Below are 230686 nucleotides of genomic sequence, written 5' to 3'. Positions count from 1 at the left end.
GTGCGCCCGGTATTGGGGTTGTGGTGACGGTGATCGCGTTGGTCTGTACTGTGATACTCGTCACTTTTCAGCGTTGGGTTGTGCGAAAAACTCAAAGCCAGGCGGTGCGGGCAGATATGCTTCATTATCAGTCTGATGTTATGATGAACGGTGCAATTCTCATCGCCCTGGGGCTGTCATGGTACGGCTGGCATCGGGCGGATGCCCTCTTCGCACTGGGGATTGGCGGATATATTTTGTATAGCGCGCTGCATATGGGTTATGACGCGGTCCAGTCTTTACTGGATCGGGCATTACCCGATGCCGAACGGCAGGAAATTTTCGATATTGTCACTTCCTGGCCAGGCGTAAGCGGCGCGCACGATCTTCGCACGCGGCAGTCAGGGCCGACCCGCTTTATTCAAATACATTTGGAAATGGACGATAACCTTCCGCTGGTTCAGGCGCATATTGTGGCTGAACATGTGGAGCAGGCCATTCTCCAGCGTTTTCCGGGATCGGATGTGATTATTCACCAGGATCCCTGCTCAGTAGTACCTCAAGGACGATAAGCGGATTAAGGCTGTCGTATTTCGTTGTAAAAGAAGTGAGTCAGACCCGATTTTTGTGTATAAATTACCGCCATATGGTCTGACCTGAATCAATTCAGCAAGCGGCAGTTGATATAATATTGCAGCATAGATGTTTACTCCCTCGCGGAGTTTTTTGGCCAACAGAACATTATTTTTGCATTCCTAAGTTCAGAGGTAGTCATGATTAAGAAAATCGGTGTGTTGACAAGTGGCGGTGATGCGCCGGGCATGAACGCAGCAATTCGTGGCGTGGTCCGTGCAGCATTGACTGAAGGTCTGGAAGTAGCGGGTATTTACGATGGTTATCTCGGCCTGTACGAAGACCGCATGATTCAACTCGACCGCTATAGCGTGTCTGACATGATTAACCGTGGCGGTACATTCCTTGGTTCTGCCCGTTTCCCGGAATTCCGTGAAGAACATGTCCGCGCCGTGGCTATTGAGAACATGAAAAAGCGCGGCATTGATGCGCTGGTCGTTATCGGCGGTGACGGTTCCTATATGGGTGCGAAACGTCTGACAGAAATGGGCTTTCCATGCATCGGCCTGCCAGGCACTATCGACAACGATGTTGCTGGTACTGACTACACCATCGGTTACTTCACCGCGCTGCATACCGTGGTAGAAGCTATCGACCGTCTGCGTGACACCTCTTCTTCTCACCAGCGTATTTCCATCGTTGAAGTGATGGGCCGCTACTGTGGCGACCTGACGCTGGCGGCGGCTATTGCTGGTGGTTGCGAATTTATCGTTCTGCCGGAAGTTGAATTCAGCCGTGAAGATCTGGTCGCTGAAATCAAAGCGGGCATCGCGAAAGGTAAAAAACACGCGATCGTGGCTATCACCGAGCACATCTGTGATATCGATGAACTGGCAAAATATATCGAAGCCGAAACGCAGCGCGAAACCCGTGCGACCGTTCTGGGTCATATTCAACGCGGCGGTTCCCCGGTTCCTTACGACCGTATTCTCGCTTCCCGCATGGGCGCTTACGCAATTGAACTGCTGCTGCAGGGCCACGGTGGCCGTTGTGTCGGTATCCAGAACGAGAAGATGGTTCATCATGACATCATCGACGCTATCGAGAATATGAAGCGTCCGTTCAAAGGCGACTGGCTGGACTGCGCTAAGAAACTGTACTGATTACCTTAAACGCCCTCCCCTGAGAGGGCGTTTCTTTGCCTTCTGTTATTTCCTAAAGTTATAGCCAATCTTTTTTTATTCTTTAATCATTGGTCTGCTTTCTGGCAGGCTGAGCACATCAAAATAGATAACCTGAGAGAGTGGGCGATGAATAAATGGGGCGTGGGGTTAACTTTGCTGCTGGCATCCGGCAGCGTTCTGGCAAAGGATATTCAGTTATTAAACGTTTCGTACGATCCAACACGTGAATTGTACGAGCAATACAACAAAGCGTTCAGCGCCCACTGGAAACAGGAAACGGGCGATAACGTCACGATTCGTCAGTCACACGGCGGCTCAGGCAAACAGGCAACCTCGGTTATCAACGGTCTTGATGCCGATGTCGTGACCCTGGCGCTGGCGTATGATGTTGATGCGATTGCCGAGCGTGGCAGCATCGACAAAAACTGGATCAAACGCCTGCCGGATAACTCCGCACCTTACACCTCCACCATCGTTTTCCTGGTGCGTAAAGGCAACCCAAAACAGATTCATGACTGGAATGATTTAATCAAACCGGGCGTGTCGGTCATTACCCCGAACCCGAAAAGCTCTGGCGGCGCACGCTGGAACTACCTGGCTGCGTGGGGTTATGCCCTGCATCAGAACGGTGGCGATCAGGCTAAAGCGCAGGAGTTCGTGAAAGCGCTGTATAAAAACGTCGAAGTGCTGGACTCCGGTGCGCGCGGCGCGACCAATACCTTCGTAGAACGTGGTATCGGCGATGTGCTGATTGCCTGGGAAAACGAAGCGCTGCTGGCAACGAACGAGCTGGGCAAAGATAAGTTTGAAATCGTGACGCCAAGTGAATCCATTCTTGCGGAGCCAACCGTGTCTGTTGTCGATAAAGTTGTCGAGAAGAAAGGCACGCAGAAAGTGGCAGAAGCTTACCTGAAATATCTCTACTCCCCGGAAGGGCAGGAGATAGCGGCGAAGAACTTCTACCGTCCGCGTGACAAAGACGTGGCGGCAAAATACGCAAACGAATTCCCGAAACTGAAATTGTTCACCATTGACGATGTCTTTGGCGGCTGGACGAAAGCGCAGAAAGAGCACTTCTCCAACGGCGGCAAGTTCGACGAAATCAGCAAACGCTAACCTTACTCTTCCAGCGGCCCTTAACAGGGCCGTTTTCGTTTTATCCCAACCGATCTCTGCGCTATGCTTCCTGTTCCTCCCTGTAAGGAGAGATCGATGAAAACAGTGCGCCTGTTTGGCATAGCGTTGTTGATTGCGGTGGCTGCGGCCGTGGTGGGTGGCGAATACTGGTGGAACAGCAGTAAACGTGACGTATTGCGTCATATCGTGCTTGAGCAGTGTGTGCCGAATCAGCGGAACAACCATCTACCCGCGCCCTGTGCGCAGGTTAATCTCGACAGTGGTTACGTGTTGCTTAAAGACCGCAACGGACCATTACAGTATCTGCTGATGCCAACGTACCGTATCAATGGTATTGAAAGCCCGCTGTTATTAAAATCCCACACACCCAATTTTCTCTGGCAGGCCTGGCAATCGCGCGGCGTGCTGGGTAAAACGCGGGGAACCCCACTCCCGGATAATGCCCTGTCGCTGACAATTAACTCTCGCGTCGGCCGTACCCAGAACCATTTCCATATCCATATTTCTTGCCTGCGCGAAGACGTGCGTGTGAAGCTTGATCAGCAAGCCTCGCGTATCAGCAGTCAGTGGCTGGCCTTTCCGGGCGGCATTCTTGGGCATCCTTATCTGGCGCGCCGCGTAACGGAATCTGAACTGGTACAGCGAAGCCCGTTTTTAATGCTGGCGGAAGAGGTGCCGACAGCGCGTGAACATATGGGGCGCTACGGCATGGCGATGATACAGCAGGCTGATGGCTCCTTTGTGCTGCTGGCGACGGAGCGTAATCTGCTCGCCTTTAACCGTGGTTCCGCCGAGGAAATTCAGGATCATCAATGTAATATCCTGAAATAGCCCCACCAGTTTTGGCGTTTACCAGGCAAGCCTGTCGCCGTAGACTTGCCGATAAATTCTACAGGAGACAGGTATGTCGCTCTGGTTTACTCACCCTCTGTTTCTGCCTTCCATTATTATTGGTCTCACTATCGTGCTGTGGGCTACCTCGCTGCTACCGGAATTCATCACGGCGCTGCTGTTTTTTGCCGCCGCGATGGTGGCGAAGATTGCGCCGCCGGACGTCATTTTCGGCGGTTTTGCCTCCTCCGCTTTCTGGCTGGTATTTAGCGGTTTTGTCCTGGGGGTCGCCATTCGGAAAACGGGCCTGGCCGACCGGGCCGCGCGGGCGCTGTCGGCCCGGCTAACCGATTCGTGGTTGCAAATGGTCGCAAGCGTTGTATTGCTGAGCTATGCGCTGGCGTTTGTTATGCCGTCGAACATGGGACGTATTGCTCTGCTGATGCCGATTGTGGCGGCGATGGCGGCGCGTGCGGGCATCAACGAAGGAACGCGCTCCTGGTATGGCCTTGCGCTGGCGGTGGGGTTTGGCACCTTCCAGTTGTCGGCGACGATTTTACCCGCCAATGTGCCCAATCTGGTGATGAGCGGGGCGGCGGAAGGATCCTACGGTATTCATCTCAACTATCTGCCGTATCTGCTGCTGCATACGCCGGTGCTGGGTATTCTGAAAGGCCTCATCCTGATTGGTCTTATCTGCTGGCTTTTCCCCGGGCAGCCGCATGCGCCAAAAGACCTTACGCCGCCGGAACCCATGAGCCGGGAGGAGAAGCGCCTTGCCTGGCTGCTGGCGGTGGTCTTAACGATGTGGGTCACGGAGAGCTGGCACGGCATTGGCCCGGCCTGGACGGGGCTGGCTGCCGCCTGTATTACTCTGCTGCCGCGCGTTGGGTTTATTAATGGTGATGAGTTTTCCAGTGGGGTAAATATCCGCACCTGTATTTATGTCGCCGGGATCCTTGGGCTGGCCATTACGGTCACGCAAACGGGGATTGGGGCGGCGGTAGGGAATGCGCTGCTGCACATCATGCCGCTGGATCCGGCGCATCCTTTTACCAGCTTCCTGGCGCTCACCGGCACCACGACCGCGCTCAACTTCATTATGACGGCGAATGGTGTACCTGCGCTTTTTACCACGCTGGCGCAGAGTTTTTCCGATGCAACGGGCTTCCCGCTACTGTCGGTGATTATGATTCAGGTGTTGGGATATTCCACTCCACTGCTGCCGTATCAGGCGTCACCGATCGTAGTGGCCATGGCATTAGGCAAAGTACCGGCACGGGCGGGGATGTTGTTGTGTATTGCGCTGGCGGTGGCAACGTATCTGGTGCTGCTGCCGCTGGATTATGCGTGGTTTAGTGTGCTGGGGAAATTGTAGTTCTGGCGCGATCTGCCCCTCACACTGGCCTTTGTGGGGGGCTACCAAGTCTGTACAAAGACGAGGTGATTACGGCAGTGCGTTTATGATTTTGTGTAATACCGTTCTTAGCCAGTTCAGCGGCATATCGTTATCACAACATTTATGCCACAGCAGCGAGAGGGCAATTTCCGGCGTCTCAACCGGAACGGGGCTACAGCGTAAACCGTAATGGGAAATCCAGTCGGCAGCCAGCCCGGAGGGGACAGTCGCTAAAGCGGGTATGCGTTTCAGCAGCGGCGGCAGAGAAGAAAAATGCGGCGTAACGTAACGCACCCTTCGTGATTTCCCCTGCAATGCTAACTGTTCGTCGACGGCGCTCCATGCCGCACCGCGATAGGAAACCAGTACGTGGTCATGCTCCACGTAATCACTTACCGTCAGCGGTGCTTCCAGCGAAAGCTGATCGGGGTGCCAGAACGTACAAAAGTTGAGTGAACGGAGATGTTCACGCCTCAACGTGGCGGCGGTGCTCTGACCAACCGAAATCGCCAGGTCTATCTCCCTTTGGATCACTTGCTCACCATCCCGGAACGGATCGCTGGCCGTCACCTGCAAGGTGATTCCCGGCGCTTCGCGTGTCATGTATGCCTGTAATTCCGGCATCAGCCAGCGCTCCACCCAGTCGCTCATCCCCAGACGAAACACATGGCTTGCCTTCGCCGGGGTAAATGACGGTGGTTGAAAAAGAACATACTGCATCTGTTCCATCAGGGGGCCGATTGAGGCAATAAGCGCTTCGGCACGCGGCGTCGGTACCATGCCTCCTGCGGTACGCACAAAGAGGGGATCGTCGAACATGTCACGCAACCTGGCCAGCGCATTACTGACCGCCGGTTGCCCCAGATGCAGTTTTTCAGCGGTACGTGACACGCTGCCTTCCCGCTGCAGGACTAACAGTACCGTCAACAAATTCAGATCGATACGATGAAAATCATTTTCTCTGATAGTGAACATTATATTAATCAATTTGAGTGATACTGGGTTGCTGAGGATACTGCTGAGCACGGTTAAATGACACTGTGATGAGGCAATTTTATGAAAATGATACTGGCGCTGGTGGCGACACTTCTCTTTTCCAGCCAGCTTCTGGCTGCCGGGCAGACGAGTGCGCTGGATGAACAGGCTCCCGGTTACTATCGCATGAAACTGGGCAAGCTGCGGGTTACCGCCGTATCTGACGGCACGGTGACGGTCCCCCTGAATAAACTGCTGACGAACATCTCACCGGAAAAATTACGCCAGGCGATGGCTGGCGAAGCAATGACGCCGCAGGCAGAAACCTCGATTAACGCCTATGTCATCGACGATGGCAAAAAACGTATTTTAGTGGATACCGGCGCCGGTGAGCTATTCGGTAGTCAGGGCGGGCATCTGCTGGAAAACCTTGCCGCAGCAGGGTATCCGGCTGAATCCATTGATGATGTATTGCTGACCCATATTCATGCCGATCACTCTGGCGGTGTGTCACGTGCTGGCAAACCCGCCTTTGCGAATGCTGACGTGTATGTGGACAAACGCGATGTCGACTTCTGGCTTAACCCGTCAAACGTCAATAAGGTGGAGCCAGGTGAAGCACACACTTTTGCTGAAAGTGAAAAGACACTTCGTCCGGTCATCAATGCCGGGCGGCTAAAAACATTCCAGGCGCCTGCAGCTCTTATGGAGGGGATCCGTGCGGAATCTACCGCGGGTCATACGCCGGGCAGCGTACTGTATCGTGTGGAAAGTGGAGGTCAGACACTGGTTTTATGGGGCGATATTATCCACGCCAAAGCGGTACAAATGCCCGATCCGCACGTGGCAATACACTTTGACGTCAACCGCCAGCAGGCCATTAAAACGCGGGAGCGTGTGCTCAAACAGGCTGCGGAGCAGGGGTATTGGGTCGCCGCCGCACATATTTCTTTTCCGGGGTTTGGCCATGTAAAGCGTGAGGGAGACGGGTATCGCTGGGTGGAAAGTAACTATACGACCCAGTTAGGACAATAACCTGCATAGATTCTGGATGCCCGCATCGATAAAGCCGGGGCGGTAACCAGGTTAAGAGCGTATCTCTCCCCTGGAGGGGAGAGATAACGTGAACACTCCCCGCCTTAACAGGAAGTGAGTGCTCACAGGGGCAAGCGAATTACGCTTTAGCTGCTTCTGCTGCTTTAACGATCACCGCGAAAGCGTCAGCTTTCAGGGATGCACCGCCAACCAGCGCGCCGTCGATATCCGGCTGGGTGAACAGCTCAGCAGCGTTAGCTGCGTTAACGGAACCGCCGTACTGAATGATAACCTGCTCAGCCACTTTCGCGTCTGCTTTAGCAATGTGGTCACGGATGAATTTGTGAACCGCCTGAGCCTGAGCCGGCGTCGCGGACTTGCCGGTACCGATTGCCCATACGGGTTCGTAAGCGATGACCGCGCCTTCAAATGCCGCTGCGCCCTGAGTTTTCAGAACTGCGTCGATCTGACGTGCACACACTTCTTCGGTTTTGCCCGCTTCGTTTTCTGCTTCGGTTTCACCGATGCACAGAACCGGAATCAGACCTTGTTCTTTCAGAACGGCGAATTTTTTAGCAATGAGTTCGTCAGATTCTGCGTGGTAAGTACGACGCTCGGAGTGGCCGATAATGATGTACTGCGCGCCGATATCTTTGAGCATTTCAGCGGAGGTTTCGCCGGTGAATGCGCCAGTCAGGTTAACGTCGACGTTCTGAGCGCCCAGAATGATGTGGCTGCCTGCAGCGGCTTGCTTAGCCAGATCCAGGTACATAGCCGGCGGAGCGATAGCAACGCCACAACCTGTCACGCCAGCCAGCTCTTTACGCAGGTTAGCTACCAGTTCGTTTACCATGTGGCGGCTGCCGTTCAGTTTCCAGTTACCCATCACTAAAGGATGTCGCATTTGAATTCTCCACGCTATAAGAGCGAATTTAAGTAAGATGTCTGCCCGTCAGGGCAGTTTGGTCTGTGAAACAGTATAGAGATTCGTCATGGGAAAGGCTTTGCTTTTTGTCATTTATTGTCGCCTTCCAGGCTTTCAGATAGCGCCAGCTTAATCGGTTCAACAGCGAAGGTCAGCCCCTTTTCGCCGTCATCTGCAACAACATAACGGATAGCCCCTTCCGTTTCGGCATACCAGAGCTTGTTTTTGCCGTTGTTCAGTAATTTTTGCAGCTTTTGCAGACTTTGCGCTTTGGTCAGCGTCGGTGAGAACGCGCGAATCAGCGCCGCCATATACTCCTGGGCTTTCGCTTTGGCCGCCTTTTGCTCTGGCCCCCGGACCGGTAGCCAGGTCATCTGCATGGATTTAATTTTCAACGTGCCGCGTTCCAGCGCCGTGGAGGCATACAAGTTGTCGTTAATTTTGGTCGCGGCGCGGGTCAGGCGTTCAGTATCACCTCGCGAATCGACAGCGCGAAATTCATTGAGCTGCAGGTCGGGATTATCTTCGTTGAATTTTTCCCTGAACTGGCTGATGGATTGTTCGAAGGTGGGAGCACCCGGCAGCAGATACGGGGCCGCCGCCGCAGGTGGCGTATCCTCTGCGATGGCATAGTGATTGATGAAGAGCGCCGTAAACAGGAGCCACCAGGTTTTCATTAACATCGTCCTCACTTCTCTTTGCTCACGATTAAAACGATAACAGTCTGGCTTGTCAAAAACTCACGCGACCAGGGTAAACTACGCAGCACTACAATTAAAGGAACCTTACATGGGTATTCAGCAGTGGTTGTTCTCATTTAAAGGCCGCATTGGTCGTCGTGATTTCTGGATCTGGACCGTTATCTGGGTGCTGGCGATGGCGGCGTTGTTTTACGCGGTCAGTTTTGAACTTCTGGCCAGCCAAAATGCCGCGTTTATGCTGGTTTGCCTGCTCTGGCCAACCGCGTGTGTGATTGTGAAACGACTGCATGACCGCAATAAGTCTGGCAGTTGGTCGTTGTTATTTATTCTTGCCTGGATGCTGCTGGCAGGGCACTGGGAGATACTTGGCGGTACATGGCAATGGGTTGTTGGCCGCTTCGTGCCAGTGCTGATTATGGTGACAATGCTCATCGACCTGGGCGCGTTTATTGGCACCCAGGGCGAGAACAAGTTCGGCAAAGATACGCTTGAAGTACAGTTCCGCTGATCACCAGTAGTGTTCGGCGGTAATGTGGCCCGGGCGGCGGCGCAGGTGTTTCGCCATCTGCCGGGTCTCTTTCAGTAACTGCTGGGTGTCGCGCACCATCTGCGGGTTGCCGCAGAGCATGACGTGGCTGGTGTCGCTGTTCATCGGCAATCCCACCGCCGCTTCCAGTGCGCCGTTCTCAATCAGCGCAGGGACACGCCCTGTGAGCGATCCGGGCACGGTTTCCCGGCTGACCACCGTTTGAATCCGCAATTTGCCTTCATAGCGTTTCTGCAGTTCGAGCATCAGCGGCAGATAGCTTAAATCCGCGGCATAACGCACCGCATGCACCAGCACCAGATTTTTGAAGCGATCCAGGTCCTTACCTTCCTGCAGGATAGACAAATAAGGCCCAATCGCGGTCCCGGTCGCCAGCATCCACAGCGTGTCGCAGTCCGGCACCTCTTCAAGAACAAAGAAGCCTGCCGCCTCGCTGACAATCAATACCTCATCGTCGGGCTGTAAGGCAGCCAGTCGCGGGCTGAGTTTGCCCTCAGGGACGGTGACCAGATAAAATTCCAGGTCGGGGTTGCCTGGGGCGTTGACGTAGGAGTAGGCACGCTGTACCCGTTCGCCATCGATTTCGAGGCCCAGTTTGGCAAATTGTCCGGCAGTGAAGGGATGAACGGGGGCATGAACAGTCAGGCTGAACAACGCGTCGGTCCAGAACTCGACTTTTACGACTTTTCCTGTAACCCAGTCGGCCATGATTTTCTCCTGTTCAGAATCATTGCCTTATCTTCGTCGTGAATGGGGAGGATTTCCAGCCCGGATGCGCCGGAAAGCTCTCCCTGATAAATAATCTTACAGAATGTGCGTCTGCACGTCCGGGTCTTTGCGATCCAGATAGTGAATGGACTGGATACGGCGAATAGTGCGCGATTTCCCGCGAATCAGCAGGGTTTCGGTGGTGGCGATATTGCCTTTACGGCTAATGCCGTCCAGCAGGTCGCCTTTGGTAATTCCGGTTGCGGAGAAAATCACGTTATCGCTGCGTGCCATTTCATCAAGGCGCAGTACTTTATCGGCCTCAATGCCCATCGCCTGGCAGCGTGCCAGCTCAATTTCCCCGATACGACGATTCTCTTCGTTGTCGCCTTTCACGTGATGACGTGCCAGCAAGCGGCCATTCATATCACCATCGAGCGCGCGGATGACGGCGGCTGAGACGACACCTTCCGGCGCACCGCCAATACCGTAGAGGACATCGACTTCACTGTCCGGCATACAGGTCAGAATGGAGGCCGCAACGTCGCCGTCCGGAATAGCGAAAACGCGGACACCAAGCTTCTGCATTTCAGCGATGGTGGCGTCGTGGCGAGGTTTGGCCAGAATCGTCACCGTCAGCTCACTGAGCGGTTTACCGAGCGCATGAGCAACATTACGCAGGTTATCGGCAAGTGGCAGGTTCAGGTCGATAGTACCTTTCGCGCCAGGGCCGACAATCAGTTTTTCCATGTACATATCCGGCGCATTGAGGAAGCAGCCTTGATCACCCACAGCCAGTACTGCCAGAGCGTTGGCCTGGCCCATGGCGGTCATACGGGTGCCTTCAATCGGGTCAACGGCGATATCCACCGCGTCGCCTTTACCGGTACCGACTTTTTCACCGATATAGAGCATTGGGGCTTCGTCGATTTCCCCTTCGCCAATCACAATGGTCCCGGCGATATTGACCTGATTAAGCATGATGCGCATGGCGTGAACGGCAGCACCGTCGGCGGTATTTTTGTCGCCGCGACCCAGCCACTTATAGCCAGCCAGCGCCGCTGCTTCGGTCACGCGGGAAAATTCAATGGCAAGTTCTCGTCTCATAGCAAACTCGTGAAGTGAAAGAAATTGCGCGAAGTTTAACACACAGAGCAGGTCCGGGCGCGGTCTGGTCCCCTCGCCCTGGCACTCTCTCCAAAGGAAAGAGGGGCGAACCAGCGTGATTTTTGGGGCAGAAGGTGAGCGAGCGTGCGGGGCAGGTTTTCACCCTCTCCCCCTAAAGGGAGAGGGTTGGGGGAGATTACTCGTCGCGCTCTTCCCATGCCAGCGCGCGTTTCACCGCTTTTTTCCAGCCCTCGTAACGGTAGTTACGTTCGGTGGTTTCGATGCCCGGACGGAATTCGCGCTCAATGACCGCTTTTTCCTGCAGTTCATCCAGGTTTTGCCAGAAGCCAACTGCCAGACCCGCCAGGTAAGCTGCGCCCAGCGCCGTAACTTCACGCACTTCCGGACGCTCCACGCGGGTGCCCAGAATGTCCGACTGGAACTGCATCAGGAAGTTGTTGGCTACCGCACCGCCATCCACACGCAGGGCGTGCAGACGAATGCCGGAGTCAGCCTGCATGGCTTCCAGTACATCACGCGTCTGGTAGGCAATAGATTCCAGCGTTGCGCGAATGATGTGGTTTGAGTTTACGCCACGGGTCAGACCGAAAATCGCGCCACGTGCATACGGGTCCCAGTACGGTGCGCCCAGGCCGGTAAAGGCAGGCACTACATAGACGCCGTTGGTGTCTTTCACTTTGGTAGCGAAATATTCCGAGTCAAACGCATCGCTGATCAGTTTCATCTCGTCGCGAAGCCACTGGATTGACGCACCTGCCATGAATACCGCACCTTCCAGCGCGTAATTCACTTCGCCACTCGGTCCGCATGCGATGGTCGTCAGCAGACCATTTTCTGATTTCACCGCTTTTTCGCCAGTATTCATCAGCATAAAGCAGCCAGTACCGTAGGTGTTCTTCGCCATCCCTTCTTTGACGCACAACTGACCGAACAGCGCTGCCTGCTGGTCACCGGCGATCCCGGCGATAGGAATACGTGTACCGCCTTTACCACCGATGTTGGTCTGGCCATAGACTTCGGACGATTTACGCACTTCCGGCAGCATGGCGCGCGGAATATCCAGCGCATCCAGCATCTTGTCGTCCCACTCCAGGGTATTGATGTTGAACAGCATGGTACGGGAGGCGTTGGTGTAGTCAGTAACGTGTACGCGGCCCTGGGTCATTTTCCAGATAAGCCAGGTATCGACGGTACCGAACAGCAGCTCGCCACGCTTCGCACGTTCGCGAGAGCCTTCAACATGATCGAGAATCCACTTCACTTTGGTGCCGGAGAAATACGGGTCAACCACCAGACCTGTTGCGTTACGCACGTACTCTTCCATGCCATCACGTTTGAGCTGCTCACAGATTTCTGATGTACGGCGGCACTGCCAGACAATGGCGTTATAAATAGGTTTACCGGTTTCGCGCTCCCAGACGATGGTCGTTTCACGTTGGTTGGTGATACCAATCGCGGCGATTTCATCTGAGTTGATATCCGCTTTAGCCAGCACTTCTACCAGCGTGGAGCTTTGCGTTGCCCAGATTTCCATTGGGTCATGCTCAACCCAGCCTGGCTTAGGATAAATTTGTTCGAATTCGCGCTGCGAAACGCTGATGATGTTGGCGTCATGATCCATTACGACGGCGCGGGAGCTGGTGGTACCCTGGTCCAGCGCAACGATATATTTCTTTTCAGTCATGATTTATGTCCCGTAGTCACATTACAGCGGAGCTTTTTGTTGTGAAGTTGTGGTGGCGTCTTTGTCATCTTCCACAGCACAAACGTCACACGGTAAATTACGGCCAATCAGTTTACGATAACCGAAGGCACCCAGTGATGCGCCGACAATAGGCCCAAACAGCGGTACGAGGAAGTAAGGAATATCTTTCCCACCGGTAAAGGCGACATTGCCCCAGCCTGCCAGCCAGGCGAACGCTTTCGGTCCGATATCACGAGCAGGGTTCATCGCAAACCCGGTCAGCGGACCCATAGAGGCACCAATAACAGCAATCAGCAGGCCAATCAGCAGCGGAGCCAGCGGGCCACGCGGGATCCCGTTACCATCGTCGCCCAGCGCCATAATGACGCCCATCAGAACCGCGGTAATCACCATCTCAACAGCAAAGGCCTGGAAGAAATTGATGTGCGGGTTAGGGTAGGTTGAAAAGATGCCTGCCAGATCGAGGCTTTCGACGCTGCCACGCACCATATGGTGAGTTTGTTCGAAATCGAAGAAAAGATTGTAATAAAGCCCGTAAACAAGTGCGGCCGCGCAGAATGCGCCGGCAAATTGAGAAGCAATAAAGGGTACAACTTTGCGCCCGTCGAAGCAGGCAAACAGCCACAATGCAATGGTCACAGCCGGGTTAAGGTGTGCGCCGGAAACCCCTGCGGTCAGGTAGATGGCCATCGCCACGCCCAGACCCCAAATGATACTGATTTCCCACTGTCCGAAGCTGGCACCTGCTACTTTAAGTGCCGCAACGCAGCCCACACCGAAGAAAATCAACAACCCGGTACCGAGAAACTCGGCGATGCACTGACCTTTTAAGGTTGAGGTTTGACTCATAATCGGATCCTGCAAAGAGTTTAATGGTTATAGTTTGCATGGAGGGAGAAGACTCCAAGATGCCGTGTAGACATACTGTTAATTTATCGTTAACGAGCAAAAACGAGAAATATCGAAATCAAAATGTGTGTACTGCGTCAATAAAATGAGCGTTTTCGCGCGATGAGGCGCGTTTGCGAAGGAGGGAGAAGTGTGAGCTGAATCATTTTTGTAACCCTCAATTTAACAATTTATTGAAGCGGACCGCAAATGCACCAGGTTTAGGCTGAAAAGTGTTGCAAAGCGCGATCTGCGCGGGTTGTCGCTGGACAGGGGCTAAAGGGCTTCATACAATCGGGTACTAAGACCGTGCGCTAAATACATTAAGGCGTCGCCGTTCACGGAACGCGGATTTACCCGAGTGGTATATACCCATCAACGCCTTGCAATTCAGGAGAGGTATGACGATGTCATTAGAAGTATTCGAGAAGCTGGAAGCGAAAGTACAGCAGGCGATTGATACCATCACGCTGCTGCAGATGGAAATCGAAGAGCTGAAAGAGAAGAACAACAGTCTGTCCCAGGAAGTACAGTCCGCGCAGCATGATCGCGAAGAACTGGCCCGTGAAAACAACCAGTTGAAAGAACAGCAGCATGGCTGGCAGGAACGTCTGCAGGCGCTGCTGGGCCGTATGGAAGAAGTCTGATTACGCGTCATCTTTCGTGCCGTAGCGGCGTTGGCTGTGCTCACTTTCCCCTGGCACGTCGTTGTCTGTGTTCCCGGGGATTCGCTCAGTTGCCGGCTTGCTACAACATGAAATCTTTCGCGTAGCTGCTCTGGCTTTCTTTTCCAGAACGGTACAGCGCATAAAAAAGGCACCTTGCGGTGCCTTTTTTGATCACTCGATATCCAGTGGATCTTCGGAAAGGATTATCCCGGTATTATCGGCATAGAGATGGTCGCCGGAAAAGAAGGTCACGCCGCCGAAATTGACGCGAATGTCGCTTTCGCCGATGCCTTCTCCAGCGGCACCCACCGGAATCGCGGCAATGGCCTGAATGCCAATGTCCAGTTCTTCCAGATCATCCACCTGGCGCACCGCGCCGTAGACCACAATCCCTTCCCACTCGTTTTGCAGAGCGATGCGCGCCAGGTCCGCATCAATTAACGCACGACGCACAGAACCACCGCCATCAACCAGCAGTACACGACCACGGCCATTTTCTTCGAGCAGATCGTACAGCAACCCGTTATCCTCGAAACATTTCACCGTGATGATTTGACCGCCGAACGACGACCGTCCACCAAAATTGGAGAACAGCGGTTCCACGACGTTGACATCTTCCTGGTAGATGTCACAGAGCTCAGACGTATCGTATTTCATAGGCTTAACGTTCAGTTGCTGCGAGAGTTGTCAGTATATCGCGCATCACGCATTGTTGGCAAAATCATCAATTGTTAATTGACTTTTGTCAGTTAAAAATGCGTCTGACTCAGCATAATCCCAATCACAAACAACAGGTTAGTCAGTAAAGCCCCTTTTACTGTACGTTCGAGCATCGGCGGCATAGCTTTCGGATCCCGCTCACGCATCACAAAACGCGCCTGTTTTAACAGCAACGGCGCGGCAAGGATGAACAGCCAACCCCATACGCTATGCAGTGACAGCAGGTTAAACAGTGCCAGACAGAGAAGGGCGCCGGCCAGCAGACCCGCATGGTAGCGGCGTGCGTTCACCGGCCCTAAGCGTACCACGAGCGTGATTTTGCCATTGGCGCGATCGCTGTCGATATCACGCAGATTGTTGATATTCAGCACCGCAGTCGCCAGCAGCCCGCACGCCGTAGCGGGTAAGATAATCGCAGGGATCAGCATATGCGTTTGCAGATACCAGCTTCCCATTACGCTCAGCCAGCCAAAGAAAATCAGTACCGAAACATCGCCAAGGCCGATATAGCCGTAAGGTCGTTTGCCGATGGTGTAGGTGATAGCGGCGATGATAGACAGCGCGCCAAGCACCACAAAGCCGATGAAATCCGTCAGGGTTTGTGAGGCGGCCAGCAGCAACAGCAGGCCGGAAATGCAGCTCAGGCCAATGACAATGATCAGCGCACGCTTCATCTGCTCAAGCGAAATCGCCCCTTTTTGCATACCGCGCAACGGACCAATACGGTCGGGTTTATCGCTGCCTTTGACCGCATCGCCATAGTCGTTGGCGAGATTGGAAAGGATTTGCAGCAATCCGGCGGTGCTTAATGCCAGTATGGCAACCAGCGGATCGAAGAAACCCTGCCACCAGGCCAGCGTCGTCCCTACCACGATAGCGGCAAACGCCAGCGGCAGTGTTTTTGGGCGCAGGCTTTCCAGCCAGGCCTGGGTGCGGCTCAAAGGTTGTGCGTCAGTCATAGTCACCAGCCAGTAATAAAAAATGGGGGCATAAGCCCCCATCGGAAATGATGAAAACGTTGTGGCTGCGATTATAAGATAAAACGGCTCAGATCTTCATCTGCCACTAAAGCATCAAGGTGCTTACTCACATAGTCGGCGTCGATGATGATAGTTTCGCCATTCAGGTCGCTGGCGTCATAGGAAATATCTTCCATGAGACGTTCCAGAACGGTGTGCAGACGACGCGCACCGATGTTTTCGGTGGTCTCGTTCACCTGCCAGGCCGCTTGCGCGATGCGTTTAATCCCGTCGTCAGTGAAATCGATATTGACGCCTTCTGTTGCCATCAATGCTTTGTACTGCACGGTAACCGATGCGTTTGGCTCGGTCAGAATGCGTTCAAAGTCTTGCGTGGTCAGCGCTTTCAGTTCAACGCGAATAGGCAGACGACCCTGCAGTTCCGGGATCAGGTCAGACGGGCTGGCCACCTGGAATGCGCCGGAGGCGATAAACAGGATGTGGTCAGTTTTCACCATGCCGTGCTTGGTAGAAACGGTACAACCCTCTACCAGCGGCAGCAGGTCGCGCTGAACACCTTCGCGGGAAACATCCGGGCCGGATGTGTTACCGCCGCGCTTACAGATTTTGTCGATTTCGTCGATGAAGACGATACCGTGCTGCTCAACCGCGTCGATTGCATCTTGTTTCAGCTCTTCCGGGTTCACCAGCTTCGCCGCTTCTTCTTCAATCAGCAGTTTCATTGCATCTTTGATTTTCAGCTTACGCGGCTTCTGTTTTTGCCCGCCCAGATTCTGAAACATGGACTGGAGCTGGCTGGTCATCTCTTCCATTCCCGGAGGCGCCATGATCTCTACGCCCATCGGTGACGCGGCCAGGTTGATTTCAATTTCTTTATCGTCGAGCTGGCCTTCACGCAGTTTTTTGCGGAAAGACTGACGTGCCGCAGACGGCTCAGCAACGGTTTCCGGCTGGCCCCAGTTGTTTTTTGCCGGGGGGATCAGTACGTCCAGAATACGCTCTTCCGCCATCTCTTCGGCACGATAGCGGTTTTTCTCGATGGACTGCATGCGGACCATTTTCACGGCGGCATCGGTAAGATCGCGGATAATGGAATCCACTTCTTTACCGACATAACCCACTTCGGTGAACTTGGTTGCTTCAACTTTGATAAATGGCGCGTTTGCCAGTTTCGCCAGACGGCGGGCAATTTCGGTTTTACCGACACCGGTCGGCCCGATCATCAGAATGTTTTTCGGGGTCACTTCATGGCGCAGCTCTTCATCAAGCTGCATACGACGCCAGCGGTTACGCAGGGCAATCGCCACGGAACGCTTCGCCGCATCCTGACCGATAATGTGTTTGTCCAGTTCGCTGACAATTTCGCGTGGGGTCATTTCAGACATGAGGAATCCTTACGCCTTGGTGGTCAATTCTTCGATGGTGTGGAAGTGGTTAGTGTAGATGCAGATATCACCGGCGATGTTCAGCGCTTTCTCGGCGATATCGCGCGCGCTGAGGTCGGTGTTTTCCAGCAATGCACGGGCAGCCGCCTGGGCATATGGGCCGCCAGAGCCAATGGCAATCAGGTCATTTTCTGGCTGCACAACGTCACCGTTACCGGTGATGATCAGTGAGGCCGTTTCATCGGCCACCGCCAGTAACGCTTCCAGCTTGCGCAGCATGCGATCGGTACGCCAGTCTTTGGCCAGTTCCACCGCCGCTTTCACCAGATGGCCCTGGTGCATCTCCAGCTTACGTTCAAAGAGTTCAAACAAGGTGAAGGCATCAGCCGTGCCTCCGGCAAAGCCTGCGATGACTTTGTCGTTGTACAGACGGCGAACTTTCTTCACGTTGCCTTTCATAACGGTGTTGCCCAGTGTCGCCTGGCCATCACCAGCGATAACGACATGGCCGTTACGGCGTACGCTTACTATTGTTGTCACGAGCAGACCCCCTGGTTACGAATGCAGAATACAAGCCCCGTAGTGATACGGGGCAGAATGCAAGTATAGATGGGGGAGATTTTGGGGGTTTCAACCCCCGGCGGCGAGACGGATGCAGTTTGTGTGGCCGGCCAGTTTCAGACGGCTAATGGTGCTATCTGCGTTATCTTTGCCTTTAACCGGACCGATAACCACGCGATTCCAGCCGTTATTGCTGGTGATGCGAGAATCAAACCCTTCAAAGGCGAGCTGGGCACGAACGGTCTCTGCCTGGTCCGCACCTTTGAACGAACCACACTGTACCATCCAACGGCGTTCGTCTTTTTTCTCGGCCGTTTGCTTCGGTGCTTCTTCATGCGTCACCGGAGCGGCCTGCTGCGTTTTCGGCGCAGCCGCCGTGGTATGTGCTGGCGTTTGCAGCAGATCCTGGTATGGCTGCTGGCTGGCGGCAGATGGCTTTTGCTGAGGCGTTTGCTTCGCTGCCTGCACCGGCGCGGTTTGCGCCGTGCGTGGTTGCTCCGTCACCCGTGGCGGCGTCCGTGTCGGTTGCTCAACCTGCACGTTGCTCCACTGCTGTTGTTGCATCTGCTGCTGTACCTGTTGCTGCGCCTGACGCTGGCGTTGCAGCGTTTGTTGGCGCTGCTCCTGCGTCTGCTCGTTCCACGGCACTTCGTTTAACTGCGTAGGCTGCTGGCGCATATCCGCCTGCATTTGCGCCAGTAACTGACGTTGCTCATTGGTCAGTTGCTCCGGTTTTTCCACTTCACCACCCGCAGATGGCTCGGTAGGCGCACGTACGCCTGGCTGGCGACTTTCCAGCTCTTTAATGTAACGCCAGCGCTCTTCCGGTTTTGGCGGCAGACCATTGCCTGCAACCTTCTGGTTTTGCAGCGTTTCAGATTCTTCTTTCTTGTGGTGGGTAATAAAGTACAGGCCACCGATAAAAGCTACCAGTACTGCGGCGGCAATCGCGACCATTGCGGGCGAGACAGCGGATACGCTACGTTGCTTCTTCCTTGAGCTACTCTTTTTTTGCCGCGAAGGAGCCGACTGGCTGCGGCGTACATAATCTCGTTGTGCCACTATCGTTTCGCTGTATTTATTTCGTTTGTCAGCCCGTCATGTTACTTAAGCGACGGGCTTTTGACCAGAAGAGGGATTCCGATAACGCATTTACGTTAAGTCAACGCCTTAGTTGACCCACGAATGACCAATTCGCAATCCAGTAATCGGGAGCCGCTGCTTACCGTATGCCCTTGTAACTGTTCAAGTAATAACAGCATTGCTTCGCGACCGATATCGAAACGCGGCTGGGCGACGGTGGTGAGCGGAGGATCGCAGAATTCCGCCAGCGAGATGTTATCGAAACCAATAATAGACAAATCATTCGGCACTTTCAGACCACGGCGCTTCGCATAAGACAATGCGCCGAGCGCCATGACGTCGCTATGACAGAATACCGCAGTGGGCGGCTTCGGCGGCGAGAGTAACCGTTCCAGCGCCTCGCTACCAGCGGCAAAGGTAAAGTCGCCACGGGCAATATAGTGCGGGTCAACGGTAATGCCGGAGCGACGCAGCGCCTGTACATAGCCCTGCAGGCGATAGTGGCACAGCGGCATCTCTTCCGGACCGGCGATGCAACCAATGTATTGATGCCCCTGTTCGCGCAGGTAATTCACGGCATTGAAGGCGGCGGTCAGGTTGTCGATATGTACTGTGGGCAGTTCCAGTTCCGGGGCAAATTCATTCGCCATCACCATTGGCGGCAGGTTACGTTGTTCTTCGATGCTGGCATCAAAAGGCAAGCGTGAACCGAGCAGCAACATGCCATCTATCTGCTTAGTGATGATTAAATCGATAAAGGTTTTTTCTTGCTGATTCTGATGAGCACAATCGCCGATCAATACCAGATAGCCATTTTCTGCGGCAGTGACTTCGATGCCACGGATAATTTCACTAAAAAACGGATCGCAAATATCCGGCACAATCACCAGAATCGTCCGGGATTCATTACGTTTAACGTTACGTCCCATCGACTGCGGCAAATAACCCACTTCCATTGCCGCCTGCTCAACCCGATTGCGGGTAGCCTGCGACACTTTATCCGGGTTCATTAACGCACGGGACACCGTTGCCGTGGATACCTTCGCTTTAACGGCAACATCTTTCATGGTCGCGGCTGCAACCTGATTCCTGGTCTTCACCTTCTTCTCCTCGCATGCGCGGCGCAGGCGCAGACACATTTTTATCAGATAGTTAATCTAATCGGTTACAGAATTTTCATTAAAAATGTGATGAAAGTTGAATTTTTCGAGGTGCCTCGCAACCTTAGCCCTCAATAGGGTCCACATCCAGCACCCACTTCACTTTGCGGGCTTCTGGTAAGGTGTTGATAAGCGTAAGCGTGCCGCTGACAATTTGTTGCAGGCGCACGCGGGAAGGATGTTGTAGCAGGAGCTGCCAGCGCCAGCGCCCGGCGCGTTTGGGAGCCAGTGCCGGAACCGGGCCAAGCACCCAGAGGTGCTGGTCTGCCAGCGGGCTGGATTGCAGCAGATTTTTTAGCTGTTGCAGGAACAGCGGCGCCTGTTGGTTGTTATGATCTTCCGCACGGATAAGCACATGGCTGGTCCAGGGGGGAAGCTGGAGCGTCTGACGTTCCGCCAGTGCCTGCTCCGCGAAGGTGTCGTAGCCTTTATGCAGAAGTGTTTGCAATAAAGGGTGTTCCGGATGGTGGGTTTGCAGTACCACTTCACCCTGTTTCCCCGCGCGCCCGGCACGCCCGGAGACCTGGGTATAAAGCTGCGCAAAGCGTTCAGCGGCGCGGAAGTCAGCGGAGAAGAGCGCACCGTCGACATCCAACAGGGCAACCAGCGTGACATCCGGGAAATGGTGCCCTTTCGCCAGCATCTGCGTGCCGATAAGAATACGCGCGCCGCCGCGATGTACTTCCGCCAGGTGTTGCTCGAGCGCGCCTTTACGGCTGGTGGTATCCCGGTCGATACGCGACAGCGGCACCCCCGGAAAAAGCGGGGCAAGCGCCTGCTCCAGTTGTTCTGTACCCAGTCCAACCGGCATCAGATGGGTTGAGCCGCAGGAAGGGCATTGCCGTGGCACCTGGCGCTGGCTGTCGCAATGGTGGCAGCGTAGATGCTGCTGGGCCTGGTGTAACGTGTAGTAATGATCGCAGCGCGGACACTCGGCAATCCAGCCACAATCATGGCACAGCAGTGCCGGCGCGAAGCCTCGACGGTTCAGGAACAAGATGACCTGATTGCCTGCCTGCAAGTGCTGGCGCATGCGATTAACAAGAGCAGGGGAGAGTCCTGCCTGTAGCGCCTGGCCTTTCAGGTCCAGAACATGCTGCATGGCGGGGCGGGCGTTGCCAGCGCGGCGCGTCAGGCGCAGCATCTTATATTTCCGCGCCCGCACATTGTGGAGCGTCTCCAGGGCGGGCGTCGCCGAGCCGAGTATTATTGGAATCTGCTCGCTGTGGGCACGATAGACGGCCAGGTCGCGCGCATGGTAGCGCCAGCCTTCCTGTTGTTTATAAGAGCTGTCGTGTTCTTCATCGATCACGATAACGCCCAAATTTTTAAACGGGGTGAACAGTGACGAACGTGTGCCAATGACAATCGCCGCTTCGCCGTTTTTGGCTTTTAACCAGGCTGACAGGCGTTCACTGTCATTTAGTCCGGAATGCAGTACCTCGACCGGGGCAGAAAAGCGTTCGCGAAAACGGGCGATGGTCTGCGGCGTCAGGCCGATTTCCGGCACCATCACCAGCGCCTGTTTCCCTTGTGCCAGCACATTTTCCAGCACGCTGAGATAGACTTCTGTTTTGCCAGAACCGGTTACACCCGCCAGCAGCCAGGCCGAGAACTGGTCCGCCGCGCTGTGAATGGCCCCCACCGCAGTTGCCTGTTCAGTGTTAAGGCGCAGACGCTCGCCGCAGACGGAAAAGCCATGCCGCCAGTCATGATGCGCGGGCTCCTCACTGTTGAGCTCTGCCAGCCCCTTGGTACGCAGTGCTTGTAGCGCGGCGTCATTGAACTCAAGCTCAGCAACCTGATGCCGCCAGATGCGCCCCTGGCGCAGGGCTGCCAGCGCCTGTTGCTGCTTTGGCGAACGTTTAAGGCTATTAAGGTCGACCGCCTGCCCTTGCTCGGTGGCGAACCAGAACCACTGTACTGCGGCACTGGCGGGTTTACCCTGGCGTAGCGGTACAGGAATTGCGTTGAAAAGCACATCGCCAATGGCGTGGTGATAATAATCCGCCGCCCAGAGCAGAAGCCGCCAAACCGGGACGGAAAAGACAGGAGCACTGTCCAGCACTTCAAGCACGCTTTTGAGCTCACTGAGGGGCAATTCACTGGTCTCACCGACGGAGACCACAATCCCCACCCGTTGCTGGGTGCCAAAGGGCACGCGTACCCGGCAGCCCGCGCTGGCGACCATGCTATCGGGAAGCAGGTAGTCAAAGGTGCGGGGCAACGGTACGGGTAGCGCTACATGGGCGACGGGCATCTCAGGATCCTGGCTTGAAAACTGGCGGGATAGTATACACATTGTTAAAGGTGGGGCGCGGATCAGTTTGCATACGTTGGTTAATTTCTGTATGATTCGCCGCCTTTGGTGCGTATTCACGTGCCAGAGATCCACTAATACATTAACTCGCGTGGTGTCTGGCGTTAGGGCTGGAAGAGCGACGCGGCCTTAAACTGAGGTTTCCCATGAAAAAAGGTATTCACCCGAATTATGTAGCTATTACTGCAACCTGTTCTTGCGGTAATGTGATCAAAACCCACTCTACCGTGGGTCACGACCTGAACCTGGACGTGTGCGGCAACTGCCACCCGTTCTTTACTGGTAAACAACGTGTTGTTGATACCGGTGGTCGTGTTGAGCGTTTCAACAAACGCTTCAGCATCCCGGGCAGCAAATAAGTTGCCAGATGAAAAAAGCGCCGCAAGGCGCTTTTTTTGTCCCTGAATTCCGCGCCCTTCTGTGTAACACCCCCTTGCTCTTCATCCCCTACCGCAGTTTTTCGCAACGCCAGTTCTTTTGATTTGGCACGCTGTTTCTTTTTAAAAAATCCAATGTTTCAGTTGGTGACATTAAGCCGACATATCTTTGCTTTTTTGCCACTTAAACGGAATGCTGGCAAAAACTCAAAGGTTTGTACATTTACACTAAAATACAATTCCTCACGTTATTAGGATATTTTTAATTTGTAGCTGTCTTTCACTCGTTACGCTGGCCTGCGAATCCATAGCTACACGCTTTTCTTTTATTGAAATTTACGTCAAAGAGGAATTTCCATGAAGTTGAAATATGCGTTGTTATTACTGCCGGTACTGGCAGGAACAGCCCATGCGGGTTACGTAGACTATCGTCATGAATATTACGATGACGGGCGTAACTATGATCGTGTATATATGTCACAGCGTTTTGCCAGCGGCTTTGGGGTGGCCTTAGAAGGTATTTCCCGTTCTGATGATGCGGATGCGAAAAAGCCGCTAAATAATATGGAAACGAACGGGATTGAGTATACAGCCAACTACCAGTTTACCTGGAGCAACCTGGTCTGGTTGCCTGGTATTGCCATCGAAACGGACGAGAACCAAACCATTTATAAGCCGTTCGTGCGTGTTCAGTACAATATCAACGACAACTGGTGGACCGCCTTCCGTTACCGTTTCGAGTACACTCGTCGTAACGCAGAAGGTCGTGATGACCGTCGCGTTAACCGCCCGGAAGTATGGATTGGTTATAATACCGGGAACTGGATGTTTGAGCTAAACGGTATTTATAAATTTGCTGAAGCTGAAAATCTTTATAACAATACCAAGCGTGATTATGAATATAACGGCCGTATTGCTTATAAATTTGGTTCTTGGGTGCCATTTGTTGAAGTAGGTAATGTGTCTTCTGGTTATAAAACGGCAACGACAGACGATCGCCAGACGCGTTATCGCGTCGGTATCGGTTATAACTTCTAATTACCTTTCTTTCTGTGTCTGAATAATGCGGCGGCAATATATATTGCCGCCGTATCCGCTCGCAATTTTTAAGTCGAAATTTTATATTTCGCTAAGGATTGGGTTAAACAATGTCTACACGCAAAATTGGTTTAGTGAATTATCTGGCGTACGGCTCCGGAGATTTTCTGGGCGCGGGTACAACAGCACTGACCGCCGCATGGTTACTTTATTTTTATACAACGTTTTGCGGCTTAACGCCGATTGAGGCGACCTTCATTTTCGCCATGGCCAGGGTGCTGGATGCCGTTGTCAGCCCGCTGATGGGTTATCTGACCGATAACTTTGGCAATACCTGGTTCGGTAAACGCTTCGGCCGCCGTAAGTTCTTTATTCTGCTCGGTATTCCCTGCGTATTTTCCTATACGCTGATGTGGGTTGGCCACATGAACTATTGGTACTATTTATTCACGTACCTGCTGTTTGATGTGGTGTACACCATGATTCTGGTGCCTTACGAAACGCTGGTACCGGAGATGACCGATGACTTTAAACAGAAAACCAAGTTTTCCGGGGCGCGTATCGCGCTGGCGCAGCTTTCCGCCATTCTGGCCGCATTCCTGCCGGGCATTCTGTTAAGCCATTTCGGCAAAGATAATGCCGTCTCCTTCTTCTATGCCAGTATCGTGTTCGCGGTGATTTGCGCGATCGTCCTGACGCTGGTGTGGACCTTCACCTGGGAGCGCCCGCGTGATGAAGAAGCGGAAGCGGCGAAACCGAAACTTACGCTTGGGCAAAGCCTGAGTCGTCTGATCATTGAGCTGAGTTCCACCTTCCGTATCCGTATTTTTCGTCAGCATCTGGGCATGTATCTTGGTGGGTATATTGCCCAGGACGTTTTCAACGCGGTCTTCACCTACTATGTGGTGTTTGTGTTGATGCAGAGCCCGACACTGGCCTCCAGCCTGATGGGAACCATGGCGATTCTGCAATTTATCGCGGTCATGGGGATGATCCCACTCTGTATTCGTTTCGGCGCTGCGCCGTCTTACCGTATTGTTGTGGTGCTGTTTGGTCTGGCTGCGGTTTCGTTTGCTCTGCTGTCGTTGGCCGGACAGAGCGATAACATGTCGCTGCTGTTGTTTATTTCTGGTATTGCCGGGTTAGGGCGTGGCGGCATCAACTATATTCCGTGGAATATCTATACCTATATCGCCGATGTGGACGAGGTGGTGACAGGTCAGCGTCGCGAGGGCATCTTTGCCGGGATCATGACGTTAACGCGTAAAGCCTCTCAGGCTGGCGCCGTGATGCTGGTGGGTATTGTGATGCAGATGTCCGGTTTTGTTTCCGGGCAGAGTACGCAGGTGCCCGGAGTGAGCCATACCATCCTGATGATTCTGAGTATCGGTACCGTGCTGGTGCTGTCGATCGGTTTCCTGGTGTCGTTGCGCTTCCGCCTGAACTTGTCTACGCACAGCGTTCTGCGCGAAGAGACGGCAAAAATGCGTAGTGCGGGCCGCCTGACACCGGAATCCATCACCCCACAAGCGCGTAAGACTGTGGAAATGCTGGCGGGTATGCCTTATGACCAGCTATGGGGCAACAACGATATCGGCTATATCAATCGCCAAAAGGCGCGTGAAGCGCAATCTCACGCCTCAGTCATATAGGCGATCATTTGAGCAATATTTTTGTGATGCATGTCACAAAAATATTGCCGATGAGGGTAAACAGGCATATGCTTTTCACTGCGAAAGAGGTTATCAACAACGCGTGAAAGGAAAATGAATATGCTGAATGCACTCAAAAATGTCGTTGTGTCTTACTTCACTTCTCTGGCAGAGGTTCACCCGGAAGTGACCCGCTTCTGATTCAGCCAGCGCAACGGACAGATAAACAAAAAGGCAGAAGACTTCTTCTGCCTTTTTGTTTGTCTCTGCTCCATTACCGGGGATAGCAGTGCACATTCAGGCATGCTCTGTGGTTCTCCACTGCGCGTATAACGCTTCCCGCCGTTAACGTAAGCGACGTATCCAACGTCATTCCTGCGCTTTCCAGCCTCTGGTTGTAGGTATTCAGTATGCTGTAGCAGTATGGCTAAAGCGCGAATGAGTGGCTTGCTGGATAGCTTTACTTTGCGACGAGCGAGACATCTGAAAGATGATATCGCCCGTCTGCGGTTCATAAGCCAGAACCGGGAAAACCATCACCGCGAGCAGCAAGAGGACAAACTTCTTTGTCATGATTTACATCCTTGTTCGAGACAAAAAAGGCGATTCAATCCATGAGCCGCCTTTTTAAATCAGTACTCCCACGTATCGGGGTCGATACCCAATTCGCGCATAATTACTTTTGCCTCCTCCGGGATTTCATCGCTGCGCTCTTTACGCAGGTCTTCATCGTTGGGCAAAGGTTGGCCGGTAAACGCATGCAGGAATGCCTCACACAGCAGTTCGCTGTTGGTGGCATGACGCAGGTTGTTAACCTGACGACGGGTGCGCTCATCGGTGAGGATTTTTAACACCTTCAGAGGAATGGAAACCGTAATTTTTTTTACCTGTTCACTCTTCTTACCGTGCTCAGCGTACGGGCTGATATATTCGCCGCTCCATTCAGCCATGAGATACCTTTAATCCTCTCAGTCATTAATAAAAGGTCAGAACCTGATCAACGCAGCGCCCGGACCATAATCTCGCGTAGTTTACCGTAGAGTCAGTACCGTGACACGGTGTATCGCTCTGCGTCACTTCACTAAAGCATATAATTTTAACGGCTATTGCGATTTTGCTCAATCTATACGCAAAGAAGTTTAGATGTCCAGATGTATTGACGTCTATTATTCTTATGTTTACTCTGGTGCCTGACTTTTCATCCATTAAGCCAGGAAGCCTCCACCATGACGCGTAAACAGGCCACCATCGCAGTGCGTAGCGGATTGAACGATGACGAGCAGTACGGTTGCGTTGTTCCGCCCATCCACCTCTCCAGCACCTATAATTTCACCGGATTTAATGAGCCTCGAGCCCATGACTATTCACGCCGCGGTAACCCGACGCGCGATGTCGTGCAGCGTGCCCTGGCAGAGCTGGAGGGCGGTGCGGGTGCCGTGATGACCAACACCGGTATGTCGGCGATTCATCTGGTGACTACGGTTTTCCTGAAACCGGGCGACCTGCTGGTTGCGCCGCATGACTGCTATGGTGGTAGCTACCGCCTCTTCGACAGTCTGGCAAAACGCGGCTGCTATAAGGTTTTGTTTGTCGATCAGAATGATGAGCAGGCATTAAAATCGGCGCTGGCGCAAAAACCAAAGCTGGTACTGGTGGAAAGTCCGAGCAACCCATTGTTGCGCGTCGTGGATATTGCGAAAATCTGTCAGCTCGCGCGTGAGGCTGGTGCGGTCAGCGTGGTGGATAACACTTTCCTGAGTCCGGCGTTGCAAAACCCGCTGGCGTTGGGCGCTGATTTGGTATTGCATTCATGTACTAAATACTTGAATGGCCACTCAGATGTTGTCGCGGGCGTGGTGATTGCCAAAGACCCGGAAACTGTCACAGAACTGGCATGGTGGGCGAATAATATCGGCGTCACCGGTAGCGCCTTCGACAGCTACCTGCTGTTGCGTGGCCTGCGAACACTGTCTCCACGTATGGAAGTGGCGCAGCGTAACGCCCAGGCGATCGTTGAGTTTCTGAAAAAGCAGCCGCTGGTGAAAAAACTTTATCACCCGTCGCTACCGGAAAATCAGGGGCACGAGATTGCTGCGCGCCAGCAGAAAGGCTTTGGCGCAATGTTGAGTTTCGAACTGGATGGCGATGAGCAAACACTGCGTCGCTTCTTAAGCGGTTTGTCATTATTTACGCTGGCGGAATCTTTAGGTGGGGTTGAAAGCTTAATTTCCCACGCTGCCACCATGACACACGCGGGCATGGCGCCGGAAGCACGTGCTGCCGCCGGGATTTCAGAGACGTTACTGCGTATCTCAACCGGCATTGAAGATGGTGAAGATTTGATTGCCGACCTGGAAAATGGCTTCCGGGTCGCAGCTGAGGGATAAACATGAGTGTGAATGCGCAGGCAGGGGCGAAGGTTCGTCAACTGCATAAGTTTGGTGGGAGCAGTCTGGCTGATGTGAAATGTTACCTGCGCGTTGCGGGGATCATGGCGGAATATTCGCAACCGGGCGATTTGATGGTCGTTTCGGCAGCAGGCAGTACCACTAACCAGTTGATTAGCTGGCTTAAATTGAGCCAGACCGATCGTCTCTCTGCGCATCAGGTTCAACAGTCGTTACGTCGTTACCAGAGCGAGCTGATTGCCGGGTTGTTGTCACCGGAGGTGGCTGATGGCCTGATTAGCGAGTTTATTCGTGACCTTGAGCGTCTGGCCGGGTTGCTGGACGGTGGCATTACCGATGCGGTCTACGCCGAAGTGGTGGGGCATGGGGAAGTGTGGTCTGCGCGTCTGATGTCTGCCGTACTGAATCAGCAAGGGCAAGCGTCGGCATGGCTTGATGCGCGCGAGTTTCTGCGCGCGGAACGCGCGGCACAGCCGCAGGTCAACGAAGGCGCCTCCTGGCCGCTGTTCCAGCAACTGCTGGCGCAGCATCCGGATAAACGTATCGTTGTGACGGGTTTTATCAGCCGTAACGAGGCGGGCGAAACCGTACTGTTGGGGCGTAATGGTTCTGACTATTCGGCAACGCAAATTGGCGCATTAGCCGGTGTTACCCGCGTGACGATCTGGAGCGACGTGGCCGGGGTGTACAGTGCCGACCCGCGTAAAGTGAAAGATGCCTGCCTGCTGCCTCTGCTGCGTCTGGATGAAGCCAGCGAGCTGGCCCGTCTGGCAGCACCTGTACTGCACGCCCGAACCTTACAGCCGGTATCCGGCAGTAATATCGATTTGCAGTTGCGTTGTAGCTATAACCCGGAGCAGGGTTCCACGCGTATTGAGCGCGTACTGGCATCTGGCACGGGTGCCCGCATCGTCACCAGTCATGATGATGTCTGTCTGATCGAGTTTCAGGTCCCTGCCGGGCAAGATTTCAAACTGGCGCAACGTGATATTGAGGTGATCCTCAAGCGCGCTCAGGTTCGTCCGCTGGCGACAGGCGCGCACGCTGACCGTAATTTGCTGCAACTCTGCTACACCTCGGAAGTGGTGGATAGCGTCTTTAAACTGCTCGACGAAGCCGGTCTGCCGGGCGAGTTGCGTTTACGTCAGGGGCTGGCGCTGGTGGCGCTGGTCGGGGCGGGCGTTTGCCGTAATCCGTTGCACAGCCACCGTTTCTGGCAACAATTGAAAGGTCAGGCCGTGGAATTCGTCTGGCAGTCAGATGAGGGGATCAGCCTTGTTGCCGTGCTGCGCGTGGGGCCAACGGAAAGTCTGATTCAGGGGCTGCACCAGTCACTGTTCCGCGCGGAAAAACGCATTGGCCTGATGTTGTTTGGTAAAGGCAATATTGGTTCTCGCTGGCTGGAACTGTTTGCCCGCGAACAGAGCGCGCTGTCTGCCCGTACCGGGTTCGAATTTGTTCTCGCAGGGGTGGTGGATAGCCGCCGCAGCTTGTTGAATTACGATGGTCTCGACGCCAGCCGGGCGCTGGCCTTCTTCAATGATGAGGCGGTCGAGCAGGAGGAAGAGGCGTTATTTCTGTGGATGCGTGCGCACCCGTACGATGATCTGGTGGTGCTGGATGTCACCGCGAGCCCGCAGCTTGCCGACCAGTATCTGGATTTCGCCAGCCACGGTTTTCATGTGATCAGTGCCAATAAGCTGGCGGGTGCCAGCAGCAGTAATAAATACCGCCAGATCCACGACGCATTTGAAAAAACCGGACGTCGCTGGTTGTATAACGCCACCGTCGGGGCCGGGTTGCCAGTAAACCATACGGTGCGCGATCTTATCGACAGCGGCGACAGTATTCTGGCCATCAGTGGTATCTTCTCCGGTACGCTCTCCTGGTTGTTCCTGCAATTTGATGGCACCGTGCCGTTTACCGACCTGGTCGATCAGGCCTGGCAGCAGGGATTGACCGAGCCCGACCCGCGCGTCGATCTCTCCGGTAAAGATGTGATGCGTAAGCTGGTCATTCTGGCGCGTGAGGCAGGCTATGACATCGAGCCAGACCACGTGCGCGTGGAGTCCCTGGTGCCGACGAGCTGTGAAGAAGAGTCTATCGACCACTTCTTTGAGAATGGCGATGAGCTGAATGAGCAAATGACACAGCGTCTGGAAGCCGCTCGCGAGATGGGACTGGTGCTGCGTTATGTGGCGCGTTTTGATGCCAACGGCAAAGCGCGTGTGGGTGTGGAAGCGGTGCGTCCAGAACATCCGCTGGCGGCACTGCTGCCTTGCGACAATGTGTTTGCCATCGAAAGCCGCTGGTATCGCGATAACCCGCTGGTGATCCGTGGGCCGGGAGCCGGTCGTGATGTCACTGCCGGCGCAATTCAGTCGGATATCAACCGCCTGGCGCAGTTGCTGTAGTCCGTAGGTTTTCTCCCTCTCGCTGTGTGAGAGGGTTGGGGTGAGGGCATCAGCGCGCACTCACCCTGACCGCTTACATTAAGTTGCTACTATAGGCTGGATAAAGGGCGAACATTACCATTCGATAGCGGGCAAAATAGGATGTCTGCTTACCCTTCGTCAGCCGGGTTTTCTGTATTAGCCATGATAAATCGGTTCATCTTTGCCTGGATGATCGCTGCACCAACAGGTGGGTATAGTAATGCCCAGACTAGCGTCCAGCCGGTTCGTATTCCTGAATTTTCTTTTTTATTCGCCAGTAATGTTCTGATTTCGTCACTCAGCATCAGACACATTATGGCTGAGCTAAACGGCATGATTGCTGACAACCATCCTGCGCCTCTTGCAGTCATTAACCGGGGCGAAGACGCCACAAACTGCATTTCCCGATGAATTTTTACGAACCAATAGACAATATAAAATGGAATGAAAGAGGCTAATAACGCGACGCTCATGGGATTTGCGTACTCAGGTCGTTGGGTTGATGAGCTTCTTTGAGGGGGCGAAACATAGAAAAGTTGTTTTTTTAACGGTAGCAGTAGCAAAACGGCGAAAATTGAAAAAGTTATCACTACTGTCGATATATCCTTTGGATTTAGTTGGAATATAAATATAGGAAAGCAGTGCGCCATGAAAAATTTAGCTATTAGACATAGGCTAAACATAATAACGAATGTCTCTGTACTCCCGATAGCGACGAAAAGTAATGCGGGTAATAACAATGTCATTATTCCCACGCTGAGGCTAATCAAAAAATGCCCAATAGTAAGCCTGACTTCTTGAGATGCATCATTGACGGAGAAAGCGCAGATTGTGCCAACTATTAATAGTAAGGCGACAAAGTAGAGGGGGTGACGATTTTTTATGCGGCAGAAAAACCAGCTCAGAACCATACCCAAAAATTATCCCGCCTGAATACAAGAGATAATAGCACTAATATGTTTAGTGGGAAGAGACAGTGAACTGTTCCAAAAATAAGGACCGTACGAAGAACCCAACGTGCCGAGAAGAGACTGTATTAAAAAGAAAAAAAAGATCCCCCAGAATCGATAGCTACTCAGAATATCGGCGCAGGTCCATTTTTGATGTGACATCGACGGTAAAGCAATTTCCATATTGATTCCTTGTTTTCCATAACATATTTTTTACAGAACGATTTTATTAGTCGTGGATTATGACTTACGATGGTCCATGGTGAAAAATATTTTACCAAATAATTATATTATTCTTTACGATGTAAAGCAAATCGCCGTCGGATACAAACACTTGTCAGAATCTGAGGTAATGAAATCTATGAATGACTTCTAATTATATCCTGTGATTATTTATGGATGATATCTCGTTATGAAATGCAGTCTGGCCATCAGTTTCACCGTGCGCTTTTCTTCGTGGCATACTTACTCTTCTGGCGACATCTATAACGACATTCCGGTCACCCCGGCTGTCACGGATGAGCAACGCCCTGGTATGCGTACCGTGGATAATAAAAGTAGTCCTTTCTGCCATAGGGCGTCGGGTACTGCGGTGTCAGTTGAAAAAATTCATCTTCGCTGAACATTCCTCACGCATTATGATGATTTTCCTGTTGACGCCCGTCCGCTTTTCCGTCATTTTTACATCTGGACGTCTAAACGGATAGATGTTCGTAGCGCAATAAATAACAACACGCGATTGATGAGGTAAGGTATGAGCTTTTTTCACGCCAACCAGCGGGAAGCCCTGAATCAGAGCCTGGCTGAAGTGCACGGTCAGATTAATGTTTCATTTGAATTTTTTCCGCCGCGCACCAGTGAAATGGAACAGACCTTGTGGAACTCCATTGATCGTCTGAGCAGCCTCAAGCCGAAATTTGTCTCTGTCACCTACGGTGCCAACTCCGGCGAGCGCGACCGCACCCACAGCATCATCAAAGGCATTAAAGATCGTACCGGCCTGGAAGCAGTACCGCACCTGACCTGTATTGATGCGACCCGTGATGAACTGCGTGCTATCGCAAAAGATTATTGGGACAACGGTATTCGCCATATCGTGGCGCTGCGTGGCGATCTGCCACCGGGTAGCGGCAAGCCGGATATGTATGCTGCCGACCTGGTGACCTTGCTAAAAGAGGTGGCGGATTTTGATATCTCCGTTGCTGCTTATCCGGAAGTGCATCCGGAAGCAAAAAGCGCACAGGCAGATTTACTTAATCTGAGACGCAAGGTTGAGGCGGGCGCTAACCGTGCCATCACCCAGTTCTTCTTTGACGTAGAAAGCTATCTGCGTTTCCGCGACCGCTGTGCGTCGACGGGCATTGACGTTGAAATTATTCCGGGGATCCTGCCGGTCACTAACTTTAAACAGGCGAAAAAATTTGCCGATATGACCAATGTGCGTATTCCGGCGTGGATGTCACAAATGTTTGAAGGACTGGATGACGATGCCGAAACGCGTAAGCTGGTTGGCGCCAGCATCGCTATGGATATGGTAAAAATTCTCAGCCGCGAAGGGGTTAAAGACTTCCACTTTTATACCCTGAACCGCGCGGAAATGAGCTACGCCATCTGCCACACACTGGGCGTTCGCCCGGCGGTATAAGCCAGCGCAAATGCCGGGTGAGCGCATCATCCGGCGACGCTATATGCCACCTCGCCACAACAGAATGTGGTGTGCACATCATAGTTATCCTCCAGCACCACAATATCGGCGTCATAGCCGCGCTGCAGTTTTCCTTTGTGTCCGTCAAGCCCCAGCAGCCGCGCTGGGTTGATCGTGCAGGATTTCAGCGCTGCGCCAAACGGCACCATCGCGCCTTCGACCATATTGTATAAACCGCGATTCAGATGCAGCGTGCTGCCGACCAGCACGCCATTCTCACGTCGCGTGGCGCCATCTTCACCTAAAATCATCGGTTCGCCGCCAAACATATAACGTCCTGGCGGGCATCCCTTCGATTTCATGGAGTCGCTGATCATAATGACGTCGTCGTCATTCTTCACCCGGTACAGATGGGAGGCAGACACAAGGCTCACGAAGATACCATCGGCGATCACTTCCCCGTACAGGCCGTCCAGGCGAAAAGCAGCACCGAGAAGCCCCGGTTCACGATTCACATATTTCGCCATGCCGTTATAGACGTGGGTAACGTTTTTCGCACCGTTGGCGACTGCTTCCAGCACCTGCTCAAACGAGGCATCGGAGTGACCCATGTTGACGGCGATCCCCCGTTGCGCGCAGTAACGGGTCAGGGCGAGGCCTTTATCGTTTTCTGGCGCCAGGGTAATGGCGACAATGCGATTACGCGCCGCCTTTTCGAAAGCCTGGAACTCTACCACGCTGGCCGGGCGAATCTGTTTTTCTGGCTGTGCGCCGCGGTATTTCTGGCACAGAAAGGGACCCTCGAAATGAATCCCGAGGATCTCCGCGCCCGCATAACCTTCATCCATCACGCGGGAAATATTCTCCAGCGCAGAGATCAGCGTGGCATCTTCGTCTGTCACCGTGGTGGGGCAAAAAGCCGTTACCCCTTCTGCCGGGAGGTTAGCCGCCCAGCGGCGCAAGCCTTCGGGATTATTCTCGTTGGTATCATAATCCCATCCGCCGTGAGCGTGGCTGTCGATAAGGCCGGGGATAATACGGCGCTTAGCAAAATCGAAGTTGGCGTTGTCAGACAGGCCCATGGCGACATTGCTGATACGGCCATTCTCTATGTGAATCGTTGCCGGATAAAAGCCGCCAGAAAGCCAGACACGCTCGCTTTGGATGATCATGGTGTCACCTCAGAGAAGGAATAAGTGAAGCGGCTTCCCGGTCACAGATAATGGTGACATCGGGATGCAATAACAAAAAAGATGCCGGGAAAAGCGGGTCAATTGCCGTGCATTCATAGAGCTGTTTCATGACGTGCGCTTTTGACTCGCCGTTGGCAATCAACACAATCTCTTTGCTTTTGAGGATAGTCCCCATGCCAAGGGTAATGGCCTGGCGTGGCACATCTTCACGGCGTTCGAAGAAACGGGCGTTGGCTTCGATGGTCTCGTCATTCAGATCGATAACGTGGCACACCGGGCTGTGTGTACTGTGGGGTTCGTTAAAACCTATATGTCCGTCATGGCCGATACCGAGGACCGCGAGATCGAAATTGCCGTGATCCTGAATCATGCGTTCATAGCGGGCGCATTCAACCGCCAGATCGGCGGCCAGCACATCGGGCACAAAGCGGTTTTCAACAGGCAGGTTGGCATGCTGGTAAAAGTAATTTTCCAGGAACCAGTAATAGCTCTGTGGATCGTCTTTGGTCAGCGGGATGTATTCATCAATATTGAACGAATACGCCCGCGAAAAATCCGCTTCGTTGTCGCGAGCCATGCGGCTCATCTCTTGTAATAAGCCGATTGGCGTGCCGCCGGTGGGCAGCGCCATCACTAAATCCGGTTTACGCTCCAGCGCCTGCGCGACACGTTTTGCCGCCAGCGTGCTCATTTCAGCGTAGTTATCCGTCAGGGTAAAGTTCAGCATCTGTTTTCCTTAACCGCCGATGGTAGCCTTGAGGCCAATATCTTCGGCGTACTGTTTTATCTGTGCGATCATGTCCCGCTGAACGGGCGGGAGATCATGAAGAAGGTAAGGCATACCGAGCTTTTCATATTTGCCGATGCCATAAATGTGATACTCCAGAATATCCACCTGCTGTACGGCGCTGCCGAGGCTGTGGATAAAATCAAGCCGCTTGCGGATATCTTCCGGCTGATCGTTACGCGTCGGGACGATCACCATGCGCGCCAGAATGGGCTTTCCTGTGGCGGCGATCGCTTTTGCGTTTTCCAGGATCAACCGGTTATCCACCCCCGTACAGGCAAGGTGGATTTCCGGGTCGAACGCTTTAAAGTCGTAAGAAACCATATCCACCCTGTCCACCAGGGGCAGCAGCTTGTCACGGCGTATGTTACCGGCAGTGTCGAGACAAAGATGAACACCTGCTGCTTTTAGATGCTGTGCGGTCTGCGTGATAAATTCCGCCTGCAGTGCGGGTTCACCACCGGAGAAGGTCACGCCGCCGTGGCTTTCGTCGTAAAACGCTTTATCGCGTAACAGCAGATCTGCCAGTTCGCGGGAGGTCATCTCTTTACCGACTTTTTCGTAGGCGTCGTAAGGGCAAATATCGACCATCTCAAGCAGGTTGCTACACTGCTTACGGTCAATATTCACCCCCTCGCCAGGTGCAGCAAAGGTAATGGCGTTATTCGCTGCCGCCTGCACACAGGAACCGCACTGACGGCAACGTTCTTTAAACCAGAACACGTTAAAGCCAGGCTTGATGGTTTCCGGATTCGCACACCACTGGCAGCGCAAATTACACTGCTGCATGAATACGGTACTGCGTATCCCCGGACCATCTTTGGTCGAGTAGCGTTGAATGCGGGATATCAAACCTGTTTTCATGGTGCTCTCCGCCTTACCAGGCCAGTTCTGTACGGGCGATAATCGCATCCTGCGCTTCCGGCATCAGCGTTGAGAACAGCGCACAATAACCGGCTACGCGGACCATCAGGTTCGGATAATCTTCCGGGTGTGCTTTCGCCGCCCGCAGAATATTTGAATCGATAATATTGAACTGGTTATGGAAGATATTTTTCTCGCGGCTGGCCTCCATGAAGGCGGTAAATTTCTCCAGGTTTTCGTCGCCTTCCAGCGCGCTCGGGGTGAATTTCATATTCAGCAACTGACCGCCAGCGATTTTCTGGTTTGGTAGTTTCGAAACGGAGTTAATCACTGCGGTCGGGCCTTCTTTATCCGCACCGAGGCACGGAGACGCGCCTTCGTTTAGCGGCAGAGTTGCCAGACGACCATCCGGCGTTGCCCCTACATCAAAACCGTTCGGTACGTAAGAGGTAATGTTGGACGTGGACATGGTATAGCCGCAGCCCTTCGGTCCTTTACCGTAGCGATCGGTTTTGTATTTCGGCAACAGTTTCAGGTAAGACTCGAATACATCGGCGACAATATGGTCGACATAGTCGATATCGTTACCGAACTTCGGTGCGTTGCGGCACAGCTTACGCACGCGGGCGCCTTCAATGCCATCGAAGTTGCTGTCCATCGCGTCGCGCAGTTGTTTGAGCGTCAGTACCTTGTCATCAAAGACCAGTTTTTTCACTGCGGCGAGGCTGTCGCCCACCACGGAAGGGCCGATGTTGGAAGAGCTGACAAAGTCATATTCCGCGCCGCCGTTTTTCAGGGTTTTACCGCGCTCCAGCGAGCAGTTAATGGTCGCAGAGGCAAAGGCATCGGCATCGTGATATTTCAGTGCGCGATCGCATACCAGATCGCAGTCCACCGCCAGATCGGAGTAGAACTCCAGCAACTGGTTCCATGCGGCCCAGACTTCGTCATAAGACTCATAATTGATCTCGCGCCCCTCTTTGCCGTTTATTTTGACCAATTGGACGCCGGTCGCCGGATCGCAGCCGTTGTTCATGACCAGCTCAAGGATTTTGCCGAAGTTCACATAGGTCATGCCGGTGGCGCGATGCCCCCAGCGGCCCGGAATTGCGGTTTCCACACAGCCCATTGAGGCATATTCGCGCGCCACTTCTTCCGTCAGACCAAGGGTCATCATCGCCGGGATCACCACTTCGTCGCAGAAGATAGACGGCATGCCAAAGCCTTTACGGATCAATTTTGCAGCGTCCTGCATCAGTGAATGCGGGGTGTCTTTGGAAAAACGCACACTCAGGTTTGGCTCTGGCAGACCGGTCAGCGCCATGGCTTCCAGCGACAGATAAGAGAGATCGTTGGTGCCGTCAGTACCGTCCGGCTTCATGCCCCCCACCATCAGGTTGGAGTAGAGCGGGTAGCCACCGCTGTACTGGGTGTGGCCCCACGGACGTACTTTGTTCAGGCTGTTGGTCATGATGAAGAAGTGGGTCAGGATCTCCAGCGCCTTCTCTTTGCTGATTTTGCCGGCGTTAATGTCTGCTTCGTAGTACGGCCAGACGTACTGGTCAAAACGGCCGAAGGAGAAGGAGTGACCGTTACTTTCGATCATCATCAGCAGGTGGGTCAGATAGACCGCTTCCACGGCTTCGTAGAAGCTCTGCGCTTTGCCTTCCATCAGATGGGCAAACATCTCGCTCATTGCCAGCAGCTCTTCGCGGCGTTTGGCGTCGGTGGTTTTCCCGGCTTCTTCTTTTGCCAGTACAGAGAAGCGCTTGCAGTAGTTCAGCGCCGCTTCCATGGTGATGATAACGGCCTGGTAGAAGTCGGTCTGTTCTTCGGTCAGGTCTTTATCTTCGGCCAGATGCTGTCTGGCGATATCGCGCATGCCGCCGTAGCCGACTTCCAGCACGAAATCATGATTGGGGATGATGTGACCGTCACCAGACATGCTGATGCCGCCACGGTGCAGAACGCCCTGTTTCTCCGCCAGGCGGTTAATTTGCGGCAGGTTTGCCAGCACCTCATCCTGGTGAGTTTTACCCTGCCAGTAATCTTGCAACACGCGCAGGCGCGCTTTGGTCTCTTCTGAAACCTGGAAGCTGTCACCGGAGCGTTTGTCGAATTCGTCCAGCTCGTCGATAACCCAGTTGAAGGAAAATTCCGGGAAGACGGGTGCGGCGAAGTTTGCACTGGCCTGGTTACCGACGATCAGCATGTCCGGCTCAATGTAGATCGTCATTTTTTCCAGAATGTCGGCCAGCGCGAGGGCGCGGCGAATAACGATCGATTTCCCTTCTGAGCGTTTGAAGGAATCGGTAATGATTTCGGCACGTTCCGGGCAGAGGGTCGCCACGCGATGGAACATCTGATCCTGTTTTTTGGCGATGCGCGCAAAGTCGCAATCATTGTTGGTGGGTTTGAAGCTGAGCAATCCGTTCATAAATTCCCTCACTGGTGAAATGGTTTTATTGCATTTCATGCCTGAGGTGTGCTTTTGTCAACCATAAAATGATCTATTGTGTTCCTTTTGTCACAAAAGAATCCAAATGGAACATTTAAAGGCACAAAAAAACACAAGCGCCCGTGAAGGGCGCGGAGGGTTATTCGACGCTATCGGCGAGGATGAGTTCAGCACAGTGGCCGTTAAGAAGGGTCAGGACGTCGGCAGAAATACCGCTTTGGCTGATGACGACATCAAAATCGCTCAGTTGGCCATGCCCGGCAAGGAAGGTCTGGCCGAATTTACTTTTATCGGCCAGCAGGAATTTTTGCCGTCCGGCACGCGCCAGCGCACGCTTCACATGGGCATCAGTGATTTTGGGGACCGTCAGTTCCCCTTGTTCGTTGATGCCCTGAGTGCTCAGAAACACTTTGTCGGCATGCAGCGTACTGAAGAACTCAGCCGTGTTAAAAGAGACCATTCCCTGGGTGTCATCTTCATACTCGCCGGGTGCGACAATCAATTTGATGTTGCTGCGGCCCTTGAGCAGGTTAACCACCGGCACGGAGTTGGTGATCACCATGATTTTTTTATCAAAGAGACATTGAGCAAACGCCAGCGCCGTGGTGCCGCAGTCGATAATGATCGTGTCACCATCTTCCACCCGTTCAGCCGCTTTTTGTCCAATCAGGTGCTTATCATCAACCATCTGTACGGATTTGAGCTGAAAACTGGGTTCCACGCTGGCACCGCTTGTCAGATACGCGCCGCCGTAGCTGGTTTTCACAATGCCCTGCTTTTCGAAGAAGGAGAGGTCGCGGCGAATAGTCATTTTGGTGACGCCAAACTTCTCCGCCAGGTCATTGACCACGACCTTTTTGTCCTGCTGCAGAATGGCATAGATGCGCATTCTTCTGTCTGATGATTGCATGGTGCGGGTTCGCTAAGAGGAAAAACGCACTATAAAGCACATAAACTGCAGTGACAATATCACTAGAAAGGAACATAAAGAAACACTCCCGGACACAGCCGGGAGTGCGAATGGGTTATTCCCACTCTTGAAGGAAGCGCTGACCGTACTGGTCGGCAACCAGGAGCGCGGCGTACACCTGATCTGCTGTTGCCCCACCCGGCATGTTGTGGATGGTTTCGCCTTCGGCACAGGCCGCTTCTGCCACGATGCGCATTTTTGCAGGAATGTCTTCGATAATATCCAGCTGTGCCAGCGTAATGGGCAACCCAACGGCGTGAGTAAGCGCGGCGACGGTTTCAATTTCTTCCGCTGGCGCGTTTTCCAGAACCAGTTGTGTCAGCGTACCAAAAGCGACTTTCTCGCCGTGGTAGTAATGGTGCGCATCGGGAATGGCCGTCAGGCCGTTATGCACCGCGTGCGCCGCTGCCAGACCGCCGCTTTCAAAACCCACGCCGCTCAGATAGGTATTGGCTTCAATAACGCGCTCCAGCGCCGGGGTGACCACGTGCTGTTCTGCGGCCAGCATCGCTTTTTCGCCCTCTTCAAGCAGCGTGTTGTAGCAAAGCTCCGCCAGCGCTAATGCAGCCTGAGTACACTGACCACCTGCCATGGTCGTGGCGCCGCTGCGTGAACAGGCGCGGGCTTCGAACCAGGTTGCCAGCGCATCACCGATACCCGCAGCCAGTAAACGAGCCGGTGCACCAGCTACGATTTTGGTGTCGACAATGACGCGGTCCGGGTTATTGGGCAGCAGGAGATAACGGTCAAATTCACCGGCGTCGGTATAGATGACGGAAAGCGCGCTGCACGGCGCGTCGGTGGAGGCGATAGTCGGCGCGATGGCGACAGGTACGCCCATAAAGTGCGCCAGCGCTTTCGCGGTATCCAGCGTTTTACCGCCGCCGATACCGAGCACGGCGCCGCAATGTGCGCTTTCCGCGATAGCACGCAGACGGTCTATCTCATTTTGTGAACATTCGCCGCCGAAAGGCACTACTTCGCAGGCCAGTCCGGCATCGGCCAGGCTTTTTTGCAACGCCTCCTGGGCAAAACCTAAAACAAATTTGTCTCCCACCACCAGCCAGCTTGCTGCCAGTGGTTTGAGATACTCACCGAGACGGGTGATAACGTCTGCACCCTGAATATACTTACCTGGGGATTGAATAATGCGGTCCATATATTTCCTCCATTGGCGATGCGGGCCACGTACCGTGACCCTGACGCCCGGTTACAGGTTGAGATTGCCAAATGCGTTATTCCAGTCCTGCTCAAACTTCTCTATTGCTGACTCTACCGCAGGGGTATCGAGCATTTGTTGCGCTACATCCAGGGGAAGCGTGATCGCTTCGCAACCTGCCAGCAGGCAATCGAGCGCCTGGCGAGGGGTTTTGAAGCTGGCTGCCAGCACTTTGCTTTCCGGGGCATGTTGTTCCAGCAGGCTTTGCAGTTCTTGCACGGTGCGAATACCGTCTCCGCCCTGAGCGTCGACACGGTTGACGTAAGGTGCCACATATTTCGCGCCAGCCAGGGCGGCAAGCAGCCCTTGTGCCGCGCTGTAAACAGCAGTGCCGAGTGTCGGAATGCCTTCTTTTTTCAGAAGCTTAATGGCGGCAAGACCTTCGGAGGTTACCGGGATTTTGACAACAATGCCGGGTACGGCATTGCTCAGGCGTCTGGCTTCTTCCACCATCCCCTGCGCGTCGCGGCTCATGGTCTGGGCGAACAGAATACCTTCCGGGCCGATAGCCTTTTGCAGGCGTGGTAACACATCCCAGATGGATTCTTTACCCGCAGCAACAATGCTTGGGTTAGTGGTCACGCCCGCGATGGGGAAGATGCGCGCCAGACGTTCGACTTCTTTCACATTGGCGGTGTCCAGATACAGTTCCATGATGCGTCCTCTTAAAGTTCAAGTTCGTGTTGCAGCAGGCTGGCGATAGCGTCGGCAGAAGCGGCGTTGACCAGCGCGTTGCGGAATTCTTCGTGCATAATGCGGCGGGCCAGGCGTGAGAAAATACGCATATGCTGGTCGCCTGCGGCGTGTTTGTTGAGCGTCAGCATGATGATGAATTGCGCATCGTCATCGCCCCAGCGTACCGGCGCCTTCAGGCGCGCCACGCTGATGGTGGACTGCTCAATATGTTCAGATTTGCTGTGCGGAATAGCGAAGCTAAAACCTAATCCGGTGGAGAAGACCGCCTCGCGCGCCCACAGATCGGCTTCCAGCTTGCGCGGGTAGCGGCAGCGGCTTGCCAGCAGCAGGTTGTCGGTCATCCCTTTGATCACCTCTTCTTTGCTGCGCCAGTCGCTGTTCAGGGTGATGCATTGGGCGGTAACCAGCGGCGCGTCTTGCTGGGTCATGCGGAACTGCGCCAGCAGATGCTCTACCTCCAGCGAGGTGCGGCAAGCCATTGCCTGGTTCAGTAACTGGCGGCAGGCGCGGCTGTCGAGTTGTGCCATTCGTGCTTTAGCGGCGGGAATTGACGGCGCGCTCATGCTTATCTCGTCCAGTCCCAAACCGACCAGCAGAGGGAGCACAGACCCTTTCGCGCCAAGTTCGCCGCACAGGCCAATCCATTTGCCCTGACGGTGTACCGCCTGCACCGCATAATCCAGTGCGCGCAGGAAAGCAGGGTTCAGGCTGTTGTAATGACGAGTGACTTTGGCGTTGTCGCGATCAACCGCCAGCAGATACTGCGTCAGGTCGTTACTGCCAATACTAAAGAAATCAATCTCTTCGCAGCACTGATCGATAATAAACATGACTGATGGCACTTCCAGCATGATGCCGAGTGGGATCTTTTCATCAAACGGAATGTGTTCATTACGTAGCTGCTGTTTGGCCTCCGCCAGCTTCTCTTTGACCCACAGGATCTCTTCCATTGAGGAGATCATCGGGATCATAATTTTCAGCTTGCCGTGCGCGGATGCGCGGAGAATCGAGCGCAGTTGTGTCGTAAACAGCGTGGCGTACTCTTCATAAATACGGACAGCACGATAACCAAGGAACGGGTTGGCTTCGGCAGGAATATTCAGATAATCAACGGGTTTATCGCCGCCGATATCCATGGTGCGCACGATAATGCTGCGTCCCTGAGCGGACTCCAGCGCCTGGCAAAAAATGTTGTACAGCTCGTTCTCATCCGGCGCGCAGGCACGGTCCATATACAGCATTTCGGTTCGGAACAGGCCAACGGCTTCCGCGCCGTTGCCAAAGGCCGCCTGCGCTTCCACAGAGTGGGCGATATTGGCGGCAACTTCCATGCGAATACCGTCGGCCGTGCGTGCTTCCTGAGTCAGCCAGATGCGCTGCTGCTCGCGCAGGGCTTCTTGTACGCGGGCCTCCTGCTGATAGTAACGAGCAACGGGTTCATCAGGTGCAACGACGATGGCACCTGCGTTGCCGTCGATATAAACCGTCTGCTGTAGCCATGGTGACAACGCCTCAATTTCCACGCCAACCAGCGTTGGAATGTTGAATGAACGGGCGAGAATAACCGTGTGCGAGGTGGTGCCGCCGCTTTTTAACAGCAGACCTTTGAGAAAGGTTTTGTCCAGTTCGAGGAACTGGCTTGGCGTGAGTTCATCGGCCATACAGACCGCGGGTTGGGTGAGTTTTCCCGGCGCCGGAAAGCGCTGTTCGCCATAGATTTGCTGTAAGAGCTGGAAGCAGACATCACGAACATCCAGCGCGCGCTCCTGTAAATAGCTGCTGCTGGAACGGGCGAATTCCTCGCAGAAGTGGCTGGCGCTTTCGATAATCGCCTGAGCGCAGCTTAACCCGCGGGAAACACCTGCCAGCAGATGCTGACGCAGTGAAGCGTCACCCGCCAGCGAGCGGTGAGCTTCCAGAATCGCGCTGGTGGCGCCGTCGCTGTCGAGCAGGCGGAACTCAATATTCTTGATTAATAGCGTCAGACCATTGTCCAGCGCGGATTGTTCTGTTTCTGCATCTTTAGCGGGTGGCAGGGAACCCAGCGCGTCGAGATCCAGTGAGGAGAGCCGCGTCAGAACGCCCCCGGCGCTGCCAGTGCATACGCTGCGGGCGCGGAAAATCTGCGGATTCAGGTTTGTTAGTGAGGCCGGAAGGGGATCCAGTTCACTGCTTTTAACCTCTGCCAGCGGCGCATCACAGTGCGGAAATTCATCACGTAGCCACTGGCTGAGGCGCTGGTGGGCCGCCTGTTCGTCGGCCCCAGAAATCAGTAACTGACAACTGTCGCCTGCCAGCGTGTCGGTGCCGATGAGTGCCAGCGCGCTCTTCGCATTACCCTTCCGGTCAGTGCGCAAATTATGCCACTCAATCTGTGAGGTAAAGGTGTTACAAAGCGTCTCAACGTGGCTTGCCGGACGTGCATGGACGCCATTGGGCAGCTCACAGGTAAATTCCACAACCAGGGCCATAGCCTCTCTCCCATAACAATTACTTGCTACAGGATAAAAGGCCAACCGCTGAAGGTGCCACGCGACAAATCTGCCAAAAACTGGACAAATGTAATGTAAGCCTCAAAGTGAGAGATAACTCACAAGTCAATGCCTGTCATATAAATTCCGAGATTAACTAAGTTATGAGGCGGATCGCATTTTTGTACTGATATTACAAAAATCCAGTAAATGGCCTTTTTATCCACTGTCTGCACCTTATCGGATTGCCTATTGTTTCCCGCATCAACGTTATGGATATGGGCCTTCACTGGCCCGGGAGCGACTTATGAAAGAGTTGGTGCAGATCCTGAAAAACACCCGTCAGCACCTGATGACCGGGGTTTCGCATATGATCCCCTTTGTAGTGGCAGGCGGTATTTTACTGGCGGTCTCCGTGATGCTGTATGGCAAAGGCGCTGTACCCGATGCCGCGACGGACCCTAATCTCAAGAAACTTTTTGATATTGGCGTCGCAGGGCTGACGCTAATGGTGCCTTTCCTTGCCGCGTATATCGGCTATTCCATTGCCGAGCGCTCTGCGCTGGCGCCTTGTGCGATTGGCGCATGGGTAGGTAACAGCTTCGGCGCCGGGTTCTTTGGTGCGCTGATCGCCGGGATTATCGGCGGCATTGTGGTGCACTATCTGAAAAAGATCCCCGTGCATAAGGTGCTGCGCTCGGTGATGCCCATCTTTGTTATTCCTATCATCGGCACCTTTATTACCGCAGGCATCATGATGTGGGGGCTGGGTGAGCCGGTCGGCGCGCTGACCACCAGCCTGACCGCATGGCTGCAAGGGATGCAGCAGGGCAGCATCGTGGTACTGGCCGTTATTTTAGGACTCATGCTGGCTTTTGATATGGGTGGTCCCGTTAACAAAGTCGCTTATGCATTCATGCTGATTTGCGTGTCGCAAGGGGTTTACACCGTGGTGGCAATCGCTGCTGTGGGTATCTGCGTTCCGCCGCTGGGCTTAGGGCTGGCGACGCTGATTGGCCGTAAAAATTTCTCTTCAGAAGAACGTGAAGCCGGTAAAGCCGCGCTGGTGATGGGTTGCGTTGGGGTAACCGAAGGGGCGATTCCTTTTGCTGCCTCCGATCCGCTGCGCGTGATCCCCTCCATTATGATTGGCTCCGCCTGTGGTGCGGTAACGGCTGCGCTGTCTGGCGCACAGTGTTATGCCGGTTGGGGTGGCTTAATTGTTCTGCCGGTTGTGGAAGGCAAGCTGGGTTATGTTGCGGCCGTTGCTGTTGGCGCGGTGGTGACAGCGGTCTGCGTGAACGTGCTGAAAAGTCTGGCGCGGAAGAAAGTGTCTCAGGTTGACGAGAAAGAAGACGACCTGGATTTGGATTTTGAAATGAATTAAGAACCTATCTCAGTAGGCGTAATTGGCGCAGGCAGTTTGAACACGGACAGCGCGCAGAAACCGGAGCGTACACGCAGTACGTGAGGATTTCGAGCACTGCCCAGGTTCAAAATGGCAAGCAAAATAGCCCTAATGGGATAGGTTCTAAGTGAGGAATAAACTATGACTAAGATTGTTGCAGTAACCGCATGTCCTTCTGGCGTTGCGCACACCTATATGGCAGCCGAAGCGCTGGAAAGCGCAGCCAAAGCCAAAGGCTGGGAAGTAAAGGTTGAGACTCAGGGTTCGATTGGTCTGGAGAACGAACTGACCGCAGCGGACGTGGCGGATGCCGATATGGTGATCCTGACCAAAGATATTGGCATCAAGTTTGAGGAGCGTTTTGCGGGTAAAACCATCGTCCGCGTCAACATCAGCGATGCGGTGAAACGCGCCGACGCCATCATGAACAAGATTGGCGCGCATCTGGCGCAAACCGCTTAACGTTATTTTGTCGGATGGCGATCGGCCTACCCGTAGGCCGGATAAGGCGTTCACGCCGCCATCCGGCAACAAGCTTGTCCACAGGAGTTCCTCATGACCAACCGTATTCAACGCCTCAAAATTGCTCTGTTTCAAAACAACCGTGAAATTTCGCTTGAGCGCGCGCTGCTCTACACCACCAGCCACCAGCAGACGGAGGGAGAGCCGGTTATTCTGCGTCGGGCGAAAGCGACCGCGTATATCCTTGAGCATGTTGAAATTTCGATTCGTGATGAGGAGCTGATTGCCGGAAACCGTACCGTTAAGCCGCGTGCGGGGATTATGTCGCCGGAAATGGACCCTTACTGGCTGCTTAAAGAACTGGATCAGTTCCCGACGCGTCCGCAGGATCGCTTTGATATCAGTGAAGAGGATAAACGCCTCTATCGCGACGTGCTGTTCCCGTACTGGGAAAAACGGTCGATGAAAGATTTCATCAACGGGCAGATGACCGATGAGGTGAAGGCCGCCGTCAGCACCCAGATTTTTAGCGTTAACCAGACGGATAAAGGGCAGGGGCATATCATTATTGATTACCCGCGCCTGCTGAACCACGGGCTGGGCGAACTGGCGGCGCAGATGCGCCAGCACTGCCGACAGCAGCCGGATAACCATTTTTATCAGGCCGCGCTGTTACTGCTTGAAGCATCGCAGCGGCACATTCTGCGTTACGCTCTGCTGGCGGAGAAAATGGCGGAAAGTTGCCCGGATGCGCAGCGCCGTCAGGAACTGCTGACCATTGCCGCTAACTCCCGCCATAACATGCAGCACAGGCCGCAGACCTTCTGGCAGGCGTGCCAGCTGTTCTGGTACATGAATATCATTTTGCAGTATGAATCCAACGCCAGCTCGCTCTCGCTGGGGCGTTTTGACCAGTATATGCTGCCGTTTTACCAGGCCTCGCTGACCCAGGGCGAAGACCCGGCATTCTTAAAAGAGATCCTTGAATCGCTGTGGGTGAAATGCAATGACATCGTGCTGCTGCGTTCCACCAGCAGCGCACGCTATTTCGCCGGATTCCCGACAGGGTATACCGCGCTGCTCGGCGGGCTGACGGAGAATGGACGCAGCGCGGTGAATGTACTTTCGTTTCTCTGCCTTGATGCTTATCAGAGCGTACAGTTGCCGCAGCCGAACCTTGGCGTGCGCACCAACGCGCTGATTGATACGCCCTTCCTGATGAAGACGGCGGAGACGATTCGCCTTGGCACCGGTATCCCGCAGATCTTTAATGATGAAGTGGTGGTGCCTGCGTTTCTGAACCGTGGCGTTTCGCTGGAAGATGCGCGTGATTACGCGGTGGTGGGCTGCGTGGAGCTGTCGATTCCCGGCAGAACCTACGGCCTGCACGACATCGCCATGTTCAACCTGTTGAAAGTGATGGAAATCAGCCTCTACGAAAACGAAGGCAACAGCGCGCTGACGTATGAAGAACTGCTGGCGCATATTCGCGCCAAAATCAGCCACTACATCACGCTGATGGTGGAGGGCAGCAATATTTGCGATATCGGCCATCGCGACTGGGCGCCGGTGCCGCTGCTCTCTTCGTTTATCAGCGACTGTCTGGACAAGGGCCGTGATATTACCGATGGCGGCGCGCGCTATAACTTCTCCGGCGTGCAGGGCATTGGCATCGCCAACCTGAGCGACTCCCTGCATGCGCTGAATGGGTTGGTATTTGAGCAGCAGCGCTTAAGTTTTGACGAGTTGCTGTCGGTATTAAAAGGCAACTTCGCCACCCCGGAAGGCGAAAAGGTTCGCGCCAGGCTGATCAACCGCTTCGAAAAATACGGTAACGATATTGATGATGTGGATAACATCAGCGCTGAACTGCTGCGTCATTACTGCAAAGAGGTGGAGAAATACCAGAACCCGCGTGGCGGGCGGTTTACGCCGGGTTCTTACACCGTCTCCGCGCATGTGCCGCTGGGTTCGGTAGTGGGGGCGACGCCGGACGGTCGTTTCGCCGGGGAACAACTGGCGGATGGCGGTCTGTCGCCGATGCTGGGCCAGGATATGCAGGGGCCGACGGCGGTACTGAAATCGGTGAGTAAACTGGATAACACGCTGCTGTCGAACGGTACTTTGCTGAACGTGAAGTTTACCCCTGCGACCCTTGAAGGGGAGGCGGGCTTACGCAAACTGGCGGATTTCCTGCGTGCGTTTACCCAACTCAAGCTGCAACACATCCAGTTTAACGTGGTGAATGCCGAAACGCTGCGGGAAGCGCAGCAACGTCCGCAGGATTTCGCCGGGCTGGTGGTGCGCGTGGCGGGCTACAGCGCCTTCTTTGTCGAGCTGTCGAAGGAGATTCAGGATGACATCATTCGCCGCACCGCGCATCAACTGTGAGGTTGTGAAGCCGCGCAGCGATGAGGTTGCGCGCATCTTCAACATCCAGCGCTATTCGCTGAATGACGGGCAGGGGATTCGCACGGTGGTCTTTTTTAAAGGCTGCCCGCATACCTGTCCGTGGTGCGCTAATCCTGAATCTCTTTCTCCACGCATTGAAACGGTGCGGCGGGAGAGTAAATGTCTGCACTGTGCGCCCTGTCTGCGCGATGCCGATGAATGTCCTTCCGGCGCGTTTGAGCGTATTGGCCGCGATATCACGCTGGATGAGCTGGAACGTGAGGTGCTGAAGGATGATATCTTCTTTCGCACCTCCGGCGGCGGGGTGACGCTCTCCGGCGGTGAAGTGCTGATGCAGGCGCCTTTCGCCACCCGTTTTTTACAGCGTCTGAGGCGGCTGGGGATTCAGTGCGCCATTGAAACCGCAGGTGATGCCCCGGCCAGCCGCCTGTTGCCGCTGGCAAAGGCGTGCGATGAGGTATTGTTCGATCTCAAAATAATGGATGCCGTTCAGGCGCGCGAGGTGGTTAATATGAATCTGCCGCGCGTGCTGGAGAATTTACGGCTATTAGTCAGTGAGGGGATCCATGTGATCCCCCGTCTGCCGCTGATTCCGGGCTTTACCCTCAGCACAGAGAACTTACAGCGCGCGCTGACGTTGTTGACATCATTAGGCATAAAGCAGGTACACCTGCTACCGTTTCATCAGTATGGCGAACCGAAATATCGCCTGCTGGGGCAGCAGTGGTCGATGAAAGATGTCCCTGCCCCGTCGGCGCAAGAGGTGGCGGCATTGCGTGAAATAGCGGAATGCGCCGGATTTCAGGTAACCATAGGGGGTTAACATGGCAGTCGCACCTGTACGACATCTGGTGGCAGTGACCGCTTGCGTGAGCGGCGTGGCGCATACCTATATGGCTGCTGAACGGCTGGAAAAACTCTGCCAGCAGGAGAAGTGGAATATTAAGATTGAAACCCAGGGGGCGCTGGGGACTGAAAATCGCCTGACGGAAGAGGATATCAGCCGCGCCGATGCAGTATTGCTGATAACCGATATTGAACTGGCGGGCGTGGAACGATTTACCCAAAGCCGCTACGTCCAGTCGGGCATTAGCGCTTTTTTGCGGGAACCTCAGCGGGTGATGAGCGCGGTGCGTAAACTTCTTTCAGCGCCGCAGCATACCCATCTTATTCTGGAGTAGTCTTCTTTTCCGTCAACTGGCTGTGATACTGCCGACGATACTCTGACGGCGAACGTTCCGTATTTTTCCGAAACAGACGGCAGAAGTAGTTGCTGTCGACAAACCCACAGGTGTGAGCCACCTCTTTGACCTTCAGATCGTAACCCTTCAGCAGCGTTTTGGCATGTTCCAGCCGCGTATGGTTCAGGTATTCGTTAAAGCCGATGGCTCCCGTTTTCTGAAACAGGTGTGAGAGGTAATTCGGCGAGATATAAAACGCCTGCGCCACCGACTCACGGGTTAACGGCATAGCGTAATTTTCGTCGATATAGTCGCGAATGGCTTCAAAGAGAGCCTGGCTGCGTGATGCGGTCTGGATTTGACTGCCCAGCAGATCGGCGCAGTGGCTCAGCAGGCTGGCGACGATAAGGCGAGCGGTTTGCTGTTCTTTCGGCTGCATTTGCATCTCGTGCAAGGTTTGCAGAAGGAATGAACCAATACGGGGACCCCGGCGCGCGACGTGTTGTTTGGCCAGGTTATGTAACTCAGCGCCATCCCAGTGAGTGACGCTGAAACCGAGTTGTTGCTTACCGAACAGTACGCTCAGCATAGTGACAGGCTTCTGCCATTGCGGGGCGTTCCAGCCGCCAGCGGGGATGTAAAGCACATCCTGTTCGCTCATCAATGACGTCTCTCCATTGATGCCCATATCTGTCAGCGTTCCTTCCAGCACAATTTCCAGACGCGGGAAATCCACCTGTAACGCTGAGGCGGGTGCAGGACCTGTGGCGGTAGCAAAACAGATGTGCCGTAGAGGTGTCTGGCCGCTAATCAGGCGGGTAAGCAGATGGCTGACATCGTAATTCATGGTTTCCTTTTCCGTGCGCGCGAACCGTTCAACCTTAACTGGCGGCATAAAAAAAGGCCACACAATGTGTGACCTTTTACGCCAGGCTGTGAGGGTTAACCGGTATTACGCATACCTGCCGCTACGCCTGCGATGGTGACCATCAGCGCCTGCTCTACACGGCGATCCGGCTCTTTACCTTCCTCTTCCGCTTTACGGGAACGATGCAGCAACTCAGCCTGCAGCACGTTCAGCGGGTCGGTGTAAATATTACGAAGCTGAATAGACTCGGCAATCCACGGCAGGTCGGCCATCAAATGGGAGTCGTTGGCGATCGCCAGAACCACGTTGATATCGGCTTCGAGCAGTTTACGCAGCTCGCTGCCCAGTGCCCACAGTTCTGGTTTCACCAGACGCTGGTCGTAGTATTCAGCCAGCCACAGATCCGCTTTGGAGAAAACCATTTCCAGCATACCAAGACGGGTTGAGAAGAACGGCCAGTCGCGACACATGGCTTCCAGCTCGCTCTGTTTGCCGTCTTCTACCACTTTTTGCAGTGCCGCGCCCGCACCCAGCCAGGCCGGGAGCATCAGGCGGTTTTGCGTCCAGGCGAAAATCCACGGAATGGCGCGCAGAGATTCTACGCCGCCGGTCGGACGGCGCTTGGCCGGGCGTGAACCGAGCGGCAGTTTGCCCAGTTCCTGCTCTGGCGTCGCAGAACGGAAGTACGGTACGAAGTCTTTGTTTTCACGCACGTAGCCACGATACAGATCGCAGGAGATATCTGACAGCTCGTCCATGATGTGACACCAGGATTCTTTCGGCTCCGGTGGAGGCAGCAGGTTGGCTTCCAGAATGGCGCTGGTGTACAGCGACAGGCTGCTGATGGTCACTTCCGGCAGACCGTATTTGAAGCGGATCATCTCGCCCTGTTCGGTCACACGCAGGCCGCCTTTCAGGCTTCCCGGCGGTTGTGAAAGCAGCGCCGCATGGGCCGGGGCACCGCCACGACCAATCGAGCCGCCACGGCCGTGGAACAGTGTCAGTTCAATGCCCGCTTTCTCGCAGGTTTTGATAAGCGCATCCTGTGCCTGATATTGCGCCCAGGATGCGGCCATCACGCCCGCGTCTTTTGCGGAGTCGGAATAGCCAATCATGACCATCTGTTTGCCCTGAATAAAGCCGCGATACCAGTCGATGTTCAGCAACTGGGTCATCACATCGTTGGCATTATTCAGGTCGTCAAGGGTTTCAAACAGCGGTGCAACCGGCAGGGCATAGTCGATACCGGCTTCTTTCAGCAGCAGGTGAACACCCAGCACGTCGGATGGGGTCTTCGCCATGGAGATCACGTAGGCGGCTACCGATCCTTTCGGGGCATCAACGATCGCTTTGCAGGTCCGGAGAACCTCAAGGGTTTCATTGCTCGGCTCCCAGTTACGCGGTAGCAGAGGACGCTTGGAGTTCAGTTCGCGGATCAGGAAAGCCTGTTTATCGGCTTCGGACCAGCTTTCATAATCGCCGATACCCAGGTAACGGGTCAGCTCGCCCAGCGCTTCGGTGTGGCGGGTGCTCTCCTGACGAACATCAATACGCACCAGCGGCACGCCAAAACATTTCACGCGGCGCAGGGTATCGAGCAGTTCACCATTAGCGATAATGCCCATGCCGCATGCCTGCAGCGATTTGTAACAGGCATATAGCGGTTCCCATAGCTGTTCGTTCTGGCTCAGCAGACCTTCTGGTTTCGGCAGTCGTTGGCCTTTCAGGCGCGCTTCCAGCCAGGCCTGCGTTGCCATCAATTGGCCGCGCAGTTTTTTCATCAGATAACGATACGGTTCCTGCGCGCCTTCAGCACCGGCCAGCTCGCGAAGCTCGTCGGTACATTCGACCATCGAGAGCTCAGAGATCAGCAACTGAATATCTTTCAGGAACAGGTCGGTCGCCTTCCAGCGGCTCAGCAACAGGACGTGACGGGTAATGTCTGCGGTGACGTTCGGGTTGCCGTCGCGGTCGCCGCCCATCCAGGAGGTAAAGCGTACCGGTACGAAATCGACCGGTAACTTGTAATTCAGGTTCTCTTCAAGCTGTTCGTTGAGCTCGCGAAGATAGTTAGGCACACCTTCCCACAGGCTGTTTTCCACCACCGCAAAGCCCCATTTGGCTTCGTCGACCGGGCTGGGACGGTGTTTACGGATTTCATCGGTATGCCAGGACTGCGCAATAAGCTGGCGCAGGCGGCGCATCAGTTGATGGCGCTCATAATCGGCGATATCGGTATTATCTAACTGCTTTAAGCAGTTGTTCACTTCCACCATTTTATGGATCAGCGTACGGCGGGTGATCTCTGTCGGGTGGGCGGTCAGCACCAGCTCCAGCGACAGCGATTCGACGGCTTGCTTGATGGTCGCTTCGTTGAGATCGGGTTGGTCTTTCAGTTTACGCAGAGTACGAGCAATCACTTCCGGGTTGCTTGCAGCTTCGCCTTTTGGCGAAATGCTGTGGTATTGCTCAGCGGTGTTGGCAAGGTTCAGAAACTGGCTGAATGCGCGGGCAACCGGCAACAGTTCATCATTGGACAGGTTTTGCAGCGTATTGAGCAGCTCCTGACGACTCGCTTCATTACCAGCACGTGAAGATTTGGACAGCTTACGGATTGTTTCGACCTTATCAAGAATGTTCTCTCCCAACGCATCCTTGATGGTATCCCCCAGCAGCTTGCCGAGCATACTGACATTACTACGCAAAGCGGAATATTGTTCGTTCATGTTAACCCAGACACCCCATCTCATTTTATTTTGTTATATCCACCGTCCTGCAACGTGAAACGGATAGATATCAGACACCGCCTTTTATAAAGCCACGTAAAACCCACGACGTCAATTGCGGCGAAATCGGTTCAGCAAACGAATAAATGGCGTGAATTTACGAAATTTAATTCGCTTCCCGGCTAATAAGCGTTGCTTATGGAATTGTGAACAACGTCACTCTATTTTATCCTCACTCCGAATGTGGTTAATCGGAGTGAGGTGGTGACAAATCAATGCCAGCAGAAGTGATGAACCACCTGTGTAATTAACTCACGGGTGGGTTTAATAAAGCGGGTCTCAAGATATTCATCGGGCTGATGAGCCTGATTGATTGATCCTGGCCCCAACACCAACGTCGGGCACAGCGTCTGGATAAACGGCGCTTCGGTGCAGTAGTTCACCACTTCTGTTTCTACACCCAACAGTTTTTCGACCACATCGACCAGTTGATGGTCCTGCGGGCATTCGTAACCCGGGATCGGCGGATGAAGTTCAGAAACCGTCAGGCGACCCGGCCAGCGGCTGCTTACTGGTTCGAGCGCGTCATTGAGCAGGCCGTTCAGATCGTCGAGAGTCATACCCGGAAGCGGGCGGATGTCCATATGTAACTCACAGCAGGCGCAAATACGGTTGGAGGCGTCACCGCCGTGGATGCTGCCGAGGTTCAGTGTCGGATAGGGCACGGTGAACGCATCGTAGTGGAAACGCTCTTTCAAATTGTCGCGCAGTTGCAGAATATGGCCGATGGCATCATGCATCAGTTCAATGGCGTTCACCCCGCGTGCGGGATCGCTTGAGTGGCCCGATTGCCCCAGTATGCGAATGGCGCTGGAGATATGGCCTTTATGCGCGCGGACCGGTTGCAGTGAGGTCGGCTCGCCGATGATGGCGCAATCCGGTCGCAACTGTGTATTTTCGGCAAAGTAACGCGCGCCTGCCATGCTGGTCTCTTCATCGGCAGTCGCCAGAATGTAGAGCGGCTTTTTCAGTTTCGTCACATCAACATCACGCAGCGCATCAAGAATGAAGGCGAAGAAGCCTTTCATGTCGGCAGTACCCAGGCCGTAGAGCTTATTATCATGCTCGGTCAGGGTGAACGGATCGCGCGTCCAGCGACCATCATCAAAGGGAACGGTATCGGTATGGCCGGTCAACAGAAGGCCGCCAGCACCCTCACCGATGCTGGCTAATAGATTAAACTTGTTGCGTGTGCCGGGGACGGGTTGCACTTCAACCTTGAACCCGAGGTCGCCAAACCATCCAGCAAGCAGATTGATTAAAGAAGCATTGCTTTGATCAAGGGCTTCTTCCGTTGCGCTGATAGACGGAGTGCCAATCAGGGCGCGGTAAATCTCGATAAATGGTGGCAAATTCATTTTCATTGTTGACATACCTGAGTTCGTGATAGTATCAATATTCATGCATTAATAGTGAATAAAAATACATTAATGCTGAGCGTAAAGGAACCCATTCGGCGCCTTTACAGCGCGACGTGGGATTGATGCCGAATCACTCCCTGGCAAACATGACGTACTAAGAAGGTAGACTGCCCCGATGTTGAACACATTAATTGTGGGTGCCAGCGGTTACGCCGGCGCAGAGCTAGTGACCTATGTAAATCGCCATCCTCATATGAACATAACCGCTTTGACGGTTTCAGCGCAAAGTAATGATGCAGGAAAATTGGTCTCTGATTTACATCCGCAGTTGAAAGGCATTGTCGACCTGCCGTTGCAGCCGATGTCGGATATCAGTGAGTTCACTCAAGGTGTGGATGTCGTGTTTCTGGCGACGGCGCATGAAGTGAGCCACGACCTGGCGCCGCAATTCCTCGTAGCGGGCTGCGTAGTTTTTGACCTGTCTGGTGCATTTCGTGTTAACGATCCCGCGTTCTATGAAAAATTCTATGGCTTCACTCATCAGCATCCGGACCTGCTCGCGCAGGCAGTGTATGGCCTGGCGGAGTGGAGTGCGGATGCGCTGAAAGAGGCGAATCTGATAGCCGTGCCGGGCTGCTACCCAACGGCAGCGCAACTCTCCCTTAAACCGCTGATTGATGCGGGTGTGCTGGATCTCAACCAGTGGCCGGTCATTAATGCGACCAGCGGCGTGAGTGGCGCAGGGCGTAAAGCTGCTATCTCGAACAGTTTCTGTGAAGTTAGCCTGCAGCCGTATGGCGTGTTCAATCATCGCCATCATCCGGAAATCACTACCCATCTGGGCGCTGAGGTCATTTTTACCCCGCATTTGGGCAATTTCCCGCGCGGCATTCTGGAAACCATTACCTGCCGCCTGAACCCTGGCGTAACACAGGCGCAGATCGCGGAGATTTTCCAACAGGCTTATGGCGATAAACCGCTGGTGCGCCTGTACGACAAAGGCGTTCCGGCGCTGAAAAATGTGGTTGGCCTGCCGTTCTGTGATATTGGTTTTGCCGTGAAGGACCAACACCTGATTGTCGTGGCCACCGAAGATAACTTATTAAAAGGTGCGGCTGCGCAAGCAGTGCAGTGTGCCAATATTCGTTTCGGCTACGCTGAAACCCAGTCTCTTATCTAATTGAGTGCAGGCCTGATGATGAATCCATTAATTATTAAACTCGGCGGCGTACTGCTGGATAGTGAAGAAGCGCTGGAGCGTCTGTTTACCGCGCTGGTGAATTACCGCGAGTCGCACCAGCGCCCGCTGGTGATTGTCCACGGCGGCGGCTGCGTGGTGGATGAGTTGATGAAACAGCTCAACCTGCCGGTGAAAAAGAAAAATGGTCTGCGCGTGACCCCGGCCGATCAAATCGACATTATCACCGGCGCACTGGCGGGGACGGCGAACAAAACCTTGCTGGCCTGGGCGAAGAAACATCAGATTGCCTCTGTCGGCCTGTATCTTGGCGACGGTGACAGCGTGAAAGTGACGAAACTGGATGAAGAACTGGGCCATGTCGGCCTGGCGCAACCGGGTTCACCGAAACTGATTAACACGCTGCTGGAGGGTGGTTTCCTGCCGGTGATCAGCTCTATCGGCGTGACGGATGAAGGCGAACTGATGAACGTCAACGCAGATCAGGCGGCGACGGCACTGGCGTCAACGCTGGGCGCAGACCTGATTCTGCTCTCTGATGTGAGCGGTATTCTGGATGGTAAAGGCCAGCGTATTGCCGAGATGACGGCGGCGAAAGCGGAGCAGTTAATCGCCCAGGGCATCATCACCGATGGCATGATTGTGAAAGTGAATGCGGCGCTGGATGCTGCGCGTACTTTGAATCGCCCGGTGGATATCGCCTCCTGGCGGCATGCAGATCAGCTACCGGCGCTGTTTAACGGTACACCGATCGGCACACGTATTCTGGCTTAAAATTTTCCCTGAACCCTCTCCTGAGAGGAGAGGGTGAGAGACAGGCAACACTAAACGAATTTAAGGAAGCATGTTATGGCACTTTGGGGTGGGCGTTTTACTCAGGCAGCAGATCAACGGTTCAAACAGTTCAACGACTCTTTGCGCTTTGACTATCGCCTGGCGGAGCAGGATATCGTTGGCTCTGTGGCCTGGTCCAAAGCGTTGGTCACCGTGGGTGTATTAACCAACGATGAGCAGCGACAGCTGGAAGAGGCGCTGAATATCCTGCTCGAAGAAGTGCGCGCGAATCCGCAGCAGATCCTCGAAAGTGATGCCGAAGATATCCATAGCTGGGTGGAAGGTAAACTGATCGATAAAGTCGGCCAGTTGGGTAAAAAGCTGCACACCGGGCGTAGCCGTAACGATCAGGTCGCGACCGACCTCAAACTGTGGTGTAAAGACACGGTGGCTGAGCTGCTGACCGCAAATCGTCAGTTGCAGAGCGCACTGGTGGAAACCGCGGAAAATAACCAGGATGCAGTCATGCCGGGTTACACCCACCTGCAACGTGCGCAGCCGGTCACTTTTGCCCACTGGTGCCTGGCTTATGTAGAAATGCTGGCGCGTGATGAAAGCCGCCTGCAGGATACGCTTAAGCGCCTCGATGTGAGTCCGCTGGGCTGCGGCGCGCTTGCAGGCACTGCTTATGAAATCGATCGTGAGCAGTTGGCAGGCTGGCTGGGCTTTGCGTCCGCGACCCGCAACAGCCTGGACACCGTTTCTGACCGTGACCACGTGCTGGAACTGCTCTCCGACGCCTCTATTGGTATGGTCCATCTCTCCCGTTTCGCCGAAGACCTGATTTTCTTCAACACCGGTGAAGCCGGGTTTGTTGAACTGTCCGATCGCGTTACTTCCGGCTCCTCCCTGATGCCGCAGAAGAAAAACCCGGATGCGCTGGAGCTGATCCGCGGTAAATGTGGTCGTGTGCAGGGTGCGTTGACCGGCATGATGATGACCCTGAAAGGTCTGCCGCTGGCCTACAACAAAGATATGCAGGAAGATAAAGAAGGGCTGTTCGATGCGCTCGATACCTGGCTGGACTGTCTGCACATGGCGGCGCTGGTGCTGGATGGCATTCAGGTGAAACGTCCGCGTTGCCAGGAGGCGGCACAGCAGGGTTATGCGAACGCGACTGAGCTGGCAGATTATCTGGTTGCCAAAGGCGTGCCATTCCGTGAGGCGCACCATATTGTTGGTGAAGCAGTAGTGGAAGCAATCGGTCAGGGCAAACCGCTGGAAGAGCTGGCGCTGGCGGATTTGCAGAAGTTTAGCGCGGTGATTGCCGATGATGTCTATCCGATTTTGTCGCTGCAATCTTGCCTGGACAAACGCGCCGCAAAAGGCGGTGTGTCACCGAAACAGGTTGCTCAGGCCATTGCGGATGCGAAAAATCGTTTAGTTTGATTTGTGCGGGCTGGAGCCCTCACCCCGGCCCTCTCCCACAGGGAAAGGGAGCAAACACTAAAAATGGCAACTTCGGTTGCCATTTTGCTTTTATCCCGGGCTTTTTTACGCAAAAAAAAGCGGACCACGGGGTCCGCAAATGTTCACGTTGGCTTTAGTTGTTCAGAGAGAACGTTGCAGTGGCATCAAGGGTAATGTCTCCCGCTGCGTTTCTTGAGCTAATTATTGAACAGAATGCTTGATAGGGATAATCGTTCGTTGCTATTCTATCTATCGCCATGAACTATCGTGGCGACGGAGGATGAATAATGAATATTCGTGATCTTGAATATCTGGTGGCGTTAGCCGAACACCGCCATTTTCGCCGCGCAGCGGATTCCTGCCACGTCAGCCAGCCAACACTGAGCGGGCAAATTCGTAAACTGGAAGACGAGCTTGGCGTTATGCTGCTGGAGCGTACCAGCCGCAAAGTCTTGTTCACTCAGGCCGGTTTGCTGCTGGTGGATCAGGCACGTACCGTGCTGCGTGAGGTCAAAGTGCTCAAGGAGATGGCAAGCCAGCAGGGGGAGACGATGTCCGGCCCGCTGCATATTGGCTTAATCCCTACCGTTGGACCCTATCTGCTTCCGCATATTATCCCTATGTTGCACCAGACATTCCCGAAACTGGAAATGTATCTGCATGAGGCGCAGACGCATCAGCTTCTGGCGCAACTGGACAGCGGCAAGCTCGATTGTGCAATCCTGGCGTTGGTGAAAGAGAGTGAAGCCTTTATTGAGGTGCCGCTTTTCGACGAACCCATGATGCTGGCGATTTATCAGGACCACCCCTGGGCGAATCGCGACCGTGTCCCGATGTCCGATCTGGCGGGTGAAAAGCTGCTGATGCTGGAAGATGGACACTGCCTGCGCGATCAGGCGATGGGCTTCTGCTTTGAAGCGGGTGCAGATGAAGACACTCACTTCCGCGCGACCAGTCTGGAGACACTGCGTAATATGGTGGCTGCGGGTAGCGGTATTACGTTGCTACCGGCGCTGGCGGTACCGCGTGAGCGTGTGCGGGATGGTGTGGTGTATCTGCCCTGTATTAAACCGGAGCCGCGTCGTACTATTGGTCTGGTCTATCGTCCGGGTTCACCGCTGCGTAGCCGCTATGAGCAGCTGGCAGAGGCCATCCGTGGTGCGATGGATGGCCATTTCGACAGTGCGTTAAAACAGGCGGTTTAAGCCATTTAGCGCAGCTACCCGATAGGCTTCCGCCATAGTCGGGTAGTTAAAGGTGGTATTAACAAAGTACTCGATCGTGTTACCGCCACCTTTCTGCTCCATAATCGCCTGGCCGATATGAATGATTTCGGCCGCGCGTTCCCCAAAGCAGTGAATCCCTAAAATCTCTTTGGTTTCGCGATGGAACAGGATTTTCAGCGTGCCAACGTTCATACCCACAATCTGCGCGCGCGCCAGATGCTTAAACTGTGCCCGGCCCACTTCATAAGGTACTTTCATTGCCGTTAGCTGCTGCTCGGTTTTGCCCACAGAGCTAATTTCCGGAATGGTGTAAATGCCGGTTGGAATGTCTTCTACCAGGTGCGCTGTCGCTTCGCCTTTCACCATCGCCTGTGCGGCAATACGCCCCTGATCATACGCTGCTGAGGCAAGGCTTGGATAACCGATCACATCACCCACCGCATAAATATGCGGCAACGCTGTCTGGTACATACTGTTGACTTTCAACTGACCACGACCATCAGCATCCAGACCAATATTTTCCAGTTGTAAACTGTCGGTGTTACCGGTGCGTCCGTTCGCATAGAGCAGGCAGTCTGCTTTCACTTTCTTGCCCGATTTCAGGTGCATAATCACACCGTCATCCATTCCCTCGATCTGCTCGTACTCTTCGTTATGGCGGATAACGACGCCACTGTTCCAGAAGTGGTAGGAAAGGGAGTCCGACATTTCCTGATCGAGGAAAGCCAGCAGGCGATCGCGAGTGTTGATCAGATCAACTTTGACATTCATTCCCCGGAAGATCGAAGCATATTCGCAGCCGATCACCCCCGCACCGTAGATAATTACGTGGCGAGGTTCATGGTGCATATTCAGAATCGAGTCGCTGTCGTAAATGCGCGGATGAGAGAAGTCCACATCGGCCGGGCGATAGGGGCGGGAGCCACAGGCTATCACGAACTTCTCGGCGGTGAGGGTTTCTACTGAGCCGTCCGGACACTCCAGCGAAACTGTGTGTGGGTCAATAAAATGGGCGTTACCCTGCAAGATCTCGCAGCGATTACGCTCATAAAAGCCTTGCCGCATCTGCGTTTGTTGGTTAATCACGCTATCCGCATGGTTGAGAATGTCGGCGAAAGAGGAACGAAGAAGGCGGGTGTGGTCGCTATATAAAGGGTTTTGGTTAAATTCGATAATACGGCTGACCGCGTGGCGAAGGGCTTTCGAGGGGATGGTTCCCCAATGGGTACATCCTCCGCCCACATTGTGATAGCGCTCAATCACCGCTATCCGGGCACCTTGTTTAACCAGCCCCATAGCAGCGCCTTCGCCGCCGGGACCGGAGCCTATAACTATTGCGTCGTAATCGTAGGAATGTGGCATGGGAGGGCTTACCTGTTCTTATACATAAAAACAACATAATAGTAACATCGTTAGCGGCATAACCCAATTATCGTTGTGCTTTTTTCATGCAGCAAAGCAGAAAGAGCTCGTAAACAATCATTCACAATCCAGTACAATCCGATTAGTTTTATTCTCTGGTATAGTGCCAGCAGGTCTGCGGAGGGATTCAAGCATCGTGATGGGCGTTAGAGCGCAACAAAAAGAAAAAACCCGGCGTTCGCTGGTGGAGGCGGCATTTAGCCAGCTTAGCGCTGAGCGTAGTTTTGCCAGCCTGAGTTTGCGCGAAGTTGCGCGTGAAGCGGGCATCGCCCCGACGTCCTTTTATCGCCATTTCCGCGATGTGGATGAGCTTGGCCTGACTATGGTCGATGAGAGCGGCTTAATGCTGCGCCAGTTGATGCGTCAGGCGCGACAGCGTATCGCAAAAGGCGGCAGCGTTATTCGAACGTCCGTTTCGACCTTTATGGAATTTATCGGCAACAATCCGAACGCATTTCGTCTGCTGCTACGTGAGCGTTCCGGCACCTCAGCGGCATTCCGCGCTGCGGTAGCACGTGAAATCCAGCACTTTATTGCGGAACTTGCCGATTATCTTGAACTCGAAAACCATATGCCGCGTGCGTTCACCGAAGCGCAGGCCGAGGCAATGGTCACTATTGTTTTCAGCGCGGGTGCCGAAGCACTGGATATCGGCGTTGAGCAACGCAGGCAATTAGAAGAGCGACTGGTATTGCAACTGAGGATGATCTCCAAAGGTGCGTATTACTGGTATCGCCGTGAACAAGAAAAAATGGCGCATCAAACCGACGAGTGAAGGATAAGTAATGAAACAATCTGTCCAGGATAAAGGTACGTTGTTGCTGGCACTGATCGCTGGCTTATCGATTAACGGCGCATTTGCAGCGATTTTTAGCTCGATCGTGCCTTTCTCCGTTTTCCCGATTATCTCACTGGTGCTCACGGTGTATTGCCTGCATCAGCGTTATCAAAACCGAACAATGCCGGTCGGGTTACCGGGGCTGGCAGCGGCTTGCTTTATTCTGGGCGTGTTACTTTACAGCACCGTGGTACGAGCGGAATATCCGGCTATCGGCTCTAATTTCCTGCCTGCGGTATTGTCCGTGATCCTGGTTTTCTGGATTGGTTATCGTATGCGTAACCGTAAGTCGGAACTGTAATCCAAATAAATAAAGCGCATCCGGCCCTTGAGCTGATGCGCTTTTTTTTACTTCGCCGTGAGCAATACGCCGCACTCCATATGGTGCGTGTAAGGGAACTGATCGAACAGCGCAAGGCGTTCAACGCGGTGTGTCTGGCTCAGGGTTTCCAGGTTCTTACACAGCGTCTGCGGGTTACAGGAGATATAAAGAATGCGCGGATAGGCCTGCACCATCTTTTCTGTCCCGGCATCCAGTCCGCTACGCGGCGGATCGACAAAAATCGTTTCGCACTGATAGCCTTTCAAATCGATACCCTGCAAGCGGTTGAAGTCACGTACACCGTTCATTGCCTGGGTAAACTCTTCTGCCGACATACGAATGATTTGCACGTTATCGATATGATTCGCTGCGATATTGTATTGCGCGGCCGCAACCGAAGGCTTGGCGATTTCTGTGGCCAGAACGCGGTCAAAATTACGTGCAAGTGCCAGGGAGAAATTGCCGTTGCCGCAGTAGAGCTCCAGCAGATCGCCCGTTGAATCTTTCGTCGCGCCCAGCGCCCACTCCAGCATCTGAATATTCATCGCCGCGTTAGGTTGTGTGAAGCTGTTTTCAACCTGGCGATAAATCATCTCTTTCCCGGCGACCGGCAGACGTTCGTCGATATAATCCTGATCCAGCTCGATTTTAGTTTTGGTGGCGCGCCCGATCAGATGCACATTCAGGTTTTTAGCACGTAAAGCATCACGCAGACGCGTAGCCTCTTCACGCCATTCATCATCCAGCTTTTTGTGATACAGCAGGGAGACAACGGCCTGGTTGCTCATGGTGGTCAGGTAATCAATCTGGAATAGCTTGTGGCGCAGCACCTTATTGCCGCGCAGGCCTTCCATCAGCTCTTTCATTAACTGATTAATCAGCTCGCTTGCCGCCGGGAAGCTATCGACACGGATTCGGCTTTTCGTCTGTTGATCAAAGATAATGTGATAGAGATCGTCACCGTCGTGCCAGATACGGAATTCGGCGCGCATGCGGTAATGGCTGACCGGTGAGCGGAACACCTCCGGAACGGGCGCGGAAAAAGGCGTCATCATGGCTTGCAGACGTACGACTTTCTCAGCCAACTGGGCTTCGTACTGTTCTGTTGGCAGGTGTTCGGGTGTCATTGTGTTTCCTGAATGATTAAGAATAACGCGGGGATTGTAGGGATTGCTCAGGGGATGTCCAGTCCTGGATGTTTTTTCACTTCCCGGCATAGCAGTCTGGACATCTATATGTTTCTGAATGTAGCATCCCTGCTCCGGTCCTGTGAGTTAAAAGGGAATCCAGTGTAAATCTGGAGCTGACGCGCAGCGGTAAGGATGTGTGGGATGATAGCGAAAGCAGACACTGCATATATATGTGGGAAGTCATCATCTTGTTGTACCTCCTAGCCCGAAGACCTGCCGGAATTACGTCGCATTTGGTGCCATCATCGCGAGCTATTGATGACACCTGCGGCATCCTTATTATTTTGTGGATGCTCTCACAATGATTAAAAAAGCTTCGCTGCTGACGGCGCTCTCCGTCACAGCTTTTTCCGGCTGGGCGCAGGATGGCAACCCGGACACTCTGGTGGTAACAGCAAACCGTTTTCAACAACCGGTGAATACCGTACTGGCACCCACCGATGTGGTGACGCGTGAAGATATTCAACGCTGGCAGTCAAAAGATCTTAACGATGTGATGCGTCGTCTGCCGGGGGTGGACATTGCCCAGTACGGTGGAATAGGGCAGAGCTCCTCTCTTTTTGTTCGCGGTACCGAAGCGCGTCATGTACTGGTGCTGATTGACGGTGTACCGATGGCGCGTGCCGGTATTGGCAATGCAATCGATATTGGTCAGATCCCGGTCTCGCTGGTACAACGTATTGAATACATCCGTGGGCCACGCTCTGCGGTTTATGGATCCGGTGCCATCGGTGGCGTGGTTAACATCATTACGATGAGTGACGATGAGCGCGCGCAGATTAACGCAGGGATGGGAACCAACGGTTACCAGAACTATGACGGCGCGATAAATCAACGCTTTGGCGATACGATGGTCACTGCGGCTGGTGCGTATCAGACGACCAAAGGTTTCAACGTTCAGCCGGACTCAACCTACGCGGATGACAGCGATCGCGACGGCTATCGCAATAAACTGTTCTGGGGCGGTGTTCAGCATAAGTTTAACGATAGCGTCTCAGGTTTCTTCCGTGGCTATGGCTACAGCTCCAATACTGACTATGACCAGGGCAGTGGTGGTTACGCAGGTGGTGGCGATGAAAGCCAGAACTATACCCAATCATGGGATACAGGCCTCAATTATCATTCCGGCATCTACTCATCTCAGCTGATTGCCAATTATCAGCACCTTAAAAATTATAATTACAATGCGCAGGATGGTCGCTATGCAGCGAGCGCAAGCCTGGACAATATGGAACAGCGTTACATCCAGTGGGGTAACAACGTCGAGGTGGGACATGGTTCCGTTAGCGGTGGCGTTGACTGGAAACAAGAGAAACTGCAATCCAGCGGCACATCCAGTACGGATATCTATAAGCGTGACACCACCGGGCTCTATTTGACCGGCCAGCAGCAAATAGACAAAGTAACCCTGGAAGCGTCCGGGCGTGAAGACCATGACGAACAGTTCGGCTGGCATGGTACCTGGCAGACAGCAGCGGGTTGGGAGTTCGTTGATGATTACCGTGTGACGCTTTCTTACGGGACCGGATTCCTGGCGCCATCGCTTGGGCAGCAGTTTGGCGCGGAGCGGTTTGGCATTGCTTCCAACCCGAATTTGAAACCGGAAGAGTCGAAGCAATGGGAAGCAGGGCTTGAAGGCCTGACGGGGCCGCTGGACTGGCGTCTGTCTACGTATCGCTATGAAATCAATAACCTGATTGATTACGATAACAGCGCTTATTACAACGTAAAATCGGCAACGATCAAAGGTCTGGAGTGGACCGGAAACGTGACGACAGGTCCTGTCGATCACCATTTGACGCTGCAATATATCGATCCGCGTGATGACGAAACCAATAAGGTGCTTGCTCGCCGTGCGAAGCAGCAGGTTAAGTACGAACTGACCGGGCAGATTTATGACCTTGGCTGGAATGTGGCGTATCAATACCTGGGGCAACGCTATGACAACGCCTATGACGCAACTACTTATACTTCCCATACCGTTAAGCTGGGCGGTGTAAGCGTCTGGGACATTGGATTGTCATATCCGATGACCTCACATCTGACAGTTCGTGGTAAAATAGCTAACCTGTTCGATAAAGATTACGAGACAGCTTATGGCTACCAAACTGCAGGACGAGAATATACCTTGTCTGGCAGCTACACCTTCTAAACTGCGGCCCACCGTGCTGGTGTTTGATTCTGGCGTAGGTGGGTTATCTGTTTATGATGAGGTCCGGCATCTCCTGCCGGACCTGCATTACATTTACGCGTTCGATAATGTCGCCTTTCCTTATGGTGAAAAGAGCGAAGAGTTCATTGTCGAACGTGTTGTCGAAATCGTCACTGCCGTTCAGGCTCAATATCCCCTGGCGCTTGCCGTCATTGCCTGTAATACCGCCAGCACCGTTTCTTTACCTGCGCTACGTGAGAAATTCGCTTTCCCGGTTGTTGGGGTGGTTCCCGCGATCAAACCCGCTGCACGCTTAACGGCGAATGGTGTGGTGGGGTTACTGGCCACACGTGCAACCGTAAAGCGTCCTTATACCCACGAACTCATTAAGCGCTTCGCTAACGAATGCAAAATTGAATTGCTGGGTTCAGCGGAGATGGTTGAGCTTGCGGAAGCGAAGCTGCACGGTAAGCCCGTTCCGTTGGACGAACTCAAACGCATTTTACGCCCGTGGCTGCGGATGCCTGAGCCGCCGGATACCGTGGTGCTTGGATGTACGCATTTCCCTCTATTGCAGCATGAGCTGTTGCAGGTGCTTCCGGAGGGAACGCGGCTGGTGGATTCGGGTGCGGCTATAGCGCGTCGTACGGCCTGGTTGCTTGAGCATGAGGCGCCTGATGCTAAATCAGCAGATGCAAATCTGGCGTATTGCATGGCCGTCACGCCAGAAACTGTTCTTTTATTGCCCGTTTTACAGCGCTATGGCTTCGGGACGCTCGAAAAACTCGCGCTTTAATGGCCTTTTGAGCAAAAAAGAGACGGTTGAAAAGTTTTTTAAAATTAGGGCTTGTCACTTCCTGAGAACTCCCTATAATGCGCCTCCACTGACACGGAACAACGGCAAGTAAGCCGCCGGGTCAGCAGGGTTCTCAGGCGAATGCCGGTGAGAATTCCGCAGAGAAAAGTGAAAATAAACACTTGACTCTGCAGCGGGAAAGCGTAATATGCACACCCCGCGCCGCAGCGAAAAACGAAGCGGCACTGCTCTTTAACAATTTATCAGACAATCTGTGTGGGCACTCAAAGTGACATGGATTCTTAACGTCCTCGGACGATAAATGAATACCAAGTCTCATAGAGTGAACACGTAATTCATTACGAAGTTTAATTCTACGAGCATCAAACTTTTAAATTGAAGAGTTTGATCATGGCTCAGATTGAACGCTGGCGGCAGGCCTAACACATGCAAGTCGAACGGTAGCACAGAGAGCTTGCTCTCGGGTGACGAGTGGCGGACGGGTGAGTAATGTCTGGGAAACTGCCCGATGGAGGGGGATAACTACTGGAAACGGTAGCTAATACCGCATAATGTCGCAAGACCAAAGAGGGGGACCTTCGGGCCTCTTGCCATCGGATGTGCCCAGATGGGATTAGCTAGTTGGTGAGGTAATGGCTCACCAAGGCGACGATCCCTAGCTGGTCTGAGAGGATGACCAGCCACACTGGAACTGAGACACGGTCCAGACTCCTACGGGAGGCAGCAGTGGGGAATATTGCACAATGGGCGCAAGCCTGATGCAGCCATGCCGCGTGTGTGAAGAAGGCCTTCGGGTTGTAAAGCACTTTCAGCGGGGAGGAAGGCAATACGGTTAATAACCGTGTTGATTGACGTTACCCGCAGAAGAAGCACCGGCTAACTCCGTGCCAGCAGCCGCGGTAATACGGAGGGTGCAAGCGTTAATCGGAATTACTGGGCGTAAAGCGCACGCAGGCGGTCTGTCAAGTCGGATGTGAAATCCCCGGGCTCAACCTGGGAACTGCATTCGAAACTGGCAGGCTTGAGTCTTGTAGAGGGGGGTAGAATTCCAGGTGTAGCGGTGAAATGCGTAGAGATCTGGAGGAATACCGGTGGCGAAGGCGGCCCCCTGGACAAAGACTGACGCTCAGGTGCGAAAGCGTGGGGAGCAAACAGGATTAGATACCCTGGTAGTCCACGCCGTAAACGATGTCGACTTGGAGGTTGTGCCCTTGAGGCGTGGCTTCCGGAGCTAACGCGTTAAGTCGACCGCCTGGGGAGTACGGCCGCAAGGTTAAAACTCAAATGAATTGACGGGGGCCCGCACAAGCGGTGGAGCATGTGGTTTAATTCGATGCAACGCGAAGAACCTTACCTGGTCTTGACATCCACGGAATTTGGCAGAGATGCCTTAGTGCCTTCGGGAACCGTGAGACAGGTGCTGCATGGCTGTCGTCAGCTCGTGTTGTGAAATGTTGGGTTAAGTCCCGCAACGAGCGCAACCCTTATCCTTTGTTGCCAGCGGTCCGGCCGGGAACTCAAAGGAGACTGCCAGTGATAAACTGGAGGAAGGTGGGGATGACGTCAAGTCATCATGGCCCTTACGACCAGGGCTACACACGTGCTACAATGGCATATACAAAGAGAAGCGACCTCGCGAGAGCAAGCGGACCTCATAAAGTATGTCGTAGTCCGGATTGGAGTCTGCAACTCGACTCCATGAAGTCGGAATCGCTAGTAATCGTGGATCAGAATGCCACGGTGAATACGTTCCCGGGCCTTGTACACACCGCCCGTCACACCATGGGAGTGGGTTGCAAAAGAAGTAGGTAGCTTAACCTTCGGGAGGGCGCTTACCACTTTGTGATTCATGACTGGGGTGAAGTCGTAACAAGGTAACCGTAGGGGAACCTGCGGTTGGATCACCTCCTTACCTTAAAGAACCTGCCTTTGTAGTGCTCACACAGATTGTCTGATGAAATAGAGCAGTAAGAAATCTCTGCAGGCTTGTAGCTCAGGTGGTTAGAGCGCACCCCTGATAAGGGTGAGGTCGGTGGTTCAAGTCCACTCAGGCCTACCAAATTCCTGCTGATGCTGCGTTGCGGCGACACTCACATACTTTAAGTATGCTTCGTGTCACCACGCCTTGCCTCAACAGTAATTAAGGTTGGTGAGATTTAACTACGATGGGGCTATAGCTCAGCTGGGAGAGCGCCTGCTTTGCACGCAGGAGGTCTGCGGTTCGATCCCGCATAGCTCCACCATCTTTTACTGCGAACACAAGAAAACTTCAGAGTGAACCTGAAAAGGTGCACTGCGAAGTTTTGCTCTTTAAAAATCTGGATCAAGCTGAAAATTGAAACGACACACGAAAGTGTGTTCGAGTCTCTCAAATTTTCGCAATCAGAAGATGACACTGTAAAAGGTGACGTGAGCGATGTGAAGACAAGGCGTACCGCACGCAGCGAGCGGAGTGGACTTAATGTCCATGAGCATCGCGAGTACGGAACAACGCAGTATTCACAGCGCGCAACAAACCGGACAGAACAAAACATCTTCGGGTTGTGAGGTTAAGCGACTAAGCGTACACGGTGGATGCCCTGGCAGTCAGAGGCGATGAAGGACGTGCTAATCTGCGAAAAGCGCCGGCGAGGTGATATGAACCTTTGACCCGGCGATGTCCGAATGGGGAAACCCAGTGCAATTCGTTGCACTATCGTTTGATGAATACATAGTCAAACGAGGCGAACCGGGGGAACTGAAACATCTAAGTACCCCGAGGAAAAGAAATCAACCGAGATTCCCCCAGTAGCGGCGAGCGAACGGGGAGCAGCCCAGAGCCTGAATCAGCTTGTGTGTTAGTGGAAGCGTCTGGAAAGTCGCGCGATACAGGGTGACAGCCCCGTACACGAAAGCACACAGGCTGTGAGCTCGATGAGTAGGGCGGGACACGTGGTATCCTGTCTGAATATGGGGGGACCATCCTCCAAGGCTAAATATTCCTGACTGACCGATAGTGAACCAGTACCGTGAGGGAAAGGCGAAAAGAACCCCGGCGAGGGGAGTGAAAAAGAACCTGAAACCGTGTACGTACAAGCAGTGGGAGCCTCTTAATGGGGTGACTGCGTACCTTTTGTATAATGGGTCAGCGACTTATATTCTGTAGCAAGGTTAACCGAATAGGGGAGCCGAAGGGAAACCGAGTCTTAACTGGGCGTTAAGTTGCAGGGTATAGACCCGAAACCCGGTGATCTAGCCATGGGCAGGTTGAAGGTTGGGTAACACTAACTGGAGGACCGAACCGACTAATGTTGAAAAATTAGCGGATGACTTGTGGCTGGGGGTGAAAGGCCAATCAAACCGGGAGATAGCTGGTTCTCCCCGAAAGCTATTTAGGTAGCGCCTCGTGAATTCATCTCCGGGGGTAGAGCACTGTTTCGGCTAGGGGGCCATCCCGGCTTACCAACCCGATGCAAACTACGAATACCGGAGAATGTTATCACGGGAGACACACGGCGGGTGCTAACGTCCGTCGTGAAGAGGGAAACAACCCAGACCGCCAGCTAAGGTCCCAAAGTCATGGTTAAGTGGGAAACGATGTGGGAAGGCACAGACAGCCAGGATGTTGGCTTAGAAGCAGCCATCATTTAAAGAAAGCGTAATAGCTCACTGGTCGAGTCGGCCTGCGCGGAAGATGTAACGGGGCTAAACCATGCACCGAAGCTGCGGCAGCGACACTAAGTGTTGTTGGGTAGGGGAGCGTTCTGTAAGCCTGCGAAGGTGTGCTGTGAGGCATGCTGGAGGTATCAGAAGTGCGAATGCTGACATAAGTAACGATAAAGCGGGTGAAAAGCCCGCTCGCCGGAAGACCAAGGGTTCCTGTCCAACGTTAATCGGGGCAGGGTGAGTCGACCCCTAAGGCGAGGCCGAAAGGCGTAGTCGATGGGAAACAGGTTAATATTCCTGTACTTGGTGTTACTGCGAAGGGGGGACGGAGAAGGCTATGTTAGCCGGGCGACGGTTGTCCCGGTTTAAGCATGTAGGCTGGTTATCCAGGCAAATCCGGATAATCAAGGCTGAGGTGTGATGACGAGTCACTACGGTGATGAAGTAACAAATGCCCTGCTTCCAGGAAAAGCCTCTAAGCATCAGGTAACACGAAATCGTACCCCAAACCGACACAGGTGGTCAGGTAGAGAATACCAAGGCGCTTGAGAGAACTCGGGTGAAGGAACTAGGCAAAATGGTGCCGTAACTTCGGGAGAAGGCACGCTGATATGTAGGTGAAGCCCCTGCGGGTGGAGCTGAAATCAGTCGAAGATACCAGCTGGCTGCAACTGTTTATTAAAAACACAGCACTGTGCAAACACGAAAGTGGACGTATACGGTGTGACGCCTGCCCGGTGCCGGAAGGTTAATTGATGGGGTTATCCGTAAGGAGAAGCTCTTGATCGAAGCCCCGGTAAACGGCGGCCGTAACTATAACGGTCCTAAGGTAGCGAAATTCCTTGTCGGGTAAGTTCCGACCTGCACGAATGGCGTAATGATGGCCAGGCTGTCTCCACCCGAGACTCAGTGAAATTGAACTCGCTGTGAAGATGCAGTGTACCCGCGGCAAGACGGAAAGACCCCGTGAACCTTTACTATAGCTTGACACTGAACATTGAGCCTTGATGTGTAGGATAGGTGGGAGGCTTTGAAGTGTGGACGCCAGTCTGCATGGAGCCAACCTTGAAATACCACCCTTTAATGTTTGATGTTCTAACGTGGACCCGTAATCCGGGTTGCGGACAGTGTCTGGTGGGTAGTTTGACTGGGGCGGTCTCCTCCCAAAGAGTAACGGAGGAGCACGAAGGTTGGCTAATCCTGGTCGGACATCAGGAGGTTAGTGCAATGGCATAAGCCAGCTTGACTGCGAGCGTGACGGCGCGAGCAGGTGCGAAAGCAGGTCATAGTGATCCGGTGGTTCTGAATGGAAGGGCCATCGCTCAACGGATAAAAGGTACTCCGGGGATAACAGGCTGATACCGCCCAAGAGTTCATATCGACGGCGGTGTTTGGCACCTCGATGTCGGCTCATCACATCCTGGGGCTGAAGTAGGTCCCAAGGGTATGGCTGTTCGCCATTTAAAGTGGTACGCGAGCTGGGTTTAGAACGTCGTGAGACAGTTCGGTCCCTATCTGCCGTGGGCGCTGGAGAATTGAGGGGGGCTGCTCCTAGTACGAGAGGACCGGAGTGGACGCATCACTGGTGTTCGGGTTGTCATGCCAATGGCACTGCCCGGTAGCTACATGCGGAAGAGATAAGTGCTGAAAGCATCTAAGCACGAAACTTGCCCCGAGATGAGTTCTCCCTTGTCCTTAAGGACACTAAAGGAACGTTGAAGACGACGACGTTGATAGGCCGGGTGTGTAAGCGCAGCGATGCGTTGAGCTAACCGGTACTAATGAACCGTGAGGCTTAACCTTACAACGCCGAAGATGTTTTGGCGGATTGAGAGAATTTTCAGCTTAGATACAGATTTTCGGGAACGAAAGATTTTACGCTGAGGCAAGGCGGCAAATGAAGGAAAGGAAGAAGCATACATGAGTATGTGACTGACTTTGCGAATGCAGCCAACGCAGCCACAGTGAAAAAGATTCGTTTCCGGCAACAGAATTTGCCTGGCGGCTTTAGCGCGGTGGTCCCACCTGACCCCATGCCGAACTCAGAAGTGAAACGCCGTAGCGCCGATGGTAGTGTGGGGTCTCCCCATGTGAGAGTAGGGAACTGCCAGGCATCAAATTAAGAAGTAAGCCGGTGCATTAATCCGGTGGTTACAGAAGTATTCGGTGGAGCGGTAGTTCAGTCGGTTAGAATACCTGCCTGTCACGCAGGGGGTCGCGGGTTCGAGTCCCGTCCGTTCCGCCACCCTATTTAGGGGCGTAGTTCAATTGGTAGAGCACCGGTCTCCAAAACCGGGTGTTGGGAGTTCGAGTCTCTCCGCCCCTGCCAGAAAAAGAAAAAATCCTTTGCTTAGGCAAAGGATTTTTTTTTGCTTTTTTTCTGACAAAGCAATTCAAACGCATCCATAGCGGATGCGTTGACTTTACTCAATTACCTGTATTTTCAATAGCTCGCGGATCTGGTTTTGCTTATCGCTATTCTGTAACCAGATAGCGTAAAGCGGTCGGGATAACGTCGTGCTATCAGCCACAACATGCAGGCCATCCCTTTGCTGCGCCCAGGATACGGGTAACCACGCGCATCCATTTAATAGTGTCAGTTGCTGATGAGCGACCTCAGCAGAACTGGTGGTTAGCGTTGGTACATCGTCGCTGCCAATCAATTCCGACTCATGTTGCTGAAAATCCGGCCCCCATTCCAGGCGTAAATAATTTAGTTGTGACTTCGTTTTTTCGGGCGTCGAGCAATAGAGGCCAAGCGTAAAGTGACCTAACAACTGGCTGCTAAATTCGTCCATTTTGGGTGTTTCTGTTGTGATCAAGAGATCAAGCTGACGCTCATGTAACTGTTTGACCAGCGATTGTCGCTGTGCAATTCGTGCTTCAAATTGCAGGCTTTCCTCGAGCTGATACAACCTCCCAAGCCAGTTGCTAAGCATGCATTCCCATAGCGATGCACTTGCGCCGATAGAAAATTGATTGTGTCGCGATGTATGAGCTACTTCTTTGCGTGCCGCCTGCCAGGTATTCATCAGCGTTTCGGCATAGGGGAGGAGTTTTTCTCCGGCCGCTGTCAGGCGGATATTGTTGCGATGGCGAGTGAAAAGGTTCACGCCAAGCTGGTTTTCTAACTGACGAATACGAAAGCTCACCGCTGACTGGGTTAAATAGAGTGCTTCAGCGGCGCGCCCAAAGTGGCGAGTTCGGCTGACTTCCAGGAAAGTTTTTAGCAATTCCGTATCCACAGGTTTCTCCGCAAAATTATTTGTCGTAATGATTTAAATGTTTTGTTTTACACTCTGTCAAGCGTAACTAATACTCCGCGCCATAAATAGCTCGGCCAAAGAATTAGGAGCGTGCAGGATGGCGGAAAGCTTTACGACGACTAATCGTTTTTTTGATAACAAACATTATCCGCGCGGGTTTTCCCGTCATGGTGATTTCACCATCAAAGAAGCTCAGCTGCTTGAGCGTCACGGTTATGCTTTCAACGAGCTGGATCTCGGGAAGCGTGAACCGACCACAGAAGAAGAAATCCGTTTCGTCGCTGTATGTCGCGGCGAGCGCGAGCCAGATACCGAAGCAGAACGCGTCTGGTCTAAGTATATGTCACGCATTAAGCGTCCAAAGCGTTTTCATACCCTGTCCGGTGGCAAACCGCAGATGGAAGGGAATGAGGACTACACGGAATCTGACGATTAAAAACAGGGGCTACGGCCCCTTTTTTTATCCCAACATTTTCTGCAAATGGATGAGTAGCCTGTCGATGGCACGATAGCTGAGCGCTTCCTGTAGATGCTCGCGCTGTATACTTTCTGCGCCTTCCAGATCGGCGATGGTTCTTCCTACTTTCAATAAACGTTGCCAGGCCCGTACTGAAAGGCCAAGCCGAACCAGTGTTTCTTCCAGCCACTGTCCATCCGTTTGCGTGAGCACGCAAAAATCCCTCATCTCGCTATTTTCCAGTAACGCATTGAGCTTCCCTTGCCGTTGGTACTGTCGCTCATGTGCTGCGATAACCCGTGCACGAACAACGCTACTTTTTTCGCTGTCATGTTGGCTATGACTCAGCATGCCGGGCGGCAGAAGCGGGATCTCAAGCGATAGGTCGAAGCGGTCAAGAAATGGCCCGGATAAGCGCCCAAGGTAGCGCAGTGTCTGCTCCGGTGTGCTGCGGTTGTGGTTCCCTTGGTAGTGCCCTGTCGGGCTGGGATTCATGGCGGCAATAAGTTGAAAACGGGCAGGATAAGTTACTTTTGCCCGCGTACGGGAAATATGAATCTGCCCTGACTCGATGGGTTCACGCAACGCGTCCAGCACCCGACGCTCAAATTCGGGAAGTTCATCAAGAAACAACACGCCGTTATGGGCCAGCGAGATCTCTCCTGGCCCCGGTATTGCGCCACCGCCAACCATGGCCGTAAGTGAGGCACTATGATGCGGTGCGCGAAAAGGTCTCTGCCGCCATTGACGTATCAATCCGGAGGTATTTACCAGACTCAGAATTGCCGCGCTTTCCAATGCCTCCTGGTTGCTCAGGGGCGGCAACAATGCACCAAGCCTGCTGGCGAGCATGGTTTTACCTGTCCCCGGTGGACCGATCAACAATAAGTTATGTCCGCCAGCAGCGGTAATCTCCAGCGCGCGTTTGCCTTGATCCTGGCCGATGATATCGCTTAGGTCGTGTTGCGCTGTATCCTGGTTATCGCTGATAAAATGGGCAGAGGGGGGAGATAGCTCATGTTTGCCTTCAAGAAAGGCGCATACAGCCTGCAGATGCTCGGCAATATAACAATCTTGCGTTCCCGTAAGGCTCACCTCGGCCTCGTTCTCTGCCGCGACAATAATGGATCTGCCTGCCTTGATTGCCTCCATGGCACTTGATATTGCCCCGGGAACGCCACGTAACGCCCCTGTAAGGGCCAATTCACCCACGAACTCAAACCGATGAAGTTGGATATTCTGCAATTGCTCAGAAGCCGCGAGAAGCGCAATCGCGATAGGTAAATCATATCGCCCTCCCTCTTTGGGAAGATCCGCCGGCGCCAGGTTGATAGTGATCTTTTTCGCGGGAAATTCGTAGCCACTATTGATGATTGCGCTACGTACACGGTCCCGCGCTTCCTTCACCGTTGTTTCCGGTAAACCGACCATTGTCAGGCCGGGAAGACCGTTGCTGATATGCACCTCAACGGTGATTAACGGTGCACAAACCCCCAGCGCTGCGCGTGTGTAAATAACCGACAACGTCATAACACCTCCTTGTGAAAGGTAAGTATGCGGCGTAAATGGACGTTGGCTTCCTGAAAAAAGGAAGGTTTGCGTGCAGGCTTCCACACTTTTTGGACGATTGCGGACGATCTATTTTTTTCTGGAACGCTCCTCGCATGTTACAAGCTGATGTCCCAAAGCCCTTTTGCCGTTGAAAAAATGAAATTATTTCATTTAAGTTTTTCTTTATAAAAAACAAAGATTTTCATTGAGATTGTTTTGCTAAAGAAAAAACGCGTCATAAAAATTTCTTGTGTCATGTCTTATATCTGTGATAACTCTTTAGGCATTCCTTCGAACATGAAGCCAGAAAGTACAGAAAATGACAGCCCTTCTACGAGTGATTAGCCTGATTGTGATTAGCGTGGTGGTGATTATTATCCCACCGTGCGGGGCTGCACTTGGACGAGGAAAGGCTTAAAAATCAAGCCTTAACGAACTAAGACCCCCGCACCGAAAGGTCCGGGGGTTTTTTTATGACCTAAAAACATAAACGAGGAGCAGAGAATGAGTAGTAGCACAAAATTCTGTTTCTCCCGATTTACGGCGGGGAACTAACTATGAATGGCGCACAATGGGTAGTACATGCGTTGCGGGCACAGCAGGTTGATACGGTCTTTGGGTATCCGGGTGGCGCAATTATGCCGGTTTACGATGCATTGTATGACGGCGGCGTGGAACATCTGTTGTGTCGGCACGAGCAGGGTGCGGCAATGGCGGCGATCGGTTATGCGCGCTCCACGGGGAAAACCGGTGTTTGTATCGCCACGTCTGGTCCGGGTGCAACCAACCTGATCACGGGGCTGGCAGATGCGCTGCTGGATTCCGTTCCTGTGGTTGCCATCACCGGCCAGGTTGCGGCACCGTTCATTGGTACCGATGCCTTCCAGGAAGTGGACGTTCTCGGTTTGTCGCTGGCCTGCACTAAACATAGTTTTCTGGTGCAGTCCCTGGAGGAGCTGCCGCGCGTTATTGCCGAAGCTTTCCAGGTGGCAAACTCAGGCCGCCCTGGCCCGGTTCTTGTTGATATCCCTAAAGATATCCAGTTAGCCTCCGGTGATCTGGAACCGCATTTCTCCACCGTCGAAGACGAGTTCTCCTTCCCGCATGAAGAAATGGCACAGGCGTACCAGATGCTGGCTCAGTCCAAAAAACCGATGCTGTATGTTGGCGGCGGTGTAGGCATGGCGCAGGCGGTTCCGGCGCTGCGTGCGTTCCTCTCCGCCACCCGGATGCCAGTAACCTGCACACTGAAAGGCCTTGGTGCGGTTGAAGATAGTTATCCATGGTATCTCGGCATGCTGGGGATGCACGGCACCAAAGCCGCAAATCTGGCGGTGCAGGAGTGCGATCTGCTCATCGCCGTGGGCGCACGCTTTGACGATCGTGTAACCGGCAAACTGAACACCTTTGCCCCGCATGCAAAAGTGATTCATATGGATATCGACCCGGCTGAAATGAACAAATTGCGTCAGGCCCATGTCAGCCTGCAAGGCGATTTGAATGCGCTGCTGCCCGCACTGCAACAGAATTTAGAGATTAACGAATGGCGTCAATTTAATGCCGATATGCGTACAGAGTTCGCCTGGCGTTACGATCATCCGGGTGACGCGATTTACGCACCGTTATTATTAAAACAACTGTCAGATCGCAAACCTGCCAATAGCGTGGTCACCACCGATGTGGGTCAGCACCAGATGTGGTCCGCTCAGCACATGACTTACACTCGTCCGGAGAACTTCATCACCTCCAGCGGCTTGGGCACAATGGGTTTTGGCCTGCCAGCCGCCGTTGGGGCGCAGGTGGCTCGCCCGAATGATACGGTAATCTGTATCTCCGGTGACGGCTCCTTCATGATGAATGTTCAGGAGCTCGGCACCGTAAAACGCAAGCAGTTACCGCTGAAAATCGTGTTACTGGACAATCAGCGTTTAGGGATGGTTCGCCAGTGGCAGCAGTTATTCTTCAACGAACGTTATAGCGAAACAACGCTTACCGATAACCCCGATTTCCTCGTTCTGGCCAGTGCCTTCGGCATTCCCGGCCAGCACATCACCCGTAAAGACCAGGTTGAAGCGGCACTCGACACCATGCTGTCCTGCGAGGGGCCTTACCTGCTTCATGTCTCAATCGACGAGCTTGAGAATGTCTGGCCGTTGGTACCACCAGGTGCCAGTAATGCAGAAATGCTGGAGAAATTATCATGATGCAACATCAGGTCGCCGTGCAGGCCCGCTTCAACCCGGAAACGTTAGAACGTGTATTACGTGTGGTGCGCCACCGTGGCTTTCAGGTTTGCTCAATGAACATGGAAGCGGCCACCGACGCGCAGAATATAAATATTGAATTGACCGTTGCCAGTCCGCGCCCCGTCGAATTACTGTTTAGCCAGCTAAGCAAACTGGTCGATGTCGCCCGGGTTGATATCCAGCAATGTACAACATCATCACAACAGATCCGCGCCTGAGCGCAAAGGAATTAAAATGACGACGAAAAAAGCTGATTACATTTGGTTCAATGGCGAGATGGTTCCGTGGGGAGAAGCGAAGGTTCATGTAATGTCCCACGCCCTGCATTACGGTACTTCCGTGTTTGAAGGTATCCGTTGCTATGACTCGCACAAAGGGCCGGTGGTGTTCCGTCATCGTGAGCACATGCAGCGTCTGCGTGATTCAGCCAAAATTTACCGCTTCCCGGTTTCTCAAAGTGTTGATGAACTGATGGAAGCCTGCCGTCAGGTGATTCGCAAAAACAACCTGACCAGCGCCTATATTCGTCCGTTGGTGTTTGTCGGTGACGTAGGTATGGGCGTTAACCCGCCGGAAGGTTATACCACTGATGTGATCATCGCAGCTTTCCCCTGGGGGGCATACCTCGGCGCAGAAGCGCTGGAGCAGGGGATCGACGCGATGGTTTCCTCCTGGAACCGCGTTGCACCGAACACCATCCCGACTGCGGCAAAAGCCGGTGGTAACTATCTTTCTTCTCTGCTGGTTGGCAGCGAAGCACGTCGTCACGGTTATCAGGAAGGTATTGCGCTCGACGTGAACGGCTATATTTCAGAAGGTGCGGGTGAAAACCTGTTCGAAGTGAAAGATGGTGTGCTGTTCACTCCGCCGTTTACCTCTTCCGCTCTGCCGGGCATCACCCGCGATGCGATCATCAAACTGGCGAAAGAGCTCGGCATTGAAGTTCGCGAGCAGACCCTGTCCCGCGAATCTCTGTACCTGGCCGATGAGGTGTTCATGTCTGGCACCGCGGCAGAAATCACGCCGGTTCGTAGCGTGGATGGCATCCAGGTGGGCGAAGGTCGCTGTGGCCCGGTCACCAAACGTATTCAGCAAGCATTCTTTGGCCTCTTCACCGGTGAAACCGAAGATAAATGGGGCTGGTTGGATCAAGTTAATCAATAAACAAAACGACAGGGCGGCACGCACCGCCCTGTTTTGTAGACAGACTGGGAGTAAATAAAGCATGCCTAAATACCGTTCCGCCACCACCACTCATGGCCGCAATATGGCGGGCGCCCGCGCGCTGTGGCGCGCAACCGGGATGACAGACGCCGATTTCGGTAAGCCGATCATTGCTGTCGTGAACTCGTTTACCCAGTTCGTGCCGGGGCACGTGCACTTGCGCGATCTCGGTAAGCTGGTTGCTGAGCAGATTGAAGCCTCCGGCGGTGTGGCAAAAGAGTTCAACACCATTGCCGTGGATGACGGTATCGCCATGGGTCACGGCGGCATGCTTTATTCACTGCCCTCACGCGAACTGATCGCGGATTCCGTTGAGTACATGGTGAATGCCCACTGTGCGGATGCCATGGTGTGCATCTCCAACTGTGACAAAATCACCCCGGGGATGCTGATGGCGTCACTGCGCCTCAATATTCCGGTGATCTTCGTCTCCGGTGGCCCAATGGAGGCTGGTAAAACCAAGCTTTCCGACAAAATCATCAAGCTCGATCTGGTTGATGCGATGATTCAGGGCGCGGATCCGAAAGTATCCGACTCGCAAAGCGAGCAGGTTGAACGCTCTGCCTGTCCGACCTGCGGCTCCTGTTCCGGTATGTTTACCGCTAACTCAATGAACTGCCTGACCGAAGCGCTGGGTCTTTCTCAGCCGGGCAATGGCTCGCTGCTGGCGACCCATGCCGATCGTAAAGAGCTGTTCCTTACCGCAGGCCAGCGCATCGTTGAACTGACCAAACGCTACTACGAGCAGGATGATGCTTCCGCGCTGCCACGCAATATCGCCAGCAAAGCGGCGTTTGAGAACGCCATGACACTGGATATCGCGATGGGTGGCTCTACCAATACCGTTCTGCACCTGCTGGCGGCAGCGCAAGAAGCCGAAATCGATTTCACCATGAGTGATATCGACAAGCTGTCCCGCAAAGTGCCGCAGTTGTGTAAGGTGGCGCCGAGCACGCAGAAATACCATATGGAAGATGTGCATCGCGCCGGCGGCGTGCTGGGGATCCTCGGTGAGCTGGATCGCGCAGGTTTGTTGAACCGCGACGTGAAAAACGTACTCGGTTTGACCCTGCCGCAGACGCTGGAGCAGTACGACATCACGGTAACGCAGGACGAGGCGGTGAAAAAAATGTTCCGTGCCGGCCCTGCTGGTATCCGTACGACTCAGGCTTTCTCGCAGGATTGCCGCTGGGATTCGCTGGATGATGATCGCGCTGAGGGTTGTATCCGTTCTCTGGAACATGCCTACAGCAAAGACGGTGGTCTGGCCGTACTGTACGGTAACTTCGCTGAAAACGGCTGCATCGTAAAAACCGCAGGCGTGGATGACAGCATCCTGAAATTCACCGGCCCGGCAAAAGTCTATGAAAGCCAGGATGATGCGGTAGAAGCGATCCTCGGTGGTAAGGTTGTGGCGGGTGATGTTGTTGTTATCCGTTACGAGGGGCCAAAAGGTGGGCCGGGCATGCAGGAGATGCTGTACCCGACGACGTTCCTTAAGTCGATGGGCCTGGGTAAAGCCTGTGCGCTGGTCACTGACGGCCGTTTCTCCGGCGGTACATCTGGCCTCTCCATTGGCCACGTCTCTCCGGAAGCGGCGAGCGGTGGCAATATTGCCATTATTGAAGATGGCGACATGATCGCCATCGACATCCCGAACCGGGGTATTCAACTGCAACTGAGCGATGCCGAAATTGCGGCACGTCGTGAAGCGCAGGAAGCCCGTGGCGCTCAGGCCTGGACGCCGAAATCTCGCGAACGTCAGGTTTCCTTCGCGTTGCGTGCATATGCCAGCCTCGCCACCAGCGCAGATAAAGGCGCGGTGCGCGATAAATCAAAACTGGGTGGCTAATTATGGCTGATTCACAACCCCTATCCGGCTCCCCTGAGGGGGCCGAGTATCTCAGGGCGGTGCTGCGTGCACCGGTCTATGAGGCGGTGCAGGTTACCCCTCTGCAGAAAATGGAAAAACTCTCTTCGCGCCTCGACAACATTGTGCTGGTGAAGCGTGAAGACCGTCAGCCGGTGCACAGCTTTAAGCTCCGTGGCGCTTACGCCATGATGGCGGGTTTAACCGCCGAGCAGAAAGCCCGTGGCGTGATTACCGCATCGGCAGGCAACCATGCGCAGGGCGTGGCCTACTCTTCTGCCCGACTTGGTGTCAAAGCGTTGATCGTGATGCCGACTGCAACTGCAGAAATCAAAGTGGATGCGGTGCGCGGTTTTGGCGGAGAAGTGCTGTTGCATGGTTCGAACTTCGATGAGGCAAAAGCCAAAGCACTTGAACTCTCTCAGCAACAGGGTTTTACCTGGGTGCCGCCATTTGATCATCCGATGGTGATTGCCGGCCAGGGCACGCTGGCGCTGGAACTGCTGCAACAGGATGCCCACATTGACCGCGTTTTCGTACCCGTCGGCGGCGGCGGTCTGGCGTCTGGGGTAGCCGTACTGATTAAGCAACTGATGCCGCAAATCAAAGTCATCGCTGTGGAAGCTGAAGATTCCGCCTGCCTGAAAGCGGCGCTGGATGCCGGGCATCCGGTCGACCTGCCACGAGTAGGTCTCTTTGCCGAAGGAGTTGCCGTTAAACGTATTGGCGATGAGACGTTCCGTTTGTGCCGTGAATATCTTGACGACATCATTACCGTCGACAGCGACGCCATCTGCGCGGCCATGAAAGACCTGTTCGAGGACGTGCGTGCGGTGGCTGAACCCTCTGGCGCCCTGGCGCTGGCAGGGATGAAGAAATATGTCGCTCAGCACAAGATCCGTGGCGAGCGTCTGGCGCATGTCCTGTCGGGTGCCAACGTGAACTTCCACGGTTTGCGTTACGTTTCTGAGCGCTGTGAGTTGGGTGAACAGCGCGAAGCGCTGCTGGCCGTCACTATTCCGGAAGAGAAAGGTAGCTTCCTGAAATTCTGTCAGCTATTGGGCGGCCGTTCCGTCACGGAATTTAACTACCGTTTTGCCGATGCGAAAGATGCCTGTATTTTCGTGGGCGTGCGCTTAAGCCGCGGGCTGGAAGAGCGCAAAGAGATCCTGCAACTGTTGAACGAAGGCGGTTACAGCGTGGTGGACCTTTCCGATGACGAAATGGCGAAGCTGCATGTGCGCTATATGGTCGGAGGTCGTCCCTCGAAACCGCTTACCGAGCGACTTTTCAGCTTCGAGTTCCCGGAATCACCCGGCGCGCTGCTGAAATTCCTGCACACGCTTGGTACTCACTGGAATATCTCGCTGTTCCACTACCGCAGCCACGGTACTGACTACGGTCGTGTGCTGGCGGCGTTCGAACTGGGCGACCATGAGCCGGATTTTGAAACCCGCCTCAATGAGCTTGGCTACGATTGCCATGATGAGACCAACAACCCGGCATTTCGCTTCTTCCTTGCGGGCTAGCGTCAGGTTCTTACAAAACAAGGCACGATATTTCGTGCCTTGTTTGTCTGGCGAGCACGGCGGCATAATGCAGCAGAACATTTCCGCTAAAACAGGTGAAGCACATGGCAGGACGCTTTCAGGGCTTTGCTCAGGAAGGGCTCGACTTCCTCCAGCAAGTCCGCATCGAAAACGACAAGACCTGGTTTGAAGAGCATCGTTTTATCTATGACCGCAGTATCCTTACCCCTTTTCGTGCGCTGGTGGATGACCTGGCTCCCACGATGCTGGAAATTGATCCGCTGCTGGAAACACGCTCCGCGATTGGTAAGACCTTGTCGCGCATTCATCGCGATACCCGTTTCTCTCACGACAAATCCCTTTATCGCAGCCGGATGTGGCTGACCTTCAAACGCCCGGCAAAGAACTGGACGGACGCGCCGGTTTACTTTTTTGAGATCAGCCCGGACACCCTGCGCTATGGCCTGGGGTATTACAGCGCCAGCAAATCAACGATGGACCTTTTTCGCCATACATTGAAGCAGCGTCCGGCACAATTTCTGGAGATAGCCGATGAATGCTGCCAGCCGCCGTTTGTGCTGGAGGCTGAGCGTTATAAGCGGCCGCTTGTGAAAGACCTCGATCCGGTGATTGCCAACTGGTATCAGTGCAAAACATTCGCGGTGATGGTGACCGATAACGACGTGGAAAAGCTGTTCCACGCCGGGTTGGTGAATCTGCTGGCCGAAGGGTTTCGTCAACTGGAACCGCTGTATCAGTGGCTGATGACTGTGGAAACGATGAAACAGATCGATCCCGATGATTTATAAATACAAGGATAAGTGAGAAGGGGCACCCCTTGTGTTACTTCATCACGGTCCCTCGTACATACTTATCCAGCTTGTCCGATTCATAAAATTTCATGCATTGCGCCAGCACGTTATTGGCGGTCTGAGCATGGTCGGGGTGTAACGACATCGTTAGCTGATCAAAATTTTTCGTTTCTTTAGCGACGAATTTCTGAAATTCGTCCCAGACACCAGCATTGCTTAATGCGTAGCTCTCGACAAGGAATGATGCGTCCTGCGAGGGGGCTGATTGCGTGCCTTCTGGCGTTCGGGCCTGGTAATTCGTCACCAGGCACTGTTTCAGCGCCAGATGTTTTACATCCTGTACGGTAACGCCCTTTGGTTTAGCCTGGGCAGTGCAGCATGCCGCAATGGCTACGGTTAACAACAGGACCTGGATACGCATCATTTTCTCCTTATTTAGCCTGAACAATTTCCCAGAATGCATTAATCAGAGGCTCATGTAGCCGCTTTTTCGGTGCGCAAACGCCCAGTTCGAAGGGGGTTTTTTCATCGCTGCGCTCCAGAATCATGACACGGTTGCGTACGGGTTCGGGGCTATTTTCCAGCACCACCTCAGGGATGAGCGCCACGCCACAGCCGAGTGCCACCATGGAGACCATCGCTTCATGGCCGCCTACTGTCGCATAAATCGACGGGTTACTGATTTTATGGCGACGAAACCAGAGTTCAATGCGGCGGCGAACAGGGCCTTGATCCGCCATGATAAACGGCACCGTAGCCCAGTCAGGGTTATCCACAGAGACCTGGTTGCGAACAGGGCAAGGCAGCGCCGGGGCAATCAACACCACCGCCAGATTCTCCAGCATCGAAAATGCCACTGCGCCAGGCAGTGTTTCCGGTTTACCGGCAATCGCCAGATCGGCTTCCCCTGTCACCACTTTTTCCATCGCATCGGCAGCGTCACCGGTGGTGAGCTTAATTTCTACCGAAGGATGCGCGGCGCGGAAGCGATCGAGAATCGGTGGCAGATGGCTGTAGGCTGCCGTGACCGAGCAGAAGATATGTAACTCGCCTGACAGCGACGGTCCTTTCTGATCGATGGCGTGGCGCAGTTGCTGATACTGCAATAAAGTTTGATGAGCAAATGCCCGCAACTCTTCACCCGCTTCGGTGAGCGTAACGGTGCGGTTATCGCGAACAAATAGCGCCTGGCCAAGATCTTCTTCCAGACGCTGGATCTGCCTTGAAAGCGTGGAGGGACTGACGTGCATGGCGCGCGCACTGCGGCCGAAATGGCGGCTCTCCGCCAGATGCAGGAAGGTTTTCAGGTCACGTAAATCCATGAGACAGACTCCACATTTTTACGTTGCATAAATTGCAATGTCACATTGTTAATATATCAATTTAAGCAACACATTTCCTGTTGTAATGTGGGTACATTCTCGCAATACAGCGAACCGAATAACAAAAGCACGACACACGACGAGGAATCACCATGGCTAACTACTTCAATACACTGAATCTGCGCCAGCAGCTGGCGCAACTGGGTAAATGTCGCTTTATGGCGCGCGACGAATTCGCCGATGGCGCAAGTTACCTGCAGGGTAAAAAAGTGGTCATCGTCGGGTGTGGCGCGCAGGGCCTCAACCAGGGGCTGAATATGCGTGACTCCGGTCTGGACATCTCCTATGCACTGCGTGCAGAAGCGATTGCCGAAAAACGCGCTTCCTGGCGTAAAGCGACCGAGAACGGTTTCAAAGTTGGGACTTACGAAGAGCTGATCCCGCAGGCTGACCTGGTGGTTAACCTGACGCCGGACAAACAGCACTCTGATGTTGTGCGTTCTGTTCAGCCACTGATGAAAGACGGCGCGGCGCTGGGCTACTCCCATGGTTTCAACATCGTGGAAGTGGGCGAGCAGATCCGTAAAGACATTACCGTTGTGATGGTAGCCCCGAAATGTCCGGGTACCGAAGTCCGTGAAGAGTACAAACGTGGTTTTGGTGTTCCGACCCTGATCGCGGTTCACCCGGAGAACGATCCGAAAGGCGAAGGTATGGCCATCGCCAAAGCCTGGGCTGCGGCGACCGGTGGTCACCGTGCCGGCGTGCTGGAGTCTTCCTTCGTTGCGGAAGTGAAATCTGACCTGATGGGCGAGCAGACGATTCTGTGCGGTATGCTGCAGGCAGGTTCTCTGCTGTGCTTCGACAAGCTGGTGGAAGAAGGTACTGACCCGGCATATGCCGAGAAACTGATTCAGTTCGGCTGGGAAACCATCACCGAAGCGCTGAAACAGGGCGGCATCACGCTGATGATGGATCGTCTGTCCAACCCGGCAAAATTGCGTGCTTACGCGCTGTCCGAACAACTGAAAGAGATTATGGCGCCGCTGTTCCAGAAACATATGGACGACATTATCTCTGGCGAATTCTCTTCCGGCATGATGGCGGACTGGGCGAACGACGATAAGAAACTGCTGACCTGGCGTGAAGAGACCGGTAAAACCGCGTTCGAAACCGCTGCCCAGTTCGACGGTAAAATTGGCGAGCAGGAGTACTTCGATAAAGGCGTTCTGATGATTGCGATGGTGAAAGCGGGCGTTGAGCTGGCCTTCGAAACCATGGTGGCATCGGGCATCATCGAAGAGTCAGCATACTACGAATCACTGCACGAACTGCCGCTGATCGCGAACACCATCGCCCGTAAGCGTCTGTACGAAATGAACGTGGTTATCTCTGATACCGCAGAATACGGTAACTACCTGTTCTCTTATGCTTGCGTACCGCTGCTGAAAGAGTTCATGACCACCCTGCAGACCGGTGACCTGGGCCAGGCTATTGCCGAAGGTTCCGTAGACAATGCGCAACTGCGCGATGTTAACGAAGCTATTCAGGCTCACCCGATTGAAGCAGTTGGTAAGAAACTGCGTGGCTATATGACCGATATGAAACGTATCGCTGTCGCGGGCTAACCAGGCGTCGGGTCGCTTTTTGCTGACCTGACCTGTCACTTCCTGTTTAAAAACCTGATGAGCGGAAACGCCGTCAGGTTTTTTTTACATCTAAAAAACATTCCATATCAATAAGATAAACGTCTCCTGCCATGAGTTTTCACTGGCATGATTGTTATTTAAATTATTATGTAATATCGTAAGTTACATGAAAATAAATAACTCATTCTCAGCAACGCTACACATCCTGCTTCACATGGAGCAGGCAGATAAACCGATGACATCGGAGCAGATGGCTGCTTTTATCGACGGCAACCCGGCGTTTATACGTAAGCTTCTTGCCGGGCTGCGGGAAAGCCAGATTGTGTGTGCGACAAAAGGGCATCACGGTGGCTGGCGGCTTTGTCGCCCCGCCAGCGAAGTTACTCTCCACGATATCTATATCGCTTTAGGTTCCCCGGCGCTGTTTGCTTTGGGAAATCGTAGCGAGAATCCCCAGTGCCTGGTTGAACAAGGAGTTAACCGGGTGATGTCATCCACGCTTGCGGATGCGCAGTCGCTGATCCTGGAGCGCTTTAAAAACCTGACGTTGCAGGATGTGGGGGAAGAATTTATCAGTTACTTCAATGAAAAGGGCCATAACCATGATTTCCACAATAATGACTGAGTTGACGACCTGCCTGATGATCGCCCTTGCTGCCAGCAGCATCTCTATGACGGTCACGCAAACAGAATTGTTTGCCGCATTTCGTGAGTGGACCACTAAAAAGAACGCAATGATGGGGCACCTTTTCCAGTGCTTTTATTGCCTGAGTCATTGGGTGGTATTTGGCGGGATGCTGGTTTATCGCCCGGCGTTACTGCAAAGTGGTTTTGCGCTGATTGATTGGGTGATGACGGCCTTTATCACCATTACCCTGACGACCTTGATTAATGGCCTGATGTTTAAAGTTTTTCAGGCGGCTGTCAGCACACACGTCATGAAATTCGAAGCGCAAAAGACGCTACAATCGCAGAAATAAAAAAACGGCGTCGCTGGCTAATTACGGAGCACGCTGGTGCCCTCACCCCGGCCCTCTCCCACTGGGAGAGGGTGCAAACACTAAACGCCTTCTCCAGGAGAAGGCGTTGTTGTTTATTTCCGGTACAGCACTTTGATGATGTGGTAACCGAACTGGGTGTGCAGCGGACCGGTGGGCTCCAGCTCAGGGCAGGAGAAGACCACTTTATCAAAAGCCGGCACCATCTGACCCTGCTTAAACTCGCCTAAGTGACCGCCTTTCTTGCCAGAAGGGCAGGTTGAGTGTTTTTTTGCCAGCTTCTCGAAATCGCCGCCATTTTTAAGCTGTTCAAGAAGATCGAGTGCCAGTTTCTCTTCTTTCACCAGAATATGCATTGCTGCCGCTGTTTTTGCCATGATTGCGCCTTGATGAGGTTGGGATAAATCCGGGCGCAATAGTAGCACGCGTTAGCGGCGATACAGCACCTTGATGATGTGATAACCAAACCTGGTTTTAACCGGACCGAAAGGTTGTAACAAGGGGCAACTGAATACGGCCTTATCGAAAGGCCCAACCATTACACCTTGTTTGAATTCACCCAGATCGCCGCCGTTACGTGCCGAAGGGCAGGAGGAATAACGCTTTGCCAGATGGTCGAAACTTGAGCCTTTCTCCAGCTTAGCCATAATTTCCTGCGCCAGTTTTTCGGTTTTCACCAGAATATGCAGCGCTGCCGCTGTCTTCGCCATGTTCGCGTTCCGTAGTTGAGAGAAGTCTCCACACTTTATCATTGGCGGGTAAATCTCTGGCAGGCTTTCTGCTACAATCCTCCCCCCGTTCGAAGATTGAGCAATACCCCCATGCGTTTAAATCCTGGCCAACAACAAGCTGTCGAATTTGTTACCGGTCCCTGCCTGGTGCTGGCGGGTGCTGGCTCGGGTAAAACCCGTGTGATCACCAATAAAATTGCCCACTTAATTCGGGAGTGCGGCTATCAGGCGCGGCATATCGCGGCGGTCACCTTTACTAACAAAGCTGCGCGCGAAATGAAAGAACGTGTGGCGCAGACGCTTGGACGTAAAGAAGCACGTGGTCTGATGATTTCAACATTCCACACGTTGGGCCTGGATATTATTAAGCGGGAGTTTGCCGCACTGGGAATGAAATCCAATTTCTCCCTCTTTGACGATACCGATCAAGTGGCGCTGCTCAAAGAGCTGACCGAAGGGTTGATCGACGATGACAAAGTGGTGCTGCAGCAGCTGATCTCGACGATCTCCAACTGGAAAAACGATCTGCTGACGCCTTCCCAGGCAGCGGCAAAAGCGATGGGCGAACGGGATCGTATTTTTGCCCACTGCTACGGTCTTTATGATGCACATCTGAAAGCGTGCAACGTCCTCGACTTCGATGATCTGATTCTGTTACCGACACTGTTGCTACAGCGTAATGAAGAGGTGCGCGAGCGCTGGCAGAACAAAATCCGCTATCTGCTGGTGGATGAGTATCAGGACACCAACACCAGCCAATATGAGCTGGTCAGGCTGCTGGTCGGGCAGCGAGCGCGCTTTACCGTTGTGGGCGATGATGACCAGTCCATTTATTCCTGGCGTGGCGCGCGTCCCCAAAACCTTGTGCTGCTGAATGAAGATTTTCCGGCATTGCAGGTGATAAAGCTTGAGCAAAACTACCGCTCATCGGGACGCATTCTGAAAGCCGCAAACATCCTGATTGCGAACAATCCTCATGTGTTTGAAAAACGCCTTTTCTCTGAGCTGGGCTATGGCGCTGAGCTTAAGGTTCTGACGGCGAATAATGAGGAACATGAAGCGGAGCGTGTGACCGGGGAATTGATAGCTCATCACTTTATCAACAAGACGGAATACAAGGATTACGCCATCCTCTATCGCGGCAACCACCAGTCGCGTGTGTTCGAAAAATTCCTGATGCAAAACCGCATCCCGTATCGTATTTCTGGGGGAACATCGTTTTTCTCGCGCCCCGAGATCAAGGATCTGTTGGCTTACTTACGCATACTCACTAATCAGGATGATGACAGCGCATTCCTGCGGGTAGTGAATACGCCGAAGCGTGAAATTGGCCCTGCAACGCTGCAAAAGCTGGGAGAGTGGGCAACAACACGCAATAAGAGCTTATTTGCCGCCAGCTTTGATATGGGGCTAACGCAGACCCTGACCGGGCGTGGCTATGAATCGCTGACCCGTTTTACCCACTGGCTTGGCGAGATCCAGCGTCTGGCCGAGCGGGAGCCGATCGCCGCCGTGCGCGATCTGATTCATGGTATTGATTATGAATCCTGGCTGTTTGAGACTTCACCCAGCCCGAAAGCCGCTGAAATGCGGATGAAAAACGTCAACACGCTCTTTTCCTGGATGACAGAGATGCTCGAAGGCGATGAGCTTAACGAGCCGATGACGCTTGACCAGGTTGTTACCCGCTTTACTCTGCGTGACATGATGGAGCGCGGTGAAAGCGATGAAGAGTCGGATCAGGTGCAACTGATGACGTTACACGCCTCAAAAGGGCTGGAGTTTCCGTATGTATTTATGGTGGGGATGGAGGAAGGTTTCCTGCCGCACCAAAGCAGTATTGATGAAGATAATATTGATGAAGAGCGCCGCCTTGCCTACGTGGGCATTACTCGCGCGCAGAAAGAACTGATCTTCACCTTATGCAAAGAGCGCCGTCAGTATGGTGAACTGGTGCGCCCTGAACCGAGTCGCTTCTTGTTGGAATTGCCGCAAGATGATGTGATTTGGGAGCAAGAGCGTAAGGTCATTACGGCAGAAGAAAGGATGCAAAAGGGGCAGGCCAGTATCGCCAATATACGGGCGATGATGGCGAAAGCGAAAGAGAAATGATTTTCCCGCCTCTCCCGGTTTGGAGAGGCAGAAAAGGTTTATTTCAACTCAAGCGGCCAGTGAACGTAACTTTGCCACTGACTTTCCTGTTCAATGACTTCTGCCCCTAACGGATGACTTTCCAGCCAGCCGTGCGGTAATACCAGGGTCAGTGCTTCCCCTTTGGCGGAAATATCAATGTCAGGTAGAAGATCGTCGCGGCGACGGCTGGCAAAAATAATCGCCAGACGCAGTAAGCGGCAAAGGTGTTCCGCCACCCTCGGTGGGACGGCATTTTGCTGATGCAAAGAAGAGAGATCAACCGGGTTAGTCTGGTTTAATAACAGCGTTGCGAGCAGCTTTTTCTGTGCCGGCGTAAACCCAGGTAAATCCAGATTGCGTACCAGCCAGGCGGCGTGCAGCGGCGCCTGTTTGAATTCAATGCTCAGGCCAATTTCATGTAATTCGCTGGCAACTTGCAGAATTTCGATGCTATACGCATCTAAATCCCATTCATGAGCGACCGCGCTGGCAAATTGTGTCGCCAGGGTGGATACGCGTTTCGCCTGGTCGGTGTCGATGATAAAACGGCGCTGGATATTACGCAGCGTGCGACGGCGGATATCTTGATCAACGGTCAGATGCAGCATGCCATAAACCAGCCCTTCGCGCAGCGCGCCGCCAGCCAGCGTCATACTCTGGATATTCATTTCGGTGAAAATGGCGATGAGAATAGCCAGCCCGCTCGGAAAAACCAGCGCACGCTCCAGCGTGAGGCCTTCAATTTCCAGCTCTTCCAGACGCCCGCACTGGATGGCCCGCTGTTTTAACTGCTGGAGTTTGGGCAGGGTGATACGTTCATCCATCCCCTGTGCCATCATGATTTCCTGCAATGCCTGTACGGTACCGGAAGCACCAACACAGACCTGCCAGCCATGATGGCGAAGCTCATCAGCAACCGGGCGTAAAACATCGCGCGCGGCTTTTTCCGCAGCGTCGAAATTTTCCTGCCCAAGATTACGGTCGGTGAAAAAACGCTCAAGCCAGGTTACGCAGCCCATGGACAGGCTGAACAGTGATGTCGCCTGGGCACCAGTTCCGGTAACAAGCTCTGTACTGGCGCCACCAATATCGACAACGAGTCGCTGATCGGAACCGCCCGTTGTATGCGCAACGCCCTGATAAATAAGACGGGCTTCTTCCTCGCCGCTGATGACCTGCACCGGACAGCCGAGGATCTCCTGCGCTCTGCTGATGAACTCACCGGCATTGACTGCCAGACGAAGCGTCGCCGTGGCGACGACACGAATTTGTGCCGGAGGGATATCCTGAAGCCTTTCCGAAAAAAGGCGCAGACACTGCCAGCCGCGCTCCATCGCTTCCTGTGAAAGCACGTTTTCCTGGCTCAAACCTGCTGCCAGGCGAACTTTACGTTTGATGCGGGTAAGCGTCTGGATGCTTCCAGCCACCTCGCGCACAACCAGCATATGAAAACTGTTTGAGCCTAAATCAATAGCCGCATAGAGCGAGGCGGAAGCGAGCATATTTTTTAACCTGAACGACGACGATTACGTGGTGCACCGCTGCGGCGCGGACCATTGCCAGAACGCGTACGCGTCAGGCGTTTCGCGGGTGGCAGATCACTTAACAGGGCATCCGGATTGTACTTGCTGACCGGAATAGAGTGCCCAATGTATGTTTCAATCGCCGGTAGGTTCAGTGCGTATTCTTCACACGCCAGGCTGATAGAGTGACCACTGGCGCCAGCACGACCGGTACGGCCAATACGGTGAACGTAGTCTTCACAGTCATCCGGCAGATCGTAGTTGAATACATGTGTCACAGCAGGAATATGCAGACCGCGTGCGGCAACGTCAGTTGCGACCAGAATATCCAGATCGCCGCGGGTGAATTCATCGAGAATACGCAGGCGTTTTTTCTGTGCGACATCGCCAGTCAGCAAACCAACACGATGACCGTCTGCGGCAAGGCTGCCCCAGATATCTTCACAACGATGTTTGGTGTTGGCAAAGACGATAGCGCGATCCGGCCATTCTTCTTCGATTAAGGTTTGTAGCAGACGCATCTTCTCTTCATTAGAAGGGTAGAAGAGCTCTTCTTTAATACGGTGGCCTGTTTTCTGCTCCGGTTCGACTTCCACGTACTCAGCGTTGTTCATCTGCTCGAAAGCCAGTTCGCGAACACGGTAAGAGAGTGTGGCGGAGAAAAGCATGTTCAGACGCGCAGTTGCCGGAGGCATGCGGCGGAACAACCAGCGGATATCTTTGATAAAGCCCAGATCGTACATACGATCGGCTTCGTCGAGAACCACGACCTGAATCGCGCCCAGGTTAATATGGTTCTGTTTTGCGTAATCGATAAGGCGACCGGTGGTGCCGATAAGAATATCGACGCCGCTCTCAAGCACTTTTAACTGCTTGTCATAACCGTCGCCGCCATAAGCCAGGCCCAGCTTCATGCCGGTAGACTGCGCCAGCGGTTCAGCATCAGCGTGGATTTGCACAGCCAATTCACGGGTTGGCGCCATAATAAGCGCGCGCGGCTGATTCACCTTGCGATCATCGATCGCCGGATGAGAAAGAAGATAATGAAACGTTGACGTTAAAAACGCCATCGTTTTGCCAGTACCGGTTTGCGCCTGCCCTGCAACATCACGACCTTCCAGCGTCAGCGGAAGAGCCAGTGCCTGTATGGGCGTACAATTATGAAACCCTTTAGTTTCAAGGGCTTCGATCACCTTAGGGTGCAGGGCGAAGTCGGAAAACTTCTGTTCAGTTAAATGTGTTTTGCTCATAGTGTGGTAGAATATCAGCTTACTATTGCTTTACGAAAGCGTATCCGGTGAAATAAAGTCAACCTTTAGTTGGTTAATGTGGCATCAACACGATGCTGTTTTATGCTACACCAACACCAACACACCAGGCTTATTCCTGTGGAGTTATATATGAGCGATAAAATTATTCACCTGACTGACGATAGTTTTGACACGGATGTACTCAAAGCGGACGGGCTGGTTCTCGTCGATTTCTGGGCAGAGTGGTGCGGTCCGTGTAAAATGATCGCCCCGATCCTGGATGAAGTCGCTAGCGAATACGAAGGTAAACTGACCGTCGCGAAGCTGAATATCGACCAGAATCCAGGTACTGCGCCGAAGTACGGTATCCGTGGTATCCCGACCCTGCTGCTGTTTAAAAACGGCGAAGTGGCTGCGACCAAAGTGGGCGCGCTGTCCAAAGGTCAACTGAAAGAGTTCCTGGACGCTAATCTGGCGTAACTCCTCGAATCTCAGCCGGTGCGCCAGCCTTCTAAATTATGTGGATCGCTGGACGCCCGGCTTCAGTCGTGCTAATTTAGTTTTGACTTCGTTGTAAACATACCTTGTAGTTTGAATCTTGTGTTACCCGACGCTTCCCGCTGTGCTTTGCCTCGCGAGAGAAGTGGATAGATTCCGGGCTTATCATTTTTCCGTCTTGTCGTTTCAGTTCTGCGTATTTACCTTTGACCAGGCAGCGATTGGACATAAGTGATGGCCGTTAACAGGCATGGATGACCCTGCCATACCATTCACAACATTAAGTTCGAGTTTTACCCCGAGTTTAAGAACCCACACCACTATGAATCTTACCGAATTAAAGAATACGCCGGTTTCTGAGCTGATCACTCTCGGCGAAAATATGGGGCTGGAAAACCTGGCCCGTATGCGCAAGCAGGACATAATTTTTGCCATCCTGAAGCAGCACGCAAAGAGTGGCGAAGATATCTTTGGCGACGGTGTGCTGGAGATTCTGCAGGATGGATTTGGTTTCCTCCGCTCCGCAGACAGCTCCTACCTCGCCGGTCCTGATGACATCTACGTATCCCCCAGCCAAATCCGCCGTTTCAACCTCCGCACTGGTGACACCATTTCTGGTAAGATTCGTCCTCCAAAAGAGGGTGAACGTTACTTTGCGTTGTTGAAAGTTAACGAGGTTAACTACGACAAGCCGGAGAACGCGCGTAACAAGATTCTGTTCGAGAACTTAACGCCGCTGCACGCGAACTCTCGCCTGCGCATGGAACGGGGTAACGGTTCTACCGAAGATTTGACGGCACGTGTCCTGGACCTGGCTTCGCCAATTGGCCGCGGTCAGCGTGGTCTGATTGTTGCACCGCCGAAAGCCGGTAAAACGATGCTGCTGCAGAATATTGCGCAGAGCATTGCCTACAACCACCCGGATTGCGTACTGATGGTTTTGCTCATCGACGAACGCCCGGAAGAGGTGACCGAGATGCAGCGTCTGGTTAAAGGTGAAGTTGTCGCTTCCACCTTCGACGAACCGGCATCTCGTCACGTTCAGGTTGCGGAAATGGTGATTGAGAAGGCGAAACGCCTGGTTGAGCACAAGAAAGACGTTATCATTCTGCTCGACTCCATCACCCGTCTGGCGCGTGCGTATAACACCGTGGTTCCTGCTTCCGGTAAAGTCTTGACCGGTGGTGTGGATGCCAACGCCCTGCACCGTCCGAAGCGTTTCTTCGGTGCTGCACGTAACGTGGAAGAGGGTGGTAGCCTGACCATTATCGCTACTGCGCTTATCGACACCGGCTCCAAAATGGATGAAGTTATCTACGAAGAGTTTAAAGGCACCGGTAACATGGAGCTGCATCTCTCCCGTAAGATCGCTGAAAAACGCGTCTTCCCGGCTATCGACTACAACCGTTCCGGTACCCGTAAAGAAGAGCTGCTCACCACGCAAGAAGAGCTGCAGAAAATGTGGATCCTGCGCAAGATCATTCATCCGATGGGTGAAATCGACGCGATGGAGTTCCTCATTAATAAACTGGCGATGACGAAGACGAACGATGAATTCTTCGACATGATGAAACGCTCTTAATAGAAATAAAGCCAGGAAACGCCACGTTTTTACGTGGCGTTTTTCATTTGTGGACTATACGCTATATGCATTGGGACAGGCACCGTCCGCTACAGGCCAGCTCAACACAAATACCTAAGCAATCACACTATTCTGCTTGCTTAAGAAACATACTAAAACGCCTGTGAATGACCTGCTTTCTTCTTTTTGGAGCGAGGCATCGTCGTTATACTGCCAGGATTAACATTCGCTGAGAGCATGCATTGTGAATTTACTCACTGCGTTTACTGAATTATTCAGTATTTTCTTATTCACGACCGCGTTTTTATTTTTCGCCCGAAAAATGGCGAAGCGCGTCGGTCTGGTGGATAAGCCCAACTTTCGTAAACGGCATCAGGGTTTGATTCCGCTGGTTGGGGGCATCTCAGTGTTCGCCGGTATCTGCTTCACCTTCGGCATTGCTGATTACTACATTCCCCATGCGGTGTTGTATCTGTGCTGCGCCGGGATTCTGGTGTTTGTGGGGGCGCTCGATGACCGCTACGACATCAGTGTCAAAATTCGCGCAATGATTCAGGCAATTATTGCGATCGTAATGATGTCGGTTGGTAAACTTTACCTCAGCAGTCTGGGCTACATCTTTGGTACCTGGGAAATGGTGCTGGGGCCCTTTGGTTATCTGCTGACGCTCTTTGCCGTTTGGGCTGCGATTAACGCTTTCAACATGGTTGATGGTATTGACGGTTTGCTGGGAGGATTGTCCTGCGTCTCCTTTGCCGCCATCGGCATCATCTTGTGGTTTGATGGTCAAATCAGCCTCGCGATGTGGTGCTTTGCCATGATTGCCGCAATCCTGCCGTACATCATGTTGAACCTCGGCGTACTGGGGCGGCGCTATAAAGTCTTTATGGGCGATGCCGGCAGCACCTTTATCGGTTTCACACTTATCTGGATTTTACTTGAGACTACGCAGGGTAAGACCCACCCTATAAGCCCGGTTACCGCGTTGTGGATTATCGCGATCCCATTAATGGATATGGTGGCGATCATGTATCGTCGCTTGCGTAAAGGGATGAGCCCGTTCTCAGCGGACCGCCAGCATATTCACCATCTTATTATGCGCGCCGGGTTTACCTCACGGCAGGCCTTTGTGTTGATTACACTTGCCGCGGCGCTGCTGGCGTCGGTTGGTGTATTAACCGAATACCTTCACTTCATTCCTGAATGGGTGATGTTGGCATTATTTTTGCTATCCTTTTTCTTATATGGCTACTGCATCAAACGCGCATGGAAAGTGGCGCGGTTGATAAAGCGTGTGAAGCGCAGAATGCGCCGTAATAGCGGTCACAAACCAACCTTAACCAAGTAAATCTGGGAAAGCGATGACTCAACCATTGTCGGGAACAGCTTCAGCGGGTACGGAAAACGAGCTGGATATTCGTGGTCTTTTTCGTACTTTATGGGCCGGAAAATTATGGATTTGCGGGATTGCGCTACTGTTTGCGTTAATCGCCTTAACGTGGACATTCTTTGCTCGTCAGGAGTGGGGGGCAACAGCCATCACTGATCGTCCCACGGTAAACATGCTGGGTGGCTATTATTCACAGCAGCAATTCCTGCGTAACCTGGACGTTAAAGCGAGTCTCGCACCTGTAGACCAGATTTCTGTCATGGATGAAGCGTATAAAGAGTTTGTGATGCAACTGGCGTCATGGGATACACGGCGTGACTTCTGGATGCAGACGGACTATTTCAAGCAGCGGAAAGTCGGTAACAGCAAAGCGGACGCCGCAATGTTGGATGATTTAATCAATTACATCCAGTACACGCCGGGCGATGTGACGCGTAACCTTAATGACAATGTCAAACTGACGGCTGAAACTGCGCCTGATGCTAATAATTTGTTGCGTCAGTATGTGGCTTTTGCCAGCCAGCGCGCTGCACGCCATCTGAACGATGAGCTTAAAGGAGCATGGGCGGCCCGCACTATCCAGATGAAAGCGCAGGTGAAGCGTCAGGAAGAGGTTGCCAATACCCTTTTTAATCGCCGCGTGAGTAGCGTCGAGCAGGCGCTGAAAGTGGCAGAAGAACACAATATCTCCCGCAGCGAAACAGAAGTCCCGGTGGATGAACTGCCGGATTCTGAGATGTTTTTATTAGGCCGCCCAATGTTGCAGGCGCGCCTGGAAAATTTACGTGCGGTAGGGCCTGAGTACGATTTGGACTACTTCCAAAACCGAGCCATGCTTAATACGCTGAATGTGGGCCCTACGCTTGATCCCCGCTTTCAGACTTATCGATATTTGCGCACACCTGAAGAACCGGTAAAACGCGACAGCCCGCGTCGTGCCTTCCTGATGATCATGTGGGGTGTGGTAGGGGCACTCATCGGAGCTGGTGTTGCATTAACGCGTCGTCGATCATTTTGACACGCAATCTAAGATGAAGGCTTCGTGCCTTCATTACCTAATCGAAGAGAATCGTTGTGAAAGTACTGACCGTATTTGGCACACGACCGGAAGCCATTAAGATGGCGCCTCTGGTACACGCGCTGGCAAGGGACCCTGATTTCGACGCGAAGGTATGCGTCACTGCGCAGCATCGGGAAATGCTCGATCAGGTATTGAAACTTTTTTCTATCGTTCCGGATTACGACCTGAATATTATGCAGCCCGGGCAGGGACTGACAGAGATTACTTGTCGTATTCTGGAAGGGCTTAAACCTATCCTGGAATCTTTCCGTCCTGATGTCGTATTGGTTCACGGCGACACGACAACCACTATCGCTGCAAGTCTGGCTGCGTTTTATCAGCGCATTCCGGTCGGGCATGTGGAAGCAGGGTTGCGTACAGGGGATCTGTCATCGCCGTGGCCGGAGGAGGCCAATCGCACGTTAACTGGCCATCTGGCGCTGTATCATTTCGCGCCGACGGAAAACTCCCGCCATAACTTGCTGCGGGAAAACGTTGCGGATAAACATATTTTTGTTACCGGCAATACCGTTATTGATGCGCTGTTTTGGGTGCGGGATAGCGTCCTGAACAACCCTTCGCTTGAGGAGGAACTGGCATCACGTTATCCCTTCCTCGACAGCAATAAAAAACTGATTCTGGTTACCGGGCACCGTCGTGAGAGTTTTGGTCTCGGCTTTGAGCATATTTGTCATGCGCTGGCGGAAATTGCTTCACAGCATGATGATGTGCAGATTGTTTATCCGGTACACCTTAATCCCAATGTCAGCGAACCCGTGAACCGCATCCTCGGTCATGTGGAAAATGTCACGCTGATAGAGCCGCAAGACTATTTACCCTTCCTGTGGTTAATGAATCGCGCCTGGCTGATTCTCACCGATTCCGGTGGTATTCAGGAAGAAGCCCCTTCGCTGGGTAAACCCGTTCTGGTGATGCGTGACACCACCGAACGCCCGGAAGCCATTGAAGCCGGGACCGTCAGGTTAATTGGCACCGACAGCCAGCGTATCGTTGAGGAAGTCTCACGCCTGCTTTATGACAATGATGCCTGGCAGGCCATGAGCCATGCGCACAATCCGTATGGAGACGGGCAGGCCTGTGGTCGAATTTTGCATGCACTAAAAAACAATCGGGTAACACTATGAGTTTCAAAACGATTTCCGTCATTGGCCTTGGCTATATTGGACTGCCAACTGCGGCGGCTTTCGCCTCACGGCAAAAAGAGGTAGTAGGGATTGATGTTAATCCCCATGCCGTGGAGACCATTAATCGCGGGAAGATTCATATTGTTGAGCCTGAACTGGACATGGTCGTTAAAACCGCCGTTGAAGGCGGCTGGCTGCGCGCCAGCACGACGCCGGTGGCAGCGGATGCCTATTTAATTGCCGTTCCCACCCCTTTTAAAGGCCAACACGAGCCGGATATGACTTTTGTCGAAGCGGCGGCAAAATCCATTGCGCCTGTGCTGAAAAAAGGCTCACTGGTTATTCTTGAATCGACATCGCCGGTGGGTGCGACGGAGCAAATGGCAGAGTGGCTGGCCGCTGCTCGTCCGGACTTAACTTTCCCACAGCAGGTGGGAGAGCAGGCAGATATCAACATTGCCTATTGCCCGGAGCGCGTTCTGCCCGGCCAGGTCATGGTTGAGCTTATCAAGAATGACCGGGTCATTGGCGGTATGACGCCCGTATGCTCGGCACGCGCCAGCGAGCTGTATAACATTTTCCTCGAAGGCGAGTGTGTGGTGACAAACTCCCGCACCGCTGAAATGTGCAAATTGACGGAAAACAGCTTCCGCGACGTGAACATCGCGTTTGCTAATGAATTGTCGCTCATTTGCGCCGACCAGGGCATCAATGTCTGGGAACTGATTCGCCTGGCTAATCGCCACCCACGCGTGAATATTCTGCAGCCTGGCCCCGGCGTAGGCGGCCACTGTATTGCCGTCGATCCGTGGTTTATTGTGGCACAGAACCCACAGCAGGCCCGCTTGATTCGTACCGCGCGTGAAGTGAACGATAGCAAACCACACTGGGTATTGAACCAGGTTAAAGCAACCGTCGCCGATTGCCTGGCCGCAAGTGATAAGCGTGCCAGCGACATTAAAATTGCCTGTTTCGGTCTGGCATTTAAACCCAATATTGACGACCTGCGTGAAAGCCCGGCGATGGAAATTGCCCACAGTATTGCCGGGTGGCATAGCGGTGAAACGCTGGTGGTAGAGCCGAACATTCATCAGTTGCCTCCGCGTCTGGCAGGCCAAAGTACGCTGGTCAGTCTTGAGGACGCAATGGCGCAGGCTGATGTGCTGGTCATGCTGGTCGATCACAAAGAGTTCAAAGCCATCGCGGGTGACAATGTGCGCCAGCAATACATTGTGGATACCAAAGGCGTATGGCGCTGAGGTCACCTCCCATGACACTACACGGCTACATTGACGAACTGGCATGGGAGAGTGAATTCTTTGGCCTGCGCAGCGCCATCGTGCGTTTGCAGGAGGATGCGCCAGCGCTTGATGCTTCTGCGTTCGACGGCTGGCCGCGCCTACAGGCGAAAATTTCCGCATCCAATACACAACAGCTTGATGCTCTGCAACATTTTGGCTTTCGGCTGGTCGAAGGCGAAGCGGATTTCGCATTATCGGTTCCGCTACAGGCTGTTAATCCGCAGGCGCAGACGGCGGTAGCCGGTGATATCACACCGTTACGCCAGATGGCGGAAAATATGTTCAGTCAGAGCCGCTTTCGCGCGCCCTGGTACCCTGAGGAGGCCAGTGGGCGTTTTTACGCGCAGTGGATTGAAAACGCGGTGAAAGGCGTATTTGACCATGAATGTCTGCTGTTTCGCGGAGCAAATGGCGATATCGAGGCTTTTGTCTCCCTGCGTCAACTCAATGAACAGGAAGCCAGGATCGGTTTACTGGGCGGGCGTGGCGCGGGGGAAAAATTGATGCAGGCGGCCTGTTATTGGGCGCAACAGCGGCAACTTAAGACAATCCGTGTGGCGACGCAGATGGGCAATCTTGCGGCTATCAGACGCTACACTCGCAGCGGTGCGATAATGGAAAGCACCGCCTACTGGTTATACAGGTGACTCTATGATCCCTTTTAATGCACCTCCTGTGGTGGGAACGGAACTCGACTACATGCAGTCGGCGATGGGCAGCGGCAAACTTTGCGGTGACGGTGGTTTTACCCGTCGCTGCCAGCAGTGGATGGAACAGCGTTTCCATAGCCCGAAAGTGCTACTGACCCCCTCCTGTACGGCATCGCTGGAGATGGCGGCGTTGCTGCTGGATATTCAGCCTGGCGATGAAGTGATCATGCCAAGCTACACCTTTGTTTCTACCGCTAACGCTTTTGTACTGCGTGGCGCGAAAATCGTCTTTGTGGATATCCGCCCGGATACGCTGAACATCGACGAAACTCGTATTGAAGAGGCCATCACGGAAAATACCCGCGCCATTGTGCCGGTTCACTATGCCGGTGTGGCCTGTGAAATGGACACCATTATGGCGATTGCCAAACGGCATGATCTGTTTGTGGTGGAAGATGCCGCGCAGGGTGTGATGTCCACCTATAAAGGTCGGGCGTTGGGCACTATCGGGCACATTGGCTGCTTTAGTTTCCATGAAACCAAAAACTACACCGCGGGCGGTGAAGGCGGCGCGACGCTGATTAACGATCGCGCGCTGGTTGAACGCGCGGAAGTCATCCGCGAAAAAGGGACCAACCGCAGTCAGTTCTTCCGTGGGCAGGTGGATAAATACACCTGGCGCGATATTGGCTCGAGCTATCTGATGGCGGATTTGCAGGCGGCCTATCTATGGGCGCAGCTCGAAGCAGCAGATCGTATCAATCAGCAGCGTTTGTCCCTGTGGCAAACCTATTTCGATGCTTTGTCGCCGCTGGCACGCGCCGGGCGTATTACGCTGCCGTCGATTCCCGAAGAGTGCGGGCATAACGCCCATATGTTTTATATCAAACTGCGTGACGAAGAAGATCGCAGCAAGCTCATCGCCTTCCTCAAAGAGGCCGAGATTCTCTCTGTGTTCCATTATATTCCGCTGCACGCATCACCTGCCGGGGCGAAATTTGGTGAGTTCCACGGTGAGGATCGCTATACGACGCAGGAAAGTGAGCGTTTGCTTCGTCTGCCTCTGTTCTACAATCTCGCCCCTGTTAACCAGCGTACCGTGATTAACACGTTACTGAGCTATTTCCGCTAACATGTCGCTGGCAAAAGCTTCTGTCTGGACGGCGGCAAGTACTCTCGTCAAGATTGGCGCCGGGCTACTGGTGGTTAAACTGCTGGCGCTGGCCTATGGCCCCTCCGGGGTTGGGCAGGCGGGTAATTTTCGCCAGTTGATCATTGTGCTCGGCGTGCTTGCAGGCGCAGGTATCTTTAATGGCGTGACGAAATTTGTCTCCCAACACCATGATGACCCCACGCGACTACGTGAGGTCGTCGGCACGTCTTCTGCCATGGTGCTGGGCTTCTCAATGCTGCTGGCGCTGATCTTTTTACTTGCGGCGGCGCCGATCAGTCGCGGCTTGTTTGGTCATGCCGATTACCAGGGGCTGGTGCGGCTGGTGGCGCTGGTGCAAATGGGAATTGCCTGGGCGAACCTGCTGCTGGCGGTGATGAAAGGCTTTCGCGATGCGGCGGGTAACGCGCTGTCACTGATTATTGGTAGCGTGGTGGGGGTGGCCGCCTGGTATCTTTGCTACAAACTGGGTGAGTATCAGGGAGCATTGCTTGGTATGGCGTTGGTGCCTGCGCTGGTGGTCTTCCCGGCGATGCTGTTGCTGGTGCGCCGCAGCCACGTTCCATTAAGCTATTTTCGCCCACGCTGGGATAACGGGCTGGCCGGGCAACTCAGCAAATTCACTCTGATGGCGCTTATCACGTCTGTCACGATCCCGCTGGCCTATGTGATGATGCGAAATTTGCTGGCTGCCCATTATAGCTGGGACGACGTGGGGATCTGGCAAGGGGTAAGCAGTATCTCCGATGCTTATCTACAATTTATTACCGCCTCGTTTAGCGTGTATCTGCTTCCTACTCTCTCGAGGCTTGCCACAAAACAGGACATCACCCGCGAGATCGTGAAATCGCTGCGCTTTGTGTTGCCTGCAGTGGCGGCCGTGAGTTTCTGTGTCTGGTTGCTGCGCGACGTGGCTATCTGGCTGCTGTTTTCTGACAAATTTACGGCGATGCGTGACCTGTTTGCCTGGCAACTGGTTGGGGACGTATTGAAAGTGGGCGCTTACGTTTTTGGTTATCTGGTTATCGCGAAAGCCTCGCTGCGCTTTTATATTCTGGCGGAAGTGAGCCAGTTTGCATTGCTGACGCTTTTTTCCCGTCTCCTGATCCCGACCCACGGTGCAGCAGGAGCGGCGCAGGCCTATATGGCAACCTACATAATTTATTTCGCCCTCTGTTGTGGCGTGTTTTTACTCTGGCGTAGACGGGCATGACGGCACTCATACACGTACTGGGATCGGATATCCCTCATCATAATCACACCGTGCTGCGTTTCTTTAATGAACATCTCGCGGCAACGGGCATCCATGCCCGTGAATTTATGCTCGCCGGAAAGGACGACGGCATGAGTGACGCTTACCCGAACCTGCATTTGCATTTTTATGGCAGTAAGCAGGCGCTGGCGAAGGCCGTTATTGCCAAAGCGCAGGCCGACAGGCAGCAACGTTTCTTTTTTCACGGTCAATTCAATACCGGTATCTGGCTGGCACTGCTACGCGGGGCGATTAAGCGCTCGCAATTTCACTGGCATGCCTGGGGGGCCGATCTGTATGAGGTCTCCCGTAGCCTGAAATTCCGCCTGTTTTACCCGTTGCGGCGTCTGGCGCAGGCAAGGGTCGGCACTATCTTCGCGACCCGTGGCGATCTGGCCTGGTTTGCAGACCGGCACCCGGATGTACGCGGTGAGTTGCTGTACTTCCCAACGCGTATGGACCCGGCACTCAACACGCTGGGCTATGAAATGCAGCGCGAGGGCAAGCTGACGCTATTGGTGGGGAATTCCGGCGATCCCAGCAATGAACATATCGCCGCCTTAAAAGCGATTCATCGGCAGTTTGGTGATACGGTAAATATCATTGTGCCCATGGGCTACCCGGCAAATAACGAAGTCTACATTGAGCAGGTTCGTCAGGCCGGGCTGGCACTGTTTAGCCCGGACAATTTGCGTATCCTGAACGAGAAGATGGCGTTTGATGATTACCTGACACTATTAAGCCAGTGCGACCTGGGTTATTTCATCTTCGCGCGCCAGCAAGGTATCGGCACGCTATGTCTGTTGATTCAGGCGGGTGTGCCTTGTGTGCTAAACCGCAAGAACCCGTTCTGGCGGGATATGGTGGAAGAGGGCGTTCCAGTGCTGTTTACCGATGATCTGCTCAATGAAGCGATCATTCGTGAAGCGCAACGTCAGTTGCTGGCGGTCGACAAAGATACCATCACCTTCTTTAGTCCGAACTTTATTGCACCCTGGCATCAGGCACTGTGCATTGCCGCAGGGGAGGCGTGATGAGTCCGCTTGAATTCAGTGGGTTACTGATCATCTGGCTGCTGGCGACGCTGTTTATCGCCACATTGACGTGGTTTGAGTTCCGCCGCGTGCGCTTTAATTTCAATGTCTTTTTTTCATTGCTGTTTTTGCTAACGTTTTTCTTCGGTTTTCCATTGACCAGCATCCTGGTGTTTCGCTTCGATGTTGGCGTGGCACCGCCTGGCGTTATGCTACAGTCGTTGCTGGCTGCGGCCTGTTTTTACGGTGTGTACTATGTGACGTATAAAACACGGTTACGTGCGTCATCCCGTGCGGATGAACGCCGTCCTCTGTTTACCGTCAATCGGGTGGAGACGCATTTAACCTGCGCGATGCTGATGATTCTTGCGCTGGTGAGTGTGGGTATCTTTTTCATGCATAACGGCTTTTTGCTGTTCCGTCTGCATTCCTATAGCCAGATTTTTTCCAGTGAAGTTTCTGGTGTCGCGCTCAAGCGGTTTTTCTATTTCTTTATCCCCGCTATGCTGGTGGTCTATTTTCTGCGTCAGGATGGGCGGGCGTGGCTGTTCTTCCTGGTCAGTACCGTGGCGTTTGGCCTGCTGACCTACATGATTGTCGGCGGGACGCGCGCTAACATCATCATCGCTTTCGCTATCTTCTTGTTTATCGGGATTATCCGTGGCTGGATTTCGCTGTGGATGCTGGCAGCGGCGGGGGTAATGGGCATTGTCGGCATGTTCTGGCTGGCGCTTAAACGCTACGGGCTCAATGTCAGCGGTGATGAGGCGTTTTACACTTTCTTATATCTCACCCGCGATACCTTCTCGCCCTGGGAAAATCTGTCGTTGCTGCTGCAAAATTACGACAAGATCGATTTCCAGGGATTAGCTCCGATCGTTCGTGATTTCTATGTCTTTATTCCCACCTGGCTGTGGCCTTCACGTCCTGGCATTGTGTTGAATTCGGCGAACTATTTTACGTGGGAAGTGTTGAATAACCACTCGGGCCTGGCGATTTCCCCCACCCTGATTGGCTCACTGGTGGTAATGGGCGGTGTCTGGTTTATTCCGCTGGGTGCGGTAGTGGTTGGGCTGATTATCAAGTGGTTTGACTGGTTGTATACCCTTGGCAATCGGGAGACCAACCGCTATAAGGCCGCCATTTTGCACAGTTTCTGTTTTGGTGCCATCTTCAACATGATCGTGCTGGCGCGTGAAGGGCTGGACGCATTTGCTTCTCGAGTGGTCTTTTTCCTCGTCATCTTTGGCGCCTGCCTGCTGACGGCGAAACTGTTGTACTGGCTGTTTGATAGTGCCGGGTTGATTAACAAGCGCGGCACCTCTTTGTCGCGGGTCTGACTAAGGATACGAATGACTGACAACACAGTGGCTCCGGTGTATGAGCTACGTGGGCTGAAATTGATTGGCTGGCGTGATATGCAACATGCACTGGACTATTTATATGCCGGTGGCGCACTTAAGGAAGGAACCCTGGTCGCCATCAACGCTGAGAAAATGCTCACTATTGAGGACAACCCGCAGGTGAGGTCGCTGATTGAGGCGGCTGAATTCAAATATGCCGATGGTATTAGCGTGGTGCGATCGATCCGGAAGAAATTTCCGCAGGCACGCGTTGAGCGTGTTGCGGGGGCCGATCTCTGGGAAGCGCTGATGGAAAGAGCGGGTCGCGAAGGGACGCCGGTATTTTTGTTGGGCGGAAAGCCAGAAGTGCTGGAGCAAACGGAAGATAAGCTGCGTAAACAGTGGCAGGTCAATATCGTTGGCAGCCAGGATGGTTATTTCCGTGCCGAAGACAGGCAGGCGCTGTTTGAGCGGATTCGTGCGAGCGGGGCGAAAATCGTGACCGTCGCGATGGGCTCACCGCGCCAGGAGATACTGATGCGTGACTGCCGCGAAGTCTACGCTCACGCCCTCTATATGGGCGTCGGCGGCACCTACGACGTCTTTACCGGTTATGTAAAACGAGCGCCGGGCATCTGGCAACGACTGGGGCTTGAGTGGCTGTATCGCCTGCTTTCGCAGCCGAGCCGCGTCACCCGACAGCTACGTCTGCTGCGTTACTTGTCCTGGCATTACCGCGGCAATCTATAATTTTCTCCTGCCATGCCCCGTTGATATGGGGCATTCGCTTTTTTATTGTGCGATACCCAGATTTTTTTTACACATCATTTGCCATTTTCATCATTTTAAGAAACCATTCGCTCACTCAATGCATCATCCCAGTATATTTTGCGCGGTTATCGCCTCCGGGATGGCTTTGACGCACGTTATTCTCATAAAAACAACCCGCACAGCGGGAAAGTTGCAAACACGACAGAGGTTATATGGCTGAAAACAAACCCGAGCTCCAGCGCGGCCTGGAGTCTCGTCACATTGAATTGATTGCCCTGGGCGGCACGATAGGGGTGGGGCTCTTTATGGGGGCCGCAAGCACCCTGAAATGGGCTGGTCCTTCCGTGCTACTGGCGTACATTATCGCCGGGCTTTTTGTCTTCTTCATCATGCGCTCAATGGGCGAAATGCTCTTCCTGGAACCCGTTACCGGTTCATTCGCCGTTTATGCGCACCGCTATATGAGTCCCTTCTTTGGATATCTTACCGCCTGGTCCTACTGGTTTATGTGGATGGCGGTTGGTATCTCGGAAATTACGGCCATTGGCGTCTATGTGCAGTTTTGGTTCCCGGACCTGGCACAGTGGATACCCGCGCTGATTGCCGTTGGGCTGGTTGCAGTCGCGAACCTGGCGGCGGTGCGTCTGTACGGTGAAATCGAATTCTGGTTCGCAATGATCAAGGTCACCACTATCATCGTGATGATTATCGTGGGACTGGGCGTTATCTTCTTTGGTTTTGGTAATGGCGGTCACGCGATTGGTTTTAGCAATCTGACTGAGCACGGCGGCTTCTTTGCGGGCGGCTGGAAGGGGTTCCTGACGGCGCTGTGTATCGTTGTGGCGTCTTACCAGGGCGTAGAGCTTATCGGTATCACCGCCGGTGAAGCGAAAAACCCGCAAGTGACGCTGCGCAGCGCGGTAAGCAAAGTGCTGTGGCGTATCCTGATTTTTTATGTGGGCGCGATTTTCGTTATCGTGACTATCTTCCCGTGGAATGAGATCGGCACTAACGGTAGCCCGTTTGTTCTGACTTTCGCCAAAATCGGCATTACCGCAGCGGCAGGTATCATCAACTTTGTTGTGCTGACGGCTGCACTGTCTGGCTGTAACAGCGGTATGTACAGCTGTGGGCGAATGCTCTATGCACTGGCGAAAAACCGTCAGCTACCGGCGGGTGTGGCGAAAGTGTCGAAAAACGGCGTTCCCGTTGCCGGCGTGACCATTTCTATCATCATCCTGCTGATTGGCTCCTGCCTGAACTACATCATTCCTAACCCGCAGCGCGTGTTTGTCTATGTTTATAGCGCCAGCGTACTACCGGGTATGGTACCGTGGTTTGTGATTTTGATTAGCCAACTGCGCTTCCGCCATGCGCATCGTCAGGCGATTGCCAGCCATCCATTCCGCTCCGTGCTGTTCCCGTGGGCGAACTACGCGACCATGGCTTTCCTGGTGTGCGTGCTGATTGGTATGGCCTTCAATGACGACACCCGTATGTCACTGTTTGTGGGTATCATCTTCATGGCAGCAGTGAGCGTTATTTATAAGGTGCTGGGTTTAAACCGCCACGCTGTGACGCAGCGAGTGGGGGAATAATCAGCAAAATGCGCAAAGCATAACCAAACGCGCATTTTATTTAAAAAGGCACTAGACAGAGGGGGGGGAAGTCCGTATTATCCACCCCCGCAACGGCGCTAAGCGCCCGTAGCTCAGCTGGATAGAGCGCTGCCCTCCGGAGGCAGAGGTCTCAGGTTCGAATCCTGTCGGGCGCACCATTTAACCCGGTGCTTGATGAGCTGCGGTGGACTGTGAAATCACAGGGCCGCGTGAAAAGATTTGTAGTGGTGGCTATAGCTCAGTTGGTAGAGCCCTGGATTGTGATTCCAGTTGTCGTGGGTTCGAGTCCCATTAGCCACCCCATTATTTAGTAGTAAAAGTTTCGTGGAATGCGAAGGTGGCGGAATTGGTAGACGCGCTAGCTTCAGGTGTTAGTGTCCTTAGGATGTGGGGGTTCGAGTCCCCCCCCTCGCACCACAACTTAGATTGAACAAAAATTCAAAAAGCAGTACATCGGCGAGTAGCGCAGCTTGGTAGCGCAACTGGTTTGGGACCAGTGGGTCGGAGGTTCGAATCCTCTCTCGCCGACCACTTTTGAACCCCGCTTGAATAAAGCGGGGTTTTTTGTTTTTTGCATTCTAAAAATCTCTCATTTTACGGTGTTGCGTATCAGCGACAACCCAACCTACCTTTGTCGTCAATTGGTGACATCTAATTTATTGATTTATAAGGAGTAGGCTGTCTGGTATTGTGGCTGTCTCCTGTAGGCGACAATAAAGCGTCTGGCACCGTAGCTAAATTGGGGCGATTGCCGCCGCAGAGCGCGATTTTCCTGTTATCTGAAAAGAACTTAAGCGTGCTGTTTTGCTAATGCGAACCTGGCACACTATGTGCAATAATATACGTGTAGATGCTCATTCCACCTCTTATGTTCGCCTTCTGGCCTCATAAACTCCGGAATGATGCAGAGCCGTTTACGGTGCTTATCGTCCACTGACAGATGTCGCTTCGGCCTCATCAAACACCATGGACACTACGTTGAGTGAAGCACCCATTTATGTTGTCAAACAGACCTGTTTTAACGCCTGCTTTCGAGCAGGCGTTTTTTTATGCCTTATTCCCGGTAGCGTGCCATCACCACACTCATCAAAAGCAATGCGCTCAGTGATACGCTGTAGAGCGCCTGCGCGGCGCCCCATTCGCTGGCAAGCCAGGCCGCAATGGTGGTCATCAGCGTGGCGGTTAATGTTTGCCAGCGCCACGCTTTTGCGCTGGCTGCCGGGATCTCATCTCCGCTAAACCCGGCAAGCAGACTAAACGTACCGACAGCAAACACCACATTCGAGGCCAGATGGGCGATAAAAATAAGCCCCAGTGCCGCGCTCTTCTCTTCTGAGAGCAGCGGCAGCAGGCCGTATGCCCCAAGGAAAATGGCCAGACACAGCACTAACAGGCGATTGCGGCGGGCATAGTGCGGCAACTTTTCACCATTCAGCAGCAGCGGACCACAAAGCTGCCCCAGGCTACGGGCGAACAGTAGCGGTAATGCCAGCCCGCTAGCGTCGTCCGGGTGTATCTGTTGCGCCAGTGCGGGCAAGAGCGCCATGGCTGGTGAACCAACCGCGGCAAGGGCGGGCAGGATCAGCAGGCTGCGCTTTTGTGCGGCGGTAAGTGAAGGCCATGCAATAGTCGATAACGGTTTGCCGTTATTGCGATTGCTCATGTCATGGGCACGATAATGTGCCCGTGTCAGCATAAGCAGAGCCACCGACGCCAGAAAACTCAGTGCATCAATGCTCAGCAATATTAGCGGGGCAACATGGTCGAACAACAGCACGCCCACCCCCGTTCCTAGCAATACCTGAGAGGCAAAAATAACGCTCTCCATCCCTGTGGCCGCAGGCAATTCATCATGCGTAAGGCCGCGCTTGAATACCAACGCTAACGCAGGCCAGGACATCCCGCCCAGCAACGCCTCTGCCGACTGAACCATCAGCAAAGCGGGGATACTGTGATACACGAGCCCGAACAGAGGAAGGGCGAGGGCGACCATACCCAACAGCTCTGTGATAATTAAAAGAGACAGGGGCGACAAGCGTCGACAGAGCTTTTCTCCCGCCAGGCTGCCCACAAAGCCCGGTAGCGTTGCCAACAGGTAGGCGAGGGTGAGCGTTGAAGGTGAGGCATGCCAGCGTAAGAGCTGGCCGAAGACCAGTACCTGGGTCAGGCCATTACCCAGTGAAGATAAGACAAATGCGCAGAGCAGCAGCCGCAGCCAGCGGTGCGTGCGTAGCGCGCGCACGAGCGCGAACAATAGGGTGTTCATGGTAACGATTTCCCAAAACGAGTTATTTCCTGCAGCAAGCGCTGCATCGATTGAAAGGGGTTAACTCGGGAAGATCGTTACATTGGCAGAGACGTTCCGTTAATTGAGACGGGAAAACTGTAGCACAGGATATTCAGAAATGTCAGGCAGGCAAAAAATCGGGGCCTTGCGGCCCCGACAGAGGATCAGGAAGGGGGGTTATTCTGCAACGTGAGCAGCAGACCATCACGACGCATCTCTGCGGCTTCTTCCGGCTGGTGCAGCCGGTCGAGGCAGTCAGCAAGCCAGGCGTAATCGAATGCATCCGGGCGTTGTTTCAGCGCGGCACGAAACGCCAGGCAGGCCTCTTTCCACTCGCCGTGTTTCATCAGTGATTGCCCCAGCGTACTCCAGAGCATCGGGCGGTCGCCCTGCGTTTTGATTTGCTGGCGCAGGACTTTTTCTACCTGCTCAGGATTATTGGTTTTCAGGCGCGGGATCACCAGAACCAGGCGGTCGTCATACTGTCGTTTCAGACCATCCAGGAGGATCGCCTGGGCAGTATCGTGATCGTCACATTCGATAAGATGTTCTGCCATTGCCACCTGCAAGGGGATTTGATGACGGGTTTTGCGACTCTGGTTTTTCCACCAGCTTCGTAGACCCTCGCTTCCCAGATCGGCACGCGCCTGATCCATTAGCCCAATCCAGGCTTGTTGCTGGAGTGCTTCGCGATGCGCCTCATCTCCGACGTTCGCTTTTGCCATCGACGGAATGATGTCCAGCAGTGAACTCCATGCGCCGGTGCGGATGTAAGCCTGTTCTGCCAGGCGCAATACTTCCGGATGACGTGGGGTAATTTCCAGCAGTCGGTCAACGCCATGGCGCGCGGCATGATTTTCATTGCGTGCCAGTTGCAGACGTACACGGGTAATTTCGACCGGGATCGGATCGTTTTCCGACAGCTCTGCGGCACGCTCAAGGTGCTGATTCGCACGCACTTCATCGCCACGTTGCTGTGCCGCTTCGGCCGCCAGTAAGTAGTTCACCACGGGTTGTTGCGCATGATCGGCGTTTTTCGCCATCAACTTCTCAACCTGCTGATAATCGCCTTCTGCCAGCTTGATGAGCGCCAGTTCCGTCTGTTTACGGGCGCGGCGACGTTTACGGCCAACGAACCAGCCACGCGTATGCGCGCCAGTGCGGAAAATACGGCGTAACAGCCATTCGAGGGCAAAAAGCACTACCAGAGCCAGTACCAGAATGATGACCAGGCCAGTGACGCTGGTTTCAATGTTGTAAGTGTCAGTCTGGATCAGCACATAGCCCTGATGGCCGGCGATCATCGGACCTAACACGATCCCGGCGATCAGCAGCGCAAAGAGTAATAATACTTTCAGCATGATTATTCTCCCTGCGGCGCTTGAGCAGGCGCATTCGGATCCGGGGCAACGCCAGGCTGCGCCAGAAGATTACGCACACGGGTCTGCATCAGTTTCTCCAGAATCGGCTGGCTTTTCAGCGACTCAGGGACCGCCATGGCGATGGACTGCTGCTCGAGCTTGTCAATTTCCTCAAGAAACGCTTTGGTGGCGGAATCATCCGTATCGTAGTAGGCGCGAATCCAGGTAGAGACATTATCCAGCGCCTGCTTGTAGGTCTCTTCCTGATGGCGAGGTACTGCCTGTGCCGCAACTAACAGCCTTGAGCGGATATTTTCGCGCAGATAGATGTCCTGGTTCGGGGCCAGCAATGGCACTGCGGTTTCATCGCGACGGCGAATCGTGATGAAGCTGTCCATAAAGTTCTGCCAGCTTTTTTGCAGATTCACGCGCCATTCGTTAAGGGAACTCGACAACTCACTGCTGTCTGAATCCATCGGGGCATCGTCGTCGTTGTTATCCGCCAGACGCAGATTATCAATCTGGTTCGAGAGTTGGTTCACTTTCAGGATGATGCCGTCATAATCCACCTGAGAAATCGCAGAGAGGCTGGCGACATCATCAGTAATGGCGCGGCGCGCAGTGATAAGGCTGGGATCGTTCATGTCCGCCAGGCTGGCATCTGCGCTTTTCAGCAGCGCCGCGGCGGTGGTGACATCCTGATCGCTCCACAGCTTACGCCCGGCCAGTTTGACCAGGAAATCAGCCTGCGCCAGCAGCCAGGTTTTCGCATCGGTGCCGGAAATGGTGGCGACTTTTTGCTGAACCTCATTTAACTGCCTGGCGAGCGCGTCTTGCTGACGTTTGGCCTCTTCAAGCTGCGTGGCCTGCTGTTTAATAACGCCTTCCAGCCCGGCTTTTTGTTTGTCCTGCGCTTGCTGCATCGCAATGACCTGGTTGGCCAGCTCATCATTCGTTGCGCGCAGTACGGTAGTTTGCTGCTTTACCCAGCCATAAAGACCGACGCCTGCTGCCAGCGCAATTGCAATAGCAATCACGCTAAGTGCAAGACTTGTCTTGCCCGCGCGGTTGTTCTTCTCGGCGTTTTTCGGCGGCGGCGTGTAGCCATCAGCCTGCTTGGTTTCTTCAACCACGGCAGAGGAGTGTTGTTGTTCCGTCATTATGGCTTCCCATTATGAGTGTTATTGTAATGCGCGAAGCAGCGCATCGTTGTCTGCGTTTTCAGCGACCTGAATATCTTGCCAGCCCAGTTCCCGGGCGAGGTTCGCCAGACGCTCGCTGACGACCAACAGCCGACAGCGTAGTAACCAATTTTCGCGATACCAGAGCGGAATAAGCGTAAAAAGCTGTTGCAGCATCTCACCGCTGGTGACCACTATCGTATCGACGCCGCGCGTATGCCAGCGCATGGCCTCTTGTGCCCCGTCATACAACTTTCCACAGCGTTGATAACATTCGCAAAACTCAACCTGAGCGCCACGAGCCACCAGCGTTTCACCTAATAACTCACGTCCGCCGTTTCCCCGTAAGATTAGCGCACGTTTGCCCTGAATGTTTTGTAATTCAGGCAATTGTAGTAGGACTTCGCTGATTTCCTGGTCCAGTGGATAGCGAACCTCAATACCGCTGGCAGTATGTAACGCCAGCGCGGTCGTGCGACCAATGGCAAAGTAGCGTGGCTGTAAAGGCCAGTAAGCGTGGGTTTGCTGTAAATGCGCGTGGGCAAATGTCACGGCATGCTGTGATAAGGCAAAAACCATATCGTCTTCGCCCAGCGCCGACAGACGCTCGGGCAGCGTGTTGAGTTCCCTGCCTGGGGTGAACTCAATCAACGGAAAGCTCCATGCCACCTGTCCCAGTGCGCGCAGTCGGCTCACTAACATTTCCCCTGCCGGGGAGGGGCGGGTGACAAGGATATTCATGCGGGCGCATCTCCGTTGTAGACGTCAGCCAGAATTTCACGTGCGCCGTTATCCAGTAGTTCCTCGGCAAGTGAGATACCTAACTGGACGGCTTCGTCCGGATGACCCCGGCGCTCACCCTGGACCATTTTCGAACCGTCCGGCGCGCCAACCAGCGCACGCAGCCACAGTTCACCATCATGTAATTCAGCATAGCTGCCAATTGGTACCTGGCAGCCGCCTTCGAGACGGGTATTCATGGCACGCTCTGCGGAAACCCGCACAGCGGTTTCGTGATGGTTAAGCGGGGCGAGCAACAAACGGGTGCGTTCGTCTGCAAGACGGCACTCAATGCCCACCGCACCCTGACCCACTGCCGGGAGCGAAAGCTCTGCTGGCAGCGCGACGCGAATTCGCGATTCGAGCCCCAGACGTTTCAGGCCTGCCACCGCCAGGATGATGGCGTCATAATCGCCGCTATCGAGTTTTGACAGACGGGTACCGACATTGCCACGCAAAGAGCGGATCACCAGATCGGGGCGGCGTGCCGCCAACTGACACTGCCGACGTAAACTTGATGTGCCAACTACGCTCCCCGCAGGCAGCGCGTCGATGTCGCTGTAGTGATTAGAGACAAAGGCATCGCGCGGATCTTCACGCTCACAAATCGTCACCAGACCCAACCCTTCCGGGAACTCGACGGGGACATCTTTCATAGAGTGCACGGCGATATCGGCGCGGTTTTCAAGCAATGCCAGCTCAAGTTCCTTCACAAACAGACCTTTACCGCCGACTTTCGCCAGAGGGGTGTCCAGAATGACATCGCCACGCGTAACCATAGGCACCAGTTCGACCGTCAGGCCCGGGTGGAGTGCCTCAAGACGCTGCTTAACATATTGTGCCTGCCAAAGTGCAAGGGGACTTTGCCGTGTGGCAATTCTCAGAACATTGTCTAACATGCTTGTTACCGTCATTATCATCCATCGACCATCCTAACATTCTTGTCTTAGGGTGTCAGTGTTCGTGGTGATTGCATAGGTGAGGCGAGCACGGTCTCGTCAAAACGAGACACACCCTCGGCCGTAATTGGGAATTTACACATTGTAAATGGTGCTAAACTGGTATGTAGCGCATCTTTCTTTACGGTCAATCAGCAAGGTGTTAAATTGATCACGTTTTAGACCATTTTTTCGTCTGTACCACCACAAAGACAAGGGCGAAAAAAGGTGACGGCGATTTTGGACTTTCTGTAAACATCAGGCGATACGTCTTGTACCTCTATATTGAGACTCTGAAACAGAGGCTGGATGCCATCAATCAACTGCGTGTGGATCGCGCGCTAGCGGCCATGGGCCCTGCTTTCCAGCAGGTCTACAGTCTGCTGCCCACGCTTTTGCACTACCATCATCCGTTGATGCCGGGCTACCTCGAAGGTAGCGTTCCAAAAGGCATTTGCCTCTACACGCCTGATGAAACCCAACGCCACTACCTCAACGAGCTTGAGCTCTACCGTGGAATGCCCCCGCAGGAATCGCCAAAAGGCGAGTTGCCGATAACCGGCGTCTACTCCATGGGCAGTACTTCATCGGTAGGACAAAGCTGCTCTTCTGACCTGGATATCTGGGTTTGCCACCAGTCGTGGCTCGATAACGAAGAGCGCCAATTGTTGCAGCGTAAATGCAGCCTGCTTGAGAGTTGGGCCGCATCGCTGGGTGTGGAAGTCAGCTTCTTCTTAATTGATGAAAACCGCTTCCGCCATAATGAAAGCGGCAGTCTGGGTGGTGAAGACTGTGGCTCGACGCAGCATATTTTGTTGCTCGATGAATTCTATCGTACCGCTGTGCGTCTGGCCGGTAAGCGTATTCTGTGGAATATGGTGCCGGGCGATGAAGAAGAGCACTATGACGATTACGTCATGACGCTCTATGCACAGGGCGTACTGACGCCAAATGAATGGCTGGACCTCGGCGGCCTGAGCTCCCTTTCCGCCGAAGAGTACTTCGGCGCCAGCCTGTGGCAGCTCTATAAAAGTATCGACTCCCCCTATAAAGCAGTGCTGAAAACTCTGCTACTGGAAGCTTATTCCTGGGAGTATCCGAACACCCGCCTGTTGGCGAAAGACATTAAACAGCGTCTGCACGACGGTGAAATCGTTTCGTTCGGTCTGGATCATTACTGCATGATGCTGGAGCGCGTCACCCATTATCTGACCGCGATTGAAGATTTCACGCGTCTTGATCTTGTGCGTCGATGTTTCTATTTAAAAGTGTGCGAGAAACTGAGCCGTGAGCGTGCCTGTGTGGGCTGGCGGCGTGAAGTGGTCAGTCAGTTAGTGAAAGAGTGGGGTTGGGACGAAGCGCGTCTCACCATGCTCGATAATCGGGCAAACTGGAAAATCGACCAGGTACGTGAAGCGCATAACGAGCTGCTCGATGCCATGATGCAGAGCTACCGTAACCTGATTCGCTTTGCGCGCCGCAACAATCTGAGCGTCTCCGCCAGTCCGCAGGACATCGGCGTGCTGACCCGTAAGTTATATGCCGCTTTCGAAGCGTTGCCGGGTAAAGTCACCCTGGTGAATCCGCAGATTTCTCCGGATCTCTCCGAGCCTAATTTAACCTTTATCCATGTGCCGCCGGGCCGTGCGAATCGTACGGGTTGGTATCTGTACAACCGTGCCCCAAACATGGACTCTATCGTTAGCCACCAGCCGCTGGAATATAACCGTTACTTGAACAAACTGGTGGCGTGGGCGTGGTTCAATGGTTTGCTGACGTCGCGTACTCGCCTGTTTATTAAAGGTAATGGCATTGTCGATTTGGCAAAACTGCAGGAGATGGTGGCGAATGTGTCCCATCACTTCCCGCTGCGTCTGCCTGCGCCAACGCCAAAAGCGCTGTACAGCCCCTGCGAAATCCGCCATCTGGCGATTATCGTGAACCTGGAATATGACCCGACTGCGGCATTCCGTAACCAGGTCGTGCATTTCGATTTCCGTAAGCTTGATGTGTTCAGCTTCGGTGAGCAGCAAAACTGCCTGGTTGGCAGCGTAGACCTGCTTTATCGCAACTCCTGGAATGAAGTGCGTACACTGCATTTCAACGGCGAGCAGGCGATGATTGAAGCGCTGAAAACCATTCTGGGCAAAATGCATCAGGATGCCGCGCCGCCCGATAGCGTTGAAGTGTTCTGTTATAGCCAGCATCTGCGCGGCTTGATCCGTACCCGCGTGCAGCAACTGGTTTCTGAATGCATTGAGCTGCGTCTGTCCAGTACCCGCCAGGAAACGGGGCGCTTCAAAGCGTTACGCGTGGCCGGACAGACCTGGGGGCTTTTCTTCGAGCGCCTGAATGTATCGGTGCAGAAACTTGAAAACGCGATTGAGTTTTATGGCGCGATTTCTCATAACAAACTGCACGGGCTGTCGGTTCAGGTCGAAACGAACCACGTCAAACTGCCGCAGGTGGTGGATGGGTTTGCCAGCGAAGGGATTATTCAGTTCTTCTTCGAAGAGACCGGCGATGACGGTTTCAATATCTATATTCTGGATGAAAGCAACCGCGCGGAAGTGTATCACCACTGCGAAGGCAGCAAAGAGGAGCTGGTGCGCGACGTTAGCCGCTTCTATTCGTCGTCGCACGACCGCTTTACCTACGGCTCAAGCTTTATCAACTTCAACCTGCCGCAGTTCTACCAAATCGTGAATGTGGATGGTCGGGCGCAGGTGATTCCGTTCCGCAATCAGGCTATCACGCCTGTTGCGTCTGCCAATCAGGATAACGACGCGCCGCTGTTGCAGCAGTACTTCTCCTGATGTTTTAGCGGGTAGCCCGGGGAAGCGCAGCGTACCCGGGACTCCCGGATGCGGCGCAATGCCTTATCCGGGGTTAGATGTTAGCCGCGAAAACTTACCTCTTCGCCCGCCTGTTGCGTCGCCGCCTGTTCCAGCAGATCCCAGAAGGTTTCGCCTGAACGGTCGCAAACCCACTCGTCACCTTTCAGATCGAAATGGTAACCGCCTTGTTTGGCCGCCAGCCACACCTGATGCAGGGGTTCCTGGCGGTTGATGATGATTTTGCTGCCGTTTTCAAAGGTGATGGTCAATATGCCGCCGTTAATTTCGCAGTCGATATCGCTGTCGCCGTCCCAGTCGTCCAGACGCTCTTCAATGGTCATCCACAGGGTGTCAGCAAGGCGATGAAATTCACTGTCGTTCATTGTCGTTTCCCGTTTTACGTGATGGCGGCAGTATAGCCGCAGGAGCGAATCGCATCAAAGCCGCGCCTGTGCTTTCATTTCTCGTCCTCTGTTCCGTTATGCGTCCATTTACTGACAAAGGGCGCGGATGAACTCACTTCAAATATTGCTAAGCTGTCTTCGCCTAAAGGGGATAACGTAGCGATATACAGGCGATTTTGATAATGCGCGATACGCCTGGTGATGAGGTGAAATTGCCGTGGATCGAGGCCTGGTAGTCTTTCCCATTTGCCCCAATGCCCTTGAGAAGAGAGCACTTTGCGCCAGTGCACCCCGGTACCGTCTATTTTAAAAGAGGGGCCGTCACGCCAATCAGCAGACGCGCCTGCAGGCTGCGCGCGAGTGGAATATTTCACCCCCGTCGGAACAAACACACCGTCATCCATCAGCTTGCCATCCAGATATCCCGTACGGTAGTGGACGCCATAGCCATAGCCGGAATGCTGCTCGAACCATATCACCCGTACCGCTTTGCTATCAGGCGTCGGATACCGCCAGAGTTGCATACCATCGAAAACATAAAAGTAGCGGTCGTCACGGGCGAACCAATTTCGGAGATAGGGGTTATCGTTCAGGTGTGCTTCCTTTTCATCAGGAACGCGGTAATCCATCAGAATCAACGTTCCTGTTGATTCGAATATCTGCAATCCGCCTGGTTGATAGCCGTGTCGGGTAAGCAGATAGCCATGATTCCTTCCGGCGTTAAAACGTTTATCAATGGTCAGATTCGGGTTGTCGAGAGTGACGATTTCCAGCTTCTTTTTATCAGAGTCCGTTTTGGTAATGACATACAGTTTGTCCTGATACTGCGCCACGGCATCGCTGAGCGGATGGAACTGCTCCGGGTCAAGGCCTGGGATCTCTGCTTGCTGGCAATCGGGGCCTTTACGCCACAGGACGCGCTTTTCCAGGAGGTTGAAGGCGTTACAATGTTTGTGCGTATCTTCGTCCCATTCCAGGTTGCCCTGGTTGAGGACGTAGCGATGCAGGCCGTTTTTATCGCGAAAGGTCAGCAGCGATCCTGGCATCCAGCGCACAATCGAAAAGGTATCGGGATCGGCTTTAAGCGGTTCGCCGTTAATGATAAGCCGCGTACGTGTTCGCGCCAGAGTATCCCAGGGACCGAAAGGCATCGCGACGCAGGGGTTAAACGCCGCAGAAAATTTGCCGCGCTGATCCCAGGATTTTTGCGCCAACACGGTAAAACTATCCGGCTCATCAAGGCGATGCCCATTGACGTAGAGATACCGATCGTCGCGCAAAATTAGCCCCAACCAGTCAGGACGCCATCTGCTGTCGAAGTCAATTTTGCGCAGCGTAGCCACATTCACTGGCCTTTCAGTGCTGTTATCGCCGGTACGTTTGCCTTCGTAATAAAGGCTGTTTTTATCAGCGGCAAAGCTGTCGAAGACTTGAAAAGAGGGAATGTCCACAGGCGGCGTGCCGGGCGGGTTATACATGACTTTGCCTGCGTACACGATGTAGCGGCCATCACTGTGATACGCATACTGGGAATAAGTCGACTGTGCGCCTTGATAGACATAATCGGTAGTCAGATCCGTTAACGGTGGTTCTTCTTTCCACCCTTTAGGATGCGCATAATCAATCGCCAGGTTCGGCAGGCGACGCAGGCGTTTGAAGTTAAGTTCTGGTAACGCAATGACATTTTCTTCGCCCGCTTGCATATAGACCGCGCCTTTGCCCCACGGCTGATAAGCATTATGCTCAGGCGGATCTAACCGGCATGCCAGGGCGGGCTGTAACAACAGTGAAAGTGAAAGAAGATAAAAGAGCTTGTTAATTTTCATCACGCCATCCTGGCCTTGAAAAGAGAAGGCTTAGCAAAGCATATTTGGCGTTGAGGATGTGTCGTGAACAGGTAAACGGACGGCTTTTCCGATTTTATAAAGACGTGCTAAACGCTTGCTTTTGTGTCTTCTCCTGCGATGATAGAAAGCAGAAAGAATGAACCAACAGGCAACCTACAATGAAAGACGTGTGTCGAACCCTGGCTGTATTATTAACCTTATTTAGCCTGACGGGCTGTGGTCTGAAAGGGCCGCTCTATTTCCCGCCGGCTGACAAAAATGCGCCGCCGCCAACCAAAAAAACCGAAAGCGCCATTCAGACAACGACCCCGGATCGTAACGATCGTGGTGATAATGGTGGCCCAACGCAGGTGAATTACTAACGTTCCCGTGCTGTATCCGCGTATATGGAGTAGATGATGCAGTTCTCTAAAATGCATGGCCTTGGCAACGATTTTATGGTCGTCGACGCGGTAACGCAGAATGTCTTTTTTTCCCCTGATCTGATCCGTCGTATGGCTGACAGGCATCTCGGGGTGGGGTTCGATCAACTGCTGGTGGTCGAACCCCCCTACGATCCCGAACTCGATTTCCACTATCGCATCTTTAATGCTGACGGCAGCGAAGTCTCCCAGTGCGGAAACGGCGCACGTTGTTTTGCCCGTTTTGTGCGCTTAAAAGGGTTGACCAATAAACGTGACATTCGCGTCAGCACCGCGAACGGCCGCATGGTATTAACCGTAACGGATGACGAGCTGGTGCGCGTGAACATGGGCGAACCCAACTTCGAGCCATCGCAGGTTCCGTTCCGGGCGAACAAAGCGGAAAAGACCTATATTATGCGTGCGGCGGAACAAACAATATTGTGCGGCGTTGTCTCAATGGGCAATCCGCACTGTGTTATCCAAGTCGATGATGTCGATACCGCTCCGGTTGAAACGCTGGGGCCGGTAATGGAGAGCCACGAACGCTTCCCTGAGCGCGCCAATATTGGTTTCATGCAAGTAGTCAAACGCGATCACATCCGACTGCGCGTGTATGAACGCGGCGCGGGCGAAACGCAGGCCTGCGGAAGCGGCGCTTGCGCAGCGGTCGCGGTCGGTATCCAGCAAGGTTTGCTGGCAGAAGAAGTACGTGTGGAACTCCCAGGCGGTCGGCTGGATATCGCATGGAAAGGACCGGGCCAACCGTTGTTTATGACTGGCCCGGCGGCACATGTCTACGACGGATTTATTCATCTATGAAGCAACCAGGGGAAGAACTGCAGGAAACGTTTATGGAACTGGATGACCACGCTGTCGTCGATTATCTGTTGCGTAATCCTGAGTTTTTTATCCGTAATGCACACGCTGTTGAAGCTATTCGTGTTCCTCATCCCGTACGCGGTTCGATTTCGTTAGTCGAGTGGCACATGGTGCGGGCACGTAACCATATCAACGTGCTGGAAGAGAACATGACGTTGCTGATGGAGCAGGCCAGCGCCAATGAAGGTCTGTTCTACCGCCTGCTGCGTCTGCAGGGCAAACTGGCATCGGCCAAAAGCCTTGAGGAAATGTTGAATCGCTTCCAGCGGTGGGCCAGAGATTTGGGGCTGGCAGGCGCTACCGTCCGCCTGTTCCCGGACCGCTGGCGTCTTGGCGCGCCGTCCGGTTTTACCCATCTTGCGCTCTCTCGCCAGGCTTTTGAGCCACTGCGTATTCAGCGTCTGGGTCAACAGCAGCACTATCTCGGTTCACTGAACGGACCGGAGTTACTCTTACTTTTGCCGGAAGCGAAAGCGATCGGTTCTGTGGCGGTAACAATGATGGGGCCAGACGCCGATCTGGGCGTTGTGCTGTTCAGTAGTCGCGACCCGCATCACTATCAGCATGGCCAGGGCACGCAACTGCTGGAAGAGATCGCCATAATGTTACCGGACTTGCTGGAGCGCTGGATCGAGCGCGTATGACCGATTCGCCTCTGCATCTGGCCGTCACGCGTTTTCTGCGCTATCTGGGCGTGGAGCGTCAGTTAAGCCCCATCACGCTTCTCAATTATCAGCGTCAGCTTGATGCCATCATTGCGCTTGCCGGGGAAATCGGCCTGCAGCGCTGGCAACAATGTGATGCCGCCGCGGTACGGGCTTTTGCCGTGCGCAGTCGCCGCAAGGGGCTGGGAGCCGCCAGTCTGGCGCTACGCCTTTCGGCTTTACGCAGCTTCTTTGACTGGCTGGTGAGTCAGGGCGAGCTTCCGGCCAATCCCGCGAAGGGTGTTTCCGCTCCGAAAACGCCGCGTCACTTGCCAAAAAATATTGACGTGGACGACGTAAACCGTCTGCTGGATATCGATCTTAACGATCCGCTGGCGGTACGCGACAGGGCGATGCTGGAGGTAATGTACGGTGCCGGGCTGCGTTTATCCGAACTGGTGGGGCTGGATATCAAACACCTTGATTTGGAAAGTGGTGAAGTCTGGGTGATGGGGAAAGGCAGCAAAGAGCGCCGTTTACCTGTCGGGCGGAACGCGGTCATCTGGATTGAACACTGGCTGGATTTACGCGGGTTATTTGGCAGCGAAGAAGAGGCGCTGTTTCTCTCGAAATTGGGGAAACGTATTTCCGCGCGCAATGTGCAAAAACGCTTTGCTGAGTGGGGAATCAAACAGGGGCTGAACAGTCACGTGCACCCGCATAAACTGCGTCACTCCTTTGCCACCCATATGCTGGAGTCCAGCGGCGATCTGCGCGGCGTGCAGGAACTGTTGGGGCATGCTAACCTTTCCACCACACAAATCTATACCCATCTTGATTTTCAACACCTTGCCTCGGTGTATGACGCAGCGCATCCACGCGCCAAACGGGGGAAATAATGCGATTTTACCGGCCTGTGGGCCTCATCTCGGCCATCACTTTTGATCTCGACGATACCCTTTACGATAACCGCCCGGTTATTCTGCGCACGGAACAGGAATCCCTGCTGTTTGTGCAACAATATCACCCCTCGCTGAATGCGCTGGAAAATACGGATTTGAAACGCATTCGCCAGTCGTTGTTGCTCGCGGAACCGGAGATCTACCACGATGTGACCGAATGGCGTCGTCGTGCGGTCGAACGCGCCATGCTGGATGCCGGGTTAACCGTTGATGAAGCGGCAGAAGGGGCGCAAGCGGCAATGCAGCATTTCGCGAAATGGCGCAGCCGTGTTGATGTGCCGCAAGAGACCCACGAAACCCTGGCAAAGCTCGCTGAAAAATGGCCGCTGGTGGCGATCACCAACGGCAATGCGCAGCCAGCGTTATTCGGCCTGGCCGATTACTTTGAATTTGTGCTGCGCGCTGGCCCTGACGGGCGTGCGAAGCCGTTTAATGATATGTACCACCTTGCGGCTGAACGCCTGAACATTCCGTTAGGTGAAATTCTGCACGTCGGGGATGACCTGACGACAGATGTCGCCGGTGCCATTCGCTGTGGTATGCAGGCCTGCTGGATCAAACCGGAAGGGGCAGACCTGCTGACGGCTTCTGATAGCCGATTGCTGCCACATCTGGAGATTTCGCGGTTGGCATCCCTCACCACGCTGATATAATCACCACAAGTTCTGTATAAATTCCCAGGGGTTGTTGCGCTTTATCCTTCGGTCTACAGGTGCGTTGACGGCACTCACTCACCCCAGTCACATAGTTAATCTATGCTCCTGGGGATTCATGAGCTTGTCGCCTTCCTGTAAACCAAATGATATAGCGCAACGGCTTCATACTAACCCGGCGGTGCCAATGGACGTTTCTTACCTGCTCGACAGCCTTAATGACAAACAGCGTGATGCGGTCGCCGCGTCGCGTAGCAATATGCTGGTGCTGGCCGGGGCAGGCAGTGGCAAGACGCGCGTGCTGGTGCATCGCATCGCCTGGCTGATGACCGTGGAAAACTGCTCGCCGTACTCCATTATGGCGGTGACCTTCACCAACAAAGCGGCGGCGGAGATGCGCCACCGTATCGGCCAGCTTATGGGGACCAGCCAGGGCGGTATGTGGGTGGGTACTTTTCACGGGCTGGCGCATCGCCTGTTGCGTGCGCACCATATGGACGCCAACCTGCCGCAGGATTTCCAGATCCTCGACAGCGAAGACCAGTTACGTTTGCTTAAGCGTCTGATCAAGGCGATGAACCTTGATGAGAAGCAGTGGCCGCCGCGCCAGGCCATGTGGTATATCAACGGCCAAAAAGATGAAGGCATTCGCCCGCACCATATTCAAAGCTACGGTAACCCGGTCGAGCAGACCTGGCAGAAGGTTTATCAGGCCTATCAGGAAGCCTGCGATCGCGCCGGGCTGGTGGATTTCGCCGAGCTGCTGCTGCGTGCCCATGAACTGTGGCTCAATAAGCCGCATATCCTACAGCACTATCGCGAACGTTTTACCAATATCCTGGTGGATGAGTTCCAGGATACCAACAACATTCAGTATGCCTGGATCCGCCTGCTGGCAGGCGACACCGGCAAAGTCATGATTGTCGGCGACGATGATCAGTCGATTTACGGCTGGCGTGGGGCGCAGGTGGAAAATATCCAGCGCTTCCTCAACGACTTCCCCGGCGCGCAGACGATCCGCCTTGAGCAGAACTACCGCTCAACCAGCAATATTCTCAGCGCGGCGAACGCCCTTATCGAAAACAACAACGGGCGTTTGGGGAAAAACCTGTGGACCGACGGTGCCGATGGCGAGCCGATTTCACTCTATTGCGCTTTCAACGAGCTGGATGAGGCTCGTTTTGTTGTTAACCGTATTAAAACCTGGCAGGAGAGCGGCGGTGCGCTGGAGCATTGCGCCATTCTCTATCGCAGTAACGCCCAGTCCCGTGTGCTGGAAGAGGCGTTATTACAGGCAAGCATGCCGTATCGTATTTACGGTGGGATGCGCTTCTTTGAACGTCAGGAAATCAAAGACGCACTCTCTTATTTGCGCCTGATTGCAAACCGAAATGATGATGCCGCCTTTGAACGTGTGGTGAATACGCCGACGCGTGGGATCGGTGACAGAACGCTGGACGTGGTCCGCCAGACTTCGCGCGATCGTCAACTGACGCTGTGGCAGGCGACACGCGAACTGTTGCAGGAAAAAGTGCTGGCCGGTCGCGCGGCAAGTGCATTACAGCGCTTTATGGAGCTGATTGACGCGCTGGCTCAGGAGACGGCTGACATGCCATTGCACGTACAAACGGACCGCGTGGTGAAAGATTCCGGCCTGTGGATGATGTACGAGCAGGAGAAAGGCGAGAAAGGCCAGACGCGTATCGAGAACTTAGAGGAACTGGTCACGGCAACGCGCCAGTTCAGCTACAACGAAGAAGATGAAGATCTGATGCCGTTACAGGCATTCCTCTCCCATGCCGCGCTGGAAGCGGGCGAAGGGCAGGCGGATACCTGGCAGGACGCAGTACAACTGATGACACTGCACTCCGCCAAGGGGCTTGAGTTCCCGCAGGTGTTTATTGTCGGGATGGAAGAGGGGATGTTCCCGAGCCAGATGTCGCTGGATGAAGGCGGCCGTCTGGAAGAGGAACGTCGCCTGGCCTATGTCGGCGTGACCCGTGCGATGCAGAAGCTGACGCTGACTTATGCCGAAACCCGCCGTCTGTATGGCAAAGAGGCCTATCACCGTCCATCGCGCTTTATCGGCGAGTTGCCAGAAAACTGTGTCGAAGAGGTGCGCTTGCGCGCTACCGTCAGCCGTCCGGTCAGCCATCAACGCCTTGGCGCGCCGATTTCAGAGAACGACACGGGCTATAAACTGGGACAGCGTGTGCGTCATCCGAAGTTCGGTGAAGGGACAATTGTTAATCTGGAAGGCAGCGGCGAGCACAGCCGTTTGCAGGTGGCATTCCAGGGGCAGGGCATTAAATGGCTGGTGGCTGCTTATGCACGTCTTGAAACAGTGTAACTTTCAGAAAAATATCATTATTTTGTAATATTCTGCTAGCCTTATACGCTAAGGGGGAAATATTACCCTTTAGCGTTTCGTTGCGTGTTGACGCCTCATTTTTGCTGGCGTAACATGCGCGCACGATCACGCTAAGAGGACATTCGCCTTGGACACACCCAGTAGATACTGGCTCAATTCCCTGTCATCCAGGAACAACTCCTAAGGCTATCTCCTTATGCTGATGGCCTTAGTGGTTGTCAGCGACCTGCTGTATTCCCGTCGCGCTGAGTCAGGCTGTTTAATGGTCTGAAACGCCAAATGTTTCTTGTGTGCCCAACCGAACTGTCCAGTCATTTTTGCATTGGGAGTCCCGGCTATGCTGAGCGCATTTCAACTGGAAAATAATCGTTTAACCCGTCTCGAAGCTGACGAAATAAAGCACCTCGCCAGTTCCGTCTGGGTTGACCTGGTCGAGCCGGACGATGACGAGCGAACCCGCGTGCAGTCTGAATTGGGTCAGAACCTGGCGACACGCCCGGAACTGGAAGACATCGAAGCATCTGCGCGTTTTTTTGAAGATGAAGACGGCTTGCACATCCACTCCTTCTTCTTCTTTGAAGATGCGGAAGACCATGCTGGCAACTCCACCGTGGCATTTACTATCCGCGAAGGCCGCCTCTTCACCCTGCGTGAGCGCGAATTACCCGCTTTTCGTCTCTACCGTATGCGCGCCCGTAGCCAGGCTATGGTCGATGGCAACGCCTATGAGTTACTGCTCGATCTCTTCGAGACCAAAATCGAACAGCTCGCAGACGAAATCGAAAACATCTATAGCGATCTGGAAAAACTCAGCCGTGTGATCATGGAAGGTCATCAGGGTGATGAATATGACGAAGCGCTTTCCACGCTGGCGGAACTGGAAGATATCGGCTGGAAGGTACGTCTGTGTCTGATGGATACCCAGCGCGCGCTGAACTTCCTGGTGCGTAAAGCGCGTTTGCCGGGCGGTCAGTTGGAGCAGGCCCGCGAAATCCTGCGAGATATCGAATCTCTGCTGCCGCACAACGAATCCCTGTTCCAGAAAGTGAACTTCCTGATGCAGGCGGCAATGGGCTTTATCAATATTGAGCAGAACCGGATCATCAAGATCTTCTCGGTCGTTTCCGTTGTCTTCCTGCCGCCGACGCTGGTGGCATCCAGTTACGGGATGAACTTCGAGTTTATGCCTGAGCTGCACTGGAGCTTTGGCTACCCTGGCGCGATTGTCTTTATGATCCTCGCCGGGCTGGCGCCGTATCTCTACTTCAAACGTCGTAACTGGCTGTAAATCTATAATAAAAGGTTCAGCAATTCTGCTGAACCTTCCTTTATGGATCTTATCGCGCGTGGCTTCCTTCACCTGCTCCGGCTGATTAAAGACGCGGCGATATCAGCGGTACGGAATCCTGACGCTGGCAATTACCGACCCCTGCGTTGGGTGTACAGTGCATCCATCACGAATATGGCGAGCGCTACCCAAATAAACCCGAATGTCACCATTTTGTCCGCCCCCGGATGCTCGTCATAAAACGTCACCGCCAGCAGGAACATCAGCGTTGGGCCAATGTACTGGAAGAAACCCAGTGTCGACAGGCGCAGACGTGTCGCCGCGCCGGTAAAGCACAGCAGGGGAACGGTAGTGACCACCCCGGCAGCCATCAACAGCAGATTAAGCGACCAGCTATTCTGTGTCATATGGCTGGTCGCGCTATCGGCAATCCCAAACAGCCAGATAGCCGCCACGGGCAGCAGCCACAGTGTTTCCACCAGCATGCCGGTTTGCGCGTCGACGGCGATTTTTTTACGCAGCAGGCCGTAGAAGGCGAAACTAAAGGCCAGGCCCAGCGAGATAATCGGCAAGGAGCCGAAGGCCCACAACTGTACCAGTACGCCACTGGCGGCCAATATTACCGCCAGCCACTGCATGCGGCGGAAACGTTCACCAAGGAAAACCATCCCCAGCAGGATATTAACCAGTGGGTTAATAAAATACCCCAGGCTTGCTTCCAGCAGATGGTGGTTATTTACTGACCAGATAAAGAGCAGCCAGTTACCTCCAACGAGAACGGCAGATACCGCTAACAGCAAGATTTTCTTTGGCGTACGTAAAAGCTGTTTCACCTGCGACCACTGACGGCTGACGCTTATCAGGGCGATCATGAAGAAGAAGGACCAGATAATTCGGTGAGTCAGGATTTCATCGGCAGGAACGAACCAGATAACTTTGAAATAGGCCGGTGCGACGCCCCAAATAAAATAAGCGGCCAGAGCAAATATCACTCCCAACCGCGTCTGTTTTGCATCCATCAGGAAAACTCTTTGCTGAAAAGTAACGACATTTTACCCGATTTTCGCGGCTTAACCCACCATATAGGTTGCTGTGGCGCTGGCGATATAGAGCTGCTCTTCGTTATGTAACTCGACACGCGCGACCGCAACCTTGTTCCCGGCACGCAGTAGCGTACTGGTGGCGGTGAAGCGATTACCCCGGCCCGGACGTAAATAATCGACGCGCAAATCAATGGTGCCCATTCGCGACAGACGAGCACGTAATTCATCTTCGGTGAGGGTGTCATGGCGCGTCAGCGTGCTGCCAACGCACACCAGGCCTGCGGCGACATCCAGCGCGGAGGCAATAACCCCGCCGTGTAAAATGCTCTGCGCCCAGTTTCCCACCATCATGGGCTGATTGTTGAAGCTGAGTTGGGCAAAATCCTTCTCGTAGCGAGTAAGCTCCAGACCCAGCGCACGATTGAAGGGCATGTGGTAGACGAAAATCTCACCCACGAGTTTTAATGCGGCTTCTGCTGTGAGGACGGCAGACATAGTGGCTCTTCCGTTAGGTTAATGAAATGTTGATTTTATGCCTCTAAATTGTTGAATTCCAGTTTAAGAGAGGATACCTGCGCAGCGTCTCAATAAATATGTAGAATAGATGTTGTAAAAATATTCAGTTCATCAACATTGTTCAGGGGAAGAAAACCGATGCGGACGTTTCTGGGTTGGTTTGTGGCATTGTGTGCGCTGCCTTTTGCGGCTTTTGCGCAGGAAGCGACAGTAAAAGAAGTTCATGATGCGCCTGCTGTGCGCGGTAGTATTATCGCGAATATGCTGCAGGAGCATGATAATCCGTTCACGCTCTATCCGTATGAGTCGAACTACCTGCTTTATACCTACACCAGCGACATGAACAAAGAAGCCATTCGTTCATATAGCTGGTCTGATGAAGCGCGTAAAGATGAAGTAAAATTCCAGCTCAGCCTGGCGTTCCCGCTGTGGCGCGGAATAGTCGGTCCGAATTCCGTGCTGGGCGCTTCCTATACGCAAAAATCGTGGTGGCAGCTTTCTAACACGAAGGAGCCTGCTTCTTCGCCGTTCCGTGAAACCAACTATGAACCGCAGTTGTTCCTCGGTTTCGCTACTGATTACAGCTTTGCGGGCTGGACCTTGCGCGATATGGAGTTTGGCTTCAACCATGACTCCAATGGCCGTTCTGATCCCACATCGCGTAGCTGGAACCGCCTTTATACGCGTTTAATGGCGCAAAATGGCAACTGGCTGGTGGAAGTAAAACCCTGGTACGTGGTGGGTAACACCGACGATAACCCGGATATCACCAAATATCTTGGCCACTATCAACTGCGGGTCGGCTATCAGTATGGCGAGGCCATTTTCAGCGTCAAAGGGCAGTACAACTGGAACACGGGCTACGGTGGCGCAGAAGTCGGCGTCAGCTATCCGATCACCAAACATGTCCGTTTCTACACCCAGGTGTACAGCGGTTATGGCGAGTCGTTAATTGACTACAATTTCAATCAGACGCGTGTTGGTGTCGGCGTAATGCTCAACGATCTGTTTTAAGCATTGCAGTTTCATGAGCAGGCGCTGAAAATAGCGCCTGTTTTCTTTTGTCGAGTGGAGTAAATGTGGCGCAGGCGGAAGTATTGAATCTGGAATCGACAGCCCTGGAAGTTTTACGGGAAACCTTCGGCTACCAGCAGTTCCGTCCGGGTCAGCAACATATCATTGATACCGTGCTCGGCGGCCGCGACTGTCTGGTTGTCATGCCGACCGGTGGCGGCAAATCTCTCTGCTATCAAATTCCGGCGCTGATTCTGCCTGGCCTGACGGTGGTGGTATCGCCGCTGATCTCCCTGATGAAAGATCAGGTTGATCAGTTACTGGCGAACGGCGTTGCTGCGGCCTGTCTGAACTCAACACAAAGTCGTGAACAACAGCTTGAGGTGATGGCTGGCTGCCGCACCGGACAAATCCGTCTGCTGTATATCGCCCCTGAGCGGCTGATGCTTGATAACTTTCTTGAGCAACTGACGCACTGGAACCCGGTACTTCTGGCGGTGGATGAAGCGCACTGTATCTCCCAGTGGGGTCATGATTTCCGCCCGGAATATGCCGCACTGGGCCAGCTTCGTCAGTATCTGCCGTCTGTGCCTTTTATGGCATTGACCGCCACGGCGGATGACACCACCCGTCGCGATATTGAACGTCTTCTGGGGCTGAACGACCCGCTGATTCAGATCAGCAGTTTTGACCGACCCAATATCCGCTACATGCTGATGGAGAAATTCAAACCGCTCGATCAGCTTTTACGCTATGTACATGACCAGCGCGGCAAGTCCGGAATTATTTACTGCAACAGTCGGGCGAAGGTGGAAGACACCGCCGCTCGCCTGCAAAGCCGGGGTTTTAGCGCCGCGGCGTATCATGCCGGGCTGGAAAACGCGGTGCGCGCCAGCGTGCAGGAGAAATTCCAGCGCGATGATCTGCAAATCGTGGTCGCGACCGTCGCATTCGGTATGGGAATTAACAAACCCAACGTGCGATTTGTGGTTCACTTCGACATTCCGCGTAATATCGAGTCTTACTATCAGGAAACCGGCCGTGCCGGGCGTGATGGCCTGCCCGCCGAGGCGATGCTGTTCTACGCGCCGGAAGACATGGCCTGGCTGCGCCGTTGCCTTGAAGAAAAACCGGCCGGGCAATTGCAGGATATTGAGCGTCATAAGCTCAATGCGATGGGGGCCTTTGCGGAAGCGCAAACCTGCCGCCGTCTGGTCTTGCTCAATTACTTTGGCGAAGGGCGTCAGGAAGCCTGCGGTAACTGCGATATCTGCCTTGATCCGCCGAAACAGTATGATGGCCTGAAGGATGCGCAAATTGCGCTCTCGACCATTGGTCGCGTCAATCAGCGTTTCGGGATGGGCTATGTGGTTGAGGTGATCCGTGGGGCGAATAACCAACGTATCCGTGAACTCGGCCACGATAAGCTTAAGGTCTACGGCATGGGCCGGGAAAAAAGCCATGAGCATTGGGTAAGCGTGATTCGCCAGCTTATTCATTTGGGGCTGGTCACGCAGAACATCGCCCAGCATTCATCGTTACAGATGACGGATGCCGCGCGTCCGGTGCTGCGTGGCGAGGTTCCGTTGCAACTCGCCGTGCCGCGTGTGGTCGCGCTGAAATCCCGGGTGATGCAGAAGGCGGCAGTCGGCAACTATGATCGCAAACTCTTCGCTAAGCTGCGCAAATTACGTAAAGCGATTGCCGATGAAAACAACGTGCCGCCGTATGTGGTCTTCAACGACGCAACGCTGATTGAAATGGCCGAACAGATGCCCATTACGCCAGGTGAAATGCTCGGGGTTAACGGCGTAGGCGTACGTAAACTTGAGCGCTTTGGTCAGGAGTTTATGGCGCTGATTCGTGCCCATGTGGATGGCGATGATGACGAGTAGCCAGCACAGAGAAAAAGTGTCAGGATAGTAACCCACTTTATTATTTTTCCGCGAGTTAACCATGTTAATGCTGTTTCTCACCGTTGCCCTGGTGCACATTGTGGCGTTAATGAGCCCCGGCCCGGACTTCTTCTTTGTGTCGCAAACCGCCGTCAGCCGCTCCCGCAAAGAGGCGATGATGGGCGTGCTCGGCATTACCACAGGCGTGATGGTGTGGGCAGGCGTTGCACTGCTCGGTCTTAACCTGATCCTTGAAAAAATGGCCTGGCTGCACAGTATCATTATGGTCGGCGGCGGCCTGTACCTGTGCTGGATGGGTTACCAGATGCTGCGTGGTGCGCTGAAAAAAGAAGAGAACAAAGCCGGTGCGCCGCAGATTGAACTGGCAACCAGCAGTGGTCGAAGCTTTATGAAGGGGCTGTTAACGAACCTCGCCAATCCGAAAGCGATCATCTACTTCGGTTCGGTGTTCTCACTGTTTGTCGGCGACAGCGTGGGTGCAGGGGCGCGCTGGGGGATCTTTATGCTGATCACGCTGGAAACTTTCGCCTGGTTCACCGTCGTGGCAAGCCTATTCGCCTTACCGGCGATGCGCCGTGGTTATCAGCGTCTGGCGAAGTGGATTGACGGTTTTGCCGGTGCGCTGTTCGCCGGTTTCGGTATCCATTTGATCATTTCGCGTTAATGTTTATCCCGGAGGCGCTGCCGCTGTCCGGGGCTACGTGTTAGCCCGGATAAGGCGTTCACGCCGCATCCGGGACGACACCGAACTCAGGCATGCCTTGCCGATGCCAGCAGCGCTCCCACCAACATAAACAACGAACCAAACACCCTGTTTAGTGCCTTCAACTGACGCGGGCCCTTAATCCAGGCGGCAATACGTTGCGCCAGCGTCGCATAGCCAATCATCACGATAATATCCACGACGATAGTGGTCACGCCGAGCACCACGTACTGCATCACCTGTGGCTCATTGTGCGCAATAAATTGCGGGAACAGCGCGGCGAGAAAGACGATGCTTTTGGGGTTCGTCAGGTTGACGAAAACCGCGCGTTTAAACAGCCGTGTACGCGATTGCGTATGCGCCAGAGTATTGAGGTCGATCGCGCCCGCGGCGCGCCACTGCTGAATACCAAGCCAAATCAGATAGGCGGCCCCGGCCCATTTCAGCACTTCAAACGCCAGTACCGAGCGCGAGAAGAGGGTGCCCAGACCTACGCCAACCAGCACAATATGGATTCCTAAGCCGGTTTGTAGCCCGGCAATGGACGCCGCAGCGCCGCGATAACCGTGGCTTATCGAGGTGGTCATGGTATTAATCGCGCCGGAGCCGGGCGACAGGCTGAGAATGATCGATGTCAGCAGATAAGCGAACCACCACTCGAAGGTCATGAGAAACTCCCTGATTGTCTGTTTTTATGCCACAATACGCTATTGTTAGCGGAATTAGCTACAGGTCACAAAAACGTTTTTGTCGCGCAAGTGAGGGCGTAGCCAATGTACCGGCAAAACAAGGAGTGGGAAACCAGAGAAAGCGCGTTTGCCGCCTTTGCCACAGGCCCGTTAACCGACTTCTGGCGTCAACGAGAAGAGGCAGAATTTACCGGTGTGGATAATGTCCCGGTGCGTTTTGTCCGTTTCCATGCCGCCAGGCATGACAGGGTTATTGTGGTTTGCCCTGGTCGAATTGAAAGCTATGTGAAGTATGCTGAACTGGCATATGACCTCTTCCACCTCGGCTTTGATGTGCTCATCATCGACCACCGTGGTCAGGGGCGTTCCGGTCGTTTGCTGGAAGATTCTCATCGCGGCCATGTGGTCAATTTCAGTGATTATGTCGATGATCTTACGGCGTTCTGGGAGCAAGAAGTCGCTCCGGGTCCGTGGCGCAAGCGTTACATTCTGGCGCACTCAATGGGGGGCGCGATCGCCACGCTCTTCGTGCAACGTTACCCACAAGCCAACTGTGATGCTATTGCGCTGTGTGCGCCGATGTTCGGCATTATTATCCACCTGCCGGACTGGATGGTGCGCCCGCTGCTGGACTGGGCGGAAGGCTACCCGCGTATTCGCGAGAATTACGCCATTGGCACCGGTCGCTGGCATGCGCTGCCCTTTGCCATTAACACGCTGACCCACAGCCGCGAGCGTTACCGGCGCAATCTGCGTTTCTACGCCGACGATCCTGAACTGCGCGTGGGAGGCCCAACCTGGCACTGGGTGCGGGAAGGCATCCTGGCCGGTGAGCAGGTGCTGGCCGGGGCCGCATCAGACACATCGCCCATGTTAATTATTCAGGCAGAAGAAGAGCGTGTTGTAGATAACCGCATGCACGATCGCTTTTGTGAAATGCGCGCCGCGGCGGGCCACCCCTGTGAAGGGGGAAAGCCGCTTGTCATCAAGGGCGCGTACCATGAGATCCTCTTTGAAGAGGACGCTATGCGCTCAGTCGCGCTCAACGCCATCGTCGATTTTTTCGATCGGTATAACTAATGAATTATTGAGGTTAACGTTTCCTATGTATCAGGTTGTTGCGTCTGATTTAGACGGCACATTGCTCTCCCCCGACCATACACTCTCCCCTTACGCGAAAGAAACGTTGAAGCTGCTCACCGAGCGCGGAGTGAACTTCGTTTTTGCGACGGGCCGCCACCACGTGGATGTCGGGCAAATCCGCGATAACCTCGGGATCAAGGCGTACATGATCACCTCGAACGGTGCGCGGGTTCACGATACCGATGGCAATCTGGTGTTCACTCATAACCTGGATCGGGATATTGCCAGCGATCTGTTTGGCGTGGTGCATAACAACCCGGACATCGTCACCAATGTGTATCGCGATGATGAATGGTTTATGAACCGCCACCGCCCGGATGAAATGCGTTTCTTCAAAGAGGCGATTTTCCAGTATTCCCTGTATGAGCCAGGCTTGCTGGAGCCTGAAGGCATCAGCAAAGTCTTCTTCACCTGCGAAAAGCATGAGCAGTTGCTGCCGCTTGAGCAGGCGATTAATGCCCGTTGGGGCGATCGCGTGAACGTCAGTTTCTCGACGCTGACCTGTCTGGAGGTCATGGCCGGCGGTGTGTCGAAAGGACACGCGCTGGAAGCCGTTTCGAAGGCACTTGGTTACAGTCTCAAAGAGTGCATCGCGTTTGGCGATGGCATGAACGATGCGGAAATGCTCTCCATGGCCGGTAAAGGGTGCATTATGGGCAACGCGCATCAGCGTCTGAAGGATTTGCATCCGGAGCTGGAAGTCATTGGCACCAACGCCGACAACGCCGTGCCGAATTACCTGCGTAAATTGTATTTGAGCTGATGAACTGGTCATTTATTGACCAGTTGTCAACCTGATACTCCGCTACAATGAGTGTTCCTTATTTTGAGAGACATTCATTGTGGCGTTACTCATCATCACCACGATCCTGTGGGCTTTTTCCTTTAGTCTGATTGGCGAGTACCTGGCCGGGCACGTCGACAGCTATTTTTCAGTGCTGATGCGCGTGGGGCTGGCGGCTCTGGTCTTCCTACCGTTCCTGCGCACCCGTGGACAAACGCTTAAAACGATCCTGCTCTACATGCTGGTGGGTGCGATGCAGCTTGGCATCATGTACCTGTTCAGCTTCCGTGCGTATGTCTATTTGAGCGTATCGGAATTCCTGTTATTCACTGTTTTGACGCCGCTTTACATCACGCTGATTTATGATCTTCTCAGCAAGCGTCGTTTACGGTGGGGCTACGCCCTGAGCGCGCTACTGGCGGTGGTTGGCGCAGCGATTATCCGTTACGACAAAGTCAGCGATCATTTCTGGACGGGTCTGATGTTTGTGCAACTCGCCAATATCAGTTTTGCGATTGGTATGGTGGGTTATAAACGCCTGATGGAAACGCGCCCGATGCCACAGCACAACGCGTTTGCCTGGTTCTATCTTGGCGCCGCTATCGTTGCTGTTATCGCCTGGTTCCTGTTGGGTAACCCGCAAAAACTGCCGACCACCAACCTGCAATGGGGCATCCTGGTGTGGCTGGGCGTCGTGGCGTCCGGGCTGGGTTACTTTATGTGGAACTACGGGGCGACGCAGGTGGACGCCGGTACGCTTGGCATCATGAACAATGTGCATGTCCCGGCCGGGCTGCTGGTGAACCTTGCCATCTGGCAGGAGCAGCCGCACTGGCCGAGTTTTATCATTGGTGGGACGGTGATACTGGCCTCACTATGGGTGCATCGGCGCTGGGTCGCTCCGCGCTCCGCACAAACGGCAGATGGTCGCAGGCGTGGTTCCGCGCTGAGCGAATAAATGCCTCGGTGACCGGCTGGCGCTGCTCGCCATCGCGCACGGCAGCGTACAACCGGCTCCATAATCCCTCACCCAGGGTTTTGGTCACCACCAGACCCTGACGTTCAAAACTTTCCACCACCCAGTGGGGCAGGGCGGCAATGCCCATCCGCGCCGCGACCATCTGAATCAACAGCAACGTATTGTCCACGCTTTTAAGCTGCGGGCTGATGCCTGCCGGTTGCAGGAAATGGCGCCAGATATCCAGGCGGCTACGCTGCACAGGATAAATAAGCAGTGTCTCGGTGGCGATATCTTCCGGGGTGATCCGTGTGCGTGAGGCCAGCGGACTCTCCGGTGAAAGCACCAGCCGTACTTCAAAATCGAACATCGGCGAATAGTGCAAGCCACTGCGCGGCAGAATGTCCGAGGTCATCACCAGATCCAGCTCGCCCTGCTGGAGTGCGGGCTGTGGGTCGAAGGTAACGCCCGATTTGAAATCCATCTCGACATGCGGCCATTGGGTGCGAAAACTTTCCAGCGCCGGCGTCAGCCACTGAATACAGCTATGGCATTCAATCGCGATACGCAGGTGGGTCTGCTGTGGTTCATTGCAGGCCTGCAGTGCGCTACTGATTTGCGGCAGCACCTGATTGGCCAGTTGCAGCAGGATTTCCCCCTGCGGCGTAAAGCGTAAAGGCTGGCTTTTGCGCACAAAGAGTCGAAAGCCAAGGCGCTGTTCCAGATCGCTGAACTGGTGGGAAAGTGCGGATTGCGTCTGATGCAATGCCGCCGCTGCCGCAGCCAGCGACCCGCAGTTCCGTAACGCTTGTAGCGTTTTCAGATGTTTAATTTCGATCATGAAAGTCCTTCACTTCGGCATGACAAATTTGCGCTTGAGGAATATACAGTAACCGCCAAATATGGATGTGTAAACATCTGGATGGCTAAATCCTTTATCTTTCGAATTTATGGTGCGTTGGGCGCCCTTTCTCACCCCAGTCACTTACCTCAGTAAGCTCCTGGGGATGAGCAAGCTTGCCGCCTTCCCGAAATCTGAAATCTTTCGGATTGAAATTATGAGGCTCAAAAAATGACAATTATTAACCACACCCTCGGTTTCCCTCGCGTTGGCCTGCGTCGCGAACTGAAAAAAGCGCAAGAAAGTTACTGGGCGGGTAACTCATCCCGTGACGCATTGCTGGCGACAGGGCGCGAACTGCGTGCGCGTCACTGGGAGCAGCAAAAAGCGGCGGGCATCGACCTGCTGCCGGTGGGGGATTTCGCCTGGTACGACCATGTTCTGACTACCAGCCTGATGCTCGGCAACGTCCCGGCTCGTCATCAGAACAGCGACGGCTCCGTTGATATCGACACCCTGTTCCGTATTGGCCGTGGCCGCGCACCGACCGGCGAACCCGCGGCCGCGGCAGAAATGACCAAATGGTTTAACACCAACTATCACTATATGGTGCCGGAGTTCACCAAAGGTCAGCCGTTCAAACTGACCTGGACGCAGTTGCTGGATGAAGTGGACGAAGCACTGGCGCTGGGCCACAAGGTGAAGCCTGTCCTGCTGGGGCCGGTGACGTACCTGTGGCTGGGCAAAGTGAAAGGTGAACAGTTTGACCGCCTGAGCCTGCTTAATGACATTCTGCCGGTCTACAAACAGGTGCTGGCTGAACTGGCGAAACGCGGCGTCGAGTGGGTACAAATCGACGAACCTGCGCTGGTACTGGATCTGCCCCAGGTTTGGCTGGATGCCTTCAAGCCGGCTTACGAGGCACTCGCGGGCCAGGTGAAACTGCTGCTGACCACCTATTTTGAAGGCGTAACACCGAACCTCGACACCCTCACCGCACTACCGGTACAGGGGCTGCACGTTGACCTGGTCCACGGTAAAGATGACGTTGCCGAATTGCACAAGCGCCTGCCCGCTGACTGGCTGCTCTCGGCAGGGCTGGTGAATGGCCGTAACGTCTGGCGTGCCGATCTGAGCGCAAAATATGCACAGATTAAAGGAGTGGCAGGGAAGCGCCCGCTGTGGGTGGCCTCTTCATGTTCCCTGCTGCACAGCCCGATCGATTTGAACGTGGAGACGCGTCTGGATGCGGAAGTGAAGAGCTGGTTTGCCTTCGCCCTGCAAAAATGTGAAGAACTGGCGCTGCTGCGCGATGCGCTGAACAGCGGTGATACCGCTGCAATTGAGGCCTGGAGCGCCCCGATCCAGGCGCGCCGCCACTCCACCCGTGTGCACAATACCGCCGTTTCGCAGCGTCTGGCGGCCATCACCGCAGAAGACAGCCAGCGCACCAGCACTTATGAAGTCCGCGCCAAAGCACAGCGTGCCCGCTTTAACCTGCCCGCATGGCCGACGACGACCATCGGTTCATTCCCGCAGACCACCGAGATCCGTGGTCTACGACTGGACTTCAAAAAAGGCAATCTGGATGCCAACAACTACCGTACCGGTATCGCTGAACACATCAGGCAGGCGATTGTGGAGCAGGAGCGTTTAGGGCTGGACGTGCTGGTCCACGGTGAAGCCGAGCGTAATGACATGGTGGAATACTTTGGCGAGCATCTCGACGGCTTTGTCTTTACCCAGAACGGCTGGGTGCAGAGTTACGGCTCCCGCTGCGTGAAGCCGCCGGTGGTCATTGGCGATGTCAGCCGCCCGGAGGCGATTACCGTGGAGTGGGCGAAGTATGCCCAGTCCCTGACCAGTAAGCCGGTAAAAGGGATGCTGACGGGGCCGGTGACTATCCTGTGCTGGTCCTTCCCGCGTGAAGATGTGAGCCGTGAAACTATCGCCAAACAAATTGCGCTGGCGCTGCGTGACGAAGTCGCAGATCTGGAAGCCGCCGGTATCGGCATCATCCAGATTGACGAGCCGGCCCTGCGTGAAGGTCTGCCGCTGCGTCGCCGCGACTGGGATGCGTATCTGGAGTGGGGCGTGGAAGCTTTTCGCATCAGTGCGGCCGTGGCGAGGGATGAAACCCAGATTCACACCCACATGTGTTATTGCGAGTTTAACGACATCATGGACTCCATTGCTGCCCTGGACGCAGACGTGATCACCATTGAGACCTCGCGCTCGGATATGGAATTGCTGGAGTCGTTCGAAGAGTTTGAATACCCGAACGAAATCGGACCGGGCGTGTATGACATTCACTCGCCGAACGTACCGAGCGTGGAGTGGATTGAAGCGCTACTGGCGAAAGCCGCCCGGCGTATCCCGGCAGAGCGCCTGTGGGTGAACCCGGACTGTGGCCTGAAAACCCGCGGCTGGCCGGAAACCCGAAGCGCCCTGGCAAATATGGTGAAAGCCGCGCAGAACTTGCGTCAGGCGTAAGAAGTGGGTGGTTCATAATGAAAAGCGATCGCCCTTGCGATCGCTTTTTACTTGTTTTTCGGATCGACGATGTTAATGGTGTAGGTTTTCTTAAATCTCGTTGAGCTTTCAAACATATGCGCGTAGCCACCTCCCGCAACCAGGAAGGTGACAACCCCTGTTTTGACGGGTGTGCCTTGCACCTGAATGCAATTTAGATCACGGGTGTCTGTTGTTTTGTCTGACATTCGCCACTCTGGGATCTGGCAATATTTGATGGTAAGACCCGTATTTACTGGGTTAAGACGTAATGAATTGCCGGAGCCAGCAACACTGGCACCGAAAATAGTGATTTTTGCCGAGTAAGGCTGATGTACTACGGCATCATGTAACCTGGGGTTTTCTGGTAAGAAAGAAAAATGTTGGCTGCATGACGTCAAACATACCGTCATCATCAATATAAAGATTTTATCCATGTGTTAATTCATCCTTGAGTTATGCCTATAGCGAATAGTTATTCTATTCATCTTCTGAATATATATGTTGATGATCCAGAACATTAATGGTGTAGGTTTTTTCAAATTCCTTTGAACTTTCGAACATATGTGCGTAGCCACCTCCCGCAACCAGGAAGGTGACAACCCCTGTTTTGACGGGTGTGCCTTGCACCTGAATGCAATTCAGATCGCGAGTGTCTGATGTTTTGTCTGACATTCGCCACTCTGGGATCTGGCAATATTTTATAGTAAGTCCCGTATCCTCTGGATTAAGACGTAATACTATGCCGGGGCTAACAACAGGGGCGCCGAAAATAGTGATTTTCGCCGAGTAAGGCTGATGTACTACGGCATCATGTAACCTGGGGTTTTCTGGTAAGAAAGAAAAATGTTGGCCGCATGATGTCAAACATACCGTCATCATCAATATGAAGACTTTATCCATGTGTTAATTCATCCTTGAGTTATGTTTATAACGAATATTTCTGCTATTCATCTTTTGAATGTGTATTTTAATGGTCCAGAACGTTAATAGTGTAAGTTTTGTAGAATCTATTCGCACTCTCGAACATAGTGCCATAAACGCCCCCTGCCACCGTAACTCGTATGGTGCCTGTTTTTTCGGGTATACCTGTTATCTGAATACAGTTATTTTTTGTAACGGATAACGGTTCACATGATTTAAGGTAAAGTCCATTATCTTTCGGCGTTATTTCACCAGGAATACCATTTTCAGTGACCCGTCCTCCGGTTATTTCTATCCGGGAGAAATATTGTTTGCCTACTTGGGCATCGCTCAATTGCGAATTTTTAGGTGACACCTTAACACTCATGCTGCAAGCAGTTAGAGTTAATGTTAAAACAGAAAATAAAATCCTTCGCATTTTATTTTAATGGTTTAAAAACCATGCCTCCGAAGAAACGATTGAGAAAGCGGTGGATAGTCATGTCTGTTTTAATATGATTTTTTACATTTCCCCATGAGAAAAGTGCCAAGGAAATTTCGTCTCTGTCATTTTGCGTTAGCTGACTGTCCCATACGATCCAATGATTTGGCATAGTTAAAATTGAATCGTTGCCTTCTAACAATCCGCCAGCGACCAGCGTGACGACTTTGTACCCTCTGTTGACGTAATCATTAAAAAGACGAATATCATCCACACTGCCACGGGTGATACCTGCATTGCAGAATACAAGTTCATAACCCGCTTTTTGGAACCACTCTGCCAGAGTCTGCCACATGGTGACCCCGGCGGCAGGGCAATCGACGGCATCGTAGTTAATTATCGCGTTTTCCGAATCTCTGAGGCTGGCGAGGGTTATCCAGTCGACACCAGAAATAATAGGATCTGGGGGAGTTAAGTCATGGTCGTAAAATTCCCCTGACGGGTGTCTACACCCCTCTCCCGGCGTAATTTCTAATTCGCCAATTTTGGTTTTGCCCCAGCACCACAGTTCACGTGCTGCCTGAGCGTAGACATCGGGTCTGTCCATTTGCAGGCAGTAGAAAAATGCGGCTGGACCGCACAAACTTCCCCACCCTTGGTTAGGATAATCCAGCTGATTAAATCGCGTGGTTATCTGCTCTCTAATAATACTGCGCTCGAAGGGATCAAGGTCATGGCCAATAGGGTACTCTTTAGCAATAAAGGGGCGTTCGGGGCTCGAAATCTGAACGGCCTGTATGTTTTCCTCACCGGGTTTTACCAGGCGCGTTTGTTCCCTCGTCTCAAAATAACACGGATTTTCACGTTTAATAGGGGACCATGCGCGACCAGAACTCAATTCCGCTAAGGTATACATTTTATTAAAGGGCGTGGGGGTTATGCGCCGAGTTTCTAGCATGTTTTGCCGATACAGAGTGACTTCCATTATATAAATAGTGGTGCCCGGATCTGATGTTTCCTGAGTAATGTGCTGTTGTGTTTCATAATTACTCTGTATATTTTGTTGCGTTACATCGACAAGAATACGCTTATTGCGTTGCTCATCCATTCGATAAATCAATAAATCATACAGAATATAATCGGGGGGGACATTAGATCGAATCCTTGTGCTTACTATGTGGGTGGGCATGAGTCATCCTTTAATCGTATTGATGTGAAGAAAGTAAACGTCATCCTGACGTTATTTAATGGTTTGGTTGAAATGTTTTTTATATATGTAATAATTTTTATTTACGACCCGCAGAGATCACGAATTGCGCGATCTCTTTATTTTCAATATATAAAAGGATACAGCCTGAATAGGCTATTTTATTCTTCCCGACACAGCCACTGCGTGCGGCGCTGTGCCAGCAGATCGCGCTGGGGGCCGGTGGGGGCTCTGTCGCTCACCACATAATGGAAATCGCCGATATCACCGTTGCGGCACATCGCCCGGCGGCCAAACTTGGTGCTATCGACCACCAGAACATTGACTTCCGCACTGGCGACCAGCGCCTGACGTGCCACCACCTCTTCATCGTTGAAATCGTATAGCTCGCCCTCTTCGCCAATTCCGCCAACGGACACCACCCCGATATCGACACGATAGCGGCGAAAGAAGGTCAGGGCGTCACTGCCGATCACATCCAGATCGCGCTTACGCACGCGACCACCCGCGACGGTCAGTTCGCAGCCAGGAAGCAGACTTAGCGGCGTGGCGGCGTGCAGATTATTGGTACACACCGCCAGACGGATATCGTCCGGCAGGGCGCGCGCTACCATTTCCACGGTGGTGCCAGTGCCGAGAAAGCAGCTTTGCGCTTCGCTGAGCAACTGTGCGACCCGTTCACCAATCCAGCGCTTACCGTTAACGTTGACGATCTCGCGCTGTTGATAGCCAATATTTTCGCGCGCGAAAGGGGCGACCATGCCATGACGGCGCAATAACAGCCCTTGCGCGGTGAGTTCGCGCAAATCGCTGCGTACTGTTTGCAGCGAGACGCCGAAATAGTGCGACAGTTGTTCAATGCTACTCTCACCGTGCTCTGTCACGATGGCGACAATCGCGCTGCGACGTGCTTCTGGAGTCATATTTGCGTCCGGCAGAGGGGATTTGCGCTCATGCTAGCCCGCGAATATGAAATTATTACTACGAAAAAAACGGGTCATATTTCTGTCAGATTCCCCTGTTTTAATCGTCACAACGAAAACCAGGGGGACGAAACCATGAGTAAGAAAATTGCGCTGGCAGCGGCATTGCTGGCTTTCATGAGTGGCACCGCTTTCGCGAAATCCACTCTGACGCTCTACACCAGCCAGCCAACCGAAGATGCGCAAATGACGGTGAGTGCGTTTGAGCAGGCGCACCCGGATGTCGAAGTAAAATGGATTCGCGATGGAACCGCAAAGCTGATTGCCCGCCTGCAGGCTGAAATTTCAGCCGGTGGCGCCAGCCCGGATGTCTTACTCATCGCCGACAGTGTGTCGATGGAGTCCCTGAAACAGCAAAATCTGCTGGCGGCCTACAAATCACCGCAGGCCAGCCGCTACGATGCTCAACTCTATGATAAAGACGGCTACTACTACGGTACGAAACTTATCACTACCGGCATTGCGTACCACAGCAAAGCCCCGGTAAAGCCGGAATCCTGGCAGGATCTGCTCAAGCCTGAACTGAAAAATATGACCACCTTGCCAAGCCCGCTCTATTCCGGCGCCGCGCAGATTCATATGGCGACGTTAATGAATGACCCGCAGCTCGGCTGGCAGTATTACGAGAAACTGAAAGAGAACGGCGCGATGCCGCAGAGTGGTAATGGCGGCGTGATGAGCGCCATCACCTCTGGCAGTAAAGCCTACGGCGTACTGGTGGATTACATGGCGATCCGTGAAAAAGCCAAAGGCGCGCCGATTGAGTTCGTTTTCCCGAAAGAGGGCGTCAGCATCGTGACCGAACCGGTCGCCATGATGAAAGGGGCGAAAAACCCTGAGGACGCGAAAGCCTTCATCGATTTTGTCCTCTCCGCAGACGGGCAGAAGCTGGTTCTCAAACAGGGCTACCTGACGGCGGACGCCAGCTTACCAGTACCTCAGGGCTTCCCGGCGCGTGACACCATTAAACTGATGCCATACGATCCGGCAAAAGCGCTGGCTGATACCGAAGCAAACAAAAAGCGTTTTGCCGATCTGTTCGGAAACCGCTAAGTCATGACGGACATGACACTGCACCAATCTACCGCCAGCAGCCCGCCGAAAGGGCTGCTGTGGCTTTTACTCGCGCTGATCGCCTTGCTGAGTCTGCTGCCCAGCCTGCGACTGCTTATTTCCGCCCTCTTTGACTGGCAGCAAGGTAGCAACAGTAGCTTGTGGCGCGTGTTGAGCAATGAATCCACCTGGGTTGCGCTCTACAATAGCCTGTATACCAGCGGGTTAGGTACGGTGCTGTCGCTGCTGTTGGGCAGTTTTTTCGCCTTTTGCCTGGCCCTGACCAATATTCGTGGCAAGCAGATTTGGGTCTTCCTGTTTATGCTGCCAATGATGATCCCCCCGCAGGTCACCGCCCTGAGTTGGTTACAATTGTTTGGCCCCAGCAGCATTTTGCTCAACAGTATTGGGCTCGCGCCGGGGTTTGGCAGTACCAATCCCCTTTACTCGCCGGAAGGCATCGCGCTATTGCTGGGGATCCAGCATGCGCCGCTGGTCTTTCTGGCTCTGCGCACGCAGCTACAGTGTCTGCCAAAAGAGCAAATTGAAGCCGCGCGGCTGAATGGCGCCTCGTTGTGGCGGGTGTTTATCGATATCGTATTGCCGCTGTGCCGTACCGCGCTGTGGGCCGGTGCGGCGATTGCATTTGTCTCCGCGCTGGGTAACTTCGGCATTCCTGCCATGCTCGGGATACCCATTTCCTATTTCGTGCTGCCGATTCAGATTTACCAGACGCTCTCCAGCTTTGGTCCGTCGATGTTAAACGACGTCGCGGCGCTGTCTGTGCTGATGGGCGTGCTCGCCATTGGTATCGTGACCTTGCAGGGATATATGCAGCGTCGTCACGCGCTGCCGCTTATCGGGATGGCCGGGCGGGCGCTCAGTTTTGAGTTAGGTAAATGGCGACTGGCGACCGAAGTGCTGCTGGGAATGGTGTTGTGCGCCATCCTGCTGGCACCGCTGCTGGCGCTGATTGCAACGTCGCTGGTACCCACACTGGGCGTGCCGCTGAATGCCGATACCCTGACCTTTGCCGCCTGGCGAGCGATGTTTGATAACCAGAGCGCTACCTGGCGAGCACTCACTAACAGTATCTCGCTCTCCGTGAGCGCCTCGCTGGTGCTGATGTTGCTGTGTCTGCCACTGGCGTGGCTACTGGTGCGCTATCCCAGCCGTCCGCTGCGGTGGTTATATAGCGTCATCGATATTCCCTACACCCTGCCGGGCGTGGTGCTGGCGATTGCCTTTATTTTGCTGTTTGCCCGTCCGCTGCCGCTGGTGGGTATCAGCCTGAGTGGGACGCTGACCATCATTTTCCTCGCTTATCTTGCCCGTTTTCTGACGGTCTGCCTAAAGCCGGTGCATAACAGCATGTTGCAGCTTGACCCGGCGATGGAAGAGGCGGCCAGTCTGGCCGGGGCGAATTTTTCGCAGCGTCTGCGCCATATTGTGTTGCCGCTGCTGGCCCCCGCCGCATTTGCCGGGGCGCTGCTGGTCTTTCTGACCGCCGTCAATGAGCTGACCGTTTCCGCGCTGTTGTGGAGTGCCGGTAAAGAGACGCTCGGGGTGGTGATTTTTAATCTCGACGAAAGCGGCAACAAGGTGCTGGCCTCGGCGATCTCCGTATTAGTCGTGGGGCTGGTGGCCTGCGTCATGTTATTGCTGAGTAGTCTCGGCAAGTATTTACCCAAAGGAGTTATCCCGTGGCAGAGCTAATACTGGAACGGCTAAACAAGGTGTTTGGAGAGCAGGCCGTGGTACGGGATCTGAGTCTGACCATTCCCGAAGGGGCCTTCACCGCACTGCTGGGGCCGAGCGGCTGTGGCAAAACCACCACGCTGCGTATTCTTGCCGGGCTTGAGCACCTCTCTTCCGGGCGCTTGTTGCTGGGGGATCGCCTGCTGGCGGACTCGCGGGTGCATATGCCGCCGGAAACCCGCGATATGGGGATGGTATTCCAGTCTTATGCCCTCTGGCCGCATATGACAGTGGCGGAAAACGTGGGCTATCCGCTGAAATTGCGCAAAGTGAATGGCGCTGCGCGCCAGAAGCGGGTGATGGAAGCGCTGGATGTGGTGGAACTGGGCGCTTATGCCGGGCGCTCGCCGCAGGAGCTTAGCGGCGGTCAACGTCAACGCGTGGCGCTGGCCCGTTGCCTGGTGTCGGAGCCGGAAGTGGTGTTGCTGGATGAACCGCTGGCGAACCTCGACCGTCATCTGCGCGCCACCATGGAGCAGACGTTTCGCGAGTTTCACCGCCGTACCGGGGCGACTTTTGTCTATGTTACCCACGATCAGGCCGAGGCGATGGCGCTGGCCAGCCACATTGCGGTGATGCATCAGGGAGAATTAATGCAGTGGGGGGCGCCGCAGACGCTCTATCAGCATCCACAAAATGCCTGGGTGGCGGGGTTTATCGGTAAAGGCAGCATTCTGTCGCTGGCAACCCAGTATCCGCAAGCACAACTGGATAGCGCGCAATTGCATGACGGTCTTGCCCCCGACAATACACAGCCGCGTCAGCAGGTGTTGGTTCGCCCGGAGCATGTCATGGTGAGTGATAGCGGGTTGCAGGCAACGGTGGAAAGCTGCATTTTCCAGGGAGAACGCTACCTGCTGGAACTGCGTCTGCCGGATGGGCAGCGGTTAAGCGCCTTCCACCATTTGCCGTTGCGTGAACAGCAGAGCGCAGGTGTGCGCCTGTTACAAGGATGGTGCCTGGAGGCGGCGTGACGGTACAAATTGAGATTATCAGTGGGGCGGGACATAAAGCCCCCGCAGCGATTCTGGTTTCCACGCCCCGGCAACGTATTTTGCTGGATGCAGGCGGTGCGCTGGATCCGCATACGGAACTCTGGCCAGTACCGGAAAAGATCGATGCGATCCTGCTTAGCCATGATCATGTTGATCATATTGGCGGTTTGCATCGTCTTGCGTCGCACATCCCGGTCTATTGTACGCAGACCACCGCACAATCATTACCCGCAGGGCACAACGTTCACCCCATTGCGGTACGCGGACAATTCCAGTTGGACGACATTACTGTGACGACGGGCAGTTGCGGACACGCCTGGGGCGGGGTGTGGTTTCATCTTAATGTGGCCGGCGGCCTGTTTTACAGCGGCGATATCAGCATGGAATCGGCGCTGTTTCGCTTTGATGCACCGCCGCCTGCGCAGATTGCGCTGGTGGATGCGTCGTACGGGCTCTATAACGTTTCACAACGCCAGCAGTGGGATAAATTGCGTGCTAGTCTGACGCATCCGGTGCTGTGTCCGGTGCCGCCGTCGGGCAGGGCGGTGGAACTGGCGCTGCTACTGGCGCGTGAGGGGCATACCGACATCGCGCTTGATGCGCCCTGTCAGGAGGTGCTCAGGCAAATGGCCGCGCATAATGACGGCAGTTTGCGCGAGGATGTAGAGGCAGATTTACAGCAGCTTTTGCGCACTCTTCCGGCGTTTTCCGCCCAGTCATCGCTGATTCTGGCCGCAGATCCTGATGGGCAAAGTGGGGTGGCGGGCGAACTGCGTCGACGCAAAGATTTCCACCATCGTACCCTGTTTACGGGTCATATGAATCGCCTTAACCATCAACAGTGGCTGGCCGGGGAAGTGGATTTTTGCCGCTGGAATGTGCATCCAACTCTCAATACCTTAATGTTGTTGGTGTCGATGCTAAAGTGCAGCAAGCTGGTGCCGATGTTTACTCATGTAGAGGACATCCAGGACTGGCAACTCGCACCTGAATGCCACATCGTTACACAGAATATGTTGGGGGTGGATCTATGCCACTGATATGCAAACCCTTTGTTTTTGTTCGTCACGGCGAGACGCCGCTTAACCGCGATAAAGTGATTGGCGGGAGTACGGATGTGCCGCTGACCGACGAAGGGGAGCAGCAGGCACGTTCCGCTGCCCCCATTCTGGGCCGTTATGACTGGAATGGTGTGGCGGTGAGTTCGCTCAAGCGGGCCCAACGCACCCTCGAACTGGCGCTACCTGGTGCGGCCCATGTGGTTATGCCGGATTTATGTGAGCGCGACTGGGGCGAGCTGGAAAACCGTCCGCTGGCAGAGTTAACGCCGTATGAAAGTACGCCGCCTGGCGGTGAAAGTTGGGAGACCTTTTGCACCCGCGTCACGGATGCGCTTAATAGCCTGCTGGAACAATACGATACGCCGTTAATTGTGGCGCATTCTGGCGTTTACCGTGTGATCCGCTATCACGCCTTCGGCACGCCTTATGGCGATCGCGTGGGGAACGCGGTGCCGATGTGGATCTCGCCTGGCGAAACGCCACAAGAGTGGCAGATAGTCCCACTGGCGGAACGTGATTAAGCGGCACGAGAGCCAGGCACGTGTCGCGAGCGACACAGATCATACCGTTCTGCGTCGCTCTCCATAGGCAGTATTAGCGTGCTATGCCACCGTACTGGGCGAACCAGTCCAGCATCCGGCGCCAGCCATCTTTGGCTGATTCTTCATGATAGCTGGGACGATAATCGGCGTTAAACGCATGCCCGGCGTCAGGATAAACCACGATCTCGGCGTGCGCGTTGGCGGCGCGTAACGCCTGACGCATGGTCTCGACCGTCTCCAGCGGGATCCCCGTATCCTGTGCGCCATACAGACCGAGGACCGGCGCATTGAGGTCGGTGGCGATATCCACCGGATGCTTCGGTGAATTCAGTGATTTTTGTCCCACCAGTTTCCCATACCAGGCGACCGCGGCTTTCAATTGCGGGTTATGGGCCGCGTACAGCCAGGTAATCCTTCCTCCCCAGCAAAAACCGGTCGCCAACAGTCGATGAGCATCACCGCCATTACGTGCCGCCCAGTTGGCAACATGATCGAGGTCGGCCAGCACCTGCGCATCGGGCACCTTCATGACCAGCCCATCAAAAAGGGTCTGAATATCCGCGAAATCATTCGGGTCACCCTGACGAAAATAGAGTTCAGGGGCGACGGCCAGATACCCTTCGAGCGCAAGGCGGCGGCACAGGTCGCGAATATGCTCATGTACGCCGAAGATTTCCTGAATCACCAGCACCACGGGCAGGGGATCGGAGGCATTTTTCGGCCGCGCATGGTACGCAGGCATGCTATCGCCCTGGCTTGGGATGGTGGTTTCGCCAGCGATGATGGCGTCTTCCGGGGTGTGCAGTGTGGTTGAAGCGTGAGGTGATGCCGCCGGCGCGAAGCCCGGTAATGTTTTGGTTGTCATGGCGTTCTCCATACCCTTTATTTAGCGCTCCACTAACTATAGTCCGACAGAGCGCAAATCATCCTGCGCGAAAAAGGCTATCTTTGGAGCAGGGCGAGACGGCTGAATGTGTTAATGTGATTGATATCACTATTTTATGGAAATGTTATGCAAACAAATTACATCATGGAGATCTCAATCACGAAATTGCGTGCATACCTTCTGTAAAGTACCGTTTTGCTTCTTCTGACTAACCCTGATCACAGAGGAGTTTTTATGTCCAAGTCTGATGTTTTTCATCTCGGCCTCACCAAGAACGATTTACAAGGGGCTACGCTTGCCATCGTCCCTGGCGATCCAGAGCGTGTGGAAAAGATCGCCGCGCTGATGGATAAGCCGGTTAAGCTGGCATCTCACCGCGAGTTCACCTCCTGGCGCGCTGAACTGGATGGCAAAGCTGTCATCGTCTGCTCCACCGGTATCGGCGGCCCGTCAACCTCTATCGCTGTAGAAGAGCTGGCCCAACTGGGTATCCGCACTTTCCTGCGCGTCGGTACGACAGGCGCTATTCAGCCCAATATTAATGTTGGTGATGTACTGGTCACCACCGCGTCCGTTCGTCTGGACGGTGCAAGCCTGCATTTTGCGCCGATGGAATATCCGGCTGTGGCTGACTTCGAGTGCACCACCGCGCTGGTGGCTGCGGCGAAAGAAGTGGGGGCAACCACCCATATCGGTGTGACCGCCTCTTCCGACACCTTCTACCCAGGCCAGGAGCGTTATGACACCTTCTCCGGCCGCGTGGTGAGCCGTTTCAAAGGTTCTATGGAAGAGTGGCAGTCCATGGGCGTAATGAACTACGAAATGGAATCCGCAACCTTGCTGACCATGTGCTCAAGCCAGGGGCTGCGTGCCGGGATGGTGGCGGGTGTTATCGTCAACCGTACCCAGCAGGAAATTCCAAACGCTGAGACCATGAAGCAAACGGAAAGCCATGCGGTGAAAATCGTGGTGGAAGCCGCGCGCCGTCTGCTGTAATTATTTCCTTCCGTATGAAGGCCGGCATGCCCGGCCTTTTGCTTATCTGCTGTTTCCCAGGGCGGGATTAATCCGTATTTTGCCCACCTGCCACGCTTGCGGTTCACAATAAAAACAACCGATTCGTATCCGCTGCTTATAGAACACACGCTTAATGAACTGTTCAGCGGAGGGTTGAAACGTAGGGCAATCTCGCCCAATCTGTTACACTTCACGAACATTTTCTTCAATAGCAGGCACTAAGATGGCGGAAGATTCAAAAGAGACGACGCACTTTGGTTTTCAGACCGTCGCCAAAGATCAGAAAGCCGAGATGGTGGCACACGTGTTCCACTCGGTTGCCGCAAAATACGATGTCATGAACGACTTAATGTCGATGGGCATCCACCGTTTGTGGAAACGTTTTACGATCGACTGTAGCGGCGTGCGTCGCGGGCAAAAAGTTCTCGATTTGGCCGGGGGAACCGGCGACCTGACGGCTAAATTCTCTCGTCTGGTCGGCGAAACAGGTCAGGTAGTGTTGGCAGACATTAACGAGTCCATGCTCAAAATGGGCCGCGAAAAACTGCGCAATATCGGCATTATCGGCAACGTTGAATATGTCCAGGCGAATGCCGAAGCGCTGCCGTTCCCGGATAACACGTTTGACTGCATCACCATCTCTTTTGGTCTGCGTAATGTCACCGAAAAAGAGAGTGCCCTGCGTTCTATGTACCGCGTGCTTAAACCCGGTGGACGCCTGCTGGTGCTGGAATTTTCCAAACCGATTATTGAACCGCTGAGCAAGGTGTATGACGCCTACTCTTTCCATGTGCTGCCGCGCATTGGGCAACTGGTAGCCAGCGATGCGGAAAGCTACCGCTATCTGGCGGAATCCATCCGTATGCATCCGGATCAGGAAACCCTGAAAGCGATGATGCAGAGCGCAGGATTTGAAAACGTCGATTACTACAACATGACCGCAGGCATTGTTGCGCTGCATCGTGGCTACAAGTTCTGACAGGAGTTCACATGCCTTTTAAGCCACTGGTGACTGCGGGTGTTGAGCGTGTGCTGAATACCTTTTTCTATCGCGAGCGGGCGCTTAAACCTGCCCGGCAGCGGTTGCAGGGAAAAGTGTTGCGCATTGCGCTAAAAGAGTTTGCTTCGCCACTGGTGCTGGCCTTTAGTGAACGCCAGGTCGATGTGCTGGGCGAGTGGGAAGGCGAGGCTGATTGTACGGTGATTACCCAGCTTCGCGTTTTGCCTAAGCTGCGTGACAGACAGCAGTTGACTGCGCTGATTCGCTCGGGCGAACTGGAAGTCCAGGGCGATATTCAGGTGGTGCAAAATCTTGTTGCGCTGATGGATCTGGCCGAATTCGATGTTGCGGAACTGCTGGCCCCTTATACCGGCGATGTGGCTGCTGAGGGGATTGGCAAAGCACTGCGTAACGGTGCGTTTCTGGTACGCCACGGCTTTGAGCGCCAGCAGAACTATGTGGCAGAAGTGCTTACCGAAGAGTGGCGTCTGGCGCCTGGGGCACTGGAAGTGGCCTGGTTTGCGGAAGAAACCGCCGCAGTAGAACGCGCAGTGGACGCATTCAGCAAACGCCTGGATAAACTGGAGGGCAAATGACGCCAGGAGAAATTCGGCGCCTCTATTTCATCATCCAGACCTTTTTAAGTTACGGCCTTGATGAGCTTATCCCCGTCATGCGTATTACGTTGCCGCTGCGACTCTGGCGACGCACGCTATTCTGGATGCCCAATCGGCATAAAGAGAAAGCACTTGGGGTACGCTTACGCCTGGCGTTACAGGAGTTAGGTCCGGTATGGATTAAATTCGGGCAAATGCTCTCTACCCGACGCGATCTCTTCCCGCCGCATATCGCCGATCAACTGGCTATGTTGCAGGACAGAGTGGCCCCTTTCGATGGCGTACTGGCCAAACAGCAGATTGAAAAAGCGATGGGCGGTCTGCCCGTTGAGGCGTGGTTTGTTGATTTCGAGATTGAGCCGCTGGCCTCCGCTTCCATTGCCCAGGTACATACCGCGCGGTTGAAAGAGAACGGCAAAGAGGTGGTCATTAAAGTTATCCGCCCGGACATTCTGCCGATCATCAAAGCAGACTTAAAACTCATTTACCGTCTGGCTGGCTGGGTGCCTCGCTTGCTGCCGGACGGGCGTCGTCTGCGTCCGCAAGAAGTGGTGCGTGAGTACGAAAAAACGTTGATCGACGAACTCGATTTACTCCGTGAGTCGGCGAACGCTATCCAACTGCGACGTAACTTCGAAAACAGCCCGATGCTCTATATCCCCGAAGTGTATCCGGACTACTGTAGCCAGAACATGATGGTGATGGAGCGCATTTACGGCATTCCGGTCTCCGATGTGGCGACACTGGAGAAAAACGGAACCAACATGAAATTGTTGGCTGAGCGCGGTGTTCAGGTGTTCTTCACCCAGGTTTTCCGCGACAGTTTCTTCCATGCCGATATGCATCCTGGCAATATTTTCGTCAGCTTTGAACACCCGGAAAACCCCCAGTATATCGGTATCGACTGCGGTATCGTCGGGTCGTTGAACAAAGAAGATAAGCGTTATCTTGCGGAAAACTTTATCGCCTTCTTCAACCGCGATTACCGTAAGGTGGCTGAGCTGCATGTCGATTCCGGCTGGGTGCCGCCGGATACGAACGTTGAAGATTTCGAATTTGCCATTCGTACCGTGTGCGAACCGATTTTTGAAAAGCCGCTGGCGGAAATATCGTTTGGCCATGTGCTGCTGAACCTGTTTAACACCGCACGCCGTTTCAATATGGAAGTCCAGCCGCAACTGGTGCTGCTGCAGAAAACCCTGCTTTATATTGAGGGTGTGGGTCGTCAGCTTTATCCACAACTGGATCTATGGAAAACGGCGAAGCCATTCCTGGAGTCGTGGATTAAAGATCAGGTGGGTATACCGGCGCTGTTGAAAGCGGTGAAAGAGAAAGGGCCCTTCTGGATCGAGAAAATGCCAGAGCTTCCTGAACTGGTGTACAACAGCTTGCGGCAGGGTAAGCAATTGCAGCATAGCGTTGATAGGATCGCCAGCGAGTTGCAGACCAACCATGTGCGTCAGGGGCAATCCCGTTATCTGTTTGGCATCGGCGCGACGCTGATGTTGAGTGGAACCCTGTTGCTGATTAATCGCCCGGAATGGGGTTTCGCCCCCGGATGGTTAATGGCTATCGGTTTATTAACCTGGATTGTCGGTTGGCGCAAAACTCGCTGATTTTAACATCGCCCCTGGGAGGCCCGGTAACGTATACTGTGGCTTGTTTTCATCATCTCCTACAGAGGACTATGTATGGGTGGTATCAGTATTTGGCAGTTGTTGATTGTTGCGGTTATCGTCGTGCTGCTGTTTGGAACGAAAAAACTCGGTTCTATCGGTTCCGATTTGGGTGCATCGATCAAAGGCTTTAAAAAGGCCATGAGCGATGATGACAAGCAAGACAAAGACAAATCTGCAGAGGATGCGGATTTCACTGCTAAATCTCTTGCTGATAAGCAAGAGGACGTGAAGAAAGACGAAAAGCGTCACGACAAAGAACAGGTGTAATTCGTGTTTGATATTGGTTTTAGCGAACTGCTATTAGTCTTCGTCATCGGCCTTGTGGTTCTGGGGCCGCAGCGTTTACCCGTTGCGGTGCGTACGATTGTGGGCTGGATCCGCGCGCTGCGCTCGCTGGCGACGACGGTGCAAAATGAGCTGACTCAGGAGCTTAAGCTGCAAGAGTTTCAGGACAGCCTCAAGAAAGTTGAGAAAGCCAGCCTGGACAACCTGACGCCGGAACTAAAGGCATCAATGGATGAGTTGCGCCAGGCAGCCGAGTCGATGAAACGTTCCTATACCGTCAACGATCCGGAAAAGGCCAGCGATGAAGCGCACACTATCCATAACCCGGTGGTGAAAGGTAACGAAGCGCAGCACGAAGGCGTCACTCCGGCAACGGCAGAAGCGCAGGCCAGCGCACCGGAGCAGGCTCCTGACATTCAGGATGCGCCGGAGGCGAAAAAAACCGTAACTCAGGCCGCAGAAGCGAAAACGGCTTCTGAGGCGACCCCTTCTTCAAGTGATAAATCCTGAACATGGCTGTCGATGATACTCAACCGCTCATCACGCATTTGATTGAGCTACGTAAGCGCCTGTTAAACTGCATTATTGCCGTTATCGTGATCTTTCTGGCGCTGGTTTATTTTGCCAATGACATCTATCAGATAGTTTCAGCGCCCTTGATTAAACAGATGCCGCTGGGTGCGACGATGATCGCAACCGATGTGGCGTCACCTTTTTTCACGCCGATCAAATTGACCTTCATGGTGTCGCTGATTCTCTCGGCACCGGTCATTCTTTATCAGGTGTGGGCGTTTGTGGCACCGGCGCTCTACAAACATGAGCGCCGTCTGATCATCCCGCTGCTGGTTTCCAGTTCGCTGCTGTTCTATATCGGTATGGCATTCGCCTACTTTGTGGTGTTCCCGCTGGCGTTTGGCTTCCTGACGCATACGGCACCGGAAGGCGTGCTTGTCTCGACCGATATTGCCAGCTATTTGAATTTCGTCATGGGGCTGTTTATGGCCTTTGGCGTCGCTTTTGAAGTGCCTGTCGCTATCGTGCTGCTGTGTTGGATGGGTATAACAACGCCACAATCGTTGCGCCAGAAGCGACCCTATGTGCTGGTAGGGGCATTTGTGGTGGGCATGTTGCTGACGCCGCCGGATGTTTTCTCCCAGACGTTGCTGGCCATACCCATGTACTGTCTGTTTGAGGTGGGCGTCTTTTTCGCGCGCTTCTACACTGGGAAACGCCTTCAGGTTGACGAAGACCAAGAAGAAACCACGACAGAAGAGTAAATCCAGCCGCCCGTCAGGGCGGTTGTTGTCTGGAGCGCTGTATGTTTGATATCGGTGTGAATCTCACCAGTTCCCAGTTTGCCAAAGATCGTGATGATGTGGTGGCGCGCGCGCAGGCGGCGGGTGTCAGCGGCATGCTGCTGACCGGCACCAATCTGCATGAAAGTCAGCAGGCGCAACAACTGGCAAAACACTATCCACGCTGCTGGTCCACCGCCGGTGTACATCCGCACGATAGCAGTAGCTGGACGCAGGACACGGCAGATGCCCTCCGCCAGCTCGCCGACCAGCCAGAAGTGGTGGCAATTGGCGAGTGTGGGCTCGATTTCAACCGTAATTTCTCGACCCCTGAAGAGCAGGAGCGGGCTTTTTCCGCGCAACTGGCGCTGGCGGCAGAACGTGGTATGCCCGTTTTTTTACACTGTCGCGATGCCCATGACCGTTTTCTGGCGCTCCTGGATCCCTGGCTTCCCCGGTTGCCCGGTGCGGTGCTGCACTGTTTCACCGGCACATTAGACGAAGCGCAGGCGTGTCTGGCGCGGGGTATCTATCTGGGTATTACCGGCTGGGTGTGTGATGAACGGCGTGGACTGGAACTGCGCGACGTGTTGCCGTATATCCCCGCAGACCGTCTGTTTGTAGAAACCGATGCGCCGTATTTGCTGCCGCGTGATTTGTCGCCGAAACCGGCATCGAGACGCAACGAACCCGCGCATCTGGGGCATATTCTGGCCTGTGTCGCTCAGTTGCGCGGTGAAGATGCCCAATGGCTTAGCGACGTGACGAATCAAAACGTGCAGACGCTATTTGGCATCAGGCTTTAACGCAGGATCAGACTTTACGGAAGTCGGTGTTTTTGATGCTCTGTAGCACCTGTTTATTCAGCAGGTTAAGCAGCAGCATGGAGCGGGCTTCGCCGTCCGGCTCTTTAAAGATAGCCTGTAACCCTTCCAGCGCCCCTTCGGTAATGATCACGCTATCGCCGGGGTACGGCGTTTCAGGGTCGGTAACGCCCTCGGGTTTATACAGGGAAAGCTGATGGATAACCGTTGAAGGAACCTGTGCCGGGCTCGCGCCAAAACGGACAAAGTGGCTAACGCCGCGAGTCGCATTAATCGTGGTGGTGTGAATCACCTCGGGATCGAACTCGACAAACAGATAATTTGGGAAGAGCGGTTCGCTCACCGTGGTACGTTTACCACGGACCATTTTTTCCAGTGAGATCATTGGCGTCAGGCAGTTGACCGCCTGGCGTTGAAGATGTTCCTGGGCGCGCTGGAGCTGGCCTCGTTTGCAGTAAAGTAAATACCAGGATTGCATAATGTTCTTTTCCGAAAGTTCGGTGAGCAAGCATACCAAAAGCCTAAGGCGATGGCGAAGTTGATTATAACTGGCGACAATACTTACCGTCCTCTTTCACCTTGATTTAACAAAATTACAGCAACGTGAAGATGAACACCGTATAATAGAGCGCTTAGCAAGAGGCCATTATAAACCCCATGAAATACCATGACCTACGTGATTTTCTGACGCTGCTTGAACAGCAGGGTGAATTAAAACGCATTACATTACCGGTTGATCCCCATCTGGAGATGACGGAAATTGCCGACCGCACCCTGCGCGCGGGAGGACCGGCGTTACTGTTCGAAAACCCGAAAGGGTACACGATGCCGGTGCTGTGCAATTTGTTCGGTACGCCACGTCGGGTTGCATTAGGTATGGGGCAGGAAGAGGTGAGCGCCCTGCGAGAGGTGGGGAAATTACTGGCCTTTCTGAAAGAGCCGGAGCCGCCAAAAGGCTTTCGCGACCTCTTCGATAAGCTCCCCCAGTTTAAACAAGTGCTGAACATGCCGACCAAACGGCTGCGCGGTGCGCCTTGCCAGCAAAAAGTGGTGCAGGGTGACGATGTTGATCTCACCAAAATCCCTATCATGCAGTGCTGGCCCGATGATGTCGCGCCGCTGATTACCTGGGGGTTGACGGTAACGCGCGGACCACAAAAAGAGCGCCAGAATTTAGGCATTTATCGCCAGCAACTGATTGGTAAAAATAAGCTGATCATGCGTTGGTTGTCCCATCGCGGCGGTGCACTCGATTTTCAGGAATGGTGTGCGGCGCATCCGGGCGAACGTTTCCCGGTCTCTGTAGCTCTCGGTGCGGACCCGGCGACGATTCTGGGGGCGGTGACGCCCGTTCCGGACACCCTGTCGGAATATGCCTTTGCCGGGTTACTGCGCGGCACCAAAACCGAAGTCGTCAAATGTCTCTCCAATGATTTAGAAGTCCCGGCCAGTGCGGAAATGGTGCTGGAAGGCTATATTGAGGCTGGAGAGATGGCACCCGAAGGGCCGTATGGCGACCATACCGGCTACTATAACGAGGTTGATAACTTCCCGGTCTTTACCGTCACGCACATTACGCAGCGTGAAGACGCGATTTACCATTCGACCTACACCGGCCGTCCGCCGGATGAACCTGCCGTGCTCGGTGTGGCGCTCAATGAAGTGTTCGTCCCGATTTTGCAAAAGCAGTTCCCGGAAATCGTCGATTTTTATCTGCCGCCGGAGGGCTGTTCTTATCGCCTTGCCGTCGTCACCATGAAGAAACAGTACGCAGGTCATGCAAAACGCGTCATGATGGGCGTCTGGTCGTTCTTGCGCCAGTTTATGTACACCAAGTTCGTGATTGTGTGTGACGACGATGTCAATGCGCGTGACTGGAACGATGTGATTTGGGCGATCACCACCCGTATGGACCCAGCGCGGGACACGGTACTGGTGGAGAATACGCCAATTGATTACCTGGACTTTGCCTCGCCGGTTTCCGGTCTTGGCTCAAAAATGGGCCTGGATGCCACCAATAAATGGCCTGGCGAAACCGAACGAGAGTGGGGTCGCCCCATCAGGAAAGATCCTGACGTGACGGCGCGTATCGACGCCATCTGGGATGAACTGGCCATTTTTAGTGACGGTAAAGGTGCCTGACGCGCCGCCGTTTTTCGCCAGACATTACGACAACGAGTATGAACCCGACAGAGGGAGCGCATGACAACCTTAAGCTGTAAAGTGACCTCGGTAGACGCCATCACCGATACCGTATATCGCGTCCGTTTAGTGCCGGAAGCGGCTTTTTCTTTTCGCGCTGGCCAGTACTTAATGGTAGTGATGGATGAACGAGACAAACGCCCCTTCTCTCTGGCTTCCACGCCGAGCCAGCACGACTTTATCGAGCTGCACATTGGCGCATCAGAATTAAATCTCTACGCCATGGCGGTGATGGACCGTATCCTGAAAGACCGGGAAATTGTGGTGGATCTTCCGCACGGTGACGCCTGGCTACGTGACGATGAAGAGCGTCCGTTAGTGCTGATTGCCGGGGGAACCGGGTTCTCCTACGCGCGTTCCATTTTGTTGACGGCGCTTGAGCAAAACCCGAACCGTGATATCACCATTTACTGGGGTGGGCGCGAAGAGAAGCACCTGTACGATCTGTCCGAGCTGGAAGCATTGTCCGTTGATCATCCGAACCTGCGCGTGGTGCCGGTGGTTGAGCAGCCGGAAGAGAACTGGCGTGGTCGCAGCGGAACCGTTTTGACCGCCGTATTGCAGGATTTCGGTACGCTGGCGGAGCATGATATCTATATCGCCGGACGTTTTGAGATGGCGAAAATCGCCCGTGACCTGTTCTGCAATGAGCGTGGTGCACGTGAAGACCGCCTGTTTGGCGACGCATTCGCGTTTATTTAAGCCTTCCCGAAAACCACCCCTTCGTGAAGGTGGTGGTTTTCAGCAATCACTCATCCAGGTTGTAGAAGTAAACAAACAACGGCTCATCGTTTTCTAACAGACACATCATCTCGCCTGTCGCGCCTTGCTTCGTTTCGAGGTTTGCCGTCACCTGGGTCGCAATATGCTGGCTACCGATATTTTCATCGAAGCGCTCAATAACCGCGGTGCTGGCGTTCGGCCTGGCGGTTTGCAGTTTCGCATGTAATCCCGGATTGTCGGCTCTGAGCTTATTGAGCCCAAATGTCAGGCAGCGTTGTGCCATGACCTGTTCCTGGCGGGTCTCTTCATTTGCCAGTGCTGTCTGTGCTGCCAGTGCGAATGTGGGTAACAGAATAAACAGACAGGATAAAGCCAGAGTAGCGTTCTTCATTTCATTCCCTTGTCGATGTGGTGTCGCTCCCATAAGGAGTGTAAGGGATGGAGAGAAGAATAAGAAATAAAAAGCCCGCCCCTGACAGGCGGGAAAACGGCAACTAAATCTTTCTTTGCCATTGACACCATAACTGCGTTGGCTGCACTCATTTGCCCGAATCACTTACTTCTGTAAGCGCATCGGGATGTAGTCGCTTGCCGTCTTGTTCTGGCGCCAATGTCTTTGAGATCAATTTTTGTAAGCCGGGCACGCGAAGCGCCCCGGCATCGTGTTATACCCGCTCGAACACCGTTGCGATGCCCTGGCCCAGCCCGATACACATGGTCGCCAGACCAAACTGGGCATCTTTGCGCTCCATCAGGTTGAGCAGGGTAGTGCTGATACGCGTACCTGAACAACCCAGCGGATGGCCGAGCGCGATCGCACCGCCGTTGAGGTTGATCTTCTCGTCAATCTGCTCCATCAACCCCAGATCTTTTATGCACGGTAGGATCTGTGCGGCAAAGGCCTCGTTCATTTCAAACAGGTCAATGTCGCTGGTGGTCAGGCCCGCTTTTTTCAGCGCCAGCTTTGATGCCGGAACCGGGCCATAACCCATAATGGATGGGTCGCACCCGACGACAGCCATCGAGCGTACGCGCGCCCGTGGTTTCAGGCCTAACTCGCGGGCACGGCTCTCACTCATGACCAGCATTGCCGATGCGCCGTCGGACAAGGCGGAAGAGGTCCCCGCAGTGACCGTGCCGCTCACCGGATCGAACGCCGGTCTTAAGGCCGAGAGCGCTTCAACGGTGGTTTCCGGGCGAATGACTTCGTCATAATTAAATTGCTTTAACACGCCATCGGCATCGTGGCCGCCGGTGGGGATGATTTCATTTTTAAATGCCCCGGACTGTGTGGCGGCCCAGGCGCGGGCATGAGAACGCGCGCCAAACGCGTCCTGCATTTCGCGGCTGATGCCGTGCATCCGGGAAAGCATCTCTGCGGTAAGCCCCATCATTCCTGCGGCTTTCGCCACATTGCGGCTCATACCCGGATGGAAATCCACGCCGTGGCTCATCGGAACATGACCCATATGCTCCACGCCGCCAACCAGACAGACCTGCGCATCGCCGGTCATGATCATCCGGGCGGCATCGTGCAGCGCCTGCATTGATGAACCGCACAGACGGTTAACGGTTACTGCAGGTACGGAATGGGGGATTTCCGCCAGCAATGACGCGTTGCGGGCAATATTGAAACCCTGCTCCAGAGTCTGCTGAACACAGCCCCAGTAAATATCGTCAATCGCAGAAGCGTCCAGCGCCGGGTTACGCGCCAGCAGGCTGCGCATCAGGTGCGCGGAGAGATCTTCCGCGCGCACGTTGCGAAATGCGCCGCCTTTTGAACGGCCCATCGGGGTGCGAATTGCATCGACAATGACAACCTGTTCCATTGTGACTCCTTAAGCCGTTTTCAGTTCACCTGCCGGACGGGCAGGTTCAACCGGGGGATAATACGCTTCGTTGTGGCGCGCTTTCTCGCGCAGCCCGGCCGGGGCTTCATAGAGCGGGCCGAGGTGCTGGAACTGATGCGCCATATCGAGATATTTTGCGCTGCCAAGCGTGTCGAGCCAGCGGAATGCCCCGCCGTGGAACGGAGGGAAACCGAGACCGTAGACCAGCGCCATATCGGCTTCTGCCGGGCTGGCGATAATGCCTTCTTCCAGGCAGCGCACCACTTCGTTGACCATCGGGATCATCATACGGGCGATAATCTCATCGTCGCTAAAGTCACGCTTCGGCTGGCTAACTTCTGCCAGCAGGGCATTTACCTCGGCATCTTCTTCTTTCTTCGGTTTGCCTTTGCTGTCTTCTTTATAGCGCCAGAAGCCAAGGCCATTTTTCTGCCCGAAACGGTTAGCGTCGAACAGCGCGTCGATAGCATCGCGATAATCTTTCTGCATCCGCTGCGGGAAGCCCGCCGCCATGACGGCTTGCGCGTGATGCGCCGTGTCGATACCGACCACATCCAGCAAATATGCTGGGCCCATTGGCCAGCCAAAGACTTTCTCCATAACTTTATCGACTTTGCGGAAATCCGCACCGTCACGCAGCAACTGGCTAAAGCCGGCAAAATAAGGGAACAACACGCGATTGACGAAGAATCCCGGGCAGTCATTCACCACGATCGGTGTTTTGCCCATTTTGCTCGCCCATGCCACGACTTTAGCGATGGTTTTATCAGACGTTTTTTCACCGCGAATGACTTCAACCAGCGGCATACGGTGTACCGGGTTAAAGAAGTGCATCCCGCAGAAGTTTTCCGGGCGTTTAAGCACGCTTGCCAGTTCGGAAATCGGGATCGTGGAGGTGTTTGACGCCAGGACGGTATCCGGGCTTACCTTTTCTTCGGTTTCTGCGAGAACGGCTTTTTTCACTTTCGGGTTTTCAACAACCGCTTCGACTACGACATCCACGCGCTCAAAGCCGGCATAGTCGAGGGTCGGGTGAATAGTGGAAATGACCCCCGCCAGTTTTAGTCCATCGATTTTGCCGCGTTCAAGCTGTTTATTAAGCAGCTTACCCGCTTCACTCATACCCAGCGTCAGCGATTTGTCATTGATGTCTTTCATAATGACCGGCACGCCTTTCCAGGCAGACTGGTAAGCAATACCGCCGCCCATAATACCCGCACCCAGCACGGCGGCCTGTTTTGGTGTCTCGACATCTTTGGTCAGTTTTTTCGCTTTGCCTTTCACGTATTGATCGTTGAGGAAAATACCGACCAGTGCGCGGGCTTCTTTACTGTGCGCCAGAGGAACAAAACTTTGATTTTCAAGTTTCAGGGCTTCTTCACGGCCAAAGCGAGCGGCTGCTTCAATGGTTTTAACCGCTGTTATGGGGGCGGGGTAATGTTTACCTGCTGTCTGCGCGACCATACCTTTGGCAATCGTAAAGCTCATGGTGGCTTCGATTTTACTTAAGTGCAGCGGCTCCAGCTTCGGCTGGCGTTTGGCTCTCCAGTCGAGATCGCCGTTAATCGCCTGACGTAAAATCGCCACTGCGCCTGCTTTTAATTTTTCCGGCTGAACTACGCCATCGACCAGGCCAATTTTCAGCGCCTCTTCGGCGCCAACATCTTTCCCGGCGGCAATGATTTCCAGCGCACTGTCGGCGCCCAGCAGACGTGGCATACGGACGGAACCGCCAAAACCAGGCATGATGCCCAGTTTCGTTTCCGGCAGACCGATGCGCAGATCCGGCGTCGCCAGACGGTAGTCGGTGGCGAGCACGCACTCGCAGCCGCCGCCCAGCGCATAGCCGTTTACGGCAGAAATGGTCGGTACCGGCAAATCTTCCAGGCGATTGAACACGCTATTGGCAAAGTGCAGCCAGGTACTCAGTTGTTCTGCCGGAACCAGGAACAGAGAGAGGAATTCGGTAATATCGGCACCGACAATAAACGCCGCTTTTTCTGAGCGCAGCAGCAGGCCTTTTAAATCCGCCTGTTTTTCCAGCATGTCCAGCGCCTGGCCGAGGCTGGCTACGGTTGCCGTGTCTAACTTATTCACCGACCCGGGGGCATCGAACACCAGTTCGGCAATGCCATCTTCCAGCCAGTTGATATATAGGGTATCGCCTTTGTAGAGCATGTCAGTCTCCTGAATCCAGCAAGGGATCTGGTCATACCAGATGAAGCGGAGTGTGGTTTTTATGTTAATAAATTGCAAATTTATCTTTAAAGAATTGCTAGTTTGATCACGCTCAGCCGAAATCACCCTACCGGGATCAGGTATGCTAAGATGCAAAAACTTGAGCTCAAAAAACAGAAGGAAGAATGATGGACTCACTGGCTGCGCTGTATAAAAATCATATCGTTACGCTCCAGGAACGTACCCGGGACGTGCTGGCCCGCTTTAAACTGGACGCGCTGTTGATTCACTCCGGTGAACTGTTCAATGTCTTTCTCGACGACCATCCGTACCCTTTCAAAGTCAATCCGCAGTTTAAAGCCTGGGTTCCGGTCACACAGGTTCCAAATTGCTGGTTGCTGGTCGATGGCGTTAACAAACCGAAACTGTGGTTCTACCTGCCGGTCGATTACTGGCACAACGTTGAGCCGTTACCGACCTCCTTCTGGACCGACGAAGTTGAGGTGATTGCCCTGCCGAAAGCCGACGGTATTGGCAGCCTGTTACCTGCTGCTCGCGGAAATATTGGGTATATCGGCCCGGTTCCCGAGCGCGCGCTTTCGCTGGATATCGCTGCCAGTAACATCAACCCGAAAGGGGTGATCGATTACTTGCACTATTACCGCGCCTATAAAACTGATTACGAACTGGCATGTATGCGTGAAGCGCAGAAAACGGCGGTAATGGGGCATCGTGCGGCGGAAGAGGCGTTCCGTTCCGGGATGAGTGAATTTGATATCAACCTGGCTTATTTGACCGCAACCGGGCATCGCGATACCGATGTGCCTTACAGCAATATTGTGGCGCTCAATGAGCACGCCGCCGTCCTTCATTACACCAAACTGGATCATCGCGCACCGGCAGAACTGCGTAGTTTCTTGCTGGATGCAGGGGCGGAATATAACGGTTATGCCGCAGACCTGACCCGCACCTGGTCGGCCAACAGCGATAACGATTATGCCCATCTGGTCAAATATGTTAATGATGAACAACTGGCGTTGATCGCTACGATGAAGTCGGGTGTTAACTACACCGAGTACCACCTCCAGTTCCATCAACGTATTGCGAAGCTGCTGCGTAAACATCAGATAATCTCTGATATGAGCGAAGAGGCAATGGTCGAAAATGACCTGACCGGCCCATTCATGCCACACGGCATTGGTCACCCGCTTGGCCTGCAGGTGCACGATGTTGCAGGCTTTATGCAGGATGATACCGGTACGCACCTGGCGGCGCCGTCCAAATACCCTTACCTGCGTTGTACCCGTGTATTGCAACCACGTATGGTGCTGACGATTGAGCCGGGTATCTACTTTATTGAATCACTGCTGGCGCCATGGCGTGACGGCCCGTTCAGCAAGCACTTCAACTGGCAGAAAATTGAGGCGCTGAAACCATTTGGCGGCATTCGTATCGAAGACAACGTGGTGATTCACGAAAACAGTATCGAAAACATGACGCGTGATTTGAAACTGGCGTAATGGATAGCTGGCTGATACCGGCAGCGCCGGTCACCTTTGTCGAAGAGATCAAGAAAAGCCGTTTTATCACACACCTGGCCCATACTGATGGTGTGGAAGCGGCTAAGGCGTTTGTCGAGTCAGTACGTGCTGAACACACGGATGCGCGACACCATTGTGTGGCCTGGGTAGCCGGGCCGCCGAATGATTCGCAGCAACTGGGCTTTTCTGATGATGGTGAACCTGCGGGTACAGCCGGAAAACCGATGCTCGCCCAGCTAATGGGAAGTGGGGTCGGGGAAATGACCGCCGTAGTGGTGCGCTACTACGGTGGCGTGTTGTTGGGGACCGGTGGACTGGTTAAAGCTTACGGCGGCGGTGTGAGCCAGGCGCTTGCGCAGTTGACGACGCTGCGCAAGACGCCATTAACCGAATATACTTTGCAATGTGAATATGGGCAGTTGACCGGGGTTGAAACCCTGCTGGGGCAGTTTTCCGGCAAGATTGTTGCGAGTGAATACGAGGCGTTTGTTCGGCTTCGGGTGGCACTCCCGCAATCTGAACTGGCTGCTTTTTCAACAAAACTTGCTGATTTCAGTCGTGGTGCGTTGCAATTACACAAGATTGAAGAATAATCCCCACCTAATTTTTGCGTACCTAAGGAAGCGGCAGAGATGCATTTTCGTGCCATAACCCGAATTGTTGGACTTCTGATCATTCTCTTTTCCGGGACGATGATTCTGCCAGGGCTGGTTGCACTTATCTATCGTGATGGCGCAGGAAGGGCATTCACACAGACATTCTTTGTCGCGCTGGCGATTGGCTCTCTGCTGTGGTGGCCTAACCGCCGTGAAAAGAGTGAGTTGAAATCGCGCGAGGGTTTTCTGATCGTTGTGCTGTTCTGGACCGTGCTGGGTAGTGTGGGGGCGTTGCCCTTTATCTTCTCCGAAAGTCCAAACCTGACGGTGACGGATGCTTTTTTCGAATCGTTCTCTGGGTTAACGACGACAGGGGCCACCACGCTGGTGGGGCTGGACTCGTTGCCTCATGCCATTCTCTTTTATCGTCAGATGCTGCAGTGGTTTGGTGGTATGGGGATCATCGTGCTGGCGGTGGCGATTCTGCCTATTCTGGGCGTCGGGGGTATGCAGCTCTATCGCGCTGAAATGCCAGGGCCGCTGAAAGACAATAAAATGCGTCCGCGTATTGCCGAAACAGCGAAGACGCTGTGGCTCATCTATGTATTGCTGACTATCGCCTGTGCGCTGGCATTGTGGTTTGCCGGTATGCCCGCTTTCGATGCAATCGGGCACAGCTTCTCAACCATCGCGATTGGCGGCTTTTCGACGCATGATGCCAGCGTGGGCTACTTCGTCAGCCCTACGATTAACACCATTATCGCCATCTTTCTGCTGATCTCCGGCTGTAACTATGGTCTGCACTTCTCTTTACTCAGCGGTCGCAGTCTGAAAGTGTACTGGCGCGATCCTGAATTTCGCATGTTCATCGGCGTACAGTTGACGCTGGTGGTGATCTGCACCGTGATGCTGTGGTTCCATAATGTCTACAGTTCGGCGATGACGACGCTCAACCAGGCTTTCTTCCAGGTGGTGTCGATGGCGACAACCGCAGGCTTCACGACCGACAGTATCTCTCGCTGGCCGTTATTCCTGCCGGTGCTGTTGCTCTGCTCAGCCTTTATCGGCGGCTGCGCGGGCTCGACGGGGGGCGGCCTGAAAGTTATTCGTATTCTGCTGCTGTTTAAACAGGGTAACCGTGAACTGAAACGTCTGGTGCATCCGAATGCGGTATATAGCATCAAACTGGGGAACCGTGCCCTGCCGGAGCGTATTCTTGAAGCGGTATGGGGGTTCTTCTCCGCCTATGCATTGGTATTTATCGTCAGTATGCTGGCTATCATTGCGACCGGCGTGGATGACTTCTCCGCATTCGCTTCTGTCGTGGCGACACTCAATAACCTGGGCCCGGGGCTTGGTGTAGTGGCGGATAACTTCGCCAGCATGAACCCGATTGCGAAATGGATCCTGATTGCCAATATGCTGTTTGGTCGTCTTGAGGTCTTTACCTTATTGGTACTGTTCACGCCGACCTTCTGGCGCGAATAAGGGAGCTATACGTGAAAACGCTAATTTTGTTTTCTACTCGTGATGGACAAACGCGTGAGATTGCCGCTTATCTGGCCTCGCAATTAAGCGAGCTGGGGGTGAGTACCGATGTGCTCAATCTCAATCGTGTCAGGACGATTGACTGGTCAGCCTATGAGCGCGTCGTCATCGGCGCTTCTATTCGTTATGGTCATTTCAACCCGGCGCTGGACAATTTCGTAAAGCAGCACCAGAAAAACCTGAATGCGCTGCCCGGCGCGTTCTTCTCTGTAAACCTTGTCGCGCGCAAGCCCGAGAAGCGCACCCCGCAGACTAACAACTACACCCGTAAGTTTTTGCTGCGTTCGCCATGGCGTCCTGATGAGTGCGTCGTGTTTGCAGGTGCGCTGCGTTACCCGCGTTATCGCTGGTTTGATCGTCTGATGATTCAACTCATTATGAAGATGACGGATGGCGAAACGGATACCCGTAAAGAAGTGGTCTATACCGACTGGCAGCAGGTGACCGAATTTGCGCGCAAAATTGCTCAGTTAAACAGCAAAGCGCCGCTTTAACCGCCGCTATGAATGAAATATGAGCGAACGATAATTTTTTTGAATTTTATGCTTGTCACTTCACAAGAACTCCCTATAATGCGCCTCCACTGACACGGAACAACGGCAAACAAGCCGCCGGGTTAGCAGGGTTCTCAGGCGAATGCCGGTGAGAATTCCGCAGAGAAAAGTGAAAATAAACACTTGACTCTGCAGCGGGAAAGCGTAATATGCACACCCCGCGCCGCAGCGAAAAACGAAGCGGCACTGCTCTTTAACAATTTATCAGACAATCTGTGTGGGCACTCAAAGTGACATGGATTCTTAACGTCCTCGGACGATAAATGAATACCAAGTCTCATAGAGTGAACACGTAATTCATTACGAAGTTTAATTCTACGAGCATCAAACTTTTAAATTGAAGAGTTTGATCATGGCTCAGATTGAACGCTGGCGGCAGGCCTAACACATGCAAGTCGAACGGTAGCACAGAGAGCTTGCTCTCGGGTGACGAGTGGCGGACGGGTGAGTAATGTCTGGGAAACTGCCCGATGGAGGGGGATAACTACTGGAAACGGTAGCTAATACCGCATAATGTCGCAAGACCAAAGAGGGGGACCTTCGGGCCTCTTGCCATCGGATGTGCCCAGATGGGATTAGCTAGTTGGTGAGGTAATGGCTCACCAAGGCGACGATCCCTAGCTGGTCTGAGAGGATGACCAGCCACACTGGAACTGAGACACGGTCCAGACTCCTACGGGAGGCAGCAGTGGGGAATATTGCACAATGGGCGCAAGCCTGATGCAGCCATGCCGCGTGTGTGAAGAAGGCCTTCGGGTTGTAAAGCACTTTCAGCGGGGAGGAAGGCAATACGGTTAATAACCGTGTTGATTGACGTTACCCGCAGAAGAAGCACCGGCTAACTCCGTGCCAGCAGCCGCGGTAATACGGAGGGTGCAAGCGTTAATCGGAATTACTGGGCGTAAAGCGCACGCAGGCGGTCTGTCAAGTCGGATGTGAAATCCCCGGGCTCAACCTGGGAACTGCATTCGAAACTGGCAGGCTTGAGTCTTGTAGAGGGGGGTAGAATTCCAGGTGTAGCGGTGAAATGCGTAGAGATCTGGAGGAATACCGGTGGCGAAGGCGGCCCCCTGGACAAAGACTGACGCTCAGGTGCGAAAGCGTGGGGAGCAAACAGGATTAGATACCCTGGTAGTCCACGCCGTAAACGATGTCGACTTGGAGGTTGTGCCCTTGAGGCGTGGCTTCCGGAGCTAACGCGTTAAGTCGACCGCCTGGGGAGTACGGCCGCAAGGTTAAAACTCAAATGAATTGACGGGGGCCCGCACAAGCGGTGGAGCATGTGGTTTAATTCGATGCAACGCGAAGAACCTTACCTGGTCTTGACATCCACGGAATTTGGCAGAGATGCCTTAGTGCCTTCGGGAACCGTGAGACAGGTGCTGCATGGCTGTCGTCAGCTCGTGTTGTGAAATGTTGGGTTAAGTCCCGCAACGAGCGCAACCCTTATCCTTTGTTGCCAGCGGTCCGGCCGGGAACTCAAAGGAGACTGCCAGTGATAAACTGGAGGAAGGTGGGGATGACGTCAAGTCATCATGGCCCTTACGACCAGGGCTACACACGTGCTACAATGGCATATACAAAGAGAAGCGACCTCGCGAGAGCAAGCGGACCTCATAAAGTATGTCGTAGTCCGGATTGGAGTCTGCAACTCGACTCCATGAAGTCGGAATCGCTAGTAATCGTGGATCAGAATGCCACGGTGAATACGTTCCCGGGCCTTGTACACACCGCCCGTCACACCATGGGAGTGGGTTGCAAAAGAAGTAGGTAGCTTAACCTTCGGGAGGGCGCTTACCACTTTGTGATTCATGACTGGGGTGAAGTCGTAACAAGGTAACCGTAGGGGAACCTGCGGTTGGATCACCTCCTTACCTTAAAGAACCTGCCTTTGTAGTGCTCACACAGATTGTCTGATGAAATAGAGCAGTAAGAAATCTCTGCAGGCTTGTAGCTCAGGTGGTTAGAGCGCACCCCTGATAAGGGTGAGGTCGGTGGTTCAAGTCCACTCAGGCCTACCAAATTCGTCCTGATACTGCGTTGCAAAATAACTCGCATACCTCAGTATGCTTCGTTATTCCGCGCCTTGTCTCAGAACGAATTACCGGTACAGAGGTGATCACGATGGGGCTATAGCTCAGCTGGGAGAGCGCCTGCTTTGCACGCAGGAGGTCTGCGGTTCGATCCCGCATAGCTCCACCATCTTTTACTGCGAACACAAGAAAACTTCAGAGTGAACCTGAAAAGGTGCACTGCGAAGTTTTGCTCTTTAAAAATCTGGATCAAGCTGAAAATTGAAACGACACACGAAAGTGTGTTCGAGTCTCTCAAATTATCGCAATCAGAAGATGACACTGTAAAAGGTGACGTGAGCGACGTGAAGACAAGGCGTACCGCACGCAGCGAGCGGAGTGGACTTGATGTCCATGAGCATCGCGAGTACGGAACAACGCAGTATTCACAACGCGCAACAAACCGGACAGAACAAAACATCTTCGGGTTGTGAGGTTAAGCGACTAAGCGTACACGGTGGATGCCCTGGCAGTCAGAGGCGATGAAGGACGTGCTAATCTGCGAAAAGCGCCGGCGAGGTGATATGAACCTTTGACCCGGCGATGTCCGAATGGGGAAACCCAGTGCAATCCGTTGCACTATCGTTTGATGAATACATAGTCAAACGAGGCGAACCGGGGGAACTGAAACATCTAAGTACCCCGAGGAAAAGAAATCAACCGAGATTCCCCCAGTAGCGGCGAGCGAACGGGGAGCAGCCCAGAGCCTGAATCAGCTTGTGTGTTAGTGGAAGCGTCTGGAAAGTCGCGCGATACAGGGTGACAGCCCCGTACACGAAAGCACACAGGCTGTGAGCTCGATGAGTAGGGCGGGACACGTGGTATCCTGTCTGAATATGGGGGGACCATCCTCCAAGGCTAAATACTCCTGACTGACCGATAGTGAACCAGTACCGTGAGGGAAAGGCGAAAAGAACCCCGGCGAGGGGAGTGAAAAAGAACCTGAAACCGTGTACGTACAAGCAGTGGGAGCCTCTTAATGGGGTGACTGCGTACCTTTTGTATAATGGGTCAGCGACTTATATTCTGTAGCAAGGTTAACCGAATAGGGGAGCCGAAGGGAAACCGAGTCTTAACTGGGCGTTAAGTTGCAGGGTATAGACCCGAAACCCGGTGATCTAGCCATGGGCAGGTTGAAGGTTGGGTAACACTAACTGGAGGACCGAACCGACTAATGTTGAAAAATTAGCGGATGACTTGTGGCTGGGGGTGAAAGGCCAATCAAACCGGGAGATAGCTGGTTCTCCCCGAAAGCTATTTAGGTAGCGCCTCGTGAATTCATCTCCGGGGGTAGAGCACTGTTTCGGCTAGGGGGCCATCCCGGCTTACCAACCCGATGCAAACTACGAATACCGGAGAATGTTATCACGGGAGACACACGGCGGGTGCTAACGTCCGTCGTGAAGAGGGAAACAACCCAGACCGCCAGCTAAGGTCCCAAAGTCATGGTTAAGTGGGAAACGATGTGGGAAGGCACAGACAGCCAGGATGTTGGCTTAGAAGCAGCCATCATTTAAAGAAAGCGTAATAGCTCACTGGTCGAGTCGGCCTGCGCGGAAGATGTAACGGGGCTAAACCATGCACCGAAGCTGCGGCAGCGACACTAAGTGTTGTTGGGTAGGGGAGCGTTCTGTAAGCCTGCGAAGGTGTGCTGTGAGGCATGCTGGAGGTATCAGAAGTGCGAATGCTGACATAAGTAACGATAAAGCGGGTGAAAAGCCCGCTCGCCGGAAGACCAAGGGTTCCTGTCCAACGTTAATCGGGGCAGGGTGAGTCGACCCCTAAGGCGAGGCCGAAAGGCGTAGTCGATGGGAAACAGGTTAATATTCCTGTACTTGGTGTTACTGCGAAGGGGGGACGGAGAAGGCTATGTTAGCCGGGCGACGGTTGTCCCGGTTTAAGCATGTAGGCTGGTTATCCAGGCAAATCCGGATAATCAAGGCTGAGGTGTGATGACGAGTCACTACGGTGATGAAGTAACAAATGCCCTGCTTCCAGGAAAAGCCTCTAAGCATCAGGTAACACGAAATCGTACCCCAAACCGACACAGGTGGTCAGGTAGAGAATACCAAGGCGCTTGAGAGAACTCGGGTGAAGGAACTAGGCAAAATGGTGCCGTAACTTCGGGAGAAGGCACGCTGATATGTAGGTGAAGCCCCTGCGGGTGGAGCTGAAATCAGTCGAAGATACCAGCTGGCTGCAACTGTTTATTAAAAACACAGCACTGTGCAAACACGAAAGTGGACGTATACGGTGTGACGCCTGCCCGGTGCCGGAAGGTTAATTGATGGGGTTATCCGTAAGGAGAAGCTCTTGATCGAAGCCCCGGTAAACGGCGGCCGTAACTATAACGGTCCTAAGGTAGCGAAATTCCTTGTCGGGTAAGTTCCGACCTGCACGAATGGCGTAATGATGGCCAGGCTGTCTCCACCCGAGACTCAGTGAAATTGAACTCGCTGTGAAGATGCAGTGTACCCGCGGCAAGACGGAAAGACCCCGTGAACCTTTACTATAGCTTGACACTGAACATTGAGCCTTGATGTGTAGGATAGGTGGGAGGCTTTGAAGTGTGGACGCCAGTCTGCATGGAGCCAACCTTGAAATACCACCCTTTAATGTTTGATGTTCTAACGTGGACCCGTAATCCGGGTTGCGGACAGTGTCTGGTGGGTAGTTTGACTGGGGCGGTCTCCTCCCAAAGAGTAACGGAGGAGCACGAAGGTTGGCTAATCCTGGTCGGACATCAGGAGGTTAGTGCAATGGCATAAGCCAGCTTGACTGCGAGCGTGACGGCGCGAGCAGGTGCGAAAGCAGGTCATAGTGATCCGGTGGTTCTGAATGGAAGGGCCATCGCTCAACGGATAAAAGGTACTCCGGGGATAACAGGCTGATACCGCCCAAGAGTTCATATCGACGGCGGTGTTTGGCACCTCGATGTCGGCTCATCACATCCTGGGGCTGAAGTAGGTCCCAAGGGTATGGCTGTTCGCCATTTAAAGTGGTACGCGAGCTGGGTTTAGAACGTCGTGAGACAGTTCGGTCCCTATCTGCCGTGGGCGCTGGAGAATTGAGGGGGGCTGCTCCTAGTACGAGAGGACCGGAGTGGACGCATCACTGGTGTTCGGGTTGTCATGCCAATGGCACTGCCCGGTAGCTACATGCGGAAGAGATAAGTGCTGAAAGCATCTAAGCACGAAACTTGCCCCGAGATGAGTTCTCCCTTGTCCTTTAAGGACACTAAAGGAACGTTGAAGACGACGACGTTGATAGGCCGGGTGTGTAAGCGCAGCGATGCGTTGAGCTAACCGGTACTAATGAACCGTGAGGCTTAACCTTACAACGCCGAAGATGTTTTGGCGGATTGAGAGAATTTTCAGCTTAGATACAGATTTTCGGGAACGAAAGATTTTACGCTGAGGCAAGGCGGCAAATGAAGGAAAGGAAGGAGCATACATGAGTATGTGACTGACTTTGCGAATGCAGCCAACGCAGCCACAGTGAAAAAGATTCGTTTCCGGCAACAGAATTTGCCTGGCGGCTTTAGCGCGGTGGTCCCACCTGACCCCATGCCGAACTCAGAAGTGAAACGCCGTAGCGCCGATGGTAGTGTGGGGTCTCCCCATGTGAGAGTAGGGAACTGCCAGGCATCAAATTAAAAGACCTGCACCCGTCTTCGGGGCAGTTCGCTACTCGACAGAGAGTAGGACAAAAGCGAGCGCTTTTGAACGTTGCGCAGCAACGGCCCGAAGGGTGAATCACAACGTGATTCATAAACTGCCAGGCATCAGACAAGTAAGAAGCCCATCCTCACGGATGGGCTTTTTGCGTTTTTATCCCTCAAGAAACCTCCCATATAACCACAAGCGCTCACTTTGCATATGCGGTAAACTAGCCGGGTTTTTGCATCAGGATAGCGTCTATGAACCACTCCCTTAAGCCCTGGAATACCTTCGGCATTGATCACAATGCAAATAAAATAATACGTGCTGAAAGCGTGCAGCAACTACTTGAAGCGTGGCAGGAATCCGTACGTAATGAACAGCCCGTATTGATGCTGGGTGAGGGCAGTAATGTTCTTTTCCTGGAAGATTTCACAGGTACGGTCATTATTAACCGCATCCTGGGTATTGAAACTGAGGAAAGCGCCGAGGCCTGGCATGTACATGTTGGTGCGGGAGAAAACTGGCATCAACTCGTGCAATTTACACTCTCGCATGGAATGCCCGGTCTGGAAAACCTTGCGTTGATCCCTGGTTGTGTTGGTTCATCGCCTATCCAGAATATCGGCGCATACGGTGTTGAATTGCAGCGCGTTTGCGCCTATGTCGACTGTGTAGAGTTGAGTACGGGAAATACCCGCCGATTAACGGCAGAAGCTTGCCGCTTTGGCTACCGTGACAGTATCTTCAAACATGAGTATCAGGATCGCTACGCAATCGTCGCGGTTGGTTTGCGCTTATCTAAGCAGTGGCAGCCGGTTCTGACTTATGGCGATCTGACGCGTCTGGACCCGGCAACCGTAACGCCGCAGAACGTTTTTGAAGAAGTTTGCCGCATGCGCACCAGTAAGTTACCCGATCCGAAAGTAAACGGTAATGCCGGTAGCTTCTTTAAAAATCCGGTTGTGAGTGCCGAACAGGCCGCCGCGCTACTGGAAAAGTCACCAAAAGCTCCCCATTACCCTCAACCTGATGGCACAGTAAAACTCGCTGCCGGATGGCTTATCGATCAATGCCAGTTAAAAGGTGTATCTATTGGTGGGGCAGCCGTTCATCCGTTACAGGCACTGGTGCTAATCAATCAAAATCACGCGACCAGTAAAGATGTTGTCCGCCTGGCTCACCATGTACGTGAACAGGTTGGCGCGAAGTTTAATGTCTGGCTGGAACCGGAGGTGCGTTTTATCGGCCATCGTGGCGAAGTCAATGCCGTGGAGGTGATTGCATGAAAGACAACACCATTCCATTAACCCTGGTCTCTATCCTTGCTGATGGTGAATTCCATTCTGGTGAACAGCTCGGTGAGCGGCTGGGCATGAGTCGTGCAGCTATCAATAAACACATTCAAACCCTGCGTGACTGGGGGGTGGATGTATTCACCGTGCCCGGTAAAGGTTACAGTCTTCCTGAACCCATCCAATTGTTGAATGAAGAACTGATCGTAACGCAGGTTCAAACAGGTAAAGTGGCCGTATTGCCGGTTATTGATTCCACTAACCAATACCTGCTGGATCGTATCGGCGAGCTGCGATCCGGTGATGCCTGTGTCGCAGAATACCAGCAGGCGGGGCGTGGTCGGCGTGGGCGTAAGTGGTTCTCACCCTTTGGTGCGAATCTCTATCTCTCCATGTACTGGCGTCTTGAACAAGGTCCGGCTGCGGCCATCGGATTAAGTCTGGTCATTGGCATTATCATGGCAGAGGTTCTGCAAGAACTTGGCGCAGAAAATGTTCGGGTGAAATGGCCCAATGATCTGTATCTGGGTGACCGTAAACTTGCCGGTATCCTCGTTGAATTAACCGGTAAAACTGGCGATGCTGCGCAGATCGTGATAGGGGCTGGCATCAACCTTGCCATGCGCCATGCGGAAAGTGACGTGATCAATCAAGGCTGGGTTAACCTGCAAGAAGCGGGTGTAGCCATTGATCGCAATACGCTCGCTGTCCGTCTGATTAATGAATTACGTGCTGCGCTACAGTCTTTTGAACAAGAAGGGTTAAGTCCCTGGCTCTCTCGCTGGAAGAAACTGGATAATTTTATCGATCGCCCGGTGAAATTGATCATCGGCGAGAGAGAAATATTTGGTATCTCGCGTGGCATTGATGCACAAGGTGCATTGTTACTTGAACAGGATGGAGTAATTAAACCCTGGATGGGTGGTGAAATTTCCTTACGCAGTGCCGAATAATAAAATGGGGAGCATTTCGCTCCCCTTGTTTTATTTTCGCAGGCGTACTTGCTCGACCGCGTGGTCAGCACTCTTGGTCATAACGAGGCTTGCACGCTCACGGGTTGGAAGGATATTTTCTTTCAAATTTAGCCAGTTAATTTCCTTCCATAGGGATGTGGCTATATTGATGGCTTCTTCTTCGGTCAATTTCGCATAGTTATGGAAATAAGAATCCGGATCGGTGAAAGCCCCTTCACGGAATTTCAGGAAGCGATTGATATACCATTTCTGTAGTAACTCTTCCGGCGCATCGACATAAATGGAGAAGTCGACAAAGTCAGAAACAAATACATGATGAGGGTCATGAGGATAATCCATACCGCTTTGTAATACGTTGAGTCCTTCCAGGATCAGAATATCCGGTTGAGTTACCGTTTTATCTCCGTCCGGGATCACATCGTAAATTAAATGTGAATATACTGGTGCAGTAACGTTTGGCACGCCGGATTTAATATCGGAAACGAATTTCACCAGACGGTGCATATCATAAGATTGCGGAAACCCTTTCTTCTTCATCAGGCCACGATCTTTTAAAACCTGATTAGGATGCAAAAAGCCATCGGTGGTGATTAATTCAACGCGGCGATGCTCCGGCCAGCGACTTAATAAAGCCTGCAATACACGTGCAGTGGTGCTTTTGCCCACGGCAACGCTACCTGCAATGCTGATGATATAAGGTATTCTTTGTCCATTCGTGCCTAAGAATTGTTCAAGCACAGCCTGGCGACGTAAATTCGAACTGATATAAAAATTGAGCAAACGCGATAGCGGCAGATAAATCTCTGCAACCTCTTCCAAAGAGAGATCTTCATTAATGCCTTTTAACCGCGCGATTTCACCCTCAGTGAGCGTCATCGGCACTGAATCACGAAGCGCAGCCCACTGGCTACGATTGAACTGCAAGTACGGGGTCATTAACGTTTGCTCTTTTTTACTCATAAGCTTTTTCTGCCTGCCATGGTGGCTCGCCACGTATGCTTCCGACACGGAGCGAGAAGCCTTCTTTTAAGGTAATGTGATGGCGCGACGTTATTGATATAAGTTAGGACAATGGGCAGGAGGTTAACACCAGATGGCAGGGAATAATATGAAAAATCGCGTCTGCATGATGCTTTCCGGGGAAAGCATCACGTTTCAGAGACTGCCAGGCAATAGCGCGGGATAACGGAATTACCGCGAATAAGCGTTTGTAATAAATCGCGGTTGAATGTGTGCTTCCATCTGCTGAGTTCAGGAAATCCGCTATTTCGGCAGGCAGTGTCGTCCCTGCTACTGTAGAAACCTTCTATATGCAAACCGGCCTGTGCTTAGTGATAAAGAAGGCTGCGTTGCCATGCATAACCCGCTTTCTCAAATGTATTAATAAGGCATTAACCAGAACCGCTTCGCTGGAGCTGATGGTGTACCTTATTTATCTTGATGGATGATGTTACGAAGATGACCGTTCGTTTCGTCCCTCTGAACGACCTGCACAACAAATTGGCAAGTTCCTCGCAATAAACGGAAAGACCCTTTTTACAGTGCTACTCCCGCGTACAGGTGATACGAATCACGCTCTCCTCAATAAGGGATTTCTTCTTGATTGGTTAAAAAACGGCATCAGGGTGAAGCAAAAGCACTTTATACAGACAGATGGGAGGTGCGCTCGCCTTAAACGGCGAGGAGGTATGGCCTCCAATAGCTGCCACGATGCTGGTTTTTTCCACTGATTTGCTTGAAATAGCAGCATTTAACGGCCTTGTCGTGCAAAATGTGAGCGATAGAACAATTTGTGCAATTTTTTAGTTGCATCAAGCGCTCTGTCTCCCTAGAATGCGCGCTACTTGATGCCGACTTAGCTCAGTAGGTAGAGCAACTGACTTGTAATCAGTAGGTCACCAGTTCGATTCCGGTAGTCGGCACCATCAAGTCCGGTGGGGTTCCCGAGCGGCCAAAGGGAGCAGACTGTAAATCTGCCGTCACAGACTTCGAAGGTTCGAATCCTTCCCCCACCACCATTTTCGGTCACCTCGTGTGACCAGAGTTGGTGTCAAAACTGAATCAACTCAAAGGGAGAGTTTTCTTCTCCTGAAACACAGAAAGAATAGGGTAGCCGAGTTTTAGGATGCGGGCATCGTATAATGGCTATTACCTCAGCCTTCCAAGCTGATGATGCGGGTTCGATTCCCGCTGCCCGCTCCAGACGTGCTGATATGGCTCAGTTGGTAGAGCGCACCCTTGGTAAGGGTGAGGTCCCCAGTTCGACTCTGGGTATCAGCACCACTTCTTTATCTCTCCTCCCCTGTTTCTCTCTGTTTATTGCATTCAACAAGTCGGGCATGTTGCCTGGTTGATGTGGTGATATCACCGATTTATCCGTGTCTTAGAGGGACAATCGATGTCTAAAGAAAAGTTTGAACGTACAAAACCGCACGTTAACGTCGGTACTATCGGCCACGTTGACCATGGTAAAACAACGCTGACCGCTGCAATCACTACCGTTCTGTCCAAAACTTACGGTGGCCAGGCTCGCGCATTCGACCAGATCGATAACGCGCCGGAAGAAAAAGCACGTGGTATCACCATCAACACCTCTCACGTTGAGTACGATACTGCGATCCGTCACTACGCACACGTAGACTGCCCGGGCCACGCCGACTATGTTAAAAACATGATCACCGGTGCTGCGCAGATGGACGGCGCGATCCTGGTTGTTGCTGCGACTGACGGCCCGATGCCGCAGACTCGTGAGCACATCCTGCTGGGTCGTCAGGTAGGCGTTCCGTACATCATCGTGTTCCTGAACAAATGCGACATGGTTGATGACGAAGAGCTGCTGGAACTGGTTGAAATGGAAGTTCGTGAACTTCTGTCTCAGTACGATTTCCCGGGCGACGACACCCCGATCGTTCGTGGTTCTGCTCTGAAAGCGCTGGAAGGCGACGCAGAGTGGGAAGCGAAAATCATCGAACTGGCTGGCCACCTGGATACCTATATCCCGGAACCAGAGCGTGCGATTGACAAGCCGTTCCTGCTGCCGATCGAAGACGTATTCTCCATCTCCGGTCGTGGTACCGTTGTTACCGGTCGTGTAGAGCGCGGTATCATCAAAGTTGGTGAAGAAGTTGAAATCGTTGGTATCAAAGATACTGCGAAATCTACCTGTACCGGCGTTGAAATGTTCCGCAAACTGCTGGACGAAGGCCGTGCTGGTGAGAACGTTGGTGTTCTGCTGCGTGGTATCAAACGTGAAGAAATCGAACGTGGTCAGGTACTGGCTAAGCCGGGCACCATCAAGCCGCACACCAAGTTCGAATCCGAAGTGTACATTCTGTCCAAAGACGAAGGCGGCCGTCATACTCCGTTCTTCAAAGGCTACCGTCCGCAGTTCTACTTCCGTACAACTGACGTGACTGGCACCATCGAACTGCCGGAAGGCGTAGAGATGGTAATGCCGGGCGACAACATTAAAATGGTTGTTACCCTGATCCACCCGATCGCGATGGACGACGGTCTGCGTTTCGCAATCCGTGAAGGCGGCCGTACTGTAGGCGCGGGCGTTGTAGCAAAAGTTCTCGGCTAATCGCTGATAACATTTGACGCTAAGCGTAAGAAAAGGGCATCATTTGATGCCCTTTTTGCACGCTCTCGAATCAGAACCTGGCTCATCAGTGATTTTTTTTGTCATAATCATTGCTGAGACAGGCTCTGTAGATGGCGTTAAATCCGAAACGCGCCAGAGCATTTCGGTTTGGTTGCCTCGCCTATGCGGGGCAAAAATGTTTGTCTGATTCTTGTAACAGGTTGGTTTATGAGTGCGAATACCGAAGCTCAAGGGAGCGGGCGCGGCCTGGAAGCGATGAAGTGGGTTGTTGTTGCTGTTCTGTTGCTCGTAGCGATCGTTGGCAACTACCTTTATCGTGACATGATGCTGCCGCTGCGTGCGCTGGCCGTTGTGATTCTGATTGCTGCAGCAGGTGGTGTCGCGCTGTTGACGACGAAGGGTAAAGCGACCGTTGCGTTTGCCCGCGAAGCGAGAACTGAAGTCCGTAAGGTAATTTGGCCTACTCGCCAGGAAACATTGCACACCACATTGATCGTAGCTGCGGTAACTGCGGTTATGTCACTTATTCTGTGGGGACTGGATGGTATTCTGGTTCGCCTCGTTTCCTTTATCACTGGCCTGAGGTTCTGAGATGTCTGAAGCTCCTAAAAAGCGCTGGTACGTCGTTCAGGCGTTTTCCGGTTTTGAAGGCCGCGTAGCGACTTCGCTGCGTGAGCACATCAAATTACACAATATGGAAGAGTTGTTTGGCGAAGTTATGGTGCCGACCGAAGAAGTGGTCGAAATCCGTGGCGGCCAGCGTCGTAAAAGCGAGCGTAAATTCTTCCCGGGTTACGTACTGGTCCAGATGGTCATGAACGACGCAAGCTGGCACCTGGTGCGCAGCGTTCCGCGCGTAATGGGCTTCATCGGTGGTACTTCCGATCGTCCGGCGCCGATCAGCGATAAAGAAGTTGATGCGATTATGAACCGTCTGCAGCAGGTGGGTGATAAGCCGCGTCCGAAAACGCTGTTCGAACCAGGTGAAATGGTCCGCGTTAACGATGGTCCGTTTGCTGACTTCAATGGTGTGGTCGAAGAAGTTGACTACGAGAAGTCCCGCCTGAAAGTTTCTGTTTCCATTTTCGGTCGTGCGACCCCGGTGGAGCTGGACTTTAGCCAGGTAGAGAAAGCCTAAAAAAAGGCGATCAAATGTTGCACAAGGCGCGAAGTTGGCATACAATTTCGCGCCTTTTGATTTTATGGGTCCCGTACCCGTAAAACGAATTTAAACACGGGGAGCCCTTCCGGGCGCTATAACCCAAACGAGGAATTTAGAATGGCTAAGAAAGTCCAGGCCTACGTCAAGCTGCAGGTTGCAGCTGGCATGGCAAACCCGAGCCCACCGGTTGGTCCGGCTCTGGGTCAGCAGGGTGTTAACATCATGGAATTCTGTAAAGCGTTCAACGCGAAAACTGATTCCATGGAAAAAGGTCTGCCGATTCCGGTTGTTATTACCGTTTACGCTGACCGTTCTTTCACTTTCGTTACCAAAACGCCTCCGGCAGCAGTTCTGCTGAAGAAAGCGGCTGGTATCAAGTCTGGTTCCGGCAAGCCGAACAAAGACAAAGTGGGTAAAATTTCCCGCGCTCAGCTGCAGGAAATCGCGCAGACCAAAGCTGCCGACATGACTGGTGCCGACATTGAAGCGATGACTCGCTCCATTGAAGGTACTGCACGTTCCATGGGCCTGGTAGTGGAGGACTAAGAAATGGCTAAACTGACCAAGCGCATGCGCGTGATCCGTGACAAAGTTGATGCGACCAAACAGTACGACATCAACGAAGCTATCTCTCTGCTGAAAGAGCTGGCCACTGCTAAATTCGTAGAAAGCGTTGACGTTGCTGTTAACCTCGGCATCGATGCGCGTAAATCTGATCAGAACGTACGTGGTGCTACTGTACTGCCGCACGGTACTGGCCGTTCCGTTCGCGTAGCCGTATTTACTCAGGGCGCAAACGCTGAAGCTGCTAAAGCTGCAGGCGCTGAGCTGGTAGGTATGGAAGATCTGGCAGACCAGATCAAAAAAGGCGAAATGAACTTTGACGTTGTTATTGCTTCCCCGGATGCAATGCGCGTTGTTGGCCAGTTGGGCCAGGTTCTGGGTCCGCGTGGCCTGATGCCAAACCCGAAAGTGGGTACTGTAACGCCGAACGTTGCTGAAGCGGTTAAAAACGCGAAAGCAGGTCAGGTTCGTTACCGTAACGACAAAAACGGCATCATTCACACCACCATCGGTAAAGTGGATTTTGACGCTGACAAATTGAAAGAAAACCTGGAAGCTCTGCTGGTTGCGCTGAAAAAAGCAAAACCGACTCAGGCGAAAGGCGTGTACATCAAGAAAATCAGCATCTCCACCACCATGGGTGCCGGTGTTGCAGTTGATCAGGCTGGCCTGAGCGCTTCTGCAAACTAATACCTTTACGTGGGCGGTGAATTTGTCTACAATTTTACCCCCACGATTCTGTTGAAAGATACAGACGCTATGCGAGTCATTTGAATTGCGGCAAGGCGGCAAGCGAGTGAATCGCCAGGAGCATAGTTAACTATGTGACTGGTGTGAGCGAGAGCAGGCAACGCAGCAGCAATTCGAAGGACGAAGTCATAGACAAGATTTGTTCGTTGGAGCCTGGCCTATCCAGGCCTCCGTCGAAGACCGCAGGTGTTTCGTAAGAGACTTAATCCCCTGCGTAGACGGTGACAGAACGCTAAGATTATTTTTTATACTCTGGCTTGTTTCTGCTCACCGTATTAAGACGCTCTTCTCGTTGGGAAGAGTGAAGTGAGTTCCAGAACATTTTGTTCTGGCAAACATCCAGGAGCAAAGCTAATGGCTTTAAATCTTCAAGACAAACAAGCGATTGTTGCTGAAGTCAGCGAAGTAGCCAAAGGCGCGCTGTCTGCGGTTGTTGCGGATTCCCGTGGCGTTACCGTAGATAAAATGACCGAACTGCGTAAAGCAGGTCGCGAAGCCGGCGTATACATGCGTGTTGTTCGTAACACCCTGCTGCGCCGTGTTGTTGAAGGTACTCAGTTCGAGTGCCTGAAAGACGCGTTCGTTGGTCCGACCCTGATTGCATACTCTATGGAACACCCGGGCGCTGCTGCTCGTCTGTTCAAAGATTTCGCGAAAGCGAATGCAAAATTTGAGGTCAAAGCCGCTGCCTTTGAAGGTGAGTTAATCCCGGCATCCCAGATCGATCGCCTGGCAACTCTGCCGACCTACGAAGAAGCAATTGCACGCCTGATGGCAACCATGAAAGAAGCTTCGGCTGGCAAACTGGTTCGTACTCTGGCTGCTGTACGCGATGCGAAAGAAGCTGCTTAATCGCAGTTATCTTTGTAACGCATTCGCTTACGTATAAACTTATTCTGATATTCAGGAACAATTTAAATGTCTATCACTAAAGATCAAATCATTGAAGCAGTATCCGCTATGTCCGTAATGGACGTTGTTGAGCTGATCTCTGCAATGGAAGAAAAATTCGGTGTTTCCGCTGCTGCTGCTGTAGCTGTAGCTGCTGGCCCGGTTGAAGCTGCTGAAGAAAAAACTGAATTCGACGTAATTCTGAAAGCTGCTGGCGCTAACAAAGTTGCTGTTATCAAAGCAGTACGTGGCGCAACTGGCCTGGGTCTGAAAGAAGCTAAAGACCTGGTTGAATCTGCACCTGCTGCCCTGAAAGAAGGCATCAGCAAAGACGACGCCGAAGCACTGAAAAAATCTCTGGAAGAAGCTGGCGCTGAAGTTGAAGTTAAATAAGCCAACTTTTCTGGTTGAAGCCTGAGAAATCAGGCCGATGGCTGGTGACTTTTTAGTCACCAGCCATTTTGCGCTGTAAGGCGCCAGCAGCATTTCACACTGTTTGACTGCTGGTAGTCCTGACAATGTTTGTTTCTATCGACGACTTAATATACTGCGACAGGCGCCTCGCTCTGTGTAAATCGCAATGAAATGATTTAAGCGTGATAGCAACAGATATTGCGGAAAGTATTCGATTTTCCGGTCAACAAAATGGTGTTGCATAAACTGTCCCTCCGATGGACAGAGTGGGTCGACTTGTCAGCGAGCTGAGGAACCCTATGGTTTACTCCTATACCGAGAAAAAACGTATTCGTAAGGATTTTGGTAAACGTCCACAAGTTCTGGACATTCCATATCTCCTTTCTATCCAGCTTGACTCGTTCCAGAAGTTTATCGAGCAAGATCCTGAAGGGCAGTACGGCCTGGAAGCGGCTTTCCGCTCCGTGTTCCCAATTGCCAGCTATAGCGGCAATTCTGAACTGCAGTACGTCAGCTACCGTCTTGGCGAACCTGTATTTGACGTTAAAGAATGTCAAATTCGTGGCGTAACCTATTCCGCACCGCTGCGCGTAAAACTGCGTCTGGTGATCTACGAGCGCGAAGCGCCGGAAGGCACCGTTAAAGACATTAAAGAACAAGAAGTGTACATGGGCGAAATTCCGCTCATGACCGACAACGGTACTTTTGTCATCAACGGTACTGAGCGCGTTATCGTTTCTCAGTTGCACCGTAGTCCTGGCGTTTTCTTCGACAGCGACAAAGGCAAAACCCACTCTTCTGGTAAGGTGCTTTATAACGCGCGCATCATCCCTTACCGTGGTTCCTGGCTGGACTTCGAGTTCGATCCGAAAGACAACCTGTTTGTTCGTATTGACCGTCGTCGTAAATTGCCTGCGACCATTATTCTGCGCGCACTGGATTACACCACTGAGCAGATTCTTGATCTGTTCTTTGAAAAAGTTGTCTTCGAAATTCGCGACAACAAGCTGCAGATGGAACTGGTGCCGGAACGCCTGCGTGGCGAGACTGCATCTTTCGACATCGAAGCTAACGGTAAAGTCTATGTAGAAAAAGGCCGCCGCATTACTGCGCGCCATATTCGTCAGCTGGAAAAAGACGAGATTCAGCACATCGAAGTACCGGTTGAGTACATCGCTGGTAAAGTCGCGTCCAAAGATTACGTGGATGAGTCTACCGGTGAGCTGATCTGCCCGGCGAACATGGAGCTGAGCCTGGATCTGCTGGCTAAACTGAGCCAGTCTGGTCACAAGCGTATCGAAACGCTGTTCACCAACGATCTGGACCACGGTCCGTACATCTCTGAGACTGTACGCGTCGACCCAACCAACGATCGCCTGAGCGCGCTGGTAGAAATCTACCGCATGATGCGTCCTGGTGAGCCGCCGACTCGTGAAGCTGCTGAAAGCCTGTTCGAGAACCTGTTCTTCTCCGAAGACCGCTACGATCTGTCCGCGGTTGGTCGTATGAAGTTCAACCGTTCTCTGCTGCGCGACGAGATCGAAGGTTCCGGTATCCTGAGCAAAGAAGACATCATCGAAGTGATGAAGAAGCTCATCGATATCCGTAACGGTAAAGGCGAAGTCGATGATATCGACCACCTCGGCAACCGTCGTATCCGTTCCGTTGGCGAAATGGCGGAAAACCAGTTCCGCGTTGGCCTGGTCCGCGTTGAGCGTGCGGTGAAAGAGCGTCTGTCTCTGGGCGATCTGGATACCCTGATGCCTCAGGACATGATCAATGCCAAGCCGATTTCTGCGGCAGTGAAAGAGTTCTTCGGTTCCAGTCAGCTGTCTCAGTTTATGGACCAGAACAACCCGCTGTCTGAGATCACGCACAAACGTCGTATCTCCGCACTCGGCCCAGGCGGTCTGACCCGTGAACGTGCAGGCTTTGAAGTTCGAGACGTACACCCGACTCACTACGGTCGCGTATGTCCTATCGAAACGCCTGAAGGTCCGAACATCGGTCTGATCAACTCCCTGTCCGTGTACGCACAGACTAACGAATATGGCTTCCTTGAGACGCCGTATCGTAAAGTGACTGACGGCGTTGTGACCGACGAAATTCACTACCTGTCTGCTATCGAAGAAGGCAACTACGTTATCGCTCAGGCGAACTCCAACCTGGATGACGAAGGCCACTTTGTAGAAGATCTGGTTACCTGCCGTAGTAAAGGCGAATCCAGCTTGTTCAGCCGCGACCAGGTTGACTACATGGACGTATCCACCCAGCAGGTGGTTTCCGTCGGTGCGTCCCTGATCCCGTTCCTGGAACACGATGACGCCAACCGTGCATTGATGGGTGCGAACATGCAACGTCAGGCGGTTCCGACTCTGCGCGCTGATAAGCCGCTGGTTGGTACCGGTATGGAACGTGCTGTTGCCGTTGACTCCGGTGTTACTGCGGTTGCTAAACGTGGTGGTATGGTTCAGTACGTTGATGCGTCCCGTATCGTTATCAAAGTTAACGAAGACGAGATGTACCCAGGCGAAGCCGGTATCGACATCTACAACCTGACCAAGTACACCCGTTCTAACCAGAACACCTGTATCAACCAGATGCCGTGTGTCTCTCTGGGTGAGCCAATCGAGCGCGGCGACGTGCTGGCAGATGGCCCGTCCACTGACCTTGGTGAACTGGCGCTCGGTCAGAACATGCGCGTCGCGTTCATGCCGTGGAACGGTTACAACTTCGAAGACTCCATCCTCGTATCTGAGCGTGTTGTCCAGGAAGACCGTTTCACCACCATCCACATTCAGGAACTGGCGTGTGTGTCCCGTGACACCAAGCTGGGGCCGGAAGAGATCACCGCTGACATCCCGAACGTGGGTGAAGCTGCGCTCTCCAAACTGGATGAATCCGGTATCGTTTACATCGGTGCGGAAGTGACCGGCGGTGACATTCTGGTTGGTAAGGTAACGCCGAAAGGTGAAACCCAACTGACCCCAGAAGAAAAACTGCTGCGTGCGATCTTCGGTGAGAAAGCGTCTGACGTTAAAGACTCTTCTCTGCGCGTGCCAAACGGTGTCTCTGGTACCGTTATCGACGTTCAGGTCTTTACCCGCGATGGCGTAGAAAAAGACAAACGTGCACTGGAAATCGAAGAGATGCAGCTCAAACAGGCCAAGAAAGACCTGTCTGAGGAACTGCAGATCCTCGAAGCCGGTCTGTTCAGTCGTATCTACGCGGTGCTGGTTTCCGGTGGCATCGAAGCTGAGAAGCTCGACAAACTGCCGCGTGACCGCTGGCTGGAACTCGGCCTGACCGACGAAGAGAAACAAAATCAGCTGGAACAACTGGCTGAGCAGTATGACGAACTGAAACACGAGTTCGAGAAAAAACTCGAAGCGAAACGCCGCAAAATCACCCAGGGCGATGATCTGGCACCAGGCGTGCTGAAAATCGTTAAGGTTTATCTGGCCGTTAAACGTCAGATCCAACCGGGTGACAAAATGGCAGGTCGTCACGGTAACAAGGGTGTTATCTCGAAGATCAACCCGATCGAAGATATGCCGCACGATGCTAACGGTACGCCGGTAGATATCGTACTGAACCCGCTGGGCGTACCGTCTCGTATGAACATCGGTCAGATTCTGGAAACCCACCTGGGTATGGCTGCGAAAGGTATCGGCGATAAGATCAATGCCATGCTGAAACAGCAGCAAGAAGTCGCGAAACTGCGCGAATTCATCCAGAAAGCGTATGACCTCGGTGCCGATGTTCGTCAGAAAGTTGACCTGAACACCTTCAGCGATGAAGAAGTACTGCGTCTGGCTGAGAACCTGAAAAAAGGTATGCCAATCGCAACGCCGGTATTCGACGGTGCGAAAGAAGCTGAGATTAAAGAGCTGCTGCAACTGGGTGACCTGCCGACTTCCGGTCAGATCACACTGTATGACGGCCGCACCGGTGAACAGTTCGAGCGTCCGGTAACCGTAGGTTACATGTACATGCTGAAACTGAACCACCTGGTCGACGACAAAATGCACGCTCGTTCTACCGGTTCTTACAGCCTGGTTACTCAGCAGCCGCTGGGTGGTAAGGCGCAGTTCGGTGGTCAGCGCTTCGGGGAGATGGAAGTGTGGGCGCTGGAAGCTTACGGCGCCGCCTACACCCTGCAGGAAATGCTCACCGTTAAGTCTGATGACGTGAACGGTCGTACCAAGATGTATAAAAACATCGTGGACGGCAACCATCAGATGGAACCGGGCATGCCGGAATCCTTCAACGTACTGTTGAAAGAGATTCGTTCGCTGGGTATCAACATCGAACTGGAAGACGAGTAATTCTCGCTCAAACAGGTCACTGCTGTCGGGGTAAAACCCGACAGCAGAGTGTGCTAACTCCGACGGGAGCAAATCCGTGAAAGACTTATTAAAGTTTCTGAAAGCGCAAACTAAAACCGAAGAGTTTGATGCGATCAAAATTGCTCTGGCTTCGCCAGACATGATCCGTTCATGGTCTTTCGGTGAAGTTAAAAAGCCGGAAACCATTAACTACCGTACGTTCAAACCTGAGCGTGACGGCCTTTTCTGCGCCCGTATTTTCGGACCAGTAAAAGACTACGAGTGCCTGTGCGGTAAGTACAAGCGCCTGAAACACCGCGGTGTGATCTGTGAGAAGTGCGGCGTTGAAGTGACCCAGACTAAAGTGCGCCGTGAGCGTATGGGCCACATCGAGCTGGCGTCTCCGACTGCTCACATCTGGTTCCTGAAATCTCTGCCGTCCCGTATCGGTTTGCTGCTGGATATGCCGCTGCGTGATATCGAACGTGTTCTGTACTTCGAATCCTATGTGGTTATCGAAGGCGGTATGACGAACCTGGAACGTAACCAGATTCTGACCGAAGAACAGTATCTGGACGCGCTGGAAGAGTTCGGTGACGAATTCGACGCGAAGATGGGTGCGGAAGCTATCCAGGCCCTGCTCAAGAGCATGGATCTGGAGCAAGAGTGCGAGCAGCTTCGTGAAGAGCTGAACGAAACTAACTCCGAGACCAAGCGTAAGAAGCTGACCAAGCGTATCAAATTGCTGGAAGCGTTCGTACAGTCTGGCAACAAGCCGGAGTGGATGATCCTGACCGTTCTGCCGGTTCTGCCGCCAGATCTGCGTCCGCTGGTTCCGCTGGATGGTGGTCGTTTCGCAACGTCCGATCTGAACGATCTGTATCGTCGCGTTATTAACCGTAACAACCGTCTGAAACGTCTGCTGGATCTGGCTGCGCCGGACATCATCGTACGCAACGAAAAACGTATGCTGCAGGAAGCGGTTGACGCCCTGCTGGATAACGGTCGTCGCGGTCGTGCGATCACCGGTTCTAACAAACGTCCTCTGAAATCTTTGGCCGACATGATCAAAGGTAAACAGGGTCGTTTCCGTCAGAACCTGCTCGGTAAGCGTGTTGACTACTCCGGTCGTTCTGTAATCACCGTAGGTCCATACCTGCGTCTGCATCAGTGCGGTCTGCCGAAGAAAATGGCGCTGGAGCTGTTCAAACCGTTCATTTACGGCAAGCTGGAACTGCGTGGCCTGGCCACCACCATCAAAGCCGCGAAGAAAATGGTTGAGCGCGAAGAAGCTGTCGTTTGGGATATCCTGGACGAAGTGATCCGCGAACACCCGGTACTGTTGAACCGTGCGCCAACTCTGCACCGTCTGGGTATCCAGGCCTTTGAACCGGTACTGATCGAAGGTAAAGCTATCCAGCTACACCCGCTGGTTTGTGCGGCATACAACGCCGACTTCGATGGTGACCAGATGGCTGTTCACGTACCGCTGACGCTGGAAGCCCAGCTTGAAGCGCGTGCGCTGATGATGTCTACCAACAACATTCTGTCTCCGGCGAACGGCGAACCAATCATCGTTCCGTCTCAGGACGTTGTACTGGGTCTGTACTACATGACCCGTGACTGTGTTAACGCCAAAGGCGAAGGCATGGTGCTGACTGGCCCGAAAGAAGCTGAGCGTATTTATCGCGCTGGCCTGGCCTCTCTGCATGCGCGCGTTAAAGTGCGTATCACTGAGTATGAAAAAAATGCACAGGGCGAATTTACGTCTAAAACCAGCCTGATCGATACGACCGTTGGTCGTGCGATCCTGTGGATGATCGTGCCGAAAGGTCTGCCGTTCTCTATCGTGAACCAGCCTCTGGGTAAAAAAGCGATCTCCAAAATGCTGAACACCTGTTACCGCATTTTGGGTCTGAAACCGACCGTTATCTTTGCTGACCAGACGATGTACACCGGCTTTGCTTATGCAGCGCGTTCAGGTGCATCTGTTGGTATCGATGACATGGTTATCCCGGAGAAGAAACACGAAATCATCTCCGAGGCGGAAGCCGAAGTGGCTGAGATCCAGGAGCAGTTCCAGTCTGGTCTGGTTACCGCAGGCGAACGCTATAACAAAGTTATCGATATCTGGGCTGCGGCGAACGATCGTGTATCCAAGGCGATGATGGACAACCTGCAGACCGAAACGGTTATCAACCGTGAAGGTAAAGAAGAGCAGCAGGTTTCCTTCAACAGCATCTACATGATGGCCGACTCCGGTGCGCGTGGTTCTGCGGCACAGATTCGTCAGCTTGCTGGTATGCGTGGTCTGATGGCGAAGCCGGATGGCTCCATCATCGAAACGCCAATCACCGCGAACTTCCGTGAAGGTCTGAACGTACTCCAGTACTTCATCTCCACGCACGGTGCGCGTAAAGGTCTGGCGGATACCGCACTGAAAACAGCGAACTCCGGTTATCTGACGCGTCGTCTGGTTGACGTTGCGCAGGATCTGGTTGTGACCGAAGACGATTGTGGCACTCTCGAAGGTATCACCATGACCCCGGTTATCGAGGGTGGTGATGTTAAAGAGCCACTGCGCGATCGCGTACTGGGTCGTGTAACGGCAGAAGATATTCTGAAGCCGGGTACAGCAGACATTCTGGTTCCACGCAACACGCTGCTGCACGAGCACTGGTGTGACCTGCTGGAAGCGAACTCTGTTGACTCCGTCAAAGTGCGTTCCGTTGTATCCTGTGACACCGACTTTGGTGTATGTGCGCACTGCTACGGTCGTGACCTGGCGCGTGGCCACATCATCAACAAAGGTGAGGCCATCGGCGTTATCGCGGCGCAGTCCATCGGTGAGCCGGGTACACAGCTGACGATGCGTACGTTCCACATCGGTGGTGCGGCATCTCGTGCGGCTGCTGAATCCAGCATCCAGGTGAAAAACAAAGGTAGCATCAAGCTCAGCAATGCGAAGTCTGTTGTTAACTCATCAGGCAAGCTGGTTGTGACCTCTCGTAACACCGAGCTGAAACTGATCGACGAATTCGGTCGTACCAAAGAGAGCTATAAAGTGCCTTACGGTGCTGTTATGGCGAAAGGTGATGGTGAGCAGGTTGCTGGCGGTGAAACCGTAGCAAACTGGGATCCGCACACCATGCCGGTAATCACCGAAGTAAGTGGTTTCATCCGCTTTACTGACATGATCGACGGCCAGACCATTACTCGTCAGACTGACGAGCTGACCGGTCTGTCTTCTCTGGTGGTTCTGGATTCTGCTGAACGTACTACCGGTGGTAAAGATCTGCGTCCGGCACTGAAAATCGTTGATGGTCAGGGTAACGACGTTCTGATCCCTGGCACTGATATGCCTGCGCAGTACTTCCTGCCAGGTAAAGCGATTGTTCAGCTGGAAGATGGCGTACAGATCAGTTCTGGTGACACCCTGGCGCGTATTCCGCAGGAATCCGGCGGTACCAAGGACATCACCGGTGGTCTGCCGCGCGTTGCGGACCTGTTTGAAGCACGTCGTCCGAAAGAGCCGGCAATCCTGGCTGAAATCAGCGGTATCATTTCCTTCGGTAAAGAAACCAAAGGGAAACGTCGTCTGGTTATCACCCCGGTAGACGGTAGCGATCCGTACGAAGAGATGATTCCGAAATGGCGTCAGCTCAACGTGTTTGAAGGTGAACGTGTAGAACGTGGTGACGTGGTTTCCGACGGTCCGGAAGCGCCGCACGACATTCTGCGTCTTCGTGGTGTTCACGCGGTTACGCGTTACATCACCAACGAAGTACAGGACGTTTACCGTCTGCAAGGCGTTAAGATTAACGATAAACACATCGAAGTTATCGTTCGTCAGATGCTGCGTAAAGCGACCATCGAAAATGCAGGTAGCTCCGACTTCCTGGAAGGCGAGCAGGTTGAATACTCCCGCGTCAAGATTGCGAACCGCGATCTGGAAGCGAACGGCAAAATCGGTGCGACCTTCTCGCGCGATCTGCTGGGTATCACCAAAGCGTCTCTGGCAACCGAGTCCTTCATCTCTGCGGCATCGTTCCAGGAGACCACGCGTGTCCTGACCGAAGCAGCCGTTGCGGGCAAACGCGACGAACTGCGTGGCCTGAAAGAGAACGTTATCGTGGGTCGTCTGATCCCGGCAGGTACCGGTTACGCGTATCACCAGGATCGTATGCGTCGTCGCGCAGCGGGTGAACTCCCGGCTGCACCGCAGGTAACTGCTGAAGATGCGTCTGCCAGCCTGGCAGAACTGCTGAACGCAGGTCTGGGCGGTTCTGACAACGAGTAATCGTTGCTGACACGTTAATATAAGTTAAGCTGCACCCCAAAGGTTGGATCTCAACTGACTAAGGTGCAGTTTTTTTTGCCTTTTTTGTGCCCGCTTTTTATTGCCCCTCTCTGAATCACTCCTCTGGCGTTCTGCCAGCACCAATAAGTAAAATCTTGGATTAATTAAAATGAAATGGTGTTTTAGTTGTGTTCGTCACAATTTCTTTTCCCCTGTTTGTTAAAATACGCACCGTTAGCAGATGTTTTATCCAAGCCATTTTCATGACCAGAAATAAGGGGCTCTATTTTCATATCCTGATAGTAAGTCTTAAGCTCAAATTTATAACGACTGGTTAATTTTAATCAGCGCATCTCTATATCATTAAATAATGCAATCTTTCTATGGATTGCCAATTATAAAAATAATTCTGGGATTTATTTCTCAGGAACCGGCTCGTTTCAATATTACTGAAATGCTAAATAAAAGATACAAATCATTATCAGTTAATAATCAATGCTTACGGTGAAAGGGTTTATTATGGATTACGTAATTAAAATATTAGGCACCCCTGCAATAATAATTGCTTTTATTGCTTTTCTGGGTCTGGCGTTACAAAAAAGTAGCATTACGAATATTATCAAAGGCACACTCCTTGCTTTTATCGGCTTTGTATTAATTAAAACGGGTGGGAGCATACTTGGTGGTGTTCTGACCATGTTCAGCGACCTGTTCACTAATGCGTTTGGCTTGCGGGGCGTTGTCCCAAGCAATGAAGCTATCATGGCGTTGACTATTGACAAGCTCGGTCGGCCTGCCGCATTTATTCTGTTTTTCGCGATGATTATTAACGTCCTGCTGGCACGCTATACCCGTTTTAAAGCGATATATCTGTCACTGCACCTGATTGTCTTTATGTCCTTTTCCGTGACAGCCGCCCTCGTTGGCCTTGGCTACGGTGAGCAATTTGCTATTATTTTTGGCTCTGTGGTTATTGGTACCTACATGGCCGTTTTTCCTACTATATTGTCACGTTTTAGCCGAAAAATTATCGGCCACAATGAGTATTGTATAGCCCATGCTGCATCCAGTTCCTATATTATTGGTTCTTACTTAGGTAAATGGTTTGGCAATACCGCGACGAACGTTGAAGAAGTTAAAGTTAGCGATAAATTTAGTTTCCTCAAGAATGCTGATGTTGCCACTTTTCTGACCATGTTCTGTTTGCTGGGCATTTCTTCTATATTCGCTGAACATGCTTTTCTCGATAAAATGTTAGCGGGCAAACCTTATCTGGTTTGGTTATTAGAAAAATCAGCGACGTTTGCGGGTGGTTTGTACATTGCCAAGAAAGGCGTGGTCATGTTCACTGAGGAAATCGTACCTGCTTTTAAAGGCTTTTCTCAAATTGTTGCGCCCGGCTCCATTCCGGCAGTGGATCCGATGGTGTTGTTTGATAAATCTCCGAACGCGGTTCTCATCGGTTTTCTGGTGAGCTTTATGGCGGAGCTGTGTTGCGTTGCGCTGTTCCCGTTCATTGGCCTGCCGGTGATTATCCCTGGCATCATGGCGAGTTTTATTACTGGTGGCAGTGCTGCTATTTTTGGTAATGCGACCGGTGGCTTGCGAGGCGCATTGATCGCAAGTTTCGTAAACGGTCTGCTGCTGTGTGTTCTTCCAGCGTTGGTACTACCGTTATTCAGCCATCTGGGTGTTGACAGTGTGACCTTTGCTGACCCTGATTTCACATTCCTGTCAGCCATCATTAAATACACGTTTGGTTTGGCGCATTAATCGTGCTGTAGGCCTGAATACCAGGCCTGCAACTTCTGTTTTAGCGAGGTGTAAAAATGTTTATTTATAAAAAAGAGACGGTGCTGGAAGATCTGGGTAATGGCGTCAATCGCAGAATCCTGGCCCATGGCGGCACGATGATGGCGGTGGAGGTTAACTTTACCGAGGGGGCTGTAGGGCCGATGCATAGCCATCCGCATGAACAGCTCACTTATGTTTTGTCAGGACGCTTTAGCTTTACGATTGATGGCGTAACGAAAGAGGTTAGTGCCGGCGATACCCTCTACAAAAAGCCAAATGTTGTGCACGGTTGTGTTTGCCTGGAAGCCGGAACGCTGCTGGATACATTCACGCCGCAACGTGAAGACTTTTTGTCTTAAGCGCTTCTGGTCAGAATATAAGCAAAGACCCACTTCGGTGGGTTTTTTTACGTACAAAAACCATTAAAAAAGACCTCGATCGTGTTTCAGGACGCAAGCACAGGCTGCGGATGCTAGAAAAGCCGGGTGTTAACTCATCAGGAAAATCATTATGTATCGTCGTCTTACTTTGCTACTGCTTACTCTTCTTATCAGCTATTCCGCGTATGCGAATGTCGGTTTGAGACAACTGCAGATAAATGAAAACAGCAACCGTCCTCTTGATATCGCCCTGTGGTACCCAACAACAGACACCGGGAAAATCGAACGCATAGGAGAGAATGCCGTATTTCACGGTATTCCTGCACTTCGCAATGCGAAACCAACAGCACGGCAGCACCCCCTTTTGTTGCTTTCGCACGGTTACGGTGGCAACTGGCGCAATTTAAACTGGCTGGCTCAGGGAATGGCCTCTCAGGGTTATATTGTGGCGGCAGTTGACCATCCCGGCACCACCACTCGCAATAAAGAAGAAGTGGCAGCGCAGCAGTTGTGGGAACGTCCACGGGATTTGATTGCGATGCTGGACTACCTGTCTGATACACCCGCCATTGCCGGTGCTGTTGACCCCGAACGCATTGCGGCGGTAGGTCACTCTCTGGGAGGCTGGACAGTCATGGAGCTGGCTGGCGCGCAGTTTTCTGCGCCTCGCTTTTTGAAAGATTGTGAAACTCACCCGGCGCTGGGAGCCTGTAAACTCAAACACGTTCTGGGTATTGATAAGCCTGAATCACTGGCACCGTTGGCGGCAAGCCAACGTGACGTACGCATCAAAGCCGTTATTTCTCTGGATTTGGGACTGGCAAGGGGCTTTACCCCTGAGAGCCTTGCACAGGTTTCCGTGCCAGTGCTGGTTATGGGCGCGCAGGCCGACAGCGATGATGTTCCTGCACATCTGGAATCAGGCTACCTCTTTACTGCACTTGCGCAGGGGGATCGCCATCTGGTCAGCGTGACGGGAGCGACGCACTTTAGTTTTATGCAAGAATGTAAGCCAGGCGCCGTGGCAATGATTGAAGCCGCAGAACCCGGTGAGGGTATTGTTTGCCGGGATGGCGGACAGCTAAGCCGGCAGGCTATCCACCAGCAATTGTTTACGCAGATGAGTCAGTTTTTAAATCAGTCCCTGAACGACTCGCCTCAGCACGGCGAAAATCGCCAGGACTCATCCCGCTGACGCGCATAAATTCACGGTTAAAATTGGATTTTGTGGAGAAACCTGCGTCCAGCATGATCTGCGTGACAGGAGCATCTGACTGCACTAACAAGCGCTGTGCATACTGAATGCGAAAGCCATTAATCCACTGGGAGACATTGCAGCCCCGAGTGCGGTTGATGGCACGGGATATTTGTCGTGCAGGTGTCCCGGTTTTTCGTGCCAGCCCCTGTAATGAAAGATCCGGGTCAAGGAAAAGCTCGCGTGCCGTAAGCGCGTTTTCCAGATGCAGGCAGAGAGCATTGTCTTCTGGATCCACCACCTCTGGCCCGGTAACCTCCGCTGTCACGCAGAGGGGAGGTGGCGTGACTTTTCGTCCGGTGAACAAAATCGCCAGGCAAATAAATGGCAACAAGATACCTTGTGAAATAGCAACCAGCAGAGGCGCATGCTGCCCATGGTACTGGTTAAAATCATAGGCTATCGCTGCATCCGTCAGGCTCGAAAAACACAGGAAACATCCGGCGGCAAATGCCATCACCGAGGTTGTTGGCGAATCGCTAAGCCGCGTTAAGACAAAGGCATCGGCGCCCAACAGAGCAGTTCTGAGCAGCGCAATGCCGTACCCCAGATAAAGCAGCACCAGCACGGCATCCGTTGCCTCAGGCCAGGCAAGATTCGCCAGCAGGGCGAGGGTGGGCGGTATGATGGATGTTGAAATATGCCAGACGCGTTTTCGCCCGGTGAGATCGGTAAAGCAACGCCACACCAACGGCGGGAAAAGTATCGCCAGCAATGACTGAGCCTGGCGAAACACCATGGCGTCAAACGCCCAACGCAGGGCCGACATAATAACCAGTAGTGTGCAACCTGCGATGAAGTACATTACCCCTCGCGATTTCTCACCCGGCTGCAGGCAAACTTTGGCCAGTAAGATAAGCAGGAGAAAAAGAGTAAAAACGGGAAAAGGGAGCGAAGGCATCCTGGATCCTGATGTCGTTCAGCAGAAGAATGCTCATGTTGTGCCATAAATGGCAGAAAAAAACACGCCACCAGATAGCGCGTTGACAGGGGCTAAACAGCAAAATGCCCGACTCATCGGGCATCATGCATAACTGAGCAAGAGTTAATTATTGATTAACGGGCGGCAGGCGGCGGTACAGTTCAATCATGTCTCCCGCCAAATCCTGGATGACCATTGCATTCATCAAGTGATCCTGAGAATGCACGGTAATCAGGTTAACCGGCAATTTCCCGGCACCTTCATCAAGGCCAATAAGTTGTGTCTGGATTTTATGCGCGTGTTTGACGAATTCGCGGGACTCTTCCATCGCCTGTTCCGCACCGGCGAAATCGCCTTTACGCGCCAGTTGCAATGCCGTCAGCGCCTGGCTGCGCGCTGCACCTGCATTCACCAGCAGCTCCATAATGATGGTTTCTAAATCTTCCACGCGCTTACTCCATCAGCTTGAGGGCTTTTTCCAGAACGACATCGCCTTTCATCATGCCGTAATCCATCATGTCGATAACCGCGACTTTTTTGCCCAGCGGTTCGGCCTGCGCCTGCAACTTGGCCTGCTCATACTTTACCTGTGGCCCGAGCAGGACAATATCTGCGGTAGCGATGTTGTCTTTAAACTCAGCGACGGGAACGGCCTTAATGGAAACTTCTACCCCTTTTTTCTGCGCTGCGTCTTTCATGCGTTGAACCAGCATGCTGGTGGACATCCCCGCAGCACAGCATAAAACGATGTTTTTCATAGTCAGCCTCGATGTGGATGGGATAACTGATAATTATCCCGTGCTGGCCCCTTCAACAACCGCCTTTCCATGAATGTGTGTATAGCATCACAAACATTCACTGCGCTGTCTGAAACCGGTTACAAGGAGGTTGACGAATCGGCGGGAAGCGACTTATTACGCAATACGATTTGGTTTTTGCCTTGCTGTTTCGCCTGGTAGAGCGCCTCATCAACGCTATTCACCAGTTGCTCCAGCGGCTCCATTTGCCACTCACCCAGTCCGGCGCTGAATGTCACGGTCATTCCCTCTTCACGCCACTCACGGCTTGCCACGTTAATACGCCACTGCTCCAGTATCTGATGCGCGTTGGCGATGTGCTCTTCGGGGAAAATAACCGCAAACTCTTCGCCGCCGTAACGGTAGAGCGAGATATGTTGTGACTGCAGCACTTGCAACCCTTCCCGGGCAACATTACGCAGCACAATGTCGCCGCTCAGGTGTCCCCACGTATCGTTTATCGATTTGAAGTTATCAATATCGACCATCGCCAGCGCGAAGGGTTGGTGATCGTTCATCAGGGCGGCGATGTCGCTATCGAATGCCCGGCGATTCTTACAGTTTGTCAGGGCATCCATCGTGGCCTGCCTGACCCAGACCTGCTCCCGTTCTTTGCTACTGACTATCGCTTTGCTCAGCATCGCCTCCAGCTTCGGTGTCTGCTGTACATCCCCGGTTTTAATCGCATTAATAATATTGAGCAGGACTGTGCGGGAAGCGTAGCGCAGATACAGACCGAACAGGATAATAGTCATGGCCGCAACGCCAAACCCCCAACCGACCACCAGCGTTTCATCGCGCAGGAGATTTTCCAGCGTATCGCCCGGTACGATATAGATGGCAAACCAGTCCGGATTGGTCAGCGAGCTGTAATAAAGCCAGGTGTTACGTCGTTCGTCATGAAACATGCCCTCGCCGCTGTTCATCTCTTTCATTCGCGACTGCTGGGAAAACGCCTCGAAAAGGACGCCCGTATCCGGGTGCAGCATGACATGACCGCTACGGTCCACCACAAAAAACTCCCCTTGCATGGGGGATTGCATGGTTCGTAATCCATGGCTGATAGAGGCCAGATCCAGGTGAAAAGCCAGCGTGCCTTTGAGATTGCCCTCCGGGGAGACGACGGGCTTATATACCGTCACTGTCGGATGATGGGTAAAGTAATCTTCGTAAATATCCGTGTATTTGCTGTACGACGTCGCCTCGGCCTGACGAACGAACCAGGGGCGGGTTTTGGCGTCATAACGCTGACCCTCCTCGCTATCAAACACCACCGGGGCACGCAGGTAACGACCCTGAGGATCGGCCAGTGAAATAGAGGAGACAGAGGGCATTAGCCGCAGTAACTGCATCAGGGATTGTAATCCCTCAGGCGAGGTGAAATTTACCGCGCTATCGAGGCGGTTATAACGGGAAAAGTAGGCTGCGGCCTGGTTGAGAATATAGTCATTCTCCTGAAAAACGGCTTCGGCATAGTTGACCGCGATGTTATGCGTAAACGTCTGATTAACCTTGTGATAGTTATCAGTAATGTCTTTCCTTTGGCTTAAAATGACCAGCGTGGCAATGACGGCCAGGCAAAGAAAGATGCCGGTAAAACTCACCAGAATGGGTGTAGTGAACGAAAGTTTTCGGCTATACATGTTCGTTATCTTCGAGAGCGTTAGACAGTGACCTGGAAAGTATAGGCAAGCGTGGCGCGGTAAATAAAAAAGACGTTCAGTGCTGTTAATCTATTCAATTGGTTAATGTTACACCATGAGGCATAAATGAAGGGAAGTTTGCGCCGGGAAACGCGGGGTTGGCTGATTTATATCAAGCGACGGGAAAACAAGGTTAACCAAAGAGAGGCGGGGCGTAAGCGACAACGCCCCGATGAGTGTGATGCGCAGTGTCCCGAAAGATATCAGCGCGTAACGGCAACGTTGCCATTTTCTTGCGGCGTTCTTCCCAGCCAACTGTCCCAGTCTTTCCACACGGGCTGTAAACCACGCGCTGCCAGCGCGCTGGCCACCTCTTCTGGCCGCCGGTCATCATGCGGTGAAAACTGTTCCAGTTCCGGATGATTATCGGCATAACCGCCGGGCTGCGTTTTGGAAAACGCGCTGACGTTATTAATGGCCAGCGGTACCACATGATCACGAAACCAGGGTGATTCACGTGTTGAGAGTGACAGTTCGATTTCCGGCGAAAAGAGGCGGAAAGCGCAAATGGTCTGCACCAGTTGACGTTCGTCCATAAGAGAAGCCGGCTCGATCCCGCCAGCGCAGGGGCGTAAGCGGGGGAAGGAAACAGAAAAACGGCTTTGCCAGTAGTGCTGCTGTAACCACAACAAATGCTCGGCCATCATGTAGCAGTCCACCCGCCAGCTATCGGAAAGGCCAATTAACGCGCCAAGACCGATTTTATCGATACCCGCCTGGCCGAGCCTGTCCGGCGTCTCCAGTCGCCAGAAAAAATCCTGTTTCTTGCCGCGCAGATGATGCCGGGCATACTGTGCTTCATGCCAGGTTTCCTGATACACCATGACGCCATCCAGCCCCAGCGTTTTCAGTTCAGCGTATTCCTCCATGGAGAGTGGCTGTACTTCCATTTGCAAAGAGGCGAACTGGCGACGAATGGTTGGCAGGTGACGGCGGAAATAGTCCATTCCCACTTTTCCCTGATGCTCGCCGGTGACCAGCAGCAAATGTTCAAAGCCCATTTCGCGGATGGCTGCACATTCGCGTGCGATCTCTGATTCATCAAGCGTCTTGCGCTTGATGTGATTACTCATCGAAAAACCGCAGTAGGTACAGTCGTTGGCGCATAAATTAGAAAGGTACAACGGGACGTAAAAGCTCACCGTGTTGCCAAAGCGCTGGCGCGTGAGGCGCTGCGCTTTTTGTGCCAGAGGTTCCAGATATGCGCTGGCAGCAGGAGAGAGCAGGGCCATGAGGTCATCGCGGGTCAGGCGCGTGGCATTCAGGGCTCGCTCCACATCGGCTGCCGTCTTACTGTTAATGCGTAGCCGAAGATCATCCCAGTTCAGCGTGCGCCAGTAATCGGTAAATGTCTTCATGCGCTGGCCTCCAGAAAACCGGTCAGCGGGCTGGTGGCCACGGCATGGGAGTGGCGCGCGCCGGGGACCGCCTGGCGTGCCAGCATGCCGGCCTCAACTGCCAGACGGAACGCATGCGCCATTGTTACCGGATCGTCGGCCACGGCAATCGCCGTATTCACTAGTACGGCATCAGCACCCATTTCCAGTGCCTGTGTCGCATGGCTGGGTACGCCGATACCGGCATCAACCACCACCGGCACGGTTGCCTGCTCGATGATGATCTCCAGCATCGCTCGCGTTTCCAGCCCCTGGTTGGAGCCAATGGGAGCACCCAGCGGCATGACGGCGGCACAACCGACCTCTTCAAGACGCTTGCATAACACCGGGTCTGCGCCACAGTAAGGCAGCACGACAAACCCCTGTTTCACCAGTGCTTCCGCCGCCTTTAGCGTCTCGATAGGATCCGGCAAAAGCCAGCGTGCATCGGGGTGGATCTCCAGTTTCAGCCAGTGGGTACCCAGCGCTTCACGCGCCAGTTGGGCGGCAAAAATAGCTTCTTGCGCCGTTTTCGCCCCTGATGTGTTAGGCAGTAGCGTGACGCCTGCTGCCAGCAGTGGCGCGAGGATGGCATCGTTATGTTGACGCAAATCGACACGCTTCATCGCCAGTGTGACTAGCTGGCTGCCGGACGCGCGGATGGCATCGACCATCAGCGCTGCGTTGGCAAATTTCCCGGTACCGGTAAACAGGTGTGAATCAAATTGTTTATCTGCAATGCGTAACATCTCAGCCCCCTGCGATAACCTGAAAAAGCAGGATCTGGTCGCCGTCCTGCACGATATGCGCTTCCCACCGCTCGCGCGGAAGAATTTGCTGATTAAGCGCCAGCGCGGCGCCGGGTTTTAGCTGATCGAGTTGCTGCAACAGGGCCGAGACGGTCAGCGCGTCGTCGAGCTGCATGGGCGTGTCATTGAACTGAATGTGCATGCAGCCCTCCGCAAACCGGGCAGCCGCTGGCCCGGCGTAACGCCAGACTGCGCCAGTTGTTGGCGCGGGCATCAAACAGACGTAACTCGCTGGTGTTGGTATTCATACCGCTCAGAAGCTTGATCGCTTCGAGTGCCTGAAGGGTGCCCATCACGCCAACCACTGGGCCAATCACACCGGCGGTACGGCAGTTGCGTTCGGGCTCCAGTTCATCTGGCCACAAACAGCGATAGCAACCATGGGTCCACGGCGGTGTGAGCACCATCAACTGCCCCCCGAAACCCACGGCGCTGGCGGTAATCAACGGTGTACCGGTGCTGACGCAGGCGGCATTAATCGCCTGACGAGTCGCCATATTATCGGTGCAATCGAGTACCAGATCGGCATTGTCCACCGCGTGGCGCAATGCCTCGCCGGAAAGGCGCTGCTCAAGGGCGACCAGCGAAATTTCCGGGTTCAGCCGCCCCAGGCGCTGTTTGGTGACCTGCGATTTCGACCGGGCGATGTCGTCAGTGGTAAACACGATTTGCCGCTGCAGGTTACTCAGATGCACATCGTCGTCGTCGGCCAGCACCAGCGTACCCACGCCAGCGCCCGCCAGGTAGAGCGCGGCGGGGGAGCCTAACCCGCCCAACCCGATAATCAGCACCCGGCTGGCGAGCAGCTTTTGTTGCCCGTCGATGGCAATATCTTCCAGCAACATCTGCCGGCTATAGCGCATAAAGTCACGATCATTCATCGCCAACCCCCGCCAGAGCCAGTAATTGCGCCGTTGCCTCACGCCAGTCAGCCGCCTGGGTAATCGCGCTGACGACCGCTATGCTGCCAACGCCAGTTCCCAGCACTTCGGGCGCACGGGCAAGGCTTATCCCGCCGATGGCGACGGTCGGATAATCGGCAAGCCTTTCGATATGCCGCGCCAGTTGCTCCAGCCCCTGCGGCGCGGAGGGCATCTGTTTCGTCTGCGTCGGGAAGATATGCCCCAGGGCGATATAGGACGGGCGTGCGGCGAGCGCCACGTCAATTTCCATATCGTCGTGAGTCGATACGCCGAGGCGTAATTCCGCAGCTTGGATCGCCTTCAAATCGGTGGTTTCCAGGTCTTCCTGACCCAGATGTACACCGTAAGCGTTATGTTTTATCGCCAGCCGCCAGTAGTCGTTGATAAACAGGCGGGCATCGTAACGACGCCCCAGTGCAATGGCCGCTACAACGTCGGCTTCAACCTCTTCATCGCGTTTATCTTTGATACGCAACTGGATGGTGCGCACGCCGGCGTCGAGCAGGCGTTCAATCCACGCCACGCTGTCCACCACCGGGTAAAGGCCTAAGCGAAGGGGCACTCTCGGGAAATCGGGTTGATACATCAGACCTCCTCCTTTTTGAGATAGATCTCACCGCCTTTGGCACGGAAGTTTTCTGACATATCCGCCATCCCCACTTCGATGGTCTGGGCTGCGGCGTAATCGCGTACTTCCTGGCTGATTTTCATTGAGCAGAATTTCGGCCCGCACATGGAGCAGAAGTGAGCAACTTTGCCCGACTCCTGCGGCAGGGTTTCATCGTGATACGCACGGGCGGTGAACGGGTCGAGCGCCAGGTTGAACTGGTCTTCCCAGCGGAATTCGAAACGTGCTTTGGACATGGCGTTATCGCGGATCTGCGCGCCGGGATGGCCTTTGGCGAGATCCGCGGCATGCGCGGCGATCTTGTAGGTAATCAGCCCTTGCTTCACATCCTCTTTGTTTGGCAAACCGAGGTGCTCTTTTGGCGTGACATAGCAGAGCATGGCGCAGCCAAACCAGCCGATCATCGCCGCGCCAATCCCGGAGGTGAAGTGGTCGTAACCCGGCGCGATATCGGTGGTCAGCGGCCCCAGCGTGTAGAACGGCGCCTCATGGCAGTGCTCCAGCTCTTCGGTCATATTGCGGCGGATCATCTGCATCGGTACGTGGCCAGGGCCTTCAATCATCACCTGCACATCGTATTCCCAGGCAATTTTGGTCAGCTCGCCCAGCGTGTGCAGCTCGGCGAATTGCGCTTCGTCGTTGGCGTCCTGAATGGAGCCGGGTCGCAGGCCGTCGCCCAGCGACAGTGAGACATCATAGGCGGCGCAGATTTCGCAGATTTCGCGGAAGTGCTCGTAGAGGAAGTTTTCTTTGTGATGGGATAAGCACCATTTCGCCATAATCGAACCGCCGCGTGACACGATGCCGGTCAGGCGTTTGGCGGTCATCGGCACGTAGCGCAGCAACACGCCCGCGTGGATGGTGAAGTAGTCCACGCCTTGCTCAGCCTGCTCCAGCAGGGTGTCGCGGAACGCTTCCCATGTCAGGTTTTCGGCGATGCCGTTCACCTTCTCCAGCGCCTGGTAGATCGGTACAGTACCAATTGGCACCGGGCTGTTACGCAGGATCCACTCGCGGGTTTCATGAATATAGCGGCCCGTCGACAGATCCATCACCGTATCGGCACCCCAGCGGGTTGACCACACCAGTTTTTCCACCTCTTCCTCGATGGAGGAGGTGACCGCGGAGTTGCCGATGTTGGCATTCACCTTCACCAGGAAATTGCGGCCGATGATCATCGGTTCCGACTCCGGGTGGTTGATGTTGGCGGGGATGATGGCGCGTCCGGCAGCCACTTCGTCGCGCACAAATTCCGGGGTGATATTTTCTGGCAGGTTAGCGCCAAAGCCGTGGCCAGGATGCTGCTTGCGCAACACCTCACCGCGGATACGCTCGCGGCCCATATTTTCACGGATGGCGATAAACTCCATCTCCGGGGTCACCATCCCCTGACGCGCATAATGCAACTGGGTGACGCGCTGACCCGCTTTGGCCCGTTTCGGTGTCAGTAAGCCGCTAAAACGCAGGTCGTTCAGGCCGTCATCCGCAAGCCGCTCTTTGGTGTATACCGAACTGCGATCGCGCAGTTTTTCGGTATCGTCGCGGGCATCGATCCACGGCTGACGCAGTTTCGCCAGCCCCTGCTGTACATCGATAGCCACATTCGGGTCGCCATAGGGACCGGACGTGTCATAGACCGGAATCGCCTCGTTTTCTTCGTATTGAGGGTTGTCCTTCGAGCCGCCGATAAGCGTCGGGCTAAGCTGGATTTCACGCATCGGAACACGAATATCAGGCTGTGAGCCGGTGATGTAGATACGTTTTGAGTTCGGGAAAGCGGTGCCTTCCAGCGTGTCGATAAAATGCTGCGCCTGGGCGCGTTGTTCACGGCGTGTAAGTTGATTTGCAGACATAGCTCATTCCAAATGTTAAGGACGTGGCTTGTCAGACGACGGATGGAGTAATAACAACAGATCACCGCAAGGGGGATTGATGTGAATGGATTACTCTTGTTCCCTTCGCAGGTTCTAACCTGATCAGGTTCCGCGGATCCCGAATTAACGGTCTCAGCCTTTTCCACTTCATCCTTCGCGCCGCCTCTTAGGGCATCGCGAATACTTTTGTGGAAATATAGGCACTCCGACAAGAAAAACCCCGTCCGAAGACGGGGACTGTTTTTTAAACTACGCGTTAATCAGAAAGAACTCAAGCAGGACGCGCCATTCCACTTTCGTCGTTGGCGCCGTCTTTAAGATTGTTGTCGTATGCCAGTATGATCAACTTGTCTTCAAGCGAAAAGCGGGCTGCAAGCGCTTCGCCGATATCAGACAGCGCCTGCTGAAATTCAGCGTAATTGTCATCATCGATAGCATTTTCCAGGCTGGAGTCGTAGTACTCCATAATTTCCAGGGTATTGGCTTCGAGGAGAGGGTAAATCTGCGTGGAGGCTAAAAGTGGGCTGGTCCCTTCCATTTCACCGATAATCCGTTCATAAATATTAAAATGACCGGCGGAAAGGTATTCAACCAGGTTATGACAGAATTCGTCCAGCGCTTTTTCATTCAGCTGCATGTACGAGCCTTTTCCAGGTGTTATGCCAACCAGGTTGTAGTAATGAACCAGTAGCTGTTTTCGGTTATACAGCCAGTTGTCGACCAGTTCGTTACTTCCTCCAATTCGTTCCGCCAGGGTTGCTAACTGGTTTAGCATAATTGACTCCGCAATATTAAGATTAAAAAACGCTCGAATGTAATAATAATGTTAACAACATGCCAGTAAAGCTAAGGTAGTGCAAACAAATGCATCGTATTATCGAGTCATCAGATCATGGCTGGTGGATCGTAAGCCATGAACAAAAATTATGGTTGCCCGGGGGAGAATTACCACTCGGTAATGCAGGAAATTTCGATCTTGTGGGGCAAAGCGCACTCCAGATAGGCGAATGGGAAGGCGAACCTGTGTGGATGATCCGCCAGAATCGTCGGCAGGAGATGGGAACTGTCCGCCAGGTGATTGAACAGGATGCTGGATTGTTTCAACTGGCCGGGCGCGGTGTTCAACTGGCTGAGTTTTACCGCTCACATAAGTTTTGTGGATATTGCGGACATACTATGCACCCCAGCAAGACAGAGTGGGCCATGTTATGTGACCACTGCCGCGAACGTTATTACCCGCAGATAGCGCCCTGCATTATCGTTGCCATTCGCCGCGATGATAAAATTCTGTTGGCTCAGCACACCCGTCATCGCAATGGCATTTACACCGTTCTGGCCGGTTTCGTCGAAGTGGGCGAAACGCTGGAACAGGCCGTCGCACGTGAAGTGATGGAAGAGAGCGGCATCAAAGTGAAAAACCTGCGTTACATCACCTCGCAGCCCTGGCCTTTCCCGCAATCGCTAATGACGGCTTTTATGGCGGAACATGACAGCGGGGAGATTGTTATCGATCCTAAAGAGCTGCTCGATGCGGGCTGGTACCGCTACGACGACCTACCGCTGCTGCCTCCGCCTGGTACTGTTGCCCGTCGTTTGATTGAAGATACGGTGGCGCAGTGCCGGGCAGAATACGAGTAAAGAACGAGTAGTGTTACACTGGCGGGCTGACGCAATAAGGAACTGTAAACATGACCGAATTAAAAAACGATCGCTACCTTCGCGCACTTCTGCGCCAGCCCGTGGATGTGACGCCAGTATGGATGATGCGTCAGGCTGGTCGCTATCTCCCGGAGTACAAAGCGACGCGCGCGCAGGCGGGTGATTTTATGTCGCTGTGCAAAAATGCCGAACTGGCGTGCGAAGTCACCCTTCAGCCTTTGCGTCGCTACAAACTGGATGCGGCCATTCTTTTTTCCGACATCCTGACCATCCCGGACGCGATGGGATTAGGGCTCTATTTCGAGGCGGGCGAAGGCCCACGTTTTACCTCTCCCATTACCTGTCGTGCGGATGTTGAAAAACTGCCCGTGCCGGACCCGGAGCAGGAACTGGGTTACGTCATGAACGCCGTGCGTACCATTCGCCGTGAACTGAAAGGTGAAGTGCCGCTGATTGGCTTCTCTGGCAGCCCGTGGACGCTGGCGACCTATATGGTGGAAGGCGGCAGCAGTAAAGCCTTTACCGTCATTAAAAAGATGATGTACGCCGAACCGCAAACCCTGCATTTGTTGCTTGATAAGCTGGCCAGCAGCGTCACCCTGTACCTCAACGCGCAGATCAAAGCCGGTGCCCAATCGGTGATGATTTTCGACACCTGGGGCGGTGTGCTGACCGGGCGCGATTACAAGCAGTTCTCGCTCTATTACATGCATAAAATTGTCGACGGCCTGCTGCGTGAAAACGAGGGCAAACGCGTACCGGTGACGCTGTTTACCAAAGGCGGTGGGCAGTGGCTGGAAGCGATGGCGGAGACGGGCTGTGACGCTCTGGGTCTCGACTGGACGACAGATATCAGCGATGCACGCCGCCGTGTCGGCCACAAAGTGGCACTGCAGGGCAACATGGATCCTTCGATGCTTTATGCCGCACCTGCCCGCATCGAAGACGAAGTGGCGTCTATACTTGCTGGTTTCGGTCAGGGTGAAGGGCATGTGTTCAACCTCGGTCACGGCATCCATCAGGATGTGCCGCCAGAACATGCTGGCGTATTTGTGGAGGCGGTGCACAGACTCTCAGCCCAGTATCACAAGTAAGGAGTCGTTATGGATCTCGCGTCGCTACGCGCTCAACAAATTGAACTGGCCTCTTCTGTTTCCCGTGAGGATCGTCTGGAAAAAGATCCTCCCGCTTTGATCGGCGGTGCGGATGTAGGGTTTGAGCAAGGCGGCGAAGTGACGCGTGCCGCGATGGTGCTGTTGACCTGGCCTGAACTGGAACTGGTTGAGTATAAAGTGGCGCGTATTGCGACCACGATGCCTTATATCCCCGGCTTTCTCTCTTTTCGTGAATATCCCGCGCTGCTTGCGGCGTGGGAGCAACTCTCACAAAAACCGGATCTGCTATTTGTCGATGGCCATGGAATATCACATCCCCGTCGTCTGGGGGTTGCCAGCCACTTTGGTCTGCTGGTGGATGTGCCAACCATTGGCGTGGCGAAAAAACGGCTGTGCGGTAAGTTTGAGCCACTCTCTGACAAACCGGGCGCCCTGGCACCGCTGATGGACAAAGGCGAGCAGCTGGCATGGGTCTGGCGCAGTAAGGCGCGCTGTAACCCTCTTTTCGTGGCGACAGGGCATCGGGTGAGCACGGATACCGCGCTGGCCTGGGTGCAGCGTTGCATGAAAGGCTATCGGCTGCCTGAACCGACCCGTTGGGCCGACGCTGTCGCATCGGGCCGCCCTGCATTCGCGCGTTGGCAGGAAATTCAGCGTTGATTCAGGTACACTGCCGCTAATTTCTGCATCAGAGAACCTATCATGTTACAAAACCCGATTCACCTGCGTCTGGAGAAGCTGGCAACGTGGCAGCACGTCACGTTTATGGCCTCTCTTTGCGAGCGCATGTATCCCAATTACGCCATGTTCTGCCAGGAAACGGAGTTTGGCGACCCGCAGCTTTATCGCCGCATTCTCGATTTGGTGTGGGAAACGCTGACGGTAAAAGATGCAAAGGTGAATTTCGATAACCAGCTTGAGAAACTGGAAGAGGCAATTCCTTCGGCTGACGACTACGATATGTACGGTGTCTACCCGGCGATTGATGCTTGTGTGGCGCTAAGCGATCTTATTCATGCTCTCCTGAGCGGTGAATCGACAGAGTACGCGATTGAGGTTAGCAAGACGTCTATTACCACCGTTGCGATGCTGGAAATGACTCACGCAGGTCGCGAAATGACCGACGAAGAGCTCAAAGAAAACCCAGCGGTGGAGCAGGAATGGGACATTCAGTGGGAGATTTTCCGCCTTTTGGCTGCTTGTGAAGAACGCGATATTGAACTGATCAAAGGCCTGCGCGCAGACCTGCGTGAGGCCGGGGACAGTAATATCGGTATAAATTTGCAGCAATGAGACAACAAAACGTGATTTAACGCCTGTTTTGTCGTCCTGGGAGGCTTCCCTTCGCACCCCCGTCTGGTCTACATTTGGGGGGCGAAAAAAAGTGGCTATCGGTGCGTGTATGCAGGAGAGTGCTTTTCTGGCATTTCCGTCGCACTCGATGCTTAGCAAGCGATAAACACATTGAAAGGATAACTTATGAACAAGACTCAACTGATTGATGTAATTGCAGACAAGGCTGATCTGTCTAAAGCGCAAGCGAAAGCTGCTCTGGAATCCACCCTGGCTGCGATTACTGAGTCTCTGAAAGAAGGCGATGCTGTACAACTGGTTGGTTTCGGTACCTTCAAAGTGAACCACCGCGCTGAGCGTACTGGCCGCAACCCGCAGACCGGTAAAGAAATCAAAATCGCCGCAGCTAACGTACCGGCGTTTGTTTCTGGTAAAGCACTGAAAGACTCTGTTAAGTAAGACAGGCGTGGCAGTGAACAGTTTTATCGAAGGGGCTTTGCGGCCCCTTTTGTCTTTCTGGCGCCGATCACAGGTGCTGGCGGGCGTGCTGTTATTAACTGCCTGTAGCCACAACTCCTCACTCCCCCCCTTCACCGCCAGCGGCTATGCCGGGGACCAGGGAGCAGAGCGCCTTTGGCGCAAAGATTCAGACAGCGAGACCCATCTTCTCGCCGCTTTTAGCCCGTGGCACAACGGGAATACCTCTTTAAGTGAATACCGCTGGCAGGGCGATGAGCTTCGGCTGATTGAACTCAATATCTACGGTAAAACACCGGAACATATCCGTGTGCGCTTTGATGACCACGGCGAGCTGAGTTTCATGCAGCGTGAAGTCAATGGTCAAAAAGAGCAGCTTTCCAGCGATCAGGTCGCGCTCTACCGTTATCGTGCGAACCAGCTCCGGCAGACCAGCGACGCATTGCGTCTGGGGCGTGTAGTGCTGCGCCAGGGCCGTTGGCATGCCAATGGTTCCGTTACAACATGCGAAGGTCAAACCATTAAACCCGACCTCGATTCTCTGGCTATCAGCCATATAGAGCGTCGGCAGAATCATTCATCAGCGGAAGTGAGCGTAGCGTGGCTGGAAGGTCCCGAAGGATCTCAGTTGCTGCTGGTGGCCAATGAAGATTTTTGTACCTGGCAGCCAACTGAGAAAAGTTTCTAAGTTTTACCCGTGATTCATTCCCATATGGTCGCGGCCTCCGCCACAACTTCCGTGTCCCATGCCTTCACCGCGAGGAATTCCTGCCTGTGCTAAGGCGATATCAAACTTGACTCGCTGTTGGTCCAGTTTTTGGCTTAGCGTCTCTATCTGCTGAGCTGTGGATTCTATTTTTGCGCTGTCCGGCTTATCTGCGGTTAATAACGCATTGTATTCATAACGTTTTGAGGTGAGTTGCTGACGTAACGCACGGGTTTGCTCATAAAAATCGTTATGCAGCTTCTGGGCAGTAGCCTGTTGTTCGGTGGTCAGTTGGCTATAGCCCTGCGGGCCCATCCCGTTGCCGTTGTTCCAGTGGTGCCTTGCCCATGCAGAACTGCTACCTAAAGTCAGCGCGGCGAGGGTGATGAGTGTCAGCGTCAGTTTTTGGTTCCGTTTCATGGTTCATTCTCCTGGTTGTCGTTATTTAGTGATTTGCATCTTCCATGCCAAGATGAGAGACCAGCAGAATATAGGGGTATTGTCGTGCTACAGGCCGGTGGGGCGAGTAAAAATGACTCACGATGAGGGCGAGGCGGGTCATTTTTACTCGTTTTCCTTAAGGGTTTATGGCAGGAGGCAGGTTTGCCGTGGCAGAAAAATGGCATGATTTCTGCTGCGTGAACGGGAGCAGCAAATAAAGGGAATAGTAATGAACATGATGCGGTTGTCGAAGGATTCTGTCGCCGTGGGTCTGAGCTGGCTATTGACCGGCTTTATTCTGCTACTGGTGTGCCTGTTCTCCGCGCTTATCGTGCGTGATTATGGCCGGGAAAATGAGGCCGCGCGGCAAACTATCCAGGAGAAAGGCAGCGTGTTGATTCGCGCACTGGAGTCCGGAACCCGGGTGGGCTTGGGTATGCGTATGCATCATACGCAACTTCAGGCACTGCTGGAGGAGATGGCCTGGCAGCCTGGCGTGCTGTGGTTTGCGGTGACGGATGAGAACGGCAAAATCCTTGCCCATAGTGATCCGAACCAGGTTGGCGGGACACTGTACTCCGCCGATACGATGCATGAACTGAAGATTGACCAGGAGGAACGCTGGCGGCGGCTCGAACAGCCGGAACCGGCTCTGGAGATTTATCGTCAATTTCGCCCGCTGAACAGCGGTGGTGGGCATCATATGCGTATGATGCCCCGCGAATCTGCCGAACAGCGTGCCGGGCTACCGCAGGTGATTTTCATCGCCTTTGATACGCGCGAACTGGACACGGCCAATGCCCGTGGCCTGCGCAATATGGTCATTATGCTTTGCGCGGCAGGGGTGGTAATGATTGCAACGGTGTTGAGCCAGTTCTGGTTTCGCCGCTATCAGCATTCGCGTAAACAATTGCAGGAGGCGATGGCGCGTAAAGAAAAGCTGGTGGCGCTTGGGCATCTGGCCGCAGGGGTCGCGCATGAGATCCGCAACCCGCTGTCTTCCATCAAGGGGCTGGCAAAGTATTTTGCCGAACGCACTCCGCCTGATGGAGAAGCGCATCAACTGGCCCAGGTGATGGCGAAGGAGGCCGATCGTCTGAACCGGGTCGTTAGCGAGCTGCTGGAACTGGTGCGTCCGGCCCATTTAACCTACCAGTCCGTTGATCTGAATGAAGTGATTGGACATTCGCTTCGGTTGGTTAGCCAGGATGCCGCCGGTCGGGCGATTATGCTCAATTTCACCCCGCAGCCAGAGCTATGCCGCATCCAGGCCGATCCGGATCGTTTGAAGCAGGTGCTGCTGAACCTCTACCTTAATGCTATCCACGCCATTGATCACGATGGCGTAATTACGGTCGCAGCGAGCGAATGTGGCGACGGGCGAGTTAAGGTAAGCGTTGCGGACAGTGGTAAGGGGATGACGGCGGAACAGTTACAGGCCATCTTCACGCCGTATTACACCACCAGAGCCGACGGCACCGGGCTTGGTCTGGCCGTCGTACAGAACATTATTGAGCAGCACGGCGGAATAATTCATGCCGGGAGTGCTCCCGGCAAGGGCGCGGTATTTACTCTCTTTTTGCCGGTCAACGGGCAACAGAAGGATGAACAAGGATGAGTGGCGGGCAGGTCGATATTCTCGTGGTGGACGATGACATCAGCCACTGCACTATTTTACAGGCGTTGTTGCGGGGCTGGGGATACCGGGTTGCGCTGGCTCATAACGGCGTACAGGCGCTGGAACAGGTACGTCAGCAGGTGTTTGATCTGGTGCTTTGCGATATTCGCATGGCGGAGATGGACGGTATCGAAACGCTGAAAGAGATCAAAACCTTGAATCCGTCGATTCCCGTTCTGATCATGACCGCGTACTCCAGCGTCGATACCGCAGTGGAGGCGCTGAAATCCGGTGCGCTGGACTACCTCATCAAGCCGCTGGACTTTGACAAGTTGCAGCAGACGCTGTCCGGGGCGCTGGCGCATACGCGGCTGAGTGAGTCCCCTGTCACAGGCACCCCCGCTGCTCAGTTTGGCATGGTGGGGGATAGCCCGGCGATGCGGGCGCTGCTGAATAATATCGCCCTGGTGGCGCCCTCCGATGCGACGGTATTGATTCACGGCGAGTCGGGAACCGGGAAAGAGCTGGTCGCACGGGCGCTGCACGCCAGCAGTGGTCGCAGCCACGGGCCGTTGGTTACCCTCAACTGTGCGGCGCTCAACGAGTCGTTGCTGGAGTCGGAGCTGTTTGGCCATGAGAAAGGCGCGTTCACCGGCGCGGACAAACGTCGGGACGGGCGCTTTGTTGAAGCAGACGGCGGCACGCTCTTCCTCGATGAGATCGGCGATATCTCCCCGTTAATGCAGGTGCGTCTGTTGCGGGCGATTCAGGAGCGCGAAGTGCAGCGCGTGGGCAGCAACCAGACCCTTTCGGTTGACGTACGGCTGATTGCCGCCACCCACCGGGATTTAGCCGGGGAGGTTAGCGCCGGGCGTTTTCGTCAGGATCTCTACTACCGCCTGAACGTCGTGACTATCGATATGCCGCCGCTGCGTCAACGCAGGGAAGATATCCCTCCGCTGGCGCGTTATTTCCTGCAACGTTACGCCGAGCGTAACCGTAAAGCGGTACAGGGATTTACGCCGCAGGCGATGGACTTGCTGATTCACTACACATGGCCGGGCAATATTCGTGAGCTGGAGAATGCGATTGAACGGGCGGTGGTCTTGCTGACCGGAGAGTTTATTTCTGAGCGCGAGCTGCCACTGGCGATTGTCGGTACGCCGATTGCGAATGCGCCACACGGCGATGATGTTATTCAGCCGCTGGTCGATGTAGAGAAAGAAGCGATCCTCGCTGCGCTCGAAAAAACGGGCGGCAACAAAACAGAAGCCGCCCGTCAGTTGGGCATTACGCGCAAAACGCTGCTGGCAAAGCTCAGCCGTTAGCTGTTTTGCTCGCGGGCAATTGCGCGATAACCGATATCTTTACGGCTAAAGCTACCTTCCCACTGGATATTTTCCATTAAGGCGTATGCACGCTTCTGTGCTTCGGCAACGGTGTGGCCCAGCGCAGTCGCGCACAGCACGCGACCGCCGTTGGTAAGAACGCGGTCATCGTCGGAAAGCTTTGTGCCGGCGTGGAAGACTTTGCCATCCGCCACTTCTTCCAGCGGCAGTCCGTGGATCTCGTCACCGGTGTTGTAATTACCCGGATAACCACCCGCAGCAACAACGACACCAAGAGACGCGCGCTCATCCCAATCGGAGGTTTTCTCATCCAGCTTGCCATCGCAGGCTGCGAGACACAGATCCACCAGATCGGATTTCATGCGCAGCATGATCGGCTGGGTTTCCGGATCGCCGAAGCGGCAGTTGAACTCGATAACCTTCGGGTTGCCCTGTTTGTCGATCATCAGACCGGCATACAGGAAGCCGGTATAGGTATTCCCTTCGGCGGCCATACCTTTAACGGTTGGCCAAATGATACGTTCCATGGTGCGCTGGTGGACTTCATCCGTCACCACCGGAGCGGGGGAATAAGCGCCCATACCGCCCGTATTCGGACCGGTATCGCCATCACCGACGCGTTTATGATCCTGGCTGGTCGCCATAGGCAGCACATGCTCACCGTCAACCATCACGATAAAGCTGGCTTCTTCACCGTCGAGGAACTCTTCGATAACGATACGGTGGCCTGCGTCGCCAAAGGCATTGCCAGCCAGCATGTCGTTGACGGCCGTTTCGGCTTCCTCGAGCGTCATTGCCACGATCACGCCTTTACCGGCAGCAAGACCGTCTGCTTTGATAACGATCGGAGCGCCTTTTTCGCGCAGCCAGGCCAGCGCAGGTTCCACTTCGGTGAAGTTCTGGTATTCCGCTGTCGGAATGTTATGACGCGCGAGGAAATCTTTGGTGAAGGCTTTAGAGCCTTCCAGTTGAGCAGCGCCTTCGGTTGGGCCGAAGATTTTCAGGCCTGCGGCACGGAACGCATCCACAACGCCAATCACCAACGGCGCTTCCGGGCCAACGATGGTCAGATCAATCTTCTCGCTTTGAGCAAAGCTCAGCAGCGCCGGAATATCGGTTACGCCAATGGCGACGTTTTGCAGCGTGGGTTCCAGCGCTGTGCCTGCGTTGCCCGGTGCGACGAAAACGGTGTCGACCAGCGGTGACTGTGCCGCTTTCCATGCCAGCGCGTGCTCGCGCCCGCCGTTACCAATCACTAATACTTTCATTGTCTGCTCCGAAAATTAATGGCGGAAGTGACGCATGTCGGTGAAGATCATCGCAATACCGTGTTCGTCGGCAGCGGCAATCACTTCGTCATCACGGATAGAACCGCCAGGCTGAATCACACAGCTCACGCCAACGGCGGCAGCGGCATCAATACCATCACGGAACGGGAAGAACGCATCAGAGGCCATCGCGGAACCTTTCACTTCCAGACCTTCATCGCCTGCTTTGATCCCGGCGATTTTCGCGGAGTAGACGCGGCTCATCTGACCTGCGCCTATGCCAATGGTCATGTTCTCTTTGGCATACACGATAGCGTTGGATTTCACGAACTTCGCCACTTTCCAGCAGAACAGCGCATCACGCAGTTCCTGTTCGGTCGGCTGGCGTTTGGAAACAACACGCAGTTCGCCTTCGGTCACCATACCCAGATCGCGGTCCTGAACCAGCAGGCCGCCGTTAACGCGTTTGAAATCAAGACCCGGGACGCGTGCGGTCCACTCACCACAGGTCAGCACGCGGACGTTCTGTTTCGCGGCAGTGATCTTCAGGGCTTCTTCAGTCGCAGACGGTGCAATGATCACTTCTACAAACTGGCGGGAGATAATAGCCTGCGCGGTCTGCGCATCCAGTTCGCGGTTAAAGGCGATGATACCGCCGAACGCGGAGGTCGGGTCGGTTTTGTACGCGCGATCGTAAGCATCCAGAATAGAGGAACTGACCGCTACGCCGCATGGGTTAGCGTGTTTAACGATAACGCAGGCCGGCTCGCTGAACTCTTTCACACATTCCAGTGCAGCATCGGTATCGGCGATATTGTTATAGGAAAGCGCTTTGCCCTGAACTTGCTGCGCGGTCGCAACAGAGGCTTCTTTGATCTCTTCTTCTATATAGAAGGCTGCCTGCTGGTGGCTGTTTTCGCCGTAGCGCATATCCTGCTTTTTAATGAAGTTCAGGTTCAGGGTGCGCGGGAAGCGGCCGGCGGCTTCTTTTGTCTCGCCGTGATAGGCCGGCACCATGCTGCCAAAATAGTTGGCGATCATGCTGTCGTAGGCGGCGGTGTGTTCAAAGGCTTTAATGGCGAGGTCGAAGCGGGTGTCGAGGGTCAGGGAGCCTTCGTTGGCATCCATCTCTTCAATAATAGCGTTGTAGTCGCTGCTCTTTACAACGATGGCGACATCTTTATGGTTCTTCGCCGCCGAGCGCACCATAGTCGGGCCGCCGATATCGATATTCTCTACCGCATCTTCCAGAGAACAGCCTTCGCGGGCAACGGTCTGGGCAAACGGATAAAGGTTAACAACGACCATATCAATAGGAGAGATGCTGTGCTCAGCCATGATGGCATCATCCTGGCCGCGGCGGCCAAGGATCCCACCATGCACTTTCGGATGCAGGGTCTTAACGCGTCCATCCATCATTTCCGGGAAACCGGTGTAATCGGAAACTTCGGTCACCGGCAGGCCTTTATCAGCTAACAGACGGGCAGTGCCCCCTGTAGATAGCAGTTCCACACCGCGTGCAGAAAGTGCCTGGGCGAATTCGACGATACCGGCTTTGTCAGAAACACTGAGCAGCGCGCGGCGGATTGGACGACGTTGTTGCATGGTAAATCCCCTGGATTTGACGATTACAGAGAGCGTTAGCTGAATTTTCATCTAAAAACTCAGCTAACGCCCCTTACGGGGCATCCTTGTTTTAGCGGGGGCATTTTAACGAAAACGTTTGCGCAACGCTCGCGAATTTTCACTTTTTCGCAGCATTGTGGATAAGTCTGTGTGCAAAAGGGTATAAGGCGGGCTTTTGCTGTGGAATGCAGCAGTCAGTCATTTTTCTGCAATTTTTCTATTGCGGCCTGCGGAGAACTCCCTATAATGCGCCTCCATCGACACGGCGGATGTGAATCACTTCACACAAACAGCCGGGTCGGTTGAAGAGAAAAATCCTGAAATAACGGGTTGACTCTGAAAGAGGAAAGCGTAATATACGCCACCTCGCAACGGTGAGCGAAAGCCGCGTTGCACTGCTCTTTAACAATTTATCAGACAATCTGTGTGGGCACTCAAAGTGACATGGATTCTTAATGTCTTCGGACACTAAATGAATACCAAGTCTCATAGAGTGAACACGTAATTCATTACGAAGTTTAATTCTACGAGCATCAAACTTTTAAATTGAAGAGTTTGATCATGGCTCAGATTGAACGCTGGCGGCAGGCCTAACACATGCAAGTCGAACGGTAGCACAGAGGAGCTTGCTCCTTGGGTGACGAGTGGCGGACGGGTGAGTAATGTCTGGGAAACTGCCCGATGGAGGGGGATAACTACTGGAAACGGTAGCTAATACCGCATAATGTCGCAAGACCAAAGAGGGGGACCTTCGGGCCTCTTGCCATCGGATGTGCCCAGATGGGATTAGCTTGTTGGTGAGGTAATGGCTCACCAAGGCGACGATCCCTAGCTGGTCTGAGAGGATGACCAGCCACACTGGAACTGAGACACGGTCCAGACTCCTACGGGAGGCAGCAGTGGGGAATATTGCACAATGGGCGCAAGCCTGATGCAGCCATGCCGCGTGTATGAAGAAGGCCTTCGGGTTGTAAAGTACTTTCAGCGGGGAGGAAGGCAATACGGTTAATAACCGTGTTGATTGACGTTACCCGCAGAAGAAGCACCGGCTAACTCCGTGCCAGCAGCCGCGGTAATACGGAGGGTGCAAGCGTTAATCGGAATTACTGGGCGTAAAGCGCACGCAGGCGGTCTGTCAAGTCGGATGTGAAATCCCCGGGCTCAACCTGGGAACTGCATTCGAAACTGGCAGGCTTGAGTCTTGTAGAGGGGGGTAGAATTCCAGGTGTAGCGGTGAAATGCGTAGAGATCTGGAGGAATACCGGTGGCGAAGGCGGCCCCCTGGACAAAGACTGACGCTCAGGTGCGAAAGCGTGGGGAGCAAACAGGATTAGATACCCTGGTAGTCCACGCCGTAAACGATGTCGACTTGGAGGTTGTGCCCTTGAGGCGTGGCTTCCGGAGCTAACGCGTTAAGTCGACCGCCTGGGGAGTACGGCCGCAAGGTTAAAACTCAAATGAATTGACGGGGGCCCGCACAAGCGGTGGAGCATGTGGTTTAATTCGATGCAACGCGAAGAACCTTACCTGGTCTTGACATCCACGGAATTCGGCAGAGATGCCTTAGTGCCTTCGGGAGCCGTGAGACAGGTGCTGCATGGCTGTCGTCAGCTCGTGTTGTGAAATGTTGGGTTAAGTCCCGCAACGAGCGCAACCCTTATCCTTTGTTGCCAGCGGTCCGGCCGGGAACTCAAAGGAGACTGCCAGTGATAAACTGGAGGAAGGTGGGGATGACGTCAAGTCATCATGGCCCTTACGACCAGGGCTACACACGTGCTACAATGGCATATACAAAGAGAAGCGACCTCGCGAGAGCAAGCGGACCTCATAAAGTATGTCGTAGTCCGGATTGGAGTCTGCAACTCGACTCCATGAAGTCGGAATCGCTAGTAATCGTGGATCAGAATGCCACGGTGAATACGTTCCCGGGCCTTGTACACACCGCCCGTCACACCATGGGAGTGGGTTGCAAAAGAAGTAGGTAGCTTAACCTTCGGGAGGGCGCTTACCACTTTGTGATTCATGACTGGGGTGAAGTCGTAACAAGGTAACCGTAGGGGAACCTGCGGTTGGATCACCTCCTTACCTTAAAGAACCTGCCTTTGTAGTGCTCACACAGATTGTCTGATGAAAAGTAAAAAGCAAGGCGTCTTGCGAGCGAGACTTAAGTGTCCCCTTCGTCTAGAGGCCCAGGACACCGCCCTTTCACGGCGGTAACAGGGGTTCGAATCCCCTAGGGGACGCCACTTGCTGGTTTGTGAGTGAAAGTCACCTGCCGTTATATCTCAAAACTGACTTCCGAGTCATGTTTGAGATATTTGCTCTTTAAAAATCTGGATCAAGCTGAAAATTGAAACGACACACAGTGTCTGTTCTCCGTAATAAGAACAGATGACAGTGTGTTCGAGTCTCTCAAATTTTCGCGACACGATGATGTTTTACGAAACATCTTCGGGTTGTGAGGTTAAGCGACTAAGCGTACACGGTGGATGCCCTGGCAGTCAGAGGCGATGAAGGACGTGCTAATCTGCGAAAAGCGCCGGCGAGGTGATATGAACCTTTGACCCGGCGATGTCCGAATGGGGAAACCCAGTGCAATCCGTTGCACTATCGTTTGATGAATACATAGTCAAACGAGGCGAACCGGGGGAACTGAAACATCTAAGTACCCCGAGGAAAAGAAATCAACCGAGATTCCCCCAGTAGCGGCGAGCGAACGGGGAGCAGCCCAGAGCCTGAATCAGCTTGTGTGTTAGTGGAAGCGTCTGGAAAGTCGCGCGATACAGGGTGACAGCCCCGTACACGAAAGCACACAGGCTGTGAGCTCGATGAGTAGGGCGGGACACGTGGTATCCTGTCTGAATATGGGGGGACCATCCTCCAAGGCTAAATACTCCTGACTGACCGATAGTGAACCAGTACCGTGAGGGAAAGGCGAAAAGAACCCCGGCGAGGGGAGTGAAAAAGAACCTGAAACCGTGTACGTACAAGCAGTGGGAGCCTCTTAATGGGGTGACTGCGTACCTTTTGTATAATGGGTCAGCGACTTATATTCTGTAGCAAGGTTAACCGAATAGGGGAGCCGAAGGGAAACCGAGTCTTAACTGGGCGTTAAGTTGCAGGGTATAGACCCGAAACCCGGTGATCTAGCCATGGGCAGGTTGAAGGTTGGGTAACACTAACTGGAGGACCGAACCGACTAATGTTGAAAAATTAGCGGATGACTTGTGGCTGGGGGTGAAAGGCCAATCAAACCGGGAGATAGCTGGTTCTCCCCGAAAGCTATTTAGGTAGCGCCTCGTGAATTCATCTCCGGGGGTAGAGCACTGTTTCGGCTAGGGGGCCATCCCGGCTTACCAACCCGATGCAAACTACGAATACCGGAGAATGTTATCACGGGAGACACACGGCGGGTGCTAACGTCCGTCGTGAAGAGGGAAACAACCCAGACCGCCAGCTAAGGTCCCAAAGTCATGGTTAAGTGGGAAACGATGTGGGAAGGCACAGACAGCCAGGATGTTGGCTTAGAAGCAGCCATCATTTAAAGAAAGCGTAATAGCTCACTGGTCGAGTCGGCCTGCGCGGAAGATGTAACGGGGCTAAACCATGCACCGAAGCTGCGGCAGCGACACTAAGTGTTGTTGGGTAGGGGAGCGTTCTGTAAGCCTGCGAAGGTGTGCTGTGAGGCATGCTGGAGGTATCAGAAGTGCGAATGCTGACATAAGTAACGATAAAGCGGGTGAAAAGCCCGCTCGCCGGAAGACCAAGGGTTCCTGTCCAACGTTAATCGGGGCAGGGTGAGTCGACCCCTAAGGCGAGGCCGAAAGGCGTAGTCGATGGGAAACAGGTTAATATTCCTGTACTTGGTGTTACTGCGAAGGGGGGACGGAGAAGGCTATGTTAGCCGGGCGACGGTTGTCCCGGTTTAAGCATGTAGGCTGGTTATCCAGGCAAATCCGGATAATCAAGGCTGAGGTGTGATGACGAGTCACTACGGTGATGAAGTAACAAATGCCCTGCTTCCAGGAAAAGCCTCTAAGCATCAGGTAACACGAAATCGTACCCCAAACCGACACAGGTGGTCAGGTAGAGAATACCAAGGCGCTTGAGAGAACTCGGGTGAAGGAACTAGGCAAAATGGTGCCGTAACTTCGGGAGAAGGCACGCTGATATGTAGGTGAAGCCCCTGCGGGTGGAGCTGAAATCAGTCGAAGATACCAGCTGGCTGCAACTGTTTATTAAAAACACAGCACTGTGCAAACACGAAAGTGGACGTATACGGTGTGACGCCTGCCCGGTGCCGGAAGGTTAATTGATGGGGTTATCCGTAAGGAGAAGCTCTTGATCGAAGCCCCGGTAAACGGCGGCCGTAACTATAACGGTCCTAAGGTAGCGAAATTCCTTGTCGGGTAAGTTCCGACCTGCACGAATGGCGTAATGATGGCCAGGCTGTCTCCACCCGAGACTCAGTGAAATTGAACTCGCTGTGAAGATGCAGTGTACCCGCGGCAAGACGGAAAGACCCCGTGAACCTTTACTATAGCTTGACACTGAACATTGAGCCTTGATGTGTAGGATAGGTGGGAGGCTTTGAAGTGTGGACGCCAGTCTGCATGGAGCCAACCTTGAAATACCACCCTTTAATGTTTGATGTTCTAACGTGGACCCGTAATCCGGGTTGCGGACAGTGTCTGGTGGGTAGTTTGACTGGGGCGGTCTCCTCCCAAAGAGTAACGGAGGAGCACGAAGGTTGGCTAATCCTGGTCGGACATCAGGAGGTTAGTGCAATGGCATAAGCCAGCTTGACTGCGAGCGTGACGGCGCGAGCAGGTGCGAAAGCAGGTCATAGTGATCCGGTGGTTCTGAATGGAAGGGCCATCGCTCAACGGATAAAAGGTACTCCGGGGATAACAGGCTGATACCGCCCAAGAGTTCATATCGACGGCGGTGTTTGGCACCTCGATGTCGGCTCATCACATCCTGGGGCTGAAGTAGGTCCCAAGGGTATGGCTGTTCGCCATTTAAAGTGGTACGCGAGCTGGGTTTAGAACGTCGTGAGACAGTTCGGTCCCTATCTGCCGTGGGCGCTGGAGAATTGAGGGGGGCTGCTCCTAGTACGAGAGGACCGGAGTGGACGCATCACTGGTGTTCGGGTTGTCATGCCAATGGCACTGCCCGGTAGCTACATGCGGAAGAGATAAGTGCTGAAAGCATCTAAGCACGAAACTTGCCCCGAGATGAGTTCTCCCTTGTCCTTAAGGACACTAAAGGAACGTTGAAGACGACGACGTTGATAGGCCGGGTGTGTAAGCGCAGCGATGCGTTGAGCTAACCGGTACTAATGAACCGTGAGGCTTAACCTTACAACGCCGAAGATGTTTTGGCGGATTGAGAAGACACAATATTCAGCTTAGATTCAGAGTTGAGTACGCAATAAAAGATTGCGTACTGAGCACAAAGAATTTGCCTGGCGGCTTTAGCGCGGTGGTCCCACCTGACCCCATGCCGAACTCAGAAGTGAAACGCCGTAGCGCCGATGGTAGTGTGGGGTCTCCCCATGTGAGAGTAGGGAACTGCCAGGCATCAGACAAGTAAGAAGCCCATCCTCACGGATGGGCTTTTTGCGTTTTCTTCGCATGATAAAAGGAATTTTTCATGTCTGTTCTTTATATCCAGGTTCGCAAAAATCATATCACCGTTCGCAACATTGAGCGTAAGCAGGATGTATCAGGAAGCGGTGCCTTTAGTAATCAACGCCTGCTTATCGCTGATTTTTTCAAAGCCGAAAAAGTTCTGTGGGACCTTATCGAACAGATCCGACCCCGTTCATGGCTCAGGAAACTGCTGCGCACAGACCGCTTTGACATTGTTATCAGCGCGCTGGAAATGAACGAGGGCGGATTATCGCAGGTCGAAGATCGTATCCTGCAGGAAGTCGTCGCAGGTGCGACGCGAATGCGTTATCGCCGCTTGATAACGCACGCGCAATCAACACCCCTGAGCGATGACGCTGTGATGGCGCTGATCGCGAAGCGGTAAAAAAGAGTTAAGCGGTAAACATTACTGTTGATAGCGTAAATGCAGCAGTGGATATGGCCTGCCGGAATCATCCTTTTCGCTTCGTCCGGTTACCATAAATCCCAGCTTAAGGTAGAACCCAATGGCCTGCTCGTTTTGCTCATTAACGTTGGTCGTTAAGTTGGGGGCCAACAGCAAGGCGTGTTCAACCAGTCGTTTCCCTACGCCGCTGCCGCGAACGTCAGGATCAATAAACAGTGCATCCATATGCTTATCGGTGAGTAGCATAAACCCAACGGGTTCATCCTGTTTATTGACGGCAACCCAAAGCGGCGCTGTCGGTAAAAATGCACTCACCTGCTCCTCCAGCTCTGCCCGATAATCTCTGGACAAAAAATCGTGTGTCGCATCGACCGAGCGGCACCAGATTGCGATCAGCCTCTCTCCTTCCTCAGGTCGCGAACGACGAATACTAATAACCATATTGTCTCCTGTTATGCGCGCTTATATTCTAACGCAAACACTTTCGTGAAACTTTCTCACCTTCTACATGCAGACTCGACAACGCGCCTATTCCTGGGTATTGTCAGCTATCTGGATGTCTAAACGTTTAAACGTATGCAGTGAGGATATAAGTTATGCCGATTCGGGTGCAGGACGAGCTACCAGCCGTCAATTTCTTGCGTGATGAAAACGTCTTTGTGATGACGACATCGCGTGCTACAGGTCAGGAAATTCGTCCGCTCAAGGTACTTATCCTCAACCTGATGCCAAAGAAGATCGAGACAGAGAACCAATTTCTGCGGTTACTCTCCAACTCGCCACTGCAGGTGGATATCAAGCTACTGCGCATTGACGCGCGTGAATCACGCAACACGCCAGTGGAACACCTCAACAATTTCTACTGTAACTTTGATGAAATCAGCGAAGAGAACTTCGATGGCTTGATTGTAACCGGTGCGCCATTGGGTCTGGTTGAATTTAACGATGTTGCCTACTGGCCGCAGATCAAACAGGTACTGGAGTGGGCAAAAGACCATGTCACCTCCACGTTATTTGTCTGTTGGGCGGTACAAGCCGCACTGAACATCCTTTACGGTATTCCTAAGCAAACCCGCAGTGAAAAGCTGTCCGGCGTCTATGAGCACCACATTTTGCATCCACACGCTCTGCTGACTCGTGGTTTTGATGATACGTTCCTCGCGCCGCACTCACGCTATGCCGATTTCCCGGCGGCACTGATTCGTGACTATACCGACCTGGAAATCCTGGCTGAAAGCGATCAGGGCGATGCCTATCTGTTCGCCAGCAAAGATAAGCGTATCGCCTTTGTTACCGGCCATCCTGAGTACGACGCTAATACTCTGGCAGGTGAGTATTTCCGTGATGTTGAGGCCGGGCTGTCACCGGAAATCCCGTATAACTATTTCCCGAACGACGATCCCCGGAACAAGCCACATGCAACATGGCGTAGCCATGGAAATCTATTGTTTACCAACTGGCTGAACTACTACGTGTACCAGATTACGCCGTTCGACCTGAGCCATATGAACCCAACGCTTGATTAACGTTTCAGCACGATCCTAAAGCGTTTCAGCTCCCCATTTCAGGCACCTTCGGGTGCCTTTTTCATGCCTGAAATTCCCTCCAGCAAGTAATTAAATTTTAAATTCATTGTTATCAAATAGTTAAGTTGTTTTTTAAATTAAAATGGAAATTGTTTTTGATTTTGAAAATTAAATGAGTAGTCTTAATTGTGCTGAACGAAAACCATACAACGATCTTTCGTTCGCGTTGGGGAGTGTACGCGGATCAACGATGATGAGGAGCAGCGCAATGACACAACAGGCAACGACGACAGGTGAGTTGGCTTTTAACAAGCCTTATGGCGAAATGGAAAAGCAAATTCTGACCCCGGAAGCGGTCGAATTCCTTACGGAGCTGGTGACACGCTTTACGCCACAACGCAATAAGCTACTGGCTGCGCGTATGCAACAGCAGCAGGATATCGACAACGGCAAGCTGCCTGATTTTATTTCGGAAACCAATTCCATTCGCGAGGGTGACTGGACTATTCGCGGTATCCCGGAAGATTTGCAGGATCGCCGTGTTGAGATCACCGGGCCGGTTGAACGCAAAATGGTGATCAATGCGCTCAATGCCAACGTGAAAGTCTTCATGGCGGATTTCGAAGACTCCCTTTCACCGGACTGGGATAAAGTGATCGATGGGCAAATTAATCTGCGTGATGCGGTGAATGGCACCATCAGCTACACCAATGAGGCCGGGAAAATCTACCAGCTCAAGCCCGATCCGGCGGTACTGATTTGTCGCGTCCGTGGCTTGCATCTGCCAGAAAAACACGTGACCTGGCGCGGCGAAGCTATCCCTGGCAGCCTCTTCGACTTTGCGCTCTATTTCTTCCACAACCATAAAGCGTTGCTGGCAAAAGGCAGCGGTCCTTACTTTTATCTGCCGAAGACCCAGGCATGGCAGGAAGCGGCATGGTGGAGTGAAGTCTTCTGTTATGCCGAAGATCGCTTCGACCTGCCGCGCGGCACCATCAAGGCCACCTTGCTGATCGAGACGCTGCCTGCCGTCTTCCAGATGGATGAAATCCTGTATGCGCTGCGTGACCATATTGTTGGTTTGAACTGTGGCCGTTGGGATTACATCTTTAGTTATATCAAGACATTGAAAAACCACCCGGACCGTGTGCTACCCGATCGTCAGGTGGTAACGATGGATAAACCATTCCTGAGTGCCTATTCGCGGCTGCTGATTAAAACCTGCCATCGCCGTGGCGCGTTCGCCATGGGTGGCATGGCGGCCTTTATTCCCAGTAAAGATGCTGAACGCAACAACCAGGTACTCAATAAAGTAAAAGCGGACAAGTTGCTGGAAGCCAACAACGGCCATGACGGTACGTGGATTGCGCATCCGGGCCTGGCGGATACGGCCATGGCTGTCTTTAACGAGGTACTGGGTGAAAACAAAAACCAACTGGCGGTTACGCGTGAGAGCGATGCCCCCACCACGGCAGATCAGCTACTGGCGGCCTGCGATGGCGAACGCACAGAAGAGGGGATGCGCGCCAATATCCGCGTGGCCGTTCAGTACATCGAAGCGTGGATCTCCGGCAACGGCTGTGTACCGATTTACGGTCTGATGGAAGATGCGGCAACGGCTGAAATCTCGCGTACCTCAATCTGGCAGTGGATCCATCACGAGAAAACGCTCAGCAACGGCAAACCGGTCACGAAGGCCCTGTTCCGTCAAATGCTGGCCGAAGAGATGCTGGTGATTCAGGAAGAGTTGGGCGAACACCGCTTTAGTAGCGGACGTTTCGATGATGCTGCCCGCCTGATGGAGCAGATCACCACCTCTGATGAGTTAATCGACTTCCTGACGTTGCCAGGCTATCGCCTGCTGGCTTAGCGCCCAGGCTATTTTGTTCGCCATTTTGGCCCCGGACAGCGCTCAAAACCCTCACGTACGCTAAGCACGCTCCGGTTTTAGCGCGGCTTCTCGTGACCAAACTGCCTTCACCAATAACGCCTGGAAAGCCAGGACGAGAATATGGAGCATCTGCACATGAAAACCCGTACCCAACAAATAGAAGAACTGAAAAAAGAATGGACTAACCCTCGCTGGGAAGGCATCACGCGTCCTTATAGCGCGGAAGAGGTGGTGAAATTACGTGGCTCGGTGAACCCGGAATGCACGCTGGCGCAGATGGGCGCAGCGAAAATGTGGCGTCTGCTGCATGGTGAGGCGAAAAAAGGCTATATCAACAGCCTTGGCGCACTGACTGGCGGGCAGGCATTGCAACAGGCAAAAGCAGGCATCGAAGCGATTTATCTGTCGGGCTGGCAGGTGGCGGCAGATGCGAACCTGGCCTCCAGTATGTATCCGGATCAATCGCTCTACCCGGCCAACTCCGTTCCGGCTGTGGTCGATCGGATCAACAACACCTTCCGCCGCGCGGATCAGATCCAATGGTCGGCGGGTATTGAACCGAACGATCCGCGTTATACCGATTATTTCCTGCCGATCGTGGCGGATGCCGAAGCCGGTTTTGGCGGTGTACTGAATGCCTTTGAACTGATGAAATCGATGATTGAAGCCGGTGCAGCGGCCGTTCACTTCGAAGATCAGCTGGCTTCGGTGAAAAAATGCGGCCATATGGGCGGAAAAGTGCTGGTACCGACGCAAGAGGCGATTCAGAAACTGGTGGCTGCGCGTCTGGCGGCAGATGTCATGGGCGTACCCACGCTGGTGATTGCCCGTACCGATGCGGATGCTGCGGACCTGATTACCTCGGATTGCGACCCTTATGACAGCGAGTTCATCACCGGCGAGCGTACCAGCGAAGGGTTCTATCGTACCCGCGCCGGGATCGAACAGGCTATTAGCCGTGGCCTGGCGTATGCGCCGTATGCCGACCTGGTGTGGTGTGAAACCTCAACACCCGATCTGGCGCTGGCGAAACGCTTTGCGGATGCCATTCATGCGAAATTCCCTGGCAAGCTGCTGGCGTATAACTGCTCGCCGTCATTCAACTGGCAGAAAAATCTGGACGACAAAACCATTGCCAGTTTCCAGCAGCAACTGTCGGAGATGGGCTACAAATATCAGTTTATTACCCTGGCGGGCATTCACAGCATGTGGTTCAACATGTTCGACCTGGCACACGCCTATGCGCAGGGTGAGGGGATGCGTCACTACGTGGAAAAAGTGCAGCAGCCAGAGTTTGCCGCCGCCAAAGAGGGCTACACCTTCGTGTCTCACCAACAGGAGGTGGGCACGGGCTACTTCGATAAAGTGACCACCATCATCCAGGGCGGGGCGTCCTCTGTTACCGCGTTAACGGGCTCGACGGAAGAAGCTCAGTTCTGACACCTCTCACCGTAACTCTCTCCCCTCAGGGGAGAGAGGATCGATCCGTGCAGTTTTCGGGGTTGGCTGGATAATGTTTTCTCCCCTCTCCCTGGAGGGAGAGGCCGGGGTGAGGGGAAAGATGCGATGTCACGTGGCCTGGAATTACTGATTGCACAAACCATTCTGCAAGGTTTTGATGCGCAATACGGGCGCTTTCTGGAAGTGACTGCCGGCGCGCAACAGCGTTTCGAACTGGCGGACTGGCACGCCGTTCAGCAGGCGATGAAGCAGCGCATCCATCTTTACGATCACCACGTTGGGCTGGTTGTGGAGCAGCTACGCTGCATCACCGACAGTCAGCAGCCTGATGCCGAATTTCTGCTACGGGTGAAAGAGCATTACACCCACCTGTTACCGGACTACCCGCGCTTCGAAATTGCTGAGAGTTTTTTTAACTCCGTCTACTGCCGCCTGTTCGATCACCGCTCGCTTAGCCCCGAGCGCCTGTTTATTTTCAGTTCTCAGCCGGAACGGCGCTTTCGCACCATTCCGCGCCCGCTGGCGAAGGACTTTTGGCCTGAGCGTGGCTGGGAATCCCTGTTAACCAAGGTATTAACCGATCTGCCGCTGCGTCTGCCCTGGCAGGATAAAGCGCGCGATGTCGGTTATATCATTACTCACCTGACAGAGACGTTTGGCGCCGATACATTGCGTCAGTCCCATTTGCAGGTCGCAAACGAGCTGTTTTACCGTAATAAAGCGGCGTGGTTAGTGGGCAAATTGATCACCCCTGCGGGTACGCTTCCCTTCCTGCTGCCGATTCATCGTACGGACGAAGGCGAGCTGTTTGTCGATACCTGTCTGACCTCGCACTCGGAGGCCAGTATCGTGTTCGGCTTCGCCCGCTCCTATTTTATGGTATATGCCCCGTTACCCGCAGCCACCATCGAGTGGTTAAGGGAGATTCTGCCGGGTAAAACCACCGCTGAACTCTACATGGCTATTGGCTGCCAGAAGCACGGTAAAACGGAAAGCTATCGCGAATACCTGAATTATATTTATGCCTCGGACGAGCAGTTTGTTGAGGCGCCGGGCATTCGCGGCATGGTGATGCTGGTCTTCACGCTGCCGGGCTTCGACAGGGTCTTTAAGGTCATCAAAGATAAATTCCCGCCGCAAAAAGAGATGAGCGCGGCGCATGTGCGCGCCTGCTATCAACTGGTGAAGGAACATGATCGCGTCGGACGTATGGCGGATACACAAGAGTTTGAACACTTCGTTCTGGAAAAGCGCCAGATTGACCCGGCGTTAATGGCGCTATTGCTCCAGGAGGCGCCGCAGAAAATCACCGACCTTGGGGATCGCATCTCCATCAGTCATCTCTATATTGAGCGCCGCATGGTGCCGCTTAATCTCTGGTTCGAGCGGGTACATGGTTCGCAGTTGCGCGATGCGGTGGAAGAGTACGGGAATGCCATCCGCCAGCTTGCTGCGGCGAATATTTTTCCCGGCGATATGCTGTTTAAAAACTTTGGCGTCACCCGTCACGGGCGCGTAGTGTTCTACGATTATGACGAGATCTGTTATATGACGGAGGTCAACTTCCGTGATATTCCGCCGCCGCGTTACCCGGAAGATGAACTGAGTGCCGAGCCCTGGTATAGCGTCTCGCCGGGCGATGTTTTCCCGGAGGAGTTTCGCCACTGGTTGTGCGCCGACCCGCGCATTGGACCGCTATTTGAAGAGATGCACGCCGATCTGCTGCGCGCCGACTACTGGCGAGGCCTGCAGGCACGCATCAAAAACGGTCATGTGGAAGACGTTTACGCCTACCGTCGCCGCCAGCGCTTTTGCGTGCGCTACGGTAATCTACAGCAGGCGGGGTAACCTGGTTTAGCCTACTTCAACGACGGCAAACTCCTCAAAAATTAGCTCCATATCAGGTGTCCAGGTGCCTTCACGTTCAAAGAACGCCTGATGCGCCGATTGCCAGTAAGCCAGGCTCAAATCACCTTCGCCTTCCAGCGCGGCGAGTTCCGGACTCATTTCATTAAACCGGATCAGCCTGAGCGTCAGAGTGCGTATCACGCATACGGCTTTGCCCCGGCCGTCCAGTACAATGTGATAGGCCCCTGGCGTGACGGGGGGTTGTTCTTGCCTGTAGCTGGCAAGTGAGCAGCAGGTACCGCGCTTTTTCCCCGCGATGACCAGGGCTGCCAGCTCGTCGGCCAGTTCCGGTGAATCGCCGAACGACCAGCAGAAAGCCGAAGGGTATTTATCCTGCCAATATGATTTGAGGTCAGCCATTTTGACGCATCCCACCCCAGGCGACCGTCACCTCTTTGGCCCCTTTGATCGCCAGCGCACCCAGCTCAGTCACCCGGTCATCGGTGATACGGGAAATGGGGCCGGAAATAGAGATCGCGGCAAACGGCACACCGTGTTCATCATAAATGCAGGCAGCGACGCAGCGCAGGCCAAGCGCATGTTCTTCGTCATCAAAGGAGTAACCGCGCTTACGCGTCTGGGCCAGATCCTCTTTCAGGTGCACTGGTGATACCAGCGTGGCATGGGTATAGGCATGCAGCCCTTTGCGATGGAGCAGGCCGGAGACCTGGTCATCATTCAAATAGGCGAGGAACGCCTTACCCGCGCCGGAAGCGTGCATCGGCAGCTTCCCGCCAATCGGCGCGGACATGCGCATCAGTTGGGTACACTGTACCTGGTCTATAATTATGGCCTGATGGTCGCTCTGGTCGAGTACCGCAAGGTTGACCGTCTCGCCGGAATCTTCCATCAGCTTGCGCAGGATCGGATGGACAATCGCCATCAGGTTGCGGCTTTGCAAAAAACTGCTGCCGACGATAAACGCGTGGGCGCCAACGGACCAGTGGCCTAATTCACCGACCTGGCGCACAAAGCCAAGCTGTTGCATGGTGGTGAGCAGACGGTGGGTTGTGGAATTGGGCAGGCCGGCCTGTTGCGCCAGCTCGGTGAGCGCAACGCTACCATGGGATTCGGCAATTGACTCAAGCAGTTTGAGTCCACGCGTCAGAGACTGGACTTGCCCGGTAGCCTGAGCGGCGGGGGCGGCGGGTTTTCTGCCGCGTTTAGCGGGAACAGTGGCGACCATGGCTGACTCCTTTTCTGTATCGTGGAAATCATTTTCGTTTTATTTAATTATAATGCAACTCTGACGCGGACTGATCGGATGAGTTCAAATGAACATCTCTCATGTTCCCCCTGTGCGCCTTTTCCGCTCTGTCAGTTTGTGCCAGTATGTCCTGCTGGCCTTTTGGCCTGGTTGAGCGTTGTCGGGAGCACGTGTGAGCAGCAAAGTTGAGCAACTGCAGCAGCAGTTAAAAGAACGAATTTTGGTTCTGGACGGGGGCATGGGCACCATGATCCAGAATCAGCGTCTCAGTGAGCAGGATTTCCGCGGCGAGCGATTCGCCGACTGGCCCTGCGACCTCAAGGGTAACAATGATCTGCTGGTGATTACAAAGCCAGAGGTGATTGCTGCTATCCATTCCGCCTATTTTGAAGCGGGTGCGGATATCATTGAGACCAACACCTTTAACTCCACCACTATCGCGATGGCGGATTACCAGATGGAATCCCTGTCGGCGGAGATCAACTTTGCGGCGGTCAAACTCGCCCGCGCGTGTGCCGATGAATGGACTGCCCGCACGCCGGACAAACCGCGTTATGTTGCCGGTGTTCTTGGCCCAACCAACCGGACAGCCTCTATCTCGCCGGACGTTAACGATCCCGCGTTTCGTAATATCACTTTCGACCAACTGGTGACCGCCTATCGCGAGTCGACCAAAGCGCTGGTGGAAGGGGGTAGCGACCTGATCCTGATCGAAACGGTGTTCGACACCCTGAACGCCAAAGCCGCCATTTTCGCGGTGAAAGAAGAGCTGGAGGCGCTGGGCGTCGATCTGCCGATCATGATTTCTGGCACCATTACCGATGCTTCCGGGCGTACGCTTTCCGGACAAACTACAGAAGCCTTCTATAACTCATTGCGCCACGCCGATGCGCTCACCTTCGGCCTGAACTGCGCACTGGGGCCAGATGAATTGCGCCAGTATGTGCAGGAACTCTCGCGCATTGCCGAATGCTACGTGACCGCGCACCCGAACGCCGGGTTGCCAAACGCCTTTGGCGAATACGATCTCGACGCCGACACCATGGCGGCACAAATTCGCGAATGGGCAGAGTCCGGCTTCCTGAACGTGGTCGGCGGGTGTTGCGGCACCACGCCGGAACACATTAAAGCGATGAGCGATGCCGTCGCCGGTCTGCCACCGCGCAAACTGCCAGACATTCCCGTCGCCTGCCGTCTGGCGGGCCTGGAGCCGCTGAATATTGGCGATGACAGCCTGTTTGTGAACGTGGGTGAACGCACCAACGTCACCGGTTCGGCGAAATTCAAGCGCCTGATCAAAGAAGAGAAGTACAACGAAGCGCTGGACGTGGCGCGTCAGCAGGTGGAAAGCGGCGCGCAAATCATCGATATCAATATGGATGAGGGGATGCTCGACGCCGAAGCGGCGATGGTGCGTTTCCTCAACCTGATTGCCGGTGAACCGGACATCGCCCGCGTACCGATTATGATCGACTCCTCAAAATGGGAGGTGATCGAGAAAGGGCTGAAATGCATTCAGGGTAAAGGCATCGTTAACTCCATCTCAATGAAAGAGGGCGTTGACGCGTTTATCCATCATGCGAAAAAGGTACGCCGTTACGGTGCCGCCGTGGTGGTGATGGCCTTTGATGAAGTAGGCCAGGCGGATACCCGCGAGCGCAAAATCGAAATTTGCCGCCGGGCGTACAACATCCTGACCAACGAAGTGGGCTTCCCGCCGGAAGACATTATTTTTGACCCGAATATCTTTGCGGTCGCCACCGGGATCGAAGAGCACAATAACTATGCGCAGGACTTTATCGGCGCCTGCGAAGACATCAAACGCGAACTACCCCATGCGCTGATCTCCGGCGGCGTCTCCAACGTCTCGTTCTCGTTTCGCGGTAATGACCCGGTACGTGAGGCGATCCACGCGGTCTTCCTCTATTACGCTATCCGTAATGGCATGGATATGGGGATCGTCAACGCCGGGCAACTGGCGATTTACGACGACCTGCCGGCAGAACTGCGTGATGCGGTGGAAGATGTGATTCTGAACCGCCGCGATGACAGCACAGAACGCTTGCTGGATCTGGCAGAAAAATACCGTGGCAGCAAAACCGACGATACCGCCAACGCCCAGCAGGCGGAATGGCGGAGCTGGGACGTGAAAAAGCGTCTGGAATATTCGCTGGTTAAAGGTATTACTGAGTTTATCGAACAGGACACCGAAGAGGCCCGCCAGCAGGCTGCTCGCCCGATTGAGGTGATTGAAGGGCCGCTGATGGATGGCATGAACGTGGTCGGCGACCTGTTCGGCGAAGGCAAAATGTTCCTGCCGCAGGTGGTGAAATCCGCCCGTGTGATGAAACAGGCGGTGGCCTACCTTGAGCCGTTTATCGAAGCCAGCAAAGAGAAGGGCTCCAGCAATGGCAAAATGGTCATCGCCACCGTGAAAGGTGACGTCCACGACATCGGCAAAAATATTGTCGGCGTGGTATTGCAGTGTAACAACTACGAAATCGTCGATCTCGGCGTGATGGTGCCGACGGACAAAATTCTCAAAACTGCCCGTGAAGTGAACGCCGACCTGATTGGCCTGTCTGGCCTTATCACCCCGTCGCTGGATGAAATGGTCAACGTAGCGAAAGAAATGGAGCGCCAGGGCTTCACGATCCCGCTGCTGATTGGCGGCGCAACCACCTCAAAAGCGCATACGGCGGTGAAAATCGAGCAGAACTACAGCGGCCCGACGGTCTATGTGCAAAACGCCTCGCGCACCGTAGGTGTGGTGGCCTCGCTGCTGTCTGATAGCCAGCGCGATGAGTTTGTGGCCCGCACCCGTAAAGAGTACGAAACCGTGCGTATTCAGCATGGCCGTAAGAAGCCACGTACGCCACCCGTGACGCTGGAGGCCGCCCGTGAAAACGATCTGGCCTTCGACTGGGAGAGCTACACCCCGCCGGTGGCCCATCGCCTGGGCGTACAGGAAGTGGAAGCCAGCATCGAAACCCTGCGTAACTACATCGACTGGACGCCGTTCTTTATGACCTGGTCGCTGGCTGGCAAGTATCCGCGCATTCTCGAAGATGAAATCGTCGGGGAAGAGGCTAAGCGCCTGTTCCAGGACGCCAACGATATGCTGGATATGTTAAGCCGTGAGAAGAGCCTGAACCCACGTGGTGTGGTGGGTTTGTTCCCGGCGAACCGCGTAGGCGACGATGTTGAGATCTATCGCGATGAAACCCGCACTCAGGTGCTCGCGGTAAGC

192 protein-coding genes, 15 tRNA genes, 9 rRNA genes, 1 pseudogene and 2 riboswitches (2 of these 219 only partly in view) are annotated in these 230686 nt (G+C 53.6%); of the genes and pseudogenes, 141 read left to right on the top strand and 76 right to left on the bottom strand.

The annotated features are described in order from the left end of the window. The 5 genes from fieF to MRY16398_RS28290 all read left to right on the top strand — a co-directional run. Nucleotides 1–551 carry the 3' portion of a CDF family cation-efflux transporter FieF gene (fieF, locus tag MRY16398_RS28310; RefSeq protein ID WP_039077315.1) on the top strand. It extends 334 nt beyond the left edge of the window, so the window shows 551 of its 885 coding nt (coding positions 335–885); the start codon falls outside the window, past its left edge; its stop codon occupies nucleotides 549–551. 201 nt (nucleotides 552–752) lie between these two features. Further along, the gene (pfkA, locus tag MRY16398_RS28305) at nucleotides 753–1715 is read left to right on the top strand and encodes a 6-phosphofructokinase (RefSeq protein ID WP_039077314.1); all 963 of its coding nucleotides are present in this window, start codon (nucleotides 753–755) and stop codon (nucleotides 1713–1715) included. A 147-nt stretch (nucleotides 1716–1862) separates the two neighbouring features. Continuing rightward, nucleotides 1863–2852, top strand: coding sequence for a sulfate ABC transporter substrate-binding protein (locus tag MRY16398_RS28300; RefSeq protein ID WP_039077313.1), 990 nt, complete (start codon nucleotides 1863–1865; stop codon nucleotides 2850–2852). A 96-nt stretch (nucleotides 2853–2948) separates the two neighbouring features. Further along, nucleotides 2949–3704 (top strand): CDP-diacylglycerol diphosphatase, encoded by a 756-nt coding sequence (gene cdh / locus MRY16398_RS28295; protein WP_079498452.1) that lies wholly within the window; start codon nucleotides 2949–2951, stop codon nucleotides 3702–3704. A gap of 73 nt (nucleotides 3705–3777) precedes the next feature. Continuing rightward, the gene (locus MRY16398_RS28290; protein ID WP_079498453.1) at nucleotides 3778–5082 is read left to right on the top strand and encodes an SLC13 family permease; all 1305 of its coding nucleotides are present in this window, start codon (nucleotides 3778–3780) and stop codon (nucleotides 5080–5082) included. Between the two features lie 69 nt (nucleotides 5083–5151). Here the strand turns inward: MRY16398_RS28290 and MRY16398_RS28285 are convergent, their stop codons facing one another. Continuing rightward, nucleotides 5152–6078, bottom strand: a complete 927-nt coding sequence (locus tag MRY16398_RS28285; protein ID WP_125125587.1) for a LysR family transcriptional regulator — start codon at nucleotides 6076–6078, stop codon at nucleotides 5152–5154. Nucleotides 6079–6159: 81 nt separating this feature from the next. Here MRY16398_RS28285 and MRY16398_RS28280 point away from each other — a divergent pair, with 81 nt between their 5' ends. Next, complete coding sequence (locus MRY16398_RS28280) at nucleotides 6160–7113, top strand: MBL fold metallo-hydrolase (protein WP_125125586.1); 954 nt, start codon at nucleotides 6160–6162, stop codon at nucleotides 7111–7113. A 139-nt stretch (nucleotides 7114–7252) separates the two neighbouring features. Here MRY16398_RS28280 and tpiA read toward each other — a convergent pair whose 3' ends face one another. Together tpiA and MRY16398_RS28270 are read right to left on the bottom strand one after the other, a co-directional pair. After that, on the bottom strand, nucleotides 7253–8017 hold the full coding sequence (gene tpiA / locus MRY16398_RS28275) for a triose-phosphate isomerase (RefSeq protein ID WP_108702239.1): 765 nt from the start codon (nucleotides 8015–8017) through the stop codon (nucleotides 7253–7255). Between the two features lie 110 nt (nucleotides 8018–8127). After that, the gene (locus MRY16398_RS28270) at nucleotides 8128–8715 is read right to left on the bottom strand and encodes a DUF1454 family protein (protein ID WP_039077307.1); all 588 of its coding nucleotides are present in this window, start codon (nucleotides 8713–8715) and stop codon (nucleotides 8128–8130) included. 112 nt (nucleotides 8716–8827) lie between these two features. Here MRY16398_RS28270 and MRY16398_RS28265 point away from each other — a divergent pair, with 112 nt between their 5' ends. After that, nucleotides 8828–9247, top strand: a complete 420-nt coding sequence (locus MRY16398_RS28265) for a DUF805 domain-containing protein (RefSeq protein WP_039077306.1) — start codon at nucleotides 8828–8830, stop codon at nucleotides 9245–9247. Here MRY16398_RS28265 and fpr read toward each other — a convergent pair whose 3' ends face one another. The 4 genes from fpr to MRY16398_RS28245 all read right to left on the bottom strand — a co-directional run bounded on the left by fpr (nucleotide 9248) and on the right by MRY16398_RS28245 (nucleotide 13676). Continuing rightward, complete coding sequence (gene fpr, locus MRY16398_RS28260; RefSeq protein WP_108702238.1) at nucleotides 9248–9994, bottom strand: ferredoxin--NADP(+) reductase; 747 nt, start codon at nucleotides 9992–9994, stop codon at nucleotides 9248–9250. A gap of 96 nt (nucleotides 9995–10090) precedes the next feature. After that, the gene (gene glpX, locus MRY16398_RS28255; protein ID WP_039077304.1) at nucleotides 10091–11101 is read right to left on the bottom strand and encodes a class II fructose-bisphosphatase; all 1011 of its coding nucleotides are present in this window, start codon (nucleotides 11099–11101) and stop codon (nucleotides 10091–10093) included. Between the two features lie 196 nt (nucleotides 11102–11297). Continuing rightward, a complete protein-coding gene (glpK, locus tag MRY16398_RS28250) occupies nucleotides 11298–12806 on the bottom strand; it encodes a glycerol kinase GlpK (protein ID WP_039077303.1) in 1509 nt (502 codons plus the stop codon). Nucleotides 12807–12827: 21 nt separating this feature from the next. Beyond that, nucleotides 12828–13676 (bottom strand): MIP/aquaporin family protein, encoded by an 849-nt coding sequence (locus MRY16398_RS28245; protein WP_039077302.1) that lies wholly within the window; start codon nucleotides 13674–13676, stop codon nucleotides 12828–12830. A gap of 440 nt (nucleotides 13677–14116) precedes the next feature. Between MRY16398_RS28245 and zapB the strand changes: the two genes are divergently transcribed. After that, nucleotides 14117–14362, top strand: coding sequence for a septal ring assembly protein ZapB (gene zapB / locus MRY16398_RS28240; protein WP_103245119.1), 246 nt, complete (start codon nucleotides 14117–14119; stop codon nucleotides 14360–14362). A 192-nt stretch (nucleotides 14363–14554) separates the two neighbouring features. Here the strand turns inward: zapB and rraA are convergent, their stop codons facing one another. The 7 genes from rraA to priA form a co-directional block, all read right to left on the bottom strand. Then, nucleotides 14555–15040 (bottom strand): ribonuclease E activity regulator RraA, encoded by a 486-nt coding sequence (gene rraA, locus MRY16398_RS28235; protein WP_039077301.1) that lies wholly within the window; start codon nucleotides 15038–15040, stop codon nucleotides 14555–14557. A 92-nt stretch (nucleotides 15041–15132) separates the two neighbouring features. Further along, nucleotides 15133–16062: a 1,4-dihydroxy-2-naphthoate polyprenyltransferase gene (menA, locus tag MRY16398_RS28230; protein WP_071194823.1), complete on the bottom strand. Its 930-nt coding sequence runs from the start codon at nucleotides 16060–16062 to the stop codon at nucleotides 15133–15135. Nucleotides 16063–16133: 71 nt separating this feature from the next. Next, nucleotides 16134–17468: an HslU--HslV peptidase ATPase subunit gene (gene hslU, locus MRY16398_RS28225; protein ID WP_039077300.1), complete on the bottom strand. Its 1335-nt coding sequence runs from the start codon at nucleotides 17466–17468 to the stop codon at nucleotides 16134–16136. A 9-nt stretch (nucleotides 17469–17477) separates the two neighbouring features. Next, nucleotides 17478–18008, bottom strand: a complete 531-nt coding sequence (gene hslV, locus MRY16398_RS28220) for an ATP-dependent protease subunit HslV (RefSeq protein WP_039077299.1) — start codon at nucleotides 18006–18008, stop codon at nucleotides 17478–17480. Nucleotides 18009–18098: 90 nt separating this feature from the next. Further along, the gene (gene ftsN, locus MRY16398_RS28215; protein WP_075203617.1) at nucleotides 18099–19091 is read right to left on the bottom strand and encodes a cell division protein FtsN; all 993 of its coding nucleotides are present in this window, start codon (nucleotides 19089–19091) and stop codon (nucleotides 18099–18101) included. A gap of 95 nt (nucleotides 19092–19186) precedes the next feature. After that, nucleotides 19187–20212 (bottom strand): DNA-binding transcriptional regulator CytR, encoded by a 1026-nt coding sequence (gene cytR, locus MRY16398_RS28210; RefSeq protein WP_125125585.1) that lies wholly within the window; start codon nucleotides 20210–20212, stop codon nucleotides 19187–19189. Nucleotides 20213–20336: 124 nt separating this feature from the next. Continuing rightward, nucleotides 20337–22532 carry a primosomal protein N' gene (priA, locus tag MRY16398_RS28205; protein ID WP_125125584.1) on the bottom strand — a complete coding sequence of 732 codons (2196 nt, stop codon included), beginning with the start codon at nucleotides 22530–22532 and terminating at the stop codon, nucleotides 20337–20339. Between the two features lie 206 nt (nucleotides 22533–22738). On the opposite strand from priA, the gene rpmE reads away from it, so the two are divergent. The 3 genes from rpmE to MRY16398_RS28190 all read left to right on the top strand — a co-directional run bounded on the left by rpmE (nucleotide 22739) and on the right by MRY16398_RS28190 (nucleotide 25659). Then, nucleotides 22739–22951 (top strand): 50S ribosomal protein L31, encoded by a 213-nt coding sequence (rpmE, locus tag MRY16398_RS28200; RefSeq protein ID WP_039055221.1) that lies wholly within the window; start codon nucleotides 22739–22741, stop codon nucleotides 22949–22951. A gap of 375 nt (nucleotides 22952–23326) precedes the next feature. Beyond that, complete coding sequence (locus tag MRY16398_RS28195; protein WP_039077295.1) at nucleotides 23327–24007, top strand: oligogalacturonate-specific porin KdgM family protein; 681 nt, start codon at nucleotides 23327–23329, stop codon at nucleotides 24005–24007. 110 nt (nucleotides 24008–24117) lie between these two features. Continuing rightward, complete coding sequence (locus MRY16398_RS28190; RefSeq protein WP_079498465.1) at nucleotides 24118–25659, top strand: MFS transporter; 1542 nt, start codon at nucleotides 24118–24120, stop codon at nucleotides 25657–25659. 420 nt (nucleotides 25660–26079) lie between these two features. On the opposite strand, the pseudogene MRY16398_RS28185 reads toward MRY16398_RS28190, so the two are convergent. After that, nucleotides 26080–26196, bottom strand: a pseudogene (locus MRY16398_RS28185) (YiiX family permuted papain-like enzyme); the annotation flags it as partial. A 95-nt stretch (nucleotides 26197–26291) separates the two neighbouring features. Further along, nucleotides 26292–26609, bottom strand: coding sequence for a met regulon transcriptional regulator MetJ (gene metJ / locus MRY16398_RS28180; RefSeq protein ID WP_007369220.1), 318 nt, complete (start codon nucleotides 26607–26609; stop codon nucleotides 26292–26294). A gap of 276 nt (nucleotides 26610–26885) precedes the next feature. Between metJ and metB the strand changes: the two genes are divergently transcribed. Then, entirely contained in the window at nucleotides 26886–28046 is a 1161-nt protein-coding gene (gene metB, locus MRY16398_RS28175; protein WP_039077293.1) for a cystathionine gamma-synthase, read from the top strand. 2 nt (nucleotides 28047–28048) lie between these two features. Next, nucleotides 28049–30481, top strand: coding sequence for a bifunctional aspartate kinase/homoserine dehydrogenase II (locus MRY16398_RS28170; RefSeq protein WP_039077292.1), 2433 nt, complete (start codon nucleotides 28049–28051; stop codon nucleotides 30479–30481). Between the two features lie 149 nt (nucleotides 30482–30630). Here MRY16398_RS28170 and MRY16398_RS28165 read toward each other — a convergent pair whose 3' ends face one another. Then, a complete protein-coding gene (locus MRY16398_RS28165) occupies nucleotides 30631–31413 on the bottom strand; it encodes a hypothetical protein (RefSeq protein ID WP_232034370.1) in 783 nt (260 codons plus the stop codon). A gap of 451 nt (nucleotides 31414–31864) precedes the next feature. Here MRY16398_RS28165 and MRY16398_RS30480 point away from each other — a divergent pair, with 451 nt between their 5' ends. Together MRY16398_RS30480 and metF are read left to right on the top strand one after the other, a co-directional pair. Continuing rightward, complete coding sequence (locus tag MRY16398_RS30480) at nucleotides 31865–32074, top strand: hypothetical protein (RefSeq protein WP_071194804.1); 210 nt, start codon at nucleotides 31865–31867, stop codon at nucleotides 32072–32074. A 132-nt stretch (nucleotides 32075–32206) separates the two neighbouring features. Then, complete coding sequence (metF, locus tag MRY16398_RS28160) at nucleotides 32207–33097, top strand: methylenetetrahydrofolate reductase (RefSeq protein WP_039077291.1); 891 nt, start codon at nucleotides 32207–32209, stop codon at nucleotides 33095–33097. Nucleotides 33098–33123: 26 nt separating this feature from the next. Here metF and nagA read toward each other — a convergent pair whose 3' ends face one another. The 8 genes from nagA to ptsP all read right to left on the bottom strand — a co-directional run bounded on the left by nagA (nucleotide 33124) and on the right by ptsP (nucleotide 43755). Then, on the bottom strand, nucleotides 33124–34269 hold the full coding sequence (nagA, locus tag MRY16398_RS28155; RefSeq protein WP_039077290.1) for an N-acetylglucosamine-6-phosphate deacetylase: 1146 nt from the start codon (nucleotides 34267–34269) through the stop codon (nucleotides 33124–33126). Between the two features lie 4 nt (nucleotides 34270–34273). Continuing rightward, nucleotides 34274–35017 carry a glucosamine-6-phosphate deaminase gene (gene nagB / locus MRY16398_RS28150; protein WP_125125583.1) on the bottom strand — a complete coding sequence of 248 codons (744 nt, stop codon included), beginning with the start codon at nucleotides 35015–35017 and terminating at the stop codon, nucleotides 34274–34276. Nucleotides 35018–35026: 9 nt separating this feature from the next. Beyond that, a complete protein-coding gene (locus tag MRY16398_RS28145) occupies nucleotides 35027–35941 on the bottom strand; it encodes a glycyl-radical enzyme activating protein (protein WP_071194806.1) in 915 nt (304 codons plus the stop codon). Between the two features lie 13 nt (nucleotides 35942–35954). Further along, nucleotides 35955–38378: a glycyl radical protein gene (locus tag MRY16398_RS28140; RefSeq protein WP_079498477.1), complete on the bottom strand. Its 2424-nt coding sequence runs from the start codon at nucleotides 38376–38378 to the stop codon at nucleotides 35955–35957. 160 nt (nucleotides 38379–38538) lie between these two features. After that, entirely contained in the window at nucleotides 38539–39288 is a 750-nt protein-coding gene (locus MRY16398_RS28135; RefSeq protein ID WP_071194808.1) for a DeoR/GlpR family DNA-binding transcription regulator, read from the bottom strand. Between the two features lie 136 nt (nucleotides 39289–39424). Continuing rightward, entirely contained in the window at nucleotides 39425–40528 is a 1104-nt protein-coding gene (gldA, locus tag MRY16398_RS28130; protein WP_125125582.1) for a bifunctional L-1,2-propanediol dehydrogenase/glycerol dehydrogenase, read from the bottom strand. Nucleotides 40529–40579: 51 nt separating this feature from the next. Beyond that, nucleotides 40580–41242, bottom strand: coding sequence for a fructose-6-phosphate aldolase (gene fsa / locus MRY16398_RS28125; protein WP_125125581.1), 663 nt, complete (start codon nucleotides 41240–41242; stop codon nucleotides 40580–40582). 11 nt (nucleotides 41243–41253) lie between these two features. Beyond that, nucleotides 41254–43755 carry a phosphoenolpyruvate--protein phosphotransferase gene (ptsP, locus tag MRY16398_RS28120; RefSeq protein WP_071194810.1) on the bottom strand — a complete coding sequence of 834 codons (2502 nt, stop codon included), beginning with the start codon at nucleotides 43753–43755 and terminating at the stop codon, nucleotides 41254–41256. A 307-nt stretch (nucleotides 43756–44062) separates the two neighbouring features. Between ptsP and MRY16398_RS28115 the strand changes: the two genes are divergently transcribed. The 5 genes from MRY16398_RS28115 (at nucleotide 44063) to MRY16398_RS28095 (ending at nucleotide 49218) form a co-directional block, all read left to right on the top strand. Then, nucleotides 44063–45142 (top strand): PTS fructose transporter subunit EIIC, encoded by a 1080-nt coding sequence (locus MRY16398_RS28115; protein ID WP_071194811.1) that lies wholly within the window; start codon nucleotides 44063–44065, stop codon nucleotides 45140–45142. 162 nt (nucleotides 45143–45304) lie between these two features. Beyond that, entirely contained in the window at nucleotides 45305–45625 is a 321-nt protein-coding gene (locus MRY16398_RS28110) for a PTS fructose-like transporter subunit IIB (protein ID WP_071194812.1), read from the top strand. 93 nt (nucleotides 45626–45718) lie between these two features. Continuing rightward, the gene (locus MRY16398_RS28105) at nucleotides 45719–48016 is read left to right on the top strand and encodes a formate C-acetyltransferase (protein WP_125125580.1); all 2298 of its coding nucleotides are present in this window, start codon (nucleotides 45719–45721) and stop codon (nucleotides 48014–48016) included. After that, nucleotides 47982–48860, top strand: coding sequence for a [formate-C-acetyltransferase]-activating enzyme (locus tag MRY16398_RS28100; protein WP_125125579.1), 879 nt, complete (start codon nucleotides 47982–47984; stop codon nucleotides 48858–48860). Before MRY16398_RS28105 ends, MRY16398_RS28100 begins: the two co-directional genes overlap by 35 nt. 1 nt (nucleotide 48861) lies before the next feature. Continuing rightward, on the top strand, nucleotides 48862–49218 hold the full coding sequence (locus MRY16398_RS28095) for a PTS fructose-like transporter subunit IIB (RefSeq protein WP_079498485.1): 357 nt from the start codon (nucleotides 48862–48864) through the stop codon (nucleotides 49216–49218). On the opposite strand, the gene MRY16398_RS28090 is transcribed toward MRY16398_RS28095, so the two are convergent. The 3 genes from MRY16398_RS28090 to argE form a co-directional block, all read right to left on the bottom strand. Further along, on the bottom strand, nucleotides 49205–50065 hold the full coding sequence (locus MRY16398_RS28090) for a helix-turn-helix transcriptional regulator (protein WP_079498487.1): 861 nt from the start codon (nucleotides 50063–50065) through the stop codon (nucleotides 49205–49207). The genes MRY16398_RS28095 and MRY16398_RS28090 overlap by 14 nt on opposite strands. Nucleotides 50066–50160: 95 nt before the next feature. Beyond that, entirely contained in the window at nucleotides 50161–52812 is a 2652-nt protein-coding gene (gene ppc / locus MRY16398_RS28085) for a phosphoenolpyruvate carboxylase (protein WP_039077276.1), read from the bottom strand. Between the two features lie 272 nt (nucleotides 52813–53084). Continuing rightward, on the bottom strand, nucleotides 53085–54236 hold the full coding sequence (gene argE / locus MRY16398_RS28080) for an acetylornithine deacetylase (protein ID WP_039077275.1): 1152 nt from the start codon (nucleotides 54234–54236) through the stop codon (nucleotides 53085–53087). A gap of 172 nt (nucleotides 54237–54408) precedes the next feature. On the opposite strand from argE, the gene argC reads away from it, so the two are divergent. The 4 genes from argC to oxyR all read left to right on the top strand — a co-directional run bounded on the left by argC (nucleotide 54409) and on the right by oxyR (nucleotide 58880). After that, nucleotides 54409–55413 carry an N-acetyl-gamma-glutamyl-phosphate reductase gene (gene argC / locus MRY16398_RS28075; RefSeq protein ID WP_125125578.1) on the top strand — a complete coding sequence of 335 codons (1005 nt, stop codon included), beginning with the start codon at nucleotides 54409–54411 and terminating at the stop codon, nucleotides 55411–55413. Between the two features lie 15 nt (nucleotides 55414–55428). Continuing rightward, nucleotides 55429–56205 carry an acetylglutamate kinase gene (argB, locus tag MRY16398_RS28070; protein WP_103245116.1) on the top strand — a complete coding sequence of 259 codons (777 nt, stop codon included), beginning with the start codon at nucleotides 55429–55431 and terminating at the stop codon, nucleotides 56203–56205. A 75-nt stretch (nucleotides 56206–56280) separates the two neighbouring features. Beyond that, complete coding sequence (gene argH / locus MRY16398_RS28065) at nucleotides 56281–57654, top strand: argininosuccinate lyase (RefSeq protein ID WP_039077272.1); 1374 nt, start codon at nucleotides 56281–56283, stop codon at nucleotides 57652–57654. 308 nt (nucleotides 57655–57962) lie between these two features. Further along, nucleotides 57963–58880: a DNA-binding transcriptional regulator OxyR gene (gene oxyR, locus MRY16398_RS28055; protein ID WP_039077271.1), complete on the top strand. Its 918-nt coding sequence runs from the start codon at nucleotides 57963–57965 to the stop codon at nucleotides 58878–58880. Here the strand turns inward: oxyR and sthA are convergent. Beyond that, nucleotides 58863–60263, bottom strand: a complete 1401-nt coding sequence (gene sthA / locus MRY16398_RS28050; protein ID WP_039077270.1) for a Si-specific NAD(P)(+) transhydrogenase — start codon at nucleotides 60261–60263, stop codon at nucleotides 58863–58865. The genes oxyR and sthA overlap by 18 nt on opposite strands. A 196-nt stretch (nucleotides 60264–60459) precedes the next feature. Between sthA and fabR the strand changes: the two genes are divergently transcribed. Together fabR and MRY16398_RS28040 are read left to right on the top strand one after the other, a co-directional pair. Further along, entirely contained in the window at nucleotides 60460–61098 is a 639-nt protein-coding gene (gene fabR, locus MRY16398_RS28045; protein ID WP_039077269.1) for an HTH-type transcriptional repressor FabR, read from the top strand. 10 nt (nucleotides 61099–61108) lie between these two features. Then, nucleotides 61109–61462, top strand: a complete 354-nt coding sequence (locus MRY16398_RS28040; protein WP_039077268.1) for a YijD family membrane protein — start codon at nucleotides 61109–61111, stop codon at nucleotides 61460–61462. A gap of 47 nt (nucleotides 61463–61509) precedes the next feature. Here MRY16398_RS28040 and trmA read toward each other — a convergent pair whose 3' ends face one another. Then, a complete protein-coding gene (gene trmA / locus MRY16398_RS28035) occupies nucleotides 61510–62610 on the bottom strand; it encodes a tRNA (uridine(54)-C5)-methyltransferase TrmA (RefSeq protein ID WP_125125577.1) in 1101 nt (366 codons plus the stop codon). A gap of 118 nt (nucleotides 62611–62728) precedes the next feature. Beyond that, nucleotides 62729–62908: riboswitch (cobalamin riboswitch) on the top strand. A gap of 66 nt (nucleotides 62909–62974) precedes the next feature. Between trmA and btuB the strand changes: the two genes are divergently transcribed. The 9 genes from btuB (at nucleotide 62975) to MRY16398_RS27990 (ending at nucleotide 71616) form a co-directional block, all read left to right on the top strand. Further along, the gene (btuB, locus tag MRY16398_RS28030) at nucleotides 62975–64825 is read left to right on the top strand and encodes a TonB-dependent vitamin B12 receptor BtuB (protein ID WP_039077266.1); all 1851 of its coding nucleotides are present in this window, start codon (nucleotides 62975–62977) and stop codon (nucleotides 64823–64825) included. After that, nucleotides 64770–65621: a glutamate racemase gene (gene murI / locus MRY16398_RS28025; RefSeq protein ID WP_125125576.1), complete on the top strand. Its 852-nt coding sequence runs from the start codon at nucleotides 64770–64772 to the stop codon at nucleotides 65619–65621. The genes btuB and murI overlap by 56 nt, the downstream gene beginning before the upstream one ends. 393 nt (nucleotides 65622–66014) lie before the next feature. After that, a 16S ribosomal RNA gene (locus MRY16398_RS28020) occupies nucleotides 66015–67554 on the top strand. 70 nt (nucleotides 67555–67624) lie between these two features. Beyond that, nucleotides 67625–67701: transfer RNA gene (locus tag MRY16398_RS28015), tRNA-Ile, on the top strand. A 108-nt stretch (nucleotides 67702–67809) separates the two neighbouring features. Next, nucleotides 67810–67885, top strand: a tRNA-Ala gene (locus tag MRY16398_RS28010). Nucleotides 67886–68189: 304 nt separating this feature from the next. Next, a 23S ribosomal RNA gene (locus MRY16398_RS28005) occupies nucleotides 68190–71090 on the top strand. A 194-nt stretch (nucleotides 71091–71284) separates the two neighbouring features. Further along, nucleotides 71285–71400, top strand: a 5S ribosomal RNA gene (rrf, locus tag MRY16398_RS28000). Together the 16S, 23S and 5S rRNA genes with 4 tRNA genes alongside form the textbook arrangement of a ribosomal RNA operon. 55 nt (nucleotides 71401–71455) lie before the next feature. Continuing rightward, nucleotides 71456–71532, top strand: a tRNA-Asp gene (locus MRY16398_RS27995). Between the two features lie 8 nt (nucleotides 71533–71540). Further along, a tRNA-Trp gene (locus tag MRY16398_RS27990) sits at nucleotides 71541–71616 on the top strand. Between the two features lie 94 nt (nucleotides 71617–71710). Here the strand turns inward: MRY16398_RS27990 and hdfR are convergent. Next, nucleotides 71711–72562, bottom strand: a complete 852-nt coding sequence (gene hdfR / locus MRY16398_RS27985; protein WP_369944960.1) for an HTH-type transcriptional regulator HdfR — start codon at nucleotides 72560–72562, stop codon at nucleotides 71711–71713. Between the two features lie 88 nt (nucleotides 72563–72650). Here hdfR and MRY16398_RS27980 point away from each other — a divergent pair, with 88 nt between their 5' ends. After that, nucleotides 72651–72989, top strand: coding sequence for a MaoP family protein (locus tag MRY16398_RS27980; protein WP_039076994.1), 339 nt, complete (start codon nucleotides 72651–72653; stop codon nucleotides 72987–72989). A 24-nt stretch (nucleotides 72990–73013) separates the two neighbouring features. Here the strand turns inward: MRY16398_RS27980 and MRY16398_RS27975 are convergent, their stop codons facing one another. Continuing rightward, entirely contained in the window at nucleotides 73014–74540 is a 1527-nt protein-coding gene (locus MRY16398_RS27975) for a YifB family Mg chelatase-like AAA ATPase (protein WP_107223984.1), read from the bottom strand. Nucleotides 74541–74880: 340 nt separating this feature from the next. Between MRY16398_RS27975 and ilvL the strand changes: the two genes are divergently transcribed. From ilvL to MRY16398_RS27940, 8 genes are all read left to right on the top strand, one after another. After that, on the top strand, nucleotides 74881–74979 hold the full coding sequence (gene ilvL, locus MRY16398_RS27970; RefSeq protein ID WP_032229281.1) for an ilv operon leader peptide: 99 nt from the start codon (nucleotides 74881–74883) through the stop codon (nucleotides 74977–74979). A gap of 86 nt (nucleotides 74980–75065) precedes the next feature. Next, nucleotides 75066–75116, top strand: a complete 51-nt coding sequence (gene ilvX / locus MRY16398_RS31350; RefSeq protein WP_206780280.1) for a peptide IlvX — start codon at nucleotides 75066–75068, stop codon at nucleotides 75114–75116. Between the two features lie 2 nt (nucleotides 75117–75118). Then, the gene (gene ilvG / locus MRY16398_RS27965; protein ID WP_071195540.1) at nucleotides 75119–76765 is read left to right on the top strand and encodes an acetolactate synthase 2 catalytic subunit; all 1647 of its coding nucleotides are present in this window, start codon (nucleotides 75119–75121) and stop codon (nucleotides 76763–76765) included. Beyond that, nucleotides 76762–77025, top strand: a complete 264-nt coding sequence (gene ilvM, locus MRY16398_RS27960; RefSeq protein WP_039076997.1) for an acetolactate synthase 2 small subunit — start codon at nucleotides 76762–76764, stop codon at nucleotides 77023–77025. The genes ilvG and ilvM overlap by 4 nt, the downstream gene beginning before the upstream one ends. Nucleotides 77026–77041: 16 nt before the next feature. Beyond that, entirely contained in the window at nucleotides 77042–77971 is a 930-nt protein-coding gene (locus tag MRY16398_RS27955) for a branched-chain amino acid transaminase (protein ID WP_039076998.1), read from the top strand. A gap of 61 nt (nucleotides 77972–78032) precedes the next feature. Further along, nucleotides 78033–79883, top strand: coding sequence for a dihydroxy-acid dehydratase (ilvD, locus tag MRY16398_RS27950; protein ID WP_071195542.1), 1851 nt, complete (start codon nucleotides 78033–78035; stop codon nucleotides 79881–79883). Nucleotides 79884–79885: 2 nt separating this feature from the next. Further along, a complete protein-coding gene (gene ilvA, locus MRY16398_RS27945; RefSeq protein WP_039077000.1) occupies nucleotides 79886–81430 on the top strand; it encodes a threonine ammonia-lyase, biosynthetic in 1545 nt (514 codons plus the stop codon). A gap of 104 nt (nucleotides 81431–81534) precedes the next feature. Continuing rightward, a complete protein-coding gene (locus tag MRY16398_RS27940) occupies nucleotides 81535–82239 on the top strand; it encodes a DUF2461 domain-containing protein (protein ID WP_125125575.1) in 705 nt (234 codons plus the stop codon). Nucleotides 82240–82273: 34 nt separating this feature from the next. Here the strand turns inward: MRY16398_RS27940 and MRY16398_RS27935 are convergent, their stop codons facing one another. After that, complete coding sequence (locus MRY16398_RS27935; protein ID WP_110296403.1) at nucleotides 82274–82663, bottom strand: hypothetical protein; 390 nt, start codon at nucleotides 82661–82663, stop codon at nucleotides 82274–82276. A 10-nt stretch (nucleotides 82664–82673) separates the two neighbouring features. Then, entirely contained in the window at nucleotides 82674–83564 is an 891-nt protein-coding gene (ilvY, locus tag MRY16398_RS27930; protein WP_125125574.1) for an HTH-type transcriptional activator IlvY, read from the bottom strand. Nucleotides 83565–83716: 152 nt separating this feature from the next. On the opposite strand from ilvY, the gene ilvC reads away from it, so the two are divergent. The 3 genes from ilvC (at nucleotide 83717) to MRY16398_RS27915 (ending at nucleotide 86193) form a co-directional block, all read left to right on the top strand. Beyond that, on the top strand, nucleotides 83717–85192 hold the full coding sequence (gene ilvC / locus MRY16398_RS27925) for a ketol-acid reductoisomerase (RefSeq protein ID WP_071195545.1): 1476 nt from the start codon (nucleotides 83717–83719) through the stop codon (nucleotides 85190–85192). A 187-nt stretch (nucleotides 85193–85379) separates the two neighbouring features. After that, complete coding sequence (locus MRY16398_RS27920) at nucleotides 85380–85838, top strand: Rrf2 family transcriptional regulator (protein WP_039077005.1); 459 nt, start codon at nucleotides 85380–85382, stop codon at nucleotides 85836–85838. Beyond that, complete coding sequence (locus MRY16398_RS27915; protein ID WP_172600695.1) at nucleotides 85816–86193, top strand: DUF1360 domain-containing protein; 378 nt, start codon at nucleotides 85816–85818, stop codon at nucleotides 86191–86193. The genes MRY16398_RS27920 and MRY16398_RS27915 overlap by 23 nt, the downstream gene beginning before the upstream one ends. A gap of 113 nt (nucleotides 86194–86306) precedes the next feature. On the opposite strand, the gene ppiC (MRY16398_RS27910) is transcribed toward MRY16398_RS27915, so the two are convergent. Next, on the bottom strand, nucleotides 86307–86588 hold the full coding sequence (gene ppiC, locus MRY16398_RS27910; protein ID WP_039077006.1) for a peptidylprolyl isomerase PpiC: 282 nt from the start codon (nucleotides 86586–86588) through the stop codon (nucleotides 86307–86309). Between the two features lie 51 nt (nucleotides 86589–86639). Continuing rightward, nucleotides 86640–86921: a peptidylprolyl isomerase PpiC gene (gene ppiC, locus MRY16398_RS27905; protein ID WP_039077007.1), complete on the bottom strand. Its 282-nt coding sequence runs from the start codon at nucleotides 86919–86921 to the stop codon at nucleotides 86640–86642. 111 nt (nucleotides 86922–87032) lie between these two features. Between ppiC (MRY16398_RS27905) and rep the strand changes: the two genes are divergently transcribed. Next, complete coding sequence (gene rep, locus MRY16398_RS27900) at nucleotides 87033–89054, top strand: DNA helicase Rep (protein ID WP_039077008.1); 2022 nt, start codon at nucleotides 87033–87035, stop codon at nucleotides 89052–89054. A gap of 38 nt (nucleotides 89055–89092) precedes the next feature. On the opposite strand, the gene gppA is transcribed toward rep, so the two are convergent. Together gppA and rhlB are read right to left on the bottom strand one after the other, a co-directional pair. Next, nucleotides 89093–90577 (bottom strand): guanosine-5'-triphosphate,3'-diphosphate diphosphatase, encoded by a 1485-nt coding sequence (gene gppA, locus MRY16398_RS27895; protein ID WP_039077009.1) that lies wholly within the window; start codon nucleotides 90575–90577, stop codon nucleotides 89093–89095. 5 nt (nucleotides 90578–90582) lie between these two features. After that, the gene (rhlB, locus tag MRY16398_RS27890; RefSeq protein ID WP_047372315.1) at nucleotides 90583–91848 is read right to left on the bottom strand and encodes an ATP-dependent RNA helicase RhlB; all 1266 of its coding nucleotides are present in this window, start codon (nucleotides 91846–91848) and stop codon (nucleotides 90583–90585) included. Between the two features lie 150 nt (nucleotides 91849–91998). Between rhlB and trxA the strand changes: the two genes are divergently transcribed. The 17 genes from trxA to MRY16398_RS27805 all read left to right on the top strand — a co-directional run bounded on the left by trxA (nucleotide 91999) and on the right by MRY16398_RS27805 (nucleotide 107195). Further along, nucleotides 91999–92328 (top strand): thioredoxin TrxA, encoded by a 330-nt coding sequence (trxA, locus tag MRY16398_RS27885; protein WP_039077011.1) that lies wholly within the window; start codon nucleotides 91999–92001, stop codon nucleotides 92326–92328. A 340-nt stretch (nucleotides 92329–92668) separates the two neighbouring features. Beyond that, a complete protein-coding gene (rho, locus tag MRY16398_RS27880; protein ID WP_023479599.1) occupies nucleotides 92669–93928 on the top strand; it encodes a transcription termination factor Rho in 1260 nt (419 codons plus the stop codon). A 244-nt stretch (nucleotides 93929–94172) separates the two neighbouring features. After that, nucleotides 94173–95276, top strand: coding sequence for a UDP-N-acetylglucosamine--undecaprenyl-phosphate N-acetylglucosaminephosphotransferase (wecA, locus tag MRY16398_RS27875; RefSeq protein WP_039077012.1), 1104 nt, complete (start codon nucleotides 94173–94175; stop codon nucleotides 95274–95276). 13 nt (nucleotides 95277–95289) lie between these two features. Then, nucleotides 95290–96336, top strand: coding sequence for an ECA polysaccharide chain length modulation protein (gene wzzE, locus MRY16398_RS27870; RefSeq protein ID WP_039077013.1), 1047 nt, complete (start codon nucleotides 95290–95292; stop codon nucleotides 96334–96336). Nucleotides 96337–96392: 56 nt separating this feature from the next. Beyond that, nucleotides 96393–97523: a non-hydrolyzing UDP-N-acetylglucosamine 2-epimerase gene (wecB, locus tag MRY16398_RS27865; protein ID WP_039077014.1), complete on the top strand. Its 1131-nt coding sequence runs from the start codon at nucleotides 96393–96395 to the stop codon at nucleotides 97521–97523. Further along, nucleotides 97520–98782: a UDP-N-acetyl-D-mannosamine dehydrogenase gene (gene wecC, locus MRY16398_RS27860; protein WP_039077015.1), complete on the top strand. Its 1263-nt coding sequence runs from the start codon at nucleotides 97520–97522 to the stop codon at nucleotides 98780–98782. Before wecB ends, wecC begins: the two co-directional genes overlap by 4 nt. A gap of 11 nt (nucleotides 98783–98793) precedes the next feature. Continuing rightward, nucleotides 98794–99471 carry a dTDP-4-amino-4,6-dideoxy-D-galactose acyltransferase gene (gene rffC / locus MRY16398_RS27855; protein WP_125125573.1) on the top strand — a complete coding sequence of 226 codons (678 nt, stop codon included), beginning with the start codon at nucleotides 98794–98796 and terminating at the stop codon, nucleotides 99469–99471. Between the two features lie 4 nt (nucleotides 99472–99475). Beyond that, nucleotides 99476–100606 carry a dTDP-4-amino-4,6-dideoxygalactose transaminase gene (gene rffA, locus MRY16398_RS27850; RefSeq protein ID WP_039077017.1) on the top strand — a complete coding sequence of 377 codons (1131 nt, stop codon included), beginning with the start codon at nucleotides 99476–99478 and terminating at the stop codon, nucleotides 100604–100606. A 1-nt stretch (nucleotide 100607) separates the two neighbouring features. Further along, nucleotides 100608–101858 carry a lipid III flippase WzxE gene (gene wzxE, locus MRY16398_RS27845; protein ID WP_071195548.1) on the top strand — a complete coding sequence of 417 codons (1251 nt, stop codon included), beginning with the start codon at nucleotides 100608–100610 and terminating at the stop codon, nucleotides 101856–101858. Then, nucleotides 101855–102931: a TDP-N-acetylfucosamine:lipid II N-acetylfucosaminyltransferase gene (locus MRY16398_RS27840; RefSeq protein WP_039077019.1), complete on the top strand. Its 1077-nt coding sequence runs from the start codon at nucleotides 101855–101857 to the stop codon at nucleotides 102929–102931. Before wzxE ends, MRY16398_RS27840 begins: the two co-directional genes overlap by 4 nt. Then, complete coding sequence (gene wzyE / locus MRY16398_RS27835; RefSeq protein WP_107223992.1) at nucleotides 102931–104271, top strand: ECA oligosaccharide polymerase; 1341 nt, start codon at nucleotides 102931–102933, stop codon at nucleotides 104269–104271. Before MRY16398_RS27840 ends, wzyE begins: the two co-directional genes overlap by 1 nt. 12 nt (nucleotides 104272–104283) lie before the next feature. Further along, nucleotides 104284–105024: a lipopolysaccharide N-acetylmannosaminouronosyltransferase gene (wecG, locus tag MRY16398_RS27830; protein WP_039077021.1), complete on the top strand. Its 741-nt coding sequence runs from the start codon at nucleotides 104284–104286 to the stop codon at nucleotides 105022–105024. A 233-nt stretch (nucleotides 105025–105257) separates the two neighbouring features. Further along, nucleotides 105258–106643, top strand: a complete 1386-nt coding sequence (thrP, locus tag MRY16398_RS27825) for a bifunctional threonine/serine APC transporter ThrP (RefSeq protein ID WP_039077022.1) — start codon at nucleotides 105258–105260, stop codon at nucleotides 106641–106643. A 102-nt stretch (nucleotides 106644–106745) separates the two neighbouring features. Continuing rightward, nucleotides 106746–106822, top strand: a tRNA-Arg gene (locus MRY16398_RS27820). 69 nt (nucleotides 106823–106891) lie between these two features. Continuing rightward, nucleotides 106892–106967 (top strand) — tRNA-His (locus MRY16398_RS27815). A gap of 28 nt (nucleotides 106968–106995) precedes the next feature. Next, nucleotides 106996–107081 (top strand) — tRNA-Leu (locus MRY16398_RS27810). A gap of 37 nt (nucleotides 107082–107118) precedes the next feature. Further along, a tRNA-Pro gene (locus MRY16398_RS27805) sits at nucleotides 107119–107195 on the top strand. 523 nt (nucleotides 107196–107718) lie between these two features. On the opposite strand, the gene MRY16398_RS27800 is transcribed toward MRY16398_RS27805, so the two are convergent. The 5 genes from MRY16398_RS27800 to hemC form a co-directional block, all read right to left on the bottom strand. Next, entirely contained in the window at nucleotides 107719–108930 is a 1212-nt protein-coding gene (locus MRY16398_RS27800) for an MFS transporter (protein WP_125125572.1), read from the bottom strand. Nucleotides 108931–109115: 185 nt separating this feature from the next. Then, on the bottom strand, nucleotides 109116–110312 hold the full coding sequence (gene hemY / locus MRY16398_RS27795) for a protoheme IX biogenesis protein HemY (protein ID WP_039077024.1): 1197 nt from the start codon (nucleotides 110310–110312) through the stop codon (nucleotides 109116–109118). Between the two features lie 2 nt (nucleotides 110313–110314). After that, a complete protein-coding gene (gene hemX / locus MRY16398_RS27790; protein WP_125125571.1) occupies nucleotides 110315–111472 on the bottom strand; it encodes a uroporphyrinogen-III C-methyltransferase in 1158 nt (385 codons plus the stop codon). Nucleotides 111473–111493: 21 nt separating this feature from the next. Then, nucleotides 111494–112234 carry a uroporphyrinogen-III synthase gene (gene hemD, locus MRY16398_RS27785; protein WP_039077026.1) on the bottom strand — a complete coding sequence of 247 codons (741 nt, stop codon included), beginning with the start codon at nucleotides 112232–112234 and terminating at the stop codon, nucleotides 111494–111496. Further along, the gene (hemC, locus tag MRY16398_RS27780; RefSeq protein ID WP_108702383.1) at nucleotides 112231–113172 is read right to left on the bottom strand and encodes a hydroxymethylbilane synthase; all 942 of its coding nucleotides are present in this window, start codon (nucleotides 113170–113172) and stop codon (nucleotides 112231–112233) included. Before hemC ends, hemD begins: the two co-directional genes overlap by 4 nt. A 311-nt stretch (nucleotides 113173–113483) precedes the next feature. Here hemC and cyaA point away from each other — a divergent pair, with 311 nt between their 5' ends. Continuing rightward, a complete protein-coding gene (gene cyaA / locus MRY16398_RS27775) occupies nucleotides 113484–116027 on the top strand; it encodes a class I adenylate cyclase (RefSeq protein WP_039077028.1) in 2544 nt (847 codons plus the stop codon). Nucleotides 116028–116107: 80 nt separating this feature from the next. Here cyaA and cyaY read toward each other — a convergent pair whose 3' ends face one another. Then, nucleotides 116108–116431, bottom strand: coding sequence for an iron donor protein CyaY (gene cyaY / locus MRY16398_RS27770; protein ID WP_039077029.1), 324 nt, complete (start codon nucleotides 116429–116431; stop codon nucleotides 116108–116110). A gap of 74 nt (nucleotides 116432–116505) precedes the next feature. Beyond that, nucleotides 116506–118278, bottom strand: a complete 1773-nt coding sequence (locus MRY16398_RS27765) for a hypothetical protein (RefSeq protein ID WP_125125569.1) — start codon at nucleotides 118276–118278, stop codon at nucleotides 116506–116508. A 179-nt stretch (nucleotides 118279–118457) separates the two neighbouring features. Here MRY16398_RS27765 and lptM point away from each other — a divergent pair, with 179 nt between their 5' ends. The 8 genes from lptM (at nucleotide 118458) to corA (ending at nucleotide 125500) form a co-directional block, all read left to right on the top strand. After that, entirely contained in the window at nucleotides 118458–118661 is a 204-nt protein-coding gene (lptM, locus tag MRY16398_RS27760; RefSeq protein ID WP_039077030.1) for an LPS translocon maturation chaperone LptM, read from the top strand. A 36-nt stretch (nucleotides 118662–118697) separates the two neighbouring features. Further along, nucleotides 118698–119522: a diaminopimelate epimerase gene (gene dapF, locus MRY16398_RS27755; protein WP_039077031.1), complete on the top strand. Its 825-nt coding sequence runs from the start codon at nucleotides 118698–118700 to the stop codon at nucleotides 119520–119522. Then, a complete protein-coding gene (locus MRY16398_RS27750) occupies nucleotides 119519–120226 on the top strand; it encodes a DUF484 domain-containing protein (RefSeq protein WP_039077032.1) in 708 nt (235 codons plus the stop codon). The genes dapF and MRY16398_RS27750 overlap by 4 nt, the downstream gene beginning before the upstream one ends. Further along, complete coding sequence (gene xerC / locus MRY16398_RS27745; protein WP_039077033.1) at nucleotides 120223–121125, top strand: tyrosine recombinase XerC; 903 nt, start codon at nucleotides 120223–120225, stop codon at nucleotides 121123–121125. The genes MRY16398_RS27750 and xerC overlap by 4 nt, the downstream gene beginning before the upstream one ends. Beyond that, nucleotides 121125–121841 (top strand): 5-amino-6-(5-phospho-D-ribitylamino)uracil phosphatase YigB, encoded by a 717-nt coding sequence (gene yigB, locus MRY16398_RS27740; RefSeq protein WP_039077034.1) that lies wholly within the window; start codon nucleotides 121125–121127, stop codon nucleotides 121839–121841. The genes xerC and yigB overlap by 1 nt, the downstream gene beginning before the upstream one ends. A 187-nt stretch (nucleotides 121842–122028) precedes the next feature. After that, nucleotides 122029–124191, top strand: a complete 2163-nt coding sequence (gene uvrD, locus MRY16398_RS27735) for a DNA helicase II (protein WP_039077035.1) — start codon at nucleotides 122029–122031, stop codon at nucleotides 124189–124191. Nucleotides 124192–124339: 148 nt separating this feature from the next. After that, nucleotides 124340–124396, top strand: coding sequence for a YsgD/CorL family protein (ysgD, locus tag MRY16398_RS31090; RefSeq protein WP_212743980.1), 57 nt, complete (start codon nucleotides 124340–124342; stop codon nucleotides 124394–124396). Between the two features lie 153 nt (nucleotides 124397–124549). Beyond that, nucleotides 124550–125500, top strand: coding sequence for a magnesium/cobalt transporter CorA (gene corA / locus MRY16398_RS27730; protein WP_039077036.1), 951 nt, complete (start codon nucleotides 124550–124552; stop codon nucleotides 125498–125500). Nucleotides 125501–125631: 131 nt separating this feature from the next. Here corA and rarD read toward each other — a convergent pair whose 3' ends face one another. Together rarD and yigI are read right to left on the bottom strand one after the other, a co-directional pair. Further along, nucleotides 125632–126519 carry an EamA family transporter RarD gene (gene rarD / locus MRY16398_RS27725; protein WP_039077037.1) on the bottom strand — a complete coding sequence of 296 codons (888 nt, stop codon included), beginning with the start codon at nucleotides 126517–126519 and terminating at the stop codon, nucleotides 125632–125634. A gap of 51 nt (nucleotides 126520–126570) precedes the next feature. Next, nucleotides 126571–127038, bottom strand: coding sequence for an acyl-CoA thioesterase YigI (gene yigI, locus MRY16398_RS27720; protein WP_039077038.1), 468 nt, complete (start codon nucleotides 127036–127038; stop codon nucleotides 126571–126573). Between the two features lie 159 nt (nucleotides 127039–127197). Here yigI and pldA point away from each other — a divergent pair, with 159 nt between their 5' ends. The 3 genes from pldA (at nucleotide 127198) to rhtC (ending at nucleotide 130653) form a co-directional block, all read left to right on the top strand. Continuing rightward, nucleotides 127198–128073 (top strand): phospholipase A, encoded by an 876-nt coding sequence (gene pldA / locus MRY16398_RS27715; protein ID WP_039077039.1) that lies wholly within the window; start codon nucleotides 127198–127200, stop codon nucleotides 128071–128073. Between the two features lie 65 nt (nucleotides 128074–128138). Further along, a complete protein-coding gene (gene recQ / locus MRY16398_RS27710; RefSeq protein ID WP_039077040.1) occupies nucleotides 128139–129968 on the top strand; it encodes an ATP-dependent DNA helicase RecQ in 1830 nt (609 codons plus the stop codon). Nucleotides 129969–130029: 61 nt separating this feature from the next. Beyond that, nucleotides 130030–130653, top strand: coding sequence for a threonine export protein RhtC (rhtC, locus tag MRY16398_RS27705; protein WP_039077041.1), 624 nt, complete (start codon nucleotides 130030–130032; stop codon nucleotides 130651–130653). An 86-nt stretch (nucleotides 130654–130739) separates the two neighbouring features. Here rhtC and rhtB read toward each other — a convergent pair whose 3' ends face one another. Further along, complete coding sequence (gene rhtB, locus MRY16398_RS27700) at nucleotides 130740–131360, bottom strand: homoserine/homoserine lactone efflux protein (protein WP_125125568.1); 621 nt, start codon at nucleotides 131358–131360, stop codon at nucleotides 130740–130742. Nucleotides 131361–131465: 105 nt separating this feature from the next. Between rhtB and pldB the strand changes: the two genes are divergently transcribed. From pldB to MRY16398_RS27685, 3 genes are all read left to right on the top strand, one after another. Beyond that, nucleotides 131466–132461, top strand: coding sequence for a lysophospholipase L2 (pldB, locus tag MRY16398_RS27695; protein ID WP_039077043.1), 996 nt, complete (start codon nucleotides 131466–131468; stop codon nucleotides 132459–132461). 25 nt (nucleotides 132462–132486) lie between these two features. Continuing rightward, nucleotides 132487–133287, top strand: coding sequence for a sugar/pyridoxal phosphate phosphatase YigL (yigL, locus tag MRY16398_RS27690; RefSeq protein WP_039077044.1), 801 nt, complete (start codon nucleotides 132487–132489; stop codon nucleotides 133285–133287). 79 nt (nucleotides 133288–133366) lie between these two features. Then, on the top strand, nucleotides 133367–134266 hold the full coding sequence (locus tag MRY16398_RS27685) for a carboxylate/amino acid/amine transporter (RefSeq protein ID WP_039077045.1): 900 nt from the start codon (nucleotides 133367–133369) through the stop codon (nucleotides 134264–134266). Here the strand turns inward: MRY16398_RS27685 and metR are convergent. Next, the gene (gene metR / locus MRY16398_RS27680) at nucleotides 134154–135107 is read right to left on the bottom strand and encodes an HTH-type transcriptional regulator MetR (protein ID WP_039077046.1); all 954 of its coding nucleotides are present in this window, start codon (nucleotides 135105–135107) and stop codon (nucleotides 134154–134156) included. The genes MRY16398_RS27685 and metR overlap by 113 nt on opposite strands. Nucleotides 135108–135338: 231 nt before the next feature. Between metR and metE the strand changes: the two genes are divergently transcribed. Then, entirely contained in the window at nucleotides 135339–137600 is a 2262-nt protein-coding gene (gene metE, locus MRY16398_RS27675) for a 5-methyltetrahydropteroyltriglutamate--homocysteine S-methyltransferase (protein ID WP_125125567.1), read from the top strand. 47 nt (nucleotides 137601–137647) lie between these two features. Here the strand turns inward: metE and MRY16398_RS27670 are convergent, their stop codons facing one another. The 4 genes from MRY16398_RS27670 to MRY16398_RS27655 form a co-directional block, all read right to left on the bottom strand. Continuing rightward, nucleotides 137648–138055: a hypothetical protein gene (locus MRY16398_RS27670; RefSeq protein WP_071195562.1), complete on the bottom strand. Its 408-nt coding sequence runs from the start codon at nucleotides 138053–138055 to the stop codon at nucleotides 137648–137650. A 43-nt stretch (nucleotides 138056–138098) separates the two neighbouring features. Next, a complete protein-coding gene (locus tag MRY16398_RS27665; protein WP_039077049.1) occupies nucleotides 138099–138521 on the bottom strand; it encodes a hypothetical protein in 423 nt (140 codons plus the stop codon). Between the two features lie 440 nt (nucleotides 138522–138961). Next, nucleotides 138962–140071, bottom strand: a complete 1110-nt coding sequence (locus MRY16398_RS27660; protein WP_336513207.1) for a lipase family protein — start codon at nucleotides 140069–140071, stop codon at nucleotides 138962–138964. Nucleotides 140072–140331: 260 nt separating this feature from the next. Beyond that, a complete protein-coding gene (locus MRY16398_RS27655) occupies nucleotides 140332–141093 on the bottom strand; it encodes a DeoR/GlpR family DNA-binding transcription regulator (protein WP_125125566.1) in 762 nt (253 codons plus the stop codon). A gap of 135 nt (nucleotides 141094–141228) precedes the next feature. On the opposite strand from MRY16398_RS27655, the gene MRY16398_RS27650 reads away from it, so the two are divergent. Genes MRY16398_RS27650 through MRY16398_RS27630 form a run of 5 tightly spaced genes read left to right on the top strand, consistent with a single transcriptional unit; the run spans nucleotide 141229 to nucleotide 146541 of the window. After that, nucleotides 141229–142206, top strand: a complete 978-nt coding sequence (locus tag MRY16398_RS27650) for an ABC transporter substrate-binding protein (RefSeq protein ID WP_079498577.1) — start codon at nucleotides 141229–141231, stop codon at nucleotides 142204–142206. Nucleotides 142207–142218: 12 nt separating this feature from the next. After that, on the top strand, nucleotides 142219–143922 hold the full coding sequence (locus MRY16398_RS27645; RefSeq protein WP_125125565.1) for an ABC transporter permease: 1704 nt from the start codon (nucleotides 142219–142221) through the stop codon (nucleotides 143920–143922). Then, nucleotides 143910–144938: an ABC transporter ATP-binding protein gene (locus MRY16398_RS27640; protein WP_039077053.1), complete on the top strand. Its 1029-nt coding sequence runs from the start codon at nucleotides 143910–143912 to the stop codon at nucleotides 144936–144938. Before MRY16398_RS27645 ends, MRY16398_RS27640 begins: the two co-directional genes overlap by 13 nt. After that, a complete protein-coding gene (locus MRY16398_RS27635; RefSeq protein ID WP_172600694.1) occupies nucleotides 144935–145999 on the top strand; it encodes an MBL fold metallo-hydrolase in 1065 nt (354 codons plus the stop codon). The genes MRY16398_RS27640 and MRY16398_RS27635 overlap by 4 nt, the downstream gene beginning before the upstream one ends. Beyond that, nucleotides 145990–146541 (top strand): histidine phosphatase family protein, encoded by a 552-nt coding sequence (locus tag MRY16398_RS27630; RefSeq protein ID WP_039077054.1) that lies wholly within the window; start codon nucleotides 145990–145992, stop codon nucleotides 146539–146541. Before MRY16398_RS27635 ends, MRY16398_RS27630 begins: the two co-directional genes overlap by 10 nt. A 73-nt stretch (nucleotides 146542–146614) precedes the next feature. Here MRY16398_RS27630 and MRY16398_RS27625 read toward each other — a convergent pair whose 3' ends face one another. After that, the gene (locus MRY16398_RS27625; protein ID WP_125125563.1) at nucleotides 146615–147427 is read right to left on the bottom strand and encodes a dienelactone hydrolase family protein; all 813 of its coding nucleotides are present in this window, start codon (nucleotides 147425–147427) and stop codon (nucleotides 146615–146617) included. 255 nt (nucleotides 147428–147682) lie between these two features. Here MRY16398_RS27625 and udp point away from each other — a divergent pair, with 255 nt between their 5' ends. The 8 genes from udp to tatD all read left to right on the top strand — a co-directional run bounded on the left by udp (nucleotide 147683) and on the right by tatD (nucleotide 154147). Further along, nucleotides 147683–148444 carry a uridine phosphorylase gene (gene udp / locus MRY16398_RS27620; RefSeq protein WP_039077056.1) on the top strand — a complete coding sequence of 254 codons (762 nt, stop codon included), beginning with the start codon at nucleotides 147683–147685 and terminating at the stop codon, nucleotides 148442–148444. 244 nt (nucleotides 148445–148688) lie between these two features. Then, nucleotides 148689–149444, top strand: coding sequence for a bifunctional demethylmenaquinone methyltransferase/2-methoxy-6-polyprenyl-1,4-benzoquinol methylase UbiE (gene ubiE / locus MRY16398_RS27615; RefSeq protein WP_039077057.1), 756 nt, complete (start codon nucleotides 148689–148691; stop codon nucleotides 149442–149444). Nucleotides 149445–149455: 11 nt separating this feature from the next. Then, nucleotides 149456–150061 (top strand): ubiquinone biosynthesis protein UbiJ, encoded by a 606-nt coding sequence (gene ubiJ / locus MRY16398_RS27610; RefSeq protein WP_039077058.1) that lies wholly within the window; start codon nucleotides 149456–149458, stop codon nucleotides 150059–150061. Continuing rightward, nucleotides 150058–151698, top strand: coding sequence for a ubiquinone biosynthesis regulatory protein kinase UbiB (gene ubiB, locus MRY16398_RS27605; protein WP_125125562.1), 1641 nt, complete (start codon nucleotides 150058–150060; stop codon nucleotides 151696–151698). The genes ubiJ and ubiB overlap by 4 nt, the downstream gene beginning before the upstream one ends. Before the next feature lie 75 nt (nucleotides 151699–151773). Further along, entirely contained in the window at nucleotides 151774–152028 is a 255-nt protein-coding gene (tatA, locus tag MRY16398_RS27600) for a Sec-independent protein translocase subunit TatA (RefSeq protein ID WP_039077060.1), read from the top strand. 3 nt (nucleotides 152029–152031) lie between these two features. Continuing rightward, nucleotides 152032–152556 (top strand): Sec-independent protein translocase protein TatB, encoded by a 525-nt coding sequence (gene tatB, locus MRY16398_RS27595; protein ID WP_039077061.1) that lies wholly within the window; start codon nucleotides 152032–152034, stop codon nucleotides 152554–152556. A gap of 2 nt (nucleotides 152557–152558) precedes the next feature. Further along, on the top strand, nucleotides 152559–153323 hold the full coding sequence (tatC, locus tag MRY16398_RS27590) for a Sec-independent protein translocase subunit TatC (protein ID WP_125125561.1): 765 nt from the start codon (nucleotides 152559–152561) through the stop codon (nucleotides 153321–153323). A 41-nt stretch (nucleotides 153324–153364) separates the two neighbouring features. Further along, a complete protein-coding gene (gene tatD / locus MRY16398_RS27585; protein ID WP_125125560.1) occupies nucleotides 153365–154147 on the top strand; it encodes a 3'-5' ssDNA/RNA exonuclease TatD in 783 nt (260 codons plus the stop codon). A 7-nt stretch (nucleotides 154148–154154) separates the two neighbouring features. On the opposite strand, the gene rfaH is transcribed toward tatD, so the two are convergent. Continuing rightward, on the bottom strand, nucleotides 154155–154643 hold the full coding sequence (gene rfaH / locus MRY16398_RS27580; protein WP_039077064.1) for a transcription/translation regulatory transformer protein RfaH: 489 nt from the start codon (nucleotides 154641–154643) through the stop codon (nucleotides 154155–154157). A 179-nt stretch (nucleotides 154644–154822) separates the two neighbouring features. Between rfaH and ubiD the strand changes: the two genes are divergently transcribed. Together ubiD and fre are read left to right on the top strand one after the other, a co-directional pair. Further along, nucleotides 154823–156307, top strand: a complete 1485-nt coding sequence (gene ubiD / locus MRY16398_RS27575; protein WP_064572394.1) for a 4-hydroxy-3-polyprenylbenzoate decarboxylase — start codon at nucleotides 154823–154825, stop codon at nucleotides 156305–156307. Nucleotides 156308–156367: 60 nt separating this feature from the next. Continuing rightward, nucleotides 156368–157069, top strand: coding sequence for an NAD(P)H-flavin reductase (fre, locus tag MRY16398_RS27570; protein WP_039077066.1), 702 nt, complete (start codon nucleotides 156368–156370; stop codon nucleotides 157067–157069). Between the two features lie 46 nt (nucleotides 157070–157115). Here fre and MRY16398_RS27565 read toward each other — a convergent pair whose 3' ends face one another. The 3 genes from MRY16398_RS27565 to fadB form a co-directional block, all read right to left on the bottom strand. Further along, on the bottom strand, nucleotides 157116–157481 hold the full coding sequence (locus tag MRY16398_RS27565; protein WP_232034369.1) for a hypothetical protein: 366 nt from the start codon (nucleotides 157479–157481) through the stop codon (nucleotides 157116–157118). Between the two features lie 274 nt (nucleotides 157482–157755). Next, nucleotides 157756–158919: an acetyl-CoA C-acyltransferase FadA gene (gene fadA, locus MRY16398_RS27560; RefSeq protein ID WP_039077067.1), complete on the bottom strand. Its 1164-nt coding sequence runs from the start codon at nucleotides 158917–158919 to the stop codon at nucleotides 157756–157758. A gap of 9 nt (nucleotides 158920–158928) precedes the next feature. Next, nucleotides 158929–161118 (bottom strand): fatty acid oxidation complex subunit alpha FadB, encoded by a 2190-nt coding sequence (gene fadB / locus MRY16398_RS27555; RefSeq protein WP_125125559.1) that lies wholly within the window; start codon nucleotides 161116–161118, stop codon nucleotides 158929–158931. A 188-nt stretch (nucleotides 161119–161306) separates the two neighbouring features. On the opposite strand from fadB, the gene pepQ reads away from it, so the two are divergent. The 11 genes from pepQ to birA all read left to right on the top strand — a co-directional run bounded on the left by pepQ (nucleotide 161307) and on the right by birA (nucleotide 173336). Beyond that, complete coding sequence (gene pepQ / locus MRY16398_RS27550) at nucleotides 161307–162638, top strand: Xaa-Pro dipeptidase (RefSeq protein ID WP_125125738.1); 1332 nt, start codon at nucleotides 161307–161309, stop codon at nucleotides 162636–162638. Then, on the top strand, nucleotides 162638–163252 hold the full coding sequence (locus tag MRY16398_RS27545) for an IMPACT family protein (protein ID WP_125125558.1): 615 nt from the start codon (nucleotides 162638–162640) through the stop codon (nucleotides 163250–163252). Before pepQ ends, MRY16398_RS27545 begins: the two co-directional genes overlap by 1 nt. A gap of 39 nt (nucleotides 163253–163291) precedes the next feature. After that, nucleotides 163292–164743, top strand: a complete 1452-nt coding sequence (trkH, locus tag MRY16398_RS27540) for a Trk system potassium transporter TrkH (protein ID WP_125125557.1) — start codon at nucleotides 163292–163294, stop codon at nucleotides 164741–164743. An 11-nt stretch (nucleotides 164744–164754) separates the two neighbouring features. Beyond that, nucleotides 164755–165297 (top strand): menaquinone-dependent protoporphyrinogen IX dehydrogenase, encoded by a 543-nt coding sequence (gene hemG / locus MRY16398_RS27535; protein ID WP_125125556.1) that lies wholly within the window; start codon nucleotides 164755–164757, stop codon nucleotides 165295–165297. A gap of 394 nt (nucleotides 165298–165691) precedes the next feature. Further along, nucleotides 165692–167231: ribosomal RNA gene (locus MRY16398_RS27530) — 16S ribosomal RNA — on the top strand. A 70-nt stretch (nucleotides 167232–167301) separates the two neighbouring features. Continuing rightward, nucleotides 167302–167378 (top strand) — tRNA-Ile (locus MRY16398_RS27525). Between the two features lie 105 nt (nucleotides 167379–167483). Beyond that, nucleotides 167484–167559: transfer RNA gene (locus tag MRY16398_RS27520), tRNA-Ala, on the top strand. A 304-nt stretch (nucleotides 167560–167863) separates the two neighbouring features. Further along, nucleotides 167864–170765 (top strand): 23S ribosomal RNA (locus MRY16398_RS27515). 194 nt (nucleotides 170766–170959) lie between these two features. Then, nucleotides 170960–171075: ribosomal RNA gene (gene rrf, locus MRY16398_RS27510) — 5S ribosomal RNA — on the top strand. Between the two features lie 273 nt (nucleotides 171076–171348). Continuing rightward, nucleotides 171349–172377 carry a UDP-N-acetylmuramate dehydrogenase gene (murB, locus tag MRY16398_RS27505; RefSeq protein ID WP_107224803.1) on the top strand — a complete coding sequence of 343 codons (1029 nt, stop codon included), beginning with the start codon at nucleotides 171349–171351 and terminating at the stop codon, nucleotides 172375–172377. Continuing rightward, a complete protein-coding gene (gene birA, locus MRY16398_RS27500; protein ID WP_125125555.1) occupies nucleotides 172374–173336 on the top strand; it encodes a bifunctional biotin--[acetyl-CoA-carboxylase] ligase/biotin operon repressor BirA in 963 nt (320 codons plus the stop codon). The genes murB and birA overlap by 4 nt, the downstream gene beginning before the upstream one ends. A 30-nt stretch (nucleotides 173337–173366) precedes the next feature. Here birA and coaA read toward each other — a convergent pair whose 3' ends face one another. Further along, nucleotides 173367–174317: a type I pantothenate kinase gene (coaA, locus tag MRY16398_RS27495; protein ID WP_125125554.1), complete on the bottom strand. Its 951-nt coding sequence runs from the start codon at nucleotides 174315–174317 to the stop codon at nucleotides 173367–173369. An 889-nt stretch (nucleotides 174318–175206) separates the two neighbouring features. On the opposite strand from coaA, the gene MRY16398_RS27490 reads away from it, so the two are divergent. The 16 genes from MRY16398_RS27490 (at nucleotide 175207) to MRY16398_RS27415 (ending at nucleotide 192739) form a co-directional block, all read left to right on the top strand. Further along, nucleotides 175207–175282: transfer RNA gene (locus MRY16398_RS27490), tRNA-Thr, on the top strand. 8 nt (nucleotides 175283–175290) lie between these two features. Beyond that, a tRNA-Tyr gene (locus tag MRY16398_RS27485) sits at nucleotides 175291–175375 on the top strand. A 109-nt stretch (nucleotides 175376–175484) separates the two neighbouring features. Next, nucleotides 175485–175559, top strand: a tRNA-Gly gene (locus tag MRY16398_RS27480). Between the two features lie 5 nt (nucleotides 175560–175564). Next, a tRNA-Thr gene (locus tag MRY16398_RS27475) sits at nucleotides 175565–175640 on the top strand. A gap of 115 nt (nucleotides 175641–175755) precedes the next feature. Then, nucleotides 175756–176940, top strand: a complete 1185-nt coding sequence (tuf, locus tag MRY16398_RS27470) for an elongation factor Tu (RefSeq protein WP_047372260.1) — start codon at nucleotides 175756–175758, stop codon at nucleotides 176938–176940. Nucleotides 176941–177168: 228 nt separating this feature from the next. Continuing rightward, complete coding sequence (gene secE / locus MRY16398_RS27465; protein ID WP_003033128.1) at nucleotides 177169–177552, top strand: preprotein translocase subunit SecE; 384 nt, start codon at nucleotides 177169–177171, stop codon at nucleotides 177550–177552. 1 nt (nucleotide 177553) lies between these two features. Next, complete coding sequence (gene nusG, locus MRY16398_RS27460; protein WP_001287521.1) at nucleotides 177554–178099, top strand: transcription termination/antitermination protein NusG; 546 nt, start codon at nucleotides 177554–177556, stop codon at nucleotides 178097–178099. A 141-nt stretch (nucleotides 178100–178240) separates the two neighbouring features. Further along, nucleotides 178241–178669: a 50S ribosomal protein L11 gene (gene rplK / locus MRY16398_RS27455; RefSeq protein ID WP_006688357.1), complete on the top strand. Its 429-nt coding sequence runs from the start codon at nucleotides 178241–178243 to the stop codon at nucleotides 178667–178669. A gap of 3 nt (nucleotides 178670–178672) precedes the next feature. Then, nucleotides 178673–179377: a 50S ribosomal protein L1 gene (gene rplA / locus MRY16398_RS27450; protein WP_039076861.1), complete on the top strand. Its 705-nt coding sequence runs from the start codon at nucleotides 178673–178675 to the stop codon at nucleotides 179375–179377. Nucleotides 179378–179791: 414 nt separating this feature from the next. Continuing rightward, nucleotides 179792–180289 carry a 50S ribosomal protein L10 gene (rplJ, locus tag MRY16398_RS27445; RefSeq protein ID WP_007704673.1) on the top strand — a complete coding sequence of 166 codons (498 nt, stop codon included), beginning with the start codon at nucleotides 179792–179794 and terminating at the stop codon, nucleotides 180287–180289. Nucleotides 180290–180355: 66 nt separating this feature from the next. Beyond that, nucleotides 180356–180721 (top strand): 50S ribosomal protein L7/L12, encoded by a 366-nt coding sequence (gene rplL, locus MRY16398_RS27440; protein WP_002884142.1) that lies wholly within the window; start codon nucleotides 180356–180358, stop codon nucleotides 180719–180721. 320 nt (nucleotides 180722–181041) lie between these two features. Then, nucleotides 181042–185070 carry a DNA-directed RNA polymerase subunit beta gene (rpoB, locus tag MRY16398_RS27435; RefSeq protein WP_039076860.1) on the top strand — a complete coding sequence of 1343 codons (4029 nt, stop codon included), beginning with the start codon at nucleotides 181042–181044 and terminating at the stop codon, nucleotides 185068–185070. A gap of 76 nt (nucleotides 185071–185146) precedes the next feature. Then, nucleotides 185147–189370, top strand: coding sequence for a DNA-directed RNA polymerase subunit beta' (gene rpoC / locus MRY16398_RS27430; RefSeq protein WP_039076859.1), 4224 nt, complete (start codon nucleotides 185147–185149; stop codon nucleotides 189368–189370). A 519-nt stretch (nucleotides 189371–189889) separates the two neighbouring features. Further along, nucleotides 189890–191143 (top strand): PTS ascorbate transporter subunit IIC, encoded by a 1254-nt coding sequence (locus MRY16398_RS27425; protein ID WP_052249179.1) that lies wholly within the window; start codon nucleotides 189890–189892, stop codon nucleotides 191141–191143. Between the two features lie 56 nt (nucleotides 191144–191199). Next, entirely contained in the window at nucleotides 191200–191523 is a 324-nt protein-coding gene (locus tag MRY16398_RS27420; protein ID WP_039076858.1) for a cupin domain-containing protein, read from the top strand. Between the two features lie 151 nt (nucleotides 191524–191674). Then, nucleotides 191675–192739, top strand: a complete 1065-nt coding sequence (locus MRY16398_RS27415; RefSeq protein ID WP_125125553.1) for an alpha/beta hydrolase family protein — start codon at nucleotides 191675–191677, stop codon at nucleotides 192737–192739. Here MRY16398_RS27415 and MRY16398_RS27410 read toward each other — a convergent pair. The 11 genes from MRY16398_RS27410 to MRY16398_RS27360 form a co-directional block, all read right to left on the bottom strand. Further along, entirely contained in the window at nucleotides 192657–193604 is a 948-nt protein-coding gene (locus MRY16398_RS27410; RefSeq protein ID WP_336513206.1) for a helix-turn-helix domain-containing protein, read from the bottom strand. The two genes, MRY16398_RS27415 and MRY16398_RS27410, sit on opposite strands and share 83 nt — an antisense overlap. Nucleotides 193605–193848: 244 nt before the next feature. Continuing rightward, nucleotides 193849–194169, bottom strand: coding sequence for a PTS lactose/cellobiose transporter subunit IIA (locus MRY16398_RS27405; protein WP_039076855.1), 321 nt, complete (start codon nucleotides 194167–194169; stop codon nucleotides 193849–193851). Between the two features lie 4 nt (nucleotides 194170–194173). Continuing rightward, the gene (locus MRY16398_RS27400) at nucleotides 194174–194479 is read right to left on the bottom strand and encodes a PTS sugar transporter subunit IIB (protein ID WP_039076854.1); all 306 of its coding nucleotides are present in this window, start codon (nucleotides 194477–194479) and stop codon (nucleotides 194174–194176) included. Nucleotides 194480–194598: 119 nt separating this feature from the next. Then, a complete protein-coding gene (locus tag MRY16398_RS27395; protein WP_039076853.1) occupies nucleotides 194599–196161 on the bottom strand; it encodes a sensor domain-containing diguanylate cyclase in 1563 nt (520 codons plus the stop codon). Between the two features lie 263 nt (nucleotides 196162–196424). Further along, on the bottom strand, nucleotides 196425–197579 hold the full coding sequence (gene thiH / locus MRY16398_RS27390; protein ID WP_071193731.1) for a 2-iminoacetate synthase ThiH: 1155 nt from the start codon (nucleotides 197577–197579) through the stop codon (nucleotides 196425–196427). Continuing rightward, a complete protein-coding gene (gene thiG / locus MRY16398_RS27385; RefSeq protein ID WP_039076851.1) occupies nucleotides 197576–198346 on the bottom strand; it encodes a thiazole synthase in 771 nt (256 codons plus the stop codon). Before thiG ends, thiH begins: the two co-directional genes overlap by 4 nt. Nucleotide 198347: 1 nt before the next feature. Further along, nucleotides 198348–198548, bottom strand: a complete 201-nt coding sequence (gene thiS / locus MRY16398_RS27380) for a sulfur carrier protein ThiS (protein WP_039076850.1) — start codon at nucleotides 198546–198548, stop codon at nucleotides 198348–198350. Next, nucleotides 198529–199287 carry a HesA/MoeB/ThiF family protein gene (locus MRY16398_RS27375; protein WP_079498751.1) on the bottom strand — a complete coding sequence of 253 codons (759 nt, stop codon included), beginning with the start codon at nucleotides 199285–199287 and terminating at the stop codon, nucleotides 198529–198531. Before MRY16398_RS27375 ends, thiS begins: the two co-directional genes overlap by 20 nt. After that, complete coding sequence (gene thiE, locus MRY16398_RS27370) at nucleotides 199280–199915, bottom strand: thiamine phosphate synthase (RefSeq protein WP_107224571.1); 636 nt, start codon at nucleotides 199913–199915, stop codon at nucleotides 199280–199282. Before thiE ends, MRY16398_RS27375 begins: the two co-directional genes overlap by 8 nt. Further along, the gene (gene thiC / locus MRY16398_RS27365; protein ID WP_125125551.1) at nucleotides 199915–201810 is read right to left on the bottom strand and encodes a phosphomethylpyrimidine synthase ThiC; all 1896 of its coding nucleotides are present in this window, start codon (nucleotides 201808–201810) and stop codon (nucleotides 199915–199917) included. The genes thiE and thiC overlap by 1 nt, the downstream gene beginning before the upstream one ends. Before the next feature lie 83 nt (nucleotides 201811–201893). Then, nucleotides 201894–202049: riboswitch (TPP riboswitch) on the bottom strand. A gap of 53 nt (nucleotides 202050–202102) precedes the next feature. Next, nucleotides 202103–202606 carry an Rsd/AlgQ family anti-sigma factor gene (locus MRY16398_RS27360; RefSeq protein ID WP_039076846.1) on the bottom strand — a complete coding sequence of 168 codons (504 nt, stop codon included), beginning with the start codon at nucleotides 202604–202606 and terminating at the stop codon, nucleotides 202103–202105. Between the two features lie 89 nt (nucleotides 202607–202695). Between MRY16398_RS27360 and nudC the strand changes: the two genes are divergently transcribed. The 6 genes from nudC (at nucleotide 202696) to MRY16398_RS27330 (ending at nucleotide 207063) form a co-directional block, all read left to right on the top strand. Further along, nucleotides 202696–203469, top strand: a complete 774-nt coding sequence (nudC, locus tag MRY16398_RS27355; protein WP_071193733.1) for an NAD(+) diphosphatase — start codon at nucleotides 202696–202698, stop codon at nucleotides 203467–203469. Nucleotides 203470–203519: 50 nt separating this feature from the next. Further along, nucleotides 203520–204584, top strand: coding sequence for a uroporphyrinogen decarboxylase (hemE, locus tag MRY16398_RS27350; protein WP_071193734.1), 1065 nt, complete (start codon nucleotides 203520–203522; stop codon nucleotides 204582–204584). A 9-nt stretch (nucleotides 204585–204593) separates the two neighbouring features. Then, the gene (gene nfi / locus MRY16398_RS27345) at nucleotides 204594–205265 is read left to right on the top strand and encodes a deoxyribonuclease V (RefSeq protein WP_125125550.1); all 672 of its coding nucleotides are present in this window, start codon (nucleotides 204594–204596) and stop codon (nucleotides 205263–205265) included. A gap of 42 nt (nucleotides 205266–205307) precedes the next feature. After that, the gene (locus MRY16398_RS27340; RefSeq protein WP_071193735.1) at nucleotides 205308–205898 is read left to right on the top strand and encodes a YjaG family protein; all 591 of its coding nucleotides are present in this window, start codon (nucleotides 205308–205310) and stop codon (nucleotides 205896–205898) included. A gap of 186 nt (nucleotides 205899–206084) precedes the next feature. Then, on the top strand, nucleotides 206085–206357 hold the full coding sequence (hupA, locus tag MRY16398_RS27335; protein ID WP_035890328.1) for a nucleoid-associated protein HU-alpha: 273 nt from the start codon (nucleotides 206085–206087) through the stop codon (nucleotides 206355–206357). A 13-nt stretch (nucleotides 206358–206370) separates the two neighbouring features. Beyond that, complete coding sequence (locus MRY16398_RS27330) at nucleotides 206371–207063, top strand: DUF1481 domain-containing protein (RefSeq protein ID WP_107224574.1); 693 nt, start codon at nucleotides 206371–206373, stop codon at nucleotides 207061–207063. A gap of 3 nt (nucleotides 207064–207066) precedes the next feature. On the opposite strand, the gene zraP is transcribed toward MRY16398_RS27330, so the two are convergent. Beyond that, nucleotides 207067–207501, bottom strand: coding sequence for a zinc resistance sensor/chaperone ZraP (zraP, locus tag MRY16398_RS27325; protein WP_079498743.1), 435 nt, complete (start codon nucleotides 207499–207501; stop codon nucleotides 207067–207069). A gap of 250 nt (nucleotides 207502–207751) precedes the next feature. On the opposite strand from zraP, the gene zraS reads away from it, so the two are divergent. Then, the gene (zraS, locus tag MRY16398_RS27320; RefSeq protein WP_079498741.1) at nucleotides 207752–209140 is read left to right on the top strand and encodes a two-component system sensor histidine kinase ZraS; all 1389 of its coding nucleotides are present in this window, start codon (nucleotides 207752–207754) and stop codon (nucleotides 209138–209140) included. Beyond that, nucleotides 209137–210468: a sigma-54-dependent response regulator transcription factor ZraR gene (gene zraR, locus MRY16398_RS27315; RefSeq protein WP_039076838.1), complete on the top strand. Its 1332-nt coding sequence runs from the start codon at nucleotides 209137–209139 to the stop codon at nucleotides 210466–210468. The genes zraS and zraR overlap by 4 nt, the downstream gene beginning before the upstream one ends. Here the strand turns inward: zraR and purD are convergent. Together purD and purH are read right to left on the bottom strand one after the other, a co-directional pair. Beyond that, nucleotides 210465–211757, bottom strand: a complete 1293-nt coding sequence (gene purD / locus MRY16398_RS27310; protein ID WP_125125549.1) for a phosphoribosylamine--glycine ligase — start codon at nucleotides 211755–211757, stop codon at nucleotides 210465–210467. The two genes, zraR and purD, sit on opposite strands and share 4 nt — an antisense overlap. Before the next feature lie 15 nt (nucleotides 211758–211772). Further along, nucleotides 211773–213362 carry a bifunctional phosphoribosylaminoimidazolecarboxamide formyltransferase/IMP cyclohydrolase gene (purH, locus tag MRY16398_RS27305; RefSeq protein WP_071193740.1) on the bottom strand — a complete coding sequence of 530 codons (1590 nt, stop codon included), beginning with the start codon at nucleotides 213360–213362 and terminating at the stop codon, nucleotides 211773–211775. 564 nt (nucleotides 213363–213926) lie between these two features. Between purH and MRY16398_RS27300 the strand changes: the two genes are divergently transcribed. The 5 genes from MRY16398_RS27300 to MRY16398_RS27280 all read left to right on the top strand — a co-directional run bounded on the left by MRY16398_RS27300 (nucleotide 213927) and on the right by MRY16398_RS27280 (nucleotide 219422). Further along, nucleotides 213927–215468, top strand: a 16S ribosomal RNA gene (locus tag MRY16398_RS27300). Nucleotides 215469–215553: 85 nt separating this feature from the next. Then, nucleotides 215554–215629: transfer RNA gene (locus tag MRY16398_RS27295), tRNA-Glu, on the top strand. A gap of 216 nt (nucleotides 215630–215845) precedes the next feature. Next, a 23S ribosomal RNA gene (locus MRY16398_RS27290) occupies nucleotides 215846–218746 on the top strand. A 103-nt stretch (nucleotides 218747–218849) separates the two neighbouring features. Beyond that, a 5S ribosomal RNA gene (gene rrf / locus MRY16398_RS27285) occupies nucleotides 218850–218965 on the top strand. A 73-nt stretch (nucleotides 218966–219038) separates the two neighbouring features. Then, nucleotides 219039–219422 carry a YjaA family stress response protein gene (locus MRY16398_RS27280; protein ID WP_071194382.1) on the top strand — a complete coding sequence of 128 codons (384 nt, stop codon included), beginning with the start codon at nucleotides 219039–219041 and terminating at the stop codon, nucleotides 219420–219422. Nucleotides 219423–219443: 21 nt separating this feature from the next. Here MRY16398_RS27280 and MRY16398_RS27275 read toward each other — a convergent pair whose 3' ends face one another. Continuing rightward, nucleotides 219444–219884 carry an acetyltransferase gene (locus MRY16398_RS27275; RefSeq protein ID WP_079498821.1) on the bottom strand — a complete coding sequence of 147 codons (441 nt, stop codon included), beginning with the start codon at nucleotides 219882–219884 and terminating at the stop codon, nucleotides 219444–219446. Between the two features lie 155 nt (nucleotides 219885–220039). On the opposite strand from MRY16398_RS27275, the gene metA reads away from it, so the two are divergent. The 4 genes from metA (at nucleotide 220040) to aceK (ending at nucleotide 226169) form a co-directional block, all read left to right on the top strand. Then, nucleotides 220040–220969 (top strand): homoserine O-acetyltransferase MetA, encoded by a 930-nt coding sequence (gene metA / locus MRY16398_RS27270; protein ID WP_039076763.1) that lies wholly within the window; start codon nucleotides 220040–220042, stop codon nucleotides 220967–220969. Nucleotides 220970–221237: 268 nt separating this feature from the next. Continuing rightward, nucleotides 221238–222839, top strand: coding sequence for a malate synthase A (gene aceB, locus MRY16398_RS27265; protein ID WP_039076764.1), 1602 nt, complete (start codon nucleotides 221238–221240; stop codon nucleotides 222837–222839). Between the two features lie 156 nt (nucleotides 222840–222995). Beyond that, on the top strand, nucleotides 222996–224300 hold the full coding sequence (gene aceA / locus MRY16398_RS27260; protein ID WP_103245891.1) for an isocitrate lyase: 1305 nt from the start codon (nucleotides 222996–222998) through the stop codon (nucleotides 224298–224300). A gap of 126 nt (nucleotides 224301–224426) precedes the next feature. Further along, a complete protein-coding gene (gene aceK / locus MRY16398_RS27255) occupies nucleotides 224427–226169 on the top strand; it encodes a bifunctional isocitrate dehydrogenase kinase/phosphatase (RefSeq protein ID WP_039076766.1) in 1743 nt (580 codons plus the stop codon). Nucleotides 226170–226175: 6 nt separating this feature from the next. Here aceK and MRY16398_RS27250 read toward each other — a convergent pair whose 3' ends face one another. Together MRY16398_RS27250 and iclR are read right to left on the bottom strand one after the other, a co-directional pair. Continuing rightward, complete coding sequence (locus MRY16398_RS27250; protein ID WP_107224278.1) at nucleotides 226176–226589, bottom strand: ASCH domain-containing protein; 414 nt, start codon at nucleotides 226587–226589, stop codon at nucleotides 226176–226178. Next, complete coding sequence (gene iclR, locus MRY16398_RS27245; RefSeq protein WP_039076768.1) at nucleotides 226582–227415, bottom strand: glyoxylate bypass operon transcriptional repressor IclR; 834 nt, start codon at nucleotides 227413–227415, stop codon at nucleotides 226582–226584. Before iclR ends, MRY16398_RS27250 begins: the two co-directional genes overlap by 8 nt. Nucleotides 227416–227608: 193 nt before the next feature. On the opposite strand from iclR, the gene metH reads away from it, so the two are divergent. Further along, nucleotides 227609–230686, top strand: partial view of a methionine synthase gene (gene metH / locus MRY16398_RS27235; protein ID WP_125125548.1) — the 5' portion only. 606 nt of this gene lie beyond the right edge of the window; only the first 3078 of its 3684 coding nucleotides appear in the window; the start codon lies at nucleotides 227609–227611; its stop codon lies off the right edge, out of view.

The sequence above is a fragment of the Phytobacter sp. MRY16-398 genome (assembly GCF_003925915.1).
Lineage (GTDB): Bacteria > Pseudomonadota > Gammaproteobacteria > Enterobacterales > Enterobacteriaceae > Phytobacter > Phytobacter diazotrophicus.
The sequence above is the reverse complement of the archived record's forward strand: the minus strand, read 5'-3'. Positions and strand labels throughout refer to the sequence as shown.

Coding starts and splice junctions, on each gene's coding strand:
- MRY16398_RS28265 (WP_039077306.1), top strand. CDS start 8,828: ATGGGTATTCAGCAGTGGTTGTTCTCATTTAAAGGCCGCATTGGTCGT.
- zapB (WP_103245119.1), top strand. CDS start 14,117: ATGACGATGTCATTAGAAGTATTCGAGAAGCTGGAAGCGAAAGTACAG.
- ppiC (WP_039077006.1), bottom strand. CDS start 86,588: ATGGCAAAAACAGCGGCAGCAATGCATATTCTGGTGAAAGAAGAGAAA.
- glpX (WP_039077304.1), bottom strand. CDS start 11,101: ATGAGACGAGAACTTGCCATTGAATTTTCCCGCGTGACCGAAGCAGCG.
- hupA (WP_035890328.1), top strand. CDS start 206,085: ATGAACAAGACTCAACTGATTGATGTAATTGCAGACAAGGCTGATCTG.
- nudC (WP_071193733.1), top strand. CDS start 202,696: ATGCATCGTATTATCGAGTCATCAGATCATGGCTGGTGGATCGTAAGC.
- hslU (WP_039077300.1), bottom strand. CDS start 17,468: ATGTCTGAAATGACCCCACGCGAAATTGTCAGCGAACTGGACAAACAC.
- MRY16398_RS27645 (WP_125125565.1), top strand. CDS start 142,219: ATGACACTGCACCAATCTACCGCCAGCAGCCCGCCGAAAGGGCTGCTG.
- tatD (WP_125125560.1), top strand. CDS start 153,365: ATGTTTGATATCGGTGTGAATCTCACCAGTTCCCAGTTTGCCAAAGAT.
- ilvL (WP_032229281.1), top strand. CDS start 74,881: ATGACAGCCCTTCTACGAGTGATTAGCCTGATTGTGATTAGCGTGGTG.
- rplJ (WP_007704673.1), top strand. CDS start 179,792: ATGGCTTTAAATCTTCAAGACAAACAAGCGATTGTTGCTGAAGTCAGC.
- MRY16398_RS27250 (WP_107224278.1), bottom strand. CDS start 226,589: ATGGCTGACCTCAAATCATATTGGCAGGATAAATACCCTTCGGCTTTC.
- dapF (WP_039077031.1), top strand. CDS start 118,698: ATGCAGTTCTCTAAAATGCATGGCCTTGGCAACGATTTTATGGTCGTC.
- metR (WP_039077046.1), bottom strand. CDS start 135,107: ATGATCGAAATTAAACATCTGAAAACGCTACAAGCGTTACGGAACTGC.
- secE (WP_003033128.1), top strand. CDS start 177,169: ATGAGTGCGAATACCGAAGCTCAAGGGAGCGGGCGCGGCCTGGAAGCG.
- MRY16398_RS27420 (WP_039076858.1), top strand. CDS start 191,200: ATGTTTATTTATAAAAAAGAGACGGTGCTGGAAGATCTGGGTAATGGC.
- MRY16398_RS27800 (WP_125125572.1), bottom strand. CDS start 108,930: ATGAACACCCTATTGTTCGCGCTCGTGCGCGCGCTACGCACGCACCGC.
- wzyE (WP_107223992.1), top strand. CDS start 102,931: ATGAGTCCGCTTGAATTCAGTGGGTTACTGATCATCTGGCTGCTGGCG.
- nagA (WP_039077290.1), bottom strand. CDS start 34,269: ATGATCATCCAAAGCGAGCGTGTCTGGCTTTCTGGCGGCTTTTATCCG.
- trxA (WP_039077011.1), top strand. CDS start 91,999: ATGAGCGATAAAATTATTCACCTGACTGACGATAGTTTTGACACGGAT.
- lptM (WP_039077030.1), top strand. CDS start 118,458: ATGAAAGACGTGTGTCGAACCCTGGCTGTATTATTAACCTTATTTAGC.
- wzxE (WP_071195548.1), top strand. CDS start 100,608: ATGTCGCTGGCAAAAGCTTCTGTCTGGACGGCGGCAAGTACTCTCGTC.
- MRY16398_RS28165 (WP_232034370.1), bottom strand. CDS start 31,413: ATGGTTCTGAGCTGGTTTTTCTGCCGCATAAAAAATCGTCACCCCCTC.
- ilvY (WP_125125574.1), bottom strand. CDS start 83,564: ATGGATTTACGTGACCTGAAAACCTTCCTGCATCTGGCGGAGAGCCGC.
- rplA (WP_039076861.1), top strand. CDS start 178,673: ATGGCTAAACTGACCAAGCGCATGCGCGTGATCCGTGACAAAGTTGAT.
- MRY16398_RS27655 (WP_125125566.1), bottom strand. CDS start 141,093: ATGACTCCAGAAGCACGTCGCAGCGCGATTGTCGCCATCGTGACAGAG.
- thiE (WP_107224571.1), bottom strand. CDS start 199,915: ATGTATCAACCCGATTTCCCGAGAGTGCCCCTTCGCTTAGGCCTTTAC.
- MRY16398_RS28270 (WP_039077307.1), bottom strand. CDS start 8,715: ATGAAAACCTGGTGGCTCCTGTTTACGGCGCTCTTCATCAATCACTAT.
- ppiC (WP_039077007.1), bottom strand. CDS start 86,921: ATGGCGAAGACAGCGGCAGCGCTGCATATTCTGGTGAAAACCGAAAAA.
- ubiB (WP_125125562.1), top strand. CDS start 150,058: ATGACGCCAGGAGAAATTCGGCGCCTCTATTTCATCATCCAGACCTTT.
- ubiE (WP_039077057.1), top strand. CDS start 148,689: ATGGCGGAAGATTCAAAAGAGACGACGCACTTTGGTTTTCAGACCGTC.
- MRY16398_RS27415 (WP_125125553.1), top strand. CDS start 191,675: ATGTATCGTCGTCTTACTTTGCTACTGCTTACTCTTCTTATCAGCTAT.
- thiS (WP_039076850.1), bottom strand. CDS start 198,548: ATGCACATTCAGTTCAATGACACGCCCATGCAGCTCGACGACGCGCTG.
- ilvC (WP_071195545.1), top strand. CDS start 83,717: ATGGCTAACTACTTCAATACACTGAATCTGCGCCAGCAGCTGGCGCAA.
- MRY16398_RS27660 (WP_336513207.1), bottom strand. CDS start 140,071: ATGGATGAGCAACGCAATAAGCGTATTCTTGTCGATGTAACGCAACAA.
- thrP (WP_039077022.1), top strand. CDS start 105,258: ATGGCTGAAAACAAACCCGAGCTCCAGCGCGGCCTGGAGTCTCGTCAC.
- xerC (WP_039077033.1), top strand. CDS start 120,223: ATGACCGATTCGCCTCTGCATCTGGCCGTCACGCGTTTTCTGCGCTAT.
- MRY16398_RS28290 (WP_079498453.1), top strand. CDS start 3,778: ATGTCGCTCTGGTTTACTCACCCTCTGTTTCTGCCTTCCATTATTATT.
- MRY16398_RS28195 (WP_039077295.1), top strand. CDS start 23,327: ATGAAGTTGAAATATGCGTTGTTATTACTGCCGGTACTGGCAGGAACA.
- metB (WP_039077293.1), top strand. CDS start 26,886: ATGACGCGTAAACAGGCCACCATCGCAGTGCGTAGCGGATTGAACGAT.
- rffC (WP_125125573.1), top strand. CDS start 98,794: ATGACACTACACGGCTACATTGACGAACTGGCATGGGAGAGTGAATTC.
- wecC (WP_039077015.1), top strand. CDS start 97,520: ATGAGTTTCAAAACGATTTCCGTCATTGGCCTTGGCTATATTGGACTG.
- rhtB (WP_125125568.1), bottom strand. CDS start 131,360: ATGACCTTCGAGTGGTGGTTCGCTTATCTGCTGACATCGATCATTCTC.
- MRY16398_RS27395 (WP_039076853.1), bottom strand. CDS start 196,161: ATGTATAGCCGAAAACTTTCGTTCACTACACCCATTCTGGTGAGTTTT.
- rho (WP_023479599.1), top strand. CDS start 92,669: ATGAATCTTACCGAATTAAAGAATACGCCGGTTTCTGAGCTGATCACT.
- MRY16398_RS27650 (WP_079498577.1), top strand. CDS start 141,229: ATGAGTAAGAAAATTGCGCTGGCAGCGGCATTGCTGGCTTTCATGAGT.
- gldA (WP_125125582.1), bottom strand. CDS start 40,528: ATGGACCGCATTATTCAATCCCCAGGTAAGTATATTCAGGGTGCAGAC.
- zraS (WP_079498741.1), top strand. CDS start 207,752: ATGAACATGATGCGGTTGTCGAAGGATTCTGTCGCCGTGGGTCTGAGC.
- rpmE (WP_039055221.1), top strand. CDS start 22,739: ATGAAAAAAGGTATTCACCCGAATTATGTAGCTATTACTGCAACCTGT.
- MRY16398_RS28135 (WP_071194808.1), bottom strand. CDS start 39,288: ATGCGCATCTATGCCATTCTGCAGCAGGACAAAAAGGTCGTGGTCAAT.
- rhlB (WP_047372315.1), bottom strand. CDS start 91,848: ATGAGCAAAACACATTTAACTGAACAGAAGTTTTCCGACTTCGCCCTG.
- tpiA (WP_108702239.1), bottom strand. CDS start 8,017: ATGCGACATCCTTTAGTGATGGGTAACTGGAAACTGAACGGCAGCCGC.
- tatA (WP_039077060.1), top strand. CDS start 151,774: ATGGGTGGTATCAGTATTTGGCAGTTGTTGATTGTTGCGGTTATCGTC.
- ilvD (WP_071195542.1), top strand. CDS start 78,033: ATGCCTAAATACCGTTCCGCCACCACCACTCATGGCCGCAATATGGCG.
- ilvG (WP_071195540.1), top strand. CDS start 75,119: ATGAATGGCGCACAATGGGTAGTACATGCGTTGCGGGCACAGCAGGTT.
- rep (WP_039077008.1), top strand. CDS start 87,033: ATGCGTTTAAATCCTGGCCAACAACAAGCTGTCGAATTTGTTACCGGT.
- MRY16398_RS28100 (WP_125125579.1), top strand. CDS start 47,982: ATGACATCATTCGCCGCACCGCGCATCAACTGTGAGGTTGTGAAGCCG.
- rplL (WP_002884142.1), top strand. CDS start 180,356: ATGTCTATCACTAAAGATCAAATCATTGAAGCAGTATCCGCTATGTCC.
- argH (WP_039077272.1), top strand. CDS start 56,281: ATGGCACTTTGGGGTGGGCGTTTTACTCAGGCAGCAGATCAACGGTTC.
- uvrD (WP_039077035.1), top strand. CDS start 122,029: ATGGACGTTTCTTACCTGCTCGACAGCCTTAATGACAAACAGCGTGAT.
- hemY (WP_039077024.1), bottom strand. CDS start 110,312: ATGCTGAAAGTATTATTACTCTTTGCGCTGCTGATCGCCGGGATCGTG.
- wzzE (WP_039077013.1), top strand. CDS start 95,290: ATGACTCAACCATTGTCGGGAACAGCTTCAGCGGGTACGGAAAACGAG.
- metE (WP_125125567.1), top strand. CDS start 135,339: ATGACAATTATTAACCACACCCTCGGTTTCCCTCGCGTTGGCCTGCGT.
- aceK (WP_039076766.1), top strand. CDS start 224,427: ATGTCACGTGGCCTGGAATTACTGATTGCACAAACCATTCTGCAAGGT.
- rffA (WP_039077017.1), top strand. CDS start 99,476: ATGATCCCTTTTAATGCACCTCCTGTGGTGGGAACGGAACTCGACTAC.
- yigL (WP_039077044.1), top strand. CDS start 132,487: ATGTATCAGGTTGTTGCGTCTGATTTAGACGGCACATTGCTCTCCCCC.
- hemX (WP_125125571.1), bottom strand. CDS start 111,472: ATGACGGAACAACAACACTCCTCTGCCGTGGTTGAAGAAACCAAGCAG.
- MRY16398_RS27625 (WP_125125563.1), bottom strand. CDS start 147,427: ATGACAACCAAAACATTACCGGGCTTCGCGCCGGCGGCATCACCTCAC.
- zraP (WP_079498743.1), bottom strand. CDS start 207,501: ATGAAACGGAACCAAAAACTGACGCTGACACTCATCACCCTCGCCGCG.
- trmA (WP_125125577.1), bottom strand. CDS start 62,610: ATGACACCCGAACACCTGCCAACAGAACAGTACGAAGCCCAGTTGGCT.
- pepQ (WP_125125738.1), top strand. CDS start 161,307: ATGGACTCACTGGCTGCGCTGTATAAAAATCATATCGTTACGCTCCAG.
- gppA (WP_039077009.1), bottom strand. CDS start 90,577: ATGCTCGCTTCCGCCTCGCTCTATGCGGCTATTGATTTAGGCTCAAAC.
- murI (WP_125125576.1), top strand. CDS start 64,770: ATGGCTACCAAACTGCAGGACGAGAATATACCTTGTCTGGCAGCTACA.
- MRY16398_RS27410 (WP_336513206.1), bottom strand. CDS start 193,604: ATGTACTTCATCGCAGGTTGCACACTACTGGTTATTATGTCGGCCCTG.
- pldA (WP_039077039.1), top strand. CDS start 127,198: ATGCGGACGTTTCTGGGTTGGTTTGTGGCATTGTGTGCGCTGCCTTTT.
- ubiJ (WP_039077058.1), top strand. CDS start 149,456: ATGCCTTTTAAGCCACTGGTGACTGCGGGTGTTGAGCGTGTGCTGAAT.
- sthA (WP_039077270.1), bottom strand. CDS start 60,263: ATGCCACATTCCTACGATTACGACGCAATAGTTATAGGCTCCGGTCCC.
- fpr (WP_108702238.1), bottom strand. CDS start 9,994: ATGGCCGACTGGGTTACAGGAAAAGTCGTAAAAGTCGAGTTCTGGACC.
- MRY16398_RS27765 (WP_125125569.1), bottom strand. CDS start 118,278: ATGAAAATTAACAAGCTCTTTTATCTTCTTTCACTTTCACTGTTGTTA.
- MRY16398_RS28145 (WP_071194806.1), bottom strand. CDS start 35,941: ATGAAAACAGGTTTGATATCCCGCATTCAACGCTACTCGACCAAAGAT.
- MRY16398_RS27665 (WP_039077049.1), bottom strand. CDS start 138,521: ATGGATAAAGTCTTCATATTGATGATGACGGTATGTTTGACATCATGC.
- metF (WP_039077291.1), top strand. CDS start 32,207: ATGAGCTTTTTTCACGCCAACCAGCGGGAAGCCCTGAATCAGAGCCTG.
- iclR (WP_039076768.1), bottom strand. CDS start 227,415: ATGGTCGCCACTGTTCCCGCTAAACGCGGCAGAAAACCCGCCGCCCCC.
- pldB (WP_039077043.1), top strand. CDS start 131,466: ATGTACCGGCAAAACAAGGAGTGGGAAACCAGAGAAAGCGCGTTTGCC.
- purD (WP_125125549.1), bottom strand. CDS start 211,757: ATGAAAGTATTAGTGATTGGTAACGGCGGGCGCGAGCACGCGCTGGCA.
- MRY16398_RS27980 (WP_039076994.1), top strand. CDS start 72,651: ATGGCGGAAAGCTTTACGACGACTAATCGTTTTTTTGATAACAAACAT.
- nusG (WP_001287521.1), top strand. CDS start 177,554: ATGTCTGAAGCTCCTAAAAAGCGCTGGTACGTCGTTCAGGCGTTTTCC.
- rhtC (WP_039077041.1), top strand. CDS start 130,030: ATGTTAATGCTGTTTCTCACCGTTGCCCTGGTGCACATTGTGGCGTTA.
- MRY16398_RS27375 (WP_079498751.1), bottom strand. CDS start 199,287: ATGAATGATCGTGACTTTATGCGCTATAGCCGGCAGATGTTGCTGGAA.
- ppc (WP_039077276.1), bottom strand. CDS start 52,812: ATGAACGAACAATATTCCGCTTTGCGTAGTAATGTCAGTATGCTCGGC.
- priA (WP_125125584.1), bottom strand. CDS start 22,532: ATGCCCGTCGCCCATGTAGCGCTACCCGTACCGTTGCCCCGCACCTTT.
- rraA (WP_039077301.1), bottom strand. CDS start 15,040: ATGAAATACGATACGTCTGAGCTCTGTGACATCTACCAGGAAGATGTC.
- nfi (WP_125125550.1), top strand. CDS start 204,594: ATGGATCTCGCGTCGCTACGCGCTCAACAAATTGAACTGGCCTCTTCT.
- aceB (WP_039076764.1), top strand. CDS start 221,238: ATGACACAACAGGCAACGACGACAGGTGAGTTGGCTTTTAACAAGCCT.
- yigB (WP_039077034.1), top strand. CDS start 121,125: ATGCGATTTTACCGGCCTGTGGGCCTCATCTCGGCCATCACTTTTGAT.
- tatC (WP_125125561.1), top strand. CDS start 152,559: ATGGCTGTCGATGATACTCAACCGCTCATCACGCATTTGATTGAGCTA.
- MRY16398_RS27360 (WP_039076846.1), bottom strand. CDS start 202,606: ATGCTAAACCAGTTAGCAACCCTGGCGGAACGAATTGGAGGAAGTAAC.
- MRY16398_RS28245 (WP_039077302.1), bottom strand. CDS start 13,676: ATGAGTCAAACCTCAACCTTAAAAGGTCAGTGCATCGCCGAGTTTCTC.
- ubiD (WP_064572394.1), top strand. CDS start 154,823: ATGAAATACCATGACCTACGTGATTTTCTGACGCTGCTTGAACAGCAG.
- cyaY (WP_039077029.1), bottom strand. CDS start 116,431: ATGAACGACAGTGAATTTCATCGCCTTGCTGACACCCTGTGGATGACC.
- MRY16398_RS28040 (WP_039077268.1), top strand. CDS start 61,109: ATGAAACAATCTGTCCAGGATAAAGGTACGTTGTTGCTGGCACTGATC.
- trkH (WP_125125557.1), top strand. CDS start 163,292: ATGCATTTTCGTGCCATAACCCGAATTGTTGGACTTCTGATCATTCTC.
- menA (WP_071194823.1), bottom strand. CDS start 16,062: ATGACTGACGCACAACCTTTGAGCCGCACCCAGGCCTGGCTGGAAAGC.
- aceA (WP_103245891.1), top strand. CDS start 222,996: ATGAAAACCCGTACCCAACAAATAGAAGAACTGAAAAAAGAATGGACT.
- rarD (WP_039077037.1), bottom strand. CDS start 126,519: ATGGATGCAAAACAGACGCGGTTGGGAGTGATATTTGCTCTGGCCGCT.
- pfkA (WP_039077314.1), top strand. CDS start 753: ATGATTAAGAAAATCGGTGTGTTGACAAGTGGCGGTGATGCGCCGGGC.
- wecG (WP_039077021.1), top strand. CDS start 104,284: ATGACTGACAACACAGTGGCTCCGGTGTATGAGCTACGTGGGCTGAAA.
- hemC (WP_108702383.1), bottom strand. CDS start 113,172: ATGTTAGACAATGTTCTGAGAATTGCCACACGGCAAAGTCCCCTTGCA.
- MRY16398_RS27340 (WP_071193735.1), top strand. CDS start 205,308: ATGTTACAAAACCCGATTCACCTGCGTCTGGAGAAGCTGGCAACGTGG.
- MRY16398_RS27565 (WP_232034369.1), bottom strand. CDS start 157,481: ATGAAGAACGCTACTCTGGCTTTATCCTGTCTGTTTATTCTGTTACCC.
- hemD (WP_039077026.1), bottom strand. CDS start 112,234: ATGAATATCCTTGTCACCCGCCCCTCCCCGGCAGGGGAAATGTTAGTG.
- MRY16398_RS27750 (WP_039077032.1), top strand. CDS start 119,519: ATGAAGCAACCAGGGGAAGAACTGCAGGAAACGTTTATGGAACTGGAT.
- MRY16398_RS27630 (WP_039077054.1), top strand. CDS start 145,990: ATGCCACTGATATGCAAACCCTTTGTTTTTGTTCGTCACGGCGAGACG.
- glpK (WP_039077303.1), bottom strand. CDS start 12,806: ATGACTGAAAAGAAATATATCGTTGCGCTGGACCAGGGTACCACCAGC.
- thiH (WP_071193731.1), bottom strand. CDS start 197,579: ATGAAGACATTTACCGATTACTGGCGCACGCTGAACTGGGATGATCTT.
- ilvM (WP_039076997.1), top strand. CDS start 76,762: ATGATGCAACATCAGGTCGCCGTGCAGGCCCGCTTCAACCCGGAAACG.
- MRY16398_RS27400 (WP_039076854.1), bottom strand. CDS start 194,479: ATGAAAAACATCGTTTTATGCTGTGCTGCGGGGATGTCCACCAGCATG.
- MRY16398_RS28110 (WP_071194812.1), top strand. CDS start 45,305: ATGACTAAGATTGTTGCAGTAACCGCATGTCCTTCTGGCGTTGCGCAC.
- MRY16398_RS27955 (WP_039076998.1), top strand. CDS start 77,042: ATGACGACGAAAAAAGCTGATTACATTTGGTTCAATGGCGAGATGGTT.
- birA (WP_125125555.1), top strand. CDS start 172,374: ATGAAAGACAACACCATTCCATTAACCCTGGTCTCTATCCTTGCTGAT.
- btuB (WP_039077266.1), top strand. CDS start 62,975: ATGATTAAAAAAGCTTCGCTGCTGACGGCGCTCTCCGTCACAGCTTTT.
- thiC (WP_125125551.1), bottom strand. CDS start 201,810: ATGTCTGCAAATCAACTTACACGCCGTGAACAACGCGCCCAGGCGCAG.
- thiG (WP_039076851.1), bottom strand. CDS start 198,346: ATGTTACGCATTGCAGATAAACAATTTGATTCACACCTGTTTACCGGT.
- ptsP (WP_071194810.1), bottom strand. CDS start 43,755: ATGGCCCTGGTTGTGGAATTTACCTGTGAGCTGCCCAATGGCGTCCAT.
- rpoB (WP_039076860.1), top strand. CDS start 181,042: ATGGTTTACTCCTATACCGAGAAAAAACGTATTCGTAAGGATTTTGGT.
- hemE (WP_071193734.1), top strand. CDS start 203,520: ATGACCGAATTAAAAAACGATCGCTACCTTCGCGCACTTCTGCGCCAG.
- MRY16398_RS27935 (WP_110296403.1), bottom strand. CDS start 82,663: ATGCGTATCCAGGTCCTGTTGTTAACCGTAGCCATTGCGGCATGCTGC.
- MRY16398_RS28095 (WP_079498485.1), top strand. CDS start 48,862: ATGGCAGTCGCACCTGTACGACATCTGGTGGCAGTGACCGCTTGCGTG.
- MRY16398_RS30480 (WP_071194804.1), top strand. CDS start 31,865: ATGAAATGCAGTCTGGCCATCAGTTTCACCGTGCGCTTTTCTTCGTGG.
- rfaH (WP_039077064.1), bottom strand. CDS start 154,643: ATGCAATCCTGGTATTTACTTTACTGCAAACGAGGCCAGCTCCAGCGC.
- fre (WP_039077066.1), top strand. CDS start 156,368: ATGACAACCTTAAGCTGTAAAGTGACCTCGGTAGACGCCATCACCGAT.
- zraR (WP_039076838.1), top strand. CDS start 209,137: ATGAGTGGCGGGCAGGTCGATATTCTCGTGGTGGACGATGACATCAGC.
- MRY16398_RS27920 (WP_039077005.1), top strand. CDS start 85,380: ATGAAAATAAATAACTCATTCTCAGCAACGCTACACATCCTGCTTCAC.
- argB (WP_103245116.1), top strand. CDS start 55,429: ATGATGAATCCATTAATTATTAAACTCGGCGGCGTACTGCTGGATAGT.
- MRY16398_RS28140 (WP_079498477.1), bottom strand. CDS start 38,378: ATGAACGGATTGCTCAGCTTCAAACCCACCAACAATGATTGCGACTTT.
- MRY16398_RS27670 (WP_071195562.1), bottom strand. CDS start 138,055: ATGGATAAAATCTTTATATTGATGATGACGGTATGTTTGACGTCATGC.
- fadA (WP_039077067.1), bottom strand. CDS start 158,919: ATGGAACAGGTTGTCATTGTCGATGCAATTCGCACCCCGATGGGCCGT.
- MRY16398_RS28190 (WP_079498465.1), top strand. CDS start 24,118: ATGTCTACACGCAAAATTGGTTTAGTGAATTATCTGGCGTACGGCTCC.
- MRY16398_RS28280 (WP_125125586.1), top strand. CDS start 6,160: ATGAAAATGATACTGGCGCTGGTGGCGACACTTCTCTTTTCCAGCCAG.
- fadB (WP_125125559.1), bottom strand. CDS start 161,118: ATGCTCTACAAAGGCGATACCCTATATATCAACTGGCTGGAAGATGGC.
- MRY16398_RS27545 (WP_125125558.1), top strand. CDS start 162,638: ATGGATAGCTGGCTGATACCGGCAGCGCCGGTCACCTTTGTCGAAGAG.
- MRY16398_RS27425 (WP_052249179.1), top strand. CDS start 189,890: ATGGATTACGTAATTAAAATATTAGGCACCCCTGCAATAATAATTGCT.
- argC (WP_125125578.1), top strand. CDS start 54,409: ATGTTGAACACATTAATTGTGGGTGCCAGCGGTTACGCCGGCGCAGAG.
- MRY16398_RS28090 (WP_079498487.1), bottom strand. CDS start 50,065: ATGAATTACGATGTCAGCCATCTGCTTACCCGCCTGATTAGCGGCCAG.
- MRY16398_RS27975 (WP_107223984.1), bottom strand. CDS start 74,540: ATGACGTTGTCGGTTATTTACACACGCGCAGCGCTGGGGGTTTGTGCA.
- MRY16398_RS28300 (WP_039077313.1), top strand. CDS start 1,863: ATGAATAAATGGGGCGTGGGGTTAACTTTGCTGCTGGCATCCGGCAGC.
- purH (WP_071193740.1), bottom strand. CDS start 213,362: ATGCAACAACGTCGTCCAATCCGCCGCGCGCTGCTCAGTGTTTCTGAC.
- MRY16398_RS27280 (WP_071194382.1), top strand. CDS start 219,039: ATGTCTGTTCTTTATATCCAGGTTCGCAAAAATCATATCACCGTTCGC.
- fsa (WP_125125581.1), bottom strand. CDS start 41,242: ATGGAACTGTATCTGGACACCGCCAATGTGAAAGAAGTCGAACGTCTG.
- MRY16398_RS27915 (WP_172600695.1), top strand. CDS start 85,816: ATGATTTCCACAATAATGACTGAGTTGACGACCTGCCTGATGATCGCC.
- metJ (WP_007369220.1), bottom strand. CDS start 26,609: ATGGCTGAATGGAGCGGCGAATATATCAGCCCGTACGCTGAGCACGGT.
- MRY16398_RS28285 (WP_125125587.1), bottom strand. CDS start 6,078: ATGTTCACTATCAGAGAAAATGATTTTCATCGTATCGATCTGAATTTG.
- MRY16398_RS28170 (WP_039077292.1), top strand. CDS start 28,049: ATGAGTGTGAATGCGCAGGCAGGGGCGAAGGTTCGTCAACTGCATAAG.
- yigI (WP_039077038.1), bottom strand. CDS start 127,038: ATGTCTGCCGTCCTCACAGCAGAAGCCGCATTAAAACTCGTGGGTGAG.
- murB (WP_107224803.1), top strand. CDS start 171,349: ATGAACCACTCCCTTAAGCCCTGGAATACCTTCGGCATTGATCACAAT.
- oxyR (WP_039077271.1), top strand. CDS start 57,963: ATGAATATTCGTGATCTTGAATATCTGGTGGCGTTAGCCGAACACCGC.
- corA (WP_039077036.1), top strand. CDS start 124,550: ATGCTGAGCGCATTTCAACTGGAAAATAATCGTTTAACCCGTCTCGAA.
- nagB (WP_125125583.1), bottom strand. CDS start 35,017: ATGCTGAACTTTACCCTGACGGATAACTACGCTGAAATGAGCACGCTG.
- rplK (WP_006688357.1), top strand. CDS start 178,241: ATGGCTAAGAAAGTCCAGGCCTACGTCAAGCTGCAGGTTGCAGCTGGC.
- argE (WP_039077275.1), bottom strand. CDS start 54,236: ATGAAAATGAATTTGCCACCATTTATCGAGATTTACCGCGCCCTGATT.
- coaA (WP_125125554.1), bottom strand. CDS start 174,317: ATGAGTAAAAAAGAGCAAACGTTAATGACCCCGTACTTGCAGTTCAAT.
- MRY16398_RS28115 (WP_071194811.1), top strand. CDS start 44,063: ATGAAAGAGTTGGTGCAGATCCTGAAAAACACCCGTCAGCACCTGATG.
- MRY16398_RS27940 (WP_125125575.1), top strand. CDS start 81,535: ATGGCAGGACGCTTTCAGGGCTTTGCTCAGGAAGGGCTCGACTTCCTC.
- udp (WP_039077056.1), top strand. CDS start 147,683: ATGTCCAAGTCTGATGTTTTTCATCTCGGCCTCACCAAGAACGATTTA.
- tuf (WP_047372260.1), top strand. CDS start 175,756: ATGTCTAAAGAAAAGTTTGAACGTACAAAACCGCACGTTAACGTCGGT.
- MRY16398_RS27275 (WP_079498821.1), bottom strand. CDS start 219,884: ATGGTTATTAGTATTCGTCGTTCGCGACCTGAGGAAGGAGAGAGGCTG.
- MRY16398_RS27840 (WP_039077019.1), top strand. CDS start 101,855: ATGACGGCACTCATACACGTACTGGGATCGGATATCCCTCATCATAAT.
- MRY16398_RS28105 (WP_125125580.1), top strand. CDS start 45,719: ATGACCAACCGTATTCAACGCCTCAAAATTGCTCTGTTTCAAAACAAC.
- metA (WP_039076763.1), top strand. CDS start 220,040: ATGCCGATTCGGGTGCAGGACGAGCTACCAGCCGTCAATTTCTTGCGT.
- ilvA (WP_039077000.1), top strand. CDS start 79,886: ATGGCTGATTCACAACCCCTATCCGGCTCCCCTGAGGGGGCCGAGTAT.
- cdh (WP_079498452.1), top strand. CDS start 2,949: ATGAAAACAGTGCGCCTGTTTGGCATAGCGTTGTTGATTGCGGTGGCT.